The 221,710-nt window shown below is 67.5% G+C and carries 218 protein-coding genes and 3 tRNA genes (1 of these 221 cut by a window edge); 122 read left to right on the top strand and 99 right to left on the bottom strand.

From position 1 onward, the window contains the following. From egtD to AC0IZJ_RS05755, 4 genes are all read right to left on the bottom strand, one after another. Nucleotides 1-238, bottom strand: the 5' end (the start) of a protein-coding gene (gene egtD / locus AC0IZJ_RS05770) for an L-histidine N(alpha)-methyltransferase (protein ID WP_471847580.1). It extends 734 nt beyond the left edge of the window; the window shows 238 of its 972 coding nt (coding positions 1-238); the start codon lies at nt 236-238; the stop codon falls past the left edge of the window. Beyond that, nucleotides 235-1,389: an ergothioneine biosynthesis protein EgtB gene (gene egtB, locus AC0IZJ_RS05765; protein WP_471847578.1), complete on the bottom strand. Its 1,155-nt coding sequence runs from the start codon at nt 1,387-1,389 to the stop codon at nt 235-237. Before egtB ends, egtD begins: the two co-directional genes overlap by 4 nt. 69 nt (nt 1,390-1,458) lie before the next feature. Beyond that, complete coding sequence (locus AC0IZJ_RS05760) at nt 1,459-1,845, bottom strand: VanZ family protein (RefSeq protein WP_471847576.1); 387 nt, start codon at nt 1,843-1,845, stop codon at nt 1,459-1,461. A gap of 34 nt (nt 1,846-1,879) precedes the next feature. Beyond that, nucleotides 1,880-4,213 (bottom strand): hypothetical protein, encoded by a 2,334-nt coding sequence (locus AC0IZJ_RS05755; protein ID WP_471847574.1) that lies wholly within the window; start codon nt 4,211-4,213, stop codon nt 1,880-1,882. 334 nt (nt 4,214-4,547) lie between these two features. Here AC0IZJ_RS05755 and AC0IZJ_RS05750 point away from each other — a divergent pair, with 334 nt between their 5' ends. The 11 genes from AC0IZJ_RS05750 (at nt 4,548) to galB (ending at nt 18,497) form a co-directional block, all read left to right on the top strand. Further along, nucleotides 4,548-4,922 (top strand): hypothetical protein, encoded by a 375-nt coding sequence (locus AC0IZJ_RS05750; protein ID WP_471847572.1) that lies wholly within the window; start codon nt 4,548-4,550, stop codon nt 4,920-4,922. Between the two features lie 138 nt (nt 4,923-5,060). After that, nucleotides 5,061-7,154, top strand: coding sequence for a 3-hydroxyacyl-CoA dehydrogenase NAD-binding domain-containing protein (locus AC0IZJ_RS05745; protein WP_471847570.1), 2,094 nt, complete (start codon nt 5,061-5,063; stop codon nt 7,152-7,154). 61 nt (nt 7,155-7,215) lie between these two features. Continuing rightward, the gene (locus AC0IZJ_RS05740) at nt 7,216-8,391 is read left to right on the top strand and encodes an acetyl-CoA C-acyltransferase (protein ID WP_471847568.1); all 1,176 of its coding nucleotides are present in this window, start codon (nt 7,216-7,218) and stop codon (nt 8,389-8,391) included. After that, on the top strand, nt 8,388-9,209 hold the full coding sequence (locus AC0IZJ_RS05735; protein ID WP_471847566.1) for a hypothetical protein: 822 nt from the start codon (nt 8,388-8,390) through the stop codon (nt 9,207-9,209). The genes AC0IZJ_RS05740 and AC0IZJ_RS05735 overlap by 4 nt, the downstream gene beginning before the upstream one ends. A 14-nt stretch (nt 9,210-9,223) precedes the next feature. Continuing rightward, entirely contained in the window at nt 9,224-9,649 is a 426-nt protein-coding gene (locus tag AC0IZJ_RS05730) for a PaaI family thioesterase (protein WP_471847564.1), read from the top strand. Nucleotides 9,650-9,652: 3 nt separating this feature from the next. Continuing rightward, on the top strand, nt 9,653-11,428 hold the full coding sequence (locus AC0IZJ_RS05725) for an acyl-CoA dehydrogenase (RefSeq protein WP_471847562.1): 1,776 nt from the start codon (nt 9,653-9,655) through the stop codon (nt 11,426-11,428). Continuing rightward, nucleotides 11,425-12,216, top strand: coding sequence for an SDR family oxidoreductase (locus AC0IZJ_RS05720; protein WP_471847560.1), 792 nt, complete (start codon nt 11,425-11,427; stop codon nt 12,214-12,216). Before AC0IZJ_RS05725 ends, AC0IZJ_RS05720 begins: the two co-directional genes overlap by 4 nt. Nucleotides 12,217-12,225: 9 nt before the next feature. Beyond that, nucleotides 12,226-12,663 (top strand): PaaI family thioesterase, encoded by a 438-nt coding sequence (locus tag AC0IZJ_RS05715; protein WP_471847558.1) that lies wholly within the window; start codon nt 12,226-12,228, stop codon nt 12,661-12,663. Nucleotides 12,664-12,790: 127 nt separating this feature from the next. After that, nucleotides 12,791-13,432: an RpiB/LacA/LacB family sugar-phosphate isomerase gene (locus AC0IZJ_RS05710; RefSeq protein WP_471847556.1), complete on the top strand. Its 642-nt coding sequence runs from the start codon at nt 12,791-12,793 to the stop codon at nt 13,430-13,432. 40 nt (nt 13,433-13,472) lie between these two features. Continuing rightward, nucleotides 13,473-15,749, top strand: a complete 2,277-nt coding sequence (locus AC0IZJ_RS05705) for a DEAD/DEAH box helicase (RefSeq protein ID WP_471847554.1) — start codon at nt 13,473-13,475, stop codon at nt 15,747-15,749. 36 nt (nt 15,750-15,785) lie between these two features. After that, nucleotides 15,786-18,497: a beta-galactosidase GalB gene (gene galB, locus AC0IZJ_RS05700; protein WP_471847552.1), complete on the top strand. Its 2,712-nt coding sequence runs from the start codon at nt 15,786-15,788 to the stop codon at nt 18,495-18,497. A gap of 31 nt (nt 18,498-18,528) precedes the next feature. Here the strand turns inward: galB and AC0IZJ_RS05695 are convergent, their stop codons facing one another. Further along, nucleotides 18,529-20,502 (bottom strand): sialate O-acetylesterase, encoded by a 1,974-nt coding sequence (locus AC0IZJ_RS05695; protein ID WP_471847550.1) that lies wholly within the window; start codon nt 20,500-20,502, stop codon nt 18,529-18,531. Nucleotides 20,503-20,805: 303 nt separating this feature from the next. Here AC0IZJ_RS05695 and AC0IZJ_RS05690 point away from each other — a divergent pair, with 303 nt between their 5' ends. After that, the gene (locus tag AC0IZJ_RS05690; RefSeq protein ID WP_471847548.1) at nt 20,806-21,891 is read left to right on the top strand and encodes a LacI family DNA-binding transcriptional regulator; all 1,086 of its coding nucleotides are present in this window, start codon (nt 20,806-20,808) and stop codon (nt 21,889-21,891) included. 127 nt (nt 21,892-22,018) lie between these two features. Here AC0IZJ_RS05690 and AC0IZJ_RS05685 read toward each other — a convergent pair. From AC0IZJ_RS05685 to AC0IZJ_RS05605, 17 genes are all read right to left on the bottom strand, one after another. Next, nucleotides 22,019-22,095: transfer RNA gene (locus AC0IZJ_RS05685), tRNA-Pro, on the bottom strand. A 35-nt stretch (nt 22,096-22,130) separates the two neighbouring features. Continuing rightward, entirely contained in the window at nt 22,131-22,643 is a 513-nt protein-coding gene (locus tag AC0IZJ_RS05680; protein WP_471847546.1) for a MerR family transcriptional regulator, read from the bottom strand. A gap of 47 nt (nt 22,644-22,690) precedes the next feature. Next, the gene (locus AC0IZJ_RS05675; RefSeq protein ID WP_331175097.1) at nt 22,691-23,059 is read right to left on the bottom strand and encodes an integration host factor subunit alpha; all 369 of its coding nucleotides are present in this window, start codon (nt 23,057-23,059) and stop codon (nt 22,691-22,693) included. A gap of 22 nt (nt 23,060-23,081) precedes the next feature. After that, a complete protein-coding gene (gene pheT / locus AC0IZJ_RS05670; protein WP_471847543.1) occupies nt 23,082-25,511 on the bottom strand; it encodes a phenylalanine--tRNA ligase subunit beta in 2,430 nt (809 codons plus the stop codon). A 10-nt stretch (nt 25,512-25,521) separates the two neighbouring features. Next, complete coding sequence (pheS, locus tag AC0IZJ_RS05665) at nt 25,522-26,565, bottom strand: phenylalanine--tRNA ligase subunit alpha (RefSeq protein WP_471847541.1); 1,044 nt, start codon at nt 26,563-26,565, stop codon at nt 25,522-25,524. A gap of 89 nt (nt 26,566-26,654) precedes the next feature. Beyond that, a complete protein-coding gene (gene rplT, locus AC0IZJ_RS05660) occupies nt 26,655-27,011 on the bottom strand; it encodes a 50S ribosomal protein L20 (RefSeq protein ID WP_025564000.1) in 357 nt (118 codons plus the stop codon). 26 nt (nt 27,012-27,037) lie between these two features. After that, nucleotides 27,038-27,241, bottom strand: a complete 204-nt coding sequence (rpmI, locus tag AC0IZJ_RS05655) for a 50S ribosomal protein L35 (protein WP_056263791.1) — start codon at nt 27,239-27,241, stop codon at nt 27,038-27,040. Between the two features lie 120 nt (nt 27,242-27,361). Continuing rightward, on the bottom strand, nt 27,362-27,844 hold the full coding sequence (gene infC / locus AC0IZJ_RS05650; protein ID WP_471847538.1) for a translation initiation factor IF-3: 483 nt from the start codon (nt 27,842-27,844) through the stop codon (nt 27,362-27,364). Between the two features lie 133 nt (nt 27,845-27,977). Then, on the bottom strand, nt 27,978-29,885 hold the full coding sequence (thrS, locus tag AC0IZJ_RS05645) for a threonine--tRNA ligase (protein WP_471847536.1): 1,908 nt from the start codon (nt 29,883-29,885) through the stop codon (nt 27,978-27,980). Nucleotides 29,886-30,067: 182 nt separating this feature from the next. Continuing rightward, complete coding sequence (locus AC0IZJ_RS05640; protein ID WP_471847534.1) at nt 30,068-31,165, bottom strand: patatin-like phospholipase family protein; 1,098 nt, start codon at nt 31,163-31,165, stop codon at nt 30,068-30,070. Nucleotides 31,166-31,195: 30 nt separating this feature from the next. Then, entirely contained in the window at nt 31,196-33,427 is a 2,232-nt protein-coding gene (locus tag AC0IZJ_RS05635; protein WP_471847532.1) for a TonB-dependent receptor plug domain-containing protein, read from the bottom strand. 152 nt (nt 33,428-33,579) lie between these two features. Further along, entirely contained in the window at nt 33,580-35,916 is a 2,337-nt protein-coding gene (locus AC0IZJ_RS05630; RefSeq protein WP_471847530.1) for a Tex family protein, read from the bottom strand. 78 nt (nt 35,917-35,994) lie between these two features. Beyond that, nucleotides 35,995-36,996 (bottom strand): PEP-CTERM sorting domain-containing protein, encoded by a 1,002-nt coding sequence (locus tag AC0IZJ_RS05625; RefSeq protein ID WP_471847528.1) that lies wholly within the window; start codon nt 36,994-36,996, stop codon nt 35,995-35,997. A gap of 116 nt (nt 36,997-37,112) precedes the next feature. Continuing rightward, nucleotides 37,113-38,375 (bottom strand): TIGR03862 family flavoprotein, encoded by a 1,263-nt coding sequence (locus tag AC0IZJ_RS05620; RefSeq protein WP_471847526.1) that lies wholly within the window; start codon nt 38,373-38,375, stop codon nt 37,113-37,115. Nucleotides 38,376-38,402: 27 nt separating this feature from the next. Then, nucleotides 38,403-39,287 (bottom strand): SDR family oxidoreductase, encoded by an 885-nt coding sequence (locus tag AC0IZJ_RS05615; RefSeq protein ID WP_471847524.1) that lies wholly within the window; start codon nt 39,285-39,287, stop codon nt 38,403-38,405. Then, a complete protein-coding gene (locus tag AC0IZJ_RS05610) occupies nt 39,284-39,811 on the bottom strand; it encodes a GNAT family N-acetyltransferase (RefSeq protein ID WP_471847522.1) in 528 nt (175 codons plus the stop codon). Before AC0IZJ_RS05610 ends, AC0IZJ_RS05615 begins: the two co-directional genes overlap by 4 nt. Beyond that, nucleotides 39,811-40,830, bottom strand: a complete 1,020-nt coding sequence (locus AC0IZJ_RS05605; protein ID WP_471847520.1) for an NADP-dependent oxidoreductase — start codon at nt 40,828-40,830, stop codon at nt 39,811-39,813. The genes AC0IZJ_RS05610 and AC0IZJ_RS05605 overlap by 1 nt, the downstream gene beginning before the upstream one ends. 30 nt (nt 40,831-40,860) lie before the next feature. On the opposite strand from AC0IZJ_RS05605, the gene AC0IZJ_RS05600 reads away from it, so the two are divergent. Further along, nucleotides 40,861-42,060 carry a hypothetical protein gene (locus AC0IZJ_RS05600; protein ID WP_471847518.1) on the top strand — a complete coding sequence of 400 codons (1,200 nt, stop codon included), beginning with the start codon at nt 40,861-40,863 and terminating at the stop codon, nt 42,058-42,060. Next, complete coding sequence (locus tag AC0IZJ_RS05595) at nt 42,057-43,085, top strand: hypothetical protein (protein WP_471847516.1); 1,029 nt, start codon at nt 42,057-42,059, stop codon at nt 43,083-43,085. The genes AC0IZJ_RS05600 and AC0IZJ_RS05595 overlap by 4 nt, the downstream gene beginning before the upstream one ends. Before the next feature lie 30 nt (nt 43,086-43,115). Here the strand turns inward: AC0IZJ_RS05595 and kdgR are convergent, their stop codons facing one another. From kdgR to kduD, 6 genes are all read right to left on the bottom strand, one after another. Then, the gene (kdgR, locus tag AC0IZJ_RS05590) at nt 43,116-43,922 is read right to left on the bottom strand and encodes a DNA-binding transcriptional regulator KdgR (protein ID WP_471847514.1); all 807 of its coding nucleotides are present in this window, start codon (nt 43,920-43,922) and stop codon (nt 43,116-43,118) included. Nucleotides 43,923-43,975: 53 nt separating this feature from the next. After that, on the bottom strand, nt 43,976-45,220 hold the full coding sequence (locus AC0IZJ_RS05585) for a pectate lyase family protein (RefSeq protein WP_471847512.1): 1,245 nt from the start codon (nt 45,218-45,220) through the stop codon (nt 43,976-43,978). Nucleotides 45,221-45,246: 26 nt separating this feature from the next. After that, on the bottom strand, nt 45,247-46,563 hold the full coding sequence (locus tag AC0IZJ_RS05580; protein WP_471847510.1) for a pectate lyase family protein: 1,317 nt from the start codon (nt 46,561-46,563) through the stop codon (nt 45,247-45,249). 145 nt (nt 46,564-46,708) lie between these two features. Then, complete coding sequence (locus AC0IZJ_RS05575; RefSeq protein ID WP_471847508.1) at nt 46,709-47,797, bottom strand: pectinesterase family protein; 1,089 nt, start codon at nt 47,795-47,797, stop codon at nt 46,709-46,711. After that, nucleotides 47,794-48,975, bottom strand: a complete 1,182-nt coding sequence (locus AC0IZJ_RS05570) for an oligogalacturonate lyase family protein (protein ID WP_471847506.1) — start codon at nt 48,973-48,975, stop codon at nt 47,794-47,796. The genes AC0IZJ_RS05575 and AC0IZJ_RS05570 overlap by 4 nt, the downstream gene beginning before the upstream one ends. A gap of 252 nt (nt 48,976-49,227) precedes the next feature. Then, nucleotides 49,228-49,989: a 2-dehydro-3-deoxy-D-gluconate 5-dehydrogenase KduD gene (gene kduD / locus AC0IZJ_RS05565; RefSeq protein WP_471847504.1), complete on the bottom strand. Its 762-nt coding sequence runs from the start codon at nt 49,987-49,989 to the stop codon at nt 49,228-49,230. Nucleotides 49,990-50,511: 522 nt separating this feature from the next. Between kduD and AC0IZJ_RS05560 the strand changes: the two genes are divergently transcribed. The 6 genes from AC0IZJ_RS05560 (at nt 50,512) to AC0IZJ_RS05535 (ending at nt 62,285) form a co-directional block, all read left to right on the top strand. Then, a complete protein-coding gene (locus tag AC0IZJ_RS05560) occupies nt 50,512-53,448 on the top strand; it encodes a TonB-dependent receptor (RefSeq protein WP_471847502.1) in 2,937 nt (978 codons plus the stop codon). Between the two features lie 143 nt (nt 53,449-53,591). After that, entirely contained in the window at nt 53,592-54,164 is a 573-nt protein-coding gene (locus AC0IZJ_RS05555; protein WP_471847500.1) for a PEP-CTERM sorting domain-containing protein, read from the top strand. Beyond that, on the top strand, nt 54,161-56,968 hold the full coding sequence (locus AC0IZJ_RS05550; protein WP_471847498.1) for a pectinesterase family protein: 2,808 nt from the start codon (nt 54,161-54,163) through the stop codon (nt 56,966-56,968). The genes AC0IZJ_RS05555 and AC0IZJ_RS05550 overlap by 4 nt, the downstream gene beginning before the upstream one ends. 87 nt (nt 56,969-57,055) lie before the next feature. After that, nucleotides 57,056-59,950 carry a TonB-dependent receptor domain-containing protein gene (locus AC0IZJ_RS05545; protein WP_471847496.1) on the top strand — a complete coding sequence of 965 codons (2,895 nt, stop codon included), beginning with the start codon at nt 57,056-57,058 and terminating at the stop codon, nt 59,948-59,950. Nucleotides 59,951-60,023: 73 nt separating this feature from the next. After that, nucleotides 60,024-61,355 (top strand): pectate lyase family protein, encoded by a 1,332-nt coding sequence (locus tag AC0IZJ_RS05540; protein WP_471847494.1) that lies wholly within the window; start codon nt 60,024-60,026, stop codon nt 61,353-61,355. Nucleotides 61,356-61,520: 165 nt separating this feature from the next. Beyond that, nucleotides 61,521-62,285 (top strand): rhamnogalacturonan acetylesterase, encoded by a 765-nt coding sequence (locus tag AC0IZJ_RS05535; RefSeq protein WP_471847492.1) that lies wholly within the window; start codon nt 61,521-61,523, stop codon nt 62,283-62,285. Between the two features lie 63 nt (nt 62,286-62,348). Here the strand turns inward: AC0IZJ_RS05535 and AC0IZJ_RS05530 are convergent, their stop codons facing one another. The 12 genes from AC0IZJ_RS05530 to AC0IZJ_RS05475 form a co-directional block, all read right to left on the bottom strand. Beyond that, nucleotides 62,349-62,666 carry a hypothetical protein gene (locus tag AC0IZJ_RS05530; protein ID WP_471847490.1) on the bottom strand — a complete coding sequence of 106 codons (318 nt, stop codon included), beginning with the start codon at nt 62,664-62,666 and terminating at the stop codon, nt 62,349-62,351. 5 nt (nt 62,667-62,671) lie between these two features. Continuing rightward, nucleotides 62,672-63,385, bottom strand: coding sequence for a penicillin-insensitive murein endopeptidase (locus AC0IZJ_RS05525; protein ID WP_471847488.1), 714 nt, complete (start codon nt 63,383-63,385; stop codon nt 62,672-62,674). Nucleotides 63,386-63,407: 22 nt separating this feature from the next. Beyond that, nucleotides 63,408-63,824 (bottom strand): GFA family protein, encoded by a 417-nt coding sequence (locus AC0IZJ_RS05520; protein ID WP_471847486.1) that lies wholly within the window; start codon nt 63,822-63,824, stop codon nt 63,408-63,410. Then, nucleotides 63,821-64,135 carry a hypothetical protein gene (locus tag AC0IZJ_RS05515; protein ID WP_471847484.1) on the bottom strand — a complete coding sequence of 105 codons (315 nt, stop codon included), beginning with the start codon at nt 64,133-64,135 and terminating at the stop codon, nt 63,821-63,823. Before AC0IZJ_RS05515 ends, AC0IZJ_RS05520 begins: the two co-directional genes overlap by 4 nt. A 100-nt stretch (nt 64,136-64,235) precedes the next feature. Beyond that, on the bottom strand, nt 64,236-64,814 hold the full coding sequence (locus tag AC0IZJ_RS05510) for an NADPH-dependent FMN reductase (protein WP_471847482.1): 579 nt from the start codon (nt 64,812-64,814) through the stop codon (nt 64,236-64,238). Between the two features lie 127 nt (nt 64,815-64,941). Further along, the gene (locus AC0IZJ_RS05505; RefSeq protein ID WP_471847480.1) at nt 64,942-66,030 is read right to left on the bottom strand and encodes a dienelactone hydrolase family protein; all 1,089 of its coding nucleotides are present in this window, start codon (nt 66,028-66,030) and stop codon (nt 64,942-64,944) included. A 3-nt stretch (nt 66,031-66,033) separates the two neighbouring features. Next, nucleotides 66,034-67,338 carry a TRAP transporter large permease gene (locus AC0IZJ_RS05500; RefSeq protein ID WP_471847478.1) on the bottom strand — a complete coding sequence of 435 codons (1,305 nt, stop codon included), beginning with the start codon at nt 67,336-67,338 and terminating at the stop codon, nt 66,034-66,036. Nucleotides 67,339-67,422: 84 nt separating this feature from the next. Next, on the bottom strand, nt 67,423-67,917 hold the full coding sequence (locus AC0IZJ_RS05495) for a TRAP transporter small permease (protein WP_471847476.1): 495 nt from the start codon (nt 67,915-67,917) through the stop codon (nt 67,423-67,425). After that, on the bottom strand, nt 67,914-68,873 hold the full coding sequence (locus AC0IZJ_RS05490) for a TRAP transporter substrate-binding protein (protein WP_471847474.1): 960 nt from the start codon (nt 68,871-68,873) through the stop codon (nt 67,914-67,916). The genes AC0IZJ_RS05495 and AC0IZJ_RS05490 overlap by 4 nt, the downstream gene beginning before the upstream one ends. Before the next feature lie 12 nt (nt 68,874-68,885). Further along, complete coding sequence (locus AC0IZJ_RS05485) at nt 68,886-70,493, bottom strand: family 43 glycosylhydrolase (RefSeq protein ID WP_471847472.1); 1,608 nt, start codon at nt 70,491-70,493, stop codon at nt 68,886-68,888. Then, nucleotides 70,490-71,824, bottom strand: coding sequence for a pectate lyase family protein (locus tag AC0IZJ_RS05480; RefSeq protein WP_471847470.1), 1,335 nt, complete (start codon nt 71,822-71,824; stop codon nt 70,490-70,492). Before AC0IZJ_RS05480 ends, AC0IZJ_RS05485 begins: the two co-directional genes overlap by 4 nt. 8 nt (nt 71,825-71,832) lie before the next feature. Further along, nucleotides 71,833-72,792, bottom strand: a complete 960-nt coding sequence (locus AC0IZJ_RS05475; protein WP_471847468.1) for a sugar kinase — start codon at nt 72,790-72,792, stop codon at nt 71,833-71,835. 164 nt (nt 72,793-72,956) lie between these two features. Between AC0IZJ_RS05475 and AC0IZJ_RS05470 the strand changes: the two genes are divergently transcribed. The 3 genes from AC0IZJ_RS05470 to AC0IZJ_RS05460 all read left to right on the top strand — a co-directional run bounded on the left by AC0IZJ_RS05470 (nt 72,957) and on the right by AC0IZJ_RS05460 (nt 75,737). After that, a complete protein-coding gene (locus AC0IZJ_RS05470; RefSeq protein WP_471847466.1) occupies nt 72,957-74,774 on the top strand; it encodes an aspartyl protease family protein in 1,818 nt (605 codons plus the stop codon). Nucleotides 74,775-74,846: 72 nt separating this feature from the next. Further along, nucleotides 74,847-75,437: a GAF domain-containing protein gene (locus AC0IZJ_RS05465; RefSeq protein WP_471847464.1), complete on the top strand. Its 591-nt coding sequence runs from the start codon at nt 74,847-74,849 to the stop codon at nt 75,435-75,437. A 9-nt stretch (nt 75,438-75,446) separates the two neighbouring features. Then, nucleotides 75,447-75,737: a hypothetical protein gene (locus AC0IZJ_RS05460; RefSeq protein WP_471847462.1), complete on the top strand. Its 291-nt coding sequence runs from the start codon at nt 75,447-75,449 to the stop codon at nt 75,735-75,737. On the opposite strand, the gene AC0IZJ_RS05455 is transcribed toward AC0IZJ_RS05460, so the two are convergent. The 4 genes from AC0IZJ_RS05455 to AC0IZJ_RS05440 form a co-directional block, all read right to left on the bottom strand. Then, nucleotides 75,719-76,465, bottom strand: a complete 747-nt coding sequence (locus AC0IZJ_RS05455; RefSeq protein WP_471847460.1) for a substrate-binding periplasmic protein — start codon at nt 76,463-76,465, stop codon at nt 75,719-75,721. The two genes, AC0IZJ_RS05460 and AC0IZJ_RS05455, sit on opposite strands and share 19 nt — an antisense overlap. Before the next feature lie 80 nt (nt 76,466-76,545). Further along, entirely contained in the window at nt 76,546-77,928 is a 1,383-nt protein-coding gene (locus tag AC0IZJ_RS05450; protein WP_471847458.1) for a GAF domain-containing protein, read from the bottom strand. Continuing rightward, nucleotides 77,925-78,407 (bottom strand): hypothetical protein, encoded by a 483-nt coding sequence (locus tag AC0IZJ_RS05445; protein WP_471847456.1) that lies wholly within the window; start codon nt 78,405-78,407, stop codon nt 77,925-77,927. The genes AC0IZJ_RS05450 and AC0IZJ_RS05445 overlap by 4 nt, the downstream gene beginning before the upstream one ends. Then, entirely contained in the window at nt 78,407-78,889 is a 483-nt protein-coding gene (locus AC0IZJ_RS05440; protein ID WP_471847454.1) for a hypothetical protein, read from the bottom strand. The genes AC0IZJ_RS05445 and AC0IZJ_RS05440 overlap by 1 nt, the downstream gene beginning before the upstream one ends. A 247-nt stretch (nt 78,890-79,136) precedes the next feature. Here AC0IZJ_RS05440 and AC0IZJ_RS05435 point away from each other — a divergent pair, with 247 nt between their 5' ends. From AC0IZJ_RS05435 to AC0IZJ_RS05410, 6 genes are read left to right on the top strand one after another with little or no spacing between them, the layout of a single operon-like run. After that, a complete protein-coding gene (locus tag AC0IZJ_RS05435; RefSeq protein WP_471847452.1) occupies nt 79,137-80,693 on the top strand; it encodes a hypothetical protein in 1,557 nt (518 codons plus the stop codon). 8 nt (nt 80,694-80,701) lie between these two features. Further along, nucleotides 80,702-81,766, top strand: coding sequence for a hypothetical protein (locus tag AC0IZJ_RS05430; RefSeq protein WP_471847450.1), 1,065 nt, complete (start codon nt 80,702-80,704; stop codon nt 81,764-81,766). An 11-nt stretch (nt 81,767-81,777) separates the two neighbouring features. Continuing rightward, a complete protein-coding gene (locus AC0IZJ_RS05425; protein WP_471847448.1) occupies nt 81,778-81,945 on the top strand; it encodes a hypothetical protein in 168 nt (55 codons plus the stop codon). Between the two features lie 11 nt (nt 81,946-81,956). After that, nucleotides 81,957-82,874 carry a thiamine pyrophosphate-dependent dehydrogenase E1 component subunit alpha gene (locus AC0IZJ_RS05420; protein WP_471847446.1) on the top strand — a complete coding sequence of 306 codons (918 nt, stop codon included), beginning with the start codon at nt 81,957-81,959 and terminating at the stop codon, nt 82,872-82,874. 11 nt (nt 82,875-82,885) lie between these two features. Beyond that, nucleotides 82,886-83,833 (top strand): alpha-ketoacid dehydrogenase subunit beta, encoded by a 948-nt coding sequence (locus tag AC0IZJ_RS05415; protein ID WP_471847444.1) that lies wholly within the window; start codon nt 82,886-82,888, stop codon nt 83,831-83,833. Nucleotides 83,834-83,867: 34 nt separating this feature from the next. Continuing rightward, entirely contained in the window at nt 83,868-84,638 is a 771-nt protein-coding gene (locus AC0IZJ_RS05410; protein ID WP_471847442.1) for a PEP-CTERM sorting domain-containing protein, read from the top strand. A 1-nt stretch (nt 84,639) separates the two neighbouring features. Here AC0IZJ_RS05410 and AC0IZJ_RS05405 read toward each other — a convergent pair whose 3' ends face one another. Genes AC0IZJ_RS05405 through AC0IZJ_RS05385 form a run of 5 tightly spaced genes read right to left on the bottom strand, consistent with a single transcriptional unit; the run spans nt 84,640 to nt 88,996 of the window. Continuing rightward, nucleotides 84,640-85,446 carry an alpha/beta hydrolase gene (locus AC0IZJ_RS05405; protein ID WP_471847440.1) on the bottom strand — a complete coding sequence of 269 codons (807 nt, stop codon included), beginning with the start codon at nt 85,444-85,446 and terminating at the stop codon, nt 84,640-84,642. Beyond that, the gene (locus AC0IZJ_RS05400) at nt 85,443-86,009 is read right to left on the bottom strand and encodes an ABC-type transport auxiliary lipoprotein family protein (RefSeq protein WP_471847438.1); all 567 of its coding nucleotides are present in this window, start codon (nt 86,007-86,009) and stop codon (nt 85,443-85,445) included. The genes AC0IZJ_RS05405 and AC0IZJ_RS05400 overlap by 4 nt, the downstream gene beginning before the upstream one ends. Then, nucleotides 86,006-86,971, bottom strand: coding sequence for an MlaD family protein (locus tag AC0IZJ_RS05395; protein ID WP_471847436.1), 966 nt, complete (start codon nt 86,969-86,971; stop codon nt 86,006-86,008). Before AC0IZJ_RS05395 ends, AC0IZJ_RS05400 begins: the two co-directional genes overlap by 4 nt. A gap of 10 nt (nt 86,972-86,981) precedes the next feature. Continuing rightward, the gene (locus AC0IZJ_RS05390; protein ID WP_471847434.1) at nt 86,982-87,821 is read right to left on the bottom strand and encodes an ABC transporter ATP-binding protein; all 840 of its coding nucleotides are present in this window, start codon (nt 87,819-87,821) and stop codon (nt 86,982-86,984) included. Between the two features lie 2 nt (nt 87,822-87,823). Next, nucleotides 87,824-88,996 carry an ABC transporter permease gene (locus tag AC0IZJ_RS05385; RefSeq protein WP_471847432.1) on the bottom strand — a complete coding sequence of 391 codons (1,173 nt, stop codon included), beginning with the start codon at nt 88,994-88,996 and terminating at the stop codon, nt 87,824-87,826. A 70-nt stretch (nt 88,997-89,066) separates the two neighbouring features. Here AC0IZJ_RS05385 and AC0IZJ_RS05380 point away from each other — a divergent pair, with 70 nt between their 5' ends. The 4 genes from AC0IZJ_RS05380 to AC0IZJ_RS05365 are packed head-to-tail and all read left to right on the top strand — an operon-like array spanning nt 89,067 to nt 92,216. Then, nucleotides 89,067-89,690, top strand: a complete 624-nt coding sequence (locus AC0IZJ_RS05380) for an RNA polymerase sigma factor (RefSeq protein WP_471847430.1) — start codon at nt 89,067-89,069, stop codon at nt 89,688-89,690. Beyond that, nucleotides 89,687-90,292: a zf-HC2 domain-containing protein gene (locus AC0IZJ_RS05375; protein WP_471847428.1), complete on the top strand. Its 606-nt coding sequence runs from the start codon at nt 89,687-89,689 to the stop codon at nt 90,290-90,292. Before AC0IZJ_RS05380 ends, AC0IZJ_RS05375 begins: the two co-directional genes overlap by 4 nt. Continuing rightward, the gene (locus AC0IZJ_RS05370; protein WP_471847426.1) at nt 90,289-91,515 is read left to right on the top strand and encodes a S8 family peptidase; all 1,227 of its coding nucleotides are present in this window, start codon (nt 90,289-90,291) and stop codon (nt 91,513-91,515) included. Before AC0IZJ_RS05375 ends, AC0IZJ_RS05370 begins: the two co-directional genes overlap by 4 nt. Further along, nucleotides 91,515-92,216 carry a TorF family putative porin gene (locus AC0IZJ_RS05365; RefSeq protein WP_471847424.1) on the top strand — a complete coding sequence of 234 codons (702 nt, stop codon included), beginning with the start codon at nt 91,515-91,517 and terminating at the stop codon, nt 92,214-92,216. The genes AC0IZJ_RS05370 and AC0IZJ_RS05365 overlap by 1 nt, the downstream gene beginning before the upstream one ends. Here the strand turns inward: AC0IZJ_RS05365 and AC0IZJ_RS05360 are convergent. Both AC0IZJ_RS05360 and AC0IZJ_RS05355 read right to left on the bottom strand, forming a co-directional pair. Continuing rightward, the gene (locus tag AC0IZJ_RS05360; RefSeq protein ID WP_471847422.1) at nt 92,213-92,917 is read right to left on the bottom strand and encodes a hypothetical protein; all 705 of its coding nucleotides are present in this window, start codon (nt 92,915-92,917) and stop codon (nt 92,213-92,215) included. The two genes, AC0IZJ_RS05365 and AC0IZJ_RS05360, sit on opposite strands and share 4 nt — an antisense overlap. A 118-nt stretch (nt 92,918-93,035) precedes the next feature. Then, entirely contained in the window at nt 93,036-94,340 is a 1,305-nt protein-coding gene (locus tag AC0IZJ_RS05355; protein WP_471847420.1) for a leucine-rich repeat-containing protein kinase family protein, read from the bottom strand. Nucleotides 94,341-94,493: 153 nt separating this feature from the next. Here AC0IZJ_RS05355 and AC0IZJ_RS05350 point away from each other — a divergent pair, with 153 nt between their 5' ends. After that, nucleotides 94,494-95,315, top strand: coding sequence for an HDOD domain-containing protein (locus AC0IZJ_RS05350; protein WP_471847418.1), 822 nt, complete (start codon nt 94,494-94,496; stop codon nt 95,313-95,315). A gap of 192 nt (nt 95,316-95,507) precedes the next feature. Here AC0IZJ_RS05350 and AC0IZJ_RS05345 read toward each other — a convergent pair whose 3' ends face one another. Genes AC0IZJ_RS05345 through AC0IZJ_RS05330 form a run of 4 tightly spaced genes read right to left on the bottom strand, consistent with a single transcriptional unit; the run spans nt 95,508 to nt 99,535 of the window. Further along, nucleotides 95,508-95,717 carry a KTSC domain-containing protein gene (locus tag AC0IZJ_RS05345; RefSeq protein WP_471847416.1) on the bottom strand — a complete coding sequence of 70 codons (210 nt, stop codon included), beginning with the start codon at nt 95,715-95,717 and terminating at the stop codon, nt 95,508-95,510. A 10-nt stretch (nt 95,718-95,727) separates the two neighbouring features. Then, a complete protein-coding gene (locus AC0IZJ_RS05340) occupies nt 95,728-97,605 on the bottom strand; it encodes an ATP-binding protein (RefSeq protein ID WP_471847414.1) in 1,878 nt (625 codons plus the stop codon). Next, nucleotides 97,598-98,818 (bottom strand): SIR2 family protein, encoded by a 1,221-nt coding sequence (locus AC0IZJ_RS05335; RefSeq protein WP_471847412.1) that lies wholly within the window; start codon nt 98,816-98,818, stop codon nt 97,598-97,600. Before AC0IZJ_RS05335 ends, AC0IZJ_RS05340 begins: the two co-directional genes overlap by 8 nt. A 24-nt stretch (nt 98,819-98,842) precedes the next feature. Continuing rightward, nucleotides 98,843-99,535 (bottom strand): AbiU2 domain-containing protein, encoded by a 693-nt coding sequence (locus tag AC0IZJ_RS05330; protein WP_471847410.1) that lies wholly within the window; start codon nt 99,533-99,535, stop codon nt 98,843-98,845. Between the two features lie 592 nt (nt 99,536-100,127). Between AC0IZJ_RS05330 and AC0IZJ_RS05325 the strand changes: the two genes are divergently transcribed. The 4 genes from AC0IZJ_RS05325 (at nt 100,128) to AC0IZJ_RS05310 (ending at nt 104,673) form a co-directional block, all read left to right on the top strand. Beyond that, nucleotides 100,128-101,591, top strand: a complete 1,464-nt coding sequence (locus AC0IZJ_RS05325) for an SGNH/GDSL hydrolase family protein (RefSeq protein WP_471847408.1) — start codon at nt 100,128-100,130, stop codon at nt 101,589-101,591. A 102-nt stretch (nt 101,592-101,693) separates the two neighbouring features. Beyond that, nucleotides 101,694-102,452: a hypothetical protein gene (locus AC0IZJ_RS05320; RefSeq protein ID WP_471847406.1), complete on the top strand. Its 759-nt coding sequence runs from the start codon at nt 101,694-101,696 to the stop codon at nt 102,450-102,452. 174 nt (nt 102,453-102,626) lie between these two features. Further along, nucleotides 102,627-103,757: a PIN domain-containing protein gene (locus AC0IZJ_RS05315; RefSeq protein WP_471847404.1), complete on the top strand. Its 1,131-nt coding sequence runs from the start codon at nt 102,627-102,629 to the stop codon at nt 103,755-103,757. A gap of 241 nt (nt 103,758-103,998) precedes the next feature. Continuing rightward, a complete protein-coding gene (locus AC0IZJ_RS05310) occupies nt 103,999-104,673 on the top strand; it encodes a PEP-CTERM sorting domain-containing protein (RefSeq protein WP_471847402.1) in 675 nt (224 codons plus the stop codon). A 92-nt stretch (nt 104,674-104,765) separates the two neighbouring features. Here the strand turns inward: AC0IZJ_RS05310 and AC0IZJ_RS05305 are convergent, their stop codons facing one another. Then, complete coding sequence (locus AC0IZJ_RS05305; protein WP_471847400.1) at nt 104,766-104,987, bottom strand: hypothetical protein; 222 nt, start codon at nt 104,985-104,987, stop codon at nt 104,766-104,768. 161 nt (nt 104,988-105,148) lie between these two features. Here AC0IZJ_RS05305 and AC0IZJ_RS05300 point away from each other — a divergent pair, with 161 nt between their 5' ends. The 20 genes from AC0IZJ_RS05300 to AC0IZJ_RS05205 all read left to right on the top strand — a co-directional run bounded on the left by AC0IZJ_RS05300 (nt 105,149) and on the right by AC0IZJ_RS05205 (nt 122,979). Continuing rightward, nucleotides 105,149-105,289 carry a hypothetical protein gene (locus AC0IZJ_RS05300; protein WP_471847398.1) on the top strand — a complete coding sequence of 47 codons (141 nt, stop codon included), beginning with the start codon at nt 105,149-105,151 and terminating at the stop codon, nt 105,287-105,289. A 205-nt stretch (nt 105,290-105,494) separates the two neighbouring features. Continuing rightward, nucleotides 105,495-108,017: a phage protease gene (locus AC0IZJ_RS05295; RefSeq protein WP_471847396.1), complete on the top strand. Its 2,523-nt coding sequence runs from the start codon at nt 105,495-105,497 to the stop codon at nt 108,015-108,017. A 77-nt stretch (nt 108,018-108,094) separates the two neighbouring features. After that, nucleotides 108,095-108,451 carry a hypothetical protein gene (locus tag AC0IZJ_RS05290; protein WP_471847394.1) on the top strand — a complete coding sequence of 119 codons (357 nt, stop codon included), beginning with the start codon at nt 108,095-108,097 and terminating at the stop codon, nt 108,449-108,451. Between the two features lie 52 nt (nt 108,452-108,503). Beyond that, nucleotides 108,504-109,091 carry a hypothetical protein gene (locus AC0IZJ_RS05285; protein ID WP_471847392.1) on the top strand — a complete coding sequence of 196 codons (588 nt, stop codon included), beginning with the start codon at nt 108,504-108,506 and terminating at the stop codon, nt 109,089-109,091. After that, nucleotides 109,088-109,663 carry a hypothetical protein gene (locus AC0IZJ_RS05280; protein ID WP_471847390.1) on the top strand — a complete coding sequence of 192 codons (576 nt, stop codon included), beginning with the start codon at nt 109,088-109,090 and terminating at the stop codon, nt 109,661-109,663. Before AC0IZJ_RS05285 ends, AC0IZJ_RS05280 begins: the two co-directional genes overlap by 4 nt. Then, nucleotides 109,660-110,079, top strand: coding sequence for a hypothetical protein (locus AC0IZJ_RS05275; protein WP_471847388.1), 420 nt, complete (start codon nt 109,660-109,662; stop codon nt 110,077-110,079). Before AC0IZJ_RS05280 ends, AC0IZJ_RS05275 begins: the two co-directional genes overlap by 4 nt. Nucleotides 110,080-110,130: 51 nt before the next feature. After that, nucleotides 110,131-110,286, top strand: a complete 156-nt coding sequence (locus AC0IZJ_RS05270; protein ID WP_471847386.1) for a hypothetical protein — start codon at nt 110,131-110,133, stop codon at nt 110,284-110,286. 6 nt (nt 110,287-110,292) lie between these two features. After that, nucleotides 110,293-111,213: a phage tail tube protein gene (locus tag AC0IZJ_RS05265; RefSeq protein ID WP_471847384.1), complete on the top strand. Its 921-nt coding sequence runs from the start codon at nt 110,293-110,295 to the stop codon at nt 111,211-111,213. 10 nt (nt 111,214-111,223) lie between these two features. Then, nucleotides 111,224-111,607 (top strand): hypothetical protein, encoded by a 384-nt coding sequence (locus AC0IZJ_RS05260; protein WP_471847382.1) that lies wholly within the window; start codon nt 111,224-111,226, stop codon nt 111,605-111,607. A gap of 41 nt (nt 111,608-111,648) precedes the next feature. Further along, complete coding sequence (locus AC0IZJ_RS05255) at nt 111,649-112,011, top strand: DUF1799 domain-containing protein (protein ID WP_471847380.1); 363 nt, start codon at nt 111,649-111,651, stop codon at nt 112,009-112,011. Nucleotide 112,012: 1 nt separating this feature from the next. Continuing rightward, nucleotides 112,013-114,796 (top strand): phage tail length tape measure family protein, encoded by a 2,784-nt coding sequence (locus tag AC0IZJ_RS05250; RefSeq protein WP_471847378.1) that lies wholly within the window; start codon nt 112,013-112,015, stop codon nt 114,794-114,796. A gap of 66 nt (nt 114,797-114,862) precedes the next feature. Next, on the top strand, nt 114,863-115,465 hold the full coding sequence (locus AC0IZJ_RS05245; RefSeq protein WP_471847376.1) for a hypothetical protein: 603 nt from the start codon (nt 114,863-114,865) through the stop codon (nt 115,463-115,465). Further along, nucleotides 115,462-116,043, top strand: coding sequence for a hypothetical protein (locus tag AC0IZJ_RS05240; RefSeq protein ID WP_471847372.1), 582 nt, complete (start codon nt 115,462-115,464; stop codon nt 116,041-116,043). Before AC0IZJ_RS05245 ends, AC0IZJ_RS05240 begins: the two co-directional genes overlap by 4 nt. Continuing rightward, a complete protein-coding gene (locus AC0IZJ_RS05235; RefSeq protein WP_471847370.1) occupies nt 116,043-116,444 on the top strand; it encodes a DUF6950 family protein in 402 nt (133 codons plus the stop codon). Before AC0IZJ_RS05240 ends, AC0IZJ_RS05235 begins: the two co-directional genes overlap by 1 nt. Then, nucleotides 116,444-120,850 carry a phage tail protein gene (locus tag AC0IZJ_RS05230; protein WP_471847368.1) on the top strand — a complete coding sequence of 1,469 codons (4,407 nt, stop codon included), beginning with the start codon at nt 116,444-116,446 and terminating at the stop codon, nt 120,848-120,850. The genes AC0IZJ_RS05235 and AC0IZJ_RS05230 overlap by 1 nt, the downstream gene beginning before the upstream one ends. A gap of 2 nt (nt 120,851-120,852) precedes the next feature. Continuing rightward, a complete protein-coding gene (locus AC0IZJ_RS05225) occupies nt 120,853-121,182 on the top strand; it encodes a hypothetical protein (protein ID WP_471847365.1) in 330 nt (109 codons plus the stop codon). After that, nucleotides 121,179-121,730: a hypothetical protein gene (locus AC0IZJ_RS05220; RefSeq protein WP_471847363.1), complete on the top strand. Its 552-nt coding sequence runs from the start codon at nt 121,179-121,181 to the stop codon at nt 121,728-121,730. The genes AC0IZJ_RS05225 and AC0IZJ_RS05220 overlap by 4 nt, the downstream gene beginning before the upstream one ends. Nucleotides 121,731-121,758: 28 nt before the next feature. Beyond that, nucleotides 121,759-122,064, top strand: a complete 306-nt coding sequence (locus AC0IZJ_RS05215; protein ID WP_471847361.1) for a hypothetical protein — start codon at nt 121,759-121,761, stop codon at nt 122,062-122,064. A 13-nt stretch (nt 122,065-122,077) separates the two neighbouring features. Further along, nucleotides 122,078-122,554: a hypothetical protein gene (locus AC0IZJ_RS05210; RefSeq protein WP_471847359.1), complete on the top strand. Its 477-nt coding sequence runs from the start codon at nt 122,078-122,080 to the stop codon at nt 122,552-122,554. Nucleotides 122,555-122,556: 2 nt separating this feature from the next. Next, nucleotides 122,557-122,979, top strand: coding sequence for a lysozyme (locus AC0IZJ_RS05205; protein ID WP_471847357.1), 423 nt, complete (start codon nt 122,557-122,559; stop codon nt 122,977-122,979). 19 nt (nt 122,980-122,998) lie between these two features. Here AC0IZJ_RS05205 and AC0IZJ_RS05200 read toward each other — a convergent pair whose 3' ends face one another. From AC0IZJ_RS05200 to AC0IZJ_RS05180, 5 genes are all read right to left on the bottom strand, one after another. Continuing rightward, on the bottom strand, nt 122,999-123,484 hold the full coding sequence (locus AC0IZJ_RS05200; protein ID WP_471847355.1) for a hypothetical protein: 486 nt from the start codon (nt 123,482-123,484) through the stop codon (nt 122,999-123,001). Next, entirely contained in the window at nt 123,481-123,771 is a 291-nt protein-coding gene (locus tag AC0IZJ_RS05195) for a helix-turn-helix transcriptional regulator (RefSeq protein ID WP_471847353.1), read from the bottom strand. The genes AC0IZJ_RS05200 and AC0IZJ_RS05195 overlap by 4 nt, the downstream gene beginning before the upstream one ends. A 253-nt stretch (nt 123,772-124,024) precedes the next feature. Beyond that, the gene (locus AC0IZJ_RS05190) at nt 124,025-124,300 is read right to left on the bottom strand and encodes a hypothetical protein (protein ID WP_471847351.1); all 276 of its coding nucleotides are present in this window, start codon (nt 124,298-124,300) and stop codon (nt 124,025-124,027) included. 4 nt (nt 124,301-124,304) lie between these two features. Then, the gene (locus AC0IZJ_RS05185; protein ID WP_471847349.1) at nt 124,305-124,652 is read right to left on the bottom strand and encodes a hypothetical protein; all 348 of its coding nucleotides are present in this window, start codon (nt 124,650-124,652) and stop codon (nt 124,305-124,307) included. A gap of 76 nt (nt 124,653-124,728) precedes the next feature. Then, nucleotides 124,729-125,025: an Arc family DNA-binding protein gene (locus tag AC0IZJ_RS05180; protein ID WP_471847347.1), complete on the bottom strand. Its 297-nt coding sequence runs from the start codon at nt 125,023-125,025 to the stop codon at nt 124,729-124,731. A gap of 89 nt (nt 125,026-125,114) precedes the next feature. On the opposite strand from AC0IZJ_RS05180, the gene AC0IZJ_RS05175 reads away from it, so the two are divergent. The 18 genes from AC0IZJ_RS05175 (at nt 125,115) to AC0IZJ_RS05090 (ending at nt 134,680) form a co-directional block, all read left to right on the top strand. Continuing rightward, nucleotides 125,115-125,291, top strand: coding sequence for a hypothetical protein (locus AC0IZJ_RS05175; RefSeq protein ID WP_471847345.1), 177 nt, complete (start codon nt 125,115-125,117; stop codon nt 125,289-125,291). Continuing rightward, nucleotides 125,291-125,536, top strand: a complete 246-nt coding sequence (locus AC0IZJ_RS05170; protein ID WP_471847343.1) for a hypothetical protein — start codon at nt 125,291-125,293, stop codon at nt 125,534-125,536. The genes AC0IZJ_RS05175 and AC0IZJ_RS05170 overlap by 1 nt, the downstream gene beginning before the upstream one ends. Before the next feature lie 82 nt (nt 125,537-125,618). Then, entirely contained in the window at nt 125,619-126,119 is a 501-nt protein-coding gene (locus AC0IZJ_RS05165; protein WP_471847341.1) for a phage regulatory CII family protein, read from the top strand. Nucleotides 126,120-126,266: 147 nt separating this feature from the next. Further along, entirely contained in the window at nt 126,267-126,491 is a 225-nt protein-coding gene (locus tag AC0IZJ_RS05160) for a hypothetical protein (RefSeq protein ID WP_471847339.1), read from the top strand. 160 nt (nt 126,492-126,651) lie between these two features. Next, nucleotides 126,652-127,311, top strand: coding sequence for a tyrosine-type recombinase/integrase (locus tag AC0IZJ_RS05155; protein ID WP_471847337.1), 660 nt, complete (start codon nt 126,652-126,654; stop codon nt 127,309-127,311). Then, nucleotides 127,308-127,631 carry a hypothetical protein gene (locus AC0IZJ_RS05150; RefSeq protein WP_471847335.1) on the top strand — a complete coding sequence of 108 codons (324 nt, stop codon included), beginning with the start codon at nt 127,308-127,310 and terminating at the stop codon, nt 127,629-127,631. The genes AC0IZJ_RS05155 and AC0IZJ_RS05150 overlap by 4 nt, the downstream gene beginning before the upstream one ends. Then, entirely contained in the window at nt 127,628-127,981 is a 354-nt protein-coding gene (locus AC0IZJ_RS05145; RefSeq protein ID WP_471847333.1) for a DUF7673 family protein, read from the top strand. The genes AC0IZJ_RS05150 and AC0IZJ_RS05145 overlap by 4 nt, the downstream gene beginning before the upstream one ends. Next, a complete protein-coding gene (locus AC0IZJ_RS05140) occupies nt 127,978-128,130 on the top strand; it encodes a hypothetical protein (protein ID WP_471847331.1) in 153 nt (50 codons plus the stop codon). The genes AC0IZJ_RS05145 and AC0IZJ_RS05140 overlap by 4 nt, the downstream gene beginning before the upstream one ends. After that, entirely contained in the window at nt 128,127-128,570 is a 444-nt protein-coding gene (locus AC0IZJ_RS05135; RefSeq protein WP_471847329.1) for a hypothetical protein, read from the top strand. The genes AC0IZJ_RS05140 and AC0IZJ_RS05135 overlap by 4 nt, the downstream gene beginning before the upstream one ends. Beyond that, a complete protein-coding gene (locus tag AC0IZJ_RS05130) occupies nt 128,567-128,863 on the top strand; it encodes a hypothetical protein (protein WP_471847327.1) in 297 nt (98 codons plus the stop codon). Before AC0IZJ_RS05135 ends, AC0IZJ_RS05130 begins: the two co-directional genes overlap by 4 nt. Nucleotides 128,864-128,919: 56 nt before the next feature. After that, nucleotides 128,920-131,838, top strand: a complete 2,919-nt coding sequence (locus tag AC0IZJ_RS05125; RefSeq protein WP_471847325.1) for a toprim domain-containing protein — start codon at nt 128,920-128,922, stop codon at nt 131,836-131,838. A gap of 11 nt (nt 131,839-131,849) precedes the next feature. Continuing rightward, the gene (locus AC0IZJ_RS05120; RefSeq protein ID WP_471847323.1) at nt 131,850-132,659 is read left to right on the top strand and encodes a hypothetical protein; all 810 of its coding nucleotides are present in this window, start codon (nt 131,850-131,852) and stop codon (nt 132,657-132,659) included. A gap of 40 nt (nt 132,660-132,699) precedes the next feature. After that, nucleotides 132,700-132,894: a hypothetical protein gene (locus tag AC0IZJ_RS05115; RefSeq protein ID WP_471847321.1), complete on the top strand. Its 195-nt coding sequence runs from the start codon at nt 132,700-132,702 to the stop codon at nt 132,892-132,894. Next, nucleotides 132,891-133,133 carry a hypothetical protein gene (locus AC0IZJ_RS05110; protein ID WP_471847319.1) on the top strand — a complete coding sequence of 81 codons (243 nt, stop codon included), beginning with the start codon at nt 132,891-132,893 and terminating at the stop codon, nt 133,131-133,133. Before AC0IZJ_RS05115 ends, AC0IZJ_RS05110 begins: the two co-directional genes overlap by 4 nt. 5 nt (nt 133,134-133,138) lie before the next feature. Further along, on the top strand, nt 133,139-133,402 hold the full coding sequence (locus AC0IZJ_RS05105) for a hypothetical protein (RefSeq protein ID WP_471847317.1): 264 nt from the start codon (nt 133,139-133,141) through the stop codon (nt 133,400-133,402). Beyond that, nucleotides 133,402-133,851 carry an ASCH domain-containing protein gene (locus tag AC0IZJ_RS05100; protein ID WP_471847315.1) on the top strand — a complete coding sequence of 150 codons (450 nt, stop codon included), beginning with the start codon at nt 133,402-133,404 and terminating at the stop codon, nt 133,849-133,851. Before AC0IZJ_RS05105 ends, AC0IZJ_RS05100 begins: the two co-directional genes overlap by 1 nt. Beyond that, nucleotides 133,848-133,997 carry a hypothetical protein gene (locus AC0IZJ_RS05095; RefSeq protein WP_471847313.1) on the top strand — a complete coding sequence of 50 codons (150 nt, stop codon included), beginning with the start codon at nt 133,848-133,850 and terminating at the stop codon, nt 133,995-133,997. The genes AC0IZJ_RS05100 and AC0IZJ_RS05095 overlap by 4 nt, the downstream gene beginning before the upstream one ends. Continuing rightward, nucleotides 133,994-134,680: a hypothetical protein gene (locus AC0IZJ_RS05090; protein ID WP_471847311.1), complete on the top strand. Its 687-nt coding sequence runs from the start codon at nt 133,994-133,996 to the stop codon at nt 134,678-134,680. Before AC0IZJ_RS05095 ends, AC0IZJ_RS05090 begins: the two co-directional genes overlap by 4 nt. 30 nt (nt 134,681-134,710) lie before the next feature. Here the strand turns inward: AC0IZJ_RS05090 and AC0IZJ_RS05085 are convergent, their stop codons facing one another. Genes AC0IZJ_RS05085 through AC0IZJ_RS05075 form a run of 3 tightly spaced genes read right to left on the bottom strand, consistent with a single transcriptional unit; the run spans nt 134,711 to nt 136,287 of the window. Further along, nucleotides 134,711-135,394, bottom strand: coding sequence for a hypothetical protein (locus tag AC0IZJ_RS05085; protein ID WP_471847309.1), 684 nt, complete (start codon nt 135,392-135,394; stop codon nt 134,711-134,713). After that, on the bottom strand, nt 135,391-135,642 hold the full coding sequence (locus AC0IZJ_RS05080; protein WP_471847307.1) for a hypothetical protein: 252 nt from the start codon (nt 135,640-135,642) through the stop codon (nt 135,391-135,393). The genes AC0IZJ_RS05085 and AC0IZJ_RS05080 overlap by 4 nt, the downstream gene beginning before the upstream one ends. Nucleotides 135,643-135,651: 9 nt before the next feature. Continuing rightward, nucleotides 135,652-136,287, bottom strand: coding sequence for a hypothetical protein (locus AC0IZJ_RS05075; RefSeq protein ID WP_471847305.1), 636 nt, complete (start codon nt 136,285-136,287; stop codon nt 135,652-135,654). A 142-nt stretch (nt 136,288-136,429) separates the two neighbouring features. Between AC0IZJ_RS05075 and AC0IZJ_RS05070 the strand changes: the two genes are divergently transcribed. After that, nucleotides 136,430-137,152 carry an autoinducer binding domain-containing protein gene (locus AC0IZJ_RS05070; RefSeq protein ID WP_471847303.1) on the top strand — a complete coding sequence of 241 codons (723 nt, stop codon included), beginning with the start codon at nt 136,430-136,432 and terminating at the stop codon, nt 137,150-137,152. 186 nt (nt 137,153-137,338) lie between these two features. Here AC0IZJ_RS05070 and AC0IZJ_RS05065 read toward each other — a convergent pair whose 3' ends face one another. Then, nucleotides 137,339-138,034: a helix-turn-helix domain-containing protein gene (locus AC0IZJ_RS05065; protein WP_471847301.1), complete on the bottom strand. Its 696-nt coding sequence runs from the start codon at nt 138,032-138,034 to the stop codon at nt 137,339-137,341. A gap of 177 nt (nt 138,035-138,211) precedes the next feature. Here AC0IZJ_RS05065 and AC0IZJ_RS05060 point away from each other — a divergent pair, with 177 nt between their 5' ends. Genes AC0IZJ_RS05060 through AC0IZJ_RS05040 form a run of 5 tightly spaced genes read left to right on the top strand, consistent with a single transcriptional unit; the run spans nt 138,212 to nt 143,659 of the window. Further along, the gene (locus AC0IZJ_RS05060) at nt 138,212-138,454 is read left to right on the top strand and encodes a hypothetical protein (protein WP_471847299.1); all 243 of its coding nucleotides are present in this window, start codon (nt 138,212-138,214) and stop codon (nt 138,452-138,454) included. Nucleotides 138,455-138,495: 41 nt separating this feature from the next. Continuing rightward, nucleotides 138,496-139,497 (top strand): hypothetical protein, encoded by a 1,002-nt coding sequence (locus AC0IZJ_RS05055; protein ID WP_471847297.1) that lies wholly within the window; start codon nt 138,496-138,498, stop codon nt 139,495-139,497. Nucleotides 139,498-139,557: 60 nt separating this feature from the next. Further along, nucleotides 139,558-141,099 (top strand): hypothetical protein, encoded by a 1,542-nt coding sequence (locus tag AC0IZJ_RS05050; RefSeq protein WP_471847295.1) that lies wholly within the window; start codon nt 139,558-139,560, stop codon nt 141,097-141,099. Between the two features lie 11 nt (nt 141,100-141,110). Further along, nucleotides 141,111-142,517, top strand: a complete 1,407-nt coding sequence (locus tag AC0IZJ_RS05045) for a hypothetical protein (protein ID WP_471847293.1) — start codon at nt 141,111-141,113, stop codon at nt 142,515-142,517. Next, a complete protein-coding gene (locus AC0IZJ_RS05040; RefSeq protein ID WP_471847291.1) occupies nt 142,517-143,659 on the top strand; it encodes a hypothetical protein in 1,143 nt (380 codons plus the stop codon). Before AC0IZJ_RS05045 ends, AC0IZJ_RS05040 begins: the two co-directional genes overlap by 1 nt. Here the strand turns inward: AC0IZJ_RS05040 and AC0IZJ_RS05035 are convergent. Further along, nucleotides 143,642-143,869 (bottom strand): hypothetical protein, encoded by a 228-nt coding sequence (locus AC0IZJ_RS05035; RefSeq protein ID WP_471847289.1) that lies wholly within the window; start codon nt 143,867-143,869, stop codon nt 143,642-143,644. The genes AC0IZJ_RS05040 and AC0IZJ_RS05035 overlap by 18 nt on opposite strands. Before the next feature lie 652 nt (nt 143,870-144,521). Between AC0IZJ_RS05035 and AC0IZJ_RS05030 the strand changes: the two genes are divergently transcribed. From AC0IZJ_RS05030 to AC0IZJ_RS05020, 3 genes are all read left to right on the top strand, one after another. Beyond that, nucleotides 144,522-145,487 (top strand): tyrosine-type recombinase/integrase, encoded by a 966-nt coding sequence (locus tag AC0IZJ_RS05030; protein ID WP_471847287.1) that lies wholly within the window; start codon nt 144,522-144,524, stop codon nt 145,485-145,487. Nucleotides 145,488-145,959: 472 nt separating this feature from the next. Further along, nucleotides 145,960-146,772, top strand: a complete 813-nt coding sequence (locus AC0IZJ_RS05025) for a hypothetical protein (RefSeq protein WP_471847285.1) — start codon at nt 145,960-145,962, stop codon at nt 146,770-146,772. Further along, nucleotides 146,769-148,346: a recombinase family protein gene (locus tag AC0IZJ_RS05020; RefSeq protein ID WP_471848461.1), complete on the top strand. Its 1,578-nt coding sequence runs from the start codon at nt 146,769-146,771 to the stop codon at nt 148,344-148,346. Before AC0IZJ_RS05025 ends, AC0IZJ_RS05020 begins: the two co-directional genes overlap by 4 nt. Here AC0IZJ_RS05020 and AC0IZJ_RS05015 read toward each other — a convergent pair. From AC0IZJ_RS05015 to AC0IZJ_RS04945, 15 genes are all read right to left on the bottom strand, one after another. Next, nucleotides 148,305-148,380 (bottom strand) — tRNA-Asn (locus tag AC0IZJ_RS05015). The two genes, AC0IZJ_RS05020 and AC0IZJ_RS05015, sit on opposite strands and share 42 nt — an antisense overlap. 111 nt (nt 148,381-148,491) lie before the next feature. Then, nucleotides 148,492-148,567 (bottom strand) — tRNA-Asn (locus AC0IZJ_RS05010). Between the two features lie 36 nt (nt 148,568-148,603). Then, on the bottom strand, nt 148,604-150,730 hold the full coding sequence (locus AC0IZJ_RS05005) for a TonB-dependent siderophore receptor (RefSeq protein ID WP_471847283.1): 2,127 nt from the start codon (nt 150,728-150,730) through the stop codon (nt 148,604-148,606). Between the two features lie 252 nt (nt 150,731-150,982). Next, entirely contained in the window at nt 150,983-151,417 is a 435-nt protein-coding gene (locus tag AC0IZJ_RS05000) for a YciI family protein (RefSeq protein ID WP_471847281.1), read from the bottom strand. Nucleotides 151,418-151,532: 115 nt separating this feature from the next. Beyond that, a complete protein-coding gene (locus AC0IZJ_RS04995) occupies nt 151,533-152,618 on the bottom strand; it encodes an NAD(P)/FAD-dependent oxidoreductase (protein ID WP_471847279.1) in 1,086 nt (361 codons plus the stop codon). Between the two features lie 16 nt (nt 152,619-152,634). Then, on the bottom strand, nt 152,635-152,958 hold the full coding sequence (gene fdxA, locus AC0IZJ_RS04990; protein WP_457419603.1) for a ferredoxin FdxA: 324 nt from the start codon (nt 152,956-152,958) through the stop codon (nt 152,635-152,637). Then, nucleotides 152,955-153,731 carry a uroporphyrinogen-III C-methyltransferase gene (gene cobA, locus AC0IZJ_RS04985; protein WP_471847277.1) on the bottom strand — a complete coding sequence of 259 codons (777 nt, stop codon included), beginning with the start codon at nt 153,729-153,731 and terminating at the stop codon, nt 152,955-152,957. Before cobA ends, fdxA begins: the two co-directional genes overlap by 4 nt. After that, the gene (locus tag AC0IZJ_RS04980) at nt 153,731-155,017 is read right to left on the bottom strand and encodes a sulfate adenylyltransferase subunit 1 (RefSeq protein ID WP_471847275.1); all 1,287 of its coding nucleotides are present in this window, start codon (nt 155,015-155,017) and stop codon (nt 153,731-153,733) included. Before AC0IZJ_RS04980 ends, cobA begins: the two co-directional genes overlap by 1 nt. Next, a complete protein-coding gene (gene cysD / locus AC0IZJ_RS04975) occupies nt 155,017-155,982 on the bottom strand; it encodes a sulfate adenylyltransferase subunit CysD (protein WP_471847273.1) in 966 nt (321 codons plus the stop codon). The genes AC0IZJ_RS04980 and cysD overlap by 1 nt, the downstream gene beginning before the upstream one ends. After that, a complete protein-coding gene (locus AC0IZJ_RS04970) occupies nt 155,979-156,734 on the bottom strand; it encodes a phosphoadenylyl-sulfate reductase (protein WP_471847271.1) in 756 nt (251 codons plus the stop codon). The genes cysD and AC0IZJ_RS04970 overlap by 4 nt, the downstream gene beginning before the upstream one ends. Next, entirely contained in the window at nt 156,731-157,228 is a 498-nt protein-coding gene (locus tag AC0IZJ_RS04965; protein WP_471847269.1) for a DUF934 domain-containing protein, read from the bottom strand. Before AC0IZJ_RS04965 ends, AC0IZJ_RS04970 begins: the two co-directional genes overlap by 4 nt. A gap of 5 nt (nt 157,229-157,233) precedes the next feature. After that, nucleotides 157,234-158,949, bottom strand: a complete 1,716-nt coding sequence (locus AC0IZJ_RS04960) for a nitrite/sulfite reductase (protein ID WP_471847267.1) — start codon at nt 158,947-158,949, stop codon at nt 157,234-157,236. Between the two features lie 4 nt (nt 158,950-158,953). Further along, nucleotides 158,954-159,943: a sulfite exporter TauE/SafE family protein gene (locus AC0IZJ_RS04955; RefSeq protein WP_471847265.1), complete on the bottom strand. Its 990-nt coding sequence runs from the start codon at nt 159,941-159,943 to the stop codon at nt 158,954-158,956. Between the two features lie 83 nt (nt 159,944-160,026). Further along, entirely contained in the window at nt 160,027-160,950 is a 924-nt protein-coding gene (gene ybiB, locus AC0IZJ_RS04950; RefSeq protein WP_471847263.1) for a DNA-binding protein YbiB, read from the bottom strand. Nucleotides 160,951-161,024: 74 nt separating this feature from the next. After that, nucleotides 161,025-161,585, bottom strand: a complete 561-nt coding sequence (locus tag AC0IZJ_RS04945; protein ID WP_471847261.1) for an outer membrane beta-barrel protein — start codon at nt 161,583-161,585, stop codon at nt 161,025-161,027. Nucleotides 161,586-161,884: 299 nt separating this feature from the next. On the opposite strand from AC0IZJ_RS04945, the gene AC0IZJ_RS04940 reads away from it, so the two are divergent. After that, the gene (locus tag AC0IZJ_RS04940) at nt 161,885-164,842 is read left to right on the top strand and encodes an HD domain-containing phosphohydrolase (RefSeq protein ID WP_471847259.1); all 2,958 of its coding nucleotides are present in this window, start codon (nt 161,885-161,887) and stop codon (nt 164,840-164,842) included. A gap of 104 nt (nt 164,843-164,946) precedes the next feature. Here the strand turns inward: AC0IZJ_RS04940 and AC0IZJ_RS04935 are convergent, their stop codons facing one another. Further along, complete coding sequence (locus tag AC0IZJ_RS04935; RefSeq protein ID WP_471847257.1) at nt 164,947-165,522, bottom strand: outer membrane beta-barrel protein; 576 nt, start codon at nt 165,520-165,522, stop codon at nt 164,947-164,949. 171 nt (nt 165,523-165,693) lie between these two features. Continuing rightward, nucleotides 165,694-166,731 carry an ornithine cyclodeaminase gene (locus AC0IZJ_RS04930; RefSeq protein ID WP_471847255.1) on the bottom strand — a complete coding sequence of 346 codons (1,038 nt, stop codon included), beginning with the start codon at nt 166,729-166,731 and terminating at the stop codon, nt 165,694-165,696. Between the two features lie 123 nt (nt 166,732-166,854). Here AC0IZJ_RS04930 and AC0IZJ_RS04925 point away from each other — a divergent pair, with 123 nt between their 5' ends. Genes AC0IZJ_RS04925 through AC0IZJ_RS04915 form a run of 3 tightly spaced genes read left to right on the top strand, consistent with a single transcriptional unit; the run spans nt 166,855 to nt 168,885 of the window. Then, nucleotides 166,855-167,280 (top strand): Lrp/AsnC family transcriptional regulator, encoded by a 426-nt coding sequence (locus AC0IZJ_RS04925; protein ID WP_471848459.1) that lies wholly within the window; start codon nt 166,855-166,857, stop codon nt 167,278-167,280. 43 nt (nt 167,281-167,323) lie between these two features. Then, nucleotides 167,324-168,244 (top strand): patatin-like phospholipase family protein, encoded by a 921-nt coding sequence (locus AC0IZJ_RS04920; protein ID WP_471847253.1) that lies wholly within the window; start codon nt 167,324-167,326, stop codon nt 168,242-168,244. Between the two features lie 8 nt (nt 168,245-168,252). After that, nucleotides 168,253-168,885 carry an LON peptidase substrate-binding domain-containing protein gene (locus AC0IZJ_RS04915; protein ID WP_471847251.1) on the top strand — a complete coding sequence of 211 codons (633 nt, stop codon included), beginning with the start codon at nt 168,253-168,255 and terminating at the stop codon, nt 168,883-168,885. Here AC0IZJ_RS04915 and AC0IZJ_RS04910 read toward each other — a convergent pair. The 4 genes from AC0IZJ_RS04910 to AC0IZJ_RS04895 form a co-directional block, all read right to left on the bottom strand. Next, a complete protein-coding gene (locus tag AC0IZJ_RS04910; protein ID WP_471847249.1) occupies nt 168,863-169,684 on the bottom strand; it encodes an alpha/beta hydrolase in 822 nt (273 codons plus the stop codon). The two genes, AC0IZJ_RS04915 and AC0IZJ_RS04910, sit on opposite strands and share 23 nt — an antisense overlap. After that, a complete protein-coding gene (locus tag AC0IZJ_RS04905; protein WP_471847248.1) occupies nt 169,681-170,583 on the bottom strand; it encodes a YihY/virulence factor BrkB family protein in 903 nt (300 codons plus the stop codon). Before AC0IZJ_RS04905 ends, AC0IZJ_RS04910 begins: the two co-directional genes overlap by 4 nt. A 170-nt stretch (nt 170,584-170,753) precedes the next feature. After that, nucleotides 170,754-171,464: a LiaI-LiaF-like domain-containing protein gene (locus tag AC0IZJ_RS04900; protein ID WP_471847246.1), complete on the bottom strand. Its 711-nt coding sequence runs from the start codon at nt 171,462-171,464 to the stop codon at nt 170,754-170,756. Nucleotides 171,465-171,648: 184 nt separating this feature from the next. Further along, complete coding sequence (locus AC0IZJ_RS04895; protein WP_471847244.1) at nt 171,649-172,203, bottom strand: phasin family protein; 555 nt, start codon at nt 172,201-172,203, stop codon at nt 171,649-171,651. 169 nt (nt 172,204-172,372) lie between these two features. On the opposite strand from AC0IZJ_RS04895, the gene AC0IZJ_RS04890 reads away from it, so the two are divergent. Further along, entirely contained in the window at nt 172,373-173,311 is a 939-nt protein-coding gene (locus AC0IZJ_RS04890) for a histone deacetylase family protein (protein WP_471847242.1), read from the top strand. Here AC0IZJ_RS04890 and AC0IZJ_RS04885 read toward each other — a convergent pair. After that, on the bottom strand, nt 173,289-174,824 hold the full coding sequence (locus tag AC0IZJ_RS04885) for a methyl-accepting chemotaxis protein (RefSeq protein ID WP_471847240.1): 1,536 nt from the start codon (nt 174,822-174,824) through the stop codon (nt 173,289-173,291). The two genes, AC0IZJ_RS04890 and AC0IZJ_RS04885, sit on opposite strands and share 23 nt — an antisense overlap. 3 nt (nt 174,825-174,827) lie before the next feature. Beyond that, a complete protein-coding gene (locus AC0IZJ_RS04880) occupies nt 174,828-175,307 on the bottom strand; it encodes a cache domain-containing protein (RefSeq protein WP_471847238.1) in 480 nt (159 codons plus the stop codon). 177 nt (nt 175,308-175,484) lie between these two features. Here AC0IZJ_RS04880 and AC0IZJ_RS04875 point away from each other — a divergent pair, with 177 nt between their 5' ends. The 16 genes from AC0IZJ_RS04875 (at nt 175,485) to AC0IZJ_RS04800 (ending at nt 192,019) form a co-directional block, all read left to right on the top strand. Further along, the gene (locus AC0IZJ_RS04875; RefSeq protein ID WP_471847236.1) at nt 175,485-175,922 is read left to right on the top strand and encodes an acyl-CoA thioesterase; all 438 of its coding nucleotides are present in this window, start codon (nt 175,485-175,487) and stop codon (nt 175,920-175,922) included. Continuing rightward, nucleotides 175,919-176,632 (top strand): nitroreductase, encoded by a 714-nt coding sequence (locus AC0IZJ_RS04870; RefSeq protein WP_471847234.1) that lies wholly within the window; start codon nt 175,919-175,921, stop codon nt 176,630-176,632. Before AC0IZJ_RS04875 ends, AC0IZJ_RS04870 begins: the two co-directional genes overlap by 4 nt. 11 nt (nt 176,633-176,643) lie before the next feature. Further along, nucleotides 176,644-177,633, top strand: coding sequence for a 2-hydroxyacid dehydrogenase (locus AC0IZJ_RS04865; RefSeq protein WP_471847232.1), 990 nt, complete (start codon nt 176,644-176,646; stop codon nt 177,631-177,633). Continuing rightward, nucleotides 177,633-178,427 (top strand): hypothetical protein, encoded by a 795-nt coding sequence (locus AC0IZJ_RS04860; protein WP_471847230.1) that lies wholly within the window; start codon nt 177,633-177,635, stop codon nt 178,425-178,427. The genes AC0IZJ_RS04865 and AC0IZJ_RS04860 overlap by 1 nt, the downstream gene beginning before the upstream one ends. A 211-nt stretch (nt 178,428-178,638) precedes the next feature. Next, nucleotides 178,639-179,808 carry a sensor histidine kinase gene (locus AC0IZJ_RS04855; protein ID WP_471847228.1) on the top strand — a complete coding sequence of 390 codons (1,170 nt, stop codon included), beginning with the start codon at nt 178,639-178,641 and terminating at the stop codon, nt 179,806-179,808. Further along, nucleotides 179,805-180,518 (top strand): LytR/AlgR family response regulator transcription factor, encoded by a 714-nt coding sequence (locus AC0IZJ_RS04850; protein ID WP_471847226.1) that lies wholly within the window; start codon nt 179,805-179,807, stop codon nt 180,516-180,518. The genes AC0IZJ_RS04855 and AC0IZJ_RS04850 overlap by 4 nt, the downstream gene beginning before the upstream one ends. Before the next feature lie 34 nt (nt 180,519-180,552). Next, a complete protein-coding gene (locus AC0IZJ_RS04845) occupies nt 180,553-181,935 on the top strand; it encodes a DNA recombination protein RmuC (RefSeq protein ID WP_471847224.1) in 1,383 nt (460 codons plus the stop codon). Continuing rightward, a complete protein-coding gene (locus tag AC0IZJ_RS04840) occupies nt 181,932-183,095 on the top strand; it encodes an MFS transporter (RefSeq protein WP_471847222.1) in 1,164 nt (387 codons plus the stop codon). Before AC0IZJ_RS04845 ends, AC0IZJ_RS04840 begins: the two co-directional genes overlap by 4 nt. 22 nt (nt 183,096-183,117) lie before the next feature. Then, entirely contained in the window at nt 183,118-185,874 is a 2,757-nt protein-coding gene (locus tag AC0IZJ_RS04835) for an EAL domain-containing protein (RefSeq protein WP_471847220.1), read from the top strand. Nucleotides 185,875-186,016: 142 nt separating this feature from the next. Continuing rightward, nucleotides 186,017-186,910, top strand: a complete 894-nt coding sequence (locus AC0IZJ_RS04830) for an STAS domain-containing protein (protein ID WP_471847218.1) — start codon at nt 186,017-186,019, stop codon at nt 186,908-186,910. Nucleotide 186,911: 1 nt separating this feature from the next. Further along, on the top strand, nt 186,912-187,301 hold the full coding sequence (locus AC0IZJ_RS04825) for an STAS domain-containing protein (RefSeq protein ID WP_471847216.1): 390 nt from the start codon (nt 186,912-186,914) through the stop codon (nt 187,299-187,301). Beyond that, entirely contained in the window at nt 187,276-187,689 is a 414-nt protein-coding gene (locus tag AC0IZJ_RS04820) for an anti-sigma regulatory factor (RefSeq protein ID WP_471847214.1), read from the top strand. Before AC0IZJ_RS04825 ends, AC0IZJ_RS04820 begins: the two co-directional genes overlap by 26 nt. A gap of 5 nt (nt 187,690-187,694) precedes the next feature. Further along, entirely contained in the window at nt 187,695-188,681 is a 987-nt protein-coding gene (locus AC0IZJ_RS04815; protein WP_471847212.1) for a SpoIIE family protein phosphatase, read from the top strand. Nucleotides 188,682-188,695: 14 nt separating this feature from the next. Then, nucleotides 188,696-189,574: a sensor histidine kinase gene (locus AC0IZJ_RS04810; RefSeq protein WP_471847210.1), complete on the top strand. Its 879-nt coding sequence runs from the start codon at nt 188,696-188,698 to the stop codon at nt 189,572-189,574. Next, complete coding sequence (locus AC0IZJ_RS04805; protein WP_471847208.1) at nt 189,571-191,556, top strand: hybrid sensor histidine kinase/response regulator; 1,986 nt, start codon at nt 189,571-189,573, stop codon at nt 191,554-191,556. The genes AC0IZJ_RS04810 and AC0IZJ_RS04805 overlap by 4 nt, the downstream gene beginning before the upstream one ends. 136 nt (nt 191,557-191,692) lie before the next feature. After that, nucleotides 191,693-192,019 carry a hypothetical protein gene (locus AC0IZJ_RS04800; RefSeq protein WP_471847206.1) on the top strand — a complete coding sequence of 109 codons (327 nt, stop codon included), beginning with the start codon at nt 191,693-191,695 and terminating at the stop codon, nt 192,017-192,019. Between the two features lie 22 nt (nt 192,020-192,041). Here the strand turns inward: AC0IZJ_RS04800 and AC0IZJ_RS04795 are convergent, their stop codons facing one another. Beyond that, complete coding sequence (locus AC0IZJ_RS04795; RefSeq protein ID WP_471847204.1) at nt 192,042-192,398, bottom strand: hypothetical protein; 357 nt, start codon at nt 192,396-192,398, stop codon at nt 192,042-192,044. A gap of 300 nt (nt 192,399-192,698) precedes the next feature. On the opposite strand from AC0IZJ_RS04795, the gene AC0IZJ_RS04790 reads away from it, so the two are divergent. From AC0IZJ_RS04790 to AC0IZJ_RS04755, 8 genes are all read left to right on the top strand, one after another. Then, nucleotides 192,699-194,198, top strand: coding sequence for a DUF7125 family protein (locus tag AC0IZJ_RS04790; protein WP_471847202.1), 1,500 nt, complete (start codon nt 192,699-192,701; stop codon nt 194,196-194,198). A 100-nt stretch (nt 194,199-194,298) separates the two neighbouring features. Then, nucleotides 194,299-195,819 (top strand): hybrid sensor histidine kinase/response regulator, encoded by a 1,521-nt coding sequence (locus AC0IZJ_RS04785; protein ID WP_471847200.1) that lies wholly within the window; start codon nt 194,299-194,301, stop codon nt 195,817-195,819. Nucleotides 195,820-195,934: 115 nt separating this feature from the next. Further along, the gene (locus AC0IZJ_RS04780; RefSeq protein WP_471847198.1) at nt 195,935-198,736 is read left to right on the top strand and encodes a M16 family metallopeptidase; all 2,802 of its coding nucleotides are present in this window, start codon (nt 195,935-195,937) and stop codon (nt 198,734-198,736) included. A gap of 182 nt (nt 198,737-198,918) precedes the next feature. Beyond that, nucleotides 198,919-199,341, top strand: coding sequence for a VOC family protein (locus AC0IZJ_RS04775; protein ID WP_471847196.1), 423 nt, complete (start codon nt 198,919-198,921; stop codon nt 199,339-199,341). Then, a complete protein-coding gene (locus tag AC0IZJ_RS04770; protein ID WP_471847194.1) occupies nt 199,338-199,865 on the top strand; it encodes a hypothetical protein in 528 nt (175 codons plus the stop codon). The genes AC0IZJ_RS04775 and AC0IZJ_RS04770 overlap by 4 nt, the downstream gene beginning before the upstream one ends. A gap of 29 nt (nt 199,866-199,894) precedes the next feature. Beyond that, nucleotides 199,895-200,389 carry a hypothetical protein gene (locus AC0IZJ_RS04765; protein WP_471847192.1) on the top strand — a complete coding sequence of 165 codons (495 nt, stop codon included), beginning with the start codon at nt 199,895-199,897 and terminating at the stop codon, nt 200,387-200,389. Continuing rightward, nucleotides 200,386-201,009 carry a glutathione S-transferase gene (locus AC0IZJ_RS04760; RefSeq protein ID WP_471847190.1) on the top strand — a complete coding sequence of 208 codons (624 nt, stop codon included), beginning with the start codon at nt 200,386-200,388 and terminating at the stop codon, nt 201,007-201,009. The genes AC0IZJ_RS04765 and AC0IZJ_RS04760 overlap by 4 nt, the downstream gene beginning before the upstream one ends. Then, a complete protein-coding gene (locus tag AC0IZJ_RS04755; RefSeq protein WP_471847188.1) occupies nt 201,009-202,130 on the top strand; it encodes a patatin-like phospholipase family protein in 1,122 nt (373 codons plus the stop codon). Before AC0IZJ_RS04760 ends, AC0IZJ_RS04755 begins: the two co-directional genes overlap by 1 nt. 4 nt (nt 202,131-202,134) lie before the next feature. On the opposite strand, the gene AC0IZJ_RS04750 is transcribed toward AC0IZJ_RS04755, so the two are convergent. The 5 genes from AC0IZJ_RS04750 to AC0IZJ_RS04730 form a co-directional block, all read right to left on the bottom strand. Further along, nucleotides 202,135-202,710 (bottom strand): hypothetical protein, encoded by a 576-nt coding sequence (locus tag AC0IZJ_RS04750; RefSeq protein ID WP_471847186.1) that lies wholly within the window; start codon nt 202,708-202,710, stop codon nt 202,135-202,137. Between the two features lie 238 nt (nt 202,711-202,948). Next, entirely contained in the window at nt 202,949-204,949 is a 2,001-nt protein-coding gene (locus AC0IZJ_RS04745) for a M3 family metallopeptidase (protein WP_471847184.1), read from the bottom strand. Nucleotide 204,950: 1 nt separating this feature from the next. Further along, nucleotides 204,951-205,808: a bifunctional methylenetetrahydrofolate dehydrogenase/methenyltetrahydrofolate cyclohydrolase FolD gene (gene folD, locus AC0IZJ_RS04740; RefSeq protein WP_471847182.1), complete on the bottom strand. Its 858-nt coding sequence runs from the start codon at nt 205,806-205,808 to the stop codon at nt 204,951-204,953. A gap of 79 nt (nt 205,809-205,887) precedes the next feature. Beyond that, nucleotides 205,888-206,511: a response regulator transcription factor gene (locus tag AC0IZJ_RS04735; RefSeq protein WP_348011669.1), complete on the bottom strand. Its 624-nt coding sequence runs from the start codon at nt 206,509-206,511 to the stop codon at nt 205,888-205,890. Continuing rightward, on the bottom strand, nt 206,508-209,108 hold the full coding sequence (locus AC0IZJ_RS04730; protein ID WP_471847180.1) for a PAS domain S-box protein: 2,601 nt from the start codon (nt 209,106-209,108) through the stop codon (nt 206,508-206,510). Before AC0IZJ_RS04730 ends, AC0IZJ_RS04735 begins: the two co-directional genes overlap by 4 nt. A 181-nt stretch (nt 209,109-209,289) precedes the next feature. On the opposite strand from AC0IZJ_RS04730, the gene aceE reads away from it, so the two are divergent. The 4 genes from aceE (at nt 209,290) to AC0IZJ_RS04710 (ending at nt 215,842) form a co-directional block, all read left to right on the top strand. Continuing rightward, nucleotides 209,290-211,998, top strand: coding sequence for a pyruvate dehydrogenase (acetyl-transferring), homodimeric type (aceE, locus tag AC0IZJ_RS04725; protein WP_471847178.1), 2,709 nt, complete (start codon nt 209,290-209,292; stop codon nt 211,996-211,998). 19 nt (nt 211,999-212,017) lie between these two features. Continuing rightward, nucleotides 212,018-213,694 (top strand): dihydrolipoyllysine-residue acetyltransferase, encoded by a 1,677-nt coding sequence (gene aceF / locus AC0IZJ_RS04720; protein ID WP_471847176.1) that lies wholly within the window; start codon nt 212,018-212,020, stop codon nt 213,692-213,694. Nucleotides 213,695-213,709: 15 nt separating this feature from the next. After that, entirely contained in the window at nt 213,710-215,515 is a 1,806-nt protein-coding gene (gene lpdA, locus AC0IZJ_RS04715; protein ID WP_471847174.1) for a dihydrolipoyl dehydrogenase, read from the top strand. Between the two features lie 114 nt (nt 215,516-215,629). Beyond that, nucleotides 215,630-215,842, top strand: a complete 213-nt coding sequence (locus tag AC0IZJ_RS04710) for a hypothetical protein (protein WP_471847172.1) — start codon at nt 215,630-215,632, stop codon at nt 215,840-215,842. 57 nt (nt 215,843-215,899) lie between these two features. Here AC0IZJ_RS04710 and AC0IZJ_RS04705 read toward each other — a convergent pair whose 3' ends face one another. From AC0IZJ_RS04705 to AC0IZJ_RS04690, 4 genes are all read right to left on the bottom strand, one after another. Continuing rightward, entirely contained in the window at nt 215,900-216,139 is a 240-nt protein-coding gene (locus AC0IZJ_RS04705; protein WP_471847170.1) for a trypsin-like peptidase domain-containing protein, read from the bottom strand. Beyond that, nucleotides 216,133-216,327, bottom strand: coding sequence for a hypothetical protein (locus tag AC0IZJ_RS04700; protein ID WP_471847168.1), 195 nt, complete (start codon nt 216,325-216,327; stop codon nt 216,133-216,135). The genes AC0IZJ_RS04705 and AC0IZJ_RS04700 overlap by 7 nt, the downstream gene beginning before the upstream one ends. A gap of 68 nt (nt 216,328-216,395) precedes the next feature. Continuing rightward, nucleotides 216,396-216,971, bottom strand: coding sequence for a hypothetical protein (locus tag AC0IZJ_RS04695; protein ID WP_471847166.1), 576 nt, complete (start codon nt 216,969-216,971; stop codon nt 216,396-216,398). Nucleotides 216,972-216,976: 5 nt separating this feature from the next. After that, nucleotides 216,977-217,867 carry an HDOD domain-containing protein gene (locus tag AC0IZJ_RS04690; RefSeq protein ID WP_471847164.1) on the bottom strand — a complete coding sequence of 297 codons (891 nt, stop codon included), beginning with the start codon at nt 217,865-217,867 and terminating at the stop codon, nt 216,977-216,979. 79 nt (nt 217,868-217,946) lie between these two features. Between AC0IZJ_RS04690 and AC0IZJ_RS04685 the strand changes: the two genes are divergently transcribed. From AC0IZJ_RS04685 to AC0IZJ_RS04670, 4 genes are all read left to right on the top strand, one after another. Further along, entirely contained in the window at nt 217,947-218,366 is a 420-nt protein-coding gene (locus AC0IZJ_RS04685) for a hypothetical protein (RefSeq protein ID WP_471847162.1), read from the top strand. A 77-nt stretch (nt 218,367-218,443) separates the two neighbouring features. Beyond that, on the top strand, nt 218,444-218,911 hold the full coding sequence (locus AC0IZJ_RS04680) for a DUF6152 family protein (protein WP_471848457.1): 468 nt from the start codon (nt 218,444-218,446) through the stop codon (nt 218,909-218,911). Between the two features lie 83 nt (nt 218,912-218,994). Beyond that, entirely contained in the window at nt 218,995-219,669 is a 675-nt protein-coding gene (locus AC0IZJ_RS04675; RefSeq protein ID WP_471847160.1) for a transglutaminase-like cysteine peptidase, read from the top strand. A 10-nt stretch (nt 219,670-219,679) separates the two neighbouring features. Then, entirely contained in the window at nt 219,680-221,602 is a 1,923-nt protein-coding gene (locus AC0IZJ_RS04670; protein WP_471847158.1) for an EAL domain-containing protein, read from the top strand. The last annotated feature ends 108 nt before the right edge of the window (nt 221,603-221,710 follow it).

The following is a 221,710-nucleotide window of genomic DNA, read 5'->3' as shown; positions in this document are numbered from 1 at the left end:
CGCCCATCTGCGCGGCCATGTCGGCGGCATGGGCCTCCAGCAGCGCGAGCTCGGTGCGCGTCGGGTAGTACTCGGGCAGGTCACAGATGCGCTCGAACAGCTTTGAGCCGACCTCGTCGTAGAAATACTTCGGCGAGATCGCCTTCGGCGCACGATTGAGCGCGGCATGCAGGTCATCCGCGAACTGCTCGTTCTCGGCCGCAGCCCTGGGCTGGCGCCATTCAATACCTGGTTTCATCTTGCGAGCCTCACTCCACTGAACTGCCAGCGCGCGGCTGGCGGAAAGAAATTGCGGTAACTCGGCCGCGCATGCCCCGCAGGCGTGGCGAGGCTGCCGCCTCGTAGCACCTGCTGGCCAACCATGAACTTGCCGTTGTACTCACCGACCGCGCCCGCAGCCGGCCGGAAGCCGGGGTAGGGCGCATAGCTGGAGCGGGTCCATTGCCAGGCTTGGTCCGCAGCCTGTGCAAAGCCCGGCAAACCGCATGCCGCCTCCCACTCGAACTCCGTCGGCAGCCGCGCGCCGGCCCATTCGGCAAAGGCGCAGGCCTCGTAGAAGCTGAGTTGCATGACGGGCGCGTTCGGGTCGAGCGGCTGCACGCCGTGCAGGCCGAAGACGCTGCCATCCTCCAGCCAGTAGGCCGGCCGCTGCCAGCCCTGGGCCTGCACGGTGGCCCAGCCGTCGGACAGCCACAGCAGCGGCTCGCGGTAGCCACCGGCCTCGATGAAGTCGGCGAACTCGCCGCAGGTGACGAGGCGGTTGCTGATCTCGAAGGGCGTCACCAGCGCCTGGTGCCGCGGGCCTTCGTTGTCGAAGGCGAAGCCGTCGCCGGCATGGCCAATGTCGACGATGCCGCCCGTGTGATGCAGCCAGGCCTGCTCGGGTGCCGCTGCCTTTTGCGGCGCGGCCGTGTCATAGGCCGGCAGCAATGGGTTGCATGAGAAGGCATGCAGGATGTCGGTAAGCAGCAGCTCCTGGTGCTGCTGCTCGTGGTGGCAGCCCAGCTCGATGAGCGTGAGTGCCTCCGCCGGTGCATGGGGCAGCAGGTCGGCCAGCGCCGCGTCGACATGGGCGCGGTAGGCCCTGACTTCGGCCAGCGACGGCCGGCTCAGCAGGCCGCGCTGGGGGCGTGCGTGGCGAGGGCCAAGGCTTTCGTAGTAGGAGTTGAACAGGCGCGGCCAGCGTTCATGGAAGACGCGGTAGCCCGGCAGATGCGGCAGCAGCACCATCGTCTCGAAGAACCAGGTGGTGTGCGCCAGATGCCATTTGGCCGGGCTGGCGTCGGGCATGGACTGCAGTTGCGCGTCCTCTCCGGACAGGGGCGCGGCAAGGGCCAGCGAGTGGGCGCGGGTGGCGCGGAGCAGGTCCGGCAGCGTGGCGGTCGACATGGGTGACACCGTAGCGCAATCTGCTGCCAACGGTATGTCAGTGCAGGGGCACTGACTGTAGGACAGCCCCTAGTCTGCTCGACGCAGCCAGGCGATGGGCCATGCCGCCAGCAGCCCCAGCGCAATGCCCGCGCCGTCCGCCATGACGTCATGCCAGTCGGCCTCGCGCGGTGGCAGAAAGCTCTGGGCGACCTCGATGCCGACCCCATAGGCCAGCAGCGCGATGAAGAGCAGCGGCCACTGGCGCGGGCGTTGCCACAGCGCCCACACGGCGCTGAAGGCCAGCGCGGCAAAGGCCAGGGTGTGGTTGGCCTTGTCCCAGCCGAGATCGACGGTCTTGGGCGGGGCCGGTGCCAGAGCCAGCCAGGTGATGACGGCGAGCAGCAAGGCGAGCAGCGCACGCCACAGGACGCGGCGCTCTGGCGCGGTGAAGAGGGACAGCAGCAGGGGTTTCATGGCGGGCGGGATTGTGGCCGGCCAACAGCTATCCCTATCTCATCTGCTGCAGCCAGCTCTTGGCCTGGCGCAGGTGCGCGCTCAGTTGCGCCTGAGCCGGGCCGACGTCGGCGCCGGCCACCGGCAGCTTTTCCAGCAGGGCCGCGTCGATGAACTCGCGCGAGGCCTTGTTCAGCATCCAGTTCATCGACGGCGGCCGCTGGCCCTGCGTGGCGGGCAGGCGCAGCTCGGCCACCTGGCCGCAGCCGCCAATGCGCTTGATGAGTTCGATCGTCGAGTCGCGTCCGCGCGCGCTGTTGCTGTGCAGGATGCCCCGGGGCGGCGCGCCGACTTCGTCGAGCGTGACGTTGCGCGCCCGGTAGCGGCGGCCGTCCACGGGCTGGGCGTCCGCTGCTTGGGGGGCGTCTCGGCACAGCCAGTCGTCCACCTCGGAGGAGCCGTTGAAGAGCAGCAGCAGGCGCAGCCGCGAGCGGTCCAGGATGCCTTGGGCAGCACAGTCGTCCTCGGGCTTGCAATTGCGCAGCCGGCCGCTGGCCTCCAGGTCGCGCAGCAGGTCGGACAGCATCAGCGTCGCGCTGCTCTCCACGTAGCCGCCGTCGCCCAGGCGGTCCCAGGCACGGCCGACGTCACCGGTCTCCTCGTCCTTGTGGGCGTCGTTGAAGATGACCGCTGCTGCCGGGCTGATGTAGGGGAAGCGAGCGCTGTTGTGCACGGCCTGGGCCAGCGTGAGGCGGTCGACGTCGAGCCCGAGCGACGGGTCCAGCAGGTCGATGCCGTCACCGCTGGGCAGCAGGAAGTCGCTCTGGTAGATACGTTGGCCGCGCGCGAGGGCGGCCGTGTTCAGGGCCAGCAGCGGCAGCCATTCTGTGGCGGTTGCGCGGCCGTGCAGGGCCGTCATGGCCTCGCTCCAGGGGTTGGGGGGGGCCTCAGGGCGGGGCGCGCACTGCCGGGCCAGGCTCCTCGGCCAGTCGCGCGTCCAGACGCCTTCGAGTGCCAGCGAGCGGTCCAGGCGGGGAAGAGCGACGGGCAGGAAGCGTTGTGCCAGGTCGCCGTAGAGGAGGGCGCCGACGGGCGTGGCGAGGTGGTCCTGGCCGGTGAAGTCGCGCACCAGCTTCCAGGGCGTGCAGGCGGCCGCGTCGACGGCCTGGCGGCGGGCGTCCAGAGCCGCGACGAAGGTGGCCGCGCCCAGGGCGCCGCCCGAGGTGCCGCTGACGGCGAACACCGAGTCGGCGAAGTTGACGCCCTCGGCCTCGCCCAGCTCCTGCAGGCGGGCCAGCGACGCGCTGCTCCAGTAGGCCGCGCGGGATGCGCCACCGGCCGAGGCCACCAGCACGAGCGGCCGCTTGCCATCGGCACCCGCCGTGCGCAGCCAGGCCTGCACCCAGGCGTCGACTGGCTGGCGGCTGGCGACGGCGCGGGATGCGCTGCGCTCGGGGTCGGCCACGCGGTGGTTGTCGTTCAGCGGCGCGAAGGCGACGAAGAGCAGCAGCGGCAGCGGCGTCAGCGGGATGCGGATCAGCGCCTTGGGCACATAGGTCAGCAGGATGCCGCCGAAGACGATCCAGCTGCCCAGCGCCAGCAGCATCAGCGCCGGCGAACCCAGCGACCGCGCGGTGGCTTCGGGCCAGGCCAGCAGCGCGGCGAACAGGGCCCATTGCAGCAGCAGCACCAGCACGACAAGCAGGCGCGACGGCGTGGGCATGCGGTCTTCGCGTTCCATCGCGGCGATGGCCTCGCGCCGCCAGTCCAGTGCCAGCCAGCGCGCCAGCCAGGAACCGGTGCCGAGCTTGAGCAGCCAGGCGCGCCGCTTCCAGACGAAGAGATAGAGCGCTGCCGTCACGGCCAGCAGGCCCACGCCGATGAGGCGCTCGCGCTGCTGCATCAGGAAGAAGGCGCTGATGGGCAGGCCGCCGCCGAGGACGAGCGCGCGCGGCAGCCAGCGGCGCAGGCCGTCGGCAAAACCTGGGTGCGTGCATTCGCCCAGTGAGTCGGGCCTGAAGCGCCGGTCCAGCAGCAGCCGGCTCGTGTACCAGCTCAGCAGCAGCCACAGCCACAAGGCGAAGACGAGCACGGCCGTCTGCGCGCTGCCCACTTCCAGCGACAGCAGCGTCTCGCGCGCCTGCTCCAGCCCCAGCAGCATGGCCACGCCGGCGACGAGTATGCCCACCGGGAAGGCGCACAGCCACAGCACGCGCAGCAGGTAGAGCACGCGGGGCACGTCGCCCTCGGGAATGGGCGGCGGCGCGGGTTCGTCGGGGCGCGGTGGCTCGGGCGGCGGCTCCGGCGGCGTCCCCGGTGGCGGCGGCGGCGCAGAAAACTTCGGCGGCGGCGCGGGATCGTGGGGCGGGTAGACGACCGGAATCAGCATGGCTGCACTTTTTGAGGCTGTCGGGCTTTGGGATGGGTGCGCGTTGGCCCGCCTTGGGGCCGCAGGCAAGGCGCAAAGCGGAGTCGGGTTGTACACCCGACGAGCATTTGCAACGCCGCCTGCGACCCCAAGGCGGGTCAACCCGAAGGGCCGGCGCGCACCCATCCCAAACCCCGACAGCCTCCCAGCCCCGAGCTGCGTCGCCACCAAGGTCGCCGCGCGGGCTTGGTGTCCTGTGGGAAACCCTGTCAGGGCGGGTCTGGCGTGACGGCGGCGATGGCGCCTTTACAGTTGCCTCGACAACGAAGTCAGCGAAGTCAGGGAGAGAAGACTCATGGACAACGGCCAACTGTTGCCACTGCTCGGCAGTTTCTTGGTGGGCGGCTTGCTGGCCGCGGGCGGCGTGAATGCCTGGCTGTCCAGCCGCGCAAAGCGCGAGGCGCAACGCCACCTTCAGGCTGAACAGGCCCTGCAGCTGGCCGGCCAGCAGCTGACGCAGGCGCGCAAGCAGATCGAGCAGCTGCAGCGCGAGAACCATGAGCTGCGGCTGGCCGTGCGCCCGGCACCCCGTGCCGCACCCGCGCCCGAGGCGCCCGTCGATGCTGCCGAAGCAGCGCGTCTCTACGCCGAGTCCAAGCTGCAGCCGCAGCCGGCCAAGGAGAAGCCGCAGGCCTTCAAGGACACGGTAGTGCTGCGCCGAACGGAATAGCCACGGCGATGGCCCAGGCCGCCTTGTCACTGCCGGGACAAGACTGCGCGGCGGCCGCTGCCTAGAATCGAACGATCGTTCTATTTCTGGGCCGGCTGCAGGATGCGCGCGGTTGGCCCGCCAACCGAGGTCGTGCCCATGACAGCCCATTACGAAGTTCGCGGCAGCGTCGCCGTGATCACGCTCGACAACCCGCCGGTCAACGGCCTGGGTTTTGCCACCCGCGCCGCCGTTGCGGCCGGCGTTGAGCGCGCCGAGGCCGACCCGGCCATCACGTCCATCGTCATCACCGGCGCCGGCAAGGCGTTTTCGGGCGGCGCGGACATCAAGGAGTTCGGCTCGCCCAAGGCACTGGCCGAGCCCAATCTGCTGAGCCTGATCTCGGTGGTCGAGAGCAGCAGCAAGCCGGTCGTTGCCGCCATCCACAGCGTTTGCATGGGCGGTGGACTGGAGCTGGCGCTGGGCTGCCACTACCGCGTTGCAATGACCGGCACCAAGGTCGCGCTGCCGGAAGTGAAGCTGGGCCTGCTGCCTGGCGCCGGTGGCACCCAGCGCCTGCCGCGTGCCTTGGGCGTGGAGCCCGCACTGAACATGATCGTCAGCGGCGAGCCGGTCGAGGCGCAGATGCTGGCCATGGTGCCGGGCCAGAAATTGTTCGACAAGATCGCTGATGCCGACGTGCTGGACGCGGCCGTCAAGTTCGCCGAAGAGATCGCCGAGAAGCGGCCGCTGCCCAAGGTGCGCGAGCTGAAGGCGCGCCACCCGAACGCCGAGGCCTACTTCCAGTTCGCCCGCAACATGGTGGGCGGCATGAGCAAGAATTTCCCGGCTCCGCTGCGCTGCCTGGAAGCCGTGGCCGGTGCCGTGAACATGAAGTTCGATGACGGCATGCGTGCCGAGCGCGAGGGCTTTGCCGCCCTGATGCAGACGCCGGAGTCAAAGGCGCTGCGCCACCTGTTTTTCGCCGAGCGCGTGGCCAGCAAGATCAGCGATGTGCCCGAAGGCACGCCGCTGCGCGACATCAAGAAGGTCGGCGTCATCGGTGCCGGCACGATGGGCGGCGGCATCTCGATGAACTTCCTGAACGCGGGCATCCCGGTCACCATCCTGGAGACCAAGCAGGAAGCCCTGGACCGCGGCGTCGCGACCATCAAGAAGAACTACGAATCCCAGGTCAAGAAGGGCAAGCTGAAGGAAGACAAGTACGCCCAGCGCATGGCGCTGCTGAGCACGACGCTGAACTACGCCGACCTGGGCGACGCCGACCTCATCATCGAGGCGGTGTTCGAGGAGATCGGCGTCAAGGAGGCGGTGTTCAAGCAGCTCGACGAAGTCGCCAAGCCCGGCGCCATCCTGGCGTCCAACACGTCGACGCTGGACGTTGACAAGATCGCGTCCTTCACCAAGCGCCCGCAGGACGTGGTGGGCATGCACTTCTTCAGCCCCGCCAACGTGATGAAGTTGCTGGAAGTCGTGCGCGGCAAGGAAACCGCCAAGGACGTGCTGGCCACGGTCATGGCGACGGCCAAGAAGATCAAGAAGACGGCGGTCGTGTCCGGCGTCTGCGACGGCTTCATCGGCAACCGCATGATCGAGCAGTACAGCCGCCAGGCCGGCTTCCTGTTGGATGAAGGCTGCACGCCGCAGCAGGTCGACAAGGCGGTCGAGAAGTTCGGCTTCGCGATGGGCCCGTTCCGGATGGGCGACCTGGCGGGCAACGACATCGGCTGGGCGATCCGCAAGCGCCGTTCGGTCGAGCGCGCCACGATGAAGTATTCGGCCAGCGCCGACCGCCTGTGCGAGCTGGGCCGCTTCGGCCAGAAGACCGGTGCCGGCTGGTACGACTACCTCCCCGGCAAGCGCGACGCGATCCCGTCGCCGGTCGTGGCCGAGCTGCTCGCGAAGCACCGCGAAGCCATCGGCGCCAAGACGCGCGACATCAGCGACGAGGAAATCGTGCACCGCCTGGTGTTTGCCCTGGTCAACGAAGCCGCGCATCTGCTGGAAGAGGGCATCGCCCAGCGCGCGTCCGACGTCGACATGGTCTATCTGACCGGCTACGGCTTCCCCATCTTCCGCGGCGGCCCAATGTGCTACGCCGACACGGTGGGTCTCTTCAACGTCGTGCAGGCGATGAAGCGCTTTGCGAAGAACCCGATGGATGACGGTGCGTTCTGGACGCCCGCGCCGCTGCTGGCGCGCCTGGTGGCCGAAGGCAAGAGTTTTACGTAATGGCGTGCCGGACCTTTGAGCGCAGCGAAAAGCTCGGGCACCCACTGACTAAGGAATTTTCATGAGCAACGCACTGATCGTCTCCACCGCCCGCACGCCGCTCGCCAAGAGCTGGAAGGGCGCGTTCAACATGACCCATGGCGCGACGCTGGGTGGCCATGCCGTCAAGGCGGCCGTCGAGCGCGCCGGCATCGAGGGCGGCGCCATTGAGGACGTGCTGATGGGTTGCGCCACGCCTGAAGGCGCCACCGGCTCCAACATCGCACGCCAGATCGCGCTGAAGGCCGGCCTGCCCATCACCGTGAGCGGCGTCACCATCAACCGCTTCTGCTCCAGCGGCCTGCAGACCATCGCCATGGCCGCGCAGCGCATCATTGCCGGCGAGGGCGATGTCTACATCGCCGGCGGCGTCGAGAGCATCTCCTGCGTCCAGCAAGAGGCCAACAAGCACATGCTGGTCGACCCGGCGCTGATGAAGCTCAAGCCCGAGATCTACTGGAACATGCTGCAGACCGCCGAGAACGTGGCCAAGCGCTACAACATCTCGCGCGAGCGCATGGACGAGTACGGCGCCGGCAGCCAGCAAAAGGCCTGTGCCGCGCAGGCCGCCGGCAAGTTCGCCGACGAACTGATCTCGGTCACGACGACCATGGGTGTCGCCGACAAGGTCATGGGCCTGATGAGCAAGGAAGTGACCATCACCGCCGATGAGGGCCTGCGCGAAGGCACCACCTATGACGCCATCAAGGACCTGCGCTCTGCCATTCCCGGCGGCGTGATCTCGGCTGGCAATGCCAGCCAGTTCAGCGACGGCGCCGGCGCCTGCGCGCTGGTCAGCGAGCAGTACGCGTCCACGCACAACTTGAAGCCCATCGGCCGTTTCCTCGGCTTTGCGGTGGCTGGCTGCGAACCCGACGAGATGGGCATCGGCCCGGTGTTCGCCGTGCCCAAGGTGCTGAAGAAGCTGGGCCTGACGGTCGCCGACATCGACCTCTGGGAACTGAACGAAGCTTTCGCTGTGCAGGTGCTGTATTGCGCCGACACGCTGGGCATTCCGATGGACAGGCTCAACGTCAACGGCGGCGCGATCGCCGTGGGCCACCCGTATGGTGTGTCGGGCCAGCGCCTGACGGGCCACGCGTTGATCGAAGGCAAGCGCCGTGGCGCTAGAAAAGTCTGCGTGACGATGTGCATTGGCGGCGGCATGGGCGCGGCCGGCATCTTCGAGGTGCTGTGAGCCGCTGGCTGCTGTGCGGGGCCGCCGTGGCGGCCTCGCTGGCGCAGGCGGCGGACATGCGTCCGCCGATCACGGAGGCGGAGACCGAGGCGGTCGCTGGCGTGCGCACGGCGGTGCGGTCGGGTGACTGCGCGCTGGCCGTCAAGCGCCTCAATGCTGGCCTGCCCGCCAAGTACCCCGACCTGCTGTTGCTGGCGGGAGCGATGTACGAGCACGGTGTCTGCCTCAAGGCGAACTGGGGCCGTGCGGCCCGCATGTACAGCCTGGCGCACGACGTGGGCCATCAGGCGGGCGCGTATCGGCTGGTGGCCGGCTATGGCTTGCCGGGCGGTCAGCCGTCTGCGGCGCTGTGGTGGGCCTCCAAGTTCAAGACCTCGTTGCTGCCCGAGACCTGCCGCAGCGGCGTGGCCGTGGTGGACGACGTGGACTCTTTCACCGCCACACTGGCCGCCTGGCCGGCCGCTCGGCTGCAGGGCTGCAACTACGTCGTGGGTGTGCTGGCGGCAGTGGTCGGCGAGATGGACTACCCCGCCGAAGCGCGGCACTTCCAATTGAGCGGTGCCGTGCAGATGAGCTTCGTGCCGGCGCAGTCGGCGTTGACGTGGAGCACGCAGGAATTCGATGTCGTGCCCTTCACCGGCGTGGTGGATGGAGATTCGGCACGGGACCGCAACAGCAGCGTGTTGCGTAAGAGTTTCGAGCGCCACCTGGAGAGCCTGGGCAAGGCCGCGCTGCAGCGCTATCCCAGGCCCGCGGACGGCGTGGATCCAGACTGGCGCATGGAGCGCCGGTTTGAATTCGATCTGAAGTTGAAGTGAATCGAGGTAAGGACATGGGCGTGTCTCCCGAAGTCTTTCTGCAGATGGGCAAAGACGTCTTGGCCCAGCAGCCGTTCAGCGCGCTGCTCGGCGCGGAACTGGCGGCGCTGTCGCCCGGCAAGGTCGACCTGCAGCTGGCGCTCAAGCCTGAGCACCTGCAGCAGAACGGCTTTGCGCACGGCGGCGTCGTCAGCTACCTGGCCGACAACGCGCTGACCTTTGCCGGCGGCACGGCGATGCAGGTGCCCGTCGTCACCTCGGAGTTCAAGATCAACTACGTGCGCCCGGCAGTGGGTGAGCGCCTGATTGCCCGCGCGAGCGCCGACGCCGTCAGCAAGACGCAGGCGGTGTGCCGCTGCGAAGTCTTTGCGGTCAAAGACGGGGGCGAAAAGCTGTGCGCGTTGGCCCAGGGCACCATCGTCCGACTCGCTCAGGATTGACCCGTGCGCGAAACCCTCGACTTCTTTTTGTTCGACTGGCTCAAGGCCGGCGACCTGACCACACGCGAGCGCTTTGCCGAGCACTCTGCCGAGACCTTTACCGCCGTGCTCGACACCTGCGAGCGCATCGCCGGTGACAAGTTCGCGCCCTTCAACCGCCTGGCCGACACGCAGGAGCCGCACTTCGATGGCGAGCGCGTGCACCTGCCCCAGGCCACGCACGATGCGACGCTGGCCTATGCCGAGTCCGGCATGCTGGCCGCCGCGCAGGACTACGACGTGGGCGGCATGCAGCTGCCCTGCGTCATCGAGATGGCCGGCAACGCCTTCTTCAGCAAGGCCAGCGTGGCGATGGGCGGCTACGCGATGCTGACCTCGGGCAATGCAAGTCTGCTGATGGCCCACGGCACGCCGACGCAGCGCGAGGTGTTCGCCAAGAACGAGTTCTCCGGCCGCTGGTTCGGCACCATGTGCCTGTCCGAGCCGCAGGCAGGTTCGTCGCTGTCCGATGTGGCCACGCGTGCCGAACTTGAAGACGAGACCGATGCCCTCGGCCCGCGCTACCGCCTGACCGGCCACAAGATGTGGATCTCGGGTGGCGAGCACGAGATCACCGAGAACATCATCCATCTGGTGCTCGCCAAGGTGCCCGGCCCGGATGGCAAGCTCGTCCCCGGCACGCGCGGCATCTCCCTTTTCATCGTGCCCAAGTGGCTGGTCAACGAACAGGCCCAGCTCACCGGGGAGCGCAACGACGTTGTGCTGGCCGGGCTCAACCACAAGTTGGGCTATCGCGGCACGACCAACTGCCTGCTGAATTTTGGTGAAAAGGGTGGGGCGGTCGGCTACCTCGTCGGCAAGGTCGGCGAGGGCCTGCGCTGCATGTTCCACATGATGAACGAGGCCCGCATCGGCGTCGGGCTTGGCGCTGTGATGCTGGGTTATGCCGGCTATGAGGCCAGCCTGGAATACGCCAAGCAACGCCCCCAAGGCCGGCCGATGACGGCCGCCGGCAAGGACTCCGCCAGCCCGCAGCGCCCCATCATTGAACACGCCGACGTGCGCCGCATGCTGCTCGCACAGAAGAGCTATGTTGAAGGCGGCCTGGCGCTGGAGCTGTACTGCGCCCGCCTCGTCGACGAGCTGACCACGGGCGACGACAAGGCGGGTGCGCAGGCGCTGCTGGACGTGCTCATCCCCATCGCCAAGAGCTGGCCCAGCGAGTGGTGCCTGGAGGCCAACTCGCTGGCCATCCAGGTGCTGGGTGGCTATGGCTACACGCGCGACTTCCCCGTGGAGCAGTACTGGCGCGATCAGCGGCTGAACATGATCCACGAGGGCACGCACGGCATTCAGGCGCTGGACCTGCTGGGCCGCAAGGTCGTGCAGCAGGGCGGCGCGTCTTTGGCTGCTTTGGCCGCACGCGTGCAGCTCACGATCGAGCGCGCCATGCAGACCGACTTGGCACCGCAGGCCAACCAGCTTGCTGCGGCGTTGGCCCAGGTCGGCGGCGCTACCAAGAAGGCCTGGAGCACCGGCCAGCCCGAAGACGCGCTGGCTAACGCCGTGCCCTATATGCAGGCCTTCGGCCACACCGTGCTGGCCTGGCTGTGGCTGGACGTGGTGTTGAGCGTCAGCAACGACAGCGACTTCTCCCATGGCAAGCGCGCTGCAGCCCGCTACTTCTTTGCCTACGAACTGCCCAAGATCGGCGCATGGCTCGACGTGGTCGCGCGCCGAGACCCCCTCTTCCGCGACATCAAGGCTGAATACCTATGAGCACCAAAGTCCAAGACCTCTTCGACCTGACCGGCCAGGTCGCACTTGTCACCGGCGGCTCGCGCGGCCTGGGCCTGCAGATCGCCGAAGCGCTGGGCGACGCTGGCGCCAAGATCATGCTGACCTCGCGCAAGGCCGGCGATCTGGAAGAAGCCGCCGCCCACCTTCAGGCACGCGGCATCGACACGCGCTGGATCGCGGCCGATGCGTCCAAGCCGGACGACGCGCAGCGCGTCGTCGCCGAGACGATGGAGCGCTTGGGCCAGATCGACATCCTCGTCAACAACGCGGGCGCGAGCTGGGGTGCGCCGGCTGAAGAGCATCCCATCGAGGCCTGGGACAAGGTCATGGACCTGAACATCCGCAGCCTGTTCGTCTTTGCGCAGGCCGTGGCAAGGGCCAGCATGATCCCGCGCAGGTCGGGCCGCATCATCAACGTGGCGTCCATCGCCGGCCTGTCCGGCAACTCGGCCGTCATGAAGACCATTGCCTACAACACCAGCAAAGGCGCGGCGGTGAACTTCACGCGCGCGCTGGCCGGCGAGTGGGGCGCCTACGGCATCACCGTCAACGCGCTGGCACCGGGCTTCTTCCCCAGTAAGATGACCAAGGGACTGCTCGCGGCTGTCGGCGAGGAAAAGATGGCCTCGCACGCGCCGCTCAACCGCATCGGCGACGACGACGACCTGAAGGGCGCGGCGCTGCTGTTTGCATCCCGTGCCGGCAAGCACATCACAGGGCAGATCCTGGCAGTCGACGGCGGCGTGTCCGCCGTTCATGGCGGCTGATCGGTCTTCATGGATTTCCCGGTCCATATCCCTTTCGTCGAGCAACTCGGCTTCACGCTGCACTCGGTCGGCGACGGCGAGGCCGAGCTGCGGCTGACGATTGCCGAACAACATCTGAACTCCTGGCGCGTGGCTCACGGTGGCGTCGTCATGACGCTGCTGGACGTGGCCATGGCCCACGCTGCCCGCAGCGTCAACCGCCATTTGCCGGACCTGGGGCCGGGCGTCGTGACGGTCGAGATGAAGACCAGCTTCATGCGCCCCGGCGAGGGTGAACTGCGGGCGGTCGGCAAGTTGCTGCACCGCTCGACGACCATGGCCTTCTGCGAGGGCTCGGTCTTCGCGGCCGACGGCAAGCTCTGTGCGCACGCCACCGGCACATTCAAGTATCTGCGCGCCCTGCCAGCCGGCCGCCAGCTGAAGCCGCTCGGCGGCGAAGGTGACTGAATCCCCGCATCGCTCGCGGGCTTGAGCGAGATTTTCGGAACGGCGTTCCATAAACGGGCAAAATGGCGTCCGCATGCGGCCTCCGCCGCGTCCGCCCCATTCCGCACCGCCTCAGAAAGTCACCGCCATGAAGATCGCCCTCATCATCGAGAACAGCCAGGCCGCCAAGTCCGAGATCGTGCACAGCGCGCTCAAGACCGTTGCCGAGCCGCTGGGCCACAGCGTCCACCACTACGGCATGTACGCGCCGGAAGACAAGGCCTCGCTCACCTACGTGATGAACGGCCTGCTGGCCGGCATCCTGATCAACTCCAAGGCCGCGGACTTCGTCATCACCGGCTGCGGCACCGGCATGGGCTCCATGCTGGCCTGCAACTCCATGCCCGGCGTGTTCTGCGGCCTGGTCATCGACCCGACCGACGCCTTCCTGTTCGGCCAGATCAATGACGGCAACTGCATGTCCATGCCCTACGCCAAGGGCTTCGGCTGGGCGGCTGAGCTGAACCTGCAGGACTGCTACCGCAAGCTGTTCGAGAACGAGCGCGGCGCCGGCTACCCCAAGGAGCGCGCCGCCATCATGGCCAAGAACCGCGGCATCCTGAAGGACCTGAAGGCCGCTTCTTGCAAGGACATGCTGACGACGCTGAAGGCCGTCGATCAGGACCTGCTGAAGGCCGCCGTGTCGGGCGAGAAGTTCCAGGACCTGTTCTTCACGAACTGCCAGGACGACGCCATCGCCAGCCACATCAAGGCTGTCCTCGCCTCCTGAGCCTGACCGCGGCAGTCTCGCGGGCTGCGAGACTGTCGCAATGTCTGCGCCTCCCCATCTCACGCTGCGCACCCTGACGCGCGGCGACGGCCTGCTGGGCCTGCGTCCGCGCGGCGCGCTCGGGCCGCGTGGCGAGCAGGTGACGGTGGCGATGCTGGCGAATGGCGATGCCAGCGCCGAGCAGGCGCTGCTGACGCGCGGCCTCATCCCGCTGGACGCCGGCCTGCTGCAATGGCGCGGTGAACCGCTGCCGTTGGGCCAGTCTCTGTGGACCCTCGTCCAGGAAGAATTCTTCGGCGACTTCCTCGTCGACAAGGCGCCCGAACTGCTGGCCCTCGGCTGGCAAGTCACCACAGAGCCGGGTTTTGCCCATCACAGCCGCGCTGTCAGCGGCTGGCAGCTCGGGCTGACCGAAGACACCGAAGAAGCTCCGAAACCCGCCCGCCGCGTCGAAGGCGTGCAGTTGGCGCGCCGCCAGGGCGCCTGGCTCGTCAGCCTCGGCATGGAAGTCGACGGCGAGCGCATCGACCTCGCGCCGCTGATCGCCAACCTGCTGCGCAAGGACAAGCGCTGGCTGGACGCCATCGCCATCGGCGCCATCGAGGACGCCGCCGTCATCTCGCTGCGCGCGCCCGGCGGCCGGCGCTATCACGCCGAGGCTGCGCCGCTCAAGGCCATCATGCTGGCGCTGCTGGACCTGCTGAAGCCGGTCGAGCTGGAAAAGGGCAAGCCGCTCAAGCTCAACGCCTGGGATGCCGACCGCATCCGCTGCATCGAGGAGGAATCGCGCGGCCGCTGGCAGATCCACGGCGACGCCGGCCTGATGGCGCTCGGACGGCGCCTGCTGGCGGCCGGCGCGCCTTCGACACTGCCGCAGCCGCCCGGCCTGGGCCTCGCTTTGCGGCCCTATCAACTGCACGGCCTGGCCTGGCTGCAATACCTGCGCGAGCAGAACCTCGCCGGCATCCTGGCCGACGACATGGGCCTGGGCAAGACGGCGCAGGCGCTCGCCCATATTTGGACGGAGAAGCAGGCTGGCCGGCTGGACCGCCCAACCCTCGTCATCGTGCCGACGTCGCTGCTCTTCAACTGGCAGCAGGAGGCCGCGCGCATCGCACCGGGGCTGCTCGTCAAGACCTGGCACGGTAGCGACCGCGCGGCCTTGGACTTGGCCGGTGCCGACGTCGTGCTGAGCACCTACAACCTTGTCTGGCGCGACCTGCGGGCGTTGTCGGTGCAGCCGTGGCAGCTCCTGATCCTGGACGAAGCCCAGTCCGTCAAGAACGCCCAGGCCCGCGCGGCCCGTGCGCTGCGCCGGCTGGACGCACGCCATCTGCTGGCCCTGACCGGCACGCCGCTGGAGAACCACCTCGGCGAGCTGTGGTCGCTCTTCGACCTGCTGATGCCTGGCTTCCTCGGCGACTCGCGCACGTTTGCCCGCCACTGGCGCAAGCCCATCGAGGTCAACCGCGACGGCCCGCGCGCCCGCCTGCTGGCCGCGCGCGTGCGGCCTTTCGTCCTGCGCCGGATGAAGACCGAGGTCGCGACCGAGCTGCCGCCGCTGACCGAGCTGGTCAAGCGCGTGCCGCTGCTGGGCGAGCAGAAGCAGCTGTACGAGAGCGTGCGCGTGGCGGCCGACCACATGGTGCGCCGCATCCTGGAGCGCGACGGCTTCAGCGCCAGCGGCCTGATCAGCGTGCTGGACGCGATGCTCAAGCTGCGCCAGGTCTGCTGCGACCCACTGCTGATCAAAGGCGTGCAGATCCCGCCGGGCGTCGAGCGCGCCAAGCTGGCGTGGCTGCGCGAACACCTGCCCGACTTCGTCGCCCAGGGCCGACGCCTGCTGGTGTTCTCGCAGTTCACCGAAATGCTGGGTCTGATTGCCGCTGAGTTGGACCGTTTGGGCCTGCCGCATCTGCGCTTGACCGGCCAGACGGCGGCCTCGGCAAGAGGCGATGTCGTGCAACGCTTCCAGGCGCGCGAGGTGCCCATCCTGCTGGCCAGCTTGAAGGCCGGCGGTGTCGGCCTGAACCTGACGGCGGCCGACACCGTCATCCATGTCGACCCTTGGTGGAACCCCGCCGTGCAAAGCCAGGCCAGCGCCCGCGCTCACCGCATCGGCCAGGACCAGCCGGTCTTCGTCTACCAGCTCGTCGCCCAGGGCAGCATCGAGGAGCGCATGCTGGAACTGCAGCAGCGCAAGAAGGCGCTGGCCGACGGTCTGCTGGGCAGCGACGACGGCGCGGCCTTGAGCAAGTTCAGCGCGGCGGAGCTGAACCTGCTGCTGGCGCCGCTGGAGGAAGAGGGCGCGCCCTGAGCGAGAGCCATGGCAACACAACGATCAGGAGACTTCATGTTTGGCAACCCTTGGCGGCGCGCTGCTGCCGGCCTGGCCCTGTGGCTCGCGGTGGCGCTGCCCGCTTCGGCGAGCGAACGCGTCGACCTCGCCACGGGCTGGCGCTTCCATCGCGGTGACCCCGCCGGCGCAACGGCGCGGTTGATGTACGACGTGCGGCCGGAGGTGCAAGCCTCGGCCGACGGCAAGGTGGCCGACGCGCGGCCGGACGAGGCGGTCAAGGCGACCTCAGGTGCGAAGGACCGCGTGCTCAAGCCCTGGGTGCTGCCCAGCGCCAATGCCTTCATCAAGGACCCGGCCAAGCGCCACCGGCGCCCCGAAGGCCACCCGGGCAGCGATGTGGATTTCGTGCGCCCCGGCTTCGACGACAGCGGCTGGCAGGCCGTCACGCTGCCGCATGACTGGGCCATCGCCGGGCCGTTCCTGGAGACCGGGCCCTATGGCGGCATGGGGCGGCTGCAGACGTGGGGCCCCGTCTGGTATCGCCGCGCGCTGGACATCCCGGCGGCGGACCGCGGCCGCTCGCTGTTCCTCGATGTGGACGGCGCGATGGCCTATGCCACCGTCTGGCTCAACGGCAAGCTGGTCGGCGGCTGGCCCTATGGCTACAACTCCTTTCGTCTCGACCTGACGCGCTGGGCCGAGCCGGGGGGTGCCAATCAACTGGTCATCCGCCTCGACAACCCGCCCGAATCCGCTCGCTGGTATCCGGGCGCGGGCCTGTACCGCAAGGTCTGGCTGACCAAGACCGCGCCGGTGCATGTGGCGCACTGGGGCACGCGCATCACGACGCCGCAGGTGTCTGCGCAGCAAGCCACGGTGGCGGTGGAGGTGCGCGTCGACAACGACGGCACCGCTGCGGCGCGGGTGGATGTCGCGACCGAGCTCTTCGCGCTCGATGCCGACGGCAAACCCGCCGGCGCCGCCGTGGCCTCGAGCCTGAAGCGCGGCCTGGCCGTGCCTGCGAACGGGCAGGGCGTTGCCACGGTTGAGATGCACGTGGCCAAGCCCAGGCTCTGGGGCCCCCGGCCCTTGCAGCAGCCCCATCGCTACGTCGCCGTCACGCGGCTGCTGAACAAGGCCGGCGTGCTGGATCGCGTCGAGACGCCCTTCGGCATCCGCACGCTGCGCTTCGATGCCGGCACCGGCCTGCACGTCAACGGCCAGCCGGTGAAGCTGCAAGGCGTCAATCAGCATCACGATCTCGGCGCGCTGGGCGCGGCCTTCAACGTGCGCGCCGCCGAGCGGCAGTTGGAGATCCTGCAGGCCATGGGCGCCAATGCCATTCGCCTGTCCCACAACCCGCCGGACCCGGCCCTGCTGGCGCTGACCGACCGCATGGGCCTGCTGGTGGTGGACGAGATCTTCGACAGCTGGGACCGCAAGAAGACGCCGCTGGACTTCCACCTCATTTTCCCCGACTGGCACGAGGCCGACTTGCGCGCCATGCTGCGCCGCGACCGCAACCACCCGTCCATCGTGATGTGGAGCATCGGCAACGAGGTGGGTGAGCAGTACACCGGCGAGGCAGGCGCCGCCGTCGCGCGGCGCCTGCACGAGATCGCCCGCGAGGAAGACCCGACGCGGCCCACCACCACGGCGATGAACTTCGCCAAGGCCGACATGCCGCTGCCGGCCGAGGTCGACATCGTCAGCCTGAACTACCAGGGCGAAGGCATACGCCAGGACCCCGAGTTCGTCGGTACCGACCGCATCCGCACGCCGCCGCAGTACCCCAACTTCCACACGCGCTTTCCGGGCAAGCTCATCCTCAGCAGCGAGACGGCGTCGGCCTTCAGCAGCCGCGGCGTCTACCTGTTCCCGGTCACACCGGCCAACAGCTCCATCACGCGGGACGGCCGTGGTGGCGACGCCAAGGCCTTGCAGGTCAGTGGCTATGAGCTGTACGCGGTGGACTTCGGCGCGTCGGCCGACAAGGTCTTCGCCGCGCTGGACGCGCATCCCTACGTGGCGGGCGAGTTCGTCTGGACGGGCTTTGACTACCTCGGCGAGCCCACGCCCTACTACGCGGCGCGCAGCTCCTACTCGGGCATCGTCGACCTGGCCGGCTTCCCCAAGGACCGCTACTGGCTCTACCAGTCGCGCTGGCGCCCGGACCTGCCCATGGCCCACCTGCTGCCGCACTGGACCTGGCCGGAGCGCGTCGGCCAGGTCACGCCGGTGCATGCCTTCACCAGCGGCGACGAAGGCGAGCTGTTCCTGAACGGCCGCTCGCTGGGCCGGCGCAAGAAGGGCGCGGGCGCGTACCGCCTGCGCTGGGACGACGTGGTCTATGAGCCGGGCGAGCTGACGTTGCAGGCCTACCGCCGCGGCAAGCCCTGGGCCACGGCGAGCGTTGCCACGGCCGGCGCCGCGGCCCGCCTCGAACTGAAGGCCGACCGCGCCAACATCGCCGCCGACGGTAGCGACCTCAGTTTCATCACGCTGACCATCGCCGACGCGGCCGGTCGAGCTGTGCCGCGCGCCGACGCACGCATCCGTTTCAGTGTTGACGGCCCCGGCGATATCGTCGTTACCGACAACGGCGACGCAACCAGCTTCGAACCCTTCCCGTCGCCCAGCCGCAAGGCTTTCAACGGCCTGGCCCTGGCCATCGTGCGCGGCCGGGTCGGTGCTGCCGGCCGGTTGGTCGTGCGCGCCGAAGCCGATGGGCTGGCCCCGGCGGAGATCATTGTCAACACGCGGTGAACGCCTGCCTTGCCGAGGCGCCGCATATGACCTATTGCGGGTAGCGCTTGCCGAGCGTCTCCAGCGGCCAGTCGTCGCTGCGTGCCGGCGCGGCGGGCAGGCCGTCACCGCCCAGCAGGTTGGCCTCGCTGGCGTTGTCCACCCAGGCATAGCGTGCGGCCACCGGCGCGGCGACGGCCGGGCTGCTCAGCACGACGGCATCGCCTTCGATGCGCGCGGTGGCGGCAACGAACTTCCGGTCCGCGCCGGCCAGCACGAAACCGCGCAAGGCCTCGCCTGCCTTGGCCGGGCGCAAGCCACCCGCCGTGTCCTTGAAGCGCAGCCACAGCTCCTTGCCACGCACTTCCGAGCCCGCCAATACCGGCCCGCTGGCCGGCGCGGCGCGCAGGCCCAGGTCATGCAGCGCCAAACCCGCCAGCCGCTCGCCCAGCGTGCGCTTGTTGCGCGGGTGGATGTCGTTGGCCTCACCCACGTCGATGGCGACCGCCATGCCGGTATGGGGCAGCTTCAGTGCCTGGGCCTGCGCGTCGCGCAACTCGGCCCAGCCGCCATGACCCGGGCGGTTGTCCTGCAGCGGCAGGAAGGACGCCAGCTGCACGAACAGGAAGGGCATGTCCGGCTGGTGGAACTGCGCGCGCCAGTCCTTGATGAGCCGCTGGAAGTCGCCGGCATAGGCCGCCGCGCGGCCGGTGTTGCTTTCGCCCTGGTACCAGAGCACCCCGCGGAAGGCCAGGCCGTTCAGCGGCGCGATGAGGCCGTTGTGGGCCAGTGTGGGTGCGTCGTTGGCGGTGGGCCCGCTGGTCACCTTGACCTGCTCCACGCGGGCCCGCCAGGGGCCGGCCAATGAGACTGCACCGGCGGCCGTGTCCAGCCGCATCGCTGCCGCATCGCCGTGGAAACCGCCGCCGCCGCCCGTGTCGGTGACGCGCACGGCGATCCAGTTCGCGCCTGCATGCAGCAGGCCAGGCGGCACGGCATGACGCCGCGGCTGGTCGTACCCGCACTGGCCGCCAACGCGCTGGCCGTTCACCCAGACCTCGTCGCAATCGTCCACCTTGGCCAGATGCAGCTCGGCCGCGCCGCCCGCTTGTGCGGCACTCAGCTCGACCTTGCGGCGCAGCCAGACGACGCCATCCAGGTCCGCCAGCCCCTGGCCTTCCCAGACGCCGGGCGCCTGCAGCGTGGGCCAGTTCGCGTCCAGGTCGCTGGCGCCAGACCAGCCTTTGGCATCGACGCCCTGCCAGGGCAGGCCCGGCTGCCAGGCAGCCACGCGAGCCTCGAGGCGAGTGCGCAGCGCCCCGGCGTAGGCGGCGTTGTCGCTGGGCAAGGCCTTGACGATGGGCGCCAGGTGCGCGTCCGCCAAGGCCGCATCGCGGCGCATCCAGGTCTCCAGGTGCGAGCCGCCCCAGGCGGTGTTGACCAGGCCGATGGGCACGCCCTGCGCCGTCTGCATCTGCCGGGCGAAGTGGTAGCCCACGGCGCCGAAATCGCCCACGGTCCCGGCCTCCGCCACTGCCCACGACGCGGGCGCGATGTCCGCCTCAGGCTGCAGGCTGGCACGCAGCGGCACGCGCAGATGGCGCAGCTGCGCGTTCTGCGGCGAGGCGATTTCCTGTGCGGCCGTGTCGGTGGTCGACAGCGGCCACTCCATGTTGGACTGGCCGCTCAGCAGCCAGACGTCGCCGATCAGGATGTCGGCGCGCTCCACCTGGCCGTCGCCCTGCACGCGCAGCCGGTGCGGCCCGCCCGCCTTCAACGCGGGCAGCTGCGCCATCCAGCGCCCATCAGCGCCTGCCTTTGCGCTCGCCTGGCGGCCGGCCAATTCGACGCTGAGCGTGCGCCCCGGCGTGGCCCAGCCCCACACGCGGATGGGCTGATCGCGCTGCAGCACCATGTGGTCGCCAAACACCTGGGCCAGGCGCACTTCGGCCTGGGCATGGGCGGCGAGCAGGCCCAGCAGGGCGGGAATGAGCGAACGCGTGAGCCGCAGGGCGGGTGAATTCATGGGTCTCCTAGTTTGTTCTGACGGTCGTGTAGCGCGACCAGGCCATGCCACGGTTCGCCGCCCGGCATTCTGCTTTGCCGCAGCACGCCGCACGCGACGGATTGGCACGTTGGCCCCGCTTGGCCAATGATCTTCGGCGGCAGACTGCTCGGCGGCGGATGCCGAACGCCTCTGGCATGAGCGAACCGATATCGATCTGGTTATCAAAGCGCTTGGCGATTTGATTGCCGGTCGTTGACTTGGCTTTCTACGATGCGGCGGAGATGCCACCAGCGCGTCACCGTTCGAGCAGAAAGGAAAGCCATGAAGCAAGCAGCCCAGCCCGGTGCGGCCCCCAGGGCGGCCACGGTGGCCGATGTGGCTCGCCTGGCCGGCGTGTCGACGATGACGGTATCGCGCGTCGTCAACGGTGAGTTGACCGTGAAGTCGGCCAGCCGCACCAGGGTCCAAGCGGCCGTGGCAGCGCTGAACTACATGCCCAATCCCTCGGCCCGCAAGCTGGCCGGTGCACGGCCCATCCTGGTGGGGCTGCTCTACAGCGACACCCGAGCCGGCTACCTGAACGGCTTCATGCTGGGCCTGTTGAGCAAGATCAGCCTGAGGCATGTGCAGCTCAACGCGCAGTACTGCGACGCCGGCGGCGACTACCTCGAAGTGGTCACCACCATGCTCGCCAACGGCATAGACGGCCTCATCCTGCCGCCGCCGTTCTGCGAGTCCAAGGCGCTGCAGGACCTCATCGCGCGCAGCGGCACGCCTGTCGTCACGGTGTCCGCCGGCAATCCCTCGCCGCATTTCAACAGCGTTGGCATAGACGACTTCAAGGCCGCCCACGACATGACTCGCCATCTGCTGGCCCTGGGTCACCAGCGGCTGGGCTTCATCATGGGCGACCCGGGTCAGAGCAGCAGTGAGCGCCGCCTCGCCGGTTTCCGTGCAGCCGTCAGCAAGGCCGGGCTTGACCTGGAGCACGACATCCAGATCCAGCAGGGGCACTTCACCTATCGGTCCGGATTGGACGCGGCAGAGCAGCTGCTGGCCGGCAGCCAGCGGCCATCGGCGATCTTCGCCAGCAATGACGACATGGCGGCCGCCACAGTTGCGGTGGCTCAGCGGTTGGGGCTCTATGTGCCCAGTGACCTCACCGTGGTGGGCTTTGACGACGCGCCACTGGCGACGACGATCTGGCCCGAGCTGACGACCGTGCGCCAGCCCATAGGCGACATGGCAAGCACGGCTGTCGATGTGCTGGTCAGGCAGATCCGCGCTTGGCGCAATGGCGTCAAGTTGCCTGTCAATCAACAGTTGATGGACTACACGCTGATCCGTCGCCAGTCGGACGCGGCGCCCAAACATCGGCCTGCGGTACGCCTCGGCGTCGTTGCCTGACGCCGCCGTCACCGTAGGTGCCGTGCCCTGCTACCTTTGGTAGATCGGGGTTCGCTCGGCTTGGCCAGACAAAGGAAAACGGCCTAGCTGCCGAAGCTGCTAAGCCGTTGATTCTCTTATTGTTTTATGGTCGGGACGGCGGGATTCGAACTCGCGACCCCTTGCACCCCATGCAAGTGCGCTACCAGGCTGCGCTACGCCCCGACTGAGCCAATCAGTATAGCGGAGAATCTTCACACTCAGGTCAGAAGACTCGCCCGGATTGCAAGAAGTTCGGCGCGCACCTGCTCGAGCGAGGTGAGCGGGTCGATGGCCAGCACCGGCAGCGTCATCGACGCCTCTGCGGCCTTCAGCGGTTGAGCATGCGAGGCTTGCGGGCGAGCGGCAGGCAGATGAGCCAGCTCAACCGGCATGTCGCTGCCGTCGTCACCATCCATCGCATCAAGCGCCTGCGCCGCCTCCGCTTCGTCACGGAAGTTCTGCGCCGCAGCGGGCGGCAGACCTTCGCTGAGCTGGTTGCGCGCGCCGCTGATCGTGAAGCCCTGGTCGTAGAGCAGGTCGCGGATGCGGCGGATCAGCAGCACTTCGTGGTGCTGGTAGTAGCGCCGGTTGCCGCGCCGCTTCATGGGCTTGAGTTGGGTGAACTCCTGCTCCCAGTAGCGCAGAACATAAGGCTTCACGCCGCAAAGGTCACTCACCTCACCGATGGTGAAGTAGCGTTTGGCGGGGATGGCGGGAAGCGCCTTATCCATTGCAAATTCCATTGCAAATCAACAAGTTCGCGAGGGGAGGGGAGACTCTACTCGAAGTCTTCACCGGCCGGCGCGTCACCTTGCACCTGCCCCTTGAGTTTGTGGCTTGCGTGAAAAGTCACGACGTTGCGAGCCTTGATGGGAATGGACTCGCCGGTGCGCGGATTGCGGCCCGGGCGCGGCGCCTTGCGGCGGATGTTGAAGTTGCCGAAACCGGAGAGCTTCACGTCCTGACCCTTGACGAGGCTGTCGTGCAGGATGTCGAAGAAGGCTTCGACCATGTCCTTGGACTCCCGCTTGTTCAGCCCGAGCTTGTCGAACAGCAGTTCGGCCAGTTCCGCCTTGGTCAGCGTGGGCGTTTCCAGGCTGCCGATAACGACAGCCGCTGCCTCTTTCTTGACGTCGTTTGCGTCCATGGTGTGTTCCTCCTCCAGAGGGTCAGCTGCGCAGGCGGGCGCCGAGTTGGCTGCCTGCCGCGGCGACGATGGCCGCGACGGCAGCGTCGATGCGTTCGTCGGTCAACGTGGCTTCGTCGTCGAGCAGTTCCAGGCGCACGGCCAGGCTGCGCTCGTCGGCTTGCAGGTCCGTGCTGTTGCCTGCGGTCGGCTTGAAGACGTCGAACAGCCTGGCCGAGCGCAGCAGCGCACCGCCGGCTGCGGTGATGGTGGCCATCAGCGCGTCATGCGGGGTGCTGTCCTTGACGACTAGCGCCAGGTCGCGCTGCACGGCCTGCTGGCGCGGCAGCGGCCGGCCCTGCGGCAACGTGCGCAGCAGCGCGGCGTCGAGGTTCAGCTCGAAGACGATAGGCGCATTGCCACTGATTTCGTAGCCTTGGCGCCAGCGCGGGTGCAGTTCGCCAACGATGCCGATGGCGTCGCCGTTCAGCTTCACGCGAGCGCTGCGGCCCGGATGCAGGGCGGGGTGTTCTGCCGCTTCAAACGTCAGCGCCTGCGGCGCGAACAGGGCTTCGAGGTCGCCCGTCACATCGAAGAAGTCAACGGCGCGCTCGCGCTGGCTCCACTGATGCTGGTCAGCCGGGCCCCAGGCGAGGCCGCCCAGGCGCAGCGGCTGCGCGATGCCGGCGACGCTCAGCGGGCCGTTGGCGACAGCAGCATCACGCTTGAACACGCGGCCCAGCTCGAACACGCGCACGCGAGTCGCACGGCGAGCCTGGTTGTGGCGCAAGACCTGCACGAGGCTGCCGATGAGGCTGGTGCGCATCACCGACAGCGGTGCGGCGATGGGGTTCAGCAGCTTGATAGGGTCGGTGACGCCGGCCAGCTCGCGCTCCCAGCGTTCTTCGACGAAGCTGAAGTTGATCGTCTCGAAGTAGTCGCGTGCGCTAACCGCGCGACGCAGCGCATGCGTGGACTGGCGCGACTCCGAGCCCGTTCGGCCGACGATCGGTGCCAGCGGCGCGGTCGACGGCAGCGTCGGATAGCCCAGCACGCGGATGACTTCCTCGATGAGGTCTTCCTCGATCAGGATGTCGAAGCGCCAGCTCGGCGGGGTGACCGTGATGACGCCGTCGGCAGCGGTGAAAGGAAGGCCCAGGCGCGTGAACACGCCTTCACATTGCGCCTGCGTCAGCGGCATGCCGATGACCTTGACCGCCCGTGCCACACGCAGCGTGACGGGCTTGCGCACCGGCATGTTGGGCAACTGGTCGTCCATCGGGCCGACGCGCGTCTCGGCCGTGCCGCAGATGTCGACGATGAGCTGCGTGATGCGCTCGATGTGCTCGACGGTTTGCGAGGCATCGACGCCGCGCTCGAAGCGGTGGCCGGCGTCGGTCGAGAAGTTGTAGCGGCGGCCTCGGCCCATGACGGCCTCAGGCCACCAGAACGCGGCTTCGACGTAGATGTTGCGCGTGTCGTCGGACACGGCGGTGTGGTCGCCGCCCATGATGCCGGCGAGGGACTCGACCTCGCGTGCATCGCTGATGACACCGACTCTCTCGTCGACGGTGATGGTGCTGCCGTTCAGCAGCTTGAGCTGCTCGCCAGCCTTGCCCCAGCGCACGACCAGCTCGCCGCTGATCTTGTCCAAGTCGAAGATGTGCGAAGGGCGGCCGTACTCGAACATCACGTAGTTGGAGATGTCGACGAGCGCCGTGACCGGGCGCTGGCCGCAGCGTTCAAGGCGCTGGACCATCCAGGCGGGCGTCTGCGCAGCAGTGTTGATGCCCTTGACGATGCGGCCCGAGAAACGGCCGCACAGGTCAGTGGCTTCGATGCGCACCGGCAGCTTGTCGTCGGTCGTCGGCTTGACCGGCGGGAACTCGGCCTTCAGCAGTGGCGCGCCGGTCAGCGCAGCCACTTCGCGCGCGACGCCAAACACGCTCAGGCCGTGGCCCAGGTTCGGCGTCAGCTTCAGCGTGAACAGCGTGTCGTCGAGATTGAGTTGCTTGCGGATGTCTTCGCCGACGACGGCATCGACGGGCAGTTCCAGCAGGCCGCCATGGTCTTCGCTGAGCTTGAGCTCGCGGGCTGAGCACAGCATGCCGAAGCTCTCGACACCGCGCAGCTTGCCGACGCCGATCTTGAAGGGCTTGGCGGCGTCGTCAGTCGGCAGCTCGGCGCCGACGGTGGCCAGCGGCACCTTGATGCCCACGCGGGCATTGGGCGCGCCGCAGACAATCTGCAGGGGTTCAGCGCCGCCAGCATTGACCTTGCAAACGCGCAACTTGTCGGCGTTCGGGTGCTGCTCGGCTTCGATGATTTCGGCGACGACGATGCCGTGAAAGGGCGGCGCGACAGGGCGCAGTTCTTCCACTTCCATGCCGGACATGGTCAGCAGTTCGGCCAGGGCTTGGGTGGACAGCGGCGGATTGCAGAACTCGCGCAGCCAGGACTCGGGGAATTGCATAGCGTGCTGATTACTTGAACTGTGCGAGGAAGCGAAGGTCGCCGTCGAAGAAGGCGCGCAGGTCGTTGACGCCATAGCGCAGCATCGCGAGGCGGTCGATGCCGGAGCCGAAGGCGAAGCCGATGTAGCGCTCGGGGTCCAGCCCCATGTTGCGGATCACCTGCGGGTGCACCTGGCCCGAGCCCGACACCTCGAGCCAACGCCCCTTCAGCGGACCGCTCTCGAACATGATGTCGATCTCGGCGCTGGGCTCGGTGAACGGGAAGTAGCTGGGGCGGAAGCGCAGCTGCAGCTGGTCGGTCTCGAAGAAGGCGGTGATGAAGTTCAGGTAGACCGCCTTCAGGTCCTTGAACGAGATGTTCTCGCCCACCCACAGGCCTTCGACCTGGTGGAACATCGGCGAGTGGGTCGCATCGCTGTCGACGCGGTAGGTGCGGCCCGGCGCGATGACGCGGATCTCTGGCATCGTGTCCTGGCCGGCGTAGCGCTTGGCGTGGGCCTGCGCATAGCGGATCTGCATCGGGCTGGTGTGCGGGCGCAGATTCAGCCATGCACCGTTCTCGTCCTTCATGTCGACGTAGAACGTGTCCTGCATCGAGCGGGCGGGGTGATTCTCGGGGTTGTTGAGCGCCGAGAAGCTGTACCAGTCGGTCTCGATCTCGGGGCCGTCAGCCACGTCGAAACCCATCGAGCCAAAGATGGCCTCGATGCGCTCCATGGCGCGTGTGATCGGGTGCAGGCCGCCGGTGCCGCGCTGGCGGCCGGGCAGGGTCACGTCGAGGGCCTCGGCCTTGAGCTGCTTCTCAAGCTCGGCAGCGGCCAACGCATCGCGGCGGGCAGTCAGCGCGGCTTCGATGCCGACCTTGAGCTGGTTGATCTCGGCGCCGCGGGTCTTTTTTTCCTCGATGCTGAGGGCGCCCAGGCCCTTCATCAGTTCGGTGACGCGGCCGGACTTGCCGAGGAAGCGTGCCTTGGCGTTTTCCAGTTCGGCGGGTGTGGGCGCGGCAGCGAAATCAGCCGTGGCCGCTTGCAGCAAAGCGTCGAGATCAGTCATTCGGGGGAGGCAAATAAAAGGGGGCCGGTCACTGGGTGACCGGCCCCTCAAAAGTTGCGTGCTCCGACGTGAGTCGGAGCGGATCGCAATCAGGCGAGCGCGGCCTTCACCTTGGCGAAGATGCTGGCAAAGCCAGCCGGGTCATTGACGGCCAGATCGGCGAGAACCTTGCGGTCGATCTCGATCTGGGCCTTCTTCAGACCCGCCACGAACTTGCTGTAGGACAGACCCAGACCACGCGATGCAGCGTTGATACGGGCGATCCAGAGCTGGCGGAAGACGCGCTTCTTGGTACGACGGTCACGGTAGGCGTATTGGCCCGCCTTCATCACCGCCTGCTTGGCGATGCGGAAGACGTTCTTACGACGACCCCGGAAGCCCTTGGCCAGAGCCAAGACCTTCTTGTGACGGGCACGAGCGGTTACACCACGTTTGACGCGAGGCATGTGTTTCTCCTTGAGTCAGTAGTGGATTACAGGCCAGCAAAGGGCAGCATCTGAGCGATGTGTCCCATGTTGGTTTCGTGCACGGCGACCGAACCGCGAAGCTGACGCTTGTTCTTGGTGGTCTTCTTGGTCAGGATGTGGCGCTTGAACGCCTGACCGCGCTTGACGGTGCCACCCGGACGAACGCGAAAACGCTTTTTCGCGCTGCTCTTGGTCTTCATTTTGGGCATGTTGATGCTCCTTCTAGTGTGTCCCTGGGGCGATGCCGGTGAGCCCGGCATGCTTGTTGGCCTCAGGAGACTTGTAAGCCGGTGGGCGACCAAACCCGCCGGCTGAACTCTGTTTCGGTCTTAGCGCTTTTTAGGCGCCAGGACCATGATCATCTGCCGACCTTCGAGCTTCGGCATGTTCTCGACGATCGCAACGTCGGCCAGTTCGTCGCGAATCCGCTCCAGCAGGCGCATGCCGATGTCCTGGTGCGTGATTTCGCGGCCCCGGTAGCGCAGCGTGACCTTGCCCTTGTCGCCGTCTTCGGCGATGAAGCGGCGCAGATTGCGCATCTTGATCTGGTAGTCGCCTTCGTCCGTGCCCGGACGGAATTTGACTTCCTTGATTTCGATGACCTTCTGCTTGGACTTGGCCTCGGCAGCGCGCTTCTGCTCGATGTACTTGAACTTCCCGTAGTCCATCAGCCGGCATACCGGCGGATTGGCGGTGGGGGAAATCTCGACCAGGTCCACATCCATGTCGCCCGCCATACGCAGGGCTTCCTGGATGCTGACGACGCCGATGGGTTCGTTCTCGGGGCCGTTCAGACGGACTTCGGGAGCCATGATTTCGCGGTTCAACCGGTGCTTGCGCTCCGGAATCGCACGACGGTCGGCAAACGTAGCGATGGTGTAGACCTTTCAAAAGGCCCCAAGGCGAGGGGCCCTAAATAAAACAAATCGCGCCCGGACGGCTCTTTCAGACCTTGTTGGTGATGTCTGCGGAGATCCGGTTGAGGAAGTCCTGCAGGGGCATCACGCCGAGATCCTGGTTGCCACGGGCGCGTACCGCAACGCTGCCATTCGCCTTTTCCTTGTCGCCTACGACGAGGATGTACGGCAGCTTTTGCATTGAATGCTGGCGGATTTTATAGGTGATCTTCTCGTTGCGCAAATCCGCCGAGGCCCTAAGCCCTTGTTTTTGCAGCGATTTCACAATTTCAGACACGTAATCGGCCTGCGCGTCGGTGATATTGGCCACGACGACCTGTGTTGGTGCGAGCCAGACGGGCAGCGCGCCGGCATGCTGCTCGATCAGGATGCCGATGAAACGCTCCAGGCTGCCGACGATGGCGCGGTGCAGCATGACGGGTGTCTTGTGCTGGCTGTCCTCGTCGACGAAGGCGGCGCCGAGGCGCTCCGGCATGTTGGAGTCGATCTGGATCGTGCCGCACTGCCACTGGCGGCCGAGGGCGTCCTTCAGTGCGTACTCGATCTTGGGCGCGTAGAAGGCGCCCTCTCCGTGGGCGATCTCGAACTCGCAGCCGGAGCGGCGCAGCGACTCCATCAGCACCTGCTCGGTGCGGTCCCAATACTCGTCCGTGCCGATGCGGGCGGCCGGACGAGTCGCGACCTTGTAGACGATGTCGGTAAAGCCGAAGTCCGCGTAAACCTTCTTGAGCAGCGTCGTGAACGAGGCGCATTCGTCCAGGATCTGGTCGTCGGTGCAGAAAATGTGGCCGTCGTCCTGCGTGAAGCCGCGCACGCGCATGATGCCGTGCAGGCCGCCGGTGGGCTCGTTGCGGTGGCACTGGCCGAATTCGCCAAAGCGCAGGGGCAGGTCACGGTAGCTCTTCACGCCCTGGTTGAAGATCAGGATGTGGCCAGGGCAGTTCATCGGCTTGAGCGCGTAGTCACGCTTCTCCGACTCAGTCGTGAACATGTTGTCGCGGTATTTGTCCCAGTGGCCGGACTTCTCCCACAGGCCCTTGTCGAGGATCTGCGGGCCCTTGACCTCCAGGTAGCCATTCTCGCGATAGACGCGGCGCATGTACTGCTCCACCTCCTGCCAGACGGCCCAGCCCTTGGGATGCCAGAACACGGTGCCCGGCGAGTGCTCGTCGATGTGGAACAGGTCGAGTTCGCGGCCGAGCTTGCGGTGATCGCGCTTCTCGGCTTCTTCCAGGCGGATCAGGTACTTTTGCAGATCGTCCTTGCTCGCCCAGGCCGTGCCGTAGATGCGTTGCAGCATCTCGTTGCGGTGGTCGCCGCGCCAGTAGGCGCCGGCCACCTTCATCAGCTTGAAGTGCTTGAGCTTGCCCGTCGACGGCACATGGGGGCCGCGGCAGAGGTCTTCGAAGGCGCCTTCGCTGTAGAGCGACACGTCCTGGTCTGCCGGGATGCTCTCGATGATCTCGGCCTTGTAGGCCTCGCCCATGGCCTTGAAATGCGCCACGGCCTCATCGCGCGGCAGCACGCGGCGCTCGACCTTTTCGTCCTTCTTGGCCAGCTCGGTCATCTTGGCTTCGATGGCGGCCAAGTCGTCGGGCGTGAATGGCCGCTTGTAGGCAAAGTCGTAATAGAAGCCGTTTTCGATGACCGGGCCGATGGTGACCTGGGCGTCGGGGTAGAGCGACTTGACGGCGTAGGCCAGCAGGTGGGCCGTCGAGTGGCGGATCAGCTCCAGGCCATCGGCGTCCTTGTCGGTGACGATGGCGAGCTGCGCATCCTGACTGATGACGTGGCTGAGGTCGACAAGCTTGCCGTCGACGCGGCCGCCAAGTGCGGCCTTGGCCAAGCCGGCGCCGATGCTGGCGGCGACGTCGCCGACGGACAACGCGGCGGGGAACTCACGGCGCGAGCCGTCGGGGAGTTGAATCGAAATCATGGGGTGCTCCGGGAGCGAGGACAACAAAAAAGCGCGGCCACTTGCCGCGCTTGATTGGTGAAGTCCGAAAAGGACTGGCGTGACGAGCCGCGGCCGACTAGGTACCGGTGAAGGTGGTCGTAGTTCGCGGTGTCATAACCAGGGTGCCTTTCTCGCTCTTGTGATGGGAGGGAGCGGCGATTCTAAAGCGGCAAGGCGGAAATGGAGTCGCGCTGGGCCAACGCGGCGAACTCGTCGGCCAGGCGCTGGCTCTCGGTCACTGAGACGCGCCAGCGGCGGCGGCGTTCTTCTGCGTCCAGTTTGATGAAGTCGTTGCGGTCGGGCAGCTTGGCGCCGCGCAACCGGGCAATCCATTCGGGCGAGGGGCAGAGCAGCACGACGTTGTCGAGGAAGGCCGTCGAGCGATGGCGGTGCTTCAAGGCCTTGTCCAGCCAGCCGGGTACGACTTGGCGCTGGAAGTGTGGATAGAGCACCAGAGGCGCGCCGGACGACTGCAGCGCGCGGTAGTCCAGGTGCAGGTGGTAGTCGGTGATGCCGCCATCCCAGTAGGCGCCGCGCGGCGCGCCGGGAAGGTCGTGCTGGGCGCGCAGCCAGAACGGGATGGAGCAGCTCGCCAGCAGCGCGCCGCGCAGGTTGGCGCGCGACAGGTGGACCTCGCGCGTCGTGAAGTCGTTCAGCTTCAGCGGCAGGCGGTCGCGCGGGTCGGAGAAGACGACGCGTTCCAGGAAGCGGCCCAGCAGCGGGCGCGCCAAGGCGTTGGCCGCGAAGGCGCCGAGGTAGCCCAGCGGCGTGCGCAGCCGGCCTTCGCGCGCCAGCAGCCCCAAGCCTTTGTTCTGACCACGCGACGTGATGACGTGCAGGCGAAAGCGCGGGTGAGTCAGCACATCGGCTTCGCGGCCCGTGAAGATCTCGCCCAGGATCTCGCCGAAGCGCTGGCTGACGCCCTCGGGGCGCGGGCGCTTGTCGCCGGGCAGCACGTCGTATTCCTGCGTCACATAGGCCTCGGCCATGGTGTCGAAGGCCGTGGTGACGTCGCGGTGGGCCAGTGCCGCCGTGGCCATGCGCCAGGCGCCGATGCTGGCGCCGACGAGGTGGACGGTCTGGCGGCTCTGCGGCAGCCACTCGCCGAAGATGAAGCGGTCCAGGCCGTTGAGGATCAGCCCCTTGGGGCCGCCTGCGGCGGCGGGGATCAGGCCGACGTCTTCGGCGCGCAGGCCGCGCTCGGCCAGCCGGGCTTTCGCGGCAGGGCCGGCAAAGACTTGCAGGGCTTCCGAGGTCATGGCCTCAGAAGATAGCCGGTCGGCGCGAGGTCAGAACTTGTGTTCCCAATTCACGGCCCACCAGGCGACGGGCTGGCGCTGGTTAAGGTTGTAGTCGGGCAGGTCGGTGATGGTGACCCGCGTGCCCTGCTTGGGCTGGAACAGGCCGTTGACGCTGACGCGCACGCTGTCCTGCTTGCCGACCTGCATCGCCGCGAACGCGTCGAGCGAGCGCGCGGCCAGGGTCTCCTGGCGCTGCAGGTCGCTCTGCTGCACGTCGAAGTCCGGCGCGATCTGGGCGCTGAAGCCCATGTTGATCGGCAGGCTCTTGAGCCGGTAGTCCGCACCGAAATTGAACTGCCACGGCTGCTGACCTTCGAGCCGGTTGTCCGGGCCGCGGATGTCGGCGACGCGTGATCGGTACAGGTTCAACGACGCGCGCAGGTTCAGGGCCGTCGCCGTGTCGAACAGGCTGGGGAACAGTTCCCCCGCGCGGCCCTTCACTTCGAGCTCGAGGCCTTGCGTCGTGGCCTTGCTGAGATTGACCTGCGTGATGACGTAGCGCTGGGTCACGGCCCATGGCACCGTCATCAGGCGCGGTCGGTCGGTGCGGATCAGGTTGCTGATGCTGCGATGGAACACGCCGACCGACACGAGGCCGCCCGCCGGCAGGTACTTCTCGAATGCCACGTCCAGCCCGGTAGCCAGCTCCGGCTTCAGCTGCGGGTTGCCGACGCGGTCCGGCCCCAGCTCGGTGTTGATGCGGGCGTCCGGGCCTTCCACCTTGTAGTCCGTATTGATGGTCGGGCGAGCGATCAGCTGCTGCACGTCCGCTGCCTTGTAGCTGCGCGTCAGGCTGGCGCGCACGAGGTCGCGGCCCTTGGGGTCGGGCTTGAAGTTGACGTGCAGCAGCGGCGTCGTAACCTTGCTGGTGCTCGTGAACTCGCTGCCTGCGCCTTCACTGCCCAGCTTGATCTGCTCATGGCGCACGCCGGCATACGCCGACCACTGCTTGTTGATCTCCCACTCGTCCTGCGCATAGATCGCCGTGCGGTCGATGGTGGCATCGAAGGGCTGGCCTTCCAGGCCGGACAGCAGCGGCTTGCCGTTCTCCAGGGTGCGGCGCGTCTCGTTGCGGGTGCGGCGCTCCAACTCGCTGCCAACGGTGACAGTGTGGTCCTCGCCTGCGTACTGGCTGTACTTGCCGGACAGCGTGGCGTTGCGGTTGATGTTGTCGCCCGTCGTCGTGCGCGAGATGGTCTCGACGCCGGCCAGGTTGCGACCGACGAAGCCGAAGTTGAAGTCCGCACCACCGCTGCCGGCACCGGCGCGCAGCTCGATGCGCCGGCCGTCCTCGAACCGGTTGTTGTATTGCAAGTTCAGGCGCTGCGCCGAGAAAGTGCCACGGTTGCGCGTGGTGTCCAGCTGGCTGGGCGGCAGCACGCTCTTGCTCGGCGTGCCGGGGGTGCCCGGGTCGGAGAACAGCACCTCGGTCGTGTTGGAGCCTTCGTTGCGGAACTGGTTGTTGATGTAGAAAGCCTGCAGCGTCAGTGTCTCGTCATCGCCGAGCTTCCAGTTCAGACGCGGCGCCGTGTTGAAGCCGCGGCCGTAGGCGCGGTCACGGCCGGCGCTGCGCAGGCCGGTCAGCCCCCGGTCCCGCACGCGGTCGCTTTCCGTCTCGTTGACGAAGTTCCACTGGTTGACCGAAATTGGCAACACGAAACCGACACCGCCGACGATGCGGTCGCCGTAGGTGAAGCCGGCGTTGATGACCGGCTTCTCCGAGGCGTAGGCCAGGCCCAGGCGCAGGTCCTTCTGCACGACGCGCGGCGCGTCCTTCAGGATGATGTTGAGCGTGCCGGCGATGGCCTGGGCGCTCTGGTCCGCCGTCGGTGCTTTGCTCACTTCCAGGCGCTCGACCTGGGCGGGGTTCAGGTTGTCGAGGCTGAAGCCCGGGGGCGCTGGTTCGCCGTTGACGAGGATCTGCGTATAGGCGCCGCCCAGGCCGCGCATGCGCAGCTGGCCGCCGGAGACGTTGATGCCCGGCAGGCGCTTGAGCACGTCGCTCAACTGCGTGTCGCCGTATTTGTCCAGCTCATCGCGGCCGTAGAGCTGCTTGGCCACGGGCTCGCGGCGGCGCAGATCGGTGTCGGTCAGCGCGCGGCGCACTTCGACGCGTTCTAGCTGGTTGCCGGGCGGGGTGGCGGCGCGGTCGACCTCCTGCTGGGCCAGGACGAGGGCCGGACAGAGCAGAAGCAGCGAGGCGAGGGCGGGGGTTTTCAAGAAGGACTCCGGGTGTTCAGGGCGGCGCGGACCATAGCCGTGCCAATGAGGCGATGCAGTCGGCCTGCGACCAGCTGCGATTTGCGGTGCATCAGTCGACGGCCAGGGGTGCGGGGCGGGATGTTGGCAGCGCCGTGTGTCAATGCCGAAGGTCAGCGCTTGAGCTTGGCAAAGGCGGAAGCCATGGCGCCGCCGCCGGCCGGCTGCTGGTCATGCGACGGGCGCAAGCCGGCGCTGGGCCGCTCGTTGCGAGCGGCGGGGCGGAAGGCGTTGTCCTGCTTGGGGCCACGCGGTGCTTGGGCATCGAGCTTCATCGTCAGCGAGATGCGCTGCCGGGCCAGGTCGACCTCCAGCACCTTGACCTTGACGATGTCGCCGGTCTTGACGATCTCGCGCGCATCGCTGACGAACTTGTTGGCCAGCTGGCTGACGTGAATGAGGCCGTCCTGGTGCACGCCCAGGTCGACGAAGGCGCCGAACTGCGCCACGTTGCTGACCGTGCCTTCGAGCAGCATGCCGGGTTGCAGGTCCTTGACGTCCTCGACGCCGTCGTTGAAGCGCGCCACCTTGAAGTCAGGACGCGGGTCGCGGCCGGGTTTTTCCAGCTCGGCCAGCACGTCCTTGACGGTGATGAGGCCGAAGCGTTCGTCGGCCAGCAGCTCGGGCTTGAGCGTTCGCAGCACCTCGCTGCGGCCGATGATGTCCGCGGCCGGGCGCTTCAGCAGCGTCAGCGCCTTCTCGACCAGCGGGTAGGTCTCGGGGTGGACACCGCTGAAGTCCAGCGGGTTGTCGCCGCCGTGGATGCGCAGGAAGCCTGCGGCCTGCTCGAAGGTCTTGGGGCCCAGGCCCGTCACGTCCAGCAGCTGCTGGCGGTTGCGGAAGGCGCCGTTCGCGTCGCGCCAGCGCACGATGCTGCTGGCGACCGACGCCGACAGGCCGGACACCTTGGCGAGCAGTGCCTGCGACGCGGTGTTCAGGTCCACGCCGACCTTGTTCACGCAGTCCTCGACGACGGCGTCCAGCGTGCGCGCCATCTCGCTCTGGTTGACGTCGTGCTGGTACTGGCCGACGCCGATGCTCTTGGGATCGATCTTGACCAGCTCGGCCAGCGGGTCCTGCAGGCGGCGGGCGATGGACACGGCGCCGCGCAGGCTCACGTCCAAGTCGGGCAATTCCTTGGATGCGAATTCCGATGCCGAGTAGACCGACGCGCCGGCCTCGCTGACGACGACCCGCTCGATCTTGACGTTCGCATCCAGCGCCTGCAGCTTCTTGATGAGCTCGCCGGCCAGCTTGTCGGTCTCGCGGCTGGCCGTGCCGTTGCCGATGGCAATCAGGTTGACGCCATGCGTGGCGCACAGCTTGGCCAGCGTGTGCAGGGCGCCGTCCCAATCGCGGCGGGGCTCGTGCGGGTAGACGGTGGACGTGTCCAGCACGCGGCCGGTGTCCGAGACGACCGCGACCTTCACGCCGGTGCGGATGCCCGGGTCCAGCCCCATGACCACCCGTTTGCCGGCCGGAGCGGCCAGCAGCAGGTCGCGCAGGTTCTCGGCGAAGACCTTGATGGCCGTGGCTTCGGCGCTCTCGCGCAGGCGGGCGAACAGGTCGCGCTCCAGGCTCAGCGAAAGCTTGACCTTCCAGGTCCAGCCGACCGTCTTGCGGATCAGCGCATCGCCCGGGCGGTTGGCATGGCGCCAGCCGAGGTGCGATGCAATGCGGCCTTCAGCCAAGGTCGGCTGGCCGGTGACGACTTCTTCGTCCAGCACCAGCTTGGCATCCAGCAGCTCCAGCGTGCGGCCGCGGAAGACCGCGAGCGCGCGGTGCGAAGGCACGGTCTTGATGCTCTCCGCGTAGTCGAAGTAGTCGCGGAACTTGGCGTGGTCCGGCGTGTCTGGGCTCTTGCCGTCCATCAGCTTGGACTGGAACAGGCCCACATCCCAGAGCCACTCGCGCAGCTTGCCCACCAGCAGGGCGTCCTCGGCCCAGCGCTCGGCAAGCAGGTCGCGCACGCCGTCCAGCACCGCGTGGGCGTCGGCGAACCCAGCCTCGGCATTGATGAATGAAGCGGCTTCGGACAGCGGCTCCAATGTCGGATCGGCGAAGAGCTTGTCCGCCAGCGGCTCCAGCCCCGCCTCGCGGGCGATCAGTCCCTTGGTGCGGCGCTTGACCTTGTAGGGCAGGTACAGATCTTCCAGCTCCTGCTTGGTTGGCGCAGCGCGGATGGCGGCCTCCAGCTCGGGCGTCAGCTTGCCCTGCTCGGCGATGGCCTTCACCACCGCCTCGCGGCGCTCGGCCAGCTCACGCAGGTAGATGAGGCGCACATCCAGCTCACGCAGCTGGATATCGTCCAGGCCGTCGGTGGCTTCCTTGCGGTAGCGGGCGATGAAGGGCACGGTGGCCCCGCCGTCCAGCAGGTCGACGGCGGCCTGCACCTGGGCGGGCCGAACCTTTAGCTCGGCGGCAATCTGGGAAACGATCTGTTGGCTCAAAACGGGGCTCTGATGCTGCGCAAAGCCCGCGATTTTCCCACACGGGTGCCGGCTGCCCGGGCACCCTGATGCCGCGGTTCAGCGGCGCTGGCGGCGGCGCAGTGCCAGGCCCGCGAGGCCTGCGGCCAGCAGCAGCGCGGGCGTCGGCTCGGGCACGGCCGAGACTGCGTTCAGCGGCAGTGCGGGGCCGCCATCAACGCTGACGCTCACGACGCCCAGTGTGTGCGAGAAGTCCGCCAGGCCGCCGTTCTGCGCGCCGGTGAAGAGCATCACGTTCATGAAATAGCTGTAGCGCCCGCACGCCGGCTTGAACGCCTCGGGCTCCTTGCCGGTGCATTTCACTTCGGTCCCGTTGGCGGTCACGTGCAATGCGGCATCGACGTCGATCGAGCGGTGCATCGTGTCGGACTGAGCGCCGAAGGTGTCCAGGTGCGTCTGCGTGCTCGATTTGAGCGTGCTTATCTCATGCAGCCACAAGTCGCCCTCGGCGCCCGCCGTCAAGCCGGCCGCCCCGAACAGCGCGGCCTGGCTTTCGTTGGTGGGCTCCGTCTGCGAGCCATAGGCCAGCGCCGCGACAACAGCGCCCGACGCGTCGGCGCCGAGGGCGCGGTCGCCATTGGTGGCGAGCAGGCCGTTGAGCTTGAGGTCAAAGCGCACGGGCGCAGGGCTGTCGAGCACGGCCCAGTAGGACACGACGGCATATGACAGGGCGCCCGTCCAGGTGCTGTCGGGCTGCATCGGGTCGACCGCCTGGCTGAACGCGCCCAGCTTGTTGGTGGACACGCTAGCAGCGGCAAACGCTTGCTTGCTGCCGAGCGTCTGCACGGTCTCTGTCGAGCGGGTCAGCTCGGCGGGCTTGGGAAGGGCCACCCGCCCACCCTCCAGCGTCGTGGCGCCGTCGATGTAGGTCCCGGCGCTCACGTGGTTGGTGAAGACATACCACTGGTTCAGCGTCACCCCATAGAGATTCTCGGGCGTCGGGTTGCCGAGCGGTGGCGTGGGCAACGTGGCCTGGGCGGCGGCGAGGCCGGGAAGAAGCGCTGCGAGCAGGGCGAGACGCGGGGCACGGAGAAGGCGCATGGTGGGTGGGTTAGCAAGGGCCGCGCGAGTCTAGAAGCGTGCCCGCCGCGGCGACCTTCTGCTGTGTCCCCATCCCTAGGGGGAGGAGGGCGCCAACATGCAACCCTTTGTGACCCTCAGCGGCCGACGCGCAGCCAGTCGGCGAGGCCCCGCGCGGCCGCCCGGCCACTGGCGAAGCTGGCGGTCAGCAAGTAGCCGCCGGTCGGCGCCTCCCAGTCCAGCATCTCGCCGGCGCAGAAGACACCGGGCAGGGCGTTGAGCATCAGCCCTTCGGTCAGCGCCTCGAAGCGCACGCCGCCTGCCGTGCTGATGGCCTCGGCCACGGGGCGCGGGGCGTGCAGTGTCAGCGGCAGGTGCTTGAGCGCGGCAGCCAGCGTGGTCGCGTCCAGCATCTGCTCGCGCGTCAGCAGTTCATGCAACAGGCCCAGCTTCAAGGGGTTGAGGTGCAGGCGGCTTTTCAGGTGCGAGGACAGCGAGCGGCTGCCGCGCGCGTGCTTCACCTCGGCGAACACGCGCTCGGGCGCGAGCTGGGGCAGCAGGTCCAGGTGCAGCAGGGCCGAGCCCTTGCGGGCGATCTGCTCCCGCAGGGCGGCGCTGGCGGCGTAGACGAGGGAGCCCTCGATGCCGGTGGCCGTGATGACGAACTCACCCGCGCGGTAGGCAAAGCCTTCGGCTTCCAGCGCGACCGGCTTGATCGGCTGGCCGGCGAACTCGGCGGCGAAGCGCTCGCTCCAGCCGGGGCCGCCTGCATGGGCGGCGGTGGTGCCGATGTCGAAGCCGCAGTTGGCGGGCAGCAAGGGTGCCACGCCAACGCCGCGCGCGGCCAGCCACGGTGCCCAGGCGCCGTCCGAACCCAGCTGCGGCCAGGAGGCGCCGCCCAGCGCGAGCAGGGTGGCACAGGGTGTGACGAGGCGCTCACCCTCGGGCGTGTCGAAGCGCAGCGCGCCGTCCTCCGCCCAGCCGGTCCAGCGATGCCGCATGGCGAACTTCACGCCGGCCGCACGCAGGCGGTGGAGCCAGGCACGCAGCAGCGGCGCGGCTTTCAGGTCCTTGGGAAAGACGCGGCCCGAGGTGCCGACGAAGGTCTCGATACCGAGACCTGCGGCCCAGTCGCGCAGCGCGTCGCCGTCGAAGCTGCGCAGCAGAGGTTCCAACTGCGCAGCACGCTCGCCGAAGCGGCCGATGAAGGGCTCGAAGGGCTCGGAGTGGGTCAGGTTGAGGCCACCCTTGCCGGCGAGCAGGAACTTGCGGCCGACGCTGGGCTTGGCGTCGTAGACGGTGACGGCGTGGCCGGCAGCGGCCAGCACCTCGGCAGCCATCAGGCCGGCGGGGCCGCCGCCGATGATGACGATGGAATCATTCGGAATCGGGGAACTCATGCCCCGATTGTCAGCGCCGACTCGGGTTCACTCGGTGCGCAGCTTGGCTCGCAAGCTGGCGCCGATCTCGGGCCGGTCGACGAAGGCGTCGGTCGGATTGCGCAGCAGCACCACGTCTTCCAGCCGCGTCTGTACGCCGCGCAGGGCCTGCGGGTGGCTGAAGATGTAGAACTTGTTGTGGTCGACGGCGTCGAACACCATCGCCGCGACATCGGCGGCGGTCAGCTTGCCGGACGACACGGCCTTGTCGGACTGGGCCTGGGAGATGAGCTGGCTCTTGGTTGGCTTGGCGGCCGCCAGTTCGCTCGGCCGGTTGCGGTGGCTGCGGCTGATGCCGGTCGGCACGAAGAAGGGGCACAGCACCGAGGCGTGGACCTGCTCGGTGACGAGGGACAGGTCTTGATACAGCGTCTCCGACAGCGACACGACGGCATGCTTGGACACGTTGTAGACGCCCATGTTCGGTGCGTTCAACATGCCGGCCATCGAGGCCGTGTTGACGATGTGGCCTGAGTAGTTCGGGTCGGCCTGTGCTGCGGCCAGCATCATGGGAGTGAACAGGCGCACCCCGTGCACGACGCCCATCAGATTGACGCCCAGCACCCATTCCCAGTCGGCGAGCGTGTTCTCCCAGATCAGGCCGCCCGAGCCGACGCCGGCGTTGTTGAAGACGAAATGGGGCGCGCCGAAGCGGGCCTGCACGGCGTCCGCGAGGGCCTGCATCTGGTCTGCCTTGGCGACGTCGACAACGCGCGACAGCACCTCGACGTCCTTGAACTCGGCGGCCGCCTTTTCAAGCGCATCGGCCTGCACGTCGACGAGGACGAGGTTCATGCCGCGCGCGGCGGCGAGGCGGGCGGTTTCCAGGCCGAAGCCCGAGCCGGCGCCGGTGATCACAGCGGTCTTTTTCATGTGGTTTCCTGAGCCAGTGAAGGGCCGCCCCGAGCTGGCCCAACCCCCTCGGGGGGCTGAGGCGCATGCGCCGATTGGGGGCTGCGTTTCTGCATTTCCTGGTGGGGAATGCCGTCTTCCATGTATTGCTCGCCGATGGGCACGAAGCCGAAGCTGCCGTAGAAGCGCTCCAGGTGTGCCTGCGCATGCAGCGTGATGGCGTGACCGGGCCAAAGGCGTTCGCATTGCGCGACGGCCTCGGCCATCAGCACACGTCCCGTGCCGCCACCGCGGGCAGAGGGCGCGGTGACGACCCGGCCGATGAGGGCGTCGGGCGCCTTCAGCCCGGGTGGGATCAGCCGCACATAGGCCTTCAGCGCGCCGTCACCTTCAGTGCCGAGCAGGTGCAGCGTCAGCGGGTCCAGCCCGTCGATGTCGAGGAACACGCAGTTCTGCTCGACGACGAAGACCTGGGAGCGCAGCGCCAGCACGTCGTAGAGCTGCTGGACGCTCAGTTCATCAAATCGGACACAGGCCCAATTCATCAGATCAATTTGACAAGCTGCTTGCCGAAGTTCCTGCCCTTGAGCAGGCCCATGAAGGCTTCCGGTGCCGCGGCGATGCCATCGGCAACGGACTCGCGGTACTTCAGCTTGCCCGTGGCCACCAGCCCGCCGAGTTCCTTGAGCGCCTCGGGCCAGACCTCCATGTGCTCGGAGACGATGAAGCCCTCGACCTTCATTCGGTTGACGAGGATGAGCTGCGGCGCGGCCATCGGGATGGGCTGACCGTCGTAGCCGGAGATCATTCCGCACATCGCAATGCGGCTGAAGGCGTTGGCGCGCAGCAGGACGGCGTCCAGGATTATGCCGCCGACATTCTCGAAGTAGCCGTCGATGCCGCTCGGGCACTCGGCCTTCAGCGCGGCGGAAAGGGACCGCACATCGGCGTGCTGCTTGTAGTCGATGCAGGCGTCGAAGCCCAGTTCCTCGACGACATAACGGCATTTGTCCGCGCCACCCGCCAGGCCCACCGCACGGGCGCCGCGCGCCTTGGCAAGCTGGCCCACCACGCTGCCCACGGCACCGCTGGCCGCGCTGACGACGACCGTTTCACCGGCCTTGGGGTTGATGATCTTCACGAGGCCATACCAGGCCGTCACGCCGGGCATGCCGACGGGGCCAAGGTAGGCCGAGAGCGGAATGTGCGTCGTGTCGACCTTCTGCAGCACGCCGCGCTGGCTGGCGTCCACGGTCTGGAACTCCTGCCAGCCGCCCATGCCGACGACCTTGTCGCCGACGGTGAAGTGGTTGTTCTTCGACTCGACCACTTCGCCGACTGTGCCGCCGATCATGACCTCGTCCAGCGGCTGGGAGGCTGCGTAGCTCTTGCTCTCGTTCATGCGGCCGCGCATGTACGGGTCCAGGCTCAGGAAATGGTTGCGCACACGCACCTGGCCATCGGCCAGGGGGCTCAGTTCGGCCTCGACGAGGCGGAAGTTGTCGGGCGTGACCTCGCCCTTGGGGCGGGAGGCGAGGACGATCTGGCGGTTGGTCTGGGTCATGGCAGCTGCCTGTTCAATCAACAGCCGGCATTGAAGCACTGCGCGCCGGATCGCGCGCGTCCCAGGGGCGACAGCGCCGCTACCATCTGCCGGCTGGGCCGGCGATGGACCGTTCCACGGGGAGATCGAATGATGAAGACATGGGCGCAAGGGCTTGCCGCCCTGGCCTTGGGTTGCAGCCTTGCGGTGCAGGCTGCCGGATCGCAGGAGGACCAGGCCCGGCTGGAGGCGGCGAAGGGGGTGGTCGCGAGCTGGGCCGACGACGAATTCAAGCTGCCAGCCGGCCTGACCCTCGATGCCCCGCTGCGCGACCAGCTCGAAGCGCTGGCGTCAGCCCACCGTGAGCGCCTTGCCGTGTTGGCTGCAGGCTGGGTGGCCGAAGAGCTGCAGCACATCGACATGGGCAAGGAGGCCTGGGTCCTCGGCCGCAACGTCCTGGCCCGCTACATCAACGAGTCGGCGATCTGGCAGCTCGATTCGACCGGCGAGGCCTATGACGAACTGATGTTGCGCCAGGTCCGCCGGGCGGGCAATTGCCAGGCGGTCGACGGCAAACGCTCCTTCGGCGCGCTCGCCGCCACTCTGCAGGGCATGAATGCCGCCGACCGCGAACTGGCGCTGGCGGCCCAGCAGCAGATGCTGGCACGCTGGGGCCAGGTGCGCGCCATTCCCGAGCGCCCGCCGGTGTCGCTGCTGGAGCAGGGCCTGGCCGCGATGTCGCAGATGCGCGGCCCCAGGCCCGTGGAGGGCGAGCCCGCCGTCCCGCCCGTGCTGGCCTACAGCCTGCTGACGATGCCGCCGAAGGCGATGGCCCCGGACCTGCGTTGTGCGCTGGTGCGTTGGACCCTGTCCCGCGAGCAACACGCCAAGGCCAGCACGGCAGCGCAGATGACCTTGGCGCGCTATGCCTTGCTCGTCGATGCTGTGGCGCTGTTCCGGCATCGCATGGACACGGCCGTCGACGAGCATGGCTATTCGCGGATCGCCGCCAGGTTCGCCGTGGATGGCGATGTGACGGCGATCGGCAGGCTGCGGGCGAGCGGCCTCGGGCTGGACGACGCGCGCGTCGAGAAGCAGCAGGTCACCGTGCCTGGTGTCCGCGGTACCCGCGCGGTCGCGTTCGAGACCGTGTTCGACGAGCTCACGCTGGAGCGCGTCGACAAGATGCAGACCCGCGCCGGCAAGGGTGAATGGTCGGCCATTCCCTTCACATGGAAGATCACAAGATGAGGACGCGGATGTTGCAGGCCCTGCGGGCCGTGGTGCTGGTGATGGCGGTCGGGCCGGCGGCGGCCTGGACCGAAGACGTGGTCAAGGACGCCATCGCCGCCGGTGCCGAGCGCGCGATGTGGTGGGGCGACTTCGACGCGCTTGAGCAGCTTTATGTCGAAGCGCAGAAGAAGCCGCGGACGGCGCTGAATCCGTGGAACGGCCGCCATGCCGTGCAGTCGGTGCGTTCGGGGTTTTCGTCGGTCTTCAAGTACGACAAACTGAACGGCAGCTACTACCGCGAACTGGAGAAGATGACCGAGGGCTGGGCCCGCTCGCGGCCGGGCAGCGTGCTGGCCCAGCTCGTCTATGCGCGAGCCCTGTACGCCCATGCCTGGCATGTGCGCGGCAGCAGCTACTGGCAGAGCGTTCCCGCGCCAGCCAAGACCGAGTTCACCCGCTTGATTGCCAAGGCTGAGAAGCACCTCACCGACCGCGCGGAGCTGCTGATGGGTGACACGTCCACCCACATCTACCTCATTCTGATCGGCCGTTCCTCGGACTGGAGCTTCGAGCAGATGGAGGCGATTGCCGAGGATTCGCTGCGGCGCTCGCCTGCCGACGAGGATTCGCTGTACGAAGAACTCGTCACGCAGCTGATGCCCAAGTGGGGCGGCAACTGGGCCGACCTGCATCGCTACATCGAGAAGATCGACGCCCGTACCAAGGCACGGCGGGGGCATGAAAGCTATGCCCTGAGGTGGGCGGACGTGGCCAGCAGCTACGACGGCAGCATCTTCCAGGATCTGCGCGCCGACTGGCCGCGCATCAAGCAGGGCTACGAGAGCCTGGCGGCCAAGTTCGGGCATCCGCACTACGCGAACCGGCTCGCCTACCTCGCCTGTACCGCTCGCGCGCTACCGGCGGCACGCGCGGCGCTGGCCGAACTGGGCAATCGGGCTGACACCCAGTATTGGCGGGGCGGCGGTGCCGCCGGCACACAAAACTACGAAGCCTGCCTGCGCTGGGTCAACGAGAAGCCCTGACGGCCGGCGCAGGCGCGCGGGCTGCGGACCTCAGCCCGCCGTCTGGATCGGGTAGTTCGTGCAGCCCAGCTTCGCGGAGATGTCGCGGCTGGCAGCCTGCAGCATCTTGACGTACTCCGGCGCCTTGGCGATGTCGAAGCGGAAGGTCGGGAAGGACACGCTCATGCCGGCGATGGGCTGGCCGAGGCGGTCGAAGATGGGCACGCCCAGGCAGCGGATGTGGTCGTCGAATTCCTCGCGGTCCTCGCCGAAGCCCTGCGTCTTGACCGTCGCCAGTTCGGCCAGGAAGGCCGGGCGCTCGGTGATGGTCTTGTCGCGAAAGCGCTTGAATTCCGCGCCATCGAGGATGCGGTCGCGGCGCTCGGGGTGTTCCCAGGCCAGCAGCACCTTGCCGATGGCGGTGCAGTGCAGCGGCGCTCGGCGGCCGACGCGGGAGTACATGCCGAGCATGTGGCGCGAATCGACCTTGTGGATGTAGATGATCTCGCTGTCGATGAGGCTGCCCAGGTGGACGGTCTCGCCGGTGGCATCGGCCAGCATCTGCATGGGATGCTTGGCCAGGTCGACCAGGTCGGGCGAGGGCAGGGCCTTGGCGCCGATCTCGAACATGCGCATGGCCAGGCCGTAGCGTTCGCTGTCCGCCTCCTGGCGCACGTAGCCCAGGCTTTTCATCGTCTGCAGAAAGCGATAGACCGTTGCCTTGGGCATGGCCAGGCGCACGGACAGGTCCGTGATACCGATATCACTGCGTTCGCCCAGCGCGTTCAGGATGGCGAACACCTTGAGTACCGCCGCAACCGATTCCGGTTGCTTTGAATCGCCAATGTCTTCGTCCATCGTTTTGATTCTTTCGGGCGCTTGTTTCGGGATTCCCAGAGGCGGATTCTGACTCAGGCCAGCCGTGGCCCGGCAGCAGTGCGGATTTGCTCAACAAGACGATTGCGATCGGTCGGGCGCAGTGCAGCGGTGTCGTAGGCGTCCTCCGGGCGCCAGCCGACGTCGCCGGACAGCCGTTGCTGCAGGTCCACCGGGCGGCCGTTCAGAAGGCTGCCGCGGTCAACGAAGGTGCTGCCCTTCAAGACACGAATCAGCCGCTCGGGCGGGATGCTGGCCGGCAGCTCCCAGGTGTTGGACTCGCTGACGATGCGCGACTGCAGTCCTATGCCCAGCGAGTAGCCGAAGTCCTCGGCGTGGTCGGCGCTGAACAGGTTGGCCACCACATGCACGCGGCCGAAGCGCACGCGCGGTGTGCGCTCCTTGCAGGCATGGAAGTGGTTGTGGTGCAGCGTCACGCGCAGCTTGCCGTTGTCCGACGTCATGCTGTCGCTGTTGCCGATCAGCATGGTCTTGTCGTGCGCTTGCAAGCGGCACCAGGACACGGTGACGAGGTCGCTGCCATTGGTGATGTCGAGCAGGCCGTCGTGGTGCTGCACGCGCTGGCCCAGGCGAATGGGTTCGAGCTTGTCGGGGTGGCGTCCGTCGTCGAAGACGCAGTGGTCGACCCATACGCGCTCGGCGCCGCGCAGGGACAGCGCGTCGTACTCCGCATTCCACTCGCCGTGGCCGTTGTCGCGGGGTTCCCAGGCGGGGAAGTGGTCGTAGGCGTCCGAAAAGCGCAGGTCGCGGATGACGATGTTGCTGACCTTGTCCAGCAGCACCATGCCGTGTTCAAAGCCCGCGCCGGGCGCCGCGCCCAGCAGCGTCGTGTTGGACGGCAGGCGCACGATGGACACCTCGCCCTGGCGCTTCTCCGAGCGCTTGCGGGCGTCTTCCAGCGGACCCTTGGGGTCATCGCGACCCCAGGTGGCGGGGTCATAGGCGCGGTCGAAGGCATCGAAGCTGAACTCGGGGTCGCGGAAGGCCTCGACGCCGCCGGGGCAGAGGTCGATGAGCTTGTGCAGGCGGATGATCTTGGGCTTGTCGCCCAGGCGCAGCGCGGCGTTCAGGCCGGCGCGGTCGTGAACGTCGAAGACATGCTCGGGGACGGCCTTGGCGCCACCGGTCGTGGCACCGACGCCGGCCCAGCCGAGAGGGGCCTCGGCGAGAGCGTGCGGGGCGAGGCTGGCGCAGCCGCCGAGTGCTGAGAGGCCGCTGGTGGCGGCAAGGGCGAGGATGTGGCGGCGGTTCAGGGTCATGGGCGGTTGTGGCATTTGTTGACGGCTCAGGCCCGTTCGGGCCCGGCGCCTGCGCGGATCTGCTCGGCGAGACGATCAAGATCGGTGCTTCGCATCGGCGTGATGTCGTAGAAGTCTTCGGGCCGCCAGTTGACGTCGGCGGAGAGGCTTTCGCCGGCATGGGCTGCCCGCCAGGCCGCCAGCAGGTCGACGGCGAGGCCGTTGAACCGGTTGTCGCGGCCGGTGAAGGCGCTGCCGCCGAAGCGCTGGATCAACTGGCCGGCGCCTATGCCCGCAGGCAGCTGCCAGATGTTGGACTCGGCGATCAGCCGGGACTGGATGCCCACGCCGAGCGAATAGCCAAAGACCTCGGCCTGATCCGCGGTGAACAGATTGCTGGCGGCGTGGACGCGGCCATAGCGCACGCGCGGCGTGCGTTGCCCGCAGGCGTGGAAGTGGTTGTGGTGCAGCGTGACGCGCAGCTTGCCGTCGTCCGCTGTCAGCGCGTCGTTGTTGCCGATCAGCATGGCCTTGTCATGCGCCTGGAAGCGGCACCAGGAGACTGTGACGAGGTCGCTCTGGACCGTGATGTCGAGCAGGCCGTCGTGGTGCTGCACGGGGCGGCCCAGGCGCGTGGATGCGAGGGCGTCCGGGCGACTGCCGTCGTCGAAGTGGCAGTGGTCGACCCAGACGCGCTCGGCACCGGACACGGCGAGGTTGTCGTAGGCCGCGTTCCATTCGCCGTGGCCGTTGTCGCGGGGCTCCCAGGCAGGGAAGTGGTCGTAGGCGTCGGAGAAGCTCAGGTTGCGGATGACGACATTGCTGGCCCTGTCCAGCATGAGCGAGCCGCGCTGGAAGCCGGCGCCCGGCGCGGCGCCTTGCAGCGTCGTGTTGGAAGGGACGCGCAGGGTGATGGCCTCGGCCTGGCGCTGGGCGCTGCGGCGCCGGGCGTCCTCCAGGGGGCCACTGGGGTCGGCGCGGCCCCAGGTGGCGGGGTCGAAGGCCCGGTCGTAGGCCTCCGAATCGAAGGCCGGGTCGAGAAAAGCGCTGGCGTCCGCCGGCCCGAGATCGATGAGGCCGTGGATGCGGATGATCTTGGGCGCGCTGCCTGCCCGCAGCGCGGCGGCGAGGCCGGCGCGGTCGCTCACGTCGAAGGTGTGCTCGGGCAGGGCGCCCGTGCCGCCGGTCGTCTGCGCGACGCCCGCCCAGCCGAAAGGCGGTGTGGAGGCTGTGGGCACCACGGCCGCCGGCGCTGCTGCTGGCGTCGGCGCCGGCGCGGCCGCCCCTGAGCCGCCGCCGCAGCCGCCCAGCCACAACGGCGCGATGCCGGTCGTGGCCAGCAGGTCCCGGCGGGTCAAGGTCATCAGTGGCCTCTTCGGTCTTCGGCCTTGCCTGGCCGACGGATCGGCCAGTCGTTCGCCAGGCACGAGATGCCCTCAGGGCATCTCGTGTCCGGGCTCACTCCCGCCAAGCGGTATCGAGCGTGCTTGGAGCGGTCCTGCAGTGCGTTCATTGCTGGCGGTTGTTGAACTCGGTCAGGCGGGTGGCATCCGGCGCGCGGCGAGAGGTGCTGGCCGCCCAGTTGCCCACATGCGCGCCGATCTCGCTGTCGCGCACGACGGCCATGCCGTTGGGGCTGGTGCCGGCGGTCCAGGTGCCGGCTTTCACGCCTGCGTCCCAGGCGCGGCCGATAGACGCGCTGCCGGGCGCCAGGCCGGGTTCGCCCACCAGGCGGCTGTGGGTCACGAGAAAGCCCTGGGTCAGGTCCGGTGCCGTGCTGGGCGCCAGCACGATGCCGCCCTGGCCTGGCTTGCGGCGGTTGGCACGGCTGAGGATGGTGCTGTGCTCGATGACCAGCGTCGCGCTGCCGAAGATGAAGTCCACGTCGCCGGCGATGAGGCTGTGGCGGATCAACTGGCGGGCGGGCGCGTCCGGCGTGCGGCGCTTGACGTAGAGCGTGTCTTGATGGCCCAGCAGGCGCACGCCCTCGAGATGGATGCGGTCGCCCATCAGCGTCAGCGCCACGGCCTGCGCGCCGCCGCTTTCGCCCACGCCAGACGGGTAGGCCTCGCCACGGCGCACGCCGTCCATCGCGTCGTTGGCGACGGTCAGCGAGATGAGCTGCACGTCGTTGCTCTGCACCAGCATGCTGGTGCTGCCGCTGGTGCCTATGGTCGTTTTGCCCAACTCTGGCCAGCAGGGGTGGGCGGCTTCGTTCTCGCCCTTGGGCTTGCCGGAGAAGCGGTTGTCGACCAGCACGACGGCGGCGGCGTCCAGCGCCGAGCCGATCAAGGCCAGCGGCGCCTTGTCCTTGATGCAGAGGGGGCCCCGGTAGGTGCCTGGCTGGATGTGAATGACCCAGCGTTTGTCGTCCTTGCCTTGATCAGGCACCTTGTTGATGGCCGCCTGGACGGATTCGCCGGACTTGACGACGAAGTCGGGCGGCGCCGCGCCGAGGTCGGCCAGCGGCGCCGGTTTCCAATCGCCGAGGTAGGCGGCCGTCGTGTGTGCGGCGGCCTGTTCGGGCGTGAGTTGCGGGCGTTGGCCGTGCGCCGCTGTCATCGCCAGCGCGCAGGCCACGGCCAGCGCGAGCTTCACAGGTCGGCCAGGTAGAGGGCTGGCTCGACGCCGCTGTCGCGCTCCTTGTCGCAGCTGAACAGCACCTGCTTGTTGTCCGGCGTGAAGCTCGGGTGCGGGTGGGTGACCTGGCGGTTGTCCTTGTAGACGTCCCAGCCGCTGTCATGCCGCGCAATCTTCCGAATGATCGGCCGCGTCGTGCCGGCCTTCAGGTCGAAGAGGTGCAGATAGGGGTCGCCCACCAGCATCGCGTTGCTGGCCGTGCTGTCGTGGCTGACCTTGCCCACGCCGTCGCCGACGATCAGGGTGCCGTCGTGGTTGCTCATCAGGTGCGAGCACTGCGGCATGGCCGTCAGCAGCTTGTTCTCCAGCGTGACCGGGTCCAGGCTGTAGATCCAGCGCTCGGGCGACTTCACGTTGTAGCTGACGTAGATCATCGCGCTGCCGTCCGGCACCCAGAACTCGTGCGTGCAGCTTTCGCCGTCGAGGTGTTCCTTGCCGCAGCGGCGGTTCGTGCCGTCCTCGTTGATGAACCACATGCGCGCGTCGATGAGGTCGTGCGGGCCTTCGTGGCAATAGGCGACGGTGTTGTCGTCGAAGGGTCGGTACTGCGGATGGCCGAGCCAACCGCGCTGTTCGAGGATGACCGTGCGCTTGCCCGTGGCTAGGTCGACGCTGAACAGGCGGCACAGCGGCCGCTTGTGGAACATCTCGTTGAACTTCTGCCAGGTGTTCAGCGGGAACCAGTCATCGGCCGAGATCTCGATGCCGACCATCTTGGTGCAGGCGCTGTTGGACACCCAGGTGCCGTAGCCGACCCAGCCGTCCGGCACGACGTAGGCGACTTCTTCCTTCAGCGTGGCGAGTTCCAGGCGGATCAAGTTGCGGTCGCCGCGCACGAAGTAGACGAAGCGGTCATCGGGGCTCATGAAGGCACCGAAGGTGTTCTCGCCAGCGCCGTCGGTCAGCTGGATGGCGGTCTGCGAGGGCAGGTCCAGCAGGTGCAGGTTCCAGTTGGGGCTGGGCTGTGGGCCGAACTCGCCGCCGAACATCAGCTTGGAGCCGTCGTTCGTGAAGCACTTCTGATAGAAGTAGTTGCGGTGGCAGGTGACATCGGGCGGCGTCAGGCGCGTGACGCGGGCGCCGGTGTCGGGGTCCTCGCGGGTGAGGAATTCAAACTTGCGTTCGGTGGATTTCATGGCTGAACCTCGTTCGGCAGTACGGCGCAAGAATTTTGCGGGCCGAGCGCCGGGCCGCTCCCAAGCCGGCCCGCGCTGGCGATGTGCGAGCGGCTCAATGCCGAAAGCATCGGCGCCCCTCGGGAGCTGAGGCCGGACACGATAAGTCCTGGGACTTGTCGTGCCTGCCGAAGAGCAGCCGCTCAGCGGCTGCGCAGTCTGCAAGACCGACCAGGCTCGCCGCGTTCAGCCGGCGAGCCTGGGCGAGGGGCTTCATCTGGCCAGCCAGCCGCCGTCGACAGCGATGGTGTAGCCGTTGACATAGTCAGAAGCGGTCGAAGCCAGGAACACGACGGGGCCGGCCAGGTCTTCGGGCTTGCCCCAGCGGCCAGCCGGGATGCGCTCGAGGATGGCGCTGTTGCGCTGCTCGTCGGCGCGCAGCGCTGCGGTGTTGTTGGTGGCCATGTAGCCCGGGGCGATGGCGTTCACATTGATGCCGTGCGCCGCCCACTCGTTGGCCATCAGGCGCGTGATGCCCATGACGCCGCTCTTGCTGGCCGTGTACGAGGGCACGCGCACGCCGCCTTGGAAGCTCAGCATCGACGCGATGTTGATGATCTTGCCGCCCTTGCCCTGGGCAATGAAGGCCTTGGCCACGGCCTGCGACAGGAAGAACACCGACTTCAGGTTCAGGTCCATGACGTCGTCCCAGTCCGCCTCGGTGAACTTGATGGCGTCTTCGCGGCGAATGATGCCGGCGTTGTTGACCAGGATGTGCACCTCGCCGTTCAGCGCCTTGGCCTGGGCGATCAGGTCGGGGATGCAGCTGATGTCGCCCAGGTTGGCGCGCAGGTCCAGGAAGCGGCGGCCCAGGGCCTCGACGCCGGCCTTGGTCTCGTCAGGCTCGGAGACGTTGACGCCGACGACGTCGGCACCGGCCTGGGCCAGTGCCAGCGCCATGCCCTGGCCGAGGCCCGTGTTGCAGCCGGTCACGATGGCCGTCTTGCCGGCCAGATTGAAGTTCTGAAGAACCATGTCTTTGTCCAAGGTGCATGTGCACCAGTTGCGTCAGGGGAACACGGCCTGACTCGAATCACGTCCGCCGTGAACTTGTTGCGGTATGTGAAGGAGTCTTGCGGAGCGTTGCCGTGTTTGGATCGTTAGAGTTGAAACGCGGTTCCAAATTTCGGTTGAACGAAGCTTAGGCCACTTGAGATGTGTTGCGGAATCATGGTTTCTATTTAGTGAACCACTGTTCCGATTTTGCCATCTTCCCCCTATCATCGTCCACAAGCCATCCCCAGGAACACACAGGTGAGCTGCTTTGCGCTCATGACGAACATGGCGCTGAACGACGGCGCCGACCGTGTCTGGCCAGTTTTCCCTCGCTGCGGCGCCTATTCGTAGGCGTCGAGGCACAGCCGGCGCTCGCACTACAGCGAAGCCGGTTTGAGAAATTGACGGGTGCCCTGCGTGCGCCCCGTAACCCGCCCTACCCAAGACCCCCAGAGCTGCCAGCGCAGACGCGCCCAGGCGGCCTCGCACCAGGAGACCTTCATGCCCGCATTCCGTCCGTCCCGCCGCCTGGCTCTTCGTCCAGTGGCACTGGCCGTCACCCTCATCGCCGCACCCGCCTGGGCCCAAGAGGCCGCAGCGCCCGCCGCTCAACTCGAGACCGTCACGGTCACGGGCATCCGTGCCTCGCTGGAGAGTGCACTCAACGCCAAGCGCCAGGACAAGGGCATCGTCGATGTCATCAAGGCCGAGGACATGGGCAAGTTCCCGGACACCAACCTCGCCGAGTCCCTGCAGCGCATCCCTGGCGTCGTCATTGACCGCGACGCTGGCGAAGGCCGCAACATCACCGTGCGTGGCCTGGGCGGCGACTTCGCCCGCACCCGCATCAACGGCATCGAGGCCCTGGCCACCACCGGCGGCACCGACAGCTCCGGCGGCGCCAACCGCACCCGTGCCTTCGACTTCAACGTCTTCGCGGCCGACCTCTTCAACTCGCTGACCGTGCGCAAGAGCAGCTCGGCCGACGTGGACGAAGGCTCGCTGGGCGCCACCATCGACCTGCAGACCGCGCGCCCCTTCGACATGAAGAAGTTCGCGGCCGCCGTGTCGGTCAAGGGCACCTACAACCAGCTCGCCGGCACGACCACGCCGAAGACCGCATTCCTGATCTCCAACACCTTCGCCGACAAGAAGATCGGCGTCCTGTTGTCGGGCGCTTACTCGCAGCGCAAGGTCTATGAAGAGGGCTTCAGCACCGTGCGCTGGGACAACGGTCCGTCCAGCGGCAATACTTTCAGCGGCTGGTGCCCCCCGCAAGGCGTGACGACCAACCTGCCGACCGGCTCGACCGCCACCACCTGCGGCCCGGCTGCACAGGGCGTGGCCCGCCTGCCCAACACGCCTGCCAACCTGGCCGCCTACAACACGGCCTCGCTGGCCACCAATTTCCACCCGCGCCTGCCGCGCTACGGCCGCCTGACGCATGACCAGTCCCGCCTGGGCCTGACCGGTTCCATCCAGGTGCGCCCGTCCGACACGACCCTGATGACCTTCGACATGCTGTACAGCAAGCTCGAAGCCACCCGCCAGGAAGACTTCCTGGAAGCCATCTCCTTCAGCCGCGCGCTGTCGGCCGGCGGCAAGCAGCAGACCAGCGTCGTCGAGGCCGAATTCGCGCCCAGCGGCCAGATGGTCTATGGCAAGTTCAACGGGGTGGACATCCGTTCCGAATCTCGCTTCGACAAGCTCAGCACGGAGTTCAGCCAGCCGACGCTGACGGTCGAACAGGAGATCGGCGAGTCCGTCAAGGTCACGCTGCGCGCCGGCCGCGCCAAATCGCGTTTCAACAACCCGATCCAGACCACCACCACGCTGGACGCGCCCAACGTCGACGGCTATGTGTTTGACGCCCGTGGCAACGACCGCGCACCGCTGCTGAGCTACGGCAACCTCAACCCCAGCGATGCCAGCGGCGGCTTCAAGATCTACGGCGTGCCGGTCGGCCAGACCGCCATCACCAACTTCACGCCCAGCGAGGTCCGCCTCCGTCCCAACGGCGTGACCAACCGTCAGGACGTCGCCACCGCCGACGTGGCGTGGGAAGTCATCCCCGACGCACTGACCATCAAGGGCGGTGTCAGCTACAAGCAATTCACGTTCACCAGCTACGACTTCCGTCGCACGGTCGAAACGATGAACACGCTGCCGGCCAGTGTCATTCCGAACAGCCTGGTGTCGACAGTGGACGGCTTCGGCAAGGGTCAGAACCTGCCGGCCGGCTCGGTGACCTCGTGGGTCATCCCCAACCTGGACGCCATCGCCAGCGCCTATGACATCTACTGCAACTGCCTGAAGACTGGCCCGGCCGGCGGCCCGGGCGACTACCGGCTGACCTCCATCACCAACGGCGCCGGCCGGGGCGGCAACCGCGCCATCACCGAAACCGACAGCGGCACCTGGCTGATGGCCGACTTCGAGACCAAGCTCGGCGGCCTGCCGGTGCGCGGCAACGTCGGCACGCGCTATGTGAAGACGGCCATCGTCGCCAGCGGCTACCTGGCCACCGGCGGCGGCAGCCTCGTCACGGCCTCGCGTCAGTACAGCGACTGGCTGCCTTCCATCAACCTGGCCACCAACCTCAGCAAGGACCTGATCGTTCGCGCCGCGGCGGCCAAGGTCATGTCGCGTCCGCCGCTGCAGAACCTGAACCCGGGTGGCACGCTCAGCGCCACCGGCACGCTGAGCTACACCGGCGGCAACCCGGCGCTGGACCCCTTCCGCGCCACCACGCTGGACGCCAGCGCCGAGTGGTACCACGCCAAGAACGCCTTCATCGGCCTGGGCGTGTTCCAGAAGAACATCAAGAGCTATGTGCTGACGCAGGTCCGCAACGTTCCGTACAACCAGACGGGCCTGCCGATGTCGTCGTTGCCGAGCAACTTCACCGGCGACGAAATCTTCGCGGTCAGCGCGCCGGTCAATACGCCGGGCGGCAAGCTGCAGGGCTTCGAAGTCAACATCCAGCAGCCCTTCACCTTCCTGCCGGGCATCGGCAAGAACTTCGGCATGCTGGCCAACTTCACGCAGGTGAAGTCCAAGATGGACTATGTGCTGTCGCCGGCCATCGGTGCAGCCACCGTGCGTGAAGACCTGGTCAACCTGTCGCCGCGCTCCTGGAACCTGTCGGTCTACTACGACGACGGCACCTTCAGCGGCCGCGTGTCCAGCTCGGCTCGCTCGGCTTTCCTGACCACCATCCCGGCCGGCAACAACCAGGACGTGGCGGGCAAGAACAAGACCTTCAACGTCGACCTGTCGATGAGCTACAAGATCAACAAGCAGCTTGAAGTCACGTTCGAAGCCGCCAACCTGACCAACCAGGCGAACGACCAGTTCATCTCGCGTGCAATGAACAACGTGGTGGTGAACAACTACACCGGCCGCGAGTTCATCATCGGCGGCCGCTACAAGTTCTAAGGCGACAAGCGCCTGGATAAAGCAAAGGGCGCAGACCTACGTCTGTGCCCTTTTTTGCTTGCGGAACCCTGCAGGTCTCCGCCTTCAAGAAGTGCCGGCTGCCGCCCATCGCGGCGGGCCAGGCCTCAGCCAACGGAGACAGCATGAAGACATTCAAGACCCTGGCGGTCATCGCCGCCGCATGCCTGGGCAGCGCCGCTGCGTGGGGCGCCAGCGGCCTGCCGGCCGGTACCGTCATCACGGGCCAGGTCAACGGCGCCAGCACGACACTGCTGGGACTGGACCATCTCTTCGAGGATGAGGCCGGCAGCAACGTCACCGCACTGGCGGCTGCCGACCTCGAGTTCCTCACCGGCGACGCCAATGTCGGTATCGACTTCTTCGCCGATGGCCGCGTGCAGTTCTGGAACAACAGCGGCGCCGCCAGTCTGGGCGGCAACTACAGCTTCACCTTCAGCTTTGCAGGCCTGGGCCAGCCCCTTGCCAGCTTTGTGTCGCTGGACCTGAGCGAGGTCAACGGCGGCAACGTCAGCCTGCTGCTCGTGGATGACCACACCGTCAGCCTCACGCTGACCAACCTCAGCTTCTCCGACGCCTACGGCAGCTTCACCACGCAGCTCAACGTCAGCGCCGTGCCCGAGCCGGCCAGCCTTGTGCTGATGGGCGCCGGCCTCGGCCTGCTGGCCCTGCGCCGCGGGAAGAGGGTCACCGCATGAAGGCCGTCCAACGCTTCAGCGGCATCGCCGCGCTGCTGGCGCTGAGCCTGCCGGCCTTCGCCCTCGACGCCGCTCAGCAGGCCGCCCCTGCCGATGGCTGGGGTGCCGGCACCGTTGGCGGCAGCGCCGCCACGCCCGAGCACATCTACACCGTGCGCAACCGCGCCGAACTGCTGAACGCCATCGCCAACGGCGGCAATGCGGCCAAGATCATCAAGGTGGCCGGCACCATCGACATGACCGAGGGCACGCCCTTCGCGACGACCGCCGACCAGAAAGTGCGCGCCCGCGTGCGCCTGCCCAGCAACACCACGCTGATCGGCGAGGGCCCCGGCGCCGGCTTAGTCAACGCCTGGCTGGACATCACCAGCGTCAGCCAGGTCATCGTGCGCAACCTGCACATCGTCGCGCCCTGCGATGTCGGCCCGGTCTGGGACCCGACCGACGGCGCACTGGGCAACTGGAACTCCGCCTACGACGCCATCGGCATCGTCACGGCGACCCAGGTCTGGATCGACCGCAACACCATCACCGACGCACCGGTCACCGACGACACGCTGCCGGTCGAGAACGGCAAGACCCGGCAGTGCCACGACGGTGCCATCGACATCACCAAGGGCGCCGACCTCATCACCGTCTCCTACAACGTCGTCACCGCGCATGACAAGAGCATGCTGATCGGCGGCTCCGACAGCCAGACCAGCGATGCCGGCAAGCTGCGCATCACCATTGCCAACAACGTCTTCAGCGGCGTGACCCAGCGCGTGCCGCGCGTGCGCTTCGGCCAGGTCCACGTCTTCAACAACTACTTCGTCGGCAGCAAGACGGCCAGCCCCTACCCGCATTCGTACAGCATCGGCGTGGGCAAGGCGAGCAACGTGCTTTCGCAAGCCAATGTCTTCGCCATCGACGGCGCGAGCGGCTGCAACAGCGTCGTCGTCTACGCCAGCTCCGACCACACCGGCGTCTTCCAGGACAGCGGATCCACCGTCAACGGCGCGCCGCTCGGCGCCTGCACCGTGGTGTCTGGCACGGCCTTCACGCCCAGCTATGTCTTCAAGCCGCGGCCCGTGGCCCTCGTCAAGGCCAACGCGCTGGCCCAGGCCGGGGCTGGCAAGCTGACGACGCAGATCAGCGGCAGCGGCAATGTCGACAACGTGGCCGGCACCAAGGTGCCCGCCGCCAACGAGAGCGGCGTGCACACCGACACGCGCCTGTCGCTGTCCTTCGATGCGCCGCCGGCCATTGGCACGGCCGGCAAGATCAGCGTCTGGCGCGCCAGCGACGATGTGCTCGTCGACAGCATCGACCTCAGCAACGCGCCCTCCGCCGGCGACACGCAGACGGTGCTCGCACGCACCAACCTCGAGATCGACGCGCTGGGCCTGGGTGCCATGCCCGACGGCGCCACCTTTGCGCGTTATGTCTGGTACCGGCCGGTCAGCGTCAAGGGCAGCACGGCCTCGGTCAAGCTGCACAGCAACAAGCTCGACTTCGGCACCGCCTACTACGTGACGATGGACGCCACCGTGCTGGCCGGCACCATCAAGGGCGCCAGCTTTGCCGGCATCAGCAAGGCCGACAACTGGAAGTTCACGACACGCGCCGCACCGGCGAGCTACACCGAGCTCAGCGTGGACGACAGCGGCTCGGCCGCCCACTTCCGCACGCTGCAGGGCGCGCTGAACTGGGTCATGAAGAACTGCTCAACCAACAGCCCGGCCGCCAACGGCTGCAACACGGTGGCCACGCCCAAGGTCATCACGCTGGGCAATGGCAGCTATCCCGAGCTGAATGTGCTGCGCAAGGTGTCCAACCTCAGCATCGTCGGCGAGAGCCGCGACGGCGTGGTGGTGGGCGACGTGAACTTCGAGTCGCTCAACGCCGGCAGCGGCGCCAGCAGCGCGTCGGCCGGCACAGCCCTCAGCACCTCGGGCAAGACGGTGGGCCACCGCGTGCTCGGCGGCGGCCGTGCGGCCTTTCTCATCGAGACGGCCGACCTGCTGACGCTGCAGAACTTCACGCTGAAGAACCCGCACGAGCGCAGCACCAGCTGGGACAACCAGGCCGAGACGATCTACTTCAACACCGGCACCACCGCCGCAGCGGCGCGGCTGGTCGCCAGGCAGATGGCCTTCTTCAGCCAGCAGGACACGCTGCAGCTCAAGGGCTACAACTGGTTCTACCAGTCGCTGATCGCCGGCAACGTCGACTTCATCTGGGGCAGCGTCATGGCCAGCCTGTTCGAGGACTGCGAGATCCGCTCCGTGGCCGACACGGGCGGCAGCTCGCCCGGCTATGTGCTGCAGTCGCGCGCCACGGCAGGCGACAAGGGCTTCGTCTTCCTCAACAGCACGCTCACCGCCGACCCCGGCGTGCAGGCCTACCTGGCCCGCAGCGGCGGCACCACGGCCACGACCTACACCGACAACATCGCCTTCGTGAACACGAAGATGGGTTCGCACATCCTGCCTGTCGGCTGGTGTGTCGGCACCGGCACGAGCAAGACCGGCGTGGGCACGGGCACCTGCGGCAGCAACCCGCCGCCGTGGTCCGGCACGGCTGACGGCGCGGCGACCGACACGGCCGGCTGGCGCGAGTTCGGCAGCATGGACCTGAACGGCTCGCCGCTGGACGTCAGTGCGCGCCTGGGCCTGGCCTCGGTCAAGGTCAACAACGTGGCGACCAACCTGCAGCTCGCCAAGCCGCTGGCCTCGCCCGCCGGGCTGACGACGCGAGCCGACATCTTCCAGAAATCGACCATTGCCACCGGCGCGCCCGGTGGCTGGGTGCCAGCACCCTGAACCCATTGAGGCAAGCGCCCGGCCGCGTACAGACCCGGCCGGCGCAACCCACAGAACCAGCCATCAAGTTCCAAGGAGACAGCAACGATGACCGTCCACAGCAAGCCTTCTCGCGCCCGCCTCAGCCTCTGCGCTGCCGCCGTGCTCACCCTCGTCAACAGCGCCCAGGCCCAGAGCGAGACGCCCACGCCGACGGCGGTCATCGAGCGCATCCAGGTGACGGGCTCTTCCATCAAGCGCCTGGCCGGCGAGACGGCGCTGCCGGTCTCGACGGTCAAGGCGGAGGAGCTGGAAGCGCGCGGCCACACCGAGCTGAAGGACCTGGTGCTGGAGATGCCGCAGTCCCAATCGCTGGGTACCAATGCCGGCGCGGCCGGCCCGGTGCTGAACCTGCGCGGCCTGGGACCGATGCGCACGCTGACGCTGCTGAACGGCCGCCGCATGGCCAACGAGCCGCTGCAGGACCAGTACATCTCCGTCAACGTGATCCCACGCATCGCGATGGAGCGCGCCGAGACGCTGCGTGACGGCGCCTCGTCCATCTACGGCTCCGACGCCATTGGCGGCGTGCAGAACTTCCTGACCTACAACACGTTCAAGGGCGCCAAGATCAAGTTCGAGCAGAACTCGCCAGAGAGGGGAAGCCACGGCGCCACCCATTCGCTGGGGGTCATCGGCGGCATCGGCGACCTGGCCGCCGACGGCTGGAATGTCTATGGCGCATTCGACTACCAGACCAAGTCGGCGCTGTTCCAGGGCGACCGCCCGGAGCTGTACGACGGCTCGGCGCTGAATCAGCTGGGCCTGCTGGTCGCGCCGAGCAACAAGAACCAGAGCCCCGCGGCCAACTGGGGTCGCACGGCCACCAACAACACCGACTTCAATTCCAGCTTCGCAACCGGCTGCGTCGCCCCCTATTCGCTGCCCACGCTGGGTGCCAACAGCGTGGCCACGCCGGCCACCTATTCGCCCGGCTGCTATCGCGATCCGAACTTCTACACCGCGGTCACGGACGGCAGCCAGATCAAGAACCTGTTTGGCAAGGCCACGATGAACCTGGGCCAGGGCCACCGCGTCAGCGCGGAGGTGGTGCACGCGGACTTCACGGTCGAGAAGTACCGGGGCATGCAGTTGCCCAGCTCCAACGAGCCGTTCACGTACTACACCATCCCGTCGACGAGCAAGTTCTATCCTGGCAAGGGCATCACGCCGCTGGTCAACGTGACTGGCAACGCCCTCACCAGCCGCACGCAGTACATCGACGCCGTCAAGACGCCCGGCACGCCGGTGCCCATCAACCTGAACAACCTACCGGTCTTCTTCCAGTGGGGCCCAGGCGAGCTGGGTTCGGCCTACCGCAACGACCAGCAGCTCAGCGACCGCGTCGTGCTCAGCGCCGAAGGCAGCGTCTTCAATTGGGACTACCGCGTCGGCCTGAACTACGGCCACTCCACGCGCAACACCGCGACCGGCGGCGGCTACATCCTGTACAGCAAGGCACAGCAGGGCTTCACCAACGGCATCCTGAACCCCTTCGGCGCGCAGGACGCTGCGGGCCTGGAGTACCTGAAAAGCATCGAGCTGCGCGACTACGTCTACCGCAAGAACGAGGCCTTCAACAAGGCCGTCGATGCGACGCTGACCCGCGAGCTGATGGAGCTGGGCGGCGGGCCGCTGACCGTGGCCATCTCCGGCGAACTGCGCCGCGACTCGGCCCGCGTCAGCGCGGCACCGCTCGACCACGTCGCCAAGCTGCCCAACGGCAGCTACAACATCAGCAGCGCCGGTGTCGTCAACAAGGACGACATCGTCGGCGAGAACCCGACCGGTGTGGCCGCCGGGCTGCATCGCAACATCCGTTCTGCCGTCATCGAGCTGGATGCACCGCTGACCAAGGTCTGGAGCATCAACGGCGCCGTGCGCTCCGACACCTACAGCGACCTCAAGACCACGACGGTCAACCCCAAGCTGTCGGTGCGTTTCCAGCCGACCGCGGAGATCATGCTGCGCGCCTCGGCGAACACGGGCTTCCGCGCGCCGTCCATCATGGACATCCAGAACCCGACGCCGGAAGTGCGCCAAGTCGCGATGGACGACCCGGTGCTGTGCCCCAGCGCGACCCCGCTCACCACCAACACTGGCACCCCGGTCGCGGGCTTCACGGCGCAGCAGGTCTGCAACGTGACGACCGACTACTGGACCAAGTCGCCCGACAACAGCTTCCTCAAGCCCGAGGAGTCCAAGGGCTGGGCCGTGGGCGGCGCCTTCGAGCCGGTGCGCGGTCTGCTGGTCACGGTGGACTACTGGGGCATCAAGCTGAACAACGTGCTGGGTGCGCTGACGCTCGCCGAGGTGCAGCAGCAGCCCGCCAAGTACGCGGCCAACATCCTGCGCAAGGCCGACGGCACGATCGACCACATCCTGACCAGCCAGGCCAACCGCGGCGACATGGACATGCGCGGCCTGGACATCGCGGCCACGTACCAGCTGAAGACCGCTGACTACGGCATCTTCAACTTCAAGCTCGACGGCACCTATTACGACAAGTACTCGTTCTCCATCGAGAAGGGCGGCGAGATGCTGGATGACGTCGGCATCCTGACCAACGATGCACGCTACACAGGCCCCAACATCGGCCTGGCCACCACGCAGCAGATCGTCTACCGCTGGAAGCACACCGCCTCGGTGAACTGGCGCCTGGGCAGGCTGTCGACGCAGCTGTCGCAGCGCTATAGCAGCGGCCTGACCGATCTGACCCCGCGCGCCGGCTCCAGCTACACCGACGTGAAGCCCTACAAGCAGTACAACCTGAGCGTCGCCTATGGTTTCACCAAGGACCTGAAGATGATGGTGGGCATCAACAACCTGACCAACGTGTACCCGGTGCTGACGGCCAACAGCAACTACAACGGCTACCTCACCAGCGGTGCCGACGTGTTGGGCCGCAGCTATCGCTTCAGCTTCGAATACAACTTCTTCTGAGCAGCCGGAGTCCACGGTGCGCAAGCGGCTGACCGGCCCTTGCGCACCCGTCGCATTTCAAGCACTTCGAACCATGACCCTCAAGACCCTTGCCCTGTCCGCGCTGGCCCTGGCCGGCATGCTGCCCTTCCATGCCGGAGCTGCCGACTCCGTGCCGGCTGGTGCACCGTCGGCCTCTGCCGGCATCGTCACCCGTGGCTGGACGGCCACCCAGGGCGGCCGTGGCGGCCGCATCATCAAGGTCACGACGCTGGCCGCCTCGGGCCCCGGCAGCCTGAAGGAAGCCATCGAGGCCAGCGGCCCGCGCATCGTCGTCTTCGAGGTGGGCGGCGTCATTGACATGGGCGGCCAGCCGCTCAAGATCACGCAGCCTTTCCTGACGCTGGCCGGCCAGACCGCGCCCGACCCGGGCATTCACATCCTCAAGGCCGAGACGACGATCTCCACGCATGACGTCGTTATCCAGCACCTGAGTTTCCGGCCGGGCGAGTTCGGCCGGCCCAAGAAGGGCGGCGGCGACCAGGACGGCATCTCCGGCATCGGCGGCGCCCACGACGTCATCGTCGACCACTGCAGCTTCTCCTGGGCGACCGACGAGAACCTGTCGGCCAGCGGCCCGCGCTTCGAGGGCAAGACGCCTGAAGACTGGCGCCAGGCGACGTCCCACCGCATGACCTACAGCCACAACCTCATCTACGAGGGGCTGGGCAATTCGGTGCACGAGAAGGGCGAGCACAGCAAGGGCTCGCTGATCCACGACAACACCAGCGGCGTCTTGATTTACGGCAACGTCTACGTGTCCAACCGCCAGCGCAACGCCCTCTTCAAGGGCGGCGCTCAGGGGGCGATGGTCAACAACTACATCTTCAACCCGGGCGACCGCGCGGTGCACTACAACCTGCTCGCCAACGAGTGGACGGGCCAGCCCTGGCAGATCGGCCGCCTGACGCTGGTCGGCAACGCGCTGCGCCATGGTCCGAGCACGGTGGTGGGCACGCCCTTCTTCACCATGCTGGGCCAGGGCGACCTGGAGCTCTTCCTGGCCGACAACATCGCCCACGACGCGCAGGGCAAGCCGGTCGGCCTGATGGGCAGCAATGCGCAGACGACCGGCAAGGTCATCGCCGTGCAGCAGCCGACGCTGCCGCCCAACCTGCCGGCGCTACGCCCCGCCGCGGCACTCGCGCAGGAGCTGCCGCCGCTGGTCGGCGCCCGCCCGTGGGCGCGTGACCCGCTGGACGCGAAGCTGCTGGCCGACATGGCTCAGGGCAAGGGCAAGCTGATCGACTCCGAGGTCGAGAACGCGCTCGGCTATCCGCGCCATGCGCCGACCCGCCGCGCGTTCAAAACGGAGGACTGGAACCTCGACGACATGAGCCCCAAGGCCGGTTGGCCGAAGCTGTGAGCCCCTCGCCCAATCTCGCGCCGCTGAACGCGGCCGTGCCTAGTCGGTCCCCCTGGGGGACGGCGATGCTCGCGGCGTTGAGCCGCGAGCACATCGCCATCGCGGGCCGGCTTGGGAGCGGCCCGGCGCTCGGCCCGAAACGCGGAATGCACTACTGAGATGAAGATGAAGCAACTCCTGCCCCTGATCGCCGCCGGCCTGTGCCTGACGGCTGTGGCCCAGACGCCCGCACCCGCCGCCTCTGCCCCCAAGGCCGGCGAGACGACCACCAACGTCGCCACCGGCCCGCGCCTGATCCTCGTCGGCGACTCGACGATGGCGCCGCGCAGTGGCTACGGCAACGCGCTGTGCGCGCGCGTCCAACAGGTCGCCTGCATCAACCTCGCGCGTGGTGGTCGCTCCAGCAGGAGCTTCCGTGCCGAAGGCCTGTGGGACACGGTGCTGACGCTGCTCAACGAGCGTGGCGAGACCGGCCAGAAGCAAAAGACGCTGGTGCTGATCCAGTTCGGCCACAACGACCAGCCCGGCAAGCCCGGCCGCTCGACCGACTTCGCCACCGAGTTCAGCCCCAACATGGCCGGCTACGTGAGGGAAGTGAAAGCCGTTGGCGCTGAGGTTGTGCTCGTCACGCCGCTGACCCGCCGCACCTTCAAGGGCGGTGAACTGCCGAACGACCTGCGCCCCTGGGCCGAGTCCATCCTCAAGGTGGGCGCGGAGCAGGGCGTTCCGGTGCTGGACCTGAACGCCATCAGCCACGCCGCCGTGGCTGCCATGGGCCAGCCGGCCGCGGACACGCTGGCCGAGGCGCCGCCGCGCTTCGACCGTACCCACCTGGGCCCCAAGGGCGCGGCGCTGTTCTCGGAACAGGTGCTGGAAGGTTTGCTGAAGATCAAGCCGGAGCTGGTGGGCGCGAAGACGCTGGCACCCTGAGGCACCCGGTGGCGCCGCCCATCGGGGCCAGCACAGTTGAAGATCTCGCGCACAAGGGGCGGGTCAGCAGCCTGTTCGCGCTGACGTCTCTTCCACGCAATTGTGGTGCGGCAGCAGCACGAAACTGACTGCGAGCAACAGAACGCCGAGGGCGGCTCGCCAGGGCCATACCAGGCGCTTCATCACCAGGGCTGATCCGGTCAACGTGGCAAGGCAGGTGATGACCCACACCAGAGCGGTCAGTGCGTAGACGCTGGTAACGCGGCCGAACAGGACGGTGATCAGAAAAGCCAAGGTGAGCGCTGCGGCCAACGCGCCAACACCGGCGATCACGTGGACAACGGCCTTCAGTGCGCGCGTGGCGACGGACGATTGGCTCATGGCATTCAATTCAAAGCCTTGCATGGCAAGCCGAAATCGACGTGGTAATGCTCGTCATGCCGCACCCAGGGCTTGCCCTTCATGGAGTTCAGATGCCGCCGCAGGTAGTCGCCACGCGGCGTGGCCAACAGCTTGGGCAGGAAGGGCTTGTCGACGATGACCAGCGCCAGGTCGGTGCCACGTTCGGCCGCCATGCGGTGCAGCTGGTAGAGATGCTCGGCCATTGCCGCAAAGTCGATGCGGTACTCACCCCAGCGGCCGCTGTCGTCGAACTCGATGTCGTAGCCGAATCGCTCACCCACTGGCGTGGGCAGGGGCACGGACTTGCCGCTCGCATCGCGCACCGGCACGAAGAAGTCGACCGACAGGCCGTTCTGGTGCGAGCGATGCGGGCGGAAGCGCCCGCCTGTCGGCCAGCCCGTCTCGCCGTAGACGTAGCGCACGTCGGGCATCTGCTTGGCCAGCTCGGCATAGGCCGCAGTGACGATCTCAGCCACCTTGGCATGCACATGCGTGCGGCCCAGCGATACGCCGAGGCCGCTGTAGGGCGAGAAGTTGGAGCCGCTGGCGGGCAGCGCGACGCTGGCGTCGATGCGGCCCTGGCTGGTGGTGCCAAAGCATTGGCTGTCGGCGGCCTGGGCCGTCGTGGTCAGCGCCATCAATGAAAGGGCGGCTATGCCCAGGCGCTTCACCAAAGCTGCCCTCTCTGAGTCAGCCACGTCGTTGTCTCTGCCACGCGCGTCAATGCTCAGGCAACGCCACGTGCTCAGTCAGCGGCGCTGCCAACTTGGCCCACGGCGGGCGCTGGCCTGCGAACAATGCGGCGGTCGGCGAGAACGCGGCTGGGTCATCGAGACTGCCCGCGTAGAGGGTGACCATCTCGGGCGCCGACTCCGGCGTACCGAAGAGCAGGCTGCCGCAGTCGCGGCAGAAGTTGCGCACCGCCTGCCGACCGCTGCCGCCGGTGACGCGCGACTGCTTCACCGGTCCGGTGCAGCTGAAGGAAGGCTTGGGCACGCCGAGGATGGGCACGCCGCCCGTGCCAGAGGCCCGCTGGCAGTCGCGGCAGTGGCAGACGACCGAGAACAGCGCAGGGCCTGTCGAGCGGTAGCGGACGGCGCCGCACAGGCAGCCGCCCGCCAGCAACGCCACCGTCATGCCTTGGGGGCCTTGGGCCGGATCAGCGTGCGCTGGAACCAGGCCTCGTTCATGCGCGCCAGGAAGTTGGCGTTGATGGCAAAGCCGCAGCCGTCACCCAGCACGGCCTCGGAGCCGCAGCGCGGGCACATGGCCGTCTGCTGCGCGACGGCCGCACTGTCGTTCATGTTGTCCATCGTCAGCCCCGTCCAGCCGACGATCTCGTGGGGCTTGAACATCTCGACGCAGTTGCAGCAGCCGCACTGCTGGCTGGCCTCGATCTGCACCCAGTTGTTGGAGGTGTAGCGGTAAGCGGCGAGAAGTTCGTTCATGGGGAGTCGCTGGCAGTCGGTTTGAGGCAGTGTGACGCGGCACCGGCCGGAACGCCATTGGCGCCCGCCCCGCCTCGCCCGCTCGCGGGGCGATTCATCCTCAACCTTGTTGGCCGGGCGCACCGGCCAGCGCAAACGTCGCCGCGCCGTCCGCCTGCGCCTGGATAACGGCGGCCCGCAGCGCGGCCAGCGACGTGTGGATGGCCTGCACCAGGGCCGGCGTTTCGGCCATCGCCGTCTCGTCGAGCTTGGCACCCAGCAGCTCAATGCTGAGCGACGCCGGCTCGACGATGACGGCTGACATGGTGCGCAGCGTTTCGCGCAGTGCCGCGTCGGCGTGATGGGCTCGCGGCGAGGCATTGAGCACGGCCACCGGCTTGTTCACGAAGGGCTCGAAGCTGACCAGCCAGTCCAGCAGGTTCTTGATGGCGCCGGTCACGCCGTGGGCGTACTCCGGGCTGGCGATCAGCAGCGCGTCGGCGCCCGCGACCTGCATCTGCAGCGCCAGCACGCTCATGGGCAGGTCGGCTTCCAGGTCGGGATTGAACAGCGGCAGGTCGCCGACGAAGTTGCAGAGCTGGATCTCGATGCCAGCCGGTGCCAGGCGCTGGAAGGTTCTTAGCAGCGCCGAATTCAGGGAGGCGGCGCGCAGGCTGCCGGAGATGGCGAGGATGCGCATCTAGAAGCTGAAACCATGGTCGTCGCGCCAGGCGCGGAGGGAGCCGGTGAGGAGCATTGGAAATTTGGAGTGGTCGTGCGAACGGCGACGGAGCACCGGCCGCCGACTATGCCAAAGCAGCGCGCGTTCAGCCGGCTTGCCGCCTGAGCCAGTTCACAGCGGCCATTTGCTGCGCCTGGTCAAAGCGGTGGCCGCCCGCTGTCGCCAGCGTGGTGAATGCGTTGTCACCGCGCCAGGCCCGCGCCAGCCGCTGCCAGCTTGCCTGCGCCGCATCCCACGGAAACAACTTGTCTTCCGCCGACCCGAACAGCATCAACGGCCGCGGCGCGATCAGCGCGGCGACATCCGGGTGGTCCAGCTCGGCCGCCAGCCCGGGGTGGCCCATGCTGAAGGCCGACTGCCCTTGCAACGTGTGCTCGCCGGCCCGCAAGAGCCCGTCTCGCGTGCACATCCAGTGCGCGGCGACGCAGGCGGACACGTCGGGGCAGACGGCGGCGAGCTGCCACGCACGGAAGGCGCCCATCGAGAAGCCGAGCACCGCCACGCGCTTCGCGTTGATGCCGGGATGCTCGCGCAGCCAGCGGTGGGAGCGCAGGTCGTCGCTGGCGATGACGCCGGCCCAGCTGTGGCCGAGCTGCATCAGGTGGTTGGCGAGTGCCTGCTGGTCGTCCTTGGCGAATCCGGGCCGGCCGCGTTCGCCCCAGCCGAGGGCGTCGATGGCCAGCACCGCGAAGCCCGCGTTCACGAGCGTGTCACCGACGAAGGTGTTTTCAAAATAGCGCTGTGCCCAGCCTTCGGCGGCCGGGTTCACGGCCAGTGGGCGGATCAGCTTTTCCTTGCCGATGTCGAAGCGCGCGCCGTGGTCATGCAGCACCAGCACCGCCGGATGCGGGCCGGGGCTCTTGGGTCGCAAGAAGAGGGCGGGCACGCGGTCGCCGAGGCAGCCGCGCAGCGTGAGTTGTTGGGCGAGATGGCCGCCGCGGTCCTGCTCCGTGAGCACCTCGGTGGCGAAGGCGCTGCCATCGTCGCCGGGCAGCAGGATGAGCCTGCGGGCCGCGGCCAGCGCTTCGGCACGCCAGCCGGCATCGGCACGCCAGGCGAGGCGAGCGCGCCAGCGCTTCTGGACGCTGGCCAGCGTGTCGTCCAGCGCATCGGCACCCGCCAGCAGCGGCCAGGTCGCGAGGCCCGCGAGCAACTGCCGGCGGCGCGCATTCATGGCTCAGCCGCCAACCAGCTTGGGCAGCGCCAGCGACAGCATCGGGATGTAGGTCGCCGCCAGCAGCGTGACGAGCAGTGCCCCATAGAACGGCGCGATGGAGCGCATGACCTGGCCCACCGACACGCCGCCGATCGCGCAGCCGACGAACTGCACGCTGCCCACCGGCGGCGTGTTCAGACCCAGCGCGCAGTTCAGCAGCATGACGACGCCGAACTGCGTCGGGTCCATGCCGGCCTTCATGCAGATGGGCAGGAAGATCGGCGTGCAGATCAGGATGGTGGCCGCCATGTCCAGGAAGGTGCCCAGCACGAACAGCAGCACGTTGACCCACAGGAAGATCAGCCACGGGTTGTTGCCGCTCATCTGCTCCAGCCATTCGCCGGTCTTCTGCGGCACCTCGTACAGCGCCATGAAGTAGCCGAAGGCCGACGAGATGCCGATCAGCAGCAGCACCACGCCCGTCGTCTTGCAGGCCTTGGCGCAGGCGGCCAGGAAACCCTTCCAGGAGAGCGACCGGTAGACGACGCCGGTGACCAGCAGCGCCCAGCAGACGGCGGTGGCCGCCGACTCGGTGGCCGTGAACACGCCGCTCAGGATGCCGCCCAGGATGATGACGATCACCATCAGCCCCGGCAGCGCCGCCAGGAAGGCCGAGAACACCGCCACCCAGCCGGGAAAGGCGCCGTGCGTCGGGTAGCCGCGCTTGCGGGCGACGGCATAGGCCGCGACGAGGTTGGACACGGTCAGCAGCACGGCCGGGATCAGGCAGGCGAGGATCAGGTTGAAGACGCTGACCGCCGCGATGCCGGCCGTGGCGAGCACGTAGATGATGAGGTTGTGCGAGGTCGGCATCAGCGCGCCGACCAGCGCCGCATGCGTCGTCACGTTGACCGCGTAGTCGGCGTCGTAGCCCTCGCGCTTCATCAGCGGGATCATCACCGAGCCCATTGCCGACACGTCGGCCAGCGGCGAGCCGGCCACGCCGCCGAACAGCGTGCAGCCCAGCACATTGCTCATGCCCAGGCCGCCGCGCACGTGGCCTACCAGCCGGTTGGCGAAGTTGACGATGCGCTCGGCGATGCCGCCGTGCAGCATCAGCTCGCCCGCGAAGATGAAGAACGGGATCGCGAGGAAGGAGAAGATCTGCATGCCGCCCACCATCTTCTGAAAGACGATGGCCATCGGCAGATCGGCCGCGAACGCCGTGGCGATGGACGAGAGGCCGATGGCAAACGCCACCGGCACGCCCAACAACAGCAGCAGCACGAAGCTGCCGCACATGACCCAAAGTTCGTAACCTTCCATGTCAGTACCGCCCGGCCGTCCGAAGGTGATGACGCGCCCCCTCGGGGGGCAGCGCGCGAAGCAAGCGTGGGGGTTGGTTCATTCTTAGACCCCGGCTTCTTCGACAGCCTGGCCGCGGGCAAGCGCGATCAGATGCTCGATGCAGAACAACACGATGAGCACGCCGGCAATCACGAGCGGCAGATAGTCCAGCCCCTCGGACACACCCAGCATGGGCTTGGGTTCAGCCCACTTCAGCGTCAGCCATTCCCAACCCGCGATGGCCATCAGGATGGCGAATACCAGCACGCAGACATGGATGGCCGCCTCCGCGACGCGTTGCGCGGCCTTGGGCAGCAGCACGACGATGGACTCCATGCCGAGGTGGCCTGCGTCGCGCACGCCCACTGCCACGGCCAGCGCGGTGATGTAGAGCACCAGCATGAGCGCGACCGGCTCGGTCCAGGTCGGCGAGTCGTTGAGCAGGTAGCGGCCGATCACCTGCCACTGCACGCAGACGATCAGCACGACGAGGCCCAGCACGGCCAGGCGCAGCGACCAGCGCGACAGCGCCGCGCAGAGCTTCGTATACCCGCTCATTTGATGTCTTGGATAGCCTTGACCAACTTCTGAAGATCCGGCGTGTTGACGAACTTCGCCATCACCGGCTGCATGGCCACGCGGAAGGGCTCGCGGTCGACGACGACGATCTCGGTGCCGGCGGCCTTGACGGCGGCCAGCGCCTTGGCCTCCTGCGCATCCCACAGCTGGCGCTGCACGGCGACCGACGCCTTCGCGGCTTCACGGAGCTGGGCCTGCTGCTCGGGCTTGAGCTTGTCCCACACCTTCTTGCTGATGAAGAGGGCGTCGGGCGTCATCGCATGTTCGGTGCGGCTGTAGAACTTGGCGGCCTCAAAGTGGCGGAAGCCTTCGTAGCTGGGGATGTTGTTCTCGGCCGCGTCGATGAGGCCGGTCTTCAGGCCGGTGTAGACCTCGCCCGGCGGCATCGGCGACGGGTTCGCGCCCAGCGCCGTCATCGCGGCGACCGACAGGTCGCTCTGCTGCACGCGGATCTTCAGGCCCTTGGTGTCGGCCAGGCTCTTGACGGGCTTGCGCGCGTAGATGGAACGCGAGCCGGAGTCGTACAGCGCCAGGCCCACCATGCCCTGGTGCTCACAGGCCTTGAGGATCTCCTCGCCAGGCGCGCCGTCATAGGCCTTGCGCATGTGCGCCGTGTCGCGGAACAGGAAGGGCAGGGACGGCACCAGCGTCTTCGGGCACATGGCCGCCAGCGGCGCAAGGTTGACGCGCGTCATCGCCAGCGCGCCGAGCTTGACCTGGTCGATGGTCTCCTTCTCGCTGCCCAGCGCGCCCTTGTTGAAGACCTTGACGGTCAGCGTGCCGCCGCTGCTCTTGGCCAGTGTCTGGCCGAGCTGCCTGACGGCAGCGACGGTGGGGTAGTCGTCGCTGTTGTGGACGTCGGCGGATTTCAGTTCGAGGGCGAAGGCGCTGTTGCTGAGCAGTGCGGCGGCGAGCAGGGTGAGGGTCTTCTTCATTGGTTTGTCTCCTTAGTCGATGGCGCGATAGCGCAGGTTCGAGAACCGCGCCTCGCCGTTGCCGGCGGCATAGATCGCCGGCCGCAGGCTGGCGAAGCCGCCCGCGGTGTTGTGGTGGTAGCCGCTGACGTCCATCTGCACGGGGAACTTCGTCCACGGCTGGCTGGCGTCGGCGCGGCTGAAGAGGGTCAGCACATGGCGGGCGCAGCGCAGCTTCAACTGCATGCGCCTTTCGATGCCGATGGGCTTGGGCACGGCGCGGATGTCCAGACCGTAGCGGTGCAGCTGGAAGTTCTTCGCGTTGGCGCCCATGCCGGCGTAAAGGCGCGCGCTGTAGAACATGACGACACCGGCCTGGACGCCCTCGTCGACGTCGAGATCGAACTCCAGCTCGAATGCCGGATCGCCCTGGATGAACCCCAGCGGCGGGCTGTCGCCCGGGCCTTTGGCGCCAGCGGCGCGCAGGTGCAGCTTGCCGCCAGCCACGCGGGCGCGGGGTGCCTGGCCGCTGCCGCTGAGGAACTGCCAGTGAGGCTTCGGTACCTTGCCGGCGAAGTCGTCGGACAGCGGCAGACCATGCGGCAAGGCCTTGCCGCCTGCCGGCATGGGCAGGGGCACGCCGTCGTCCACGTCGACATGGAACCAGCCATCGGCGCTGAAGCGCGCGGGCGCCAGCAGCATCTGCCGGCCCAGCGTGTGAAAGCTGTTCTCGTAGCCGTGGTACAGCATCCACCAGTCGCCGCGCGGCCCCTGCACAAGGCTGCCATGGCCGCGCGACCACCAACGCTCGCGCGACGACTTCGTGCGCATCAGCGGGTTGTGCGGTGCCTGCTCCCAGGGCCCGTCCAGCGTGCGGCTGCGTGCGGCGATGACCATGTGCCCCGTCGGCGGCCCGGCCGTGCCGCCCACGGCCAGCAGCATGTGCCACCAGCCGCCGTGGCGCAGCATCTTGGGGCCCTCGGGCGAGAAGCTCTCGACGTCCCAGTCGTCCGGGTAGCGCCAGGGGTCGTAGATGTGTTCGATGGCCCCGACGGTCTTCAGCCCGTCGGCGCTGAGGCGCACGCGGTCGCCGCCGCTGAGGTAGAGCCAGCGCTGGCCGTCCTCACCCGCGACATGCGTCGGGTCGATGTGTTTGGACAAGCCCATTGCCTGCGGCTTGGACCACGGGCCCTCAATGCGGTCCGCCCAGCTGACAAGGATGTCGTTGGGCTGCGCCTTGACCGGCAGATACAGGTAGTAGCGGCTGCCGTGCTTGCACAGGTCCGGCGCCCAGACGCTGCCGACCGCCTCGGTCAGCGCGTTGGCGATGGGCTGCCAGTTGACGAGGTCGCGCGAGTGCCAGATCAGCAGCCCGGGCACGGCCTCGAAGCTGGAGTGCGTCAGGTAGTAGTCGTCACCGTCCTTCAGCACCGTGGGGTCGGGGCGGTCGCCGGCGAGTACGGGGTTCAGGAAGCGCCCGTCGCCCTGGTCCGCCTTGCGCTGGCCCTCGATGCCCTTCGGCCAGGGCTTGCACGGCGGCAGATAGGGCAGGCCGGGGGCGTCGCTGCAATCGGCAGCGCTCCAGGCCGGTGGTGCCGCAAGCAGCGCGAGCAGCCCGCGCCGATCGAGTCCGCCGGTCACCTGGAAACCTGCGTGAACAGCGATTGCCAACCGGCCTTGGGGCTCATGTCGGCGAGGTTCCAGTCGGCCTCGACGAACGCCCGCTGCGTCGCCTTGCGCCTGGGCAGGCCGTCGGGGTTGTTCTGGGTCTCGTCATCGATGAGGGTGCCGCGGTCCTCGGCGATGTCGGACAGCTGCTTGAAGTCCAGCGGGTCGCGCGCCCAGGGCCGCGAGCCGACGTACAGGGGCAGCAGCCTCTCCAGCTCGCGCGGTGCCACCCAGCTCAGGCCGGGCGGCAGGTAGGCCTCGCGCACCGGCACGATCTGCGCCGGGCTGGACGTGTAGCGGCCGGTGATGGGCAGCGTCAGGCCGTTGCGGTCGAGAGCGAGGTTGTCCTGCTCGAAGAGCTGCACATCGCCCACGCCACCGAGCGTGAACAGCGGCAGGCCCAGCACCGTGCCCGGGCCGGCGCGGTAGACGTTGCCGGCCAGCGTGATCTTGCCGGTCTGGTAGGGCTGACCCACCCACTCGTGGGCGATGAGGTTGTAGTGAACCGCCCGTGCGCCTGGGTTGTAGATCAGGTTGTTGACCATCGCGCCCCAGGCGCCGCCCTTGAACAGCGCATTGCGCTCGCGGTTGGAGGCGTAGACATTGCCCAGCAGCAGCATCTGCGTGACGTTGTCGTGGATGAGGCTGCCCTTGCTGTGGTCGCCCTTGATGTGCACCGACTCGCTCAGGCCCTCGTAGATGAGGTTGTGGCTGTAGGTGAGGGCGTGCGAGGTGCTGGCGCGCCAGTCGTCGGGCGTCTTGCCGTCGAAGCGCCGGCCGCCGGCGGAGATGTTTTCGTCCGTCGCCCAGGAGAAGCTGCAGTGGTCGACGATGACGCGCGCCGCGCCGTTGGTCGTGGACAGGCCGTCATGGTCGTTGCCGCTGCGCTTGCCGCGCCCATAGGCGCCGGGGCGGATACTGATGTGCTGCAGGATCACGTCCTTGGCGAGCACCTCCAGCTCGCCCTTGACGAGGGTGATGCCGGGGTCGGGCGCGGTCTGGCCGGCGATCGTGACCTTGCCTTCGCGCAGCTTCCAGCTCTTGCCACCCATGTCGATGACGCCGCCGACCTCGAAGACGATGGTGCGTGCGCCGGGCATCTCCAGCGCCTCCTTCAGGCTGCCGGGGCCGTCGCCGGCCAGCGTCGTCACGCGCAGGATCTTGCCGCCCTGGCCGCCCGTCGTCTGCGCCCAGCCGGCGTGCACATAAGTGGCGGGGTGCAAGGGGGCCGTGTTCTGGAGGGTGGCCTGGGCATGGCACAGCCCAGCGGTGGCGGCCAGCGCCAGGGTGCAGAGAACTCGCATCGAGGTCCTTAGAGGAGGTCTTGCATCGCGTCACGCGGGATCAGCGCGCCGGGATGCTGGATGACTCGCGCCGCCAGCCGGTTGCCGAAGGCCGCAGCCTCGGCCGGTGCGGCGCCACGCAGGCGGCGGCTCAGGTAGCCGGCCGCAAAGGAGTCGCCCGCGGCGGTGGTGTCGACAACGCGGGGCACCGTCTCGGTGGCCACCTCCTGCCAGGCGCCGTGGCTCCCCTGGCCGCCGACGATGGCCGGCAGCGCACCGCGCTTGATGGCGATCTCGTCCACCGGCAGGGCCTGGGCGGCCGCCACCGCGGCGGCCAGGTCGGGCAGGGCGTGCAGGGCCTGGTGATCGTCGGCGGTGATGAGGGCGATGGAGGCCGACGCGAAGGCGCGGCCATACCAGTAGCGCGCGTCGGCCAGCGAGTCCCAGAGCCGTGGGCGGAAGTTGTTGTCGAAGGCCACGACCTTGCCGTTGGCGCGCATGCGTGCCATCAGCGCCAGCACCCGCTCGCGGCCGGCCTGAGGCAGGATGGCGAGGCTGATGCCGGAGAGATACAGCGCGTCCAGCGCCTCGGCCTGCTCTTCCAGCGCCGTCGTGGCGGCGTCGAAATAGGCCCGCGCCGCCGCCTGGCCGCGCCAGTAGTGGAAGCGCCGCTCGCCGCCTTCATCCAGCTCGATCAGATAGAGCCCCGGCACCCGCCCGGGCAGGCGCTGCACCAGGCCAGTCAGCAAGCCTTCGGCCTGCCAGCGCTCCAGCATGCCGCTGCTGAGGCTGTCGTCACCCAGGGCCGTCGCGTAATGCACGCGCAGGTCGGGGCCGCCGCAGCGGGCCAGGTAGACGGCGGTGTTCAGCGTGTCGCCGCCAAAGGTCTGGCGCAGATCGCCGAAGGCCTGGCCCTGCAGTTCCAGCATGCATTCGCCCAGAGCGGCAATCGACACCGGCCGCGTTGCGGCCGAAGGGGAGAGGTTCACGATTTGAAAATGAAACAGCGGTTCAATAAAGATAACTTACGCGGTTCAGTCTGGGTCTTCTGGTTTACCCAGGCACGCGGATGGGGCGGATAAGCGCTCAAGACGGTGCGCGCTTGGTTAGAGTGCCGCCGCTGCCGCAGGAGCAGTTGTCAGGGAGACAGAAGATGAGTGCAGATCGTGGGTGCCGCAGCCAAGGGTGCGGGCGCTGGGGCGCCGCATGGCTGGCGCTGTTGTTGAGTGGGCCGGCGGCTGCGGCCGGCTGCCAGCTGAGCGAGTTGGAGATTCCGGTTCGCATCGTCAATCAGCGGCCCGTCGGCACGCTGATGCTGAACGGCACCGAGGTGCCGATGCTGATCGACAGCGGCGCCTTCTTCAGCATGCTGCCGGTGTCGACCGCGACGCAGCTCGGTTTGCGCCTGAAAAGCCTGCCGTTCGGCTTCCGCATCGAAGGCTACACGGGCAGCATAGAAGCCCAGATGACGAAGGTGGAAAAGGTCGGCTTGCGCGGTAACGAGCTGCGCAACATCGAGTTCATCGTCGGCGGCAACGAACTGGGCTCCGGCATCATGGGCGTCCTGGGCCGCAACTTCCTGTCCATCGCCGACACCGAGTACGACCTGGCCCACGGCGTCGTGCGCCTGATGTTCCCCAAGGGTGACTGCGACAAGGTGAACTTCGCCTACTGGGCCGGCGAGGCGCCCGTCATCGAGACGGCGTTGCAGAACAACTACCGCGAGAACAACAACGACATCCGCGTGGCCGTCAGGATCAACGGCGTGAAGATGCGCGCCATCATGGACACGGGCGCGCCGGGCACCGCCCTCAAGCTGAGCTCGGCGAAACGCGCCGGTGTCAAGGAAAGCGACCTGAAGGAAGCCGGTCGGACCGGCGGCGCCGGAGAAGGCCGGGTGCGCTCCTGGACGGCCCAGCTCGCGGCCTTCGAGCTGGGTGGCGAGAAGATCGTCAACAACTTCCTGCAGGTCGACGAGACCGACCACCTCCGCGAGGACATGCTCGTCGGCCTGGACTATTTCCTGTCCCATCGCATCTACGTGTCGCGCCTGCAGGGCAAGGTCTACGCCACCTGGAATGGCGGGCCGGTGTTCGCGCACGGCGCGACGGACGGCCATTACGACCGCCGCTACGCGGCCGTGCCGGCCGACATCTCCCCCGACGATGCCGCAGCCCTGGCCCGGCGCGGCGAGGCCGCAGCGGCCCGTGGCGAGTTCACCAAGGCCCTGGCCGACCTGGACCGCGCCTGCGAGCTGGCGCCCAAGGCGGAGGCCAATTTTCTGGCCCGGGCGCGGGTGCATCTGGCGATGCGTGACTTCGACAAGGCGCGGTCGGACCTCGACCGGGCCCTCAGCCTGCATCCTGGCCTGCACGAAGCCCTGGCCGTGCGCGCATCCATGCGCGCCGGCACGGGCGACCGCGACGGCGCACTGGCCGACCTGACGGTCCTGGACACAGGGCTGCCGCCGTCCGCCCACCTGCGCGAGCTGATGGCCAGCATTTATGTCGGGCTGGGCCTCGTGCCCGAGGCGCTGCGCCAGTGGGATCTCTGGGTGCCCACCCATCGCGCCGACGCCCGCCTGGCCAACGTGCTCAACAGTCGCTGCTGGCTGCGCGCCGGCCTCAACCGCGACTTGAAGCTTGCGCTGGAGGACTGCAAGGCCGCCGTGGACAAGGATGGCGGTGAGTCGGCCTACCGCGACAGCCTGGGCTGGACCTATCTGCGGCTGGACGATGCCCGTAGCGCGGTCGAAGCCTTCGACGCGGCCATCAAGCTGAAAGCCCGAGCCTTCTCGCATTACGGCCGAGCGCTTGCCCTGCAACGGCTGGGGAAGGCCGACGCAGCCCGGCGCGATCTCGCGGCGGCACGCCAGCTCGACGCGGAGATCGACGGCAAAGTGCGGGCCGAGGGCTTCCCGGTCGCCGACGACGCCCCGGCACCGGCGCGCAAGGCCTCCATGCCGGACTGAAACCTGTCGTTACTCTGTTCAGCACGCCGTCTGCGTGGATGATTGCGGCAGCCCATCTGAGGAGAGTTCTGCATGTCCTTCCTGGACCCGCTCGACCGACAGTCGCTGGAAGTCAAGATCTCGGAACTGCTCGTCGCCACCGCCGACAGCTACGACACCGCGCTGGACCGGCGTATCACGGAGGTGCTGCTGATGCTGCGCAAGCAGCTGCGCATGGACGTGGTCTTCGTCTCCGAGTTCGTCGACGGCGAGCGCGTGTTCCGCTTCATCGAAGGCGGCGGGCCGCTGGGCCTGAACGCCGGTGACTCCGGCCCGCTGGAGGAAAGCTATTGCCAGCGCGTCGTGCAGGGCCGCATGCCCGAGCTGGTGCCCGACGCGCAGGTGCTGATTGCGCGTGGCGAACTGTTCGATCCCGGCATCGCCGTCGGCGCCCACCTGAGCACGCCGGTCGTGCTGGAAGACGGCCGCGTCTACGGCACGGTCTGCTGCTTCAGCAGCTCCGCCCAGCCCGATCTCCAGGCCAGCGCGCTCGCCTGCCTGCGCCAATGCGCACGCCTGGTTGCCCGCAAGGTCGACGTGCAGCAGCGTCTGCAATTTCCGTCCGTCCCGGCTGCCGAGCCGGACTGGTCGGCCACCGAGCCGATGCCACTCGAGAAAACATGAGGAGGTCCCATGAATGACGGTTTTGGCCATGAAGTACCACCCCGGCACGCCCAGCAGACGCACCGTCAGGTCTCGCGTTTCCTCGTCGTGATCGGCTCGAACGACGGCGGCGTCGCCCGCCTGTTCCTGGCCGACCACAGCCAGGTCGGCGAGTTCGACGCCGGCAGCGAGGAGGTGGTCGAGTTGATCAAGACGGCGGTTGCCAGCACCGGCGCCAGCGGCCCCGAGTGGGACCGCGCGCTGGGCGGGCACACGCCGGCCGAGCGCGCGAGCGCGACGGTCTACACGCTGGACGTCTGAGCCTCGTAGGCGGTCGTCAGCTGCTCCAGGTCGCCGCTGTCGCGCATGCGGCGGATCACGTCGGCAATGCGCGGCGCCACGTCCTTGTGGCGCACATGGAGGTAGTGGTGCAGGTCAAAGCGCGCCAGGTCGGGTGACACGTCCAGCTCCTTGATGCCCAGGGTGGCCATGGCCGACTGGGCCGACAAGGTCGTGCAGATGGCCACGTCGATCCGGCCGGCCGTCAGCATGCGAATCAGCTGCGGCGGGCTCTGCGTCAGCGTCAGCGCGGGGTGGTTCTCGGTCAGCTCCTGCGCATACACCATGCCGCGGATGGAACCCACCGAGTAGTGCCGCAGGTCGTCGCGCGACTGCACGCTGGCCGCACGCGCGGGCATGGAATAGGCCCGCACGCTGACGCGGTAGTAGGACGGGTCCACGCGCAGCAGCTGTGGGTAGATCTGGCCGTAGCTGGCAATGCGCACGAGTTCGCCATCGGCCTTGTCGCTCAGGGTCATCAGGCTGGCGCGGGGCGGCGGCAGCACCTCGATCTGCAGGCCCAGGCCGGCGCGGCGGTAGATCTCGGCCAGCAGCCGGGCCGCCACCGCACTGCTGCCGGTCTTGTTGACGGCGGTGACGATGAAGGTCTCCAGCGCCATCGCCCGTGGGGCCGCCAGGGCCGCCAGCGCGGCAGCCACCAGCCGGCGGCGGTTGGCTGATTCGGGAGACTCCGCAGTGCGCAGGTCCATGTCTCACCCCGTGGCGCGTCATGCGCTCTGTCACGAAGGTAGCGCATCGCGCCCTGGCTGCGCAACTCAACGGAGGTGAATCATCCCTCGGTCGTGAGGCTCAGCGGCCCGCGCGCCATGAGGCGGTACTGGCCGCGGCCGGCGCGCTCGATGCGCAGGCCGAAGTCCTTCTCGGCCAGGCGGCGCTCCAGCAGCAGCAGGCGCACGCCCAGGTTGTCCTGCACCTCGGGCAGGCGCAGGTCGCCGCCGGCCAGGCGCAGCTCGCGGGTGCTGAAGGCCTCGCGGCCGCTGTCGATCTGGTCGCGCACCAGCTTGGCGACGATGGCGCCGGCCACGCCCTTGATGAGGTACTCGTCGTTGACGAAGACGCTGTGGTCGCGCGGGTAGTGGCGCACGCGCAGCGGCGTGCCTGCGGCGGCCTGCACGGCGGCCGGGGGCGCCGTGGCGGGCTCTTCCACCAGTTCCGTCGTGCGCAGGGACGCCAGGCCCTGCGCGAGCTGGGCGCCCACGGCGGTCAGCGCGTCCTCGTCGTCGTAGCTGAAGAACTGGTCGCTCTCGCTCTCCACCAGCAGCGCGCCCACCGTGCGGCCACGCGCGCGCAGCGGCACGGCGAGCTGGCTGCGCGGGCTGGCCAGGCCGGGCAGGGGGATGGTGTCGGCCATGGCGGCCTGCAGGCCGAGTTGCTCGGCCTTGGCGCGCCAGGACATGCCGTAGCTGTACATCTGGCTCATGTGGCCGATGCGGATGGGCACGTTCTCACGCAGCGCCACGCCGGCGAGGCCCGCCTCGGCCACCGGCAGCTCGGCGCCGGTTCCCGTCTGCTCGTAGCCAATGCTGGCCAGCGTGTAGAGGCCCTGGCGCTGCTCGTCCAGCAGCCAGACGATGGCATGGCTGATGCGCAGGTCGCGCTGCAGGCCGTCGATGAAGGCCTGCAGCAGGCCGCGCAGGTCGGCGGCTTCGGCGAGCTGCTCGCTCATGCGGCGCACGCCAGTGGCGAGGTCGCAGCGCGGCGCCAGTGCGGGCAGCGGGTGCACCGGGTCCAGCTTGCGCAGGGACTCGACGCGATACACGTCGGCGCCGCGCAGATGGAAGACCTTCTCCATGCCGGTCTGCGCGGCGATGCCGGCGAGCTTGGCGCGCAGCCGCTCGAACACCGGGCCCTCGGTGTCGGTGCGCTCATAGCGCAGCTGCAGCAGCACGGACACGCCGGTGAAGGGGTCCTCCACGCTGAGGGCCACACGCCCGGTGGCCAGGATGTTGGCGCGGCTGCGGTTGAGGAACTGGTAGGTCAGCGCGACGTGCTCATCGTCGATGTACTCGACGTGCGACAAGTAGTTGACATGCGGCATGCCGTCGGGCGCCACGGTGCACATGGCCGGCGGAATGACGCCTTCGAGCAGGCGGCGCACGTCACGCAGCCTGAGTGCACGGCGTTCGGCCTGGGGAGTGGTGGTGTCGTTCATGGCAGTAGGTCCACGGCTTGTCCGGCGCCCGGGCCGGGCGTCTGGTCCCAGGCCGCCAGGGGCGTGAAGCGCACGCAGCTGAAATCGGCCAGCGTGAGTTCGCCCATCACCGCCATGATCTGGCGGCGGTCGGCGCCGAAGCGCTCGATCTGCTGGATCCACGCCTCGAAGCAATGCGCGAACTTCGGCGCCTGCTCGGGGTAGGCCGGCAGCACTTCGGCGTCGATGCCCTTCACGTGCAGCACGCGGTAGTTGCTGGGCAGTCCGGCGGAGACGGCCACGCGACCCGTGGCGCGGATGGCGGCCAGCAGTTCGCTGCCCGGCACGCTGCGCACGAGCAGCTCGACCCGGCCGTCCGGCAGCGCCCAGATGCCGTGGGCGAAATGCAGCTCGGGCTGCCCTTCAGGCGTGCTCGAACCCACGCGCAACGTGACCCCCTGCTGAAGGTGCGCCACCCAGGCGTCGGGCAGGCGGGCCATCAGCTCAGCAGCTCCACGGGCGTGCCGGCGCCGGGGCCGGGTGTCTGGTCCCAGGCACCGCAGGGCGTGAAACGGATGCCGGCCAGGCGCGGCACATCCAGGTCGTACCAGATCGCCATGATGGCTTCGCGCGTGAAGCCGAAGGGCTCGACGTTGGCCATAAAGCGCTCGCGGCAGCGCTCGAACAGATGCGCATGGGCGGGCGTGGGCGTGAAGACCTCGGCGTCCAGGCCTTTGACGTGCAGCGTGCGGTGGCTGCCCGGTTGCGCGGCCACGTAGGCGATGCGGCCACTGTCCCGGATGGCGGCCAGAAGGCGGTCGCCGATGTTGGCCGCCAGCAGCACCTCGACGCGGCCATCGGCCACTGCCTGCGCTGCCAGCGCACGGCAGATCTCGGGCTGGCCGTCGGCGTGGCTGCCGCCCAGGCGGTGCGAGACGCCGCTCTCGAGATGGGCGGCCCAGTCGGGTGGGAGTCGAGGCACGGAACGAAGCGTTGTTGACGGCCCCGAATGATAGGCAGGCCGCCGCGCCCGGCCCGGTTAGCAAAGACTTAACAAACCCTTAGCCGACATCTAGCAGCGCGCTTGGGCCGGGCCGACCAAAGTAGAGCCCATGCCGGACAGACCCCGGCACAAGACACATCAACCCCCAAGACACCGCCTGGCCGAAGCCCCCCGGGCAGCGGCGCGGCGGAGCCTTGCCCGACATCTGCGAACCGAGAGAACTGCCATGAAGCCTTGCCCCACCCCCTTGCTGAGCGCCTTGCTCGCCGCCGTCCTGCTGCAGGCCTGCGGCGGCGGGGGCAGCGATGCCGGGCCGACATCCTCGCCGACGTCGACGCCGACCCCTGCTCCGGCGCCTGCACCGGCTCCGACACCCGTTCCGGCCCCGGCTCCGACGCCCGCTCCGGCCCCCGCACCATCACCGGCCGTCACCGCCGTCGGCACGCCGCTCGGCGCTGTCGTCGCCAGCGCCCGCATCGGTGCCGCCGGCGGCCGCCTGGACGCGCCCGACTATGGCTTGGCCGTCGTCGTGCCGGCCGGTGCTTTTGAGGCCGAGCAGCTCGTCACGCTTCAGCCCATCACGAACACCGCGCCCGGCGCACGCGGCGGCGCCTGGCGCATCCAGCCCGAGGGCTTGGTGTCCAAGCGGCCCATCACGCTCGAATGGCTGCCGACAGCCGCCGAGCGCAATGGCGCAAAACACCTCCGCATCGCCACGCAAGGCGCCGACGGCATCTGGCGCAGCGCCAAGGCGGGCAGCGACAGCGACGGCGTGGTGCGCACCACCACCACGCATTTCAGCGACTGGTCGCTGGTGGCCGGGGTGCAGCTGCGCCCCGGCGCGGCCGATGTCGGCCTGCGGCAGACGCAGGAGCTGACAGTGATGGTCTGCGGCCGCGGCGACGACACGGCGCTACCCGGCCATGACCGGCACTTCACCTGCGAGACCGATGGCGGCGCCGTGCTGTCAACGGGCGGCTGGGCCGTGAACGGCGTGGCGGCCGGCAATGCCACCGTCGGCACCCTGACCGGTGTCGACACCATCGGCGCGATCAAGCGCACCTACCGCGCGCCCGCCGCGCTGCCGGCGCAGAACCCGGTGGCCGTATCCGTGAACTACCAGGACCCGTTCGACAACATCGACGGTGCGGTGCAGCTCGTCGCCAACCTGACCGTCATCGACCCGCAGGCGGGCTGCGACTGGCTCAAGGGCGTCAACACGCTCAACGTCGCGCTGGAGCAGGACTACCACTGGGCCGGCGCCGATGACCAGGGCAGCGCGCGCTACGCCCACCGCGCCCGCGTCGCCGGCAAGCTGCAGCGCGACCCGCTGTCGCCCATCGGCCAGGTGTGGTTCGCCGGCAGCGCCGAGACCGGCAGCATCGGCGTGGAGCAGTTCTACAGCAGCGCCTACGCGCCAGACACCATCCAGGTGACAGCCCAGGGCGCGCCGCTGTTCGACCCTGCGCATCCGCCGCTGCTGCGCGCGTTTGTGGACCTTGCCACCTGCAAGCTCGACTTCACCGGCTACGTGCCCGTGCCGGCGCGCCACCTGCGCACGTTTCAGGGCGTCACGCACGAGATGGAGGCCAAGATCAGTGGCCTGTCCTTCCGCATCGCCGGCTATGCGCTGGCCGGCCGTCGCGAGTTCGGCGAGGAGCGGTTGCTGCCCGCCGAACTCGGTCGGCGCGTGAACACCAATCTCGTCGTGCCCGACAGCCATCGCGAGTTCGACGGGGTGTCCGGCAGTGCCCGTTTGCGCTGGTCCCTGGCGCCGCAGTGAGAAGCGTCATGAAGCACACCTTGCTCATCACGCTGATGCTCGGGGCCGGTGCCGCCCAGGCCCACTGCTGGGCCGCCGACGCCGCCGAGCCGATCAGCAACGACGGCCTGCCGGTCCGCCACGCCTCGTTCAAACCGCTGCATGCCGCCATGGACGTGTTCGAGGCGCAGGCCAGGCCCAACGCCGGATTGCTGGCGCTGCCTGATGTGCGGCTGCGCATCACCCGCGCCGTGCTGGACTCCGACGAGCCGGCGCGCCGCCCGCGGGAGGCCGTCATCCACGCCCAGGGCTTCGGGCCCAAGACCTGGATGGGCAAGGACTGCGACATCCACGCCGAGGCCGCTCAGCGCATCGGCCCGCGCGCCGGCTTCAGCGTCTTCATCAACGCGCCCCTGGCGACCCTGAACCGCTGGGCGCATGACGAGCAGCTCAGCGCCTACCTGGAAGGCGAACGCGGCGAGGCCATGCAGGGCTGGCCGGTGTTCGGCGAATGCGCCGTCATCGGTCCCGAGCGGCGCCTGCCCTGGGTGCCCGTGACGGTGGGCGAGATGCTGGCCTACTTCGACCGCGAGCAGCAACGCAAGATCTTTGATTGGGACCGCAGCAACGAGCGTGCGTTGCAGCCCTTCGATCTGCCCGCAGCCGAACGCAAGGCCGAGCAAATCCGGGCGCAGAACGCCCAGGCGGCCGACCTGATGCTGACGGTCGCGCGCCAGCGCAAGGCCGCAGAGGCCGGCTACCACGCGCAACTGGCGCGCAGCCGGCAGATGCTGGTCGACGAGCTGGGCGACCTGCGCCGCACTCGCGCCGGCATGGATGCCAGCCAGCTCGGCGAGCCCTATCGCCTGGGCACCGGGCACCACCGCCTGCCCGGCCCGGGCGACGCCGGCCGGCCGCTCAAGCGCCTCGTCAAGCTGGACCCGAATTTCCTCTGGGACGCCCGCAACCGCACGCGCATCCAGCTGCTGACCGTCTGCGCCAGCACCCATCCCAACAACCCCGCCTATGCCCAGCCGATGCGCGACGCCGTCGCCGCGCTGGACCTCAACCGCCTTGCCGCCTTGCTGAATTGAAGGACACCGCCATGAAGCCATCCACGCCACCCGCCGCCGCCGTGCCGTCGCGCACCGAGCGTCCTCCCATCGCGCCCGACAGCGCGCGCCAGCCCATGCCCGGCGACGTGTTCTGCACCGTCGAACGTCACCCCGGCCTGGCTCGGCCGCAGGGCTCGGTCATGAGTCTGGCCGGTTGAAGGAGAGCGCGATGACCGCCATCGACCCCACGCTGGCCCGCCTGGACGCCATGCTGCTGATCCGCGCCTACGAGCAGCGGCTCATAGACGCCGCCTCCCCCACCAACCCGGGCACCTGCACGTCGGTTGGCCAGGAGGCCTGCGCCGTCGGCGTCGTCGGCGCGCTGGCCCCGCAGGACAAGCTGCTCACCAACCACCGCAGCGCCGGCCATCTGCTGGCGCGCGGCGCCGACCCCGAGCGCCTGTTCGCCGAGGTGCTGGGCCGCACCACCGGCTATTGCGGCGGGCACTCGGGCTCGCTGCACATCTCGGCGAAATCGCTTGGGGTGGTGCTCACGTCGACCATCGTCGGCGGCGGGCTGTCGCTGGCGCCGGGCGTGGCGCTGGCGCAGAAGCTGGGCGCCCAGCCCAAGGGCATCACGGCCGTGTTCTTCGGCGATGGCGCGGCCTGCCAGGGCATCTTCCACGAAGCGGTCAACCTGGCCGCCACGTGGCGTCTGCCCCTCCTGTTCGTCTGCGAGAACAACCAGTGGCAGGCCTATGTGCACCGCCGCGAGACCATGCCCGGCGAGTTCGTCTCCGACTGGGTGCAGGGCCATGGCCTGGCTGTCGAGGTCGTGGATGGCAATGACGTCGAGGCGGTGCACGCCGCCGCCACGCAGGCCGTGGCCGCCATGCGCGACGACGGCCGCCCGCGCCTGCTGGAGCTGATGACCTATCGCCAGCGCGGCCATTTCGAGCCCGACGACCAGGCGTACGTCTGCGCCACCGAGCACGCCCAGTGGCTGGCGCGCGACCCGATCAAGCGCCAGGCCGAGCGGCTAGGTCTGAGTGTCGACGACCAGGCTCGCCGCGAGGCGGAGGTGCGCGGCCGGATCGAGCAGGCCTATGCCGTCGCACTCACGGCGCCCTGGCCGCAAGTCGCCTGAAGGAGAACGACATGCAAATGACTTCCCAGCAAGCCCTGATCGCGGCGCTGCACCGCGCGATGGCGGCCGACGAACGCGTGATCTTTCTCGGCGAGGGTGTGGCCACGAAGAACCCTGAACTGCTGTCCGCCTTTGGCGCCGAGCGCGTGCGCAACACACCACTCGCCGAGGCCAGCATCGTCGGCTGTGCCGTGGGCGCGGCGGCCATGGGGCTGAGGCCGGTGGTGGACCTGCTGTTCTCGCCCTTCCTGATGCTGGCCATGGACGCGCTCGTCAACAGCGCCGGCAAGCTCGGAGCCTTGAGTGGCGGCCAGTTCGAGTTCCCGATGGTGGTGCTGGCCCAGACCGGCGCCGGCTGGTCCATCGGCGGCCAGCACAACCACAACCTGGAGGCGCTGTTCGCCCATGTGCCCGGCCTGCAGCTGCTGATGCCCAGCACGCCGGCAGACACCGCCGGCCTGCTGACCGGCGCGTTAGGGCAGCCACGGCCCAGCCTGCTGTTCAGCGACATCGGCCTGGCCCATGTGCCCGGCGATGTGGCGGGCGACGAGCTGCTGCTGCCCGGCCGCGCCGCCGTGCGCCGCCACGGCGACGCGCTGACGCTGGTGGGCTATGGCAAGACCGTGGGCCATTGCCTCACCGCTGCCCAGACGCTGCAGGCCGAGGGCGTGGAAGCCGAGGTCATCGACCTGCGCAGCCTCAAGCCCCTGGACACGGTCACCGTGCTGGCCTCGGTGCGCAGGACCGGCCGGCTGCTCTGCGTGACCGAGGCCAGCGGCTTGTGCGGCCTGGCGGCCGAGCTGTGCGCTGTGGTCGCCGGACAGGCCTTTTCCGACCTGAAGGCCGCGCCTCAGCGCCTGACCGGTCCAGACGCCCCGGCACTGGCCAGCTGGCCGCTGGAGCAGGCCGCCGTGCCGCAACCCGAACAGATCGCCGCCCGCGCGCGGGCGCTGCTGTAAGCCTTCCCTCATCCTTTCAACCTGTAGAACGCAAATGAACAAGACCTCACTCACCCTCGCGCTGGCCCTCGCTGCAGCCGCCTTGCTGACCGCTGCACCCGCCCAGGCCGCGAAACCCAACTACGGCGCCTATGCCGGTGTCCACGGCGGCGGCTGGAAGGGCGGCGAGGGCAGCTTCGACGCCATGGCCAACACACCGGCCACCCACAGCAAGTACTCCTACGGCTGGGGCATGGCCTCGCTGGGCGACGGCACGCTGCACGCGGCGTCCAGTGCCACGCCGTGCCCGGGCTGCCACGCCAAGACGGGCACCAACTCGGTGGCGCGCTACTGGGACACCGTGACCTTCCGCAACGGCAAGAACCTCGGCCTCGTCGAGCTCAGTGTCAGCATCGACGGCACGCTGACGCCGGGCAACTCGTACGCTTCCGCGCGTTTCTACATCGGCTATGCCCATGCCGATTTTTTCGACCGGCTGGACGTCTATGCCCCGGCCATCACGCTGACATCGGGCACCACCGTGCTGGGTGACGAGCTGTTCGTGCCGCTCGGCGATACCACCTACTTCGTCTTTGCCGAGCTCTACACATCGGCCGTGGCGCTGCCCTACGCCGGCAGCCCCAACGCCAGCGCCGACTTCGGCAACACGCTGCACTTCAGCTGGACGCTGCCAGAGGGGGTGACCACCAGCTCGGCCTCCGGCCAGTTCATGACCGCCGCCGTGCCAGAGCCGTCGACATGGGTGATGGCTTCTGCCGGCATGTTGCTGCTCGGCTGGATGAGCAGGCGCCGCCGAGAGGCTTGAGTCAACGCAGCGCCGTGAGCGCCTCGGTCATGGCCTGCCGGTAGGCGGGCAGATCCTGCAGGTTGTTGTGCCCGCCGCCGTCAATGCGCAGCAACTGCGCCTGCGGCACGATCGCCTTCAGCTTGCTGCTTTCGCTGAAGGGGATGACATCGTCACGGTCGCCATGCGCCAGCAGCAGCGGGCCGCGGATGCGCGCTACGGCGCGGTCGGTGCGCAGCGGGTAGCGCAGCACCTGCGGCGGCAGCCAGGGAAAGTGCTCGCGCGCCAGGCCGGCGAGGCTGGCGTAGGGCGATACCAGCACCGTCAGGTCAGGCTGCACCACCGCCGCCAGCTCCGCGGCCAGACCTGTGCCCAGCGAGCGGCCATAGATGACGACGCGTTTGCCCGCGTAACGCGCAGCCACGTCCCGCCAGACGGCGGCCACGTCGGTATGCAGCTGCGCCTCGCTCTCGATGCGGCCCGTGCTCTTGCCGTAGCCGCGGTAGTCGGGCATGACCAGGTCGAAGCCGGCGCGGCGGTAGAAGTCGGTGTCGCTGAACCAGCTCTGCAGGTTGCCGGCGTTGCCGTGCAGGAAGAACACCACGCCGCGCGGCTCGGGCAGGCGCAATTCCAGCACCGACAGGCGCGCGCCAGGCACGTCGACGAAGCGCTCGTGCACGTCCGGCTCGGTCGCAAGCTGCGTGTCGGCCGGCAGCGGCTGGGGGTAGAAGAGCAGGCTCTCCTGCTTCAGCCAAAGCGCCGCGGTGGCGACCGCCCAGACCACGCCGGGCAGCAGCACCAATGCCAGCGCGACGCGGGTTGCGTTCACCGGCAGGAGGCGGCCAGCCACGCGCCGAGCAGCGGCAGCCAGTCGTCCACCGTCTGCGCCAATGCGCGCACGGCGCCAGGCGCGTCAGCCGAGGCGGGGCGCTCGATGCGCCAATGTTGTTGCAGCGCCGCGCCGCTGCCGGCGGGCCAGAGCGTGGCGTGAACGCGCAGCACGGCCTGACTGCTGGTGGCGCTGCTTAACTGCTGCTCAAACTCGTCGAGGTGGATGGCCAGCAGGCTGGCGGGCTTGCCGGCGCAGCCGGGCGTGGCGGCGAGCTGTTCGCGCAGGCGTTGCGTCAGCAGCGCGGCCGGCGGTGCGGCCCAGAGGCTGTCGCGGTAGTGCTCCAGGCGCTGCGCCTGCTGGAAGCTCAGCCGGTAGGCGATGCCCTCGCCAGCCAGCGACGGCGCGGCGGTGACGTCGGCGACCCGCCACGCGAAGGTGCCGCCGGAGGTGGTGGCGGCCGGCGCGGGGCCGAGGTCGTAGACGGCGCGCACCGGTGCGGTGGGCCCGAGCGAGCAGGCATTCAAGGTGAGCGCAGCAAGCAGGGTGATGGCAGATCTCATTTGTTGGCACCCGTCAGGCGCTCGGCAAAGCCGGCTTCACCCGGCCCGGGTGGGCGGGCGCCACGGCCAAAGAGCAGGCTTTGCGGCTGGTCGCCCAGGTCATGGGCAGCGCGCTCGATGCTGCGGCTGGCGGCGGACAGGTCGGCCACCAGCGGGCGGCTGCGCTGTGGTGTGTCGCCCACCAGGGCGAGTTCCACCTGGCGCGTCGTCGTCTGCAACTGGGCAGCCGCGCCGTCAAGGCGGTCCAGCACGGCGACGCGGGTCTTGAGTTCCTGCGTGAGCTGGCGGCTGTCGGCGGCCAGCGCCTCGATCTCGCGCAAGGCCGCGCTGGCACGCTGGGCCGTGGCGTCGGCGTCCTTCAGGAAGCCGGGCAGCTCGCGGGCGCCGGGCTGCAGCGCGGCCATCAGCCGGCTGGTGTCACCAGCGGCCTGCTCCAGCTGCACGAGGCTGCGGTTGAGCTGGGTGCGGTTGGTCTCGCTGAGCAGCGCATTGAGCCGATCGGCCGTCTCGGCAAAGCCGGCCAGCAGCAGCGGGCCGCTCTCGGCCAGGCGGTCTAGCAGTGTCGGTTTGAGCGCGAGGCGGGCGCCGGGTGCGGCGCGCTTCAGTGCTGCCTTGGTGTCGGCCTCTTCCAGGCTGACGAAGGACAGACCGGTGACGCCCTGCAGGCCAAGCTGGGCATGCGTGCTGGCGGACACCGGCGCGGCGGCATCGACCGTGATGCCGACGAGGATCTGGCGCGGGTCTTCGGGGTCGAAGCCGATGCTGTCCACCCAGCCGACCTCCACGCCGCGCAGTTTGACGGGCGCCTTCAGATTCAGCCCCGGCACACCGCTGCGCGCGACGACGGTGTAGCGCACGCGCTCCGTGCGGTCGCCCTGGAACCAGGCAACGCTTGCGGCCAGCATGAGGCCGAGCAGCAGCAAGAAGAGGCCTGCGGCGAGGGCGTGGGCTTTGTTTTCCATGTCAGTGGTGTCAGACGGTTTGCTCTTCTCTCAGCACGGCCGGAATGCCGCCTTCGTCGCTGGTGTCGTCCAGGCTCAGCCGGAATCGCCGCAGGTCATCTTCGGCACAGCGCTCCACATGGCCGAGGAAGAAGTTGCGCACGAACTGATGCGGCAGCCGCGCCACCTCTGCCAGCGGGCCGCAGGCAATGATCCGCTGCTCCGCCAGCACGGCCACGCGGTCGACCACGGCGAACAGCGTGTCGACGTCGTGGGTGACCATCACCACCGTCAGCCCCAGCTCCTGGCGCAGCTTGCGCAGCAGCCGGACGAACTGCTTGGCGCTGTCCGGGTCCAGCCCGGCGGTGGGTTCGTCCAGGAACAGCAGCTGCGGGTCCAGGATCAGCGCCCGCGCCAGCGACACGCGCTTGACCATGCCGCCCGACAGCTCCGACGGCCGCTTGAGCGCATCGTCGGGTTTCAAGCCGACCTGGGCCAGCTTGAGCATGACGAGCGGCTTGACGAGGTCGGGCGGCACGCTCTTGAGCTCGCGCAGCGGCAGGGCGATGTTGTCGAACACGCTCAGCGCCGAGAACAGCGCGCCGGCCTGGAACAGCACGCCCCAGCGGTATCGCACGCGCTCCAGGTCACGCACGGCGCAGCGGCCCAGCGGGTGGCCGAAGATCTTCACGCTGCCGGCCTGCGGCACCTCCAGCCCCAGCAGCAGGCGCAGCAGGGTCGTCTTGCCCGAGCCCGAGCCGCCGATCAGCGCCATCACCTCGCCCCGGTGCACGGTGAGGTTGAGGTTGCGGTGGATGACGTGGCCGCCGAAAGCGGTGGTCACGTTGTCGACTTCGATGATGGCTTCCACGGCTACACCCCGACGTTGGAGAACAGGATCGCGAAGATGGCGTCGACGACGATGACCAGCGTGATCGACGTGACGACCGACTGCGTGACGCTCTGGCCCAGGCTCTCGGTGTTGGGCTTCACGCGCAGCCCGAAATGGCAGGCCAGCAGCGCGATGAGCCCGCCGAACAGGATGGACTTGATCCAGCCCAGCCACAGGTTGACCGGCTCGACGACGCTGGGCAGCAGGTGCAGGAACTGCATCGGGTCCAGCTTGAGCGCGGCGCTCGCTGCGGCCATGCCGCCCAGCAGCATCAGCGCGCTCGTCCACAGCGCCACCAGCGGCAGCGAGATGGCCAGCGCAACCACCTTGGGCAGCACCAGGCGCACCGTGTGCGAGATGCCCATGACGGACAGTGCGTCGAGTTCCTGCGTGACGCGCATGACGCCGATCTGCGCCGTCATCGCCGAACCGGAGCGGCCCGCCACGATGATGGCCGCCAGCAGCGGCCCCAGCTCGCGCAGCACGGCCAGGCCGAGGATGTTGATGACGAAGATGTCGGCGCCATAGGTCTTGAGCTGGCGCGAGATCAGGTAGGACAGCGTCAGGCCGACGAGAAAGCCGACCAGCGCCGTGATCGGCAGCGCCTGCGCGCCGGTGCGGTAGACATTGGCCGAGATCTCGCGCCAGCCGATCAGCGAGGGGTGGCGCAGCACGGCAAACAGATCCAGCAGCAGGCGGCCGGTCAGCGCAATGATGTCAATGCCGTGGCGGGCGAAGGCCAGCAGGCCGAGGCTGGCCCGCTCCAGCCCGGGGCCGAGGCGGCGTGGTCGCTTGGGGAGGGCGCTGGGCTGCATGAACTGCGCGAACAGCGTCACATGCTCCGGCAGCCACAGCAGACGCGACGGCGGCTTGCGGCCCCAGCCCTGCCAAAGTGTCAGCGCACCGGCCGTGTCCAGGCGCCCCAGGCCGCGCAGGTCCCAGAGGGCGTCGCCGGCGCCGGACACCGCGCTGGCGATGCGCTGGCGGAATTCGTCGTAGCGGCCACGCAGCGCGAGCAGCGTCCAGTCGCCGCTGACCCGCCATTCGCGCGGGCCGCTGGACAGCAGCTGTGGTTCGGCGTCGGGCGAGGCGGCTGGCCAGGCTTCGGACGACTCAGGCTGGTCGGGGAGGGAGAGGGCGCCTGCGTCGCTCATGGGCCGCAACGATACCGCGCTGGCCAGGATGCTGTTTGAACCTTGGAGTGTTGTTGGGGTACACACGCGCATGTCCATCTGGCCCAGCATCCGAAAGAAACGCGAGGCGGCCCCGCTGCCGGCGCGCGGGGTGGCCTCCGAAACGCTCGAGCTGGCCCTGCTGGCCGGCGTCAAGCTGGGCCGGCGGGCCGACTTCGACGCGCTCTACCGCGTCTACCAGCCGCGGCTGTGGCGCTTCCTGACGCATTTGATGCGCCAGCCCGAGGCCATCGAGGAGGCGCTGAACGACACCATGCTGGTCGTCTGGCAGCGCGCCGACACCTTCGACGGGCGCAGCAAGCTGTCGACCTGGATCTTCGGCATCGCCTACCGCAAGGGCTTGAAGGCGCTGAGCCGGCAGGACCTGCCGATGGACGAGAGCGAGCAGCCCGAGGCGGCCGACAACGGCCCCGGGCCGGAGCAGCAACTCGGCCTGCTCCAGATGCGCGGGCGGCTGCGCGAGGCCATGGCCGAGCTGTCGCCGGAGCACCGGGCCGTGGTGGAGCTGTGCTATTTCCACGACATGGCCTACGGCGAGATCGCCGAGGTGGTGGGTTGCCCACCCGAGACCGTGAAGACACGGATGTTTTACGCGCGGCGTCGGCTGCGCCTGCTGCTCGATGACCTCGCCGGGCAGCCTGGAGAGTTGTCATGAGTACGGTGATCCCCATGGAACACGATGAGCATGTGGCCGTGCAGGCCCTGCTGCCCTGGTATGCGCGCGGCCAGCTCGGCGACGACGAGACCGCGCAGGTGCAAGGCCATCTGCTGCACTGCCAGCTGTGCCGCAACGAGCTGTCCGCCGAACGGCCCATGCAGACACTGCTGAACGTGGCCGGTGTGGCGCCCGAGGGGGGCGATGCCGAGGCCGGCCTGGCCAGGCTGCACGCCCGCATGCAGCCCCCTGCCGCCCAACCGGCGCGGCGCTGGATGCCCTGGGCGCTGGGTGCGCAGGGCGCCGCCTGTGCGCTGCTGCTGGGCCTGTGGCTGGAGGCACGGCAGGACGTGCCGAGTTACGAGGGCTTGTCGGCCGCGGCCGGCGCACCGGTGGCGGCGGACGCCCTCGTCATGTTCAAGCCCGGCACCAGCGAGCAGGCGCTGCGCGAGCTGCTGCAGGCACAAGGCGCCAGCGTCGTCGCCGGGCCTACGGAGACCGGCGCCTGGCTGCTGCGCGTCGACGCCCGCGGCCTGGCGGCGCTGCGCACGGCGCGCATCGTCACGCTGGCCGAGCCGCTGCAACCGGGGCCGGCGCGATGACCCGAAAGCGCTTCTGGCTGCACCTGCTGGTGCTGCTGGCCTGCTGCATCGCCGGCCGGCCCGCAGCCGCCCAGGCGGAGGAAGCGCAACGCCAGGTGCTTGTCATGCTGCAGCTGCCCAAGGCGCACTACCGGCCTGACGGCAGCTACGCCGGCAACTATGGCGCCGGTGTGGGCCGGCAGTCGCGCCAAGCCGTGGCGCAGGACCTGGCCCAGCACCATGGGCTGGAGATGCGCAGCGAGTGGCCCATGCCGCTGGCCGGCGTGGACTGCTTCGTCATGCGGCTTCCCGACGGCGACCGACGTTCGTCCGCCGACGCTGCTCGAGCTGTCGCTGAGGACCGCCGCGTGGCCTGGGCCCAGCCGGTCGGCCTGTATCAAGCTGAAGCTCAGGTGCCGGGCAGCGCACAAGAGCCGCTCTACGCCGCGCAACCCGCGGCGAAGCAATGGCAACTGGCCGAGCTGCACCAGCTCGCCACCGGGCGCGGCGTGCGCGTGGCCGTGGTGGACAGCGGCATCGAGGCCGGCCACCCCGACCTGGCCGGACAGGTCGCGTTCAACCAGAACTTCGTCGACGACAGGCCCTCGCCTGCAGAGCACCATGGCACCGCCGTGGCCGGCATCATCGCGGCGCGGGCCGACAACGGCGCGGGCATCGCCGGCATCGCCCCGCAGGCGCGGCTGCTGGCCCTGCGCGCCTGCTGGCAGGCCAACAACGCGCAGACGCTGTGCACAGGCCTGGGCCTGGCCAAGGCGCTCTACGCCGCCATCCAGCAGGGCGCCCACATCATCAACATGAGCCTGGGCGGGCCGGACGACCGGCTGCTGGGCCTGCTGCTGGACCAGGCCCAGGCACGCGGCGCCACCATCGTCGCCGCGCTGCCGGGCAAGGGCGGGCCTCAGAACCAGTTCCCGGCCAACCACCCCGGCGTGCTGGTCGTCGGCAACGGGCCGCCGCTGCCAACCGGCGCCGTGTTCGCGCCGGGGCGGGACGTGCCGAGCGCAGCAGTGGGCGGCGGCTGGACCGTGGTAACGGGCTCGTCTTTTGCCGCCGCGCATGCCACGGGCCTGCTGGCGCTGCTGCGCGAGCTGGACGCGCGGGCCGTGCCGGCTTCGGCCCTGGTCACGGCCGCGCAAGGCCGCATCGACAGCTGCGCCACGCTGGCTCGCTTTGTTGGCACACGGGCGACGGCCTGCAAGCCGCTGGGGCAAACTGCGGATTGATGCTCCGCACCACGTCGCTGCTCCTGCTTCTTCCTCTGCTGACCGGCGTGGTGTGTGCCGACGTCGGCGCCACCCTGTCCGTGCAGACCGATGCACGCGAGCGCGGCGTCTCCTACACCGACAACCGGCCCGGCGCCCAGTTCGGCCTGAGCTGGGACGGCGGGGCGGGCTGGTACGCCGGCCTGTCGCTGGCGCGGGTGCGCTTCGATGCCGACCGGCGCGGCGGCTGGCTGCGTGCCTATGGCGGGCGCGTGTTCGAGCTGAGGCCCGGCCTGGATGCCGAGGCGGGCCTGGTGCTGCACCGCTACGAGAGCCTGTCGCGCTACGACTATGCCGAGGCCTATGCGGGGATGCTGGGCGAGGGCTGGAGTCTGCGCCTGCACCATGCGCTGGACTACTACGGCAGCGGCCAGCGCACGCTCTACGGCGAGGCCAACCTGCGCTGGCCGGCCACGGCCCCGCTGGCGGCAGTGGGCCATGTGGGCGTGCTGCGCAGCCAGGGCGCATCGCGTTGGGTCAACCAGCCCTACAACCCGAACGGGCCGACGCGCATCGACCTGCGCGCTGGGGCGTCCTGGCAGCTCGGCGAGAGCCTGGAGCTGCAATGCGTGCTTGTCTCGGCCAGCCACGGCGGGCCGGTCATGTGGGCCGGTGCGACGCGGCGCAGTACGGCCTTGCTGAGCTTGAGCGCGGCGCTCTAGGCGCGCTGACGCCGCTTCGCCAGCCAGGGCAGCGCGACCAAGCCTGCGGCAAGCAGCGCAGCCTGTGCCGGCTCCGGCACAGGCGTCACACTGACGATGAACTCGATGCTGTCAAAGCTCGCGCTGCCAGCGCCATAGCTTAGGGCTGTGCCGTCGTCCCCCTGGACATAGCTGGCCGCGACGTTGAAGCCGATGGTGAAGTCCGCCACTGTTGGGTCGAGCGCCCAGGCCGCGCTGAAGTTCGTGTCGCTCCATTGAACGGCAGTAGGCACGCTCAGCCCGCCGTAACCGTTACCGACCAGCGAGAAGCTGCCCTTGACGATGGCCTGCACCCCGCTGATCTGGTAGCCCGCGTCAGCCGCAAAGGACAGGCCGGTGAACTGCAGCGTCGCGGCCACTTCGTGCAGGCCTTGAACACCGCTGCCGCCGACGTAGGTGTAGATCTGCGGCTGGATGCTGAAACCGTCGCCGCCGGCGGTGTGGTTGATCTGCAGTGTCGGCAGTGACTGCGGCCCGGCGCTGAACGAGGCGTCGGAGCCGTTGACCAACGTTGCCTCGGCGAAGTAGGAGCCCGCACCAGCGGAAAAACTCGCGGTTGCGCGGCCCAGGTCGACGGTGCAGGGGTCGCTCGATCCGTCGCATGTCGCGGCCACCGCCGCGGTGCCTGCCAACTGCAGGCAGCCGCAGAGCAGCAAAGCCATCGAGGATGAAATCCGAAGTCTGCCCATGCCTGTCTCCTTCTGCGACCCTGCCGGTTGGCTGGCACAGGACTCTAGGCAATCCACGCGCTGGCGACGAGTTCAAACGTGGTGGCCTGGGCTACGCCAGCCCCTGCAATGCCAGCGCCAGTTCTCGAGCGCTCGGCCGTTGGTCGATATCGACCTGCAGGCAGGTTCGCGACAGGTGAGCCATCGACGTCAGCGTCGGCGTAAGTTCGCCGCAGCAGGCCACCAGCTCTTCCATCAGGCAACCCAAGGCACGCACGTCCAGCGCCCGCAGCCGCGCCGCCTGATGCGCCGGCACGCTGCCCAGGAAGGACGCGGCACCGAAGTCGCCCAGTCGTGCCTGCCCATGGCCATCGTGCAGGATGTTGTGTGCGTACAGGTCGCCGTGCGAGAGCCCGCGTGCATGCAGATGCGCCAGCGCGCTGGCGATGCCGGCGGCCAGCGTCAATGCGGCCCGTGGCGCGAGCCGCAACGCGGGGTCGTAGACGTCGCGCGTGCACGATGCGAGGCTCGGCGGCCCGGCCAGCGTGCGGTACTCGGGGCCGATCAGCGGCATCAGCAGGCCGCTGGCGCCGGCCGGGTGCTCGCTCAGGCGACCGATGGCCGGGATCAGCTGCGGGTGCTCGCCCGCTTGCAGGCTGGCCGCCAGCTCCGTGAGCGGCAGGCCGTCGCTGGTCACCTCGCCCTTGAAGACCTTCAACGCGACCGCCTCGCCGCCGGCGAGTGCGGCCCGGTAGATGTGGCCGGACGCACCTTCGCCCAGCAGCGCCTGCACGTCGAGCTGGCCCCAGGGCATCCGGGGCATGGGCGCGTGTTCGAGCGCATCCGCCTCGTGCGCCGCGCTGAACGGATTGCCGCCGTGGGCCAGCCAGGTCAGCCTCGGCAGCGCCAGCAGCCAGTCCGGCAGGGCTTCGAGGTGGTTGGCCGAAATTCGCAACAGCTCCAGCCGCGCACAGGCCGCCAGGGTCTCGGGTAGAGCGCGCAGCTGGTTGCCGGCCAGCGCCATCTTCTGCAGGCGGGGCCGGCGGCCCAGTTCGTCGGGCAGGGCGGGGATGCGGTTGTCGGTCAGGATCAGCCAGCGCAGCTGCGGCGGCAGCGCTGCAGCAGGCACCTCGTCGATCTGGTTGGCCTTGAAGCCCACCATCTCCAGCGCGTTGCAAAGGCCCAGCACCTCCGGCAGACGGGTGAAGCGGTTGTTGGAGCAGAAGATGACGCGGAGTCGGTGCAGCTTGGCCAAGTCTGCCGGCAGGTCGGCCAGCTGGTTGCCGGACAGGTCCAGCTCTTCGAGCGTGTCGGCCAGCGCGTAGACCTCGTCGGGCAGGCTGCGCAAGCCGGCGCGCAAGGTCAGGCGCTGCGTGCCTTGCAGGGCGCCGACGCGGAGTTGGTCCAGAGTGTTCAAGCGCGAAGATTCCTGTGGCGACGGAAAAACCCGACAGCGTATCTCGTGTGAGATCCGCCTCGAATCGCCGCGCCAGCCGATGTCTGCGTGGCATTCGCTTTCGAAGACGAAGCGCAGGCCATTAGCATTGCGCCATCCTTCGCGAGGTATCCCGTGAAACTCAACGAACTGCTTGCTACCGATGCCTTGATCCCGTCATTGCCGGAGGCGGTCAACCGGATCCTTGTCGAGCTTCAGAACGAGGAGCCTGATCTGCGCCGGATCAACCAGCTTCTTTCCGGCGAGGTCGGGTTGACGGTGCGCATCCTGCGGCTGGTGAACTCCGCGCGCTACAGCCCGGGTGGTTCGCGCATCGGGACCGTCGAGGCGGCCACCGCCATGCTGGGGCTGCATGCCACACGCCAGCTTGTGCAGGCGGCGGCCGTGGGTGGCGCCTTCAAGAGTGTGCCTGGTGTGGACATGACCGAGTTCTGGCGCTACAGCCTGAACGTCGCCAAGATCGCCCAGTCCCTGGCCGCGGAATTCCGGCTTGAGAAGGGCGTCGCCTTCACCGCCGGGCTGCTGCACGGCACCGGCGATCTGGTCCTCAAGATGGCCATGCCGGAGCGGGCGAGCCTGCAGCCGGACTTTGCGACCGATGACAACCGCCACGAGGCCCAGATCGCGGATCTGGGCTATGCCTACCCGGAAGTCGGCGCCGCCTTTGCGTCGCGATGGTTGTTCCCGGAAAACATTGTTGAGGCCATCCGCCATCAATGCGATCCGCAGGAAAGCGCCGACCAGACACTGTCCAGCCTGCTGTATCTGTCGTGCTGGAGTGCGCGTGCCCATGAGCTGGACATCGAAGGCACGGCGCTGTTCGACACCATCCCGCGCGGCGTGGCTCAGGCGATCGGCATGGCCGACCCGGAGCGGCTGTGCGATGACGAGGTCATCGCGTGGACGCCAGCGGATGAGGCGCGCGATTTTTCGTGAGCGTCAGACGGTAAGACCAAGAGAAAAGCCCCATCCGCTTGCGCGAATGAGGCATTGATTTGGCTCCCGTCCGGTGCTTTCAAAGGCGCAACGAGATCAAGTGCTGACGTCGCTCGAAGACCTGCTATAGGCCTCCCCGCCAAAAGCGAAAAGCCACCGTGCAAGGTGGCCTTCAAGCAATTTCTGTGGGTACTACGCCTTTGAGAAACGGTAGTGGCCCTTAATATTGCTTGCGAGGTAGGACCCAACCGATGCTGCTGCGACTAGTGCCTCATGCACATGTTGGGGGACGTCGAAATATTGATAAACGCCGCCATTTTGAAATTCTATCTCAAGGGTGGAGCTATCCTCGTCATAGCCGACAGACTCAATGCTTGACGATGAGACTGGTTTTCTATCCATAAATCCTCCGCTATTTAATTCTGGAAATCCGTGGATTTTGAGAGCGCCACGTCTCACTCATCTCCTCATAGTTAGGTTGCTGTTCGCTGGCGATCCCCCAGCCGCCCGGATGCTGCGAATCTTCAGGTGGGATTTCATCGAACACGATTGGATCTTGACTATCCGGCCTTGCATTTTTTGGTGGAGGTTCAACTATCGTGCGCATAGGTAGCTTTACTGCCTCACCAAGAATGATGGCCTCACCCGTTCTGAGAATTGGCAGCATGCTTGTTAGGCCATCCAAATTGTCAGATAGGGCGGCAGTAATGTGCCCTCTGTCCGCCGAGTTCGTGAGTCTGAGTGCGAAGAAAGTGCCACACTGCGAGAGAATGGTCGGATTGATTTCAGAAGGGCGTTGGCTCACAATCATTGCGCCTATCCCATACTTTCGACCCTCTTTAACGATTCGTTGAACGACTTTTGACGCCATGCCGTCCTGTTCGTCATTTAGATAAATGTGGGCTTCTTCCATGACGATTAGAAGAGGGCGATGCCTTCCCCCTTGCGAAAGGTTCCTTGCCCAGAAGAGCGCTTCGTAAAGTAGTCGTAGCACTGCGCCAATAGTGGTCTGTAAAATGTCCGCAGGTACACCAGATAGGTCGAGAATAGAAACCGGCTTATCCCCGCCAATCCAATCCTGGAGCAGTCCATCTAGATCGCGCATCACCGCGCCATCAGACGAGGGGGTCCACCCTCCTGGCTTAAAAATGAAGTTGTAACGGGGTATCCGCAATCTTGCGCCAAGGAGTAGTAGCTGTTTCCCTAAATTCAGTTGGCCTGGTAGGTACTGAATCTTCTCGTCGTCTTCCTTGTCATTCTTGACATTTCTGAAGATTGGTGGAATACCGGCGGATGCATTGCCCCTTAGTTCTGCGCCTTGAGAGTCGCGTTCGTACGCAAGATTTTCGACTGGCTTGCCACCCTTCTTCGCGTAATAGGTTCCAAAGGTTTCGGTAAATAGCTCATGCCAAAGATCATGCAAGCTGAAAGGGATAGGAGTGTCGACGCTTAGGGTATCTGCGGATGCGCCCTGCCTTGCGTGTGCGGCAATCGAGCGATCTTTATATTTATGAATGCGCTCCATCACAATATTTCGGTCCTTCTCATTTGAGAAGTCTCCAAAACTTATCTCGCATAGTTCGTCAAAGTTCAAAGCCCAAAATGGAATATGCAATTCCTTGTCGCCTGTTTTTGACGACCTATCGGCGTTGATCTTATAAATGTTCGCTCGATCTTTTAACGCGTGCCCATACTCGCCGTGTAAATCTAGCATCAATATTCTGGCGGACGGATAACGGTCGCTGTCTGACAGCGCATTAATTATGCTTGCGACAGTGGTCGACTTTCCAGACCCGGTCGTACCTACAACCGCAGAATGCCGTGTAATTAATTTGTTGATATCAATGAGCGCCGGTATTGAATCAGCATTAGAAATGTGGCCAATTCTTACAAAATAGGATTTGTCTGGCTGTCCATATATGTTCTTCAACTCTTTTTCGGAAACTAGGTGGACTTCGTCGCCGATCGTTGGGTATTGCGACAGTCCTCGAGAGAACGCACCAGTACGCAGCCCCTCGCCTATGAGTTGAACCTTCATCCATCGATTTCCATGCTCGACTTCCTCGCCGTCGCTCCGCTTTGGTGCGGCGCTCGCGCCGACTTGGCTGACAATTCCATACAAGTCAGAAAATCCGACGGGTATTCGGACAAAGCTGCCAATTTGCCCAGCTCGATAACCTTGTCCATCTATGTATATGAATCCCGTCAGCGAACTTGTCGAAAGCACGATGCTGACGGCCGTGCCATTAACGTCTTGGACGTCACCAAGATACGTTTCCCTGTTAGCCATTTTTTGCCTGCGGTGCACTGCCGATTATCTTTTTAAGAAAATCGGAAAATATGGAGAAATCTCCAAGCTTTAACAGTGTTTGAGCCTTTGGTGGGTCGCTGGTGTCTTGACGCCGTTCCACAAACTGACGCAACTCCTCTTCCGCATCTTCGCTGCTTGTGCGCGATGGACTCCAGTCGCCGACGTTTGTACCAATAATGGCTTTGTCGAACGTCCAGATATTCAGATTGTGCTGCTTTTTCGCAAGTCTATAGGCCTCTGGATAACATTCTGCTCCATTCGATTCGCGCGTGTAATTTCCGAATTGCAGGCCTAGCACCATTGCTGTCGGGTTTGCTTTGAGAGCGTTAACAATGGTGTCGTTTAAGTGACCATCGTTGAACGAGTATCCACACAGAACCAAAAACGCCGATTTTCGTCTGATGAAGCGATTCAGTTGGTCGATCAATGCCAAATATGGCATCTTTCTACTTTCCTCATATTTCAAATGTGAGGGATATATAAGATGTGAGGCATCCGCCTTAATCTCAGATGAGCGGTATACGCTGCGCTGATTGTTGACGGATTCCTGATGCCAATTTATGGAGCCGTGAATCTTCCAAAGTCTTGTCCAGTGCGGTGGTATTAGATTGTCCTCCACTGCTCGAAGGTCGAAAAATGGTCTTCTGGAGCCGACAAAGCCATCAAAATATGGAACTTCGTTGTCCTCTAAGCTCTGTTCTGCCAGCAAATCGTAGTTCGTCGTGAAGATCTCTACGGCGCACTTTCTATCAATTGATCGAATCCAATTGCAGAGGCGGTGATACGGAGTTTCAGACGAGGGAAGCGTAACGTCAATTTTTTTGACGATCTCGCTGCAGATCTTTCTTTCGAGTGAAATAAGGGATTCTTCCGAAAGTCCTCGGACATTCCCACCCTTGGAAACTAAAGCGAGACTTCTCAAAAAACTTAAGATGTCTTCAATATTTTCGTGGTTTCTGCCGGCCTTTACCAATTCGCTGCTAAGCGTTTTATAATCTGAATCGTCTTTTAATGCTTCGTTTATATGTTTTGTTAGATTCAAAACGTCTGGAATTAGAGGCCATTTGCCTTCAGGCATCGGTACCGACAGCGGACATCCGGCAGATAGAAAGAATCCGATCGATTCATTATCTTGCGCTAGGGACTGGCGCAGATAGCGAAGATGTCGAATTGGGTCGTGAAAGAATTCCATGGTTTTGTGATGACGCGCTGTTTTTTAAATCTGCGCTTGATGCAGATGGGTATGGCTTAGTTCGCCGCTCTTTATTTTTGCGAGTCTTTCCTTGTCATGGACTAGACCATCTCTCAAGATATATAGGAGCGACACAGCGTCCACTCCATCGTCATTCATGTCAAAGATCGTTGTTGAGTTGAGAGCATGTTCTGAAAACGCGTTCATAAATTCCGTAAGCGTTGCAAGCGCCGTTTTTACCGAGGCGCGAGACGCGGGGGCCAGCGGATCTGCGTGGCGCTCCACAGCGAATTCCAAGTCGCGATGCGCCAGCTTTCGATTGCGCCAATCACGAGCGAATAGTGTGGAATCAATAACGGAGGCTTCCAGTGCAGCCATCGTTGAGCTGGCCGGGGTTGCGGCAACAGCCTGTGTAAGCCGCCTAATCGAGAGGTTTTCTTTGCCTGCTGACTTTGGTGGATCAGTCAAGCGTGCGAGGTGAAGAAGCACGCTCTCCCAGAGCGAGTCTTGAACTGTGCGGAAGAATGAAGGGGCGGTCTCATTCAGTAGATCGATTCGTGACGGGCTCGTGCCGTACAACGCGACGTACTGCCCCCACTTCCTGTGAATTGACGCAACTTCTTGCCAGAGGGCGCTGTAGATCCTTCCGACCTCTTCGCCCATCACGGCAACGTTGTCTGACCGCGTCTGTTCCGCAGTTCGGTACGGCAATGACATGACCTACCCCCTGGGGTCAGCGTATCAAAACGTTAGCGAGGCGACCTCAGAGTACAAACCCTGGCCGCACCATCGCATCAAGGAAAAGACTGGCTACCAGCTACCCAGCGCTTTGGCTATTGCGGTTGCTGCGGCCGTCACGCTCCAAAGGATCATGGGCGCGCGGATGATGAGGAGTGCCGCGAGCTTGATGAGCGGCCTCTCACGGCAGAAATGCTTCAGCGGGTCCGATGTCGAGGCTCGGATGTGCATCGTGCGCGGGTGTTGGTGCATGCCGCAATGCTACGGACGCCTTTTCTCTAGATGTTCAAGCTCGACTTCCGCAGGCTCACGTCCGAAGCGCGCGACGAATGGCAAAGAAAAAGCCCCACCCGCTTTCGCGAATGAGGCTTCTGATTTGGCTCCCCGTCCTGTGCAGCCTGCGAACCGAGAGCCTCAAGATTTCGCGAGTTCCGCTGAGAAAGGTCGCCTGACAAGAGACTGACGGCCCCGACCTGTGCATGCTGCGAACCAGTCGGGCGCGCAGTTTGAACACTGCAAATGTCTTGCGTGCTCGGTCCCAATTCGACTCTGTTAAGTCGTAGGGGGCCGCATGACGAAGACCTGGATCGAGAACACCACCAACGCAGCTAAGTTCATCTCCGGCGTGTTGCTGCAGGCCGGCGAAGGCAGACTCATCGAGGTCCCCGACCCCCTAAAGCCGCCGCTCTTTCCAGTCGCGCTAGATCCCCTCACCAACAAACTTTTCGCCAACGGGGTGGAGGTCTCCCCGATGTCAGGGGCTGGGAGAACCGGCAATGAATGGGTCGGCATGGGCGACTCCATCATGGAGGTCAACGGCGGACCCAATATCACGTCGGGGCTGAACAACTTCGACAAGTCCTACCTCATCATGGGCAACGCCATGATGGGTGGCCGCCTCCGGTGCCTTTACAACGCGGGTATCGGCGGCAACACCACATCGCAGATGCGGGCTCGGTTTGAGGCCGAAATCACGCCGTGGGCCGGCCTCGCTCGGTTCTTCTTTATCAATGGCGGAGTGAACGACCCGCTCGGCGGCTTTGATGTGCCGGTGAGCTTCGCTCTGACGAAAGAGAACCTGCTCTGGATGGTCAATCGCGCACGCGCGCTGTTCCCCTATGTCGTCTGGATCACTCCCACGCCATATGCGCCGACCGCCACCGTCGCCGCTCAAGTGACGCAGATCGCTGACTGGGTTCGCAAGACGGCCCCCACGCTTTCGGGAGTGGTGCTGGTTGATGTGTACAAGACCATGGTCGACAAGACCGCGACCAGCGGAGGCTTTGCCGCAGGCATGGCCTACGACTCGCTCCACCCGAACAACGTCGGCGCGCGAGCTGGTGGCGCTGAGCTTGCTGCGCAGGTGTTGCCGCTCCTGGTTGGCTCACCCATCGCCGCCATCTCTCAGAACAACACGGTGGCGAACCTGACGGCGACCTATGCCAGTCAGGTTCTATCTAACCCGCTCTTGGTCAATAACGGCGGCACGATCACCGCATCGAATGTGACCAGTGCCGGCGCGGGCGGCCTCGCGGGCGCGCCTCTGGATTACACGGTTCGGGCAGGCACCGCAAGCAGCTACTCGGATGGCACAACGGCTGTCACATGCCAGCTTGTGGCGCGGGCAGACGGCTTCGGCAACAACATGCGGCTCACGATTGCCGCAGGCGCGAACGCCGGCACGCCGGTCGTGGAGGTGGTGGGCGGCCCGCACCAGGCAGACGTCAGCCCGGGGCAGGTCATTCAGGGCAGTTTCACCCTCTCGGCCGCCAGCATGGCCAACGTTCGAAAGTTCACCCTCTACGTGGCAGTGACGGACTCGAACGGCACGCGCAGCTTCACGGCGCTCTTCAATGCGGCGAACGAGGCGCTGTCGCACGCCAACTTCACCGATTACGTGTTCAAGACGAACCGGATCACGCTGGGGACCAGCATCACCAATCTGCGCTTGCGCGCTGAGATCACGGGCGTCAACAAGGACATGGCCGCCGTCATCGACTTCGGGCTCCTGACCATCGACATCCTGCCGGCCTAGCCAGCATCCCTTGAATGAGCGTTCGGCCGCCCGCCGTCGACGCTACTGGACCGATTGAACGTACAAGGTGAACGCCGCGCTTTTGCGGCGATGGGAGAAACCATGAAACGTCTGCTCGCTGCTCTTTTTTGCCTGCCGGCCCTGGCCTTTGCTGGGACTGGCACTTTCTCAGATTCCGGAGTTTTTGCGACCCTTCCTGGCTATGGGTACAAAGTGCAGGGCGCCTATTCCTCCAACGTCGCTGACTTCACTTTCGCAAGCACATTCAATGAGGAATTGCTTGGCTGGCACCCGCCGTATTTTCTCGGCGTTGGGGTGAGCGCCACTCCGACAGTTCCGTTGACGGCGGAAGACGTTAGCGTGTCCCTCAGCCTCGACATCAGCTTCATCAACTTAACCACGGGCAAGGTCGAATTCCCGACGTCCTTGTTCGATTCAGAAAATACCCCGGCCAGGTATTACGTCTTAACTCAGCGCACTAACCAAGGTGGTGCGGCGGCACTTCCATCTTCAAGTCCTGAGCTGCGGTTTTCATACAGCTCACTCGTGCAGTCACTGACCGTGTCTGGCTACGAGAGCACGGTTTGCTACCAGCAGACCGTCTGCAATGGCAATGCCTTTTCTCCAGATTCTGTGCATCTGGATTTCACTGCCAATTTCAAGGCAGGGGATTACCTCTCGCCGTCGTTTGACCCGAACTGCGCGAGTTTCAGCTGCATGGTTCCGGGGCACGACAGCCTGGCGCTGAGCAAGTTCTCCTTGGGCTTGCAAGTGATGGCGGTTCCTGAGCCGTCCATCTATGTGCTCTACGCCCTTGGCCTAGCCGGCTTGCTCGCCTACTCACGTCGCCGAACGGTCTAACAAGCGGGGGCCGCCTCGGCGGCCCTTTTTCCATCCCCTGCAGCGGGCCGCGAAACTGACGGGAATGGGCTTCTAGGCGATGAACGGTCTTGCCAGCAGCGCGTTGCTAACAGCCACGGGAAAGGCGCCTATGCTGCGCGCATGCCAAGAAATCGTCAAAAGAGGAATGCGGAGATGAGCGTTGAATCGCGAGCCAGCCTTGTTGCCGCGATGGAGGCGGAACGTGGCGCTGGATCCTTGGCAATTGCTGTGGATACCCAACTGATCGGGGGTCCCCCATCTGGAGACCCTGATGGCTTTCAGCTCGGCAAGCTTGGCGAACTGCGCAGAATGTCGGAAGGAGGGATTGGTGTTCTCACCACGTCAGTATGGGAGAGGGAGACGCTGCGCCACCTAGACCTGACGTTGGAAGACCGGGTAAAGCCGTTGCGCGATGCCGCTTACCGCTTGGGCCGACTTGGTGTAGCTCCCTTCCAGCAACTGGTGGACGCGCTCAAGATTGACATTGCTCGGCTGCCGTCAGCACAAAAGGTTTGGGAGGATTTTTGCAAGACGGTTGGCATGCGATCTGTAGAGGTGATTGGCGATGACTCTGTCGAGTGCTTGGCTCGCTACAAAGCAATGCATCCACCGTTCGAGTCCTCGAAGAAGGAGGAATTTCCGGATGCTCTGTCCTTGATTGCGCTCAATCGACATGCCATCGCGCAAAACCTGCATATCGCCGTCGCAACTAATGACAACGGCTGCTTGAACTACTGTTCAACCACCGAGCGGCTCCACGGCTTCGCATCCATTTCGGGAGCGATGGAAGCACTCGATCAGCGCCAGGACGTCCTCGCCCGTGTCGCAGCAATTCCCAGAGCTACGGCCTTGGCCTCGGACCGCGCGACCGTCGACGGATTGAGGCACCACTTGCACGCGATTTTTACTCCATGCACAACAGATTTCCGAGAAATATCTTCTCCGCCCGGTTACTTGAGTGAGAACTTCGTCATGCAGCAAGTGGCGATCCATCACCTTGACCTGATGCCTGATGCTGTGTGGGTCACTGCGCTGGGGCCAGGGATGATCTCTTTTCGCTGTCGCTTGGTCGCAAATTTGACAACGACGGTCGAGCTGTACGCCACAGAGCAGGGCGTTCGCTGGGTAGATTGGACAACTCAGATGACCGCTGAACACTCGCTTGATGAAGAAGTCATCGTGACAATATTCGATGAGACTGAGCGAGATGGCTGGATCTCCCGTTGTTCCCCTGGCGAAGAGCCCAACTACCAGCCCCGTCCGCCGCAGTGGAGGCGTCGCTAGAAGCCGCCCGAAAGTTGGCTGCCGGATTCACATTTAAGTGTCGAAACCCTCGTCGACATCACCTCCTCAGCCCGCCCTTACCCGGCGGGCTTTTTCTTGCCCGATCCCCTTCCCCTGCCTTTGCATCCATGGTCGCTGACCTGATCGGCTTTCCCAGCCCCCTCCGCGAATCCCATACTTGGCAATGGCTAACGTCATGATGCGGTGCAAGACTGAAGGCCCCCTCTATCGGAGCCTCCCTATGTCCGTCCTTCGCACCGCCCTTTCAGCCGTCACGGCTAGTTTGCTTGCCTCTGCGGCATCGGCCGCGTCGGTCACTCTCAACACACCCAATCCGCTAACCGTCACGTACGACGGGCCGACCTACGGTTTGGACCAGGTGACGTCTTGGTCGTGCCCGCTGCACCCACAGGCTACGTGCTTCTCCGCCTACCTCGTGCCGGTCGAAGACAAGGTCAAAGGCGTGCGGAGCTTTTCGTTCACGATGAGTGCGCCTGCTGCCCTCGACTTTCAACTTCAGTCCACCATCGTCAGTTACTTTCGTGCGGATCCGCTTGATGTGCAGCTGCGCTTCTCCTATCCGGTTCTCACGCACACGTACACGTTGACGGACCTCGACACACAGGCGGTGCTGCTCACGCAGTCGAAGACGGAGGGATTCTTCTACTTCGACATCGCTGCCCTGAATGTGAAGAGCCTGAGAATCGACGTGGCGCTGTCCGAAACCTCCGGCAACTTTCTTACCCCTTCGTTGGACCCCAGCTGCGCCGCGATTTCTTGCATGGTCGTTGGCAAAGATGAGGCCTATCTCAACGCCATCACGTTCACTGCATCAGTCCCTGAGCCGGCTACCTATGCGCTGTACGCCCTAGGCCTGGCCGGCGTGCTGGGTTGTTCCCGTCGCCGCAATGCCTAACCAGGGCCGCTTCGGCGGCCCTTTTCAGATCTCTGCCTGTGCGATCACCATTCCACAGCCCGCGGCCCGATGCTTCCAAGGCTCATAAAGCTTCAGTGCTTCGGCTTGCTCTCCTGCTCTAACCGCTCGACCATTTCTTGAACTACCAGGACAGCTGCAGCAGCCTTGCGCCCCGTGGCGGCATAGTCGGCGCGCAGCTCTGGGTTGTTCGGAGCGGCCTTCATTTCTTCAAGCAGCGCATCTCGTTCCTCCCGGATTGATTCCAGAACGAGCCGCGCCGCCTGCAGGCGGAGTATTAGTTTGCTGTCGGTCACGCTCGATTTTTGCACGCAGGGGTCTGAGGTTGGAGCCCGACACCCTTCCCAAGAACTGACCGTGGGAACGCCACTTGCCGCGACCGGCGATGACCGAACCATATATTTCCTCGGACTGGATACCCGGCGCAGAGACAAAGGAAGCGTTGATCGCTGCAGCGATGGCGCACCTTGACGCCTCAGGCGCCTCCGCAATGATGGTCCCGGTGCCTGGCACCACCCCGCCGCTTTTCGTGGCGCTGGGGACGCTGGACGCACTGCAGGACGCGCTGACAGCGCGGGCCAACCTGACAGACCACTAGGCCGGTCTCTTGGGCTTCAGCCGCCAGCGCTCGAGCAGCGAGGCGGCTTCCTGCTCCCCTGCATTTGTCGTGCGACGCGGAACACCATGGCTTCACTATGAAAGCCCTGGTTGTCTCCGACCCCGCTGGGTCTTCGGCGCTCCGGTCATCGCGACCGGGGCGCCACTTTTTGCTCGACGAAGGCAGTGACGCTGCACCTGGACGGGTGCGGTATCTGTCGACGCGCATCGAGCTGGCGGAGGGCGCCAAGACTTCGTGGGTGACCGTGACGCGCACGGGCTCGTTCACCGACCCGCGCTACGGCCGCTTCGACATCACGCCGACCATGCTTGCGCAGATGGTGGCGAACTTCGATGCGGGCGTGGTGGGTCAGGAGATCTTCACGGACGTTGCCCACAAGCCGCAGGACGGCTCGGCGGCGAAGTTCCTGAAACTGGCCGTGGTGGGCAACAAGCTGCGCGCGCTGGTGGAGTGGACGCCGTTCGGAATGGAAGCAGTGAGGGAGCGTGGTTTCGCGTACCTCTCGGCCGAGTTCCACGAGGACTGGCGCGACAACGAAAAGGGCGATGCACATGGATGTGTGCTGCTCGGCGCCGGCCTGACGACACGGCCGGTTATCAAGAACCTGGACCCGGTGCAACTGAGCACCGACCCCGACGCGGACGAGACGTATCGCCTCGCCGTGCATCCCCAACTGATCAAGTCCCTGGAGTTCGACATGAACAAGCACCTGCTCGCCCTGAAGACCAAACTGCTGTCGCTGGGCCTGACCGAAGAACAGATCCGCCCCATCCTGGCCGCTGCCGAGAAGCAGCTGGCCGCGCAGGCCGAGGACGAGGCCAAGTGCCTTGCCGTGGTCACAACCTTCGAAGCCGCCGGCGACATGCTGGCCGCCGAAGTGAAGCGCCTGGGCGGGTCATCTGGCGCAAGCATCACGCTGGCCATGGGCAACGGCCTCGACGCCGCCGGCGTGCAGGCCGAGGTGGCTCGGCTGCTGGCCGCCCAGGCCACGGCGGCCGCCGAGACAGCCGCGAAGCGCACCGCGAAGGCCAAGCTGCTGAGCGACACGATCGAGGCCGACACCACTCTGGACGCCGACACGCGCAAGCTGCTGGCCACCGAGGCCGGTACGCTGCTGAGTGACTTCATGACCGATGACCAGGTCAAGCAGCTGGCGACGATGCTGCTCAACCAGGCGCACAAGACCAGCGCCGCGATGCAGCTGGCCACGCTGGGCTTCCGCCCGGGTTCCGGCAGCGTGCACATCACGATCGAGGACAACACGCTCAAGTCCCTGCAGGAGAAGGTGGACGCGCGGCTGGGCTTCAAGGGCATGCCTGACTCCGAGCGCTACGCCCGCACGGGCGGCAAGCTGCTCGAGCAGAACAAGACCTACGCTGAGAAGTGCCTGGCGCAATTCGATGCGGAGCACGGCGCGCGCCTGGTGCAGGAGCACAAGATGCTGGCCGCCGGCACGGGCATGACGTCGGACACCTCGGTGCCGGCCATCTTCGAGCGCACGGTGCTGCGCGAGGCGCTCTACAACCTGGTGGGGCTGAACTTCGTCGACGTCGGCACCGTGGGCTTCGCCAACGTCGTCAACATCCCCTACAGCTACCGGGACCTGACGGCCGCCGGCACCGCGTCGCTGCGCACCTATGAGAACCAGCCGATCCAACGTGCTGGCGTCATCCAGACCAGCGAGGAAACGCGCCCCCTGCCGCAGAAGCTGGCCTACAAGCTGACCAAGGAAGTCCAGTACCTGTTGAACGCCTCGGCGATCGACTTCGACCCGCTGGCCGAGAACGTGCGCAACATCATCCGCATCGTGGGCGAGGACACCGACAAGGTGATCCAGAACGAGGTGGTGCGTTCGTCCGACGAGGCACTGGTGGGAGCGTTGAATGACGTGCTGACGGCGCAGGTCAATGGCGCGAACCGCGTGTTCGTCACCACTCAGTTCCCGATCGTGCGGCCGCGCAAGGTGTACGACCTGAAGGGCGTGCAGCAGGGCGCCACGGTCAACCCGCTGGTGGTGACGCTGAATGCCGTGCCGCGCGCCGAGTACACCGGCGGTGCGCTGGCCGCTGGCCTCTACTACGTGGCCGACTACAACCTGGGCGAGTTCCGCTTCGTCAATGAGGCTGGCGTGCTGCAGACCCCGACCAACGGCTGGGTGCTGAGCATCGTGGGCTCCTACTCGCAGAACGCGGCGAAGTTCAACATCGACATCCAGGCCAACCCGGACACCATCAACCTGGTGTACGACCGTGGCCTGACGCTGATCGGCAGCCGCAAGGTGGTGATCGAGAACGATCGCTACTACAACGCCAACATGCTGCTGATGAGCGGCGCCGTGGACAACGCGCTGGGCCAGGCCACCACCTTCCAGGCTAACGCCTCGCGGCCGGGCTACGGCCTGAACCCCGACGGCAGCCTGGCCATCATCAAGGGCATCCCGGCGTTCAACACCCGCGCGCCAGGCCTGGACACCGGTGACACGCGGATCGTCATCGGCCAGTCGCGCAACACGCGCTTCCGCATGATGAAGGCCTTCAGCATGCAAGGCACGCCGCAGCAGGCTCGAGACGGCAACGGCTTGTTCGTTGGCGCGGAGGAGAACTACGGCGATCAGTTCATCGTGTGCCACACGCCCACTCAGCTGAAGAACGCTAACACCTCGGTAATCCTGTACAGCGCCGCTGGCCGCATCGCCCGCGTTTCCTGACCTCATAACCCCCGCCGCAAAGTCGACCCCTGCCCGTCAAGGCGACGGGCAGGGTTGGACGGCAACAGGAGCAAGACATGGGCACCCGCTACGTTTCGAATGACACGGCCGAGGCGATCTTCGTCGGCGGCAAGATGATTGCGCCAGGCGACGGCCGCGAGGTTGACGAGGCGGGCCTTCCGCCGCTCGACGTTGCCGAGCCTGAGCCTGAGCCGGACCGCGCAAACGCGCCGGCCTGGCCGGAGCAGCTGGTCGAGCTGCAGAGGCTCAGCGTGGCCAAGATCAAGGAACGCCTGGCCGAGCTGAGCCGCGAGGACCTGGAGACGTTGGCGAAGATCGAGGAGACGGGCGAGCCGCCGCGCGTCACCGTGCTGGACGCCATCGCGGCGGCGCAGCTCAAGCGGGCCAGCGACGCCGCCGGCGCGCCGACCTGAGGAGCGCAGCCCCGTGGCCGGCACGATGAGCCAGGTGGATCTCGTGGAGGACTTGAAAAGGTCTCTCCACGATTCCGCGTCGGTGTTCAACGCTGCCAGCGACGGCGACTGGAAGCGGCTGCTAGGCATCGCAGCCCAGGCCATGCAAGACAAGCGGCCGCGCACGAAGTTGGGCACGGTGCTGTTGACAGCGGACGTCGACGTGTACGCGCTCGATGCGCTGCCGGACTTCGTGCAGCTCAAGTCGCCGCTGTGGGGCCTGCGGGCACCGATCAAGCCCTGGGAGCCGGGATACCCTGGCGCGCTACCCCGGCACCGCGTAGAGGGCCAGGCGGCGGCTTGGCAGCTGTGCTTCGAGCCGGCGCCTACGGCCCTGCACCTTGCCGCGCATGGCAGCACGTTCCGCTTCTGGTTTTTCGCGCAGCACTTGGTGGGCGAGACGGAAGCAGCCACCACCATCGGGGCCGCTGACCGGCCGCTGCTGCTGCTGCGCGCGCAGGCGGAGGCCATGCGCGAGCTGACGATGCGCAACATCAACAAGCCGGTGGGCGTGCGCGACGGCTTCAGTGGCACGCCGCGCAACAGCACTCCTGCGGCGCTGTATCAGCAGCTGCTGCGCGAGTGGCAGGACGCGCGGTGAGCATCCAGCACAACGCGCCCGAGGTGGCGCGCCGGTACCGGAATGCGGAGTCGGCCATCCGCATCAGCTTGCGCGCCGAGCTGGACGGCCTGGCGCCGGCGATTGCGGCGCGCATGCGGATCGAGGCGCCGAAGTTCCGCACCACGTTGACGAACAGCACCCGCGCCGATCCGGACGGCGGCTACAGCTGGTTCATCGGCCCGCATGAGGACTATGCGCTGCCCGTGGAGAAGGGCCGTAAGCCGGGCAAGGGTCTGCCGCGCTTCTTCGACCCGGCCGCGGCTGGCATCGTGGCGTGGCTCCGGGCCAACCAGCGCAACGGCAGCGCGGCCGGCCCTGTCATGCCGTGGACGCGCCTGGGCCGAACGGGTAGCGCGCGCCGCCAGGAGCAGGAGCTGGATCTCCGCGACAGGTACATGGCGCTGAGCCGGCACGTCAAGCTGAAGGGCCTGCGGGCCCACCCCTACGTCAAGCCGACGGCCGACGCGTTCCGGCCTGTTGTTCACAACAGGTTGACCGGCGCCGTGCAGCGCGGCGTGGCGGCATTCAACGCGCAGCGGAGCACGAAGTGAACCTCTGCGAGCAGGCCATGGCGGCCGCGAAGGTCGACCTGGCGGCGTTCCTGCCGGCGCGGCAGGTGATGCGCGGGTTACAGGACCTGGGCGTCATCGGCGACGAGGCGCTGCGGGCTGGCGTTTTCACGCTCATCTCAGAGGGCGCCGGCAACTTCAACGGCGTGGTGGGGCACGAGAACGACCAGGGCACGCAGGACTTCGCCATCGTGGCCTATCTGCTGGCGCCTGAGGGCGCCACCACCGAGGAACTGGAGCAGCTCGAGCACGCAGCAACGGCCGAGATCCTGGCCTGGTGCCAGAAGGCCAAGCCGGCGCCGCTCGACGCCGTCTACGTGAAGCGCATCACCTTCAGTCGCGGCCTGGAATGCCCAGTGGGCTGGGTGGCGGCGGAGCTGCAGGCCCTCTACATCTGACGCAACCAGGAGAACACCATGGCGCTTCGCCCAAAGCCGAAAGCCCAAGCCGTGACTGCAACCACACCGACCCCTGGCGAAGCGCCAGCAACTGCCGCCGCAGGGCCACTGCCGAGCACCGGCGGCTGCTGGGTCCGCCTGCCTGACGGCACGCTGGCGCGCGACTACGACGAGCACCCGGACGAAGCGCCGGACCCACAGGAGTAAGCCGCCATGAAAGCCAAGCTGCAGATGCTGCTGGCCAAGGTCGAGACGACCTATGCCACGGATCCCACGCCCACCGCGGCGGCCAACTGGGTGGCTGCCCAAGACATCGACTGCAACCCTGTCGAGATGCAGACCGACGACCAGTCGACCGTGAGCAACACGTTCGGCATGGACGAGAAGATCGTGGCGGCCATCTCGTCGACGCTGAGCTTCGACGTGCCGCTGCGCGGCTCGGGCGCCGCCGGCACCGCGCCCAACTTCGACGTGCTGCTGCGCGCCTGCGGCATGGCCAAGGTGACGACGGCCAGCGTGAGCGTCGTCTACAGCCCCGTGGACAGCGGCGATGAGAGCGCCACGATCTATTGGTACATGGACGGCGTGCTGCAGAAGATGACCGGCCTGCGCGGCACCTTTGAGCTGAAGTACAACGCCAAGAAGCAGGCGCTGATCAGCTTCAAGTTCACCGGTCTGCGCTCGCCCATGACCGACAGCGGCGGTATCCCGGCGCCGACGCTGCCCACGCTGCCGCGCCCGCTGGCTGTGAACAAGGCGAACACCACGCTGAGCTTCGACGGCTACGCGGCCTTCATGAGCTCGCTCGGCCTGGCAGCGGGGAACGACGTCCAGTACCGCAACCTGACTGGGCGCGAAGACGTCACGATCGTGGACCGCGCGAGCACCTGCAGCTGCAACATCGAGCTGCCGCTGGTAGCCACGAAGAACCTGCTCGGCGCGGGTGGCCTGATCAGCGACGCCCTGGCAGCGCCGCTTTCCGTCGCTCACGGCGCAGCCGCGGGCAACATCGTCACGCTGGCCGTGACCAAGGCGCAGTTCTTCAAGCCCAAGCTGAGCAATGAGCAGGGCCAGGCCATGCTCGCCTGCGAAGGCAACGTGGTGCGCAACGCCTTCACGCTCAGCTTCACCTGAGGCCCATGTCATGAGTCAGACCCAAGCCCCGTTGCCCGCGTTCGTCCTCGGCGCTGCATTGCCTGCCTTCCTTTGGACCGTCAGGGTGCCGCTGGTGGCGGACGACGATTACCGCTTCGCCTCTTTGCCGCTCCAGTTCCAGGCCGTCGACCAGACCGAGCTGGACCGCTTCAACGGCATCGGCCTGGCCAAGGATGAGGCGCCGCTGAGCGATGCCGACATCGCCAGGCGGGTGGTAGTGGGTTGGCCAGCGCTGACGAACGCCGCGGGTGAGGCAGTGCCATTCAGCGCCACGGCGTTGGACTACCTGCTCACCTCGCCAATGGTTCGGCAAGCCATCGTGAGCACCTATGTGGGCGTCATGAGAGGCGTTGCCGCCAGAAAAAACGCGTAGACGCCGCCCGCCGCTGGGTGGCTGAGCAGCGGCGCAGCCAGGTGGAAGACCAGCGCGGCGCCGAGCTTGAAAAGTTCGGTGTGGATCCCGACAAAGCGGCCGCCTGGCTGGCGCAGCAGGATTGCGTGGACGAGGACGAGGAGGACGGCGAGACCACGCCGCCCGACCTGCTCGCCGGCGGCCCGCCGTTCGTCGTGTGGCCCGAGAACTGGCCGGTGCTGAACCTGTTCATCCGACTGGAAACCCAGTGGCGCAAGGATTGGAGCGGGCGCCTGCAGGGCTTGCGGTACGACGCGGCCGAGGTGGTGATGCGGCTGGGCGGCTTCAAGAAGAAGCGGCGGCTCTTCGGCCATCTGCAGGAGATGGAGAACGCAGCGCTCAGTGCGATGGAAAAGGGGGCCTGACATGGCTGGCAACACCGAGGACCTGGGGATACGGCTGAGCGCTACCGGCGTGCCGGAAACCACCTCAGGCATCAACCTGGCGGGCCAGGCGGTCGAGAACCTGGGCAAGAAGGCGGACGGCGCCAAGCCAGCGTTGGACCGCCACACGCAGGGGGTGGATCGCGCTGGAGTCTCGGCCAAGCAGACGGCGGCCGCCTGGCGGATGCTGCCCGCGCAGCTCTCCGACATCACCACGCAGCTGACCGCTGGCACGCCGGTTTGGATGGTGGCCATTCAGCAGGGGCCGCAGATCAAAGACGCGTTCGGTGGCATCGCGCCGATGTTCCGGGAGATGGCTGGCGCACTGACGCTGGGGCGAGTGGCGATGGGCGGCGCCGCAGCTGGGGCTGGCCTGCTGCTGGCCGCGCATGTGCAGGGCCAGCGCGAAGCGCACGCCTACACACAGGCCATCGTGATGAACGGCAATGCCCTTGGCACAACGCGGGGCGAGCTGGCCAGCATGGCGGCCGAGGTGAGCAAGAGCGTGGGCACGCAGGGCCAGGCGGCCGAGGCGATAGCTGCCCTTGCCGCATCGGGCGAGATCGCGCGGGCCAACCTGCAGGCCTTCACCGCGACCGCCGTGAACATGGACCGTGAGCTGGACAGACCAGTCACAGAGACCGCGGCCAGGTTTGAGGAGCTCGGCCGCGCCCCGTTGGAAGCCAGCCTGCGGCTCAACCGAGGGCTGAACTACCTCACGGCCGCCACCTATGACCACATCCGCGCGCTACAGGCAGAGGGCAAGTTCAGTGAGGCGGGGGCAGTGGCCCAGCAGGCCTATGCCGCCGCGATGGACGAGCGCACGACGAAGTTGCGCGATGACCTGGGCTGGATCGCTCGCGGCTGGCGCGCCGCTGGCGACGCGGCCAAGGGTGCATGGGATGCTTTTGCCGACATCGGCCGGCCTAGCGTCGTGGAGAAGAAGCTGGCGGACGCGCGCGAAGGGATCGGCCTGATCCAGCGCATGTTCAACCTCATGCAAGGCGGTGCCGCTGCGCAGGCGGCCTGGGTGAATGCCGCCCCTCCAGCGCAGTCTGGGAGCGCAGAGGACGCGGAGGAAGTGGCCAAACGCAAGCAGGAACTGCGCGACAGGGAGCGAGCCAACGTCGAAGCCGGGATCACCATCGAGCTTGCGCAGGCCGGCGCGGCTGCGGTACAGCGACAGGCACAAGCGGCCCAGGACCTGGCACGCTCTCAAGCCACAGCGACGCGCCGGCAGAGCGTGCTCGCGGCCGAGATGGCGACGCTGGAGGATCTGCGCAACCGAGACGGTGCGAGCCTGGCCGACTACTACGAACGGAGGGCCGCGCTGGAGCGCGAAGGCCTGGCCGTAGAGGTGGCCAACGTCGACGCCGAGATGGTTGCTGCCCGGCGCCAGGCAGACGCACGCAAGAAGGCGCTGGACGTCCAGATCTCGGCGGAAAGCCGGCGTCAGGCGGAGAACCCCGCCGAGCAGGCTCAGCAGCAGGCGCGGATGCTCGACCTGGCCGGGCAGCGAGTCGCCTTGGAGATCGACGCGGAGACGCGGCTTATCGAGCTGCGTGCACAGCGGGCCCGCCTGGCGGCTCAACAAAGCGAAGCTGACGTGGCGGGACAGCGTGGCGTTGCGAACGCCAGTGCGCAGGCGACCGATCGCATGCTCGACGACATTGAGCGCCGGCGCCAGTCCCTGGCGCAGCTCAACGACCAGCAGCGCCAGGCCAACGCGGCCGCGGCGGCGGACCTGATCGCCGACCCCTATGCCCGCGCCACGGCGAAGGCCCGCCTCGACATCGAGGAGCTGAACCGTTTCTACGCCGAGCAGCTCTCCGGGCTGAAGGCGCGCCTGCCTGGACTGGAGACGGCAGACCCTGACCAGGCCGCGGCCGTGCGCGAGCAGATCCTGACGGCTGAACAGCAGAAGAACGACGCCATCGTTCTGCGCGCCAAGCAGTTGACCGAGGAGCTGAAGCCTGAATGGGCCAAGCAGCTGGACGCCTGGGATGACCATGTGCGGCTGATGCGCGAGAGCTTCGACGAGTTCCAGAACGGGTGGCTGGCCAGCGGCCGCTCGGCCTGGGCCGAATACATGCGTACCGGCAAGCTGAGCCTGGCCAGCATGGGCGACTTCGTGCGCCAGCAGGCAGGCGACCTGTTCTTCAAGCAGGTAATTGCCAAGCCGCTGTCACAGGTGGGCGGCGGCATTGCGGAGCTGCTCGGCCTGGGCGGCGGTGCTGGCGACACAGCCGAGACCGCGGCGCGGACCCTGAACACCTCAATGCTCCAGGCCAACACCGCGGCGCTGATGCAGGTGGCTGCGGCGCTGGGCGTGGAAGCGGCGAGCGGTGCGGGCGGCGGCGTCGCGTCTGCCGCAGGCAGCATGGCAGGCGCCGGCAGCGGCGTGTGGAGCATGCTGGGCGATGTGGCCCAGGGGCTGTTCACGAACAGTGGCCTGCTGGGCGGCTTGGCCTCGGGCGGCCGCGCCGGCGCGGGCAGCCTGCACGAAGTGAACGAAGAGGGCCCCGAGCTGCTGACGGTGAACAACCGCACCTACCTGATGATGGGCGGGAAGGACGGCTTCGTGACGCCGAACGGCGGCGCGCCGAGCAGCCGGCAGCAGGCCGGCGGCGGCACGAGCATCCTTTACGCGCCTCAGATCAACATCGATGCGCGCACTGACCAGGCGCAAGTGCAGCAGCTCGTTTCGCGGGCCGTGCGCAGTGGCCACGTGGAGCTGCTGGACATGATGAACCGGCGACAGGCCTGAGCACGGGCCTGGGACGGGCTTGAAGGCCCCTGCATTTGTCGGCGCTGCCGGGCCAGCATGCCGGGCATGCAGACCTTCGACTGGCCCGAACCCCTGCGCCCCGCTTCGGTTGAGTGGGGGCTGATCGTGCCCCAACTCACCGGGCGCAGCGCGTTCGATGGCTCCAGCTATGCGGAGACGATGGGTGCGCCGCGTTGGAAGTTCAGCATCACGCTGGGCCCGCGCAAGCTGAGCGAGATGCCAGGTTGGGAGGCGCACATCGACCGGCTGCGCGGCCGCGTGAACCGTACGAGGGCTTGGGACTGGCGGCGTGAGGCGCCGTTGGGCGTGGCCACCGGAGCGCCGACTGTGCGCGTCGCCAGCGCGGGCAGCTCTCTCCAGCTGCAAGGCTGGACGGCCAGCACCGCGGGCATCCTGCTGGCGGGCAGCTACTTCGCCGTCAATGGTGAGCTGAAGAAGCTCAGCGTGTCCATGAACAGCGACGCCGACGGTCGCTGCGTGGCGCTGTTCGAACCACCGTTGCGAGCACAGGCGGCGGTAGGCGCAGCGTTGACGCTCGTGAAGCCGACGAGCACTTTCATCATGACCACAGAGCCACCGATCTGGGGCCAGGCCGGCGCCAAGGTGAAGGACCTGACGCTGACCTTTGAAGAGGACATGCGGCCATGACGACCCGCGACGAAGCGCTGGCAGCGCCGCATGCCGCCCCGTTGCTGCTGATCCAGATGGACTTCACGACGGGCACGCAACGCGTCACGAACTGGACGCACTCTCGCGACCACTTCGGATACACGTGGCAGGGCCTGGGCCCGGTGGTGGGTGTGAGCGTCGTGTCCCAAGCCGAGGAGCTGCAATACCCGGCCGTGGACGTGCAGCTGAACGTGGCCAACTCGGCGACGCTGGCGCTGGCCTTGGGGCCCTCGGCGCCCTACCGGGGCCGACCGATCACGATCTGGCAGGGGCTGCTGGACGATGACCTGCAGCCCGCCGGCGACCCCGAGGTGATCTGGGCGGGGCTGATGGACCAGGTGCGGTTCAAGACCGGCACCGGTGAGGCCGACGACGACGCGGCCGCGGTGATGCGCTGCGAAATGCCGGGCCGCGACACGCGGGCGGCATCGTCGCTGCGCCTGACGCATGCGCAGCACATCGCGCGCCATCCGGGCGACACCTTCCTGAGCCGGCAGGAACGAATGATCGGGCAGCCGCAGGTGTGGCTGACCAAGCGCTTCCAGACGAGGGACTGATGGCGCGCGTTCTCAACTGGGCCCATGCGCTGAGCGCGCTGATGCTGAGCCGCTCGGACGCGCCGTTTGCGTGGGGCACGAACGACTGCGCAAGCTTTGCGGCGGACGCGGTGCTGGCCGTGCGAAACCTGGACCTGCTGGCCGAGCTGCGCGGGCCGAGGCGCAGCGTGCATGCAGCGCTGCGGCAGTCACAGGCCATTGGCGGGATCCCGGCTGCGATCGCGAGGGCCGGCCTCGAGGAGATCGCGCCGACGCTTGCGCAGCGCGGTGACCTGCTGTGGCTGGCGCAGGGGGCTGAGCATGTGCTGTCGGTGTGCTGGGGCGAACTGGCGGCGGCGCCGGGGCCGACGGGGCTGGCGTTCGAGCCGGCAGCGCGGGCAGTGCGGGCGTGGCGGGTCTGATGCGCTGGCTGCTACTCCTGCTGTTGGCAGTGCCCGGCGCAGCCATGGCCATGCCACCGCTGCTGGCGGTGGCTGTGTACGCGGCTGCGGCCGCAGCGGCCTACATCACGGTGGCGCAGGCGGTGATCATGATCGCCGTCACGGTCTACGGCGCTGTCTCGTCCCGCGAGGCGGCCAGGCGGGCACGCAACCAGTCGCGCGACGCCTACAACGCGAACCTGCAGGACCGCACGGTCAACATCATGTCGACGCAGGCACCGTGGCAGATCGTGTACGGCGAGGCCGTGGTGGGTGGCACCGTCCACGCCACGCTTACGACTGGGGACAAGGATCAGTTCAAGCACGTGGTGATCGTGTGGGCGGCCCACGAGTGCGATGCCATCACGGACTTCCTGATCAACGGCGTGTCGGTGGGCACGCTCGACTCAGACGGCAACGTCGTCTCAGGCGACTACTACGAAGATGGCACGAGCGTTACCACCACCACGGTGACGCTGGACGGCGCGGGCCACGCCACGCTGGAAGACGAGGTGCCTGATGGCTTTGCGCACTGGTTGGGCTGGAACCGCGTGGTGTCGCTGCGCGAAGCCGGCGTGGAGGGTGGGCCGGTGCTGGGGCCGGCTCAGGTGTCGGTGGCCGGCAACGCGCTGGCGGTGGGTGCTGGCCAGGTGGCCGCGTGGGCCGGCAAGACGGTGCGGGTGACGCTGGACTCCGGTACCGGCTCATCGCGACTGCGGGTGCGGCACCATTTGGGCACAGCCGACCAGTCTGCCGACGCACTGACGGTGGCCGAGTGCTACCCCGACTGGACCTGGGATGACCGCGGGCTGGGACTTTGCTACAGCGTCGTGCGGCTGGACCTGAACAAGCCGGAATTTCAGGGCGGCCCGCCGCAGATGACTGCGCGGGTGCGCGGCCGCAAGATCCTCGACCGGCGTACTGGCGTGACGGCCTGGACGGACAACAACTCACTTTGCATTGACGACTTCCTTCAGGCGGAGTGGGGCAAGCGCGCGTTGGCCAGCCAGGTGGTGGAGAGCAGCGTGATTGCCTCCGCCAATGTGTGCGACGAGGGCCTGACGCTGCACCCTGGTGAGAAGCGCTACACCTGCAACGGCGCCTTCACGACGGACAGCAACCCCGACACGACGCTGACCGAGCTGTGCCAGAGCATGGCGGGCTTCGCCACCTATACCGGCGCCTGGCACCTTCAGGCCGGCGCGTGGACGGCACCGGTGATGGACCTGGGCGACGCGCAGAACGCGGGCTCGGTGGAAGGCGTGGCCGACGAGTCGCAGCTGGCTGCCTTCAACGGCGTGCGCGGGCAGTTCTACGACCCGGAGCGCCAGAACCAGCTGACCGACTTCGTGCCGTACCAAAACGCGGCCTACGTGGAGGCGGACGGCGAAGAGCTGTGGACGCCGCTGAACCTACCGTTCACGAATGCCGGCTGGCGGGCGCACAACCTGGCGCGGATCCACACTGAGCGCGCGCGCGGCAGGACATTGGTGGTGCCATGCAAGCGCATCGCGCTGAAGCTGCGGACCGGCAACCGCGTGCGCTACAGCAATTCGGTGCTCCAGATGACCAACGCGGGGTTTCGGGTTGAGAAGCGGGACTACCGGCTGGGCCAGCCGGTGACGCTGACGCTGGCGCAGGACGTCGAGGCGTCCTATGACGAGGTGGACGATCCGCCGGCGGCGCTGGAGTCGCCGGCGTTCCACCAAGCCAACCCATACGTGGTGGCCCCGGTGATTGACCTGGTGGTGGAGAGCGGCACGGCCACGCTGGTGCAGCAGGCAGACGGCGCGATCGTGAGCCGGGTGCGGGTGAACTGCGATGCCAGCGAGGAAGCGCTGGTGCTGAACGGCGGGGCGCTGCAGATCGAATACCGGCGCGACCAGGACGCGGCCTGGCAGCGCGCGCCGGAGGCCAGTGGGGCGGCCACGGAAGCCTTCCTGCTGGGGCTGGAGGAGGGCCAGCTCTTCATCGTGCGAGCGCGGTGGCGCAACAGCATCGGCGTGGCGAGCGACTGGCGCAGCCAGGCGGTGCTGCACCTGGGCAAGCTGCTGGCCCCCGCTGCTGTCGCTGGCCTGGCAGCGGCCGTGATGCCCGGTGGCATGCGGATCACGCGGACGCCGAGCACGGAACTGGACTTCGCGAAAACTCTGTACCGGCATGGCGCGAGCTGGGCGGCGGGCACGCCGATCCCTGGCACCAGCGATGAGCGGGGCTGCTGGTGGCCTTGGCCTGCGCCGGGCACCTACACGATCTGGGCAGCGGATGTGGACCGCAGTGGGCTGCGGGGCGACCCTGTGAGTTATGGGCCGGTGGCGGTGAGCAGTGCCGCGTTGTCGCCGGCAAATTCGGCGTTGGGGATCATGCTGAACGTCAACGACTTCGCGGGGGCGGTCAACTACAGCGAGGCGTACATCCATGGCCGGAACAGCTCGGGCGCTGCTGTCGACGCGCCAGGTGCCATCCTGATCAACGGCTTGGCCACGACAGTGCCGAACGGCCAACTCAACACCAACCTCGGCCCGGTCGCGGGCTACATCGTCTGGGACAGCGCCGGCGCCACCTTCGTCACTGGCCCAGGCCTGCGCCACTACGTGATGGCCCGGCGCCGCGCAGGCGTCTGGGAGTTCGACGACAACGCGGCCACGGGCGGCGGGTGGAGCGCGTTCACTCCTGCAGCCACGCACTGGATCATCGGAACGCTGGAGAGCGCCTCGCCGGACACCGGCAACCCCGGCAGCGGGCCGGCGCTGGTGGCGGCCAGCATCTGGGCTGCGGCGAGCACATTGAACTCAATCGGCGTGCTCGGTGATACGGCGAACTGGACAGACGTGGACGGCCGGCCGGCTGATGACGCCATCCGCAACAACATGATTGACGTGAGCTGGTGGAAGCAGGGCGCCGCCATTCCGTGGGCGTTCAACGGTGAAGAGAACTTCATCTACACCACGGACGTCGTCGGCGGGGCCGGCCCACGCGGCGGCAGCGACGTGGTCTGGTATGCCCGCGAAGCGACGGGTGACGGCAACTCGGGCGGCGGCTGGGACGCTGCCAACACGCTGACGCTTGACCCTAGCAAGACACATCGCTTTGTCGTGCCAATCAAGGTGCGTGACACTGGCTTGCATGGCTCCGCCTACTGGGGCGTACAGGCCAGCTCGGTGTGCGACCTGAACGGCACCGACACCCACGGAAATCCGTATTTCGCTGTTGGCGCGCGCGACGCCATGTCCACCGACCGTTGGTATCTGTTCGTTGGTTTCGTCTTTCCCTTCGGGAGCACCAATAACAGCCACTCGGGCGCCGGGATCTACGACTGCAAGACAGGTGCCACTGTTCAAGCTGGCAACAACTGGAACCACTCTGCGGCCGGCGCGGCGGGGCATCGCGCTTACCAGTACTACGCCGGCCCCGATGCCACTCAGCTCTTTGGCCGACCGATGGTCAACGTGGTCGACGGCACCGAGCCCAGTCTGCGCGAGTACTTCGAGGCCGATGCCGTTCTCAACAGCGCGCTCGTGCCGGCCATTGCGGCCGCGGCCGAGGCGGCGGCTGATGCCCTTGAAGCGGCAGCCAACGCCCAGGCCAGCGCGGACGGAAAGATCCAGAGCTTCCATCAGGACACGGCGCCGAGCGGCCAGGGGGAGAGCGAAGGCGACATCTGGTTCGACACGAACGACGGGAACAAGCAGCACGTCTATGTGACCGGCATCTGGGTCGTCGCCGCTGACACGCGCATCGGCGACGCCATCGCGGCGGCGGCCGGCGCGCAGGCGACAGCAGATGGCAAGGTCAACACCTTCTTCCAGGCGGGCGCACCCACAGCAGAGAGCGTTGGCGACCTTTGGGTGGACAGCGACGACAGCAACAAGTCGTACCGCTGGAGCGGCAGCGCCTGGGTGAGCGTGAGAGATGGCGGCATAGCGCTGGCCATCTCCAATGCCGCCACGGCGCAATCGACTGCCGACGGCAAGATCCAGAGCTTCCACCAGGACACGCCGCCGAGTGGCCAGGGTGAGAGCGAAGGCGACATCTGGTTCGACACCAACGACGGCAACAAGCAGTACGTCTATGTGACGGGCATCTGGGTTGTCGCTGCCGACACCCGCATCGGCGACGCCATCCTGGCCGCAGCTGGCGCGCAGGCAACGGCCGATGGCAAGGTGACGACGTTTTACGCATCGAGCGCGCCGACGGCGGAGGGGGTTGGTGACCTCTGGTTCAACACCACCGACGGCCGGGTGAAGCGCTGGAACGGCAGCACCTGGGTGTCCCAGAGCGTCATCGGCGCCGGCGACGTTGACACCGGCCAGCTGGCCGACTCAGCGGCCACCGTGGTGACGGTGTTCGCGGACGCCACCGGCGTTGCCTACTCAAACTTCGGCTGACCATGGGCTATCCCAGTGGCACCTTCAGCAACGCGAGCGCGGGCCAGCTCGAGGTCACCTTCACAGGTGAGTTCTCGGCAAGCGCTGGTGGCGACTGGGGCAACGGCAACGCCATCTACCTGATCATCAAGTGCACGGTGAAGGAGGGCGGGACGGTGAAGGCCGTCACCTACATCCAGGCTGGCACACCCACCGCGACGGTGGTGCTCGACTACCCGGGCAGCAGCACCAGCTGGACCGTGGCCATGGAGCACCAGGCGCACGGGCTGTCCGGCCCGAGCAGCGTGCAGGCGGTCAACCTCAAGTGCGCTTGCGTGCTGATCAAGCGATGACGACGCCCACCTTTTCCCAGTACCTGCTGGACACCGGCGGGTTGACTGGCGTGCAGATCCAGGGCTCTGCGGAGATCCTCGCCCTGAACACGCCGGCCGGCTGTGCCTGGGTGGAGGGCGCGCTGGACCCGCGCCGATGGAAGGTGCGGCTGGTGACGGATGACCTGGGCGACCAGGTGCCAGTCGTCGACCCGCTGACCCCGGCCAAACCGGCCGACAGCGACTACCAGATCTGGCACTGGGACGCGGCCTCCGGCGACTGGGTTGCCGCGCCCACGTTGCTGCTGCGGCAGGCGCATGCGCGTGAGCCAGTGCTGGCGCTGCTGGCCCGGCTCGATGACCTGGCGCGGCGGCCCGTTGGCGAGATCACCCTGGCGCAGGCGCTGGGCGATGCGCTGCCGGCGGAGGCCGTGGAGCGCCTTCAGGCGATCAGCGCCGACAAGGGCACCTTGCGGGCGCACCTGGTGGCAATCGCGGCGGCCGTTGACGCCGACGAGCTGGCGGCGCTGCTGGCCGCGCCGCCGCCCCTGCAAACGGCCGGGGCCTGATGCCATCGTGAGGGCAGTGGAGAGCAACATGAACATCCGGGCGACCGTGAAAGACAACCCGATGACCTGGAAGGACTGGGTCAGCACCGTGGGCCTGGCGCTGACCATGGGCACCGTGGTGCTGCAAGGCGGCCGAATGATCGAGCGGCAGGAGTTTGGCAACCGCCAGCTGGTGGAGCTGACAGGCCAGGTGCAGCAGCTGCGCACCGAGGTGGCGGCCGCGCAGCGCGACCTGGTGGCGCAGCGTGGCGTGGACTCGGTGCATGACGAGCAGATCCGCAGCCTGCGCCGGGATCTGGATGGCTTGTCGACGCTGACGCGTGGCAGGCGCTAACGGAGGTCATCTCATGTTCGAACTTCTTTCCCTGCTCGGTGGCGGCGTGTTGCGCCTGGTGCCGTTCGTCGTGGACTTCTTCAAGCAGAAGCGAGAGGCGGAGCACGAGTTCCGCATGACGCAGCTGCAGCTGGAGATCGACAAGGCGCGCGCGGCGCAGCAGATCGACCTGGCGCACGCACAGGCCGAGATCGCAGCGGCCGCCGGCGAGCTGGCGGTGTGGGGCAAGGCGGTGGATGCGCAGGGCCAGCGCACGGGGCTGGACTGGATCGACGCGCTGTCGGCCAGCGTGCGCCCGGTGCTGACGTACTACTGGACGGTGGCGCTGTACGGCGGCGCAAAGGTCATCTCGGTGATCGTCGCGGCGCAGACAAGCACGCCGCTGGCGGGCTACATCCCAATCCTGATCACCGAGTTCGACCGCGCCGTGATCGGCTCGGTGCTGAGCTTCTGGTTCGTCGACCGTGCGTTGCGCGTGGCCGGGAAGTGACGATGACCGCCAGCGCGCTGCTGCACGCGCTGATCAGGCGCTTCGAAGGCCTGCGGCTCCGGGCCTATCTGTGCCCCGCTGGTGTGCCGACGATTGGCTATGGCAGCACAGGGCCGGACGTGAAGCTTGGGCAGACGTGCACCGAGGCACAGGCCGAGCAGCGCATGCAGGGCGACGCGGCGGTGTTCCTGGCCGGTGCCATGGTGCAGGTCCCAACGGCCGACACGGCGGGCCGCCAGGCCGCGCTGGCGGACTTTGCCTACAACCTGGGACTGACGCGGCTGAAGGGTTCCACGTTGCGCCGACGCGCGCTGGCCAGGGACTGGGACGGCGTGCGCGTGGAGCTGGCGAAGTGGGTACGCGGTGGGGGCAAGGTGCTGCCGGGGCTTGTGACGCGGCGAAGGGCGGAGGCCGAATTGACTTGAGCCTCCGACCTTGGTGCAGTTACAGCTTGAACTGACTGCGAAGCGCCCCAACCAGTTTCTGGATCGGGGCCGATAGTGCGATCTGTATTGCATAGCACCACGCCAGGACGGCGTTCCAGCGTGCTGCGTGCGGTCGCCGTTCTTTGCGCAGCCGCCGGATTTCCGCGTCGAAATCCCCCGCCATTGCCTTGATCTGCTTCCGCGTCTTGAGGCCTGTGAAGTCAGCGAGGTGAACCAGTGACCTGAGCGGTGGCTTTGCTGGCCTGCGGCGAATCCTGACCTTAGCCTTCGCGACATAGCGTCCCAGCTGTTCCGCCTTCGCTGCTTCAAGTCTGGCGTTGTACTCAGCCGCGGTCAGGCCGAGCCTTTTCGCCCAAACCGTAGTGGACAAGGTGCGCAGGTTGGATCGCAGGCGCTCCTGTTCGTCGCGATAGTCGGCAGAGAAGAACAGCAGCGGATCACCGGCTTCCAGATCCTCTCGGCGGTCTTGACCTTGCGAGCTCATCTTGCGCCTCCCAGAGCCACATCAAGCAGACCAGTCCACTGGCCGAATTCCTGCCTCGCACGCACGCCGGCGCCCGTAATCGTGTAGCTCGTTCGTGGCAACGCAAGCTGATCGGTCGGAGCCTCTTCGGCGGCCTTGACCAGCCCGGCTTCCTCGAGGCGCCCCAACAACGTGTAGACGCTGCCTCGCTTCAGCGTGCCTTCAGAGGCATGCACGAGTTCAGATGCGTAGGCCTGCTTTCGGCCCACCAGCAGCGACAAGACTTTGGCTTCGGTGGCTGTAATCATGTTCATTCCTGTCGGCATGTGCGTACAGGCGTAAGCATGCGCCAAGCTTGCAGATCGGTCAAGCGCACTGTCATGTTGGCTGTCGCCGGGCGCGCATTCGCCGCGCCGGTGCTTGAGGGTGAATACTCGGCGGGCAAAAAAAGACCCGGCAACTTGGCCAGGTCTGGAACCCTCTTCGCTATCGCGTCGAGGCCTGCTCAGGGAGGTGAAGCAGGGGCTTGCGCCGAGGGGGACTGTAGCCCGCCTCAGAACATCAGAACGGCACATCCCACAGCTCGACGCCGAGCGCCTCGGTCACGCGCTTGTCGACGCCAGGCGCGTCCATGTCTGGGACGTGGACCACCAGGCGGCTCCAGATTGACTTGCGCACGTAGGGCTTGCCCGGCGGCGGGGAGCTGTAGATGTAGCGCGGGGCCTTGGCGGAGTCGTCTGCCAGCACGGCCATGTCGAAGTCATCTGCGTGCAGCGCGCGCAGATCCGCCTCGGTCACGTGCGTGTCGCGGTAGTTCAGTGGATTGCTGGAACTCATCGGCTCACTCCTGAGTGATGGCTGGTCGCACCAGCGAATGAAGGGGTGGCGGCGCCGGCGGCCGCGCGGTCTCGGGCAGCACGCGGCACCACCAGGCCTGGGGTACCTGCCGCTGGGCGTGGAGCATGCCGATTGTCTCGATGCCATGCAGCACGATGGAAGAAGCCTTGATCGTGCGGAGCCGTGGGTGCTGCAAACGCGGCACCTTGGTGCCGGGCGATATGGGACCCAACCAAGGGAAGTGCAGTTCGGCGTACAGGGTGCCGTAGCTGTCGTGGACGCACAGCTCAGCACGCATGCCGCTCGCAGCACGAAGGACCTCGCGCGGCAACTTGGCGCCTTCACGGCGCATGAAAACTACATCAACCAACATACTGTCTATTTATACAGTAGTTGGTTGAAAGGCGCAGCGCGCCCCTGTGACGGATTCAGCCGCGCAGCAGCGTTAGCAGTGCCAGCTGGCGTTCGGCATCAAGCCGGCGGAAGAGCGTCAGGAGCCGTTCCTCCTGATGAGACGTCAGCTGCGGGGCGCCTGTGCCAATGCGGGACTGCTGGGCTTGCTCACCTTCCTGCTCGTCGCGCACGCTGTCGATCAGTCGCTTGACGATTTCAGAGCTGAGCGTCCGCGTATTGACTGACGCACTGCGTGTCAACGTCTGACGAAGATCGGGTGGCAGCCGCACTGATGTGGGGATGGCCAGCGTGCTGTCGTTCGTCGGATCCATAGAAGAAATCGTATCAGCGCGCCGAAAACGGCTTGTGTGCCAACGAATGACAACGTATGCTGTTGTCATCCACTGGCAGACGAGACGATATGAGCGACAAACCGACGATCACCCTGAGCGCCCGCACGCCGGCAAAGCTGGTTCGCCTGCTCGACCGCGCGGCAGCTGAAGCGAAACGCACTCGCAGTGCTGAGCTGCTCTACCGCCTTGAACAGAGCTTTCGGGTGCAGCAGCCGGCAGCAGCGCAGTCGCAGGAGCGGCGCTGATGCGGATCACCATCGACATTCCTGCGGCTGCACAGGGCGACGGCGTCGCCAGTGCCACGGCAGATGACGCAGCGGCGGCCGAGGCCGTGGTGACCTGCCGGATGCCTGACGACCTCTTGGCAGCAGTCGACAGATCCGCTCGCGAGGCGGGACGATCGCGCAGCCGCGAAATCAAGATGCGGTTGCTCCACTCGCTCAGCCTTGCACGCGCGGTGCCTTTGCCAATGGCTGAGTTGACGGAGTGAAGGGAATGCGACGCGTTCATTTCACTCAAGTCTCGGCGGGGCGCGCTGTCGCTTCAACTGGTGCGAACGCGGGGCGCCAGTCATGACCCGCAAACCCGCACCGCTTCGCCGTCGCAGCGCCGTCGGCGTGTTCGAGGCCTTCCGTGAGTTGGTCTACCTCGACGGCTCGCAAGGCGTGGAGCAGCTGGCCAACTTCATGGGCACGCGCACCGGCACGCTCTACAACAAGGCAGACGCCAGCGACGACAGCCACAACCAGCCCACGTTGCGCGATCTGATCCTGGCGACGCACTTCCGTGGCGACTTTCGAGCGCTTGACGCACTGAACGAGCAGTTCGGCCGGGCCAGCTTTGACTGCGCTCGGCTGGAAAGCGCCAGTGACGAAGCGCTGCTGGAGCTGCTGTGCAAGTTCGGCAAGGAGAACGGCGAGTTCCACAGCGCCATGGCGGCCGCACTGGCGGGCGACTTCAACTCGGAAACGCTGCTGCGCGTACGCGGCGAGGCCTACGACGTGGTGGCGGCCCTGATGACGCTGGTTGCCCGCCTGGAGGGCCTGGCGCCCGACGTTGAAGGAGGACGGTGATGAGCAACCGCATCCCGCGCTTTCCACACCGCGCCACGCATGTGCTGCCGGAGAACTGCCAGATCGATCCCGCCCGCGTGGCCACGCCGCTGTTGATCATCTTCGGCCAGCGCCTGGCGGCGGCGCTTGTGCCCTGGAGGAGGTTCGATGCGATCCAACCAGACACGGTCGACAAGCCAGCAGCCACTGTCGCTCGACTTCCCAGAGGAAGTGCTGCGCCAGGCGGCCGAGCAGATTCGCTTGAGCAGCAGCTATTGGCGCCAGCGGTACCGGACGCTGGAGGAACTGCTGGCGGACCCGGTGCGGGCGCACGTGTTGTTGACCTGTGCTCGGCACGCGCTGCGCGGGCAGCTCGCACGGCGCAGGACTTGACCCCACCACCCCCGAACGACTGAGCCCGCCGTGCGGCGATGGCTTGTTGCTGCCGCAGTGGCGCTCGCCTATGGCGCGCTGGCGGCTCATTTCGAGGCTGCGGAGAACGGCCCGTCCCTAGACCCCCAACCCAGCGGAACAACACAGGAGGCCCACGGCCATGATGAAGAAGTACTTGACGGACGCTGAGCAGGCCACGCTGCTCAAGACGGCCCACAAAGAGCGCGACCCGCTCGCACAGCGCGACTACTGGTGGATGCGCTTGCTGATCGCCACCGGCGCGCGCGTTGGCGAGTTCGCGCAGTGGACGTTGCAGATGGGCGAGGAGGCCCAGCGCACGGGATGGATCATCGTGCCCAAGCGCATGCGCAAGGGGCAGTGGGCGGACCACGAGTACCTGGTGACGGAGCCCGTGCGGCTGTGCCTGCAGGCGCTGTGCTTCATGGCGCGCACCGAGGCCGTGGAGTGGCCCGACGTGCGGCCGGTGCCGCTGGTGTGGGGCCGCGACGGCGCACCGCTGAGCGTGCGCAGCTACCAGGACCGCTTCAAGTACTGGGCCGGCGTGGCGGGGCTGCACCCGAAGGCGTCGCTGCACTGGCTGCGCCACACGCGGGGCATGAACATCATTCGCCGCAGCCGCGCGGAGAACGCCGTGAAGGTGGCTCAGCAGGCGCTGGGGCATGCGCGCCTTAGCAGCACCGGCGTGTACCTGACGATGAGCCGTGAGGCCTATGCGGACGCGCTGCAGCAGGTGGACACCGGGCGGCTGACGAAGCGGCAGGCGAAGCGGCGTGCTGCGGCGCAAGGGGCGCAGGCATGAGCACCACCGCAAGCCTCGAAGCGCGCAGCCTGGCCATGAAGGCGCCGGATTGGCACTACCAGCCGGGCTGGCACTGCAACGTGGGCGGTCAGTCGCTCAACTACCGCAAGGTGGAGCTGATGGCATCGCACGGTGAGGCCGCAGTGTCTGTGCGGCGCCTGGTGGGGAGCAACCGGCCGACGGTGCAGATCAGCCAGTTCTCGGCGAACGGGCATATCCAGATGGCTGTGTACCTGACGGTGCAGCAGCTGATCGCGCTGCGCAATGCGGCCAACGACATGCTGGCCGAGATCTCGGCCGAGGCGAAGGAGCGGCCATGAACGAAGCTCAAGCAGCCGCGCTGAAGCGGCTCTGGGAGATGGCTCAGCGGGACCACGGCGGCGCCGGCGTGTGCGCGCGGTTCCTGCTCAGCCTCTACAACGGCAACCGGTTCAAGTTCGACCTGACGGACCTGCGCCGCTTGGACGACGCCGTGTGGCGCGACTGCGTGACGGTGCTCGGCTTGGACTGGGTGCCCGTGCACGAGGTGCACGACTGGCTCAACCAGATCTACGGGCGCACGGACATGGGACCGCGCTTCGAGCTGCTGGCCTGGACCTGGCGTATGAAGGGCAGCGTCAAGACCGCAGAGGCGAAAGAGCTGAAGGCCCGCCTCGAGGTGGCGTCATGACCTGGCGCGTCACCCACGTGGACCACCACCAGCGGCGGCGCCAGCTCGAGCTGGAGGCTGACCGCAGCAGCGACGCGCAGGCCCAGGCCGAGCAGCTGCTCGGCGCTGCGTTCTACCTGGCCGTCATCGCGCTGCGGAGGCCGGCATGAAAGGCTCCAGCACCTGCATCGGCGCCGTGCAGCGCCTGCTGGCCAGCCACGGCGCCTGGCTAAGCGTTCCCGAGCTGGCGGCCGGCACGGGCTGGGCGGTGCCGCGCGTTGAAGACGCCGTGGCGGAGTTGGTCATTTCGCAGCGCGTGCGGTTCAACGCCCGTGAAGGCGCCTACCGGCTGCAGGGCACGCGCATGGCACTGGCAGCGGCGCGCGACTTGTTCCGGTCGCCGCCGCAGCACGGGTTGAGCGTGTGCATCGCGCCCGACACCACCGACCCCACCTTGGCTCGCGCCGGCTTTGCCGAGATGCAGGCGGACGGCACTGCGGTGATGTGGGAGATGGAGTTCCCGAACCCAGGGCCGGCCGGCCTGGTGGCCCTGGCGCAGAGCCAGCGCCAGCAGTTTCTGGCAGGCCGCACACAGAAGGCCGCCGCATGACACCCCGCTATTGCCCGCCGGGGCGACGCCCTCCTGCCGACCCCGGCCACCCCTGCGCCGCCGTCGGTTGCCAGCACCTGGTGCAGCGGGGCTTCCTGATGTGCATGGACCACTGGCGCCAGGTGCCCACGGCGATCAAGAGCGAGGTGATGCGCACCTACCGGCTGCTGGGCAAGCAGCTGGAGGCGCCTGAGGCCTACCGCAAGGCGGTGGCCGCGGCCGTAGAAGCCGTCCGCCAGAAGCAGCTGAAGAAGAAGGACAGCCGCGACGCATCGACGCGGCCGCTGTTCTAGCCCCCCAACCCCGACCGACACCAAGAAGCGCGCCTTGAGCGCGCCACAGCCCACCGATGCCAAGCGCCACCGCCTCACCCACAACGCCCGCCACGTCTGCCGACAACTGGCTGGACGCGCTCGCCGACCGACTCGACCGCCTGGATTGCCGGGACGTGCTGATGAAGCTGGGCTTTCAGCCCACGCCGGATGCGACCTGGGGAGAGGTGTTCTTCAGACCACACCCATTCCGCCGCCGCACCGAGCTGCGGGGCTTTCGGGTGTATCGGCATGCGGGCCGACCCGAGCGCTGGCTGTGGGAGGACCTGGACCGCGCGGACCCGGATGAGGATGGTGACTGCATCGGCACGCCCACCATGCTGGTGGCATACGTGGAGCAGGTGGCCTACTCCGAGGGCGTGCTGCGCCTGAGCGAGCTGTTCGACCTGGACCCGCTGGATGAGGCCGGCGACGACGCTGACCGCGACTCGGTGGACTACGCGGCCGACAAGGCGCTGAAGAACGCGCTGGGCCAGCCTGAGAAGCGCCGCCTGCTGATCGACTGGCTGCATGCCCATGGCGTGAGCGAGAAGGTGGCGGTGGCGGCGATGGAGGCCGGTTCCGTTGGCCTGAACGACTACCGCAACCCGCGTGTGGCCGCCGGCGAGCTGTGGCATGGCGGCGATGCGTTTGCGGCCATCGCCCGGGACCGCGAGGGCGGCCACGTGGTGGCGGTGGACCTGCGCTACCTGGACCCGACCAACACCGGCGGCCAGGCCGGCAAGCAGCTGGGGCAGCGCCTGGCGCTGTGGTGCGCCGACTGGAAGGCGCTGAAGCATGCCAAGAAGGTGTTGCTGGTGCTGGGCGCGGTGGATGCGCTGGCAGCGATGAGCTGCCCGGTGCCCGGCCTGGCCGTGGTGGCGCTGCTGAGCGCGGGCAACCCGGGCGCGCTGGACTGGCGCTTTCTACGGGGCAAGCAGGTGGTGCTGGCGATCTGCCCCGGCGTGCCGCTGACAGGGAAGGGCGGCGGCTATGCGCCTGGCCGCCGCGCGGCGTGGGCCGTGCACGAGGCGCTGATGGCGCTGGACGTGCCGTGCCTGGGCGCGGACATGGACGACTGGCTGGACGACTGCGAGAAGCCGCTGGCCAGCGTGTCGGCGGCCGTGCTCGAGCTGGGCGCGGACAAGGTGGCGGGCAGCCTGAAGCGGGTGGAGCCCTGGGTGATCACGGGCATGCCGGGCGAGGCCGGAGCGGGCAAGCCGCGGCTATTCCTGCCCGGGCATGACTGGGACACGTATTGGCGCTACCGGGTGAAGCCGGACTTCACGCTGTTCGTCGACAAGTGGGGCAAGAAGAAGGACGCCGAGGGCAACGACACCGAGGAGCGCGGCGACTTCCACATGAGCAATGTGTGCGGCTTTCGGGTGGCGGCGATCAGCCGGGTGAGCATCGCGAGCCCCACCAGCATGATGACCGGCGACGCGGACCTGGCGCCGCAGACGATCTTCAGCCTGAGTGTGCAGGTGCCGCGCTATGGCAACCGCCTGGTGCGCAAGGTGGTGAACGACGAGCAGCTGCACAACGTCGAGATCTGGAAGAAGCTAGGGCCGGTGTTCAGCGCGCCGAACTTTGCGCGGCTGGTGAACATCCTGGAGCGGGCAGCGGACATCGGCGCGCGGGACGCGATCAACTTCGTGGGGCTGGCCTGGCGCAATGGGCAGCCGGTGGTGAACGAGGGACCGGACTGCTTCTTCACTGACCCGCAGCAGCAGTGCCCGTATCACAACCTCACGTTCCCGAGCGGGCCGAGGGAGAGCGCCGCGAAGGTGGTGAAGGCCTACCAGGCGACGTTCAAGGGCAACGGGGTGGCGCTGATGCTGGCCTGGGCCCTGGGCGCGCACCTAAAGGCTTACCTGGGCTTTTGGCCGCATTTTGTGATGCAGGCCGACAAGGGGGTGGGGAAGGACACGATCCTGAACCGGCTGCAGCGCTCGATTGGCATGACGGTGTTCAGCCGGCAGAGCATGCAGACGGAGTTCCGGATCCTGACGTCGATCAGCAGTACGAGCCACCCGGTGGGGTGGGGCGAGCTGAGCGCGAACAAGCAGGACCTGATCACCAAGGCGGTGAACAACCTGCAGGAGTGCTACCAGTACAGCCACACGCGCCGCGGCGCAGAGCTGAAGGACTTCTTGCTGTGCGCGCCGGTGCTGCTGGCGGGCGAGGACGTGCCGGTGGAGACGCTGCAAGGCAAGGTGGTGCGCAACCAGCTCCAGATCGCGCAGCGCGGGCCGCTCATGCCGGAGGAGCTGCCGGTGTTCCCGCTGCGGCAGTGGCTGGAATACCTGGCCGAGACGCCCAAGAGCCGCGTGCAGGCGCTGCATGCCGAGTGCATGGCCGAGCTGGCCAACGGCTGTGTGGCACCGGCCGATGACGCCGGCGCCAAGCGGATGCTGACGAACTACGGCGCGGTGCACGCGGCCTGGCTGTTGCTTTGCGACTTTGCCGGGCTGGACCCGAAGGAGGGCGGCTTTGTGCGCGACCTGACGGCGGGCATGAACAGCCACGTGAAGGAGAGCGAGGGCGACCGGCACCCGTGGGTGTGGATCGTGGACGTGCTGCTCAGCGAGATCTCGCGCGGCACCTTCCGCTACCCGTACTGCTTCACGACGACGGACGACGACGAGGAGGTGCTGGCGATCCGCACCGGCTACGTCATGGATCACATCAAGCGCGAGCCAAGCCTGCGCGAGTTCTGGGACAGCCTGCCGCTGAAGAGCGACCGGGTGTTCAAGCGGGCGCTACTCACGGCCGACGTGCTGGCCACCGCGCCGCAGGCCGGCGCCGATGGCAAGCCCCAGCCGCTGGAGCTGGAGCGGACGGTGGGCGGCCGACGCGTGGCCCACATGGTGGGTCTGAGCTTGAAGCGGTTGCAGCAGTACGGCCTGCATGCCGCCCGCCCCGTGGAGCGGGACACCTCGATCAACAACCACTGAAAGGAGCGCAGATGCGCAAGCCTTGGAATGAAGCAGACGACGCTTTGCTGCGCGAGCAGTACGGCAAGACACCGACCCCCGAGCTGGCGGCGACCTTTGGGCGCACGTTGAAGGCGACTCAGTGCCGAGCGACGACGCTTGGGCTTGAGCGCAAGCAGATGCGGCCATGGACCGAGGCGGAGAAGGCGCAGGTGCGCGAGGGATACAGCGAGGGCGACCTGGCGGCGCTGGCTGTGCAGCTCGACCGGCCCATTGGCCGCATCCGAGCGCTGGCGAGCTTGCTGAAGCTGCGGCGCACCCGCCGGACCGAGCGCACGGGACACAACAAGAACGGTCTGCCGGAGAAGGTGCGGCAGCGCCTGGTGCAGGCAGGGCCGGCAGGTGTGAGCCGGGCGCTGGTGTGCAGCTCCTTCAGCTCGGAGCCGCGGGCGACGGTGCGCAAAGTGCTGAGCCTGCTGCGCCAGGCGCGTGAGGCGTTCCCGGTGAGCGCGACGGGCCAACGCGAAGACGAGCGCTGGTTTGGGCAGAGCGACTGGGCTGACGCCTATGCGAAATCTGCCCAGACCGACCACGAGGTGCGCACGGTGCGCTGGCAGGCGGCGCAGGACCGGGAGATCCAGCAGCGGGCGCGTGAGCGCGCCGCGGCCGCAATGCCGCTGGTGATGACGCCGGCCACACGCGAGTACCGCGAAGAGAACAAGCCGGACCACCGCTTCACCCCGACCGGCGAGGTGCCGAAGCTCTTTGGCGGCCTGCGGTATGGCGAGTACCTGCCAGAGCCTTGCAGCAGCTGGGCCAGCGCCGTTGCCCGCGTGCGTTGAGCCCGCCACCCCCCACACCCCAGCGAAGGAGACCCGCACCATGCACATCAGACCTATCACTCAGCAGACGCCGTGCTTCGGCATCTGCTGCCCGCAGCACGGCCAGTGCGAGCGCTACAGGGCCGTCGACGGCCACCAGGCGCTGAGCGTGCTGGACACCTGCGACCCGGGCGACGGGACGCGCCCGCAGTTCAAGCCAGTGGGCGAGCCTGTGGCCGCAGGGATGCGGCCATGAGCACAACAACCATCCGCCTGACCGTTGGCATTCGCAAGACGAACCGCTACCCCTACCAAGCCGTGCGCGTTTTCGGGCCAAGAGCGAAGCCAGCGCCCGGCGAGGTCGCCGTCCCTCTCCGCCTCGAGGTCGACGACCTGCTGTTCAGCAAGATCACCAACGTGGTGGCAATCAACGTTCAGGCGCCGGCCCGGGTGGCGGGCGAGGTGGTGCAGCCGGCGGAGGGCTCCAAGCCATGAGGCCCATGGCCGGCCGAAAGAGTCTCGATGCAGAGCGCACCAGGCAAACAGAGCTGGGCGCCGAGAAGTACTGCCCGCGCTGCGCCGACTGGTGGCCTGCAGACGGTGAGTTCTTCTGGGTGACCAAGGGTGTGCTGTTCTATTGCTGCAAAGCCTGCTACTGCGCCATGGATCGGCGCAAAGGACGCAACCCGAACGTGCCCACCAACAGCCCGCTTGTGCCGGACGTGTTGCGCCTGCCGCCGTTCTTCGAAGTGGGAGCAGCCTGATGCGTGCCCTTTCAGTTCGCCAGCCTTACCCCTGGCTGATCCTGCGCCCTGACTTGATCGATGCCATCGAGCGCCAGCGCGCACTGGCCACCAATCAGATGAAGCGGGTGGAGAACCGGGGCTGGAGCACCGAATGGCGCGGCCAGTTCCTGATCCACGCCGGCGCCGGCGTCGTGAAACGGGACTACCGCGATGCCGCGGACTGGCTGGAGGGTGAGCTGGGAATCGTGGTGCCTAACGTCGACGACCTGGCTGCCGTGCCGCGCGGCGGTGTGGTGGGCGCTGCCACGCTGACCGGCGTGGTGACGGAACTCGATGACCCGTTCTTTATCCCCGGCTCATACGGCTGGCTCCTGGACCACGCGCGGCCGCTGGCGTTCGTAGCGTGCAAAGGCCAGCTGGGCTGGTTTGACCTGCCGCGACCTGCGGCATTGAAGGAGATTCCATGAAGACCCGATACGTGATGACGGCGGTGTTCGCGTTGCTGGCCGCCGCGCTGATCGGCGCGTGCGGAGGTGGCGGCAGCGAGGACGAACAGCCGAGCGAGCAGACGCCGCCGGCGGACTGCAACAAGAAGCCAGAGGCCTGCAAATGAAGATCCAGTACGGCATCAACTCCGAAACCGAGCTGGCGCTGGTGCGGCTGCAACACGTCGGCGCCGAGATCTGGTGCGAGGTGGACCAGGCGCTGGCCACCGGCATTGAAGAGCACCGCAGCCCCGACCTGGACGAGCTGGACTGCGTGCTGCTGCGTTCGCTGCTCTGGTTGTACCGGCAGGGTGTGGCGCCGATGCTGCCAGCCGACGCGAGCGAGGTGTGGCCGGTGGCAGCGATCAACGTCGACGAGGCCGGACTGGTGGAGTGGGCGAGCCTCTACGCGCCAGGTCTGCCGCCTGGCCGGCATGACGTCTACCCGGTGCGTGTGCCCTATGGCGCCATGCTGCCGCCGACGGACGAGCAGATCGACGCGATCTGCTCGCCCGGGCGAGCCGGGCGGTGGAAAGCAGATGGGCGGCAGTACGACCGCGACACCGTGCGGCTGGCGCTGCGAGAACTTGGAGCGACTGGCCCGGGGTTGGAACCTGTGCCGATCCCCCAGCCGCGCGACGTCACCGGGGCAGTGAAGCTGGCAGCCTCGGTGCTGGAACAAGCCGCGGTGCAGCTGCTCAACACCGTGAAGGCGGCGCCTGGCTTTGACGCGTTGCCCGGCGAGCTTCAGACGCGAATCGACGCGGTGTTGCTGATGGCTGAGCTGCGGCGGACGAGCCTTGGCGCCTGAAACGCTCGCCATTGAGGGAACTGCTGGCAGCTAGATCAACCAGCGCGTGCCACCAATAAGCGAGTCGGCGCGATCGCTTTCCCCCTTTGCTACGAAGTCAGCAATGACGTCAAGGTCTCGCGCATGGGCCGCCAGATGTAGAACGGCCCGCTGAATCCCGGTTTGGTGGACTTCAACGGATCCAATATCAGCACGACGACTTAGGGCTTTGAGGCGATCGGCTGCCTGCAAAGCACCGTTCCAAACTACGAGATCAGCACCGCAGGTCATCGATGGAGCAGGAAACTCCAGCATCCCATCGGTCGCCAGAGCCAGCTGCTCGTTCAAGGCAAAAAAGCTAGAGCGGTCAGCGTCAGATATAGAGCGGTGCCGGGTCGCCGGGTCAACCGATTCAACGAAGGCAATGGACTCGATTCGCTTGCCGATGGTGATGATCGATCGAAGCAGTGAAGCCCTCAAACGGATACCGGCAGCTTCTGCCTTTTGCGCTTGAAGCTCCGCGTGACGCGATTGAAGCCATGCAATCCAGACTGCAACCAAGATCGCGATCACTGAGCCGATCGCCTGCGTCCAGGCGGCGCCGTCGACGTCCTTCAGCGTGATGCCTTTGGGCACCAAAGCAGTCAGCACGAGCAGGCTGCAATACCCAAGCGCAACGGTGCACAACGTGCATATGGCGATCGCCAGCAGCACGGTCTGCAAGCGAAAGTTCATAGCGGGCGGAAGTTTCGAAACCGCTGCTCCAGCGGGAGCTGTCGGTTTCTGAGGCCTTCGCGGTACAGGATGCCGCCGACCCGGATCAGCTCCGCGCGGTCGTCCTCGGTGAGGTGCTCCGCGGCCAGGTTCATCCAGGCGGCGAGCGCGGCAATGGCGTCATCGAGCGACTCAGGGCTGTGCTGCAGGTCGAGCAGCTCGGCGACCGTTTCAAATTCCTGGATCACGGGGGCGACGGGCTTGGTCATACGGTGCTTCTACTTCACGGCCTCAAGAATCTGTCGCTCTAGTTCACCAGTCGAAGTGCAGCTGACAGCGTCCTTGCCCGTTGCCGGGAACGTGGCACTGCGACCGGAGTCAAAGGTGATCGGATGGCTGAACGAAAAGCGCTGGCCGTTGGACAGATTGATCACATCATTGCTCCGCGTCACGACGAAGCGCACCGCTGCGGTGACGCGAGTGCGCTGGGGGTCTAGCGCTTCAAAAATCAAGTTCATGCGGCCCTCCAGCGTCAGCGTCCGGTCGAACTGGAAGTAGCCTTTGAATGGCTCAAAGATTCGGTACTGCTGCTTTGGGCTGGCGCCGGGAAATGTCTGGACGGCGTTGCCGCTCGGTCCACCGCTTTCGATCGTGATTTGGCCACAGTCGAGGAAGGTCTCCGGGCCGCCCGAGTAGCTCACGTTGATCAGACCCGACGACCGGTCCATCGTGTTGATCACGAAGAACCGCTTTGCCAGATTTGGCACCGTTGCATCCCAAACCTCAGCTCTGGGTCTCTCGATCACCTTAGAGAGCAGTTCTGGCCGTGCAGCCGTCTGCGGCTGCACGTAGCGGGTTTGGCCAGCACAGGCCGTGAGCAGCGCGACGGCTGCGAGTGACATTGCATAGCGCATGGCGAACCTCCCTGTTGATGGCGCTTTTCCACTGCGCCTTTCGGACGCCATAGTACTGACGTCAAGCTCTCCTGACCATGCAGGGATCTGCCCCGCAAATGGACGGGTAGGCGCACGGCGTCCGGTCGGTACAGTTCGCGCCATGCTCACGTACCAGGACATGCTGGACATTGGCCAGGCGCCGGATGCGGCCGCGCTGCAAGCGCGGCTTGTGGCCGCCTCGGCCCAGCTAGGGTTCGGCCTGTCGGGCGGCACGCTGATCCGTGGCCGGCTCGGATCGGGCAAGGAAAGCGTGCACGCCCTGGGCAACCCGCCGGACGGCTTCCTGGAAGCATCGCGCTCGCTGGACGTCGGCCTGCGCGATCCGTTGCTGACGTCGATGTTGGCCAGGGAGGGCCGCCACACGTACGACCAGGCGTTCTATGCCGCGGCCGGTGCAGGCGACCTTTGGGACAACCAGGCAGCGTTCGGCTTTCGGCACGGCATGGCGATCAGCATCCACGAGAAGTCGCATCTCGAGATGTTCTCGTTCGGCGTGGACGGGCCCGACGCGCTGCCGTCGACGCCGGCGGCTCGCATGGAGTTGGAAGGCACGCTGCGCCTGATGGCGGTGCACGCATACGAGGCAGCCAAGCGGCTGTGGACGCCGCGCCCGACCGTGGAGCTGGGCGCTGTGACGGAGCAGGAGGTGGAAGCGTTGCGCTGGGCTCAGGACGGCGTGTCGATGTGGCACACGGGCGGGATGCTCGTGCACAGCAGCCCAGGGCTGGCCAGGTCCCAACAGAGCGCGGCACGCAAGCTCGGAGCCCGTACAGGCGCGCAGGCGGTGCTGCGAGCGATTGAAGGTGGGTTGATCGACCCCTGAAACAGGCGGGTGCAGGCTGGGAGAGTTGCCAGGGCGGCAACACCTGGCAGGAATACCTAGGTATGCCACAGTGACTCGCGGCCATTTCCGGCCGTGTTCATGTACCTACGGAGCCCTGCATGCAAGCATTTAAAGAAGCCCTCTACGAAGCCCTCGGCATTCCCTACACCGGCGGCGGCAGGTAAGTCAGCTCGTCACTCGGAGGGTGCCGTCTACCAGGGAGACGTCGATCCACCCTTGGTTGACGGCATGCCAGGCGGCGCCTGTCGTGGATTCCATGCCGCAGCGTTTGCGGACGTTTTCCAGGTAGTGCTCAACGGTGCGGGGGCTGATGTCGAGCCTCTGCGCAGTTTGTTTCGCCGACAGGCCTTCGATGGCGAGGCGCAGGCAGTCCAGCTCGCGGTCGCTGAAGGGGCGGTTCTGCTTGTGAAGCTTGGCCATGCCGACGACGGCGTAGGCGCTGGCCAGCACGGCGTATTGCGTGCCCTGGAGCGGATCGACTCCCGTGGCCAAAGGATCGTTGCGGCCGAAGTAGACGACGCCGAAACCGCGGGCTTCGATGCAGGTCATCGCGACGCCGCTGTAGTAGCCCGGAAGCTCGAGGCCGGGCTCGGCGCCCTGGCCGAAGAGCACGGGCAGCAGGGAAGTGCGCATGCGATCAACCAGGCGGCCGATGCTCCAGTGGCTGAGCGTTTGCAATTGCTCGCGGGCCTCGGGCGGCGCGTTCTGAAAGACCTGGACGACTTCAGCGCGGTGCAGGCCGCGCAGCCGGAGCGCTAGGTAATGGCTGTAGCCAGACCGGCGGCACAGGTGATCCATTCCGCTGTGAAACTGCTCGGGCGAAGCAGGATCGCTCAGCGCTTGGAGGTGCTCGTCGATCATGAAGGGGGGCAGATTTACGGGGGTATTACGTAGGCTTGCGGAGGGCTGGCTGGCTGGTGACACTGCCTACCGTGCAAGGACGATGTTAGGGGGGCGCATTGGTGACAAAGCTCCCGTTTCCCACCAATACGGGGGCATCGGTTTGCGGGGTGGACTTGAGAGCAGTGGAGGAGAGCCGTGCCAAAAGCGGTGGAGTTGTTTTGTGAGCCTGAGGTCTGGGAGGACCTGGCTGAGCATGTGTTGGGTGGAGCCGCGGCGCTTGCGGCGTTTGAAAGCCTGTTGGCCGTGACGGTTGAGGGCGCGGTGTTGCCCGCCAGTTCGGCACGGGTGCTGCTGGCGCCGGCGCTGGATGCGCTGCAACAGGCGGCGGCGTTGGTGCAGAGCCTGCGGGCGCGGGACGTGGCCAGCGACTTGGCCTGAGGTCTGCAATTGGCGGCGGCAGAGGCCCACAGTGGCGGCCAATGCCCAAGAAACCGAAGGATTGGAGTGCCGAGCTCGAGCGCGTGAATTTTGCGTGCGCGGTGTGCCGCCACGCTTGGGATGCGAAGCCTGACCTGGTGGAGCCGGCAGGCGAGGAAGACGACGCGCACCACCCGTGGCGGTACTTCGCAATGTGTGACCGCTGCGGCGCAGAGAACCAGCCGCAGGCGAAGTGGGAGCGGGCGCTGTTGAAAGCGCACCAGGCGGCGACGGGGCCGCGCACGGCGGAGGGGTTGGCCGCGAGCGCGGCGAACCTGGCTGGCCACCCGACGCAGGAGGAGGCGAGGCGGACACGGTTCAACGCGATGAAGCATGGGTTGAATGCGCGGGTGGCGACGTACTTTCCGGCGAAGCCGGACAGCTACGCCTTCTGCGCGCGGTGCGATGTGAACCGGGTGTGGTGCTCAGAGCAGCCGGCGTGCGTGAAGCAAGCGGAGACGTTCATGCTGCACCACGCGGCGTTTGAGCAGCGCAACCCGCGGGCGCTGGCCCGGCTGCATGGCGACCTGCACGCTGCGCTGGTGGCGAGCCTGCAGCTGTGCTTGCAGGAGGTGCTGGGGACAGGCGTTGTCATCAAGTCTCCGAAGCTGGAGCTGCGGCCGAGCCCGGACCCTGCCGACGACGGCGCGCTGGTGAACATGGCGGTGAGCTATGTGGACGACATGGGCCAGGTGCGCTACGTGTACGACTACTCGGCAAACCCGGCGTTCAAACCGATTGCCGACCTGGTGACGCGGCTGGGCCTGAGCCTGAGCGACCTGGGCATGACGATCAAGGCTCAAGAAGACGACGAGGCGCAGCTGCGCGGCCGCCTGGCCGACACGCAGAAGCCGCCGGAAGTGATGGCGGCGTTTGCGGACCGGATGCTGCTGGCGATGGGCAAGCTGCCGGCGCTGTTGGATGCGGCGCGGCAGGTGGCGGCGCAGGACCCGGTGCTGCTGGAGCACCAGGCGCAGACCGGCGGCCAGGCCGGCGAAGCCTGAGCCATGCGACAGAGCGCTGCGCAGCGTGTCGAGCATGCCTCGGTGGCGGAGCGCGAGATCATGAAGTTCGCAGCCGTCGACGAGCGGACGGGGCTGCGGCCGCATGCGCTGTGGCACAAGCACGTGCACAACGTCGAGCTGGACCCGGTGCAGTGCCTGAAGATGATTGAGATGGACACCCACCGGAACACGGTGGACTTCAGCAGCCGGCGCACGGGCAAGACGGCGGTGAAGGAGATGTACAACCTGGAGCGCCTGGCCACCGAGGCGTATCAGGAGTGCGGCATCGTGGCGCCGCGGATGCAGCAGAGCCAGAACAACCTGGACTACATGCTGGAGGCGATCAGGCGCAGCCCGATGCTGAGCGCCTACGTGGCCTTCAAGCAAGGGCGGCCGCAGCTGAAGGACACGGGCTTCGAGTTCGCGAACCACAGCAAGGGCTCGGCCTACGGGATCATGAGCCAGATCGACGGCGACGCGATCACGATCGCGAGCCTCGAGGAGACGGACGACATGCCGCAGGACCGGCTGTTGAGCCGCTTCCTGCCAATGCTGGGCGCGGCGCGCCGGCTGGGGGTGGACGCCGGCGTGGCGAAGTTCAAGCCGGAGGTGCGGATCTCGGGCGTGTTCAAGGGCGCGGGGGTGCTGGAGGCGCTGTTGAAGTCTGGCGAGTACCACACGCTCACCATCGTGGACGTGCACCTGGGTGTGGCGCTGGGCGCCGTGGACGCGGGGTGGGCCGAGAGCATGCGGGTGCAGCTGCCGGCCGATGAGTACATACGGCAGTTCCTGTGCCGGAACATCCAGGCGCGGAACTGGATCTGGGAGGAGCACATCCGGCGGGCGCTGGCTGTCGGCCTCGAGGCGGGGCTGGAGCGGGCTGGGCCGCTGCCGGGCGAGCGCTATAGGAAGCGTGGGCTGCTGAGCATTGGGTACGACCACACGGGGCACGGGGAGCGGCCGGAGGCGTCGAAGAGCACGCTGGTGGTGTGCGAGCAGATCGGCAACTTCGTGACGTTCCCTTTCGTGAAGAGCTGGCCGGCCGGCACGAGCGACGAGGCGATCAAGCGGGACCTGAAGGCGCTGTGGGCGTATTTCATGCCGGACTACGCGATAGGCGATGCGTACGGCGTGGGCATGCTGACGGGGCTGAACGATGACCTGTTCCGCGAGGGGCTGACGCCGATCAACCGGGAGACGGTGGCGGATGGGCAGAGCACGGCGGCGGCCTGGGCCGAGTGGGCGTTTGCGCCGATGCGGTTTGAGGGGATGACGAAGCACGTGATGGCGAGCGCCGTGCGCGAGATTTTTCACCACGGGCGCGCGGCGATCCCGTATGTGGACACGGGCTTTGACAAGGAAGACCCGGACTGGCTGGCTCTGGTGCGGCAGCTGGGGAACATCAAGGCGCTGCCGACGAAGGCGAGCTACACGAGCTTCAAGATGGCCGACACGAAGCTGGGCGACGACTTGTTCGACGCGCTGTGCGCCGGCGTGTACGCGCTGATGACACGCGGCCTGGCTGATGCGCCGGCTGTGATCCAAACCCGAAAGATGGACCGTGCGGCGCTGTTGGGCGGGAGCCCGCTGGCGCTGCACTGAAGGAGCGAGTGATGAAGATCCAAACGACCGAGAAGCTGGTGCTGGGCGATGGCTGGGCGAAGGCGCGCGCGGCGCAGCCGCCCGCGGTGACGGGCATGCCGATGGAGCGCGGTGCACGGGTGCCGGCCGACGAGGCGATGCGGCGGATGTACCGGCAGTTCGCGGTTAGCACGGAGGTGCGGGAGAAGATCCTGACGCTGCGGCAGATGGAGGTGAGCGACGGCCGGGTGAAGATGATTCACAGCCGGATCTGCCGCGACACGATCAGGGGCGGGCTGGTGATGCAGTTTCGAGAGAAGGCGAGCAGCGAGACGCTGCGGCGCGAGTGGCTGGACTTTGCGCAGCGGCTGCAGCTGACGAACGCGCAGAAGATCCGCAGCGATGCGCGAGGCCTGGTGTGCGAGGGAAACCTGCCGCTGCAGTTGGTGCTGAGCGTGGACGGCCGACAGGTGGACGCGGCGGTGCGGATGCCGGCGGAGACGATCGTGCCGATCGTGAATGACGGAGGGCGCTTCAGCGACGCCGCGGCGGCCTATGAGCAGCGCAACGTGGTGACAGGGCAGGTGATAGCCACGTTTGCGGCGTGGCAGCTGCCTATGGCGCGCTACGACCCGCTGAACTTCGACGACCTGGGCGAGATGGGGCGACCACTGCTTGATGCGGTGTGCACGAAGTGGCGCATGCTGATGATGACGGAGGAGGACCTGGTGATCCGCCGGCGGACGAGGGCGCCGCTGCGCCTTTCGCATGTGCTGGAGGGAGCAGACCAGATCGCGCTTGAAACGTACCGACGCGAGGTGGAAGGCGAGAAGGGCGAGATCAACACCGACTTCTATTCGACGAAGCGCGGAGGGGTGACTGCCCTGCAGGGTGACGCGAACCTGGACCACATCGCCGATGTCGTGCACCTGCTGGACAGCTTCTTCGCAGGCACGCCGGTGAACAAGGCGCTGGCGGGCTACGTGGACGGTGTCTCTCGCGACGTGCTGGAGGACCTGAAGCGGGATTACTTCGACGAGATCGACCACGTGCAGGACACGCTGGCGCATGAGTACGAGGCGGCGTTCCGGATTCACCTGCTGTTTCGAGGCATCGTGGCCGGGCCGGAGGAGTTCTCGGCGCGGATGGCGGAGCGGCGGACGGAGACGCCCAACCAGGTGGCCGACCTGGCGCTGAAGATGCTGGCCCTGGGCCTGCCGCCGCCGATGGTGTGGGAGGAGATGGGCTATGACCCCAAGACCGTGGCGGATGCCGTCGACGCTTGGGCGAAGGACCATGACCCGTACCCCCCGGCCCCCGGCCAAGAGGGGCAGAGCGGCAAGCCAGCGGTCAAGGTGACACCGGGGAATGCGCGCAAGGGTGAGAGCGCGACGAGCGTGCCGGTGCCTGGGAGCAACGGCGGGAAGGGGCGCGGCTGATGGCCGAGCTGACGCGCACGGCCATCGCCTCGGCGATCGTGCGGGCGAGCCGCCAGGCGCATGCCGCGATGGAGCGGCTGGACGCGCAGCTCGTGGAGCGGCTGACGGAGAGTTACCAGGCAGCGGCGGAGAACGTGCGCGCCGCGATCGCGGCGGCCGCGGCGGCGTCAGGCTCGGGCAGCTCAGTGCGGCTCGAGCAGATGCGCGGGTTGCTGGCCAGGGTGGAGGGCGTGCTGGACGGCCTGGCCAGCGCTCAGAGCGATGCGATCGGCCAGGCGATACGGCAGGCGGCCGAGCTGGGTGTGCAGCCGCTGACGGAGCTGCAACTGGGCGCGGGCGGGACGCCAGCAGCGCCTGGGGCTGGCGTGCTGGCGGCTGGCGATGCGATGCGCCAAGTGGACGCGGCGGTGGTGTTCGTCGAGCACTTTCGGGCGGCGGATGGGTTGAGCCTCAGTGACCGGCTTTGGCGGGTGGACCGAGGTGCGCGGCAGGCGGTGACGGGCGTGATTCAGCAGGCTGTGGTGCAGGGCTGGAGCGCGGACAAGGCGGCGCAGGAGCTGATCATGCGCGGCCAGCCGGTGCCGGCGCAGACCGAGGCGGCCAGGCGCGCCGGCGACACGACGCGGGTCATGCGGGCGGCCGATGTGCTGCACGACGGCGCCGGCGGCGATGGGGGCGACCAGGCCACGGCGTTGGCCAACGTGCTGCGCGTGATGCGTACTGAGGTGAACCGGGCGCATGGCGAGGCGTACATGGGCGGGGCGGCCGAGGCGCCTGGGGTGGTGGGCTTTCAGTTCCTGCTGAGCCCCCGGCACCCCCGGGCCGATGTGTGCGACCTGCTGGCCAAGCAGAACCTGCACGGGCTGGGCGCGGGCGTGTACCCGGACCGGAAGCGCTGCCCGTGGCCAGCGCACCCGAACACGCTCAGCTTCGTTGTGGCGCGGTTTGCGCACCAGGTGACGGACGAGGACCGGGCAGGGCGGGAGACGACTCTGGAGGCGCTGGACCGGCTGGGGCCGGAGATCCGCGCCGGGGTGCTGGGGCCGACGAAGGCCGAGTACTTTGACCAGGGTGTGCTGCGGACCGGGATGGTTCGGGCGACCGTGGGGGCCGTGCGCGCGCGGCTAGGGCGCGCCGCCTGATCGGCCCGCAATTTCGTCCGCACGGCGCTGGCAGCCGCTGAACCAGTTTTTGAAGCAGATGCGCTCGTGTGCACGGACCGCTCTGATCGTGGCTAGGTAGTTGACCGGCAGGGTCCCGGCCAGGGTCATCTCGGCGAAGGCGGCTTCTATGCGGCGCACTTGTTCGTGGGCAGAGATCCAGATCTCGTACTGGGAGTAGTGCAGCTGCAATGCGGCCACCTCAGCGCGTGAAAACGGTCGGAGGTCAGACCTGAGCAAGGCGCGGTCCCGTGCGCTCGCATGGACTCGGCGCGCCGGCGTGCTCTGTCAGACATTCCCCCCGTACCCCCAACCGAAAAAGCCGGGGCAGAGGCGGAGCTGGGACAAAGGGAGCGGCGCCAGCGTTCAAATTTCCTGTGGGAAGGGAGGGAGGCGCGCAAATAGCCGTGGATCAGTGGATGAAATAGCTTGGCTCAATGAGAGCCTCTATGAGAGGTTACGAGTTGCCTCATTTTTAGTCCACGGGTCGAGCTGCTTTTTCCACGGGTCAGTATGTTTTGTCCACTACTGCCAGTTTGCGATCGCCGCCGCTTGGTATCTCTATCTCTTTGATTTATATAGAAGAAGAGAAAAAATACGGGGGTGAGCGAGGAAATCTATATCCACGGGTCGGCCACGGGTCGGAAATATGTAACCACGGGTTGGACCCCCTTCCACGGGTCAATCCGTGGATTAGGAATCGGCCGCAAACCCGCATGGATACTGGGTTTGCATGGTTTTAAAATGGGCCTTCCACGCATCCACGGGAATTTCTCCCTGTGCCCCCCTGGAGAAGGCCAATATGCAGGGTCATCCGTCCGATTCCGAGGCGATCGAAGGTTTCATGGCCTACCTGCAAGGTACCCGCGGCCGGCGGCCGCGCACGCTGGAGGCGTATGGCGCGTGCCTGGCGCGGCTACAGGAGTTCATGCAGGGCAGGGCGCTGCTGACGGCTCAAGCCATGGAGCTGGAGGCGTTCTGCGGCATCTGGCTGCACAAGCGGGGCGTGGTGGCCAGGTCGCGCAAGCCGTACATCTCGGCGGTGCGTGGCTTCTTTGCGTGGGCGACCGAGCGTGGGCGTATCGCCGTCGACGTCGCCGGCGGGCTGCTTCACCCGAAGACAGGGAAGCCGATCCCTGAGGCGATGAGCCTGGCCAACGCGGAGAAGCTGATGTGGGCGCCGGACCTGGCGACGTTCCTCGGGCTGCGGGACGCGGCCATGCTGTCGCTGTTGATCGGCTGTGGGCTGCGCGTGTCCGGCCTGGTCAACCTGGACGTGGAGAGCCTGCGCAACGACCAGCTGGAGGGCAAGCCGCGGTTGTCGCTGCGCGTTGTGGAGAAGGGCGAGAAGGAGCGGCTGCTGCCGGTGCCACGCGAGGCTGAAATGCTGCTGCGGACGTATCTGGACCACGAGGACCTGGCCGGGTACGACAGGCTGCTGCCGAGCGGCCGGCGAGTGCTGTTCGTGAACGCCCGCAACACGCGGGTGCCGGCGCATGAGTACCGTGGCGATGCAGTGCGGCTGACGCGCAAGTCGGTGTGGGGCCTGATCCAGCGGTATGGCGAGGCTGTGGGCATCCCTGAGGCTGAGAGGCACCCTCACGCGCTGCGGCACCTGTTCGGCGCTGAGCTGGGCGAGGACGACGTGAACTTGATCATGCGTGGCGAGCTGCTGGGCCACAGCGACCCGAAGACGACGGCGATGTACGACGGGCTGGCCATGCGACGCAAGACGCGGGTGATGGATGCGACGTCGCCGCTGACCAAGATCAAGACGCCGGTCACCGAGATCCTGCGCCGCCTGGGCTGAGCGGCGGGTCAAGGCGAGGGCGTCTCGTCCATGCATGCGGACACAACTGAGAGAGGGTCACCATGCAGCGAAGGGCATATGGCAGGAAACATCGATGGTGTGAGTCGATTGCGCGCACCGTCCAAATCTGTAACAGGAACGGGCTAAGTCATGGATGAGGACACAAACGAGCATGTCTGCGCCACTGCGTGCTTTGACAAAAGGCGCGGTGGCGCGTGGCTCATCTCACTGTGGGAGGGGGTACGCAATGACGCCTGAAACACGCGGCGATGAGGCAGCAGCGTGCACGTTGGACCTGTGGCCCGACGGCCAGGCCGCGCCGGTGCCCGCGCCCGCCCAGGGGGTGGGGGGTCGGCAGGCGTCCCGGCGCCCCGGCAGGGGGGGAGGTGGGTACCTGAACGGATGCAACGGTGCAGAACTTCCGCGCCTCTGGCCGGTGCCGCCGCTCGCGGATGGCTCGCGAGATCTGCGCATGCTCGAGCTCGAGGAGATCGGGCTCTCCGCGATGTGGCTCGGCGTCGCGACGTTTCTCGGCTACGACCGGTTCATGACACTGTGGCGCCACCTGTCGGCCGATGCTCGCGTGCTCACCGAGGACAACCAGATCGTGATCCAGCTGCGCGACTTCGCCTGGTACGAGCGCATGCAGCGGGATCTGTTCATCCGTCGCATGGCTGCTTCTGGCTTCAAGACGGCCGAGATCCACCTGCAGCTGCGCTCGCAATTTGGCGACCACCACACGACGCGCAAGATGGTCAACCAAGTCGCGTCGACGCGCTGGGAAGGCAATCGCATGGTGGCCAAACACGCCCACCGCCTGAGCCTGTACATGCAGCAGCGCATGCGCGACGCCGCCTTGCAGGCATGCAGCCAGGATCTCTTCCCGCGCGATCTCGAGCGCGCGATCGTGGCCGAGGCCGCGCGCTCGCCGATGCCGATGCGCGGGCCGGCGCGTGAGCGGGCCGACATGGCCGAGATGATCGATATCGGCCTGCAAGCAGCCTGGCTGGACGTCGTGCGCCTGGTGGGCTACGACGCCTTCGTGGCGCTGTGGCGCGCATGGTCGGGCGATCGCTCGCTGCGCAAGGCCTCGGGCTTGATCGAGCTGCGCCTGCGCTCTGTGCGGGCCTTCGATCGCTACCAGCGCAATCGGTACATCGAGACGCTGGTGCACTCTGGCCTAAAGCCGCGCGAGATCTACACCATGATTCGACGCGACCTTGGTGAGGAACTGAGCCAACGTCAGCTATTGCGTCTGGTCAAGGCAGCTAAGGTGCCTGCATGAAGCTGGCCGTCATCTACGTGCGGGTGAGTACCGACCGCCAGGCCGATGAAGGGCTGTCGATCGAAAGTCAGATTGAGTCCTGCAGGCGCAAGGCCGAGGGCATGGGCGGTACCGTCGTCACGATCTTTCGGGATGAGGGCATTTCCGGGACGACCGATGCGCGGCCGGGCTTTCGCTCGGCGATCAGCCGGTGTTCGCTGGGGGACATCGACTACTTCGTCTGCTGGAGCAGCAGCAGGTTCGCTCGAGATCAGCACGACGCCATCGCCTATAAGCGAGAGCTGGTGAGCTATCGCACGCAGCTCGTATACGCGCAGTCGGAGATCAACCTGAACTCGCACGAGGGCTGGATGCTGGACAGCTTCCAGCAGGTCATCGATGAGTCTTACTCACGCCAGATCGCTGCGGACACCAAGCGCAGCATGATGAAGGCCGCCGGCGAAGGCTTCTTCATGGGTGGCCGCGTGCCATTTGGCTACAGCACGGCCACCGTGCCCGGTAGCAAGCGCCACCGCCTCGTGCCGAACGAAGCGGAGGCTGCCGTTGTACGTCAGATCTTCGACCTAGCCGGGCAAGGCCACGGCACGCTGCTGATCGCTTCCAAGCTCAACGCCGACGGCCTGCTGCTTCGTGGCAAGCGCTGGTCGAAGGGCACGCTTCTTTACCTGCTGAAAAACGAGGTCTACATGGGCCAGGTCATCTTCAACCGATTCAACAGCAAGACACGCAGCCCCAGACCCGTCGAGGAGTGGTCGCGCGCACAGGGCCATCAAGCCCTTGTTGGTGCCGACATCTTCGAATTGGCCCAGAAAGGGCTGGAGGAGCGTGCGCCAACGCAGGACCGTGGTGCTGCCGTCAGCAGCCACGTTTTCACTGGCCTGCTGCGATGCGGCCTTTGCAGCAGTTCCCTGCAGATCTGCACAGGCACAGGCCGCGGGAACATCGTCTACTCGTACTACGCTTGCAGGAACGACCTGCAAGGCCGGAGCTGCTCGTTCAAGCGGTTCCGCGCTGACACGTTCGACACTTTGATGGTCGACGAACTGATGGACAAGCTGCTGTCGCCTGACGCCATCCAGCGCATGCTGGACCAGCTCGACGAAGCGGCGACGCGCTGGGTAAAAGATCGGGCTCAGCGGCGCACCGCACTCGTGCTTGAACTTCGCGCCGTGGAAGGCAGGCGAGCGAAGCTTTATGACGTGTTGGAGTTGGCGGGTGTCGACGCGCCTGGCGTGGCCGAAATGGGGCCACGGCTGCGGGCGCTCAATGACCAGGTGTCGAAGCTCGAGGCGAGCCTGCAAAGCCTGGAGAACGAAGCCGAACCTCAACTGGGCCGGCTAGACATCACACCGGTCGAGGCGGCGGAAGTCTTCAGAAAAACAATTCGGGGGTCCGAAGACCCCCGATCAATACGAGCTTTTATGGCCAGCATCGCTGACCAGATCACCGTCCACCCCGAAGAGGTGGAGGTGAGCTACAAGCCCGAGTGCCTCATCCAGATGGACGGGAACTCGGTTCATAGCAAGCACAGATGGCTCCCCGACCTGGGCTCGAACCAGGGACCTACGGATTAACAGTCCGGCGCTCTACCGACTGAGCTATCGAGGAATTGTCTTTGACGACTGCCTGCCGTTCGGTTGCAGCAGGCTCTTGTTGTTGTGCTCGGCACTTGCGTGCCGACTCTGAAAATTAGCGCTTGCGCGCCAATCTCTGAATTTCTGGCTCCCCGACCTGGGCTCGAACCAGGGACCTACGGATTAACAGTCCGGCGCTCTACCGACTGAGCTATCGAGGAACAGAGCCCGTGACTATAGCAGTCTTTTTCAGGGTCTCAGAGCCGGACCTCCAGGCTCGCGCGCAAGGTGCGGGAGCTGAGCGGGTAGAGGTAGCTGTGGTCGAACTGGAACGGGGACTCGCGCCAGGCGCGGCGGTTGGTCAGGTTGTCCACGGCGGCGCGCCAGATCCAGGTCTGGTTGCCCTGCAGCTGTGTGTAGCGCAGCCCGGCGTCGACCACCGTCCACGCGGGCACGGCAACGCTGTTGTCGGGCGTTGCGAAACGGCGGGCTTCGAAGCGCAGCCCCAGTTGGGCCTGCAGGCCGGGCAGCAGGTCCTGGCGTACGTGGGCCTTGAGGGTCGTCTCGGGCACGTTGTCTGGCCGGTTGCCGTTGAGGCTCGCGTCGGCGCTGCCTTCGCGGCGTGCGTGCATGCGCATGACGCTGCCGAACAGGCCGCCACCGCTCCACTTCAGGTCGGCGCTCGCTTCGACGCCGCGATGGCGAGCGTAGCCGTCGGCCCGGCGTTCGCAGCTGTCGTTGGCGCTGCACTCCGTGAACCCGGTTAGCACGACATCTCGCCACGCCGGGCGGCGGATATCGAAGAGGGTCAGCGAGCCTTCGACACGCTGGCTGCCGGTCTTCAGGCCGATCTCTGTCTGGCGGCTCTTCAGCGCGGGCAGGGCCTGGCCGCGGTTCTTGTAGCGCGCACGGTTGGGAGCGACTTCGCTTTCGATGCCCTGGCCCCAGCTGGCGTAAACCAGCCAGTCGCTGGCGATGGCGTGGCTGAGCGCGACCCACGGCGTGGTGACGCTTTGCGAGTAGTCGGTGGGCCGCGAGCCGTCGGTGCGCACGCTTTCGCGGTGCAGGCGGGTGTGGCGCAGACCGAGCCAGGCGCTGGTGTCGGCGCTCAGCGCCACTCGGTCGCGCAGGTAGAGCTCGTTGCTGCGCTCATCGCGGTTGGTGTTCTCGTCGGTGAGATCAGGCTGTGGCGCGGTGACCGTGCTGCCATCGACATTGCCGATGCCGGCCCAGTTGTAGGCCTGGCGCTGGAAGCGGCTCTTGAACTGGCTCGTCAGCCCGCCGACGGTGACGTCATGGCGCTGGCCGGCCAGTTGCACCGGGCCGCTGGCGGAGACGTCAAGCGCCGTCGTGTCGCGGTGTTCGTTCTCGCTGCGGAAGTCGTAAAGGTCATAAGTGCCGTCGGCACAGAAGCGCGAGTAGTCGTCGACGGCGGAACAACCGAATGCATAGGCCAGGCGGTCGTCGCTGCGCAGACGCTGGATGCCCAGGGCTGCCTGCACGCGCCAATCGCCGCTCAGCTTGTGCTGCACACGCAGCGACGCATGCGTGTTGTCGAAGACGACAGGCAGGCTCCAGGGCTGATTGTTCAGGCTGAGCTTGGGGTCGACGCTGTTGGCGTCGGGCAGGCGGTTGCCGAGCAGGCTGAAGCCTTGCTGGCTGGGCTGGCTCTGGCGGTTGAGCTCGATCTCGGCCTCGACGAGGGTGTCGGGGCTGAGGCGCCAGTCGGTGGCCAGCGCAGCCGTGTGGGACCGGCCCTTGCTGTTTCGCAGTTGCGGGTCGAGGTGGGCCGCTGCGAGGTTGACGCGGACACCGAACTCGCGGTTGGGGCCGAAGCGTTGCGAGTGGTCCAGGCTGGCCTGCACCGAGCCGCCCTGGATGGCTTCCAGCATCAGCGCTGTGGCATCGTCGGCCAGCGGGCGCTTGACGACAAAATTGACGATGCCGGCCGGCGAGCTGGTGCCCGCTTGCATGCCGGAGCTGCCCTTCAGCACCTCGATGCCGGACTTGTTGACCAGCGACAGCGCGGTCTCGCCACTGATGGGCAGGCCGTCGCGGCGCAGGTTGAAGCGGTTGTCGAGGGCGAAGCCGCGAATCTTGAGCTGTGACCAATAGCCGACGGCGTTGTAAGCGTCGGAGACGGAAGCGTCGAGCTTGGTGATGCCCGAGAGCTGCGTGATGCCGAGGTCGTCCAGCCGCTCGGCGGAGAGGCTCAGCGCCTGCATCGGCAGCTTGGCCGGCGGGTCGTTGAAGCCAGACAGGCTGGGCACGGCCTCGGTGGCCTTGCCGGTCACGCGGACCTGGGGCAGGGATTGGGCAGAAGCGATGCCGGCGGCCAGCAAGGCGGCGGCGGAGGCGGTGAGGGAAAGAGTGGGTCGTGCCATCGGAATGCAAAGCGATGGCAGGTCGGCAAACGACGGAGCCCAGGGTCGAGAGACGAAGATTCGGCCTGAGCTATCAGCGTGCTTCCCTGCGCGAGGATTACCTCGAATCCCCTTTCGGGGACTCGGAAGCGCATTGCTGCGCGTCCAGTCAGGTTCAAAGGGACTGTCTCAGTCGATGACACAAGGCCATCAACACCCCTAGCGAAGACGCGCTGCACGGAGCGGCGCGTCGGGCTGGATTCTACGGGCCGTTCAGGCGGTGCCCTGGCGTGCGGCCAGGTCGGCCCGCAGCCCGTCTTCCTGCGCGCGCAGCTCGTCGGTGTAGCTGCTGCCGAAGTCCTCGGCTTCGTAGAACGGTCGGATCTCGATCTCGCTGTCGCCCCGCATCGGGTTGGGGCAGCGCTTGACCCACTCGATGGCTTCTTCGAGGGACGCCACCTTCCATATCCAGAAACCGGCGATCTGGTCGTGGGGTGCGCCGAAGGGGCCGTCGATGACGGCACGGTTCGGGCCCGAGAAGCGAACGCGCTTGCCGGCAGCAGTGGGCTTCAGGCCGTCGCCCATTTCCAGGATGCCAGCCTTGACCAGCTCTTCGTTGAACGCACCCATCGCGGTGAATTCCTCGGTGGTGGGCAGGCGGCCCGCTTCGGAATCGGCAGTGGCTTTCACGATCACCATGACACGCATCTCGGTCTCCTTGCATTGCGGTGGTCAGGAACGACGAGCCAGCATGCCCCGTTTCGACCAGCGCGGATGTAGGAAAGCCGCCCATAGGCGGCTTCGCATGCGAACGCGGGGCGGCTCAGTCGAACACCGGCGACTCCACGCCCAGCACCTTGTGCAGCCTGGGGCTGGTCGTCGTGTACTGGAGGTGCACGCGCTTGTCTGGAAAGACATACGGCGCCGCCCCGAAGGCGGCGAGCGCCGTCTCATGAAAGCCGCTCAGGATCAGCTTCTTCTTGCCTGGGTAGCTGTTCACGTCGCCTACCGCAAAGATGCCCGGCACGCTGGTCTCGAACTTCTCGGTGTCGACGACGATCTGCTTTCGTTCCAGCGCCAGGCCCCATTCGGCAATGGGCCCGAGCTTGGGGCTGAGGCCGAAAAAGGTCAGCACCTGGTCGCAGGGCACGACGCGCGTGATGCCGTCGTTGCCGGTGATTTTGACGCCGGTGAGCTGGCCGTTTTGTTCGGCGATGCCGGTGGCCTGGCCGACGATGAACTGCATCTCCTGGGCGTCGCACAGGGCCCTCATCTTCGCGACGCTGGCAGGGGCGGCGGCGAAGCCGTCGCGGCGGTGCACGAGGATGACGCTCGCCGCCTTGTGCGGGTTGCCATCGGCGTTGCCGGCGCAGAAGTTCAGCGCCCAGTCCAGCGCCGAGTCGCCGCCGCCCATGATGAGCAGGTGCTTGCCGGCGAAGTCCACCGGGCTCTTGACGCGGTAGTGGACCTGGCTGCCCTCGTAGGGCTCGACGCCCTCGACCTTCAGCGTGCGCGGCTGAAAGCTGCCGACGCCGCCGGCGATGAAGACGGTCTTGGTGGCGAACTGCGTGCCCTTGCTGGTCTCGACAATGAAGCCGCCTTCATCGCGCTGCTGCACAACCGTGACTTCCTGGCCCAGGTGAAAGGTCGCGCCGAAGGGCGCGATCTGCCTGAGCAGGTTGTCCGTCAGCTCCTTGCCGGTGCACACCGGCACGGCCGGGATGTCGTAGATGGGCTTGTCGGGATACAGCTCGATGCACTGGCCACCAGGGTAGGCCAGGCTGTCGATGATGTGGGCCTTGATCTCCAGCAGGCCCAGCTCGAAGACCTGGAACAGCCCGACCGGGCCCGCGCCGACGATGACAGCGTCGGTCGTGATGGCATCGGGTCGGATCTGTACTGCCTGCATGGCGAAAAACGAAGGTTCAGCGGATCAGCTCAGGCAGCTTGCCCGTCTTGTCTTTCCAATCGTCGGCATCGGGCAGCGGCGGCTTGCGCTTGGTGATGCTGGGCCAGCCCTTGGCCAGGTCGGCATTGATCTTGATCATGTGGATCTGATCGCCGGGCACGTCCTCTTCAGGCAGGATGGCGTTGACCGGGCACTCGGGGATGCAGACAGCGCAGTCGATGCATTCATCCGGGTCGATGGTCAGGAAGTTCGGGCCTTCGCGGAAGCAGTCGACCGGGCAGACGTCAACGCAGTCGGTGTATTTGCAGCGGATGCAGGCTTCGGTGACGACGTGGGTCATGAGCGGCTCTGGGAAGTAAGGGGCGCCTTTTCAGGCGAAACGACGATTTTAGAGGCGGGAGGCTGGTCGGCCTGGGTCTGCACCGGCGCGGCGCCTGTGCCGACCGTCACGACCGTGGGGCTGTTGCCGTGCAGCGGTGCGGCATGGGCGAGGTCGCCGATGCTGTGCTCGCTGGTGATGGCGTCCGCGCAGCCTGCGCGCGAAACGACCAGTGCTGGCGTGTCGGCCGGCCAGCCGGCGGCGACGAGCTTGGTGCCCAGCGTGGCCAACTGGCGGCCGGCCATGTAGAAGACTTCGGTGTCGGCGCTGAGCGCGGCGCGCAGTTCGCCGGTCTCGGTCATCGCCGTGGTCAGCGACACATTGCGGCCGCGGCCGCGGCGGGTCAGCGGGCGCCGCGTGTGCGCGGCGGCGGCCAGCGCGGCGGTGACGCCGGGGATGACCTCGCTGGCGATGCCGACCTCTGCCAGCGCCGCCAGTTCTTCTTCCAGGCGGCCGAAGATGCTCGCGTCGCCACCCTTGAGCCGCACGACCACGGCGTGCTCGTGTGCGGCCTTCAGCAGCAGCGCGTTGATCTCGTCCTGCTTGGCCGAATGCTCATAGCCGCGCTTGCCGACGAGCAGCCACTGCGCCTGCGGCGCGAGGTCGCGCAGCGCCGGGTCCGCGAGGGCATCGGCCAGCACGATGTCGGCCGTGCCCAGAGCCCGCGCACCGCGCACGGTGATCAGGTCGGCGGCGCCAGGGCCCGCGCTGACGAAGATCACCCGTCCGGCCATTACCAGGCCTCTTCCGCCGGAGCGGCTTGCACATCCACCAGCAGCGCGCCGCTGGTGCGGTGGCTGGCGGGGTCGACGACGATCAGCGCGCCGCCGACGCGGTTGTCCGCGAAGGGCTCGACGGGCAGTTCGTGCTGCACTTCCATCTGCACGCGGCCGATGGTGTTGACGGGTAGCTCGTGCGCGTCCTGCGGCGTCAGCGTGTTGATGTCCAGCACCGAGTCGATGGCCGAGATGCGCGCCTGCACCCAGCGGTTGCCGTGGCGCACCCAGTACTTGCGGCCGGGCTTGGCGGCTTCGGTGTCCAGCCAGGCGAGCGTGGCGGAGAAGGTCTTGGTGACCGCAGCGCTGCCGGGCGTGACGATCCAGTCACCACGGCTGACGTCGAGCTGGCGGTCCAGCACAAGGCCGGCCGAGTCGCCGGCTTCGGCGCTGGGCACGGTCTCGCCGGCTAGGCGCACTTCGGCGACGACGGCGGTCTGCTTCGACGGCAGCACCTCGATGGTGTCCCCGGCCTTCACTGCACCGTGGGCGATGCGGCCCCAGAGCACGCGCGGCTGGAAGCCGGTGCCGGCGGACTGATAGGCGTCCTTCTGCACATATTGCACAGGCAGGCTCAGCGGCGCGTCGGCGCGCTCGCTCAGCGTGGGCAGGCGCTCCAGCACTTGCAGCAGGCTCTCGCCGTTCCACCACGGCGCGTCCAGCGGCTGGGTGACGTTGTCGCCACGCAGCGCGCTGACGGGCACGGTGGCGGCCACGTTCAGGCCGGCGGCGGCGGCGAACTTCTCCAGCGCCGTCTTGACCTTCTCGAAGCCGGCGCCGGCGTCATCCAGCGCATCGATCTTGTTGATGGCGAAGACGATGCTGGGCACGCGCAGCAACTGGGCCAGCAACGAGTGGCGGCGCGTCTGCGGCAGCAGCGTGACTTCGGCTTCGGTCAGGTCCAGCTTGGTGATGTCCACCAGCACGACGGCGGCATCGCTGCCGGCGGCGGCCGTGACCATGTTGCGCGTGTACTGTTCATGGCCGGGGGCGTCGGCAATGATGAACTTGCGTGTCTTGGTGGCGAAGTAGCGGTAGGCCACGTCGATGGTGATGCCTTGCTCGCGCTCGGCTTCCAGGCCGTCGGTCAGCAGGCTCAGGTCGATGGGCCGGCCGGCGGCGCGGCGTTCCAGCGTGTCGAGCTGGTCGGCCAGAATGGCCTGGCCGTCGAACAGCAGGCGGCCGATCAGCGTGCTCTTGCCGTCGTCAACGGAACCGGCCGTCAGGAATCGCAGCGCCTTCATCAGAAATACCCTTCCTTCTTGCGCTTCTCCATCGAAGCTTCACTGGTGCGGTCGTCCATGCGCGTGGCGCCGCGCTCACTCACGGTCACGGTCAGCGTTTCGGCCACGACCTCGCTCGCGTTGGCGGCGGGGCTCTCGACCGGGCAGGTGCAGGTCATGTCGCCGACGGTGCGGAAGCGCACCAAGGCTGTCTCGACAGTCTCGCCTTCTTCCGGCGGCGTCACGTCGGTCAGCGGCACCAGCAGGCCCTTGCGGCGGATGACCTGGCGTTCATGCGCGAAGTACATCTGCGGCAGCGGGATGTTCTCGCGGGCGAGGTAGAGCCAGACGTCCAACTCGGTCCAGTTGCTGATGGGGAAGCAGCGGAAATGCTCGCCCGGGCGGATGCGCGTGTTGAACAGCGTCCACAGCTCGGGGCGCTGCTCCTTGGGCTGCCATTGGCCGAAGCTGTCGCGGTGGCTGAAAATGCGCTCTTTGGCGCGGGCCTTCTCCTCGTCGCGGCGGGCGCCGCCGATCAGGCAGTCGAACTTGTGCTCCTCGATGGTCTCCAGCAGCGTCACCGTCTGGTGGCCGTTGCGGCTTTCCAGCGGGTGGCTGAGGCGGATGGTGCCCTTGGCCATCGAGTCTTCGAGGTGGCCGACGATCAGGCGCTCGCCCATGTCCGCCACGCGCTGGTCACGGAAGGTGATGACCTCGGGGAAGTTGTGCCCCGTGTCGATGTGCACCAGAGGGAACGGCAGCGAGCCCGAGTAGCCACTCGGATGCGCCGCGTTCTTCATCTTGAAGGCCTTCTCGGCCAGGCGCAGCACGACGCAGCTGTCCTTGCCGCCGGAGAACAGCAGGGCGGGGCGCTCGAAGCTGGCGGCCACCTCGCGCAGGATGAAGATGGCTTCCTCTTCCAGCGCATCGAGGTGCGCGTGGTCGACGTCAGCAATGAGTTGTTCGGGTTTCACAGCAGCATTCATGATTTGGCGTGCAGTCCGCATTCCTTGGTCGAGTCTTCCCACCACCAGCGGCCGGCGCGGAAGTCCTCGCCGACGGCGATGGCGCGCGTGCAAGGCGCGCAGCCGATGCTGGGCATGAACTGGTCATGCAGCGGGTTGTAGGGGACGTCGTATTTCTCGACATAGGCCCAGACCTCGGCCCAGGTCCAGTCGGCGATGGGGCTGATCTTGCGGCGGCTGTTGCCGTCGTCTTCGTCAAACGCCACGTCGCCGCGCGCGCCGCTCTGTTCACGGCGCAGGCCGGTGATCCAGGCGCTGCGGCCGGCGAGCATGCGGCCCAGCGGCTCCATCTTGCGGATGCCGCAGCAGGCCTTGCGCAGCTCGATGCTCTTGTACATCGCCTCCTCGCCCTCGCGGGTGACGAACTGGATGACGGCTTCGTACTGCGGCTTGAAGACCTCGACCGTGCGGCCGTAGCGGGCCTCGATGCGTGGCAGCAGCGCCAGCGTCTCGGGATGCAGCTTGCCGGTGTCCAGCGTCGAGATGGCGATGGGCAGCTGGGTGCGGGCGATCAGGTCGGTGATGACCATGTCTTCCACGCCCAGGCTGCTGCTCTGCACCAGGCCGTCGCCGTGCTCGATGCTGGCGTCACGCAGGCGTTGCAGCGCGGCATCGATCTTGGCGTCCAGGGCGGGCGTCCACTTCGCGTACAGGCCGATGGCATTGCCGGCCGCAGGCGCGGCGGCCCAGGGCAGGCTGCTGACTTCGCTCATGCCGCCTTGCTCCGCAGGAACCACGGCCGCGTCTCTTCAACGTCGCCTTGATAGAAGCCGACCGGTGAGAACAGGTCCAGCGCCTTCTGCGCGGCGGCGTGGCTCTGGTCGCCGCGCATGACGACCTCGTCGAAGCCGGTGCGGTCCAGCAGCTGCATCATGTCCACCAGCACTTCGCCGCGCGCGCGGATGGCGCCCTTGAACTTGTAGCGGCTGCGCAGGATGTGGGCCTGGCTGTAGGCCCGGCCGTCGGTCCACTTCGGGAAGTCGAGCACCACGAGGGAGATGTGGTCGAGGTCCGGCGCGAGCTGGTTGATGTCGGCGTCGTTCGGGAACTCGATGGCGACCGGTACATCCTTGGGCCAGTGGGCGCGCACGGCATGCCATTGCTCCAGCGACAGCAGGCGGTTCGGCGCCGGATCGGGATCGGGCTTGGGACCGTCTTCGCCGACGGCATGCTTCCAGGTGCAGGTGGTGGCGTTGATAAACTTCATATCGATCAGGCCTTGGCAGTGGACACGCGAACGGCGTTGGCCGCGGTCTTGAACGGGTCGAGGCCCAGGCGCTTCACCGCGTCGATGAAGTGCTCGCCCGCGAGGCGCTCGCGCTTGAAGGTGTCGATGACGGCGTCGATGGCGTCGGCGATCTCGTCGGCCGCAAAGCTCGGGCCGATGACCTTGCCGGCCGTCGTGGCGCCCGACAGCTTTGTGCCGTCGCTGCCACCGAGCGTCAACTGGTACCACTCGGTGCCGTCCTTGTCGACGCCGAGGATGCCGATGTGGCCGCTGTGGTGGTGGCCGCAGCTGTTGATGCAGCCGCTGATGTGCAGGTCCAGTTCGCCGAGGTCTTCCAGCTCGTCCTGGTCCTGGTAGCGCTCGGCGATCTCGGCCGCCAGCGGCAGCGAGCGGGCGTTGGCCAGCGCGCAGAAATCGCCGCCGGGGCAGGCGATCTGGTCGGTCAGCAGGCGGGCGTTGGGCGTGGCAAAACCCGCGGCGCGGGCGGCCTGGAAGAGTTCGGGCAGGTCCGAGGCTTTCACCCAGGGCAGCACCAGGTTCTGCCGGTGCGTGACGCGCAGCTCGCCGTGGCTGAACTGGTCGGCCAGCGCGGCGGCCGTGTCCATCACGTCGGCCGTCGTGTCGCCCGGGGCGATGCCAACGCGCTTGAGGCTCAGCGTCACGGCGCGATAACCGGCCACGCGGTGGCCGTCGACGTTGCGCGCCAGCCAGCGCGCGAACGCCGGGTCGCTGGTGTCGAGCACGGGCTCGGCCGTCGGCGTGACGCCGGCCGGGTCGACAAAGCAGGCCGCCACGCGGTCCAGCTCGGCCTGGGGAATGATGTGCTCATGGCCGCCGTTGTCGTCGGCCAGGATGCGGCGGTACTCCTCGTTGACCGCGTCGAAGAACTTCTGGCCTTCAGCCTTGACGAGGATCTTGATGCGGGCCTTGTAGAGGTTGTCGCGCCGGCCGGCCAGGTTGTAGACGCGCACGATGGCCTCGATGTAGACGAGGATGTGCTGCCAGGGCACGAAGGCATTGATCTCCACGCCCGGAATCGGCGTACGGCCCATGCCGCCACCGACGAAGACCTGGAAGCCGACCTCGCCGGAAGCGTTTTTCTTCAGCTGGAGGCCGATGTCATGCCAGCCGATGGCTGCGCGGTCTTCCTTGGCGCCGGAGACGGCGATCTTGAACTTGCGCGGCAGGTGGGCGAACTCGGGGTGCAGGGTGCTCCACTGGCGCAGGATCTCGCAGTAGGGGCGGGCGTCGACGATGTCGTCCGGCGCGATGCCGACAAAGGCGTCGCTGGTGATGTTGCGGATGCAGTTGCCGCTGGTCTGGATGCCGTGCATGTCGACCTCGGCCAGCAGCTCCATCACCGTGGCGCTGTCGACGAGCGGGATCCAGTTGTATTGCAGGTTCTGGCGCGTCGTGAAATGACCGTAGCCGCCCTGGCCCGCGAAGGGGCCGTCGGGCTGGCGGTCGTACTCGCGGGCGATGCGGGCCAGCTGGCGCAGCTGGCGGCTGCTCAGCTCACCGTAGGGCACGGCCACGCGCAGCATGGGTGCGTGGCGCTGGATGTACCAGCCGTTTTGCAGGCGGAGGGCGCGGAACTCGTCGGTGCCAAGGGTGCCGGTCAGGTGGCGTTCGAGCTGGTCGCGGTATTGCGCGGCTCGGGCGTGGACGAAGCGGCGGTCGAAGTCGGTGTACTGGTACATAGGCTCAGGCCAGGAGGGAACGGTAGATATTGAACGCGCTGACGAGAACGATGGTGCATCCCACCAGGGCCAGCAGGGCCTTGGTGTGCAGGCGCTTCGTCAGCATCGCGGCAAACGGTGCGGCAAAAAGGCCGCCCAGCACAAGGCCGGCGACGGTCGTCCAGGGGCTTTCGTCGCCGATCAGCAGCGCGAACACACCCGCGCTGATGAAGGTCAGGAAGAACTCGGCCAGGTTGACCGAGCCGATGGTGGTGCGCGGGTCGTGGCCGGTGCCGACGAGCGTGGTCGTCACGACAGGGCCCCAGCCACCACCGCCGACCGCGTCGACAAAGCCGCCGAACAGGCCGAGCTTGGCCACATGACGGGGCTCGCCGCCGCGCGCCTTGATCTTGCGGAAGATCTTGCTGATGACGTACAGGCCCATCAGCAGCAGGTAGGCCGAGATGAAGGGCTTGATGGCCTTGCCGTCGATGCTGGACAGCACCCAGGCGCCCGAGGCCGCGCCCAGCATGCCGGGCACCAGCAGGCGCAGGAACAGGTTGCGGTTGACGTTGCCCAGCTTGATGTGGGCGATGCCGGACACCCCGGTTGTGAACACCTCGGCGATGTGCACGGAGGCGCTCGCCACCGCCGGGCTGCTGCCGGTGGCGAGCAGGAAGGACGTGCTCGTGATGCCGTAGGCCATGCCCAGCGCGCCGTCGACGACCTGCGCCAGCAGGCCCACCGCGACGGCGGCCCAGAACTCGGCGCTGGACAGCGCCGAGGCGATCAGCTGGAAGCCGCTGAGGCTGCCCGTTGGCTGGTTGAACAGGCGCGAGGCCAGCGCGATGGACAGGGCCATCAGCAGGCCCATCACCGACCACATCGCCACCTTCAGCACCGGGTGGCCGGGGTCGCCCGCATGCGTGACGGCGTTCTCCAGCGGCGGCAGGCCGAGTTCGGCATGCTCGGCGTTGACGGGGCTGTAGCTGAGATCGAGGTCGCGGACTTTCATTGAGGTCGCGACTCTAGGGAATGTTGCACTGCGGCAGAACTACTTAATTCTTGGGCCCATATGCCCAAGCTGAATAAGCAATTTCAGTTTGTGGCGAGAAGCTTCAGCACGGCAACCTGTTCGGCGATGCGCGTCGGCACGGGTTCGGCGCCTGCCAGCATGGCGCGGACGAGCCGGGCATTGTCCTGCGGCTCGCAGGCGGGGGAGAGCGGCCAGTCCAGGTCTGCGGTGTCTGCCGGGTGCAATGGGGCCGTGTCGCCGTCCTGGAAGCCGATGAGATGGGCCTTGCGGCGCAGGTGGGCGTAAGCCTCGCCCTCGCTGGCGCGCATGAGCAGTGCCCGGCCACCGTCCGCTGTCAGTGTGGGCAGCGCCTGGCCCATGCTGTCCAGGTACTCCGGGTGCGTCACCGCGACGACGCGCACGCCGCGGCCGGCAGGGAAGGGGTCGAGCAGTTTGGCCAGGCTGTGCGAGCTGTTGCGCAGGCCCAGACGCGGGCGCAGGGCCATCAGATTGTTCAAGCCTGGGTTCAGCATCTGCAAAGGCAGGACGGCCAACCGGTCGTCGCGCAGACGCTGTTCGGCATCGCCCAGCGTCTCGCTGGCGTTCAGGCCCAGCGCGTCCAGCAGCTCGAAGGGGCTGTGCCGGCTGTCGAAGTCATGCCGGCCGAAGATCAGCACCGGCACGCCGTCGCGGGCCAGCAACTGCGCCACCAGCGGCATCAGGTTGGCCTGCTTGCGGGCGCCGTTGAAGCTGGGCAGCAGCACGGTGCGCGGGCCCGCGGGGGCAGCCAGCGATGCCGTGCGCGACTGCATGGCGGCCAGGAAGCCGGCCACCTCGTCGGCGCTCTCGCCCTTGATGCGCATGGCGATGAGCAGGGCGCCGAGTTCCATGTCTGGCACCTGGCCATCCAGCATCTCGCCGAACAGCTCTTCGGCCTGGGCTCGGGTGAGGTTGCGGGCACCGCGGGCGCCGCGGCCCACTTCCTTGATCAACGGGGCGTAGTTCATGGCGCGAGTGTAGAAACAGCCAACGCCGCACGAGGCCGCACGAGGCTGCCCCTTCGCTGCACTCGCGTTGCGGGTCAGAACCCGAAAGTCGCACCAATCGAGACGAGCCGCAGCGAACCCGTCTGGCCGGCGGCCTTGCCCTGGGTGGAGTCGACGGCCAATTCCAGCTTGACCGCCGGGCTGACGGCGTAGGTCAAGCCGACGCTGGCGTAGGGCTTGGTCACGGTCTCGGACTCAGTAGGGCCGGACAGCGTGCCCAACACACCGTCGACCTTCGTCTTTACGCGAGCTGCACCGAGGCGGAAGTTCATCCCCCATTCGTTGCTCAGCGGCAGTGCAAAGACGCCGCTCAGCGTCAGGGCGCCCGGCTTGATCGTGGTGGCTAGGACGGGGTCGCCTCCGTGGCCCTTGCCGAAATTGACATAGCCGACTTCCAGGCCGAAACCGTTGCCGAACTCGTAACCGCCGGCCACCTTGCCGCCCGTGTCGTTCTTGTCGCAGGCCGCGGCACCCCTGCAATCGATGCCCAGGTGCGACGTGCCGGCTGCGACGGTGACGTAGGCATGGGCTTGCTGATCGGCGTGGGCTGCCGTGGCAGCCAGCAGCGTGGCCAACACGATGGCTTGCTTCTTCATGAGGATCTTCCCTGTTTCTCTTGATGAGTGGCCGCCCTTTTCGGCGGGCCGTGTGCCTTCTCAAGGCGCCCGCATGCTATCGGCGTTATGCGGGCCGTCCTGGTGCGTTGTCGTGGAGATGAGACGCAGGTGAATATGGCCGTCTGACCGCGCTGTTAGTGCGGCGTGAGGGCATGGTGGCCCGGACTGAAGCGTCAGAACAAAAAATGAGCGCCTAGCGACACGATGCGCACGTTGCTAGAAAGAGGTTCTTGGTGCCGCCGCTGATACTGTTCAGACGTCGCCCAACTTCTTTGCTCATGCCGCAGCTCAAGCCCAAGACCCTCTACATCACCCTCAGCGTGTTGATGGTCGGCCTGGTGGCGTTGGTCTACGGCGTGCTGTTGTTGCACGAGGCTTCGCGCAGCGATGCGCTGATGCTGCAGCAGGCCGGTGCGGCGGCCAGGCGCATCGGCCGTGAGGCGGCGGCCACGGTGGAGACCGAACTGCGGCCGGCGCGGGTCAGCGTGGCCTTGCTGGCCTCGGGCGCTCTGGGCCATGCCACCAGCGAGGCGCAGCGGCTGGCGGCTTTGCCCCAGCTGGTGGCCGCCCTGCGCGGCAATGCCTCGGTATCGGCGGTCTACGTGGGCACGGCGAGCGGCTCATTCCTGCTCCTGCGCCGCCTGGACACCGCCGCCGCGCGCAGCCGCATGGGCGCGCCGGCCAACGCGGCTTTCGGGCTGCAGAGCGTCGACCGCGATGGTGGCCAGGTCGGCCAGGTGCGTGGCAGCTACCGCTTCCTGGACGCCGCGCTGCACGAAGTGCAGCAGCTTGAACGGCCCGACTACGTCTTCGACCCCCGCACCCGTCCCTGGTACGAGCTGGCCCGGCGCGCCGGCGACGGCCGGGCCGTGCAGTCGGAGCCTTACCTCTTCTATACGACCGGCGAGCCCGGCGTGACGCTGGCAGAGGCGCGCGGCGCCGTGGTCGTCGGTGCCGACGTCAGCCTGCGCGCCTTGAGCGAGATGCTGACCAAGCCGCAGATAAGCCGCTCGGCCGAGCTGCTGATCGCCACCGCCGGCGGCGAGTTGCTGGCCGAGGCTCGTCGGGACAGCCCGCCGCTGGCCAGCGGGGCGAGGAGCCTGCGCCAGGTCGGCGAGGCCGCCACGCCGCTGATGCGCGCGCTGTGGGCGCGCCGCGATGCCAGCGGCGGGCTGGTGCCGGTGCAGACGATCGATGCCCGCGAATGGGTGGCCCACGCGCTGCCGTTGGTGGGCAGCCAGGGCGACGGCGCAGGCGTCGTGGCCGGCGCGTCGCTGACGCTGCTGATGGCCGCGCCCCGCGACGAGTTGCAGGCCTTCCAGATCGAGAGCCGGCGCCACGGCTTCTACCTCTCGCTGGGATTGATGCTGTTGCTGCTGCCGCTGGTGCATCTGCTGGCTGATCGCGTCTCCAGGCCGTTGCGCGAGCTGGCGCGCCAAGCCGAGGCCATACGTCATTTCGAGTTCGACGGCCCGGACCCCAAACGCAGCCTGATCCGTGAGGTCGACCGGCTGGCCGTGGCCATGACGGCGATGAAGCACTCGCTGCGCCGCTTCCTCGACATCAGCGCCGCTCTCAGCGCCGAGCGGGATTTCGACACGCTGCTGGACCTCATCCTGCGCGAGACCATCGCCGTGGCCGAGGCCGAGGGCGGTGCCGTGCATCTGCTGTCCGCCGACGGCCGCCAGCTGCTGCCTGCGGCGTCCCACCTGCACGGCGAGACGGCCCAACGCGCCGGGATGACCTGGGAGGTCGACGCACCCGACAGCATCGGCGCGCCGGCGCGGGCCCTGCGCGCCGACGAGCCGGTGGAGGTGGACCTCAGCTGGGACAACCCGGGTCATCTCAAGGCCTACGAGCCTTTGTTCGCCGGCTTGAGCGCGTCGCGCGTGCGGCTGCTCTCCATGCCTTTGAAAAACCGCCAGAACGAGACCCTGGGCACGCTGACGCTGTCCTTCGCCATGCCGGCGGAGCGCCAGGCCGAACCCCTGGGCGCCGCCCGCGTGGCCTTCGTGCGCGCGCTGTCGGGCACGGCGGCGCTGGCCCTGGACAACCAGATGCTGCTGCGCGCGCGCAAGGAGTTGCTGGAGAGCTTCATCCAGCTTGTCGCCGGCGCCATCGACGCCAAGAGCCCCTACACCGCCGGCCACTGCCAGCGCGTGCCGGAGCTGACCAAGATGCTGGCCCAGGCCGCCTGCGACGCGACCGAGGGGCCGTATGCCGGCTTCACGATGACCGCCGACGAATGGGAGGCCTTGCATATCGCTGCATGGCTGCACGATTGCGGCAAGGTCACGACGCCGGAGTACGTCGTCGACAAGGCCACCAAGCTGGAAACGCTGAACAACCGCATCCATGAGATCCGCACCCGCTTCGAGGTGCTCAAGCGCGATGCGCTGATCGAGCGCCTGGAGGCCCGGCTGGGCGCCGACGGCACGGCCGGTGCTCGTGCCGAGGCGGCCCCTGCCCAGGCCGCGCTGGACGAGGATTTCGCCTTCATCGCGGGCTGCAACCAGGGCGGCGAATTTCTCGGCCCGGATCGCCTTGCCAGGTTGCATGAGATAGCCGCGCGCCGCTGGTGGCGCACGCTGGACGACAGCCTGGGCCTGTCGGCTGACGAGGCCCGGCGCCTGCCGCGCCCGAGAGCACCGCTGCCGGCGCCCGAGGCCTTGCTGGCCGACCGGCCCGAGCATGTGCTGGCGCGTCCGGCGGCCGAGACGCTGAGCGAGGGCAACCGCTGGGGGTTCCGCATGACCCAGCCGGAGCACCTCTATCACCGGGGCGAGCTGCACAACCTGGCCGTGTCGCGCGGCACGCTGACGGAGGAGGAGCGCTACAAGATCAACGACCACATCGTGCAGACGATCAAGATGCTGGCCGAGCTGCCGTTCCCGCGGCATCTGCGCGAGGTGCCCGAGATTGCCGGCGGCCACCATGAGCGCATGGACGGCAAGGGCTATCCACGCGGCCTCACGCGCGAGCAGATGAGCCCGCAGGCCCGCATGATGGCCATCGCCGATGTCTTCGAGGCGCTGACCGCCGACGACCGCCCCTACAAGCCCGGCAAGCCCCTGTCGGAGGCACTGGCCATCCTGTCCCGGATGGTGCGCGAGCAGCACCTGGACGCCGAACTTTTCGAGCTCTTTCTGCGCTCCGGTGCCTGCATGGCCTATGCGCGGCGCTTCATGGCAGCCGCGCTTGTCGATGTGGAGGACGTGCAGGTCTATCTGTCGTGACGACCGGTCATGGCGGTTGACGCTGAGCTTCAGCGGCGCGCTGAGCGGCACCGCAACAAAAGGTAGGGCCGCACACAGCGGCCCCGACTTCCCACGCGGCGTCGTCAGAAGGACATGCGCGCGCCCAGCGTCACCAGGCGCACATTGCTGCGTTCGCCCTGGTACTGCGCGCGGGTCGCGTCCACGCCGAGTTCGACGCGTGCAGACGGTGTCAGCGCGTAGTTCACGGCCAGGCCGACGATGGGCTGGGTCTTGCGTTCGCTGTCGGAGCCGCTCAGGGTGCCGGTTTCGGCGCGGAGCTTGGTACGCACCTGGGCCACGCCGAGGCGGCCGACCAGCCCCCACTGCGGTGTCAGCGCAGCCGTGTAGGCGCCGCTCAGGGACAGTGCTTCCGGCCGGCCGCTCAGGGCGAGGACGCCGTCGGAAGCGCGGAACTTGCCAAAGTTCGTGTAGCCGCCTTCCAGCGCGAAGCCGTTGCCGAAGGAGTAGCCGAGCATGGCCTTGCCGCCGGCGGCGTTCCGGTCGCAGGCCTGTACGCCGGTGCAGTCGACATTGACATGGCCCTGCCCAAGGGACAGCAGACCGTAGGGACTGGGCGTGTTGGATGTCTGGGCCTGGGCCTGAGCGGCGCCAGAAGCGGCCAGGGCGAGGGCGGCGAGGGTGAGTGCGGTCTTGGTCATCACGGTTCTTCCTACTTCCTGCTTCGTTCATCGGAAAGCGACTGGGACGTCGCTGAACGAATCCTCGGCACCGTGATGGGGCCGCCATGTAGGACCAGGACACCCGGCGCCGCCGGACTGCCGCCTGCGCCTGTGAGCCGAGGTAAGCGACGCAAGCGGGGCCGCAAGACCTCAGGCCGCCTGCAACTGGCCGCCGAGTTGCAGCTGGCCGAACAGGTCCTTGGGGTCGGCCATCTGCGGAATCAAGTCCATCGCCGAACCGATGCCGAGCTGGGTGCTGACGTCGCGCAGCAGGCGCAGCGCCGAGAAGTCTTCCAGCGCGAAGCCGACCGAGTCGAACACGGTGACCTGCTCCGCCGATTCGCGCCCCGGCGTCTGGCCGGCCAGCACGCGCCAGAACTCGGTGACGGGGAAGTCCACCGGCATCTGCTGCATGTCGCCCTCGATGCGCGACTGGGGCTCGAACTCGCAGATCACGCGTGCCATCTCGAGCACGCCACGATGCAGCTCGGTCTTGCCGGGGCAGTCGCCGCCGACGCCGTTGATGTGCATGCCAGGCTCGATCATGTCCGGCGTCAGGATGGTGGCGGCGGTCTTGTCGGCGGTCACGGTGGTGACGATGTCGGCGCCGCGCACGGCATCGGCGGTCGATGTGCAGACGGTCAGCGTCAGGCCCGGTGTGCCGTGCAGATGGCGCACCAGCTTCGCGGTCGCAGCGGGGTCAATGTCGTAGAGCCGCAGCTCGCGGATGCCCAGCAGGTGATGGAAGGCCAGCGCCTGGAACTCGCTCTGGCAACCGTTGCCGATCAGCGCCATCACGCGGCTGTCGGGCCGGGCCAGCCGCTTGGCGACCATGACGGAGGTGGCCGCCGTGCGCATCGCAGTGGTCAGTGTCAGTTCGGACAGCAGCGCCGGCGCACCGGTGTCCACGTCGGCGAGCACGCCAAACGCCATCACCGTCGGCAGGCCGAAGCGGTGGTTTTTGGGGTGGCCGTTGACGTACTTGAAGCTGTACAGGCTGGCGTCGGCGATGGGCATCAGCTCGATGACGCCGTCCGCGGAGTGGGCGGCGACGCGCGGCGTTTTGTCGAACTCGGCCCAGCGGCTGTAGTCGGCCTCGAGGTAGTCGACGAGGCGGCGCATTAAATCGGGAAGTCCCACGCGCTGCACGAGGTGGGCGACGTCCTGGGTGGTCAAAAGCGTGGTCATGCAGGTCTCCAAATGGCTTGAAGTCATTCTTCCGAGATGGCGTGCCAAACAGAAGTGCAAGTCTTGCGCCGTTCTGCAAGCTAATTTGTCAAAATGACAGGCCGTAATGACGATCTGCTCGATATGGACGCCCTGGACCAGCAACTCCTCGCCCTGCTGCGCACCGATGCCCGCGCCAGCGTCGCCACGCTGGCGGCCAAGCTGAAGGTGTCGCGCGGCACGGTCACCAACCGCATCGCGCGGCTGGAGGACGGCGGCGTCATCACCGGCTACACGGTGCGTCTGCGGCCCGACTCGGTGCCCGACCAGATCACCGCCTGGATGAGCATCACGGTGGAAGGCAACCGCACGCGCGAGGTGGTGGCCATGCTGCTGGGCGAGCCGGGCATCACCGGCCTGTTCGACACCAACGGCCGCTGGGACCTGCTCGCCGAGATCAGCAGTTCCAGCCTGCAGGAACTGGCCGACGTGCTGGAGCGGGTGCGCCTCATCAAGGGCATTGCCGGCACCGAGACGAGCATTCACTTGCAAAGCTACAAGCTGAGCTGAAACAGCGCTCGGTTATCGTGCCGCCGCTTCCCGCCTTCAAACCATGCTCGCTTCCCTGATCCGCCGTACCTCGTTCGCGGCCTTGCTGCTGACGCTCGCCGCCTGCTCCGTACCGCGGCTGACGCCAACGCCGCCGGTCGTCACGCCACCGCCGGTCGAGGTGCCGCCCGTCGTCAAACCGACTCCCAAGCCCCCGCGCCTCGGCCTTGCGCTGGGCGGCGGCGCGGCGCGCGGGTTTGCCCACATCGGCGTCATCCAGGTGCTGGAGGAAAACGGCATCAAGGTCGACCTCGTCGCCGGCACGTCGGCCGGCAGCCTGGTCGCGGCGCTCTACGCCTCGGGCAAGGGCGGCAAGGAAATGCAGACGCTGGCCGAAGGGATGGACGAGGGCGCCATCACCGACTGGTCCTTCCCGCTGCGTGGCCTGATCCGTGGCGAGGCGCTGGCGCGCTTCATCCGCGACAAGACGGGCGGCAAGGGCATCGAGCAGATGGTGGTGCCGCTGGGCATCGTCGCCACCGATCTGTCGGACGGCTCGGCCATCCTGTTCCGCAGCGGCGACACCGGCACTGCGGTGCGCGCGTCGAGTGCCGTGCCGGCCGTGTTCCAGCCGGTCAAGATCGGCCAGCGCGAATACGTGGACGGCGGCCTCGTGTCGCCCGTGCCGGTGCGTTTTGCGCGCGAGATGGGCGCCCAGCTCGTCATCGCCGTCGACATCACTTCGCCGCCGGCCAGCGACCCGCTCAACGACGCCTTCCGCATGCTGATGCAGACCTTCGCCATCATGGGCCGCAGCATCAACACGTTCGAGCTGCGCGACGCCGACGTGCTGGTTCGCCCGCGGCTGGACGGCATGGCGAGTGGCGACTTCACGGCCCGCCGCCGCGCCATCCAGGCCGGCCGCGACGCGGCCCAGGCCGTGCTGCCGCTGATCAGGCAGCGCATCGCAGAAAAGACAAGGTAGCCAGGCCTGTGGACACCGAGATCCCGCTCTTCCCGCTCGGCTCCGTGCTCTTCCCCGGCGGCCACCTGCCGCTGCGCCTGTTCGAGCCGCGTTACCTCGACATGGTGCAGCGCTGCCATGCCCAGGGCCAGGCCTTCGGCGTCGTGGCGCTGACGCAGGGCCATGAGGTGCGGCAACGCAAAGGCGAGGGCTTCCAGCGCGAGACCTTTCACGATGTCGGCACGCTGGCGCGCATCGAGCATTTCGAGCGCGACCAGCCCGGCCTCATCCACATCCGCACCCGCGGCACGCAGCGTTTCTGGCTGCAGTCCTCTCGCTGCCTGAGCCATGGCCTGTGGGTGGGCCAGATCAAGCTGCTGCCCGACGACACCGTCGTGCCGGTGCCCGACGACCTGCGCGCCGCCGCACGTCAGTTGCAAGACCTGCTGGCCGGCTGGCGTGAGCGCGCCTCGCCAGAGGAACTGCCGGTGCAACCGCCCTATGCCTGGGACGACGCCGGCTGGCTGGCCAACCGGTGGGCGGAGCTGCTGCCCATGCCGCTCGCAGAGCGCCAGCGACTGATGGCGATGGACAACCCGCTGGTCAGGCTGGAGCTGGTGGTGGACCGGCTGGACGAGATCAGCGACTCAACCACGCCGTGAGCACCGCCAGCACCTCGGCCTTCTCGGGCTCGTTGAAGATCTCGTGGAAGAGCTCCGGCCAGGGCTGGGTCGCGACGACATTGGCCGGCACTGCGGCCGCAAACGCCTCGCTCCCGCGCGGCGCGACGCAGCGGTCCGCGCCAGCCCACATCAGCAGTGTGGGCACGGCCCAGCGCGGCGCGTCGCTTATCACGCGGGCGCCGGCGTCGACGATGAAGCGTGTCAGGCGTGCGGTGATGCGGTCATGCACCAGCGGGTCGCTTGAATAGGCCTGCACGACGGCCGGGTCGCGGCTGATCCACGCGGGCTTGAGGCCGTTGCCGACGGCCAGGCCCGGCGTCAGCTTCTCGGCGACGGCCAGCGCCAGCTTCTGTGCGCCGCTCAGGCCGGGGTCCAGCGCGGGTGAGGACAGCACCAGGCCGTCCAGCGGCCGGCTCCAAGCGGCGGGGCTGGCGGACAACGCCTCGGCCGCGAAGCGCGCCGCGATGACACCGCCCAGGCTGTGGCCCAGCAGCACAAAACGTCGACCCGGCTGGCGCACGGCGTCAATCACCCGGGCCGTGTCGCGCAGCAGCGCCTCGGCGTCGGGGATGTCGCCGCGCGGCCCCTGGGTGAGGCCGTGGCCGCGGTGGTCCCAGCCGTGCACGTCCCAGCCGGCAGCGTTCAGCGCGGCGGCCACATGGGCATAGCGCTCGATGTGCTCGCCCAGGCCGTGGACGATGAGCAGCTGGCCGCGTGGGGCGGCCGTTGCGGGCCAGTGCCGGGTGTGGAGCGTGAGGCCGTCGTCGGTGGTGGTCATCGGGTCGCCGCTTGAGGAGGTAACGGCAGTCTAGAAGCCTCCTCCCGCCTCGACCCGAGCACGCGCGCATAGGCCCAGGTGAATTCCGCGCCGATCAGCAGGATCTGCGCCGAGAAATACACCCACACCAGCAGCGCCACCACCGAGGCCGCCGCGCCGAAGCCCGACACCACGCCCGTGCTGCGCAGATACAGGCCGATCACCGTGCGGCCCAGCTCGAACAGGCCGGCGGTGACGAGGGCGCCGAGCAGCACGTCTCGCCAGGCGATGCGGGCGCGCGGCATCCACTTGAAAATGAGTGCGAACACGGCCACCACCAGGCCCTGGCTGATGACGGCGTTGGCCACGCCGGCAACATAGAGCCACTCGCCGAACCACGGCTTCCACCAGGTCTCGGCCACGGCCAGCAGCGCGCCCAGCAGCAGCGAGGTCAGCAGCAGGAAGGACAGGCCCAGGATGAGCCCGAAGCTCAACAGCCGCGCGCGCAGCCAGGCCCACCAGCCCTGTACGGGCCTGGCCGGCACGCGCCAGATGGTGTCGAGCGCGTCCTGCAACTCGGCGAACACAGTCGTGGCGCCCACCAGCATCAGGCCCAGGCCGATGACGGTGCTGAGCCAGCCGCCCACCGGCCAGGCCACGCTCTTGAGCATGCTCTCGATGGTCGCCGCGCCGGCCTCGCCGAGCAGGCCTTGCAGCTGCGACACCAGCTCGCCGCGCACCGCCTCGCCGCCCCAGACGAGACCGGCGACCGACACGACGATGAGCAGCAGCGGCGCCAGCGAGAACAGCGTGTAGTAGGCGATGGCGGCGCCCATGCGCGGGCAACGGTTGTCGAGGAAGCCGTCGAAGGTCAGGCGCAGCACGCGGCCGAGCGGGCGCAAGGGTTCAAGCCAGAGCATGGGCAAAGTCTGCGGGCTGGGGTGGCGCGAGCCTGTAGGACGGCGGCGATTCAGATGACGTTGCGCAACCGCTCGTTGCGCTGCCGAGCCGCATGTAGACCCCGGCTTGGCGCCTGCCTGGGCGCCCCGTCGGTGAATCGGGTTTGGCCGACGAATCGACGCCGTTGCTATCAATTGCTGATCGCGATGCCGCCGAACAGCGTCTGGCCGCGCAGGATGAGGCGATGCGTGGGCTGTGCGATCGGCGCGCTACGGTCGTCGATACCGCCGGCCGTGACCGCCATGTCGCTGACGACCTGCCAGCCGCGCGGCAGGCGCAGCTCGATGCTGCTGAAGCGGGCCGAGATCTCCAGCACCGCCTCCGGGCCGGCCATGGCCGCCTGGCTCAGGTCCAGCGCCAGGCTGCCGAAGCCCAGCTCGATGCGGCCGCCGTTGAAGTTCTGCGACTCGCTGCGCTGGTGCAGGTTGCAGAAGTTGGCATCGAGCGCGATGCGGTCGCCGGGGATGAGCGTGGCCAAGGCGGCTGACGCGCGCGGAAAGGCGCCGCGCAGCAGCACGGACAGGCCGGCGCCGATGACGAAGACCGGCCACCAGTCCCGCATCGAGAAGCCGGTGTAGCCGAGGTTGCGCGCCGTCAGCAGGCTGCCGACCGCGATCAGCGCCAGGCCGAACAGCCCGCCGGCCTGGCGCGGCCAGGTGAGGCGCGCCAGGCCCAGCAGCACAAGCGCCAGCGGCCAGAAGGTGCGCAGCAGCGGCAGCTCGAAGACCTGCTGCCGGTCCAGCAAGGCCATGGTGCCGACGGCGATGACGCCCAGGCCGAGGAGGACGCGCTGGGCGGGGTGGCTGTCTGGGTTCTGGTGGCGAAGCGGCAGGCTGTGCATGAAGGGTCTCCGGTGAGTCAGTGACGTCAGTGGACCCCGGCGCACGCGGCGTTGCGACAGCGCTGCGGCAGATGGACAGGCGAGGCGACGAGTCGACAAGGCCCGTCGCCAAATGAGAAAGGCCCGGTGTCGAAACACCGGGCCTTGGGCCTTTCGGCCTTTCAGGAGGCCGAAGCCTCAGTACTTAGGCAGCGCGCTTGACCGGGCGAGCGGCGGTCTGCGTGGCCTTGACGGCTTGCGTCGTGGCAGCCTGGAAGTTGGCTTCGGCGACATCAACGGCTTGCTTGGTGGCCTTCTGGACCGACTCGAAAGCGTTGTTGGCGGCAGCGACGGCGGACTTCACCAGGGCGACGGCGTTCTCGGTGCCGGCCGGCGCGTTCTTGGCGGCGGTTTCGACGAGGGTGGAGAACTTCGCTTGCGCGTCTGCGAACTGGCCTTCGGCGACCTTGGCGACTTCAGCACCGGTGCTGGAGGCGATGTCATAGACGTGGCGGCTATAGGAAGCAGCCTTCTCGGCGGTCGGTTGCAGCAGCGCGGCTTGCAGGGACAGCAGCTCTTGCGCGTCCTTGACCGACAGGGCGGCGGTGGTGGTGTCAGCGGCTTCGCTCAGGGCGGTCTTGGCGACCTGCAGGTTGAGCTCGACGAGCTTCTCGACGCCTTCGAAAGCCTTGTTCGTCAGGCCGAAAAGGGTTTCGATGTTGGCTTTGTGGGCAGCGATGATTTGTTCAGCGGTCAGCATGGTGTTTCTCCGGAAGATCAGGTGGTTGAACCGTTTGCTGTGCTTTTGCTGCACTGCAACATGGACTGAATGATAGAGGTCATCTCGGAGATTGCAAGGACTTTTTGCTGCACCGCAGCAAACTAGGGGTGACGAGCTGTGACAAAGGCACTGACGTAAGGTGTGGGCCATGCTGGCTTTCCATTCCGACGCGCACAGTCTGGCCCTGCCACCGGGGCACCGCTTCCCCCAGTCCAAGTACCGGCTGCTGCGCGAGCACTTCGAGCGCCACCCGGGCTTGCTGCGCATGCAGGCTGCGCCTGCGGCCAGCGAAGGCGAACTGGCGCTGGCGCATACGCCGGACTATGTCGACGCGGTGCTGCTGGGCCGGATGAGCGCGGCGGCGCAGCGCGAGATCGGCTTTCCTTGGAGCCCGACCATGGCGCTGCGATCCCGGCATTCGGTCGGCGCCAGCATCGCGGCGGCGCGAGCGGCGCTGGCCGAGGGCGTTGCCGCCAACATGGCCGGCGGCACCCACCATGCCTACGCGGACAAGGGCTCGGGCTACTGCGTCTTCAACGACGTGGCCGTGGCCGCGCGGCTGATGCAGGCGGAGTGGTCGCGCAGCCATCGCAGCACGCTCAAGGTGCTGGTCATCGACCTCGATGTCCACCAGGGCAACGGCACGGCAGCCATCTTTCGCGACGACGACACGGTGTTCACCTTCTCCATGCACGGCGCGCGCAACTTCCCCTTTCGCAAGGAGGCCAGCGACCTGGACGTGGATCTGCTCGATGGCTGCGGCGATGCGGACTATCTGGCAGCGCTGGATGCGGCGCTCAACGTGATCTGGGGGCGCTGCCAGCCCGGCCTGGTGTTCTACCTGGCCGGTGCAGACCCGCACGAGGGCGACCGCCTGGGTCGGCTGAAGCTGAGCTATGAAGGCCTCGCCGAGCGCGACGGCCGCGTGCTTTCAGCGCTGCGCGAGCGACGCATCCCCGTGGCGCTGAGCATGGCCGGCGGCTACGGGCGCGATCTGGCGACGACGGTGGCCGTGCAGGTCAATACGCTGAACCTCGCGGCCCGGTCGTGGCAGGCTTGGGCGGCTACCGCACGCGGAACTGGCTGACAACCTGCGCCAGGCGCTGCGCCTGCTCGCGCAGCGACTCGGCCGCCGCCGCGCTTTCCTCGACCAGGGCGGCGTTCTGCTGCGTCATGTCGTCCACCTGGGTGACGGCCTGGGTGACGTCGGCTATGCCCTGGCTCTGCGCCGAGGCGCTGGCGCTGATCTCGCCCATGATGTCGGTCACGCGCTGTACGGCGCCGACGATCTCGCCCATGGTGGAGCCGGCGTCCTGCACATGGCGCGCGCCGGACTCGACGCGCTCGACGCTGACGCCGATCAGCGTCTTGATCTCCTTGGCTGCGGCGGCGCTGCGGCCCGCGAGGCTGCGTACTTCACCCGCCACGACCGCAAAGCCGCGGCCCTGTTCGCCGGCCCGGGCGGCCTCGACTGCGGCGTTCAGCGCCAGGATGTTGGTCTGGAAGGCGATGTCGTCGATGACGCCGATGATGTCGGCGATGCGTTTGCTGGACGACGCGATGTCGTTCATCGTCGCCACCACCTGCTGCACCACGCTGCCGCCGCGGTGGGCCACGGTAGCGGCCGAGGTCGCGAGCTGGTTGGCCGTCTGCGCGTGCTCGGCGCTTTCGCGCACAGTGCCGGTGAGCTGGGCCATGGATGAGCTGGTGATCTCCAGGCTGGAGGCCGTCTGCTCGGTGCGCTGGCTCAGGTCCTGGTTGCCCGAGGCGATCTCGGCAGATGCGGTGCGGATGGAGTCGGCCACCATCATGACCTCGCCGACCGTGCTCCCGAGCTGCTCGCACATCTGGTTCAGCGCCCGCATCAGGCCGGCGAGTTCGTCCTCGCCCATTGGGGAGGCGCGCTGCGTGAGATCGCCCGCGGCGACGGACGTGGCCAGCGACAACGAGGCATTCACGTCGGTGACGATCTTGCGCTGGTTGACCAGCAGCACGCCCATGCCGGCGGCCGCGGCCAGCAGCGAGACGACGGCGAAGATCCAGGCGCGGCGGCGAGCGTTGTCCTGCTGCGCATCGGCGGCGGTCTGCTGGTCGGCGCCCATGCTCTGCACGATCTTGCCGATCAACCCGGCAACCTCCTTGTAGCGGGCTTCGGCGTCCTGCATGGCCGCAACGCCGGTGTTGGGGTCGACCGAGGCCAGGTCGATGGCGCCGTCGGCCTTGCCGAGATAGACCTTGAGCAGCGGCAGGGCCGCGTTGATGTGGGCGTCGGTCTCGGCAGGGGTGGCCTCCGTCTCGGCCAGTGTGGTGAGCGTGCGAGTCACGCCATCCACCTGGTTCTTGAGCTGGCCTCGCAGTTCCTTGACCTTGGCGTCATCCAGCGAGCCGATCAGCGCGATGGTGCGATAGACACCACCGTGCAGCTCACCCACCTGCGTCTGCACCGCCACCGTGGTCATGAAGACCTCGTTGCGCTGCTGGCCGACCTCGTTGGCGGTGACGACCTCGCGCAGCGACAGCATGCTGTTGCCCAGGCCTATCGCCAGCACGACGGCCAGCGCCGCCATGGGCGGCAACAGCATCTTTGCGGCCAGCTTCATGGGCTACTTGTAGATGCCACCGCAGACGATGGTCTCGTCCTGACGCTCGCAGTACATCTGCTTGGGCTCGATCTTCTTGCTCGTCGGGTTGGTGAACTTGTAGTCCTGCCAGAAGCCATTCGGTTTGGAGCGGCCGAGCTCCGTGCGCTCGCGCACGAAGGGCTTGCCGTCGATGTCCTTGAGGTCGATGAGGTCGCGGCCGACCTGCTTCTCGTTGGCGCCGTGCGCCAGGCACTTGCCATCCAGGCCGTAGACGACGAGGTAGAGGTCATGCTTGATGAACTGCGGGCTCTTGGCGGTGATCTCGGCATAGGACTTTTCCTTGCCGTTGGCCTTGATGTAGGCCACGCCCTTCTTGACCATGGCGACGGCGTCGTCCTTGGTGGCGTTTTGCGCCAGGGCGGGCTGGGCCAGGAGGAGCGCGAAGGCAAGACCTGCAACCTGTGCAAGACCTGCGGTACCTGCCAATGGGAATCGATTCATGCGAATGCTCCTTCCGAGCCGTGTTGAATCCGTTTTCACCGTGCGTCGCCGCGAGGCGGCCGTGATCGAGCCGATGGCTCCGGGGCAGTGTCGCTCCGGCAAATCTCGCCATGCAAGTGCATATGCCGCAATCCTTGGCAAACCGTGCGGCATAGGTCGCATGGAAGAATGCCCCGCATGATGCGACCGCTGCCCGACGCCCGCAACGCTTATCCCCGCTTCGTGTCGCTGACGACACGGTGGATGGACAACGATGTGTACGGCCACCTGAACAACGTCGTCTACTACAGCCTCTTCGACACGGCGGTGAACCGCCTGCTCATCGAGGCCGGTGCGCTGGACATCCATGGCGGTGACGTGATCGGCCTGGTCGTCGAGACGCACTGCAACTTCTTCGAGTCCCTCGCCTTCCCGCAGGCCATCGAGGCCGGCGTGCGCGTGGCCAACCCGGGCCGCTCCAGCGTGCGCTACGAGATCGGCTTGTTCGCGCAAGGGTCTGACCTGTGCGCGGCGCGGGGTCACTTCGTGCATGTCTACGTCGACCGCGACAACCGCCGCCCGGTGGCCGAACTGCCCACTGCTTACCTTGAAGCCTTGAAGGGGCTGACGCCATGAGCCGGTTTGACATTCCCACCCCCGAGCAGACCGCCGCCGTCGATGCCGCCATCAAGACCCGGCACTCCCTGCGCGCCTTCCTGCCGACGCCGGTGCCTCGCCAGACGGTCGAGGACATCCTCGAAGTCGCGCGATGGGCGCCGTCTGGCACCAACACCCAGCCCTGGCAGGTCCATGTGCTGACGGGCGAAGCGCTCCAGCGAGTCGGTGGCCGTATCCAGGCCGCCTACCTCGACCCCGCGCAGAACGCGGCGAGCAAGGAGGAGTACGCCTACTACCCCACCGAGTGGCGCAGCCCCTACATCGACCGACGCCGCAAGGTCGGCTGGGACCTGTACGGCCTGCTCGGCATCGCCAAGACCGACAAGGCGCGCATGCAGCACCAGCATGGCCGCAACTTCGTCTTCTTCGACGCGCCGGTGGGCCTGTTCTTCACCATTGATCGCGTCATGCAGCAGGGCTCGTGGCTGGACTACGGCATGTTCCTGCAGAACGTCATGGTGGCTGCCCGCGCACGCGGCCTGCACACCTGCCCGCAGGCGGCGTTTACGCAGTTCCATCGCGTCATTGCCGAGGAGCTGCAGCTGCGCGACGAGCAGATGCTGGTCTGCGGCATGTCGCTAGGCTTTGCCGACCCCGCGGCCATCGAGAACAGCCTGGTCACCGAGCGCGCGCCGGTGGCCGAGTTCACCCGTTTTCTTGAAGACTGATGGGACAGGACATGAATGCATCGAAGCCCAAGGTTCTGATTGCCCGCCGCGCGCCCGCGGCGGTGGTCGAGCAGCTCTCGTCCCATTTCGATGTGGACTTCCATGACGGCGAGGCGCCGCTCACCGCAGACGATCTGCGCGCGCGCCTGCAAGGCAAGGCCGGTGCCTACATCACCGGCACCGAGCGCATCAGCGCCGAACTGCTGGCCGCCTGCCCGGACCTGCGCGTCGTCAGCACGATGAGCGTGGGCTACAACCACATCGACCTGGCCGCCTGCACCGCGCGCCGCGTGCTCGTCACCAACACGCCCGACGTGCTGACCGAGACCACGGCCGATCTCGGCTTCGCGCTGCTGATGGCCACGGCGCGGCGCATGTCCGAGGGCGAGCGCCTGCTGCGCGACGGGCTGTGGAAGAGCTGGTCCTGGGACTTCCTGGCCGGCGCCGACGTGCACGGCACGACGCTGGGCATCCTGGGCATGGGCCGCATCGGCCAGGCCATCGCCCGGCGTGGCCGCTTCGGCTTCGGCATGAACGTCGCGTATCACAACCGCTCCCGCCTGCCCGCCGACGCGGAGGCCGAACTCGGTGCGCGCTACCTCAGCAAGGACGAGCTGCTCCGCCAGGCCGACCATCTCGTGCTGGTGCTGCCGTATTCCTCCGCGTCCCACCATTGCATCGCCGCCGCCGAGCTGGCGCTCATGAAGCCGACGGCGACGCTCGTCAACATCGCCCGCGGCGGCATCGTCGACGAGGACGCGCTGGCGGCCGCACTGCGCGAGCGCCGCATCGCCGCAGCGGGCCTGGATGTCTTTGAAGGCGAGCCCCGCGTCAACCCGGCGCTGCTCACGTTACCCAACATCGTCCTCACGCCGCACATCGGCAGCGCGACCATGCCCACCCGTCTCGCGATGGCCGGGCTGGCCGCCGACAATCTCATTGCCGCGCTGACCGGCGCCACGCCGCCCACGCCGTTGAATCCTGAGATCCTGCCCCTGTGATGAAACCCCTCCTGCTTGCTCTTGTCCTGGTTGCACCCACCCTGGCTTTCGGCCAATCCCGCCTCAAGCCCCCTACAGCGCCGGCAGCCGCGCCCGTCGTGGAAGACAAGACGCCGCGCGACCCCAACAAGTTCGCCGCCCTGTCCCTGCTGGGCGACAGCGTGCAGCTCATCAGCCTGACCCCCGCGCGCGGCGATACCGTGCAGAGCGGCGAGTGGACGGCCTCGCCGGCAGGCAAGCTGGACGACGCCGTGCTGCAGACGATCAACGAAGCCGTCAAGGCCAGCAGCGACAAGCTTGAAGCCAAGCTCTACACGTCCACCACGCGCAGCGTGTTCGGCGACCCGGCCAATCTCTTCGTCGACAGCAAGCTCACGCTGCCAGGCAACCTCGTTGCGGCGCTGCGCCAGAGCGGCGCGGCCCAGCTGCTGCTGGTGACGCGCAGCCGCCAGGAGCCCGGGCTGGCTGCGGCCCTGCCGGCGCGCATCCTGACCACGCTCGAAGGCCCGGGCTTCGTGCTGGACCAACGCCCCAGCGCCAACATCGGCTTCGACGGCCAGCCGGGCCTGCCGGTGTTCGTGCCGTATGTGTCGATCCGCATTGCCCTGATCGACCTGGTGGACATGCGGCTCCGGCGCGAGCGGTCCATCGCCATCGCCGCCCGCCTGCCGGTGGAGCGGGAGGCCGCCGCCAACCCCTGGGCGGCGACAACGGCCGAGCAGCGCGTGAACGCGCTCGAGTCGCTCATCGAGACCGAGTTGCCGCGCGCCGTCAAAGGGCTGATCGCGCCCTGAGCGGCGTTCGTCGCAGCGGGGCTTCATCCGTCACGCGGGTGCGGCGGCGGTGTGGTCGAACGGAGATGCTGCGAGCCGGCGCGTCGCAATGGGCGAGCGTGGTGCTGGAGGAATGACTGTGCAGGACGCAATGAGCCGCCCGGGGTCTGAGCGAGAAGACGATCCATCCAGTGTCAATCCGGGCTGGATCGTGGTGCCGGTCCTGGCCGTGATGTCGCTTGCCAACGCGCTGGTGGGACGGATCAACCCACAGTGGTCCGAAGCGGGCATGTTGGTCGTCGTGCTGGGGACGATGTTCGTGTCGTCTGCCCTCAAGCGCGCCCATGTGTCGATGTTCGCGAGTTACCGGGCGCGGGGCTTTCTGACCGTGCTGCTGCTCCTCTACGGCGTCTTGTTGCTGACCGGCTTGTGGCCGCTGGTTGGGCCGGGGCTGGAGCGCGGCAAGGTGAACCACCGGCTGGTAGCGCTGTTCCTCGTGCTGGCCACTGCGCCCGTGGAAGCGGCGACCTGGTGGCTGGCGCGGACCGAGAGCGGCAACCCGGCCCTGCGACGGGCGCTGTCCTGGTGGCTGCCGGCCATGCTGGCGGGCCAGGCCGCCGCCGGCGTCGTGCTGTTGGCGCTCGACCATCGTCACCCCGGCATGCTGCGTCCGCTGCACTATGTCGCCGGCCTGGGCGTTGGGCCGCTGTATCTGCTGTTCTTCGTGCAGCTTCATTTCAGGACGCTGAGTTGGCAGTCGCGCGTCGAACAGGCCAACGAGCGCGCCAAGGCTGCCGACACCGCGCGCCAGCTGGCCGAAGCCCGCCTGGCCGTGCTGCAGGCGCAGATCGAGCCGCACTTCCTGTTCAACACGCTGGCGACGGTGCAATACCTGCTGAAGAGTGACCCGGCGGCGGCGGACTTCCTTTTGAACCAGCTGACCCGCTACCTGCGCCTGGCCATGCCGTCGATGCGCCAGTTCTCGTCCACGCTGGGCCGCGAGTTCGAGCTGACGGACGCCTACCTGCAGATCGCGCGGCTGCGCATGGGCGGGCGACTGGCCGTAGACGTCGACCTGCCGGTCGCGCTGGCGGCGGTCGAGTTCCCGCCGCTGGTGGTGCAGACGCTGGTGGAGAACGCGATCAAGCATGGTGTGGAACCCAAGCCCGGGCCGGTGCACATCCGCGTGTTCGCGCGGCAGGCTGGCGACGAACTGCAGGTCGGCGTGCAAGACAACGGCGTGGGCCTGAGCGGCGCGTCCACCCCGGGCGGCGGCACGGGCCTGCAGAACATACGTGAACGCCTGAAGAGCATCCACGGCGAGCGTGCGCGGCTGTCTGTCGCGAACCTGGCCGATGGCGGCGTGCTGGCCAGCGTGACCATGCCGATGGAGACGCCATGACCGACGATCTGGCGCCCACCGCCATCCTGGCCGACGACGAGCCCTTCATGCGCGCCGCGTTGCGCGAGCGGCTCGCCCAGCTGTGGCCGGAGCTGCGCCTGCTGCGGGAATGCGCGGACGGCATCGAGGCCTTGCAGGCCATCCAGCGGCTGCGCCCGCAGCTGGCCTTCCTCGACATTCGCATGCCGGGCCTGACGGGCCTGCAGGTGGCCAACGCGCTGCAGGGCGACAGTACGCGGGTCGTCTTCGTCACCGCCTACGACGCCCATGCCGTCGAAGCTTTCGAGGCGCAGGCGGTGGACTACGTGCTCAAGCCCGTGGAACTGCCGCGGCTGGCCAAGACGTTGGCACGGCTGCGTGAGGCGTTGGCCTCATCGCCCACGCGGCCGCGCGACGACTGGCTGCAGGTAGCCGTCGGCAGCCAGGTGCGGCTGCTGCATATGGACGATGTGCAGTACTTCGAGTCCGACAGCAAGTACACACGCGTCGTCGCGCCCGACTGCGACGGGCTGATCCGGCTTTCACTGAAGGAACTGCTGGAGCGGCTGGACCCGGCGCGCTTCATGCAGGTCCACCGCAGCGTCGTCGTCAACCGCCGGCATGTGCATGGCGTGCACCGCGCCGGCGATGCGCTGGAGCTGGAGATCAAGGGTCGGCCGGAGCGGCTCAAGGTGTCGACGCAGCATCACCACCTGTTCAAGGCGCTGTAGGCCCAGGCCTTGAGCGGCGGCGACAATGCCCGGCATGACTTTGTTCGACCTGTTGCTGCTGGGCCTGCTGGCCCTGATCCTGTTGATGGCGGTGCTGATCTGGGCGCGCCAGAAACCGCAGGCGATGGTCTCGCCAGAGCTGCTTCTGCAAGGCAACGAGCGGCTGGAACGCGAACTGCGCGACGAGTTGGGCCGCAGCGCCAGCGGCACGCGGCAGGAGCTGGTGCAAGGGCTGGCGCAGTTCCAGCAGGTGCTCAGCCAGGGCCTGCAGCACAGCAACCAGTCGCTGTCGCAGCAGGCGCTCGCCGCCCGCGAGGCGCAGGATGCCGCTGCACTGCGCGGCGCGCAGGCGCAGGCCGAATCCATGCAGAAGCTGGGCGACGCGATGCGCGAGCAGCTGAAGGCCATGTCCACCGCCAACGACCAGCGCCTGGCCGAGCTGCGCCAGACCGTCGAGCAACGCCTCACCGCCATCCAGCAGGACAACGAGAAGAAGCTGGAGCAGATGCGCGCCACCGTCGACGAGAAGCTGCATGCCACCCTGGAGCAGCGCCTGGGCGAGAGCTTCAAGCAGGTGGCCGAGCGCCTGGAGCAGGTTCACAAAGGCCTGGGCGAGATGCAGAACCTGGCGCGCGATGTGGGCTCGTTGAACCGCGTGCTGACCAATGTGAAGACGCGCGGCGTGTTCGGCGAGGTGCAGCTCGCGGGGCTGCTGGAGCAGGTCTTCACGCCCGAGCAGTACGCTGCCAACGTCGCGACGCTGCCGGGCTCTTCGGCACGGGTCGAGTTCGCCATCAAGCTGCCGGGCCAGCGCGACGATGGCCAGCCGCTGTGGCTGCCCATCGACGCGAAGTTCCCGCGCGAGGACTACGAGCGCCTGCTGGACGCGCATGAGCGCGCCGATGCGCCGGCGGCCGAGGCAGCCGGCAAGGCCATCGAGGGCCGCCTGCGGCTGGAGGCCAGGACGATTCGGGAGAAGTACATCGGCCCGCCGCACACGACCGACTTCGCCATCCTCTTCGTGCCCACCGAGGGCCTGTACGCCGAGGCGCTGCGCCGGCCGGGCCTGGTGGAAAGCCTGCAGCGCGAGCACAAGGTCATGCTGTGCGGCCCCACCACGCTGCTGGCCACGCTGACCAGCCTGCAGATGGGCTTTCGCACGCTGGCCCTGGGCAAGCGCAGCGCGGAGGTCTGGGAGGTGCTGGGCGCCGTCAAGACCGAATTCGGCAAGTTCGGCGACGTGCTCACCAAGGTCAAGAAGAAGCTCGACGAGGCCGGCAACACGCTGGCCGACGCGGAGCAGCGCACGCGCGTGATGACGCGCAAGCTCAAGGGCGTCGAGGCGCTGCCGGACGACGCCGCCGCGCAATTGCTGCAGCTCGACAAGCTCACTGAAGTGGCAGAGGACGCCGAGTGAGCAACGCCGGGCCGGGCCACGGCAAGAGCCTGCGCCATGCCTTCGTGTGGTTGATCGCCACCATGATCTGCGTGCACGCCTGCATGGCGGTCACGCGCGTCACGGCCAGCCTCTGGGTGCTCCAACGCGGCTACGGTGAGGCGTCGGTCGGCCTGCTGCTCAGCCTGTTTGCCGTCGCGCCCATCGCGTTGTCGTTGTGGGCCGGCCGGCTGGCAGACCGGCATGGTTTTCACCGCCCGGTTGGCGTCGGCGTGCTGCTGGCGGGCGTCGGTACGCTGCTGGCCCTGAGCGTTCAGCAGCTTTGGGCCATTGCCACCGGCTGCCTGCTCTGTGGCGGGGCCGTCGCGGTGGCGGCCGTTGCCCTGCAGCGCGAGGCCGGACTGATGGCGGAGCAGCCGGGCGAACTCAAGCGCATCTTCAGCTGGATGGCACTCGGGCCGGCCATGTCCAACGCGCTCGCGCCCATCCTTGCCGGCCTGCTTATCGACTACGTCAGCATGACGGCCGCCTTCGCCTTCGCTGCCGCCCTGCCGCTGCTGGCCTGGGCGTTGGCGCAGAAGGTGCCGCGCCATGCACCGGCGGTCTACAGCAAGAGCTTCCGCGAGCCGGCGGCCTGGCATCTGTTCCGCCTGCCGGCCTTCAGACGCCTCATCCTCGTCAACCTGGTGCTGTCGGCGGGTTGGGACGCGCACAGCTTCGTCGTGCCCGTCGTCGGCCACTCGCGCGGGTTGTCGGCGGCCAGCATCGGCCTGGTGCTGGGCTGCTTTGCGGCAGCCGCGACGGTGGTGCGCCTGGCCATCGTGCGCTTTGCCGACGACATCGACGAGGTCAAGGCGCTGCGCTCGGCCATGCTGCTCGCGATGCTGACCTTCATCGCCTACGCCTGGCTGCCCGGCACGGCCGGCCTGATGTGCGGATCTGCCTTGCTCGGCATTGCGCTGGGCTCCGTCCAGCCCATGATCATGGCCATGCTGCACCGCGTGACGCCCTCTGAGCGCCACGGCCAGGCGCTGGGTCTGCGCATGCTGACCGTCAATGGCGCGACGGTGGCCATGCCGGCCGGCTTCGGCCTGCTGGCTGCGGCCACGGCGCTGGCCGCGCCGATGTGGCTGATGGCCTCGATGCTGCTGATTGCGCAGTGGCCGGCCCGCAAGCTCTAGCATCCCTCTCAGGAGGTAGCCCATGCGCAAGCTGATGTGGCTGATGGCCGGACTGATCGCGGCAACGACCGCGCTGGCCCAGGTCGACGAGGAGGACGCGGGCGATTCACCCACCGCGTTGATGCCCGCTGCCGAGGCGCAGGCCCTGCTGGCCGAAGCGCTGCCCGTTGAGCCGGCGGCGCGGCTGGCGCTGTTGCAGCAGCAGGTCAGGGCGGCGCAGTCGCTGGAGCAGCGCGGGCGCTGGGTGGAGCTGCTGGCCGAGCTGGCGCAGCTCGGCCGCGGCCAGCCGGGCGGCGAGCTGTGGGTGCGCCAGTACCTCAGCGCCGAGTTCGTCTGGGGTAGTTCCGGCAAGGGCCTGGCGGCTGCCGATGCCTATGCCAGCGACACGACGCTGGGACTGCCTCTGCGCGCGAGCGCGGCGCTGCGCCAGGTGTATGCGCTTTCCCAGGCCAAGGACCGCGCCATGCTCGACCGCGCCTGGTCGCGCGCCCAGAACCTCAGCAAACAGGCGCTGGAGTCCATGGGCGACAGCGACCCCGCTGCCGCGCTGCGCCTGCAGGTGGACCGGCTGCAGGTGCGCTCCGAGATCGAGCGCTGGAGCGGGCGCCTGGCCGAGGCCAGCGCCACGCTGCGCGAGGCCGTGCGCCTGTCGCAGAAGGGCGTGGACGATGCGCGCCGCGCAGCCAAGGACATGAACAAAAGCGCACGCGACCCGGCCGTGCAGGACGCCTACGGCTGGTACGACGGCTCCCAGGGCATGCTGACCTATGCCCTCGTGCGCCAGGGCCGCGCGCCCGAGGCGGTGCAGATCGGCCAGGCCAACCTGGCGCTGTGGCGTTCCGGTCAGCTCGCCGACGCATTGGGCGCGCGCTGGAGCTACCGCCTGGCGCAGGCGCAAGTCGCGTCGCGTCAGTACGCCGCCGCGCTGGAGAACGCGCAGCGCGCCGACGACATGCTGCAGCGCGCCGGCGCCGGTGCCGCCAGCCACGCGCGCTGGCTGGCGCGCCAGGAGCAGGTGCGCTCGCTGATCGGCCTGCGCCGCTGGCCCGAGGCCGATGCCTTCTACCGCGAGTTTTTGGCCAGCCTGCCGGCCGACAGCCTGGCCCGCGACCGCGCCAGCGACTGGCGGCTGCGCGCGCTGCTGGCGGCCAAGAACGGCCGCTTCGACGAGGCGCTGGAGATCGTCGAGCGCATACACCGCAGCCGCCTGCGCCTCTATGGCGATGCCCATCCGCAGACGCAGGAGGCCGCCGGTGTGCGGGCGCTCGTCCGTGTGCTGAAGGGCGACATGGCCGGCGCCTGGGGCGACTACCAGCCGCTGTTCGCGGCGTTGCTCGACACGCCCGGTGGCTGGCTGGACCTGGACCTGGCAGGCGCGCGCGGCTTTGTGCTGGGCCTGGCCTTCGATGAGTTCCTGCGCGAGATCGCCGCGCGCGCCCAGCGTGGCGACAAGCTGGAGCCCGCCTGGGTGGACCGCGCCATGCAGGTGGCCGACCGCATGCAGGCCGGCGCCACCCACCGCGCGCTGGTGGACGCCAGTGCCCGCGTGCTGGCCGCCACGCCGGCGTTGCGCACCCTGCTCGAGGAAGAGCAGACCTTGCGCGCCGCCGCCTCGGCCAGGCACAGCACGCTGAACGCTTCGCTGGGCGAGGAGGACCGCCTGCGCCGCCGCAACAGCAGCGACGAGACCAAGGCCCAACTCAAGGCCTTGCCCGACGCCGAGCGCAAGAAGCAGCAGAAGGCCAATGCCGACGAACTCGCCGCCGTGCGCGAGCAGGTGCGCCAGCAGCGCGAGGCTGCCCAGGCCGCGCGCGAGGCGCTGACGGCCCAGCGCGAGCGCGTCGCCAAGGCCTACCCGGCCTATGCCGACCTCGTCACGCCCACGCTGCCCGCGCCGACCGCGTTGGCCAAACTGATGTCGCCCGGCGAGGCCTTGCTCGTCGTTCAGCCGCTGGAAGGCGCCACGCTGACCTGGCTGATCGTGCCGGGCGAAGCGACGCGCTTCTCGGCGTCGAAGATAGGCGCGGCCGGCTGGGGCGAGCGGGTGGCGCAGATCCGCACCGCGCTGGACCTCAGCACCGGCCGCCCGCCGACGCTGCCGGTGCAGGCGCTGCACGAGGTCTGGCAGGAACTCATAGCGCCGCTCATGCCGGGCGACTTCATCCCGGTGGCCGAGGCCAGCGGACAGATCACGGCCATAGGCCGCTGGGGCCTGCTCGAAGCCGCCGCCCAGCTGCGCCGCTGGCAGCCGCTGGGCTTCACCGGCGAGGTGGCCGTCAACCTTTCCGGCGTGCAGCTGGAGCGCGATGTCGAACTGCTGGCCGACGCCCGCGCGACGCTGGCGGCCCTGGGCGACGTGCCCACGCACCGCTTGAAGCTTGAAGTCACCGAGAGCATGGCCATGGCCAACCCGCAACGCAGCGCCGAGGTGCTGCGGGAGCTGGCGCGCATGGGCTTCAAGCTCAGCATCGACGACTTCGGCACCGGCTATTCGTCGCTGGCCTATCTGCATCGCTTCCCCTTCGACACGCTGAAGGTCGACCGCAGCTTCGTCATCCGCCTGGCCGCCGGCCGCGAGGCGCAGGAGATCGTCCGCACCATCGTCGGCCTGGCCTTGGCCCTGGGCAAGCAGACGCTGGCCGAGGGCGTCGAAGACGAGCAGCAGGCGGCTTTGCTCGAGCAGCTGGGTGTGCAGGTGGGACAGGGCTGGCTGTTCGCCAAGGCGCTGCCGGAGGCTGAAGCGGCCAAGGCCATCCTGAGCGCCCCCTGGCGGCGTTGAGAGATCTCAAGAGGCTGCGCGCTCTTTCAGCGCGGCGTGTTGTCCGACAGAGAGGGCCGCATCCCGAGACTACTATCGGCGGCGCTCCATGCCAGCCCGGCACGCAGGCAACAGCGGCCAACGCCGGTCAGGCAAGGAACCCATGAAGAACAACAGTGCGGCCTTTGAAACGCTGCTGTCGCAGCATCGCGCCCAGGTCCTTGCCGAATGGCAGGCCGAGCTGGCTGCCGGTGGCGGCGGCCGGAGCCTGAGCACCGAAGTGCAGGGAACCGAGCAGTTGCTGGATGCGCTTCAGTCTGGCCTGCAGGCCAAAGGCAGCATCGACAACTTCGACGACCGGGCCTGGGAGAAGAGCCGCGAATTCCTGGCCGCGCTGTCGCGCTCGCGCGCCGCACAAGGGTCGACGGCGGCGGACACCAGCCGCTTCGTGCTGGCGTTGAAGAAGCCGGTCTTTTCCGGCTTGCAGCGGGTGCTCGCCAGCGAACCCGCCGCGCTGCTGGAAGTCGTGTGGCAGGTGTCGACGCTGATCGACAACCTGGCCCAGTTCACGGTAACGACCTACCAGCGCAGCCGCGAGGAGCTCATCAACCGCCAGCAACAGGAGCTGCTGGAGCTGTCCACGCCGGTCATCAAGCTCTGGGACGGCGTGCTGGCCGTGCCGATGATCGGCACGCTGGACAGCGGCCGCACGCAGATCGTCATGGAGGCGCTGCTGCAGCGCATCGTCGACACCGGCTCCACCATTGCCATCATCGACATCACCGGCGTGCCCACCGTCGACACGCTGGTCGCCCAGCATCTGCTGAAGACCGTCACCGCCATCCGCCTGATGGGCGCCGAATGCATCATCAGCGGCATCCGTCCGCAGATCGCGCAGACCATCGTGCACCTGGGCATCGACTTGGCAGGCATCATCACCAAGGCCACGCTGGCCGATGCGTTGCAGGTGGCGATGAAGCGCGCCGGCTTCGTCGTCAGCCGCAGCAAGCCTGCAGCGGCCGGTGCACCGGCAACGACGTCCGCAGCGGCGGACTGACATGCAACGCATCCCCATCCTCCAGCTGGGTCGCACCCTGCTGGTCACCATCCAGGTCGACCTGATGGACCAGACCGCCCTGGCCCTGCAGGACGACCTGGCCGCGAGGATCGAACGCACCGGCGCCACCGGTGTGCTGATCGACATCTCGGCGCTGGAGCTCGTCGACTCCTTCATCGGCCGCATGCTCGCCAGCATCTCCAGCATCGCCCAGGTGCTCGGCGCCAACTCGGTCGTCGTGGGCATGCAGCCTGCCGTGGCCATCACGCTGGTGGAACTCGGCCTCTCGCTGACCGGCGTGCGCACGGCATTGAACGTTGATCGCGGCATGGAACTGCTCCGCCAGGCAACCGAGGAGCATTCTGATGACAGCGAATCCGAACGCGACTGAAGGCAGCGTGCCGGTCCGCACCGAGAACGATGTCGTCACCAGCCGGCAATTCGTGCGCAAGCTGGCGCAGCAACTCGGCTTCTCCCTCGTCGACCAGACCAAGATGGTCACCGCAGCCAGTGAGCTGTCGCGCAACGCGCTGGTCTATGGCGGCGGTGGTGACATGGAATGGCGGCTGCGCCAGGAAGGCCTTCGCGCCGGCCTGACGCTGTCATTCGTCGACCAGGGTCCTGGCATCCCGGACATGGATCTGGCGATGAAGGACGGCTGGACGACGGGTGGCAGCCTGGGCAAGGGCCTGCCGGGCAGCAAGCGGCTGGTCAACGAGTTCGAGCTGGAATCGACCGTCGGTCAGGGCACCCGCGTGACGATCACGCGCTGGAAGTAGCGCGCATGCGACCCTATCAACGGTTTGCCATCGACGATGCCAGCCAGGTTGGCGAAGCGCGTCGTGCGGCGCATGTGCTGGCCGCTGAACTCGGCTTCGACGACGCCGCCGCCGGCCGCCTGGCGCTCGGTGTGACCGAGCTTGGCACCAATCTGTTCCGTCATGCGGGTGGCGGCGCGCTGCTGCTGGGCCTGGACGGCGATGCGGTGGAGCTGCTGTCACTGGACACCGGCCCCGGCATGGATGTGAGCCGCTGCCTGCAGGACGGCTTCTCTACCGGTGGCACGGCGGGCACCGGGCTGGGCGCGGTGAAGCGCCTCGCCAACCGCTTCTCGGCCTTCTCGCTGCCGCAACGTGGGGCCGTGATCTCGGCGCGCTTTGAGTCCGGCACGGCCAGAACGCCAATCCGGCCGGGCTTCGCGGTCGCGGGCATCGGTCTGTCGGCACCGGGAGAGCAGGTGTCAGGCGACGGCTGGGGCCTGCGCGTCAAAGACGGGCGCTCGCTGCTGCTGATGGCCGACGGCCTGGGCCATGGCCCGGAGGCCGCAGAAGCGTCGGACACGGCGCTGGACCTGTTCCAGCGCACGAAAGCCACCGAACCGGCTGCGATGCTGGAGGATGCCCACACGACGATGCGCCGCACGCGCGGTGCGGCGGTCGCCATCGTCGCCATCGAGCCGTCGCTGGACAAGCTGGTGTTTGCCGGCGCCGGCAACGTTTCCGGCCGCCTGATCTCGGGCGTCAGCGATCGCAGCCTGATGTCGCAGCCCGGCACGCTGGGCTTGCAGATCCGCAGCCTGAAAGACGTCGCCTTCGATTGGCCGGAGCATGCGATCCTCGTGCTGTTTTCCGACGGCATCGTGTCGCGCTGGAATCTGGTCGACGCGGCGGGCCTGCTTCAGTGCGAGCCCATGGTGGTGGCCGGCTGGATCATCCGTGACCATTGCCGTGGCCACGACGACGCCACGGTCGTCGTCGTGCGGCGCCATTGAACTTCGAGAGCCTGATGCAAGAACTGTCCGTCCTCGAAGTCAACGCGCTGCAAGTGGCGCTGGCGGAGTCGCGCCAACAGGTCACTTCGCTGCAGGAGGAACTGGAAGAGACCAACGGTGGCGTGCTGGCGCTCTACGCCGAGCTGGACACGCAAGCCCAGCAACTGCGCCAGGCCACCGAGCTGAAGAGCCGCTTCCTGGCCTACATGAGCCACGAGTTCCGCACGCCGATCGCCTCCATCCGCAGCCTCACGCGCCTGCTGCTGGACCGGGTCGACGGCCCGTTGACGGTGGAGCAGGAAAAGCAGATCAACTTCATCCGCACGACGTCGGAAGAGTTCGCCGAGATGGTCAACGACCTGCTGGACCTGGCCAAGGTCGAGGCGGGCCGCATCGACGTGTCGCCGGCCTGGTTCGAGCTGGTGGACATGTTCTCGGCGCTGCGCGGCATGTTCAAGCCGGTGCTGGTGAACCCCGATGTGCAGCTGATCTTCGAGGAGCCGCAGGGCACCATGCAGCTCTTCACCGACAACGCCAAGCTGTCGCAGATCCTGCGCAACTTCATCGCCAACGCGCTGAAGTTCACCACCCAGGGTGAGGTGCGCGTGTCGGCCGTGCAGCAGGGCGAGTCCATCGTCTTCTCGGTGGCGGACACCGGCATCGGCATCGCGCCCGAGTTCCATTCGGCCATCTTCCAGGACTTCTCCCAGCTCGACTCCCCCATCCAGAAGCGCATGCGCGGCACCGGCCTGGGCTTGTCGCTGAGCAAACGCCTGGCCGAGCTGCTGGGCGGCAGCATCGCGCTGCAAAGCCAGGCCGGGGAGGGCTCGACCTTCACCGTCACGCTGCCACTGCGGCTGGCCAAAACGCCGCTGGAGGCCACTCAGCCATGACGGGGCCGGAACCGTCTGGCGCGTGGGGCGGGCGCAAGCTGGACCGCTCGCGGCACAGCCTGCTGGTGGTCAATGACGACCCGGTCGGCCGCTACACCACCGTGCGCCTGCTCCAGTCGGCGGGTTTTCCGGTCATCGAGGCGTCGACCGGTGCCGGCGCGCTGGCCCTGGCCGACGAGAGCCTCTCCGCCATCGTGCTGGACATCCATCTGCCCGACATCGACGGCCTGGAGGTCTGCCGCCGCCTGCGCCGCCAGCCCACCACCTTCAAGCTGCCGGTCATCCACCTGACGGCGGCCTACCTGACCGACGAGGATAAGGTGCGCGGACTGGACTCGGGCGCCGACGCCTACCTGACCCACCCGGTCGAGCCGGCGGTGCTGGTCTCGACCATCCAGTCGCTGGTGCGCACGCGCGAGGCCGAGGACGCGATGCGCCACAGCGAGGCCAAATTCCGCGCCGCCTTCGAGCGGGCGCCGGGGGGCATTGGCCTGGTGGACCTCGTCGACGGCAGGCTGCTGGACGTCAACCCCGCGTTGCTGGCCTTGCTCGGGCGCACGCAGGGCGAGGTGAACGGCCGCTCGCTGAAAGATTTCGTGGCCCCTGCCGACGGCCCTGTGGCCGAGGCCTTCGTGCGCCAGTTGTCCAGCGACAGTGCGCATGCGGAGTTCCAGCTCAGCCACCCCGACGGCCGGCTCGTGCCGGTCGCGTGGGCGGGGGCCAGCTACATCGAGCCGGGCATCGCCATGCTCGTGGCGACCGATATCTCGCAGCGCCTGCTGGTGGCGCAGCAGAGGCAGGAGCTGCTGGAACGCGAGCGCAGCGCACGCGGCACCGCCGAGCACAATATTCGGGTCAAGGACGACCTCATCGCCGTGCTGTCGCACGAGTTGCGCACGCCGTTGAACGTCATCCTGAACTGGGCCCACATGCTGCGCAAGCGCAGCAGCCCCGAGCTGCTGGAGCGCGGCCTTGCCGCCATCGAGCGCAATGCCGACATACAGGCGCGGCTGATCTCGGACATCCTCGACATGTCGCGCCTCAACCTCGGCAAGCTGCCGCTGAACAGGGAATGGGTCGACGTGGGCAGCCTCATCGCGGCCGCCGCCAGTGCCGTGCAGCCGCTGCTGCAGCGCAATGGTCACCGGCTGCTGCTGGACCTGGAGCGGGAAGAATTCAAGGTCTACGCCGACGATTCGCGCATCCAGCAGGTGCTGTGGAACCTGCTGGGCAATGCGCTCAAGTTTTCCCCCGCGGGCAGCGAGATCACGCTGAAGCTGCGTGCCGAAGGCAGCGGCGTGGTCGTCACGGTGGGCGACCAGGGCAAAGGCATCGCGGCCGATTTCCTGCCCTTCGTCTTTGACCGCTTCGCCCAGAGCGACGCCACCAGCAACCGCCAGCATGGCGGCCTCGGCCTGGGCCTGGCCATCGTCAAGAGCCTCGTCGAATCCCATGGCGGCCACGTCGGCGTGGCGAGTGGCGGGCGGGGGCTGGGCGCGCAGTTCAGCTTCTGGCTGCCTGGCTCGCCGGCCATGGCGCAGCCTTCGGAGCCGGGTGTGGCCAGCGGTTTTGCTGCGTTGGGCGATGCCACGTCGACGGTGCTCGTCGGGCTGCAGGTGCTGCTGGTTGAGGACGACGTGGAGGCCAGCGCCATGCTGACCATGATCCTGGGCGACCAGGGCATGCAGGTCCGCCATGCCGCGTCGGTGGACGAGGCGCTCGACACCCTGGGCACCCGCGGCTTCGACCTGTTGATCAGCGACATTGGCATGCCGGGCCGCGATGGCTACGAGCTGATCCGCGAGCTGAGACTCAGTGAGAACGGAGAGCGTCGCATGCCGGCGATCGCCCTGACCGCCTTCTCGCGCGAGACCGACCGCGCCCATGCTTTGGACGCCGGCTTCGACGCCCACCTCGGCAAGCCCTTGCGGCCCCAGCAACTGATGACGCAGATCCTCCGGCTCGTCGGTTCGACGCGCTGAGGCGCCGCGCCCGAGCCGGCTCGGGTGTGACCTAAGCCACGTCTTTGCCTGCCTGATCGGTCGCCGTGCCGCTCAGTCGACGGAACCGGTGTTTTTCAGCGCAGGCGTGCGGGGCCTCGGTTCTATCTTCGCGGCCATGAACTCCCGCCACCGCCGGCCGCTTCCGCTGCCCAGCCTCGCACCGCGTCGCATCACCTTCAAAAACGGTGGCGCTCGGTTGGTTGTCGACGACCTTGTGCCCAGCCATGAACGGCCCGTGCAGGCGGCGCTGCACCAGTTGGAACGCTTCTCGGCGCTGATGGCAGGCCAAGGCTGGCCGGCGCATGTGTCGCGCATGGCCTATGACCGCCTCTATGCCGGCGAGCGCTTCGGCTTTGCCAAGCGGGTGGGCCGTGGCGAGCTGCCCGTGCTGGCGCGGCAGCTGCTGGACTGCTGGCGAGTCAATCGCAGCGAGACGGCTTAAGACTGCAGCGCCAGGGGCGCGCTCAGTACGCGCTGCGCGGCGTGTTGCGGTCCAGCACGGAGGTCAGGTGCTTGCACATGTTCTCGCCCGTGGTGGTCAGGCGCAGTGAGCCGCCATGCCATTCGAGCCAGTTCAGGCTCACGTACTCTTCGATGGTGGCCTCGGCAATGTCGGCGGCTCGGCGGCGTTTGAGCAGGTCGACGGTGGCAAGCAGACCGTCGCGGAGCGCGTCGCGCCGCAGGGTTTCGGGGGCAATGGGGGCCGACTTCATCAGGATCTCCAGGATGCACGGGCGCGGCGTCGTCGCGCGACGATGGCCGGGCCATGCGGTCGTCAATGAGTTGCGCCAGAGGCGGGGCGACAAGGCCGGCTCGAACATGGATTCGAGAGGAGAGTATGAGGCTCGCCGCTCAATGCAGGTGACGATCGACGTGCGCCGGCGGGAGCCGGCAAACCGGAGAACCTGAAAACGTGGGTGTGGAGCATGGCGTCCAGCCTGTCGGGGGGTGTCGCGGCGGTGAGCAGGCGCGCGACGACCGCTTCAGTTCAGGCCGCGCCCGTGTCAGACAGCGCCGCGTTCGCTCCGGGCGGGCCTGAACCCCCAGCTTCACATCAATACACTGAAACACGCCGTATGCGCCCACTCGCAATGCGGCCAATTTGTGACTGGAGATGTGCAATGACAGGGAGTAAGACCCGTTCCGCAACCGGCGTCCCCGGCCTGGACGAGGTGTTGCATGGCGGGCTGATTGCGGGCCGGCTCTACCTCATCGATGGCGAACCGGGCGCCGGCAAGACCACGCTGGCCCTGCAGTACCTGATCCAGGGCGTTCGGGAGGGCGAGTCCTGCCTTTACGTGACGCTGGGTGAGACGGCCGCCGAGCTGCGTGCGGGTGCGGAGTCACATGGCATGACGCTGGACGGCATCGAGATCGTCGAACTCGTCGTCGATGAGGGCGACCTGCTGGGCGACTCCGAGCTGACGATGTACCACCCCTCCGAGGTGGAGCTGAACGAGACGACCAAGCGAATCCTGGAGGCGGTCGAGCGCTGCAAGCCCAGCCGCATGGTGCTGGACTCGCTGTCCGAACTGAGCCTCCTGGCCCAGAGCTCGCTTCGCTATCGCCGCCAGATCCTGGCGCTGAAGCAGTTCTTCGTCGGCCGGCACTGCACCGCGCTGTTCCTGGATGACCGCTCGGGCGACACCATCGACACGCAGGTGCACAGCATCGCCTCCGGCGTCATCGCGTTGGAGCGCAAGGTGCCCGCGTATGGGCCGGCGCAGCGGCAGTTGCACATCACCAAGCTGCGCGGCAGCGACTTCATCAGCGGCCAGCAGGACTTGCTGATCCGGCGCGGAGGGCTTCAGGTTTTTCCACGGCTGACGCCCAATGAACATGGCTCTGCCTATGCCCGCGACGCGGTGCCCAGCGGCGTTGCGGCGCTGGACCAGTTGCTCGGTGGCGGGGTGGATCGCGGCACGTCCACGCTGCTCATCGGCCCGGCCGGGTCGGGCAAGTCCACCATCGCGGCGCAATACGCCGTGCAGGCAGCGCGACGCGGCACGCGTTCGGCCATCTTCACCTTCGAGGAGTCCCGCGCGCTGCTGCTGGACCGCCTTTCAGGCCTGGGCATGGACATCGACGGCCTGGAGGGCAACCTGGTCGTGCGCCAGCTCGATCCGGCCGAGGTGCTGCCCAGCCAGTTCGCCAATATTGTGCGCAGCGCGGTGGAGCAGGACGGCGCACGCGTCGTCGTCATCGACAGCCTCAACGGTTACCTGAACGCCATGCCGGAAGAGCGCGCGCTGACCGTCCAGTTGCATGAGTTGCTGAGCTATCTGAACAACCACGGCGTTGCAACCTTCCTCGTCGCGACACAGTCGGGGCTGATGGGCGCCAGCATGCGCAACGTTGTCGACACCAGCTACCTGGCAGACGCCATCATGCTGTTCCGCATGTACGAGCATGAAGGCGCGGTGCGCAAGGCCATCTCGGTCGTCAAGAAGCGCAGCGGGCGCCACGAAGACACCATCCGCCAGCTGTGGTTCGACGAGAAGGGCGTCCATCTCGGGCCGCCGCTGACCCATCTGCGCGGTGTTCTGTCGGGCGTGCCCGTCGAACTTGGCAGCGCCAAGGTGCCGGTGGGAGGGGCCGACGATGGCGGCGGGCGGAACTGAGCGCTCCCAGGTCTGGGCTGCGCCCAGCCCGCCCCCCGAGGGGGTCAAGGAAACTTGGGGCGGCCCGGCATTTCCTTGTGAGCCGACCTACAGCGAGCGGGTGCTCATCCTCGCCCCGACGGCGCGCGACGCGGCTGTCACGCGGCGCGCGCTGGCGGGGGCCGACCTGGAGGGTGTCGTCGCCCGCGACTGGCGCCACGCCCAGGAGCTGATCCATGAGGGTGCCGGCGCCTTGATGTTCACCGACCTGACGCTGGCCGGGCCAGGGTTTTCCGGCCTGCTCGTGTCGTTGCAGAGCCAGCCGGCATGGTCCAACCTGCCGCTGCTGGCCCTGTGCCGCCAGGGTCTGCTCGCCCCGTCGCTGCGCGAGGCGGGGCTGCGCAACCTGACGGTGCTGGACCGGCCGACGTCCATGCGCACCATGCTCAGCGCCGTGATGACGGCATTGCGCGGGCGGCGCTGGCAGTACCAGATCCGCGACCAGATCGAAACCCTGGTGCAGGCCGACCGCGCATTGCGCCGCGCCGACCAGCGCAAGGACGAGTTCCTCGCCACGCTGGCGCACGAGCTGCGCAACCCGCTGGCCCCCATCCGCACCGGGCTGGAGCTGCTGTCGCAGCTGCCCGCCGACGCCGTCCGCCGCCAGACCGTCACGGCCATGATGGACCGGCAGATGCGCCAGTTGCTGCGCCTCATCGACGACCTGATGGAGGTGTCGCGCATCTCGACCGGCAAGCTCGTCCTGCAGCGCGAGCGGCTTGACCTGCGTCGGGTGGTGGAGACGGCGCTGGAATCCTGCGCGCCGTTGATCGCACGGGGTGGGCATCAGCTGAGCGTCGCCTTGCCCGACGAGGCGGTCTGGGTTGACGGCGATGCAGCGCGGCTGGCTCAATCCTTGAGCAACCTGGTCAACAACGCGGCCAAGTACACGCCCGATGGCGGCCGTATCGCCGTCACGCTGGCGCTTGCGGGGCAGCAGGCGGTGCTGGCCGTGCAGGACAGCGGCGTGGGCCTGCCGCCGGACATGACGGCGAGGGTGTTCGACATGTTTGCCCAGGTGAACCGTTCTCTGGAACGCGCCCAGGGCGGCCTGGGCATCGGCCTGGCCCTCGTACGCAGCCTGGTCACGCTGCACGGCGGCCAGGTGAGTGCCGCCAGTCCGGGGCCGGGGCTGGGCAGCACGTTCACGATCCACCTGCCGCTGCTGGCCGTGCAGGCCGCGCCTGTGGCCGCTGCCCCCGAGGCGGCGGCGCAGGCGCAGAAGCCGCTGCGCGTGCTTGTCGTGGACGACAACGAAGACGCCGCCGAGTCGCTTGCAATGCTGCTGTCGCTGGAAGGCCATGAGGTGCGCGTGCAGCACAGCGGCGCGGACGCGCTGGAGGCCGCGCCGGTGTTCCAGCCCCAGGCGATCTTCTGTGATGTCGGCATGCCCGGCATGACGGGCCACGAGTTCGCCACCCGGCTGCGCCAGGACCCGCGCTTCGCGTCGACCTTGCTGATCGCGCTGACGGGTTGGGGTACAGAAGAAGACAAGCGCCGCTCACGTGCCGCCGGCTTTGACGCACACCTGACCAAGCCGGCCGGCGAAGCCGCCATGGCGATGCTGCTCGGGCGCGTCTAGCGGCTCCCGCGAATTTCACGCCCGACTCGGCGTTGGCAACTGACGAACGGCTGCGCCGCCAAAACCACGCAGAATCCGCGCCAAGCCGAAGATGCGGCTGCCTGGAGAGAGACAGATGCGAATCAAGCTGGATGGGTGGATGCCGCGAGCCGTGGGCGTCGCCCTGATGGGTCTGGCGTTGGGCGCGGCGCAGGCCCAACCGGCAGCGGCGAAGGCCAGGCCGGCCGCGCCCAAGGCGGTTGCGACGGCGGCCTTCGTGGCCCTGCCGGAGCGCGTGCGTGAGCTCGGCGGCATCGAGGAATACCGCCTGCCCAACGGCCTGCAGATCCTGCTCTTCCCCGACGCAACGCAGACCACCACCACCGTCAACATCACCTACCGCGTCGGCAGCCGCCACGAGGCGCCGGGCGAGTACGGCATGGCCCATCTGCTGGAGCACCTGCTGTTCAAGGGCACGGCGCGGCAGAAGGACATCCCCGGTGCGATGGCCCAGCGCGGCGTGCGCTTCAACGGCACGACGACCGCCGACCGCACCAACTACTTCGCGGCGTTCAACGCGAACGCCGACACGCTGGACTTCCTGCTCGACCTGGAAGCCGACCGCCTGGCCAACAGCCGCGTCGCCAAGGCCGACCTCGACACCGAGATGACGGTGGTGCGCAACGAGTTCGAGCGCGGCGAGAACCAGCCCTTTGCCGTGCTGTCCCAGCGGGTCAACGCGGCGGCCTTTGCCTGGCACCCGTATGGCCACGCCACCATCGGCCCGAAGAGCGACATCGAGAACGTGCCTATCGAGAAGCTGCAGGGCTTCTACAAGCGCTACTACCGGCCCGACAACGCGACGCTGCTGATCGCCGGCGCCTTCGACAAGCCCGCCACGCTGGCGCTGATCGCCAAGCATTTCGGCCCGCTCGTCAAGCCGCCCACACCCGTGCAACTGCCCTACACGGTGGAGCCGGCGCAGGACGGTGAGCGCTCGGTGGTCGTGCGCCGCGTGGGCGGCCAGCCCATCCTGCTGGCGGCCTATCACGTGCCGGCCATCACCCACCCCGACACCCCGGCCCTCATCGTCTACGGCCTGCTGATGAGCCTGCAGCCCAGCGGCCAGCTCTACAAGCAGATCGTCGAGCCCAAACTGGCCGTGGCGGCCGGCATCGGCGGAGCAGGCGGCGTGGACCCCGGCACGGTGAGTGCCTTCGCGGCGCTGCCGCCGGGTGCCGACGTCAGCCAGGTCGAGACCCTGCTGCTGGACCTCGCCGAAGGCCGCACGGCCAAGCCGTTCGAGGAGAGCGAGCTGGTGCGCGTGCGCGACATTGCCGTCAACAGTTACCGCCAGCAGATGAAGAACCCCGAGGCGCTGATCCAGCAGATCTCCGGGCTGATCGCCGCTGGCGACTGGCGCCTGCTCTTCCAGCTGATGGAGGACATCCCCAAGGTCACGCTGGCCGATGTGGAGCGCGTGCGAGCCGCCTACTTCAGGCCCGCCAACCGCACGCTGGGCCGCTACCTGCCGGCGGCTGCCGCAGAGCGCGTCGAGATTCCCGCCGCGCCCGCGCTGGACGAGCGGCTGGCCACGCTGAAGGGCCCGCCCAAGGTGGAAGAGGGCGAGCAGCTCGAACCGGTACCGGCCGTGCTGGAGTCGCGCGTGAAGCGGGCCACCCTGGCCAGCGGCATTGCGCTGCACACGCTGCAGAAGCAGACGCGCGGCAACACCGTGGTGCTGCAGATGCAGCTGCGCTGGGGCGAGCGTGACGCCACCTTTGCGCGCAACGGCACCGGCATGGTCGGCTCGCTGATGGACGAGGGCAGTGCCGGCTACACCCGGCAGCAGCTGCAGGACGCCCTCATCAAGCTGCGCGCCAGCCTCAACGTCAGCAGCTACGACCAGGGCGCCACCATCTTCATCAGCGCCGAGCGCGACACGCTGCTGCCGGCCCTGCGCGTGGCGGCCGACGCGCTGCGCCGTCCCAGCTTCCCGCAGGACGCCTTCGACCGCGAAATCAAGTCGGGCATCGCCGGCATCGAGGCCTCGCGCCAGGAGCCCGGCGTGCTGCGACAGGAGGCGACGCGCGGCCACTACAACGCCACTCGCGGCGTCAGCCTCGGCCACCCGGACTACGTGATGAGCGTGGACGAGCGCATCGCCAACCTCAAGGCCACGACGCTGGACGACGTGAAGCGCTTCTACGCCGACTATTGGTCGTTCAACGAGGCGCAGGTCAGCGTCGTCGGCGCCTTGCCGGACGGTTTGGCGGCTGAAGTCGACAAGCTCTTCGGCGACTGGAAGAAGCCGGCCGCGCCGAAGTTCGTGCGCCATGTGCCTCAGCACCTGGCCGTGCCCCCGGCGCGCTTCGACGCCATCGCGCGCGATAAAGCCAATGCCATCGTGCGCCTGCACCAGACCTTGCCGTTGAACAGCGAAGACGCCGATTACGCCGCGCTGGAGCTGGCCGTGCACATCTTCGGCGGCGGCGGGCTGGAGAGCCGCCTGTCCGAGCGCGTGCGCCAGAAGGAAGGCCTGACCTACGGCATCGGCGCGAGCCTGGGCGCCAGCTACTGGGGCACAGCCGGCAGCTTCGCCATCCAGGCCAGCTATGCGCCGGACAAGCGCGAGCGCGTCATCGCTGTCGTGCAGGAAGAGGTGGCCCGCCTGGCCGCCCAGGGCGTGACGGCGGCCGAGCTGGCGCGCGCCAAGAAGGACATTCTCGAAGGCCGCAAGCAGGGCCGTGCCGACCCGGGCGCGCTGGCCGGCGGCCTGACCAGCCTGGCGGAGCGCGGCGAGACCTGGGCCGCGGCGCAGAAGCGGGATGACGCATTGGCGGCCGTGACGGTCGAGCAGGCCAACGCGGCATGGCGCAAACACATTGACGCGAAGAACTTCATCATTTCGACCGCAGGCGACTTCAAGACTCCGTAGAGTGGGAGCCCCTCGTCCAAGGAATACCTTGGACGGTCCCCCGCGGGGACGGCGATGCTTGCCGGATTGACCGGCAAGCACATCGCCAAACGGGCCGGCTTGGGAGCGGCCCGGCGCTCGGCCCGAAATGCCGACGCTCTGACCCGCAGCGCTAGAGTTGTCAGTGCCACCAGGAGACCGCGATGAAGATCGACCCCTACCTGTTTTTCGACGGCCGCTGCGAAGAAGCCATCGAGTTCTACAAGAAGGCGCTCGGCGCCAAGGTGGAATTCATGATGCGCAACTCCGAGAGCCCCGAGCCGCCGCCGGAAGGCATGCTGCCTCCGGGCTCGGAGGACAAGATCATGCACGCGTCGGTCCACATCGGCGGCGCGCTGGTGATGATGTCCGACGGCATGTGCAGTGGTGAAGCCAGCTTCAAGGGCTTCTCGCTGTCGCTGGACTGCCCCGATCACGACGCCGCTCGCGAGGCCTTTGCTGCGCTGGCCGATGGCGGGCAGGTGACGATGCCGCTGGGCAAGACCTTCTGGGCGCCGCTGTTCGGCATGGTCACCGACCGCTTCGGCGTGGGCTGGATGGTGGGCGTGTCGCCCGATGCCGAGTGACGCTGGGCTTGCAGCTGCCGGCCCACCTCAAGGCCGACTGTTCGGCCTGCGTGGCACTGTGCTGCGTGGTCCCGCCCTTTGACGCCGTGCAGGGCTTCGGCTTCGACAAGCCGGCTGAAACGGCCTGCCACCACCTCTGTGCCGACCACCGCTGTGGCATCCATGACGGGTTGATCGAGCAGGGTTTCACCGGCTGCGTGGCCTTCGATTGCCTGGGTGCCGGGCAGAAGCTGACCGCACAGGCCGTCGAGCGCTTCGGCAGTGCCGACTGGCGCGCGCGGCCCGAAGTGGCCCGCTGGCTGTTCGCGGCCTATCCCCGCATGCGCGCTGCGCAGGAGTGGCTGGCCCGGCTGAGCCTGGCGGCTACGGTGTCCGGCCTGGGTCATCTGGAAGCCCTGGCGGCCGAACTGGAGGCCGAATCGCCGCGCTGGCCGGAGTGGAGCGCGGCCGAGCAGGGCGCCTGGCAAGCCCGTGTGCGGGCGGCGCTGGCGCCGCTCGCGGAGAATCCCGGTTTTAGGAACTGAAGCGACCCATGGATTCAGCGAAACCCACCATGGCCGTGGCCCTGGCCGATGAACGCCTGGGCAAGGGCTGGCGCCGGTCGCAAACCCGTATCCGCATCATTGCCGTGCTGTGCGCGCTGGCGGCCGCGGGCATTGTGTTCGCCCTCTTTGAGCGTTTTCGGGTGCAGGAGGGCGAGGCCAGACCGGAGAAGCAACTGATCGCGGCTGTCGATTTGCGCATCGGCAACCCCGCCGGGGCTGCTGAGCGAGGCGAGGCCCGGGCCCGCGCGGACATCGAGGCGGGCCTGCTGCAACTGGAGTCCTTTGGCCACGCGATACCGCAGGCCAAGGCCCAACGGATGAAGCAGCGATACGGCATCACCTGGGTCAACAAGGGCAGGGAAGCGACGCCGCTGACCCAGGCGCATGCGGACGCCTACAACCGCGTGATGCAGGCGGAGATCGAACGACGTCACGGCCGGGAAGTGCTGGAGCAGTTGCTGCCCAGCGAAGGCGGCGCGAACGCAGAGGGACCTCGCCCATGAAGCTCATCGGCATGCTGGATTCGCCCTTCGTGCGCCGGGTGGCGATCTCGATGCGGCTGCTGGGCCTGCCCTTCGAGCATGAGGCCATCTCCGTGTTCCGCGGCTTCGACCGGTTCCAGCAGATCAACCCCGTCGTCAAGGCGCCGACCCTGATCTGTGACGACGGCAGCGTGCTGATGGACTCGACGCTGCTGCTGATCTACGCCGAGGCGCTTGCCGGCCGCAGCCTGATGCCCACTGCGCCCGCGGAGCTGGCGCGCGAGCTGCGCATGATCGGCCTGGCGCTGGCGGCCTGCGAGAAGACGGCGCAGATCATCTACGAGCGCGGCCTGCGCCCGCCCGAGAAACGGCATGAGCCCTGGGTAGCGCGCGTCTCGGGTCAACTCAATGCGGCCTGCCGGGAGCTGGACAGCGAACTGGCCGCCCGGCCGCTGGACACCAGTGAGGCGGGCCTTCGCCAGGCCGCCCTGTCGGCGAGCGTGGCCTGGACCTTCACGCAATTCGTGCTGCCGCTGGTGCCGGCAGGCGGCTTTCCGCATCTGGTCGCGCATGCGGCGGCAGTCGAGCAGTTGCCGGTGTTCCGCGCCGTTCCCTGTGACGACTCGGTCCAGTTGAGCTGATGGCGACCCGCCGCACGCCCCAGACCGTCTACGTCTTCCAGGGCGGCGGCGCACTGGGCGCCTATCAGGCCGGGTTTGTCGAGGCACTGGAGAACGCCGACCTGCTGCCTGACTGGCTGGTGGGCACGTCCATCGGCGCCATCAATGCCGCGCTGATCGCTGGCAATGCGCCGGGCGACCGGCTGAAGGCGCTGCGCAGCTTCTGGGACCGCGTGACGACGAAGCAGCAGTTCGCGCCGCAGCTTCCCGCCAGCCCGTGGACGGCGCTGTGGCAGCAGGGCTTGCAGACCTGGCAGACCTTGACCAGCGGCATCCCCGGCTTCTTCAAGCCGCGCGGCCCGATGTCCTGGGACATGAACCGCAGGGCTCCGCTGAACGAGCTGAGCTTCTACGACACCGCGCCGCTGGCCGCCACGCTGCGCGAGCTGGTGGACTTCGAGCGCATTGCCAGGGCCGAAACGCGGCTGACGCTGTGCGCCGTCAATGTGCGCTCGGGCGAGCTGGCCTTGTTCGACAACCGCGACGGCCACACGCGCATCGGCCCGGAGCATGTGATGGCCAGCGGCGCGCTGCCGCCCGGCTTCGCGCCGGTGCAGATCGGCAATGACGCGTTCTGGGACGGCGGCATCTACAGCAACACGCCGCTGGATGTGGTGCTCGACGACGCCGAGCGCCGCGACACGCTGTGCTTCATGGTCGACCTGTGGGACGCCAGCGAGGCCGCGCCGCAGACCATGGCGCAAACGCTGACGCGCTACAAGGACATCCAGTACGCCAGCCGCATCCTGGAGCACCTGGGTGACCACGAGCGCATGCAGAACCTGCGCCGCGCGCTGCGCCTCGTCGGCAAAAAGCTTGACCGCAAGACGGCTGCCGACCCGGCCGTGAAGGAGCTGCTGGCCCTGGGCTGCGACTCGCGCATCGACGTCGTCCATCTCGTCATGCGCGCACTGGACGGAGAGGACTCCTGGCGCGACATCGACTTCAGCGACTCACGCCTGCGCGCCCGCTGGGCCGCCGGGCTGAAGGACGGCCGGCGCATGCTCAAGCGCGCACCGTGGAACGCGCCGCTGCAGGAGGGCTTGGGCATGCGCGTCCATACGCTCGACGGCGCGGACTGAAACGTCAGCGGCCGAGGCAGTTGGCGTTGTAGGCCTCTTCGGCCGTCGTGGCCTTGTCGCCCTGGGCTCGACGCGTGCGGATCGCGTCACGCAGCGCGATGCAGCGCTCCTGCAGGCGCTGGCTCTCCTGGCGGGACTGCGCGGCCTCCTGTCGGGCATTGCGCTCACCCTCGCGTTGCCGGGAGCGATCCTCCGAGACGCGTGCCCGAGCATAGGCATCGTCCTCGGTGCAATTGCTGCGGTATTCGCGCTGCAGATCCGTGACGACGGACCGGCCCACGCCACGGCTGGGCGCAGTGCGAATGGCATCGCTGACCTCTGCGCAGCGCTGGCTCAGATAGCGATGGTGGTCAGGTGCTGGCTCCAGGCTGGGCGCGGAAGAGCGATAGGTGGTGGACGCTGTCAGCTGCGTCGCCCCGGCGGCTACCAGTCGGGCCGGCGATGCATGGGTCGGTGCGCAAGGCCGATCCGAGAGGTAGGTCGTGCCGCCGACGATGCAGCGATAGGTCTGTGCGTGGGCCGTGGTGGCCGCGAGCAGGCCGCAGAGGGCGGCCAGCAGTGGCTGGATTCGAATGCTCATGAGTGGTGTTTTTCCCTGAGCTTCGAATTGTCTCGACCGGCCGGCGGTGCCATCACCCTCGGTTGAGTGGCCGTGCCGTGCAGCGTCCAGAGTTTCGAGACTTATGTCTCGGGCACCGGCTGACGGTGCCGTCAGGGCAGGCCTTGGCCAAGTCGTCCAGCTTGCCGGCGGTCGCTGGCCATCGCGAGGCGCTTGGCCTTGCCGACACTGATGCCGCGCCAGAGCGCGACATAGCGCATCAGCTCATGCCCTGATGACGCAGCAGCGCGTCGATCCTGGGCTCGCGGCCGCGGAAGGCCTTGAAGTTGTCGATGGCGTCGCGGGCGCCGCCTTGCTCCAGCACCTCGTTCAGGAAGCGCTTGCCGGTGGCCGGGTTGAAGACGCCTTCTTCCTCGAAGGCGCTCCAGGCGTCGGCGCTCAGCAGCTCGGCCCACTTGTAGCTGTAGTAGCCGGCCGCATAGCCACCTGCAAAGATGTGCGAGAAGCTGTGCTGGAAGCGGTTGAAGCTCGGCGGGACGAGCACGGCAACCTCGGCTCGAACTTCGTCGACCAGCTTCTGCACGTCGGCCTCCGCGCCGGGTGTGGCGTGCAGTCGCATGTCGAACAGCGAGAACTCGATCTGGCGCAGCGTCATCAATCCGCTCTGGAAATTCTTGGCTGCGATCATCTTGTCGAACAGGTCGCGCGGTAGCGGCTCGCCGGTCTCGGCATGGCCGCTGAGCTGCTGCAACACGTCCCACTCCCAGCAGAAGTTCTCCATGAACTGGCTGGGCAGTTCGACGGCGTCCCACTCCACGCCGGAGATGCCGGAGACGCCCAGGTCGTTGACCTGCGTCAGCATGTGATGCAGGCCGTGGCCGAACTCGTGGAAAAGGGTGATGACGTCGTCGTGCGTCAGCAGCGCGGCTTTGTCGCCGACCGGCGGCGCGAAGTTGCAGGTCAAAAGCGCGACCGGCGTCTGCTGCTCACCCGTGGGCTTGAGCCATCGGCTGCGCACCTCGTCCATCCAGGCGCCTGGGCGCTTGCCGTTGCGGGCGTAGAGGTCGAGGTAGAACTGGGCGATCAACTGGCCGCCACGGCGCATCTCGTAGAACTTGACCGTCTCGTGCCAGACCGAGGCCTTGGCTTCCGAGATGGACACGTCGAACAGCCGCTCGATGATGGAAAACAGCCCGCCCACGACCTTGGGTGCGGTGAAGTAGAGCTTCACGGTCTGGTCGCTGAAGGCGTAGCGGGCTTCCTTGAGTTTCTCGCTCCAGAAGGACACGTCCCAGCTTTCGAGCGGTTGGCCCTTGGAGAACTCGCGCAGCTCGGCCAGGTCCTTCTCGGCGAAGGGCCGGGCACGTTTGGCAAGGTCGCTGAGGAAGGTCGTCACCTCGGCGGGCGAGGACGCCATCTTGGGCGCCAGAGATACCTCGGCGAAGCTGGCATAGCCGAGCAGTTGCGCCTCCTCCTGGCGCAGCGCGACGATCTCGCGCATGGCGGCGGTGTTGTCCCACTCGGGCTTGCCCGCCTCACTGGCACGCGTGACGTAGGCGCGGTAGAGCTTCTCGCGCAACGCACGGTTCTCGGCGTACTGCATGACGGGCAGGTAGACCGGGAAGTGCAGCGTGATCCGGTGTTGCGACTGACTGCCGCCCTCGTCGAGCCTGGTGGCGTCCAGCACGTCCTGCGGCACGCCGGCCAGCTCGTCGGCAGAGGCGATGGTGCTCCAGCCATCGGTCGCGTCCAGCACATGCTCGCTGAACTGCTGCTGCAGCTCGGCACTGCGCTCCTGGATGGCGGCGTAGCGCTCGCGGGCCTCGCCCTGCAGCTCGGCGCCGGACAGCACGAAGTCGCGGATGGCGTGCTTGAGCAACTGCTGGCGCGGCGCGCTCAAGGAGGCACCCTGCGTGGCGACGACGGCCTTGTACTTGGCGAACAGCGCCTCGTTGGCGCCCATGGCCGTGCTGAACTCGGTGACCGCCGGCAGCACCGCGTTGTAGGCCTCGCGCAGCGCCGGCGTGTCGGCCACGGCGTTGAGGTGGCCCACGGCATGCCAGGCCGTGCCCATGCGCTCCGTCGCGGTGTCCAGGATGCGCGAGAGCGCGTCGTAGTCGGCCGGCGTTTCGGGCTTGGTCGCTTCATCGAGCGCGGCTTGCGCAGCGGCCAGCAACTCAGTGATGGCGGGCTGTACATGCCCGGGCTGGATGGCAGCGAAGTCGGGCAGGGCGGCGGTGGAGAGCAGGGGATTGGTCATATCAGTTCGACTTGAGGCTTCGCTCCGCGGATTCAAGCGTATTGACCAGCAACATGGCAATCGTCATCGGGCCCACCCCGCCCGGCACGGGGGTGATCCAGCCGGCCACGTCCTTGACGCCGTCGAAGTCCACGTCGCCGCACAACTTGCCCTCGTCGTTGCGGTTGATGCCCACGTCGATGACGACGGCGCCGGGTTTGACCATGTCGGCCGTCAGCATGTTGCGGCGGCCGACGGCGGCGACGATGACGTCGGCCTGGCGCGTGTGGTGGCCGATATCGGCCGTGGCGCTATGGCAGACGGTGACCGTGGCGTTGGCTTGCAGAAGCAGCAGGGCCATGGGCTTGCCGACGGTGTTGCTGCGGCCGATGACGACGGCATGCTTGCCGCGCAGGTCGAAGCCGGTGCTCTCGATCAGCTTCATGCAGCCATAGGGCGTGCAGGGGCGAAAGCCGGGCAGCTGGGTCATCAGCTCGCCGGCGCTCAGCGTGGAGTAGCCGTCGACGTCCTTCGCTGTGGCGATGGCCTCGATGACCTTGTGCGGGTCGATGTGCTTGGGCAGCGGCATCTGCACCAGGATGCCGTGGATGCTGGGATCACGGTTGAGCGCATCGATGCGGGCCAGCAGTTCGGCCTCGCTGAAGCTGGCTTCGTATTTCTCCAGCACCGAATGCAGGCCGGCGTCGGCGCAGGCCTTGACCTTGTTGCGCACGTAGACGTGGCTGGCCGGGTCGTCGCCGACGATGACGACGGCAAGGCCTGGCTGGCGACCTTTCGCGGTCAGCGCCGCGGCGCGGGTGGCCACTTCAGCTCGGATGGATTTGGAGAGCGCGAGGCCGTCGATCAGTTGGGCGGTCATGTGAAGGTCCCGTGCATTTGAAATGTCAGAAAGCAAAAAGCCGCTGAGGGTTCAGCGGCCTTTCAGGGAGAGGTGGAGATCAGGCCTTGGCGGTCGCGCCCAAGGCAATCTTGAGCAGGTCCGCCACCGTGTTGGCGTTGAGCTTTTCCATGATGTTGGCGCGGTGCGCCTCAACCGTCTTGATGCTGATGCCGAGGTCGTCGGCGATCTGCTTGTTCAGGCGGCCGGCGACGATGCGCTCCAGCACCTGCGCTTCACGCGTCGTCAGGCGGGCCAGCAGGGCGTCGCGGCTGGCGGCTTCCTGGTGGCTGGAGAAGGCCTCGCGGGCCTGGTCGAGCATGCGCTCCACCAGGGCCAGCAGTTCTTCTTCCTTGAAGGGCTTCTCGATGAAGTCCATCGCGCCCTTCTTCATCGTCTGCACGGCCATGGGCACGTCGCCGTGGCCGGTGATGAAGACGATGGGCAGCGGGCTCTTGCGCTCGATGAGCCGGTCCTGGAGTTCCAGCCCGGTCATGCCGTCCATGCGGATGTCGGCGATGAGGCAGGCGACCTCGCGGGGGTCGTAGCGCGTCAGGAAGGATTCGGCGGAGTCAAAGCATTTGACCCGGTAGTCCTTGCCTTCAAGCAGCCATTGCAGGGAGTCGCGAACTGCCTCGTCGTCGTCGACAACGTAGACATTGCCCTTCTTGGGAATCAAGCTCATGGTGTGGTGGGTTCGGTTCTCTGAGCGCTGCTGGCGGCACCCGGATTGGGGTCCTGACGCAGGTGTTCGGGCGTGATGGTGACGGGTATCGTGAACGCGAATCGGCACCCGACAACCAAGGAACCATTGTAGAGGTTCTCGGCTTTTATCCGGCCCTGGTGGGACTCGACGATAGACCGGCATAACCCTAATCCGATGCCCAGACCGTCGGCCTTGGTCGAGAAGAAGGCCTCGTACATGCGGGCCAGCACCTCGTCGGGCAGGCCCGGGCCCATGTCGGTGACCGAGAACTCGATCTGCCCGCCCAGGTCGGCGCTGTGCTTGGGCACCACGCGAAGCTCGATGTGGCGGCGCGAGGTGGGCAGGGAGGCGTTGTCGATGGCCTCGGCCGCGTTCTTGAGCAGGTTCATCAACACCTGCTCGATGAGGATGGGGTCGACCATCATCTGCGGCAGCCGCTGCGCGATATAGGTGTGGATGGCGACGTTGCGGCGGCGCAGCTCGATGCCGGCCAGTTCAACGGCGTCCTCGACGATGGCTGTCGCGTGGGCGGGCTGGCGCTGCGGCTCGCTGCGTTTCACGAAGTTGCGGATGCGGTGAATGATCTGGCCGGCCCGTTCGGCCTGCTTGGCCGTCTTGGTCAGCGCGGCCATCAGCGCTTCCTTGTCGATGCTGTCGGCGCGCACGCGGCTGACCATGCCGTTGCAGTAGTTGGTGATGGCGGTCAGCGGCTGGTTCAGTTCATGGGCGACGCTCGAGGCCATCTCGCCCATGGTCATCAGCCGGCTCGTCACCTGCGCCTTGTCGGCTTGAAGCGCGGCCTGCGCCTCGGCGGCGCGGCGCATCGTGATGTCGGTGGCGATCAGCATCTGCGCCAGGCGGCCGTCGGTCCATTGCAGATAGCGGGCGCGCACGTCGAACCACATGGCGAGCGATTCGACATAGACCTCCCGCGGGTCCGAGCCCATGTCGGTCAGGGCCTCGGAAGGCAGGCCGGAGTAGTCGTCCACCTCGTCCGTGCCATCGTCCAGGCCGCCGTGGCGGCTGGTGGTGCCAACCAACTGGCCGCCGGCCAGCAGCGCATGGCCGGCCGGGTCGGCGCCGAACCACAGCCGGTAGCTGCGGTTGGCAAACAGCAGCTCGGGCGGCGTCACCGACAGCACCGACACGGCGGCATCCAGCCCCTCCAGCACGGTGGTGAAGCGTTCGTGCGAGGCGGAGAGCTGGTCGCGCACGCGCTTGGCCTCGGTGATGTTGGTCATCGAAGTCATCCAGCCGGTCTGCTTGCCCTTGGTGTCCACCAATGGCGAGACGTAGACGCGGGCGTCGAAGGTCGAGCCGTCCTTGCGGGCGATCTTCACCTCCACGCCGCCTGACGGGCTGCGGCCCTGCAGCTCCTGCTGTAGCAGGCGCGCGTTCTCCTCGCGCCGGTCGGCGGGCCAGAAGGGGTAGGGCGGCGTGCGGCCGACGAGGTCGGCCTCGGAGAAGCCCGTCATCGCGCAGAAGGCCGGGTTCACGTAGGTGATGCGCGTGTCCATGTCCATGGCGCGCATGCCGGTCAGCATGGAGTTTTCCATCGCGCGGCGGAAGTTGGTCTCCAGCGTCAGCGCGTTCTGGATCTGCGTGCGGCGGCGCATGTGGCGCCAGGTGCCAAGCAGCATCCACACCGTCATGCCGGCCAGCGCCAGCACCAGCCAGAACAGCGCGTTGTTGATGAGGCCGATGGACGTGCGCCAGCCCTGGCCGCGCAGCACCAGGCCGTTGAGGGCCGGTGCGAGCGGCACGTCATGCAGCAGGGCCGCACGCCGCAGGATCTGGCCGGGCATGGGCGTGACGCTGCTGCTGACGACCTGGTCGCGCGCATCCAGAACGGCGATGCTGTGGCGGTTGGAGACCTCGCTGGGCACGTAATAGCGCAGCAAGGCCTCGACGGTGTACTCGGCGATCAGCACGCCGACGAAGCCGCCGCGGTCGATCAGCGGGATGTGGAGCTGGAAGACGGTGACGCCGTTGGCGTCCGTGAACGGCGGCGAATAGACGGGTTGGCGGCGCTCCTTGGCGGCTTCGAAGGCGATCGCTGCGGCGTTGGACTGGTTGGGCATCGGCATCGACGGGTCGTTGCCTTCCGCCGACATCAGGCCGTCCGCCTGGAAGCCCGCCGCGCCGACGCTGCTGCGGCGCTCGCGCCGGTTGCTCAGCCAGGTCACATGCGTCAGCTCTGGCCGCTCGCGCGCAAAGGCCTGGGCCTGGGCAGAGAACTCATGCGCGTCGATCTGGCGGGTGACCACTTCGCGAGCGATGCGCACGAGCTGCTCCTGGTTCTCGATCAGACGCAGGCGGATCTGCTGCTGGGCGATCTCGGTGTCACGCTTGACCGACTCGGTCTCGCGCTCGATTTCCTCGTTGCGCAGGTACCAGAAGGCCGAAATGATGGCCGCCAGGAACAGCAGCACCGAGATCAGCGGCCCCAGCGTGGCCAGCCGATCCTGGCGCGAGGGCGATTGCCGGAACCACCAGGTGGCCACCAGGCGGCGCCACGGCGCCAGCAGGCGCTGCCGGCGTGTGCGGGTCTCGGGAACGTGCGGATCAAGGGCCATCGCCAAATTATCCGGGGCGGATGCAGTCGCGTTAATTTCATAATAAGAAATCGTCTCGCGCCATTTGGGAAGTGGCAAAGACTTGTGCGACACTCCGCCCGCTCGCGGCCCCTGCGCCTGCTTGCCCTCGTCAGAACACCCCCCGCTGCCCGCCAGAGGCGGCATTTGAAGGAGACCGGCCATGTCCGCCCAGCCGCAAGAATTTCTCGGCGCCGCCGCGAATGACAAAGATCCGACGGAAACCCGTGAGTGGCTGGATGCCCTCTCGTCCGTCATCGGCGAGGAGGGCGGCGACCGCGCCCACTTCCTGCTCGAGACGCTGATCGACCACGCCCGCCAGGCCGGCATCGAGGTGCCGTTCTCGGCCAACACGGCCTACGTCAACACCATCCCGACCGACCAGGAAGAACGCTTCCCCGGCAACATCGAGATCGAGGAGCGCCTGCGCGCCTACATGCGCTGGAACGCCATGGCGATGGTCGTGCGCGCCAACAAGCACAACCCCGAGGATGGGGGTGATCTGGGCGGCCACATTTCGTCGTTTGCCTCGCTGGCGACGATGCTGGGCTGCGGCTTCAACCACTTCTGGCATGCCGACGACGGTGTGCACGGTGGCGACCTGCTCTACATCCAGGGCCACAGCGCCCCGGGCATCTACGCCCGCGCCTTCATGGAAGGCCGCATCACCGAAGAGCAGCTGATCAACTTCCGCCAGGAAGTCGACGGCAAAGGCCTGTCCAGCTATCCGCATCCGAAGCTGATGCCCAACTTCTGGCAGTTCCCGACCGTCTCGATGGGCCTCGGCCCCTTGATGGCCATCTACCAGGCGCGCTTCCTGAAGTATCTGCATGCCCGCGGCATTGCCGACACGAGCAAGCGCAAGGTCTGGGTGTTCCTGGGCGACGGCGAGATGGACGAGCCCGAATCGCTCGGTGCCATCGGGCTGGCCGCACGCGAGAAGCTGGACAACCTCATCTTCGTCGTCAACTGCAACCTGCAGCGCCTGGACGGCCCGGTGCGCGGCAACGGCAAGATCATCCAGGAGCTGGAAGGCGAATTCCGCGGCGCCGGCTGGAACGTCATCAAGCTGATCTGGGGCGGCTATTGGGACCCGCTGCTGGCGCGCGACAAGGACGAGCTGTTGCGCAAGGTCATGATGGAGACCGTCGACGGCGATTACCAGGCCATGAAGGCCAACGACGGCGCCTTCGTCCGCAAGAACTTCTTCGGCAAGCACCCCAAGCTGCTGGAGCTCGTCTCCAAGATGAGCGACGAGGACATCTGGCGCCTGCAGCGTGGCGGCCATGACCCGCAGAAGGTCTACGCGGCGTATCACAAGGCCGTCAACACCGTCGGCCAGCCGACCGTGCTGCTCGTGAAGACCGTCAAGGGCTTCGGCATGGGCAAGATCGGTGAAGGCAAGAACACCGCCCACCAGACCAAGAAGCTGCAGGACGACGACATCCGCGCGATGCGCGACCGCTTCAACATCCCGGTGTCGGATGAAGACCTGCCCAAGATCCCGTTCTATCAGCCGCCGGAAGGCTCGCAGGAACTGAAGTACCTGCACGAGCGCCGCAACGCGCTGGGCGGCTACCTGCCCAAGCGCCGTGCCAAGACCGACGAGAAGCTGGCCGTGCCCGACCTGGCCACCTTCCAGGCCGTGCTCGACCCGACGGCCGAAGGCCGCGAGATCTCGACGACCCAGGCCTATGTGCGCTTCCTGACGACGCTGCTGCGCGACAAGGAACTCGGCCCGCGCACCGTGCCCATCCTCGTCGACGAGGCGCGCACCTTCGGCATGGAAGGTCTGTTCCGCCAGATCGGCATCTACAACCCCGCAGGCCAGAACTACACCCCGGTCGACCGCGACCAGGTCATGTACTACCGCGAGGACAAGGCCGGCCAGGTGCTTCAGGAAGGCATCAACGAAGCCGGCGGCATGGCCAGCTGGATCGCTGCGGCAACGTCGTACTCGACGAACAACCGCGTGATGATCCCGTTCTACGTCTACTACTCGATGTTCGGCTTCCAGCGCATCGGTGACCTGGCCTGGGCCGCCGGTGACATGCAGGCGCGTGGCTTCCTGCTGGGCGGCACGTCCGGCCGCACGACGCTCAACGGCGAAGGCCTGCAGCACGAGGACGGCCACAGCCACATCCTGGCCGGCACGATCCCCAACTGCGTGTCCTACGACCCGACCTTCGCGCACGAAGTCGCCGTGATCATGCAGCGTGGCCTGAAGCGCATGGTGGAAGACCAGGAAAACGTCTACTACTACATCACCCTGCTGAACGAGAACTACCCGATGCCGGGCCTCAAGGCCGGCACCGAGGAGCAGATCCTCAAGGGCATGTACCTGCTGGAAGACGCCGACGCGAGCAAGCCCGTCAGCGTCAACCTGCTGGGCTCGGGCACCATCCTGCGCGAGAGCCAGGCCGCCAAGAAGCTGCTGGAAGAAGAGTGGGGCGTGGGCGCCAACGTGTGGAGCTGCCCGAGCTTCAACGAGCTGGCCCGCGACGGCCAGAACGCCGAGCGCTGGAATCTGCTGCACCCGACCGAACTCGCCTGCGTGCCCTTCGTGACGCAGCAGCTCGGCCGCACGCAAGGCCCGGTCATCGCGTCGACCGACTACATGAAGAACTACGCCGAGCAGATCCGCGCCTTCATCCCGCGTGGTCGTTCGTACAAGGTGCTGGGCACCGACGGCTTCGGCCGCTCGGACTTCCGCTCCAAGCTGCGCGAGCACTTCGAGGTCAACCGCCACTACATCGTCGTGGCCGCGCTGAAGGCGCTGGCCGATGACGGCGCGGTGCCGATGGCCAAGGTGGCCGAGGCCATCGCGAAGTACGGCATCAAGGCCGACAAGATCAATCCTTTGTACGCCTGAGCCGCGGGGAGACAAGAACATGGCATTGATTGAAGTCAAGGTTCCGGACATCGGCGATTTCGACGAGGTCGGCGTCATCGAGGTGCTGGTCAAGGTGGGCGACACCGTCAAGGTCGAGCAGAGCCTGATCACCGTCGAAAGCGACAAGGCGTCGATGGAGATTCCGTCGTCGCAGGCGGGTGTCGTCAAGGAGATCAAGGTCGCCGTGGGCGACAAGGTCAAGCAGGGCAGCGTCGTGGTGGTCGTGGAAGGCGAGGGCGCTGCTGCGCCGGCCGCCGTTGCTGCGCCTGCCGCTGCTGCTGCACCGGCGCCTGCCGCTGCGGCGCCCGCACCGGCACCGGCTGCCGAGCCCGCCGCGCCCGCGCCGGCCCCTGCGGCTGGCGGCTCGGTCACCGTCGTCGTGCCGGACATCGGCGACTTCGACGAAGTGGCCGTCATCGAGCTGCTCGTGAAGGTCGGCGACACCGTCAAGGTCGAGCAGAGCCTCATCACCGTCGAGAGCGACAAGGCCTCGATGGAGATCCCGTCGTCCACGGCAGGCGTCGTCGAGGAACTGCTCGTCAAGATCGGCGACAAGGTCGCCAAAGGATCGGCGCTGGCCCGCGTGAAGGCTACTGGCGGTGCTGCCCCCGCGCCTGCACCGGCAGCTGCCGCGCCTGCACCGGCGCCTGCTGCGGCTGCACCTGCTGCGGCTTCAACCGAAGCCAAGGCCGTGCCGACAGCCGCGCTGCCGCCGCATCAGCCGACAGCGCCCACCGGCAAGTTGCCGCACGCCTCGCCCACCATCCGCAAGCTCGCCCGCGAACTCGGCGTGCCGCTGGTCGAAGTGAAGGGCACTGGTGCCAAGGGCCGTATCGTCGAGAGCGACGTGCAAGGCTTCGTCAAGGCGGTCATGTCGGGCGCGGTGCAGACCTCGGCCCAGAAGGCTGTCGCACCCGCGGCTCCCGCTGGCGGAGGTTCCGGCCTGAACGTCCTGGCCTGGCCCAAGGTCGACTTCGAGAAGTTCGGCCCGGTCGAGCGCAAGGAACTCTCGCGCATCAAGAAGATCTCCGGCGCCAACCTGCATCGCAACTGGGTCGTCATCCCGCACGTCACCAACCATGACGATGCCGACATCACCGAGCTGGAAGCCTTCCGCGTCCAGCTGAACAAGGAGAACGAGAAGGCCGGCATCAAGGTCACGATGCTCGCGTTCATGATCAAGGCGGCCGTCGCGGCGCTGAAGAAGTTCCCCGAGTTCAACAGCTCGCTGGACGGCGACACGCTGGTGCTCAAGCAGTTCTTCCACATCGGCTTCGCGGCCGACACGCCCAACGGCCTCGTCGTACCGGTCATCAAAGACGCCGACAAGAAGGGCATCTTCCAGATCACCCAGGAAATGGGCGAACTGGCCAAGAAGGCGCGCGATGGCAAGCTGGGCCCGGCCGACATGAGCGGCGGCTGCTTCTCGATCAGCAGCCTCGGCGGCATCGGCGGCAAGTACTTCACGCCCATCATCAATGCGCCCGAAGTGGCCATCATGGGCGTCTGCAAGAGCAGCATCGAGCCCGTGTGGGACGGCAAGGCCTTCCAGCCGCGCCTGATCCTGCCGCTGTCGCTGAGCTGGGATCACCGCGTCATCGACGGCGCTGCGGCCGCGCGCTTCAACGTCTACTTCGCCAGCCTGCTGTCCGACTTCCGTCGGATCGCGCTGTGATCAGGAGCGGAACCAATGGCACTCATTGAAGTTCAAGTTCCCGACATCGGCGACTTCGACGAAGTCGGCGTCATCGAAGTGCTGGTGAAGGCCGGCGACACCGTCAAGGTCGAGCAGAGCCTGATCACCGTCGAGAGCGACAAGGCGTCGATGGAGATTCCGTCGTCGGCTGCCGGCGTGGTGAAGGAGTTGCGCGTCAACATCGGTGACAAGGTCAAGAAGGGCTCGGTCGTGCTGACGCTGGAGTCGGCTGAAGCCGCGGCTCCCGCGCCGGCTGCTGCTGCACCTGCACCTGCACCTGCACCTGCACCTGTGGCCGCTGCACCGGCTCCAGTCGCCGCGACCTACTCCGGCAGCGCCGATCAGGCCTTCGACCTCGTCGTCCTCGGCGGCGGCCCCGGCGGCTACTCGGCTGCCTTCCGCGCCGCCGACCTGGGCCTGAAGGTCGCTCTCGTCGAGCGTTACGCCACCCTCGGCGGCGTCTGCCTGAACGTGGGCTGCATCCCGTCCAAGGCGCTGCTGCACGTCGCCGCGGTGATGGATGAGGTCAGCCACATGGCCGACCTCGGCGTGGCCTTCGGCGAGCCCGAGGTCGACATCGACAAGCTGCGCGCGCACAAGAACAAGGTTACCGGCAAGCTGACCGGCGGCCTCGCGGCCATGGCCAAGATGCGCAAGGTGACCGTGCTGCGTGGCGTCGGCTCGCTAGTGGACGCGCAACACCTGAAGGTCGAAGCGACCGAAGGTGCGGTCGGTCAAGCGAAGACCGGTGCGTCGCAGACCGTCGCCTTCAAGCGTCTCATCATCGCGGCCGGTTCGCAGGCCGTGCGTCTGCCTTTCCTGCCGGACGACCCGCGCATCGTCGACTCGACCGGCGCGCTGGAGATGCAGGTCGAGGCCGAGAAGATGCTCATCGTCGGCGGCGGCATCATCGGCCTGGAGATGGGCACGGTGTATTCGACGCTGGGCTCGCGGCTGGACGTCGTCGAGATGCTGCCCACGCTGATGACCGGCGCGGACCGCGACCTCGTCAAGGTCTGGCAGAAGTTCAATGCGCACCGCTTCGACAACATCATGTTGAACACGAAGACGGTCGGCGCCGAGGCGAAGCCGGACGGCATCTGGGTGACCTTCGAAGGTGAAGGTGCGCCCAAGGAGCCGCAGCGCTACGACCTCGTGCTGCAAGCCGTCGGCCGCACGCCCAACGGCAAGAAGATCGCGGCCGAGAACGCCGGCGTGGTCGTCACCGACCGCGGCTTCATCCCGGTCGACGTGCAGATGCGCACCAACGTGCCGAGCGTGTTTGCCATCGGCGACATCGTCGGCCAGCCCATGCTGGCCCACAAGGCGGTGCACGAAGGCCACGTCGCGGCCGAAGTCATCGCCGGCGAACTGCTGAACGACGAGAAGCTGAAGAAGAGCCAGTTCGACGCCCGCGTGATCCCGAGCGTGGCCTACACCGACCCGGAGGTGGCCTGGGTGGGCATCACCGAGGACGAGGCCAAGGCCAAGGGCATCAAGGTCACCAAGGGCCTGTTCCCCTGGACGGCTTCGGGCCGCGCCATCGCCAATGGCCGCGACGAGGGCTTCACCAAGCTGCTGTTCGACGAGGAAAGCCACCGCATCATCGGTGGCGGCATCGTCGGCACGCATGCCGGCGACATGATCGGCGAGATCGCGCTGGCCATCGAGATGGGCGCGGACGCGGTGGACATCGGCAAGACCATCCACCCGCACCCGACGCTGGGCGAATCGCTGGGCATGGCCGCCGAAGTGGCGCACGGCTCCTGCACGGACATCCCGCCGGTGCGCAAGAAGTAAGGCTGCTGCGCGCAGAACGCAGGCCCGGCCCGGCAACGGTCCGGGCCTTTTTCATGTTGGCTGGTCCGGGTCTTCCTGCCCGTCTGGCCGCTGCGCCCCTTGCCACAATCGAGCATGACCTTTTTCTACTGGTTCATGGCGATCGTGATGGCCGCCAGCCTGCTTCCCTCGGTGCTCTACATGGGCATCTACTTCTTCACCGGCGAGGACGAGGCCTTCCAGCGCGCGCGCAAGTTCTGGACCTTCCTGCGCGTGTTCACGCTGCTGTGCTTCAACATCATGCTCTGGGGCCACGTCATCGTCGGCGTGTGGCAGCTGGCTCACTGAAGCCGAAAAACAGGCGGCCCCTGCCGGTGCTCGGCAGGGGCCGCCTGCTGGTGAGGCTCAGGGGGCGGCGACGCTGATCTGCAGCGCCTTCACCGCTTCTTCGATGGGGATGAAAAAGTTGAAGCCCTTGCCGGACCCGACGCCGTCGCGCGTGATGGCAACGACGCGGCCGTCGCCGTCCAGCAGCGGGCCACCGCTGCTGCCGAAGGTGACTGCCGCGTCGCTCTGCAGCACGCGCCGGCCCTGCAGCACGCGGTCGGCGCTCAGCACCCCGCGCGTCATCGAGTTGTTCAGCACGCCCAGCGGCGAGGGATGGACACCTTGATGCGGTCTACGGCCAGCGTGACCTTGAGATCCGCGCCCTGAGCGCTGAGCGCCTGCTTCTGCAAGATGTTGGCGGGCGGCGGCGGCAGGTCGGCCGCGAGGGCGGGGCCCATGGCCAGGACGAGTGAAACGGTCAGCGTGGCGCGCAGCGGGAATGTCATGGGTCCTCCTCTGATGGCGGTCCGGGGCCTGCGTGCCCTGGCCGAGGCGTGCGATGGTAGCGGTGGCGTTAAAGCGCCGATTCGTACATCGCCGGGCAGTTCGCCGTGCCGAAGCGGTCCACCGGCATGCGAAACCTCTGGCCGACGCGCAGTTGCTGCCAGCGCTCCTGTGTGACGCGGCAGACCCAGGCGTGGTTGTCGCGGTCGCGCAGCTCGATCTCGAAATAGGCCTCGCGCTTGGCCGTGCGTTCGCTGCCAGGCTCGCCCGGTGGGGCGACGCGCAGCGGCGGGCTGGGCCAGTCGGGCCTGTCGGCCGGGCCGCCCTCCGTCTTGGCGATCCAGTAGCGGCGCCAGACGAGCTGGGTGTAGCGGCAGTGCTCGCCTGGCTCGGCGCGCTTGCCGGTGGGGTCGGCCATCACGCGGCGCGTCACGTCGCGGGCGTCGGCGGGCAGGTCGTCGCACCAGTCCGAGCCGCTCTCGGAGCGCAGCCGCTCGATGACGATCTCCATGCGCCAGCTGCGCTTGATCAGCTCCACGGCGACGCCCGAAGGGCCGAAGATCCACCAGCCCAGCGTGGCCACCGTCGCCACCACCATGGCGGCAAGGATGACGACGCGCAGCCGGGGAAGGCGCAGCCCGGGCATCGTGCTCAGGCCGCGTCGAACTGCGCGTTGACGGCTTCTTCCCAGTGGCCCAGCTCTTCCCAGCCGATGTGCAGCCAGGCCATTGCGGCCTGGTGATGGCCGGCCCAGTCGGCGTCCTCCGGCAGGCCTTCGTGGCGGCGCATCAGGTGCTCGGCGATGAGGCCGGCGGCAATCAGCGTGTGGATTTCGGGTTCGATGCCGGCATGGCCCAGGGCAGCGAAGTCGTGGTGCAGCCGGATGGCCGCCATCAGCGGGGACGGCAGGTTCCACACGCGGATGACGAGGGCGCCGACGACGGCATGGTCGGTGCGGTGGTTGGCGTTCTCGGTGGCGATGTAGGGCCGGTCGATGCGCGCGCCGGCTTCCACCATGGTCGCCGCATAGCCGCGCACGCTCTGCAGCAGCACCGGCACGCCGACATGCAGGAACAGGCCGAAGCTGTGCGCCAGGTCGGGCGACAGGCCCGGCAGCTCCTGCGCGATGGTAGCCATGGCGATGGCTCGCTTGGCACTGCGCTCCCAAAAACGTGCGAGCTGCGGCGTGTTGACGGGGATGGCGTGCTGAACCAGGAAGCCCGTCATGACGGCCACGCTCTCGCGCAGGCCGATGCGCGTCATGGCCTGGCCGACGGTCGTGCAGGGCAGGCCCACCGGCTTGAACAGCGGGCCGTTGGCAATGCGCAGCAACGTGGCAGCCATGGCTACGTCGCTGGAGGCGATGCGGGCGACGAGGTTGAGATCGGGCTCGGGCTGGCTCATGGCCTGCTGCAGCTGGGCCAGCAGCGCAGGGCAGGGCGGGATCTGAATCTGCTGCAAGGGGCCGCGGCGGCGCGCTTGATCGAGGTCGTCGCGGATCTGCTGGGTCTTGCCGCTCGTGGCGGATGAGGGGGTCTGCATGGCCAAAAAATCATAGGCGGCGCGAGCGCCGCTACATTGACCAATGTTGCCGACTTCCGTGTTTTGATTTGCGCCAGCCATGTGGACAGGTCTCGCCTCGCATCCCTGGGCCTACCCGGCGCTGGAGACGGTGCATCTGGTCGGTATCGCGCTGCTGTTCGGCGGCCTTCTGGTGTTCGAGTTGCGGCTGCTGGGCCTCGCCCGCACCCTCGACCTCCCGGTACTGGCGCGGCTGGTGCTGCCGCTGGCGCTGCTGGGCTTTGCGCTGTGCGCGCTGACGGGCCTTTGCATGTTCGCCACGCAGCCGCAGGAGTTGCTGGCCAACCCGGCCTTTCGCCTCAAGCTGCTGCTGCTGATGCTGGCCGGCGCGAACGCCGCGTGGTTCCACGCCCGTGGCAGCCTGGCCACCGCTGACCGGGCCGCGCGCGTACAAGGCCTGGTCTCGTTAGGGATTTGGCTCGCTGTCATCATCTGCGGGCGTTTTATCGCTTATGTATGAGCCCCTCGCCCGATCGCCGGCTTGGGGCGGCCCGGCACTCGGCCCGGTGACCCCGTCGACTTAAGGAGTTCGCGATGATGCACAGACGTTCCCTCCTGATCGCACTGCCCGCATTCGGCAGCCTGCCCGCGCTGGCCCACCATGGCTGGAGCAGCTTCGACCAGGAGCGCCCCATCTACCTCAGCGGCCGTGCTGCCAAGGTGGCCTGGCGCAACCCGCATGCCGAGCTGCAGCTGGAGGTGCCCGAGAACCTCGCGCTGCCGGCCGACCTCGCCAAGCGCAGCCTGCCGCGCCAGACCACGCCGGTCGACGGTGCCGGGCTGCTGGCCAAGGCGCAGTTGCCGAAACGCCGCGACAAGCGCTGGGAAGTGGAGCTGGCGCCACTGACGCGCATGCAGGCCTGGGGTGTCGAGGAGATCAAGCCCGGCGCCGAGATCGGCGTGGTCGGCTTCACGTTCGCGGGCGAGCAGGGCGAGCCGGTGCTGCGTGCCGAATACCTGTTTGTCGGCGACAAGGTCTACGGACTACGCTCTTCCCCGGCCTGAGTTCACGGTCTGGCCCGCTGAGGTCGGGCAGCGGCAAGGGATGGCGCGGGTACAGTGAAAACGGACTTCGCCCGCCGCCCACCTTGCCCATTTCCCTGTTCCGCACCGCCTCTCGTTCGGGCCCGTCCCGGTGGTGGCTGGCCGCGTTCATGTGTTGCCCGTGGCTGGTCCTGGCCGCCTACGATGCAGCGCGCGTGCTCGAGGCCGCAGCCGAACGCGGGCCGCGCGTGGTGGAGCAGGCCCAGGCCCTGGTGCAGCAGATCGAGCGCAGCGGCACTCAGGAGGAGCTGCAGCGGCTCAAGGACGTCAACGACTTCTTCAACCGCCGCTTGGCCTTCCGTGACGACGCCGTCACCTGGGGCCTGCCCGACTACTGGGCCTCGCCGCTGGAAAGCCTGGACAAGCGCGCCGGCGACTGCGAGGACTACGCCATCGCCAAGTACTTCAGCCTGGCCGGCGCCGGTGTGCCGACCGCCAAGCTGCGCCTGGTCTATGTGCGGGCGCGCATGCAGGGGCAGTCACTGGCCCACATGGTGCTGGCCTACTATGCCCAGCCGGGCGCGGAGCCATTGATCCTGGACAACCTGCGCGCCGAGGTGCTGCCCGCCTCGCTGCGCGCCGACCTGACGCCGGTGTTCAGCTTCAACACCGAGGGCTTGTGGCAGGGCGTGGGCCAGGTCACGGCGGGCGACCCGCTGGCGCGGCTGTCGCTGTGGCGGGAGCTGGTTGCCAAAGTGCGGGCGGAAGGATTTTTATGAAGGACGCAACATGTCGTTGATGCGGCAGATCGCCTGGCTGGTGCTGGGCGTGGTGCTGGCGGCGCTCGTGGGCGCGGTCGGGCTGTCGACCTTGTCGCTGCGGCAGCTGATGCAGACGCAGCTGCAGCTGAAGAACGCCGACAACGCGCAGTCCCTCGGCTTGGCACTCTCGCAACAGGGCGGCGACGCCGAACTCATCAAGCTGCTCATTTCGGCCCAGTACGACACCGGCGCCTACGAATTCGTGCGCTGGCGCAGCCTCAACGGTGAGACGCTGTTCGAGCGCGCCGGGGCGGCCAGGTCGGGGCAGTCGCCGGCCTGGTTCCGCGGCCTCGTGCCCATCGAGGCGCCGGCCGGCGTGGCCCAGTTGTCCAACGGCTGGAACGCCATCGGCTCGGTCGAGCTGATGAGTCAATCGAGCTATGCGCATGACGCGCTCTGGCTGGCCTCGCGCCGGCTGCTGGCATGGCTGCTGGTGGTGGGCATCGCGGCGGCCGTGCTGGCCTGGGCGGGCCTGCGTCGCATCCGTCGCCCGCTGGACGCGGCCGTGGCCCAGGCCGAGGGCGTGCTGGCCGGCAGCTACGGCCAGGTCGCCGAGCCGCGCGTGCCCGAGCTGCAGCGGCTGACGCGGGCGATGAACGCCATGGTGCAGCGTGTGCGCGATCTGTTCGAAGCCCAGGCCGGCCAGCTCCTCGTGCTGCGCGAGCAGGTGCACCATGACCCGCTGACCGGCGTGTCCACGCGCAAGCATTTCCTCGCCGAGCTGGACGCCGCCTTGCAGCGCGACGATGGCCCGGCGGTCGCCGGTCTGGTGCTCGTGCGCCTGCGTGACCTCGCCGGGCTCAACGCCCGCCTGGGCCGTGGCGCGGTGGACGATGTGCTGCTCACGGTCGTGACGGCGCTGCAGGCCTATCCCGAGTCCGTGTCCGGCTGCCGCGTGGGCCGGCTCAACGGCGGCGACTTCGCGCTGTGGCTGCCGGCTGCGGGCGTGGCGGCAGAGACCGCACATGCCTTGTCCGACGCGCTGCGCGCCAGCCTGCCGGCCTTCGGCCCCGGCGTGCAGGTGGCGCTGGGCGCCATCGAGCTGCCACGCGAGCGGCCCAGCCCGGTCTGGCTGGGCGAGGCCGACGCCGCGCTGGCGCGTGCCGAGCACCTGAGCGAGTCGCGTGGCGGCTTCGTCGTCGAGATCGTGGCCGACCCGGGCGTGGGCCGCGAGCAGGGCGAGGGCCTGTGGCGGTCGCAGCTGCAGGAAGCCGTGACCGCCCAGCGCGGTCGTCTCGTCGAGTTCCCCGTGCGCGACCGCGCCGGCCGCCTGGTGCATCTGGAATGCCCGCTGCAGCTGCAGCTCGATGCCGGCTACCTGCCCGCCGCATCCTGGCTGCCGTTCGCCGCAAGGGCACGCATGACGGCGGCGGTGGACCTCTTCGCCGTCGGCCTGGCGCTCAAGGCCATTGCGGCGGACGGCCAGGCGCGTTGCATCAACGTGGCGCCGGCGTCACTGGCCGATGGCAGCTTCCTGCCGCAGTTGCGTGAGCTGCTGAGCCAGTGGCCTCAGGCGGCGCGGGCGCTGCTGCTGGACCTGGCCGAGGCGGCTGCGACCGAGCACTTCGAGCGGCTGCTGGAGCTGGGGCTGCAGCTGCGACCGTTGGGCGTGAAGCTCGGGTTGGAGCACGCTGGCGCTGGCCTGGCGCAGGTGGAGCGGCTCTATCAGGCGGGGCTCGATTACGTGAAGCTGGATGCCTCGGTGTTGCTCGGCGTGGCCGGGGAGGCTGGGCGTGCGGCGTTTGTGCGCGGCATGGTCATCATGCTGCGCAGCCTGGCGTTGAAGGTCTACGGCGAGGGTGTCGTGGATGAGATGGATGCACAGGCGTTGTGGGACTGTGAGCTAGATGGGTTGACGGGGCCGTGGGTGACGGCGAGTTCGCCTGGGTGAGTTGTGGGTTGTGTTTGCATAGAGAGCGGCTGCTCGCTGCATTGCCGGGAGTCCGTCCCGGCGGCCGGGTAACTTTCTTCTGCGGGGCCAGAAGAAAGTCACCAAAGA

The sequence above is a fragment of the Roseateles sp. AC306 genome (assembly GCF_979253795.1).
The sequence above is the reverse complement of the archived record's forward strand: the minus strand, read 5'-3'. Positions and strand labels throughout refer to the sequence as shown.

Bases quoted from the DNA above. Each gene is read 5' to 3' on its own strand.
- AC0IZJ_RS05325 (WP_471847408.1), top strand. From the start codon at position 100,128: ATGACGAAGACCTGGATCGAGAACACCACCAACGCAGCTAAGTTCATC.
- AC0IZJ_RS05510 (WP_471847482.1), bottom strand. From the start codon at position 64,814: ATGCGCATCCTCGCCATCTCCGGCAGCCTGCGCGCCGCCTCCCTGAAT.
- AC0IZJ_RS05210 (WP_471847359.1), top strand. From the start codon at position 122,078: ATGTTCGAACTTCTTTCCCTGCTCGGTGGCGGCGTGTTGCGCCTGGTG.
- AC0IZJ_RS05585 (WP_471847512.1), bottom strand. From the start codon at position 45,220: ATGACCCTGAACCGCCGCCACATCCTCGCCCTTGCCGCCACCAGCGGC.
- AC0IZJ_RS05745 (WP_471847570.1), top strand. From the start codon at position 5,061: ATGACAGCCCATTACGAAGTTCGCGGCAGCGTCGCCGTGATCACGCTC.
- AC0IZJ_RS05215 (WP_471847361.1), top strand. From the start codon at position 121,759: ATGAACATCCGGGCGACCGTGAAAGACAACCCGATGACCTGGAAGGAC.
- AC0IZJ_RS05330 (WP_471847410.1), bottom strand. From the start codon at position 99,535: ATGTCATTGCCGTACCGAACTGCGGAACAGACGCGGTCAGACAACGTT.
- AC0IZJ_RS04815 (WP_471847212.1), top strand. From the start codon at position 187,695: ATGCGACCCTATCAACGGTTTGCCATCGACGATGCCAGCCAGGTTGGC.
- AC0IZJ_RS04970 (WP_471847271.1), bottom strand. From the start codon at position 156,734: ATGAGCGAAGTCAGCAGCCTGCCCTGGGCCGCCGCGCCTGCGGCCGGC.
- AC0IZJ_RS05385 (WP_471847432.1), bottom strand. From the start codon at position 88,996: ATGAGCGACGCAGGCGCCCTCTCCCTCCCCGACCAGCCTGAGTCGTCC.
- aceF (WP_471847176.1), top strand. From the start codon at position 212,018: ATGGCATTGATTGAAGTCAAGGTTCCGGACATCGGCGATTTCGACGAG.
- AC0IZJ_RS04780 (WP_471847198.1), top strand. From the start codon at position 195,935: ATGCGAATCAAGCTGGATGGGTGGATGCCGCGAGCCGTGGGCGTCGCC.
- AC0IZJ_RS05450 (WP_471847458.1), bottom strand. From the start codon at position 77,928: ATGAACGACACCACCACTCCCCAGGCCGAACGCCGTGCACTCAGGCTG.
- fdxA (WP_457419603.1), bottom strand. From the start codon at position 152,958: ATGACCCACGTCGTCACCGAAGCCTGCATCCGCTGCAAATACACCGAC.
- AC0IZJ_RS05540 (WP_471847494.1), top strand. From the start codon at position 60,024: ATGACCCTCAAGACCCTTGCCCTGTCCGCGCTGGCCCTGGCCGGCATG.
- AC0IZJ_RS05435 (WP_471847452.1), top strand. From the start codon at position 79,137: ATGAAGCCTTGCCCCACCCCCTTGCTGAGCGCCTTGCTCGCCGCCGTC.
- AC0IZJ_RS05365 (WP_471847424.1), top strand. From the start codon at position 91,515: ATGCTCCGCACCACGTCGCTGCTCCTGCTTCTTCCTCTGCTGACCGGC.
- lpdA (WP_471847174.1), top strand. From the start codon at position 213,710: ATGGCACTCATTGAAGTTCAAGTTCCCGACATCGGCGACTTCGACGAA.
- AC0IZJ_RS04875 (WP_471847236.1), top strand. From the start codon at position 175,485: ATGATGCGACCGCTGCCCGACGCCCGCAACGCTTATCCCCGCTTCGTG.
- AC0IZJ_RS05235 (WP_471847370.1), top strand. From the start codon at position 116,043: ATGGCGCGCGTTCTCAACTGGGCCCATGCGCTGAGCGCGCTGATGCTG.
- AC0IZJ_RS04790 (WP_471847202.1), top strand. From the start codon at position 192,699: ATGACAGGGAGTAAGACCCGTTCCGCAACCGGCGTCCCCGGCCTGGAC.
- AC0IZJ_RS05195 (WP_471847353.1), bottom strand. From the start codon at position 123,771: ATGATTACAGCCACCGAAGCCAAAGTCTTGTCGCTGCTGGTGGGCCGA.
- AC0IZJ_RS04870 (WP_471847234.1), top strand. From the start codon at position 175,919: ATGAGCCGGTTTGACATTCCCACCCCCGAGCAGACCGCCGCCGTCGAT.
- AC0IZJ_RS04755 (WP_471847188.1), top strand. From the start codon at position 201,009: ATGGCGACCCGCCGCACGCCCCAGACCGTCTACGTCTTCCAGGGCGGC.
- AC0IZJ_RS04935 (WP_471847257.1), bottom strand. From the start codon at position 165,522: ATGACCAAGACCGCACTCACCCTCGCCGCCCTCGCCCTGGCCGCTTCT.
- AC0IZJ_RS05640 (WP_471847534.1), bottom strand. From the start codon at position 31,165: ATGACCTCGGAAGCCCTGCAAGTCTTTGCCGGCCCTGCCGCGAAAGCC.
- AC0IZJ_RS05170 (WP_471847343.1), top strand. From the start codon at position 125,291: ATGCGGATCACCATCGACATTCCTGCGGCTGCACAGGGCGACGGCGTC.
- AC0IZJ_RS04900 (WP_471847246.1), bottom strand. From the start codon at position 171,464: ATGCACAGCCTGCCGCTTCGCCACCAGAACCCAGACAGCCACCCCGCC.
- AC0IZJ_RS05370 (WP_471847426.1), top strand. From the start codon at position 90,289: ATGACCCGAAAGCGCTTCTGGCTGCACCTGCTGGTGCTGCTGGCCTGC.
- AC0IZJ_RS04845 (WP_471847224.1), top strand. From the start codon at position 180,553: ATGACTTTGTTCGACCTGTTGCTGCTGGGCCTGCTGGCCCTGATCCTG.
- egtB (WP_471847578.1), bottom strand. From the start codon at position 1,389: ATGTCGACCGCCACGCTGCCGGACCTGCTCCGCGCCACCCGCGCCCAC.
- AC0IZJ_RS05580 (WP_471847510.1), bottom strand. From the start codon at position 46,563: ATGACCTTGACCCGCCGGGACCTGCTGGCCACGACCGGCATCGCGCCG.
- AC0IZJ_RS04730 (WP_471847180.1), bottom strand. From the start codon at position 209,108: ATGGCCCTTGATCCGCACGTTCCCGAGACCCGCACACGCCGGCAGCGC.
- AC0IZJ_RS05240 (WP_471847372.1), top strand. From the start codon at position 115,462: ATGACGACCCGCGACGAAGCGCTGGCAGCGCCGCATGCCGCCCCGTTG.
- AC0IZJ_RS05190 (WP_471847351.1), bottom strand. From the start codon at position 124,300: ATGAGTTCCAGCAATCCACTGAACTACCGCGACACGCACGTGACCGAG.
- AC0IZJ_RS05000 (WP_471847281.1), bottom strand. From the start codon at position 151,417: ATGCGTGTCATGGTGATCGTGAAAGCCACTGCCGATTCCGAAGCGGGC.
- AC0IZJ_RS05175 (WP_471847345.1), top strand. From the start codon at position 125,115: ATGAGCGACAAACCGACGATCACCCTGAGCGCCCGCACGCCGGCAAAG.
- galB (WP_471847552.1), top strand. From the start codon at position 15,786: ATGTTTGGCAACCCTTGGCGGCGCGCTGCTGCCGGCCTGGCCCTGTGG.
- AC0IZJ_RS05690 (WP_471847548.1), top strand. From the start codon at position 20,806: ATGAAGCAAGCAGCCCAGCCCGGTGCGGCCCCCAGGGCGGCCACGGTG.
- AC0IZJ_RS04800 (WP_471847206.1), top strand. From the start codon at position 191,693: ATGAACTCCCGCCACCGCCGGCCGCTTCCGCTGCCCAGCCTCGCACCG.
- AC0IZJ_RS04890 (WP_471847242.1), top strand. From the start codon at position 172,373: ATGCTGGCTTTCCATTCCGACGCGCACAGTCTGGCCCTGCCACCGGGG.
- AC0IZJ_RS05315 (WP_471847404.1), top strand. From the start codon at position 102,627: ATGAGCGTTGAATCGCGAGCCAGCCTTGTTGCCGCGATGGAGGCGGAA.
- AC0IZJ_RS04940 (WP_471847259.1), top strand. From the start codon at position 161,885: ATGCCGCAGCTCAAGCCCAAGACCCTCTACATCACCCTCAGCGTGTTG.
- AC0IZJ_RS04910 (WP_471847249.1), bottom strand. From the start codon at position 169,684: ATGACCACCACCGACGACGGCCTCACGCTCCACACCCGGCACTGGCCC.
- AC0IZJ_RS05560 (WP_471847502.1), top strand. From the start codon at position 50,512: ATGCCCGCATTCCGTCCGTCCCGCCGCCTGGCTCTTCGTCCAGTGGCA.
- cobA (WP_471847277.1), bottom strand. From the start codon at position 153,731: ATGGCCGGACGGGTGATCTTCGTCAGCGCGGGCCCTGGCGCCGCCGAC.
- AC0IZJ_RS05760 (WP_471847576.1), bottom strand. From the start codon at position 1,845: ATGAAACCCCTGCTGCTGTCCCTCTTCACCGCGCCAGAGCGCCGCGTC.
- AC0IZJ_RS05095 (WP_471847313.1), top strand. From the start codon at position 133,848: ATGAAGACCCGATACGTGATGACGGCGGTGTTCGCGTTGCTGGCCGCC.
- AC0IZJ_RS05605 (WP_471847520.1), bottom strand. From the start codon at position 40,830: ATGACCCAGACCAACCGCCAGATCGTCCTCGCCTCCCGCCCCAAGGGC.
- AC0IZJ_RS05150 (WP_471847335.1), top strand. From the start codon at position 127,308: ATGAGCACCACCGCAAGCCTCGAAGCGCGCAGCCTGGCCATGAAGGCG.
- AC0IZJ_RS04965 (WP_471847269.1), bottom strand. From the start codon at position 157,228: ATGAAGTTTATCAACGCCACCACCTGCACCTGGAAGCATGCCGTCGGC.
- AC0IZJ_RS04925 (WP_471848459.1), top strand. From the start codon at position 166,855: ATGGACGCCCTGGACCAGCAACTCCTCGCCCTGCTGCGCACCGATGCC.
- AC0IZJ_RS04775 (WP_471847196.1), top strand. From the start codon at position 198,919: ATGAAGATCGACCCCTACCTGTTTTTCGACGGCCGCTGCGAAGAAGCC.
- AC0IZJ_RS05030 (WP_471847287.1), top strand. From the start codon at position 144,522: ATGGCCTACCTGCAAGGTACCCGCGGCCGGCGGCCGCGCACGCTGGAG.
- AC0IZJ_RS05100 (WP_471847315.1), top strand. From the start codon at position 133,402: ATGCGTGCCCTTTCAGTTCGCCAGCCTTACCCCTGGCTGATCCTGCGC.
- AC0IZJ_RS05550 (WP_471847498.1), top strand. From the start codon at position 54,161: ATGAAGGCCGTCCAACGCTTCAGCGGCATCGCCGCGCTGCTGGCGCTG.
- AC0IZJ_RS05065 (WP_471847301.1), bottom strand. From the start codon at position 138,034: ATGATCGACGAGCACCTCCAAGCGCTGAGCGATCCTGCTTCGCCCGAG.
- AC0IZJ_RS04930 (WP_471847255.1), bottom strand. From the start codon at position 166,731: ATGACCACGCTTTTGACCACCCAGGACGTCGCCCACCTCGTGCAGCGC.
- AC0IZJ_RS05220 (WP_471847363.1), top strand. From the start codon at position 121,179: ATGACGACGCCCACCTTTTCCCAGTACCTGCTGGACACCGGCGGGTTG.
- AC0IZJ_RS05625 (WP_471847528.1), bottom strand. From the start codon at position 36,996: ATGCGCCTTCTCCGTGCCCCGCGTCTCGCCCTGCTCGCAGCGCTTCTT.
- AC0IZJ_RS04960 (WP_471847267.1), bottom strand. From the start codon at position 158,949: ATGTACCAGTACACCGACTTCGACCGCCGCTTCGTCCACGCCCGAGCC.
- AC0IZJ_RS05695 (WP_471847550.1), bottom strand. From the start codon at position 20,502: ATGAATTCACCCGCCCTGCGGCTCACGCGTTCGCTCATTCCCGCCCTG.
- AC0IZJ_RS05135 (WP_471847329.1), top strand. From the start codon at position 128,127: ATGAAAGGCTCCAGCACCTGCATCGGCGCCGTGCAGCGCCTGCTGGCC.
- AC0IZJ_RS04880 (WP_471847238.1), bottom strand. From the start codon at position 175,307: ATGAATCGATTCCCATTGGCAGGTACCGCAGGTCTTGCACAGGTTGCA.
- AC0IZJ_RS04670 (WP_471847158.1), top strand. From the start codon at position 219,680: ATGTCGTTGATGCGGCAGATCGCCTGGCTGGTGCTGGGCGTGGTGCTG.
- AC0IZJ_RS05200 (WP_471847355.1), bottom strand. From the start codon at position 123,484: ATGAGCTCGCAAGGTCAAGACCGCCGAGAGGATCTGGAAGCCGGTGAT.
- AC0IZJ_RS05050 (WP_471847295.1), top strand. From the start codon at position 139,558: ATGAAGTTCGCAGCCGTCGACGAGCGGACGGGGCTGCGGCCGCATGCG.
- AC0IZJ_RS04765 (WP_471847192.1), top strand. From the start codon at position 199,895: ATGGCCGTGGCCCTGGCCGATGAACGCCTGGGCAAGGGCTGGCGCCGG.
- AC0IZJ_RS05140 (WP_471847331.1), top strand. From the start codon at position 127,978: ATGACCTGGCGCGTCACCCACGTGGACCACCACCAGCGGCGGCGCCAG.
- AC0IZJ_RS05470 (WP_471847466.1), top strand. From the start codon at position 72,957: ATGAGTGCAGATCGTGGGTGCCGCAGCCAAGGGTGCGGGCGCTGGGGC.
- AC0IZJ_RS05400 (WP_471847438.1), bottom strand. From the start codon at position 86,009: ATGAGATCTGCCATCACCCTGCTTGCTGCGCTCACCTTGAATGCCTGC.
- AC0IZJ_RS05395 (WP_471847436.1), bottom strand. From the start codon at position 86,971: ATGGAAAACAAAGCCCACGCCCTCGCCGCAGGCCTCTTCTTGCTGCTG.
- AC0IZJ_RS05245 (WP_471847376.1), top strand. From the start codon at position 114,863: ATGCAGACCTTCGACTGGCCCGAACCCCTGCGCCCCGCTTCGGTTGAG.
- AC0IZJ_RS04735 (WP_348011669.1), bottom strand. From the start codon at position 206,511: ATGAGCTTGATTCCCAAGAAGGGCAATGTCTACGTTGTCGACGACGAC.
- AC0IZJ_RS04895 (WP_471847244.1), bottom strand. From the start codon at position 172,203: ATGCTGACCGCTGAACAAATCATCGCTGCCCACAAAGCCAACATCGAA.
- AC0IZJ_RS05530 (WP_471847490.1), bottom strand. From the start codon at position 62,666: ATGAGCCAATCGTCCGTCGCCACGCGCGCACTGAAGGCCGTTGTCCAC.
- AC0IZJ_RS04680 (WP_471848457.1), top strand. From the start codon at position 218,444: ATGCACAGACGTTCCCTCCTGATCGCACTGCCCGCATTCGGCAGCCTG.
- AC0IZJ_RS05145 (WP_471847333.1), top strand. From the start codon at position 127,628: ATGAACGAAGCTCAAGCAGCCGCGCTGAAGCGGCTCTGGGAGATGGCT.
- AC0IZJ_RS04825 (WP_471847216.1), top strand. From the start codon at position 186,912: ATGCAACGCATCCCCATCCTCCAGCTGGGTCGCACCCTGCTGGTCACC.
- AC0IZJ_RS05185 (WP_471847349.1), bottom strand. From the start codon at position 124,652: ATGCGCCGTGAAGGCGCCAAGTTGCCGCGCGAGGTCCTTCGTGCTGCG.
- AC0IZJ_RS04695 (WP_471847166.1), bottom strand. From the start codon at position 216,971: ATGCCCGGGCTGCGCCTTCCCCGGCTGCGCGTCGTCATCCTTGCCGCC.
- AC0IZJ_RS05075 (WP_471847305.1), bottom strand. From the start codon at position 136,287: ATGCGCTATGCAATGTCACTCGCAGCCGTCGCGCTGCTCACGGCCTGT.
- AC0IZJ_RS05515 (WP_471847484.1), bottom strand. From the start codon at position 64,135: ATGAACGAACTTCTCGCCGCTTACCGCTACACCTCCAACAACTGGGTG.
- AC0IZJ_RS05375 (WP_471847428.1), top strand. From the start codon at position 89,687: ATGAGTACGGTGATCCCCATGGAACACGATGAGCATGTGGCCGTGCAG.
- AC0IZJ_RS05740 (WP_471847568.1), top strand. From the start codon at position 7,216: ATGAGCAACGCACTGATCGTCTCCACCGCCCGCACGCCGCTCGCCAAG.
- AC0IZJ_RS05465 (WP_471847464.1), top strand. From the start codon at position 74,847: ATGTCCTTCCTGGACCCGCTCGACCGACAGTCGCTGGAAGTCAAGATC.
- AC0IZJ_RS05020 (WP_471848461.1), top strand. From the start codon at position 146,769: ATGAAGCTGGCCGTCATCTACGTGCGGGTGAGTACCGACCGCCAGGCC.
- AC0IZJ_RS04995 (WP_471847279.1), bottom strand. From the start codon at position 152,618: ATGCAGGCAGTACAGATCCGACCCGATGCCATCACGACCGACGCTGTC.
- AC0IZJ_RS05545 (WP_471847496.1), top strand. From the start codon at position 57,056: ATGACCGTCCACAGCAAGCCTTCTCGCGCCCGCCTCAGCCTCTGCGCT.
- AC0IZJ_RS05430 (WP_471847450.1), top strand. From the start codon at position 80,702: ATGAAGCACACCTTGCTCATCACGCTGATGCTCGGGGCCGGTGCCGCC.
- AC0IZJ_RS05410 (WP_471847442.1), top strand. From the start codon at position 83,868: ATGAACAAGACCTCACTCACCCTCGCGCTGGCCCTCGCTGCAGCCGCC.
- AC0IZJ_RS05110 (WP_471847319.1), top strand. From the start codon at position 132,891: ATGAGCACAACAACCATCCGCCTGACCGTTGGCATTCGCAAGACGAAC.
- AC0IZJ_RS05535 (WP_471847492.1), top strand. From the start codon at position 61,521: ATGAAGCAACTCCTGCCCCTGATCGCCGCCGGCCTGTGCCTGACGGCT.
- AC0IZJ_RS05425 (WP_471847448.1), top strand. From the start codon at position 81,778: ATGAAGCCATCCACGCCACCCGCCGCCGCCGTGCCGTCGCGCACCGAG.
- AC0IZJ_RS05260 (WP_471847382.1), top strand. From the start codon at position 111,224: ATGAGTCAGACCCAAGCCCCGTTGCCCGCGTTCGTCCTCGGCGCTGCA.
- AC0IZJ_RS05120 (WP_471847323.1), top strand. From the start codon at position 131,850: ATGCGCAAGCCTTGGAATGAAGCAGACGACGCTTTGCTGCGCGAGCAG.
- AC0IZJ_RS05115 (WP_471847321.1), top strand. From the start codon at position 132,700: ATGCACATCAGACCTATCACTCAGCAGACGCCGTGCTTCGGCATCTGC.
- AC0IZJ_RS04750 (WP_471847186.1), bottom strand. From the start codon at position 202,710: ATGAGCATTCGAATCCAGCCACTGCTGGCCGCCCTCTGCGGCCTGCTC.
- AC0IZJ_RS04820 (WP_471847214.1), top strand. From the start codon at position 187,276: ATGACAGCGAATCCGAACGCGACTGAAGGCAGCGTGCCGGTCCGCACC.
- AC0IZJ_RS04805 (WP_471847208.1), top strand. From the start codon at position 189,571: ATGACGGGGCCGGAACCGTCTGGCGCGTGGGGCGGGCGCAAGCTGGAC.
- AC0IZJ_RS05555 (WP_471847500.1), top strand. From the start codon at position 53,592: ATGAAGACATTCAAGACCCTGGCGGTCATCGCCGCCGCATGCCTGGGC.
- AC0IZJ_RS04865 (WP_471847232.1), top strand. From the start codon at position 176,644: ATGAATGCATCGAAGCCCAAGGTTCTGATTGCCCGCCGCGCGCCCGCG.
- AC0IZJ_RS05495 (WP_471847476.1), bottom strand. From the start codon at position 67,917: ATGAGCGGGTATACGAAGCTCTGCGCGGCGCTGTCGCGCTGGTCGCTG.
- cysD (WP_471847273.1), bottom strand. From the start codon at position 155,982: ATGAATGCTGCTGTGAAACCCGAACAACTCATTGCTGACGTCGACCAC.
- kduD (WP_471847504.1), bottom strand. From the start codon at position 49,989: ATGGTTCTTCAGAACTTCAATCTGGCCGGCAAGACGGCCATCGTGACC.
- AC0IZJ_RS05005 (WP_471847283.1), bottom strand. From the start codon at position 150,730: ATGGCACGACCCACTCTTTCCCTCACCGCCTCCGCCGCCGCCTTGCTG.
- AC0IZJ_RS04835 (WP_471847220.1), top strand. From the start codon at position 183,118: ATGCGCAAGCTGATGTGGCTGATGGCCGGACTGATCGCGGCAACGACC.
- AC0IZJ_RS05520 (WP_471847486.1), bottom strand. From the start codon at position 63,824: ATGACGGTGGCGTTGCTGGCGGGCGGCTGCCTGTGCGGCGCCGTCCGC.
- AC0IZJ_RS05250 (WP_471847378.1), top strand. From the start codon at position 112,013: ATGGCTGGCAACACCGAGGACCTGGGGATACGGCTGAGCGCTACCGGC.
- rplT (WP_025564000.1), bottom strand. From the start codon at position 27,011: ATGCCTCGCGTCAAACGTGGTGTAACCGCTCGTGCCCGTCACAAGAAG.
- AC0IZJ_RS05310 (WP_471847402.1), top strand. From the start codon at position 103,999: ATGTCCGTCCTTCGCACCGCCCTTTCAGCCGTCACGGCTAGTTTGCTT.
- AC0IZJ_RS05205 (WP_471847357.1), top strand. From the start codon at position 122,557: ATGACCGCCAGCGCGCTGCTGCACGCGCTGATCAGGCGCTTCGAAGGC.
- AC0IZJ_RS05480 (WP_471847470.1), bottom strand. From the start codon at position 71,824: ATGCGAGTTCTCTGCACCCTGGCGCTGGCCGCCACCGCTGGGCTGTGC.
- AC0IZJ_RS05570 (WP_471847506.1), bottom strand. From the start codon at position 48,975: ATGAAATCCACCGAACGCAAGTTTGAATTCCTCACCCGCGAGGACCCC.
- AC0IZJ_RS05360 (WP_471847422.1), bottom strand. From the start codon at position 92,917: ATGGCTTTGCTGCTCTGCGGCTGCCTGCAGTTGGCAGGCACCGCGGCG.
- AC0IZJ_RS04905 (WP_471847248.1), bottom strand. From the start codon at position 170,583: ATGCTCTGGCTTGAACCCTTGCGCCCGCTCGGCCGCGTGCTGCGCCTG.
- AC0IZJ_RS05715 (WP_471847558.1), top strand. From the start codon at position 12,226: ATGGATTTCCCGGTCCATATCCCTTTCGTCGAGCAACTCGGCTTCACG.
- AC0IZJ_RS05420 (WP_471847446.1), top strand. From the start codon at position 81,957: ATGACCGCCATCGACCCCACGCTGGCCCGCCTGGACGCCATGCTGCTG.
- rpmI (WP_056263791.1), bottom strand. From the start codon at position 27,241: ATGCCCAAAATGAAGACCAAGAGCAGCGCGAAAAAGCGTTTTCGCGTT.
- AC0IZJ_RS04690 (WP_471847164.1), bottom strand. From the start codon at position 217,867: ATGCAGACCCCCTCATCCGCCACGAGCGGCAAGACCCAGCAGATCCGC.
- AC0IZJ_RS05460 (WP_471847462.1), top strand. From the start codon at position 75,447: ATGAATGACGGTTTTGGCCATGAAGTACCACCCCGGCACGCCCAGCAG.
- AC0IZJ_RS05755 (WP_471847574.1), bottom strand. From the start codon at position 4,213: ATGCTGATTCCGGTCGTCTACCCGCCCCACGATCCCGCGCCGCCGCCG.
- AC0IZJ_RS05080 (WP_471847307.1), bottom strand. From the start codon at position 135,642: ATGACCAAGCCCGTCGCCCCCGTGATCCAGGAATTTGAAACGGTCGCC.
- AC0IZJ_RS05380 (WP_471847430.1), top strand. From the start codon at position 89,067: ATGTCCATCTGGCCCAGCATCCGAAAGAAACGCGAGGCGGCCCCGCTG.
- AC0IZJ_RS05720 (WP_471847560.1), top strand. From the start codon at position 11,425: ATGAGCACCAAAGTCCAAGACCTCTTCGACCTGACCGGCCAGGTCGCA.
- AC0IZJ_RS05615 (WP_471847524.1), bottom strand. From the start codon at position 39,287: ATGAAAAAGACCGCTGTGATCACCGGCGCCGGCTCGGGCTTCGGCCTG.
- AC0IZJ_RS04760 (WP_471847190.1), top strand. From the start codon at position 200,386: ATGAAGCTCATCGGCATGCTGGATTCGCCCTTCGTGCGCCGGGTGGCG.
- AC0IZJ_RS05105 (WP_471847317.1), top strand. From the start codon at position 133,139: ATGGCCGGCCGAAAGAGTCTCGATGCAGAGCGCACCAGGCAAACAGAG.
- AC0IZJ_RS05610 (WP_471847522.1), bottom strand. From the start codon at position 39,811: ATGAATTGGGCCTGTGTCCGATTTGATGAACTGAGCGTCCAGCAGCTC.
- AC0IZJ_RS05675 (WP_331175097.1), bottom strand. From the start codon at position 23,059: ATGGACGCAAACGACGTCAAGAAAGAGGCAGCGGCTGTCGTTATCGGC.
- AC0IZJ_RS05090 (WP_471847311.1), top strand. From the start codon at position 133,994: ATGAAGATCCAGTACGGCATCAACTCCGAAACCGAGCTGGCGCTGGTG.
- AC0IZJ_RS04980 (WP_471847275.1), bottom strand. From the start codon at position 155,017: ATGAAGGCGCTGCGATTCCTGACGGCCGGTTCCGTTGACGACGGCAAG.
- AC0IZJ_RS05620 (WP_471847526.1), bottom strand. From the start codon at position 38,375: ATGAGTTCCCCGATTCCGAATGATTCCATCGTCATCATCGGCGGCGGC.
- AC0IZJ_RS05595 (WP_471847516.1), top strand. From the start codon at position 42,057: ATGAGGACGCGGATGTTGCAGGCCCTGCGGGCCGTGGTGCTGGTGATG.
- pheT (WP_471847543.1), bottom strand. From the start codon at position 25,511: ATGCAATTCCCCGAGTCCTGGCTGCGCGAGTTCTGCAATCCGCCGCTG.
- pheS (WP_471847541.1), bottom strand. From the start codon at position 26,565: ATGACTGATCTCGACGCTTTGCTGCAAGCGGCCACGGCTGATTTCGCT.
- AC0IZJ_RS05415 (WP_471847444.1), top strand. From the start codon at position 82,886: ATGCAAATGACTTCCCAGCAAGCCCTGATCGCGGCGCTGCACCGCGCG.
- AC0IZJ_RS05230 (WP_471847368.1), top strand. From the start codon at position 116,444: ATGCGCTGGCTGCTACTCCTGCTGTTGGCAGTGCCCGGCGCAGCCATG.
- AC0IZJ_RS05335 (WP_471847412.1), bottom strand. From the start codon at position 98,818: ATGGAATTCTTTCACGACCCAATTCGACATCTTCGCTATCTGCGCCAG.
- infC (WP_471847538.1), bottom strand. From the start codon at position 27,844: ATGGCTCCCGAAGTCCGTCTGAACGGCCCCGAGAACGAACCCATCGGC.
- AC0IZJ_RS05505 (WP_471847480.1), bottom strand. From the start codon at position 66,030: ATGAATGCGCGCCGCCGGCAGTTGCTCGCGGGCCTCGCGACCTGGCCG.
- AC0IZJ_RS05290 (WP_471847394.1), top strand. From the start codon at position 108,095: ATGGGCACCCGCTACGTTTCGAATGACACGGCCGAGGCGATCTTCGTC.
- kdgR (WP_471847514.1), bottom strand. From the start codon at position 43,922: ATGGACGAAGACATTGGCGATTCAAAGCAACCGGAATCGGTTGCGGCG.
- AC0IZJ_RS05445 (WP_471847456.1), bottom strand. From the start codon at position 78,407: ATGGCCCGCCTGCCCGACGCCTGGGTGGCGCACCTTCAGCAGGGGGTC.
- AC0IZJ_RS05705 (WP_471847554.1), top strand. From the start codon at position 13,473: ATGTCTGCGCCTCCCCATCTCACGCTGCGCACCCTGACGCGCGGCGAC.
- AC0IZJ_RS05750 (WP_471847572.1), top strand. From the start codon at position 4,548: ATGGACAACGGCCAACTGTTGCCACTGCTCGGCAGTTTCTTGGTGGGC.
- AC0IZJ_RS04700 (WP_471847168.1), bottom strand. From the start codon at position 216,327: ATGACATTCCCGCTGCGCGCCACGCTGACCGTTTCACTCGTCCTGGCC.
- AC0IZJ_RS04685 (WP_471847162.1), top strand. From the start codon at position 217,947: ATGTGGACAGGTCTCGCCTCGCATCCCTGGGCCTACCCGGCGCTGGAG.
- AC0IZJ_RS05045 (WP_471847293.1), top strand. From the start codon at position 141,111: ATGAAGATCCAAACGACCGAGAAGCTGGTGCTGGGCGATGGCTGGGCG.
- AC0IZJ_RS05500 (WP_471847478.1), bottom strand. From the start codon at position 67,338: ATGGAAGGTTACGAACTTTGGGTCATGTGCGGCAGCTTCGTGCTGCTG.
- AC0IZJ_RS04955 (WP_471847265.1), bottom strand. From the start codon at position 159,943: ATGAAAGTCCGCGACCTCGATCTCAGCTACAGCCCCGTCAACGCCGAG.
- AC0IZJ_RS04945 (WP_471847261.1), bottom strand. From the start codon at position 161,585: ATGAAGAAGCAAGCCATCGTGTTGGCCACGCTGCTGGCTGCCACGGCA.
- AC0IZJ_RS05180 (WP_471847347.1), bottom strand. From the start codon at position 125,025: ATGGATCCGACGAACGACAGCACGCTGGCCATCCCCACATCAGTGCGG.
- AC0IZJ_RS04860 (WP_471847230.1), top strand. From the start codon at position 177,633: ATGAAACCCCTCCTGCTTGCTCTTGTCCTGGTTGCACCCACCCTGGCT.
- AC0IZJ_RS05710 (WP_471847556.1), top strand. From the start codon at position 12,791: ATGAAGATCGCCCTCATCATCGAGAACAGCCAGGCCGCCAAGTCCGAG.
- AC0IZJ_RS05085 (WP_471847309.1), bottom strand. From the start codon at position 135,394: ATGAACTTTCGCTTGCAGACCGTGCTGCTGGCGATCGCCATATGCACG.
- ybiB (WP_471847263.1), bottom strand. From the start codon at position 160,950: ATGAACTACGCCCCGTTGATCAAGGAAGTGGGCCGCGGCGCCCGCGGT.
- AC0IZJ_RS05055 (WP_471847297.1), top strand. From the start codon at position 138,496: ATGCCCAAGAAACCGAAGGATTGGAGTGCCGAGCTCGAGCGCGTGAAT.
- AC0IZJ_RS05070 (WP_471847303.1), top strand. From the start codon at position 136,430: ATGCTCACGTACCAGGACATGCTGGACATTGGCCAGGCGCCGGATGCG.
- AC0IZJ_RS05040 (WP_471847291.1), top strand. From the start codon at position 142,517: ATGGCCGAGCTGACGCGCACGGCCATCGCCTCGGCGATCGTGCGGGCG.
- AC0IZJ_RS05680 (WP_471847546.1), bottom strand. From the start codon at position 22,643: ATGGATAAGGCGCTTCCCGCCATCCCCGCCAAACGCTACTTCACCATC.
- aceE (WP_471847178.1), top strand. From the start codon at position 209,290: ATGTCCGCCCAGCCGCAAGAATTTCTCGGCGCCGCCGCGAATGACAAA.
- AC0IZJ_RS05125 (WP_471847325.1), top strand. From the start codon at position 128,920: ATGCCAAGCGCCACCGCCTCACCCACAACGCCCGCCACGTCTGCCGAC.
- AC0IZJ_RS05025 (WP_471847285.1), top strand. From the start codon at position 145,960: ATGCTCGAGCTCGAGGAGATCGGGCTCTCCGCGATGTGGCTCGGCGTC.
- AC0IZJ_RS05345 (WP_471847416.1), bottom strand. From the start codon at position 95,717: ATGGATAGAAAACCAGTCTCATCGTCAAGCATTGAGTCTGTCGGCTAT.
- AC0IZJ_RS05320 (WP_471847406.1), top strand. From the start codon at position 101,694: ATGAAACGTCTGCTCGCTGCTCTTTTTTGCCTGCCGGCCCTGGCCTTT.
- AC0IZJ_RS04855 (WP_471847228.1), top strand. From the start codon at position 178,639: ATGTCGCTTGCCAACGCGCTGGTGGGACGGATCAACCCACAGTGGTCC.
- AC0IZJ_RS04795 (WP_471847204.1), bottom strand. From the start codon at position 192,398: ATGTTCGAGCCGGCCTTGTCGCCCCGCCTCTGGCGCAACTCATTGACG.
- AC0IZJ_RS05155 (WP_471847337.1), top strand. From the start codon at position 126,652: ATGATGAAGAAGTACTTGACGGACGCTGAGCAGGCCACGCTGCTCAAG.
- AC0IZJ_RS05225 (WP_471847365.1), top strand. From the start codon at position 120,853: ATGGGCTATCCCAGTGGCACCTTCAGCAACGCGAGCGCGGGCCAGCTC.
- AC0IZJ_RS05490 (WP_471847474.1), bottom strand. From the start codon at position 68,873: ATGAAGAAGACCCTCACCCTGCTCGCCGCCGCACTGCTCAGCAACAGC.
- AC0IZJ_RS04745 (WP_471847184.1), bottom strand. From the start codon at position 204,949: ATGACCAATCCCCTGCTCTCCACCGCCGCCCTGCCCGACTTCGCTGCC.
- AC0IZJ_RS05455 (WP_471847460.1), bottom strand. From the start codon at position 76,465: ATGGACCTGCGCACTGCGGAGTCTCCCGAATCAGCCAACCGCCGCCGG.
- AC0IZJ_RS05130 (WP_471847327.1), top strand. From the start codon at position 128,567: ATGACACCCCGCTATTGCCCGCCGGGGCGACGCCCTCCTGCCGACCCC.
- AC0IZJ_RS04830 (WP_471847218.1), top strand. From the start codon at position 186,017: ATGAAGAACAACAGTGCGGCCTTTGAAACGCTGCTGTCGCAGCATCGC.
- AC0IZJ_RS05165 (WP_471847341.1), top strand. From the start codon at position 125,619: ATGACCCGCAAACCCGCACCGCTTCGCCGTCGCAGCGCCGTCGGCGTG.
- folD (WP_471847182.1), bottom strand. From the start codon at position 205,808: ATGACCGCCCAACTGATCGACGGCCTCGCGCTCTCCAAATCCATCCGA.
- AC0IZJ_RS05265 (WP_471847384.1), top strand. From the start codon at position 110,293: ATGAAAGCCAAGCTGCAGATGCTGCTGGCCAAGGTCGAGACGACCTAT.
- AC0IZJ_RS05160 (WP_471847339.1), top strand. From the start codon at position 126,267: ATGCGATCCAACCAGACACGGTCGACAAGCCAGCAGCCACTGTCGCTC.
- AC0IZJ_RS04810 (WP_471847210.1), top strand. From the start codon at position 188,696: ATGCAAGAACTGTCCGTCCTCGAAGTCAACGCGCTGCAAGTGGCGCTG.
- AC0IZJ_RS04920 (WP_471847253.1), top strand. From the start codon at position 167,324: ATGCTCGCTTCCCTGATCCGCCGTACCTCGTTCGCGGCCTTGCTGCTG.
- AC0IZJ_RS04710 (WP_471847172.1), top strand. From the start codon at position 215,630: ATGACCTTTTTCTACTGGTTCATGGCGATCGTGATGGCCGCCAGCCTG.
- AC0IZJ_RS05300 (WP_471847398.1), top strand. From the start codon at position 105,149: ATGGCGCACCTTGACGCCTCAGGCGCCTCCGCAATGATGGTCCCGGTG.
- AC0IZJ_RS05340 (WP_471847414.1), bottom strand. From the start codon at position 97,605: ATGGCTAACAGGGAAACGTATCTTGGTGACGTCCAAGACGTTAATGGC.
- thrS (WP_471847536.1), bottom strand. From the start codon at position 29,885: ATGATTTCGATTCAACTCCCCGACGGCTCGCGCCGTGAGTTCCCCGCC.
- AC0IZJ_RS04850 (WP_471847226.1), top strand. From the start codon at position 179,805: ATGACCGACGATCTGGCGCCCACCGCCATCCTGGCCGACGACGAGCCC.
- AC0IZJ_RS05730 (WP_471847564.1), top strand. From the start codon at position 9,224: ATGGGCGTGTCTCCCGAAGTCTTTCTGCAGATGGGCAAAGACGTCTTG.
- AC0IZJ_RS04885 (WP_471847240.1), bottom strand. From the start codon at position 174,824: ATGAAGCTGGCCGCAAAGATGCTGTTGCCGCCCATGGCGGCGCTGGCC.